Source organism: Pseudomonas sp. Sample_23 (assembly GCF_004307595.1).
GTDB classification, from domain to species: Bacteria; Pseudomonadota; Gammaproteobacteria; order Pseudomonadales; family Pseudomonadaceae; genus Aquipseudomonas; species Aquipseudomonas atacamensis.
This window is the reverse complement of the sequence record NZ_RCNX01000083.1, coordinates 297,118-527,803: the sequence shown is the minus strand read 5'-3', so window position 1 is coordinate 527,803 and position 230,686 is coordinate 297,118. Positions and strand designations below refer to the sequence as shown.

201 protein-coding genes, 2 tRNA genes and 4 pseudogenes (1 of these 207 cut by a window edge) are annotated in these 230,686 nt (G+C 60.5%); 100 read left to right on the top strand and 107 right to left on the bottom strand.

Annotated elements, in window-relative coordinates:
* The 3 genes in view from D8U82_RS22390 to D8U82_RS22380 are tightly spaced (at most 14 nt apart) and all read right to left on the bottom strand, a layout consistent with a single transcriptional unit that may run on beyond the window.
* On the bottom strand, positions 1-971 hold the 5' portion of the coding sequence (locus tag D8U82_RS22390) for an arylsulfatase (RefSeq protein WP_130887577.1). The gene continues 640 nt to the left of window position 1, outside the view; the window shows 971 of its 1,611 coding nt (coding positions 1-971); it begins with the start codon at positions 969-971; its stop codon lies beyond the left edge, outside the window.
* Between the two features lie 14 nt (positions 972-985).
* Positions 986-1,801: an ABC transporter ATP-binding protein gene (locus D8U82_RS22385; RefSeq protein WP_130902969.1), complete on the bottom strand. Its 816-nt coding sequence runs from the start codon at positions 1,799-1,801 to the stop codon at positions 986-988.
* Complete coding sequence (locus tag D8U82_RS22380) at positions 1,798-3,396, bottom strand: ABC transporter permease subunit (protein ID WP_130902968.1); 1,599 nt, start codon at positions 3,394-3,396, stop codon at positions 1,798-1,800. The genes D8U82_RS22385 and D8U82_RS22380 overlap by 4 nt, the downstream gene beginning before the upstream one ends.
* A 396-nt stretch (positions 3,397-3,792) precedes the next feature.
* Between D8U82_RS22380 and D8U82_RS22375 the strand changes: the two genes are divergently transcribed.
* Positions 3,793-4,806, top strand: coding sequence for an ABC transporter substrate-binding protein (locus tag D8U82_RS22375; protein WP_130887580.1), 1,014 nt, complete (start codon positions 3,793-3,795; stop codon positions 4,804-4,806).
* Between the two features lie 143 nt (positions 4,807-4,949).
* On the opposite strand, the gene D8U82_RS22370 is transcribed toward D8U82_RS22375, so the two are convergent.
* On the bottom strand, positions 4,950-5,870 hold the full coding sequence (locus tag D8U82_RS22370; protein ID WP_038860809.1) for a LysR family transcriptional regulator: 921 nt from the start codon (positions 5,868-5,870) through the stop codon (positions 4,950-4,952).
* 182 nt (positions 5,871-6,052) lie between these two features.
* On the opposite strand from D8U82_RS22370, the gene D8U82_RS22365 reads away from it, so the two are divergent.
* A complete protein-coding gene (locus D8U82_RS22365; RefSeq protein WP_024011146.1) occupies positions 6,053-6,973 on the top strand; it encodes a TauD/TfdA family dioxygenase in 921 nt (306 codons plus the stop codon).
* A 153-nt stretch (positions 6,974-7,126) separates the two neighbouring features.
* On the opposite strand, the gene D8U82_RS22360 is transcribed toward D8U82_RS22365, so the two are convergent.
* Complete coding sequence (locus D8U82_RS22360) at positions 7,127-8,743, bottom strand: alkaline phosphatase family protein (RefSeq protein WP_130902967.1); 1,617 nt, start codon at positions 8,741-8,743, stop codon at positions 7,127-7,129.
* A 177-nt stretch (positions 8,744-8,920) separates the two neighbouring features.
* Entirely contained in the window at positions 8,921-9,865 is a 945-nt protein-coding gene (locus D8U82_RS22355; protein WP_016772227.1) for a LysR family transcriptional regulator, read from the bottom strand.
* Between the two features lie 165 nt (positions 9,866-10,030).
* Between D8U82_RS22355 and D8U82_RS22350 the strand changes: the two genes are divergently transcribed.
* From D8U82_RS22350 to D8U82_RS22300, 11 genes are all read left to right on the top strand, one after another.
* Complete coding sequence (locus tag D8U82_RS22350; RefSeq protein ID WP_130902966.1) at positions 10,031-12,391, top strand: TonB-dependent receptor; 2,361 nt, start codon at positions 10,031-10,033, stop codon at positions 12,389-12,391.
* Positions 12,392-12,800: 409 nt separating this feature from the next.
* Positions 12,801-13,610 (top strand): energy transducer TonB, encoded by an 810-nt coding sequence (locus tag D8U82_RS22345; protein ID WP_130902965.1) that lies wholly within the window; start codon positions 12,801-12,803, stop codon positions 13,608-13,610.
* A gap of 45 nt (positions 13,611-13,655) precedes the next feature.
* Positions 13,656-14,381, top strand: coding sequence for a MotA/TolQ/ExbB proton channel family protein (locus D8U82_RS22340; protein ID WP_130902964.1), 726 nt, complete (start codon positions 13,656-13,658; stop codon positions 14,379-14,381).
* Position 14,382: 1 nt separating this feature from the next.
* Positions 14,383-14,784: a biopolymer transporter ExbD gene (locus D8U82_RS22335; RefSeq protein WP_007972930.1), complete on the top strand. Its 402-nt coding sequence runs from the start codon at positions 14,383-14,385 to the stop codon at positions 14,782-14,784.
* A gap of 365 nt (positions 14,785-15,149) precedes the next feature.
* The gene (locus D8U82_RS22330) at positions 15,150-15,731 is read left to right on the top strand and encodes an alpha/beta hydrolase (RefSeq protein WP_007918704.1); all 582 of its coding nucleotides are present in this window, start codon (positions 15,150-15,152) and stop codon (positions 15,729-15,731) included.
* A gap of 51 nt (positions 15,732-15,782) precedes the next feature.
* Positions 15,783-16,715 (top strand): sigma 54-interacting transcriptional regulator, encoded by a 933-nt coding sequence (locus tag D8U82_RS22325; RefSeq protein WP_016772223.1) that lies wholly within the window; start codon positions 15,783-15,785, stop codon positions 16,713-16,715.
* 167 nt (positions 16,716-16,882) lie between these two features.
* On the top strand, positions 16,883-17,680 hold the full coding sequence (locus tag D8U82_RS22320; RefSeq protein WP_016772222.1) for a MetQ/NlpA family ABC transporter substrate-binding protein: 798 nt from the start codon (positions 16,883-16,885) through the stop codon (positions 17,678-17,680).
* 664 nt (positions 17,681-18,344) lie between these two features.
* A complete protein-coding gene (locus D8U82_RS22315) occupies positions 18,345-19,010 on the top strand; it encodes an amino acid ABC transporter permease (protein ID WP_130902963.1) in 666 nt (221 codons plus the stop codon).
* Complete coding sequence (locus D8U82_RS22310; protein ID WP_130902962.1) at positions 18,991-19,650, top strand: amino acid ABC transporter permease; 660 nt, start codon at positions 18,991-18,993, stop codon at positions 19,648-19,650. Before D8U82_RS22315 ends, D8U82_RS22310 begins: the two co-directional genes overlap by 20 nt.
* Positions 19,647-20,429, top strand: a complete 783-nt coding sequence (locus D8U82_RS22305; protein ID WP_130902961.1) for an amino acid ABC transporter ATP-binding protein — start codon at positions 19,647-19,649, stop codon at positions 20,427-20,429. The genes D8U82_RS22310 and D8U82_RS22305 overlap by 4 nt, the downstream gene beginning before the upstream one ends.
* Positions 20,426-21,298 (top strand): transporter substrate-binding domain-containing protein, encoded by an 873-nt coding sequence (locus tag D8U82_RS22300; RefSeq protein WP_039756389.1) that lies wholly within the window; start codon positions 20,426-20,428, stop codon positions 21,296-21,298. The genes D8U82_RS22305 and D8U82_RS22300 overlap by 4 nt, the downstream gene beginning before the upstream one ends.
* 118 nt (positions 21,299-21,416) lie before the next feature.
* Here D8U82_RS22300 and D8U82_RS22295 read toward each other — a convergent pair whose 3' ends face one another.
* Positions 21,417-22,577: an AAA family ATPase gene (locus D8U82_RS22295; RefSeq protein WP_016772216.1), complete on the bottom strand. Its 1,161-nt coding sequence runs from the start codon at positions 22,575-22,577 to the stop codon at positions 21,417-21,419.
* Between the two features lie 146 nt (positions 22,578-22,723).
* Here D8U82_RS22295 and D8U82_RS22290 point away from each other — a divergent pair, with 146 nt between their 5' ends.
* The 4 genes and pseudogenes from D8U82_RS22290 (at position 22,724) to D8U82_RS22275 (ending at position 30,288) form a co-directional block, all read left to right on the top strand.
* Complete coding sequence (locus D8U82_RS22290) at positions 22,724-23,827, top strand: efflux RND transporter periplasmic adaptor subunit (RefSeq protein WP_024011162.1); 1,104 nt, start codon at positions 22,724-22,726, stop codon at positions 23,825-23,827.
* Positions 23,824-24,888: an efflux RND transporter periplasmic adaptor subunit gene (locus D8U82_RS22285; protein ID WP_016772214.1), complete on the top strand. Its 1,065-nt coding sequence runs from the start codon at positions 23,824-23,826 to the stop codon at positions 24,886-24,888. Before D8U82_RS22290 ends, D8U82_RS22285 begins: the two co-directional genes overlap by 4 nt.
* Positions 24,885-27,947 (top strand): efflux RND transporter permease subunit, encoded by a 3,063-nt coding sequence (locus tag D8U82_RS22280; RefSeq protein WP_130902960.1) that lies wholly within the window; start codon positions 24,885-24,887, stop codon positions 27,945-27,947. Before D8U82_RS22285 ends, D8U82_RS22280 begins: the two co-directional genes overlap by 4 nt.
* 89 nt (positions 27,948-28,036) lie before the next feature.
* Positions 28,037-30,288 (top strand): annotated as a pseudogene (locus tag D8U82_RS22275) (glycoside hydrolase).
* 1 nt (position 30,289) lies between these two features.
* On the opposite strand, the gene D8U82_RS22270 reads toward D8U82_RS22275, so the two are convergent.
* From D8U82_RS22270 to D8U82_RS22210, 13 genes are all read right to left on the bottom strand, one after another.
* Complete coding sequence (locus D8U82_RS22270) at positions 30,290-30,916, bottom strand: class I SAM-dependent methyltransferase (RefSeq protein ID WP_130887592.1); 627 nt, start codon at positions 30,914-30,916, stop codon at positions 30,290-30,292.
* A 105-nt stretch (positions 30,917-31,021) separates the two neighbouring features.
* On the bottom strand, positions 31,022-31,378 hold the full coding sequence (locus D8U82_RS22265; RefSeq protein ID WP_016772210.1) for a hypothetical protein: 357 nt from the start codon (positions 31,376-31,378) through the stop codon (positions 31,022-31,024).
* 313 nt (positions 31,379-31,691) lie between these two features.
* Positions 31,692-32,336: a methionine ABC transporter permease gene (locus D8U82_RS22260; RefSeq protein WP_039756400.1), complete on the bottom strand. Its 645-nt coding sequence runs from the start codon at positions 32,334-32,336 to the stop codon at positions 31,692-31,694.
* Positions 32,326-33,447, bottom strand: a complete 1,122-nt coding sequence (locus D8U82_RS22255; protein WP_130887593.1) for an ATP-binding cassette domain-containing protein — start codon at positions 33,445-33,447, stop codon at positions 32,326-32,328. Before D8U82_RS22255 ends, D8U82_RS22260 begins: the two co-directional genes overlap by 11 nt.
* A gap of 2 nt (positions 33,448-33,449) precedes the next feature.
* Positions 33,450-34,259, bottom strand: a complete 810-nt coding sequence (locus tag D8U82_RS22250) for a MetQ/NlpA family ABC transporter substrate-binding protein (protein ID WP_130902959.1) — start codon at positions 34,257-34,259, stop codon at positions 33,450-33,452.
* Positions 34,260-34,344: 85 nt separating this feature from the next.
* Positions 34,345-35,736, bottom strand: a complete 1,392-nt coding sequence (locus tag D8U82_RS22245) for an LLM class flavin-dependent oxidoreductase (protein ID WP_130902958.1) — start codon at positions 35,734-35,736, stop codon at positions 34,345-34,347.
* Positions 35,736-36,929: an SfnB family sulfur acquisition oxidoreductase gene (locus D8U82_RS22240; RefSeq protein WP_130902957.1), complete on the bottom strand. Its 1,194-nt coding sequence runs from the start codon at positions 36,927-36,929 to the stop codon at positions 35,736-35,738. The genes D8U82_RS22245 and D8U82_RS22240 overlap by 1 nt, the downstream gene beginning before the upstream one ends.
* Before the next feature lie 27 nt (positions 36,930-36,956).
* On the bottom strand, positions 36,957-38,198 hold the full coding sequence (locus D8U82_RS22235; protein ID WP_130902956.1) for an SfnB family sulfur acquisition oxidoreductase: 1,242 nt from the start codon (positions 38,196-38,198) through the stop codon (positions 36,957-36,959).
* A gap of 264 nt (positions 38,199-38,462) precedes the next feature.
* Positions 38,463-39,227: a hypothetical protein gene (locus D8U82_RS22230; RefSeq protein WP_122508406.1), complete on the bottom strand. Its 765-nt coding sequence runs from the start codon at positions 39,225-39,227 to the stop codon at positions 38,463-38,465.
* Between the two features lie 462 nt (positions 39,228-39,689).
* Positions 39,690-40,439, bottom strand: a complete 750-nt coding sequence (gene tcyN / locus D8U82_RS22225; protein ID WP_076565047.1) for an L-cystine ABC transporter ATP-binding protein TcyN — start codon at positions 40,437-40,439, stop codon at positions 39,690-39,692.
* 4 nt (positions 40,440-40,443) lie between these two features.
* The gene (gene tcyL, locus D8U82_RS22220; protein WP_016772200.1) at positions 40,444-41,109 is read right to left on the bottom strand and encodes a cystine ABC transporter permease; all 666 of its coding nucleotides are present in this window, start codon (positions 41,107-41,109) and stop codon (positions 40,444-40,446) included.
* Positions 41,109-41,909 carry a cystine ABC transporter substrate-binding protein gene (gene tcyJ / locus D8U82_RS22215; RefSeq protein ID WP_122508407.1) on the bottom strand — a complete coding sequence of 267 codons (801 nt, stop codon included), beginning with the start codon at positions 41,907-41,909 and terminating at the stop codon, positions 41,109-41,111. The genes tcyL and tcyJ overlap by 1 nt, the downstream gene beginning before the upstream one ends.
* A 347-nt stretch (positions 41,910-42,256) precedes the next feature.
* Positions 42,257-43,255: a D-cysteine desulfhydrase gene (locus D8U82_RS22210; RefSeq protein WP_130902955.1), complete on the bottom strand. Its 999-nt coding sequence runs from the start codon at positions 43,253-43,255 to the stop codon at positions 42,257-42,259.
* Positions 43,256-43,445: 190 nt separating this feature from the next.
* Here D8U82_RS22210 and epsC point away from each other — a divergent pair, with 190 nt between their 5' ends.
* From epsC to D8U82_RS22195, 3 genes are all read left to right on the top strand, one after another.
* Positions 43,446-44,372, top strand: a complete 927-nt coding sequence (gene epsC / locus D8U82_RS22205) for a serine O-acetyltransferase EpsC (protein WP_016772197.1) — start codon at positions 43,446-43,448, stop codon at positions 44,370-44,372.
* Positions 44,373-44,707: 335 nt separating this feature from the next.
* Positions 44,708-46,669: a choline transporter BetT gene (gene betT / locus D8U82_RS22200; protein WP_167333564.1), complete on the top strand. Its 1,962-nt coding sequence runs from the start codon at positions 44,708-44,710 to the stop codon at positions 46,667-46,669.
* A gap of 247 nt (positions 46,670-46,916) precedes the next feature.
* Entirely contained in the window at positions 46,917-47,318 is a 402-nt protein-coding gene (locus D8U82_RS22195; protein WP_130887601.1) for a type II toxin-antitoxin system HicB family antitoxin, read from the top strand.
* Positions 47,319-47,356: 38 nt separating this feature from the next.
* Here the strand turns inward: D8U82_RS22195 and D8U82_RS22190 are convergent.
* A pseudogene (locus D8U82_RS22190) lies at positions 47,357-47,479 on the bottom strand (LacI family transcriptional regulator); the annotation flags it as partial.
* A 363-nt stretch (positions 47,480-47,842) separates the two neighbouring features.
* On the opposite strand from D8U82_RS22190, the gene mgrA reads away from it, so the two are divergent.
* A complete protein-coding gene (gene mgrA, locus D8U82_RS22185; RefSeq protein ID WP_130887602.1) occupies positions 47,843-48,880 on the top strand; it encodes an L-glyceraldehyde 3-phosphate reductase in 1,038 nt (345 codons plus the stop codon).
* A 130-nt stretch (positions 48,881-49,010) separates the two neighbouring features.
* Here the strand turns inward: mgrA and tauD are convergent, their stop codons facing one another.
* The 7 genes from tauD to D8U82_RS22140 form a co-directional block, all read right to left on the bottom strand.
* A complete protein-coding gene (gene tauD, locus D8U82_RS22180; RefSeq protein WP_130902954.1) occupies positions 49,011-49,853 on the bottom strand; it encodes a taurine dioxygenase in 843 nt (280 codons plus the stop codon).
* Positions 49,854-49,997: 144 nt separating this feature from the next.
* Positions 49,998-50,831: a taurine ABC transporter permease TauC gene (gene tauC / locus D8U82_RS22175; protein ID WP_130902953.1), complete on the bottom strand. Its 834-nt coding sequence runs from the start codon at positions 50,829-50,831 to the stop codon at positions 49,998-50,000.
* The gene (gene tauB / locus D8U82_RS22170) at positions 50,828-51,622 is read right to left on the bottom strand and encodes a taurine ABC transporter ATP-binding subunit (RefSeq protein ID WP_024011178.1); all 795 of its coding nucleotides are present in this window, start codon (positions 51,620-51,622) and stop codon (positions 50,828-50,830) included. Before tauB ends, tauC begins: the two co-directional genes overlap by 4 nt.
* A 16-nt stretch (positions 51,623-51,638) precedes the next feature.
* Positions 51,639-52,616, bottom strand: coding sequence for a taurine ABC transporter substrate-binding protein (gene tauA / locus D8U82_RS22165; protein ID WP_130887605.1), 978 nt, complete (start codon positions 52,614-52,616; stop codon positions 51,639-51,641).
* Positions 52,617-52,873: 257 nt separating this feature from the next.
* Positions 52,874-54,457, bottom strand: a complete 1,584-nt coding sequence (gene gshA, locus D8U82_RS22155) for a glutamate--cysteine ligase (protein WP_130887607.1) — start codon at positions 54,455-54,457, stop codon at positions 52,874-52,876.
* 269 nt (positions 54,458-54,726) lie between these two features.
* Positions 54,727-55,110 carry a PaaI family thioesterase gene (locus D8U82_RS22145; RefSeq protein ID WP_016772188.1) on the bottom strand — a complete coding sequence of 128 codons (384 nt, stop codon included), beginning with the start codon at positions 55,108-55,110 and terminating at the stop codon, positions 54,727-54,729.
* Positions 55,110-57,434 carry a Tex family protein gene (locus tag D8U82_RS22140; RefSeq protein ID WP_125925823.1) on the bottom strand — a complete coding sequence of 775 codons (2,325 nt, stop codon included), beginning with the start codon at positions 57,432-57,434 and terminating at the stop codon, positions 55,110-55,112. The genes D8U82_RS22145 and D8U82_RS22140 overlap by 1 nt, the downstream gene beginning before the upstream one ends.
* Before the next feature lie 358 nt (positions 57,435-57,792).
* On the opposite strand from D8U82_RS22140, the gene ompR reads away from it, so the two are divergent.
* Together ompR and D8U82_RS22130 are read left to right on the top strand one after the other, a co-directional pair.
* Positions 57,793-58,533 carry a two-component system response regulator OmpR gene (ompR, locus tag D8U82_RS22135; protein ID WP_016772186.1) on the top strand — a complete coding sequence of 247 codons (741 nt, stop codon included), beginning with the start codon at positions 57,793-57,795 and terminating at the stop codon, positions 58,531-58,533.
* Positions 58,534-58,647: 114 nt separating this feature from the next.
* The gene (locus tag D8U82_RS22130; protein WP_016770645.1) at positions 58,648-59,961 is read left to right on the top strand and encodes an ATP-binding protein; all 1,314 of its coding nucleotides are present in this window, start codon (positions 58,648-58,650) and stop codon (positions 59,959-59,961) included.
* 106 nt (positions 59,962-60,067) lie between these two features.
* Here the strand turns inward: D8U82_RS22130 and rimK are convergent, their stop codons facing one another.
* Genes rimK through D8U82_RS22115 form a run of 3 tightly spaced genes read right to left on the bottom strand, consistent with a single transcriptional unit; the run spans position 60,068 to position 62,245 of the window.
* Positions 60,068-60,973, bottom strand: coding sequence for a 30S ribosomal protein S6--L-glutamate ligase (gene rimK, locus D8U82_RS22125; RefSeq protein ID WP_024011184.1), 906 nt, complete (start codon positions 60,971-60,973; stop codon positions 60,068-60,070).
* Positions 60,970-61,431, bottom strand: a complete 462-nt coding sequence (locus D8U82_RS22120) for an ATP-dependent zinc protease (RefSeq protein ID WP_172667902.1) — start codon at positions 61,429-61,431, stop codon at positions 60,970-60,972. Before D8U82_RS22120 ends, rimK begins: the two co-directional genes overlap by 4 nt.
* A 34-nt stretch (positions 61,432-61,465) precedes the next feature.
* Positions 61,466-62,245: an EAL domain-containing protein gene (locus D8U82_RS22115; protein WP_122698818.1), complete on the bottom strand. Its 780-nt coding sequence runs from the start codon at positions 62,243-62,245 to the stop codon at positions 61,466-61,468.
* Positions 62,246-62,361: 116 nt separating this feature from the next.
* Between D8U82_RS22115 and D8U82_RS22110 the strand changes: the two genes are divergently transcribed.
* Entirely contained in the window at positions 62,362-62,769 is a 408-nt protein-coding gene (locus D8U82_RS22110; RefSeq protein WP_016772182.1) for a S4 domain-containing protein, read from the top strand.
* Positions 62,770-62,867: 98 nt separating this feature from the next.
* On the opposite strand, the gene D8U82_RS22105 is transcribed toward D8U82_RS22110, so the two are convergent.
* Positions 62,868-63,668 (bottom strand): phosphatase PAP2 family protein, encoded by an 801-nt coding sequence (locus D8U82_RS22105; protein WP_130902952.1) that lies wholly within the window; start codon positions 63,666-63,668, stop codon positions 62,868-62,870.
* A 107-nt stretch (positions 63,669-63,775) separates the two neighbouring features.
* Here D8U82_RS22105 and hslO point away from each other — a divergent pair, with 107 nt between their 5' ends.
* Together hslO and D8U82_RS22095 are read left to right on the top strand one after the other, a co-directional pair.
* Complete coding sequence (hslO, locus tag D8U82_RS22100) at positions 63,776-64,678, top strand: Hsp33 family molecular chaperone HslO (RefSeq protein WP_130887609.1); 903 nt, start codon at positions 63,776-63,778, stop codon at positions 64,676-64,678.
* Between the two features lie 181 nt (positions 64,679-64,859).
* Entirely contained in the window at positions 64,860-66,401 is a 1,542-nt protein-coding gene (locus tag D8U82_RS22095) for a phosphoenolpyruvate carboxykinase (protein ID WP_016772179.1), read from the top strand.
* Between the two features lie 177 nt (positions 66,402-66,578).
* Here the strand turns inward: D8U82_RS22095 and D8U82_RS22090 are convergent, their stop codons facing one another.
* From D8U82_RS22090 to D8U82_RS22080, 3 genes are all read right to left on the bottom strand, one after another.
* Positions 66,579-66,851: a type II toxin-antitoxin system RelE/ParE family toxin gene (locus D8U82_RS22090; protein WP_123444075.1), complete on the bottom strand. Its 273-nt coding sequence runs from the start codon at positions 66,849-66,851 to the stop codon at positions 66,579-66,581.
* Complete coding sequence (locus tag D8U82_RS22085) at positions 66,851-67,516, bottom strand: hypothetical protein (RefSeq protein ID WP_241668079.1); 666 nt, start codon at positions 67,514-67,516, stop codon at positions 66,851-66,853. Before D8U82_RS22085 ends, D8U82_RS22090 begins: the two co-directional genes overlap by 1 nt.
* A 106-nt stretch (positions 67,517-67,622) precedes the next feature.
* On the bottom strand, positions 67,623-68,765 hold the full coding sequence (locus D8U82_RS22080; protein WP_130887610.1) for a hypothetical protein: 1,143 nt from the start codon (positions 68,763-68,765) through the stop codon (positions 67,623-67,625).
* A gap of 274 nt (positions 68,766-69,039) precedes the next feature.
* Between D8U82_RS22080 and D8U82_RS22075 the strand changes: the two genes are divergently transcribed.
* The 3 genes from D8U82_RS22075 to D8U82_RS22065 all read left to right on the top strand — a co-directional run bounded on the left by D8U82_RS22075 (position 69,040) and on the right by D8U82_RS22065 (position 72,967).
* Positions 69,040-70,974, top strand: a complete 1,935-nt coding sequence (locus tag D8U82_RS22075; protein ID WP_130902951.1) for an ATP-dependent DNA helicase RecQ — start codon at positions 69,040-69,042, stop codon at positions 70,972-70,974.
* A gap of 124 nt (positions 70,975-71,098) precedes the next feature.
* A complete protein-coding gene (locus D8U82_RS22070; protein WP_130887612.1) occupies positions 71,099-72,325 on the top strand; it encodes a 3-hydroxyacyl-CoA dehydrogenase in 1,227 nt (408 codons plus the stop codon).
* A 216-nt stretch (positions 72,326-72,541) separates the two neighbouring features.
* Complete coding sequence (locus tag D8U82_RS22065) at positions 72,542-72,967, top strand: thioesterase family protein (protein WP_016772173.1); 426 nt, start codon at positions 72,542-72,544, stop codon at positions 72,965-72,967.
* A gap of 55 nt (positions 72,968-73,022) precedes the next feature.
* On the opposite strand, the gene D8U82_RS22060 is transcribed toward D8U82_RS22065, so the two are convergent.
* The 4 genes from D8U82_RS22060 to D8U82_RS22045 all read right to left on the bottom strand — a co-directional run bounded on the left by D8U82_RS22060 (position 73,023) and on the right by D8U82_RS22045 (position 78,005).
* A complete protein-coding gene (locus D8U82_RS22060; RefSeq protein ID WP_125925818.1) occupies positions 73,023-73,508 on the bottom strand; it encodes a glycine zipper domain-containing protein in 486 nt (161 codons plus the stop codon).
* 332 nt (positions 73,509-73,840) lie between these two features.
* Entirely contained in the window at positions 73,841-76,189 is a 2,349-nt protein-coding gene (locus D8U82_RS22055; protein WP_016772171.1) for an FdhF/YdeP family oxidoreductase, read from the bottom strand.
* Positions 76,186-77,025 (bottom strand): formate dehydrogenase accessory sulfurtransferase FdhD, encoded by an 840-nt coding sequence (gene fdhD / locus D8U82_RS22050; protein ID WP_071174078.1) that lies wholly within the window; start codon positions 77,023-77,025, stop codon positions 76,186-76,188. The genes D8U82_RS22055 and fdhD overlap by 4 nt, the downstream gene beginning before the upstream one ends.
* A gap of 92 nt (positions 77,026-77,117) precedes the next feature.
* Positions 77,118-78,005, bottom strand: coding sequence for a LysR family transcriptional regulator (locus tag D8U82_RS22045; protein ID WP_130902950.1), 888 nt, complete (start codon positions 78,003-78,005; stop codon positions 77,118-77,120).
* Positions 78,006-78,143: 138 nt separating this feature from the next.
* Between D8U82_RS22045 and lysM the strand changes: the two genes are divergently transcribed.
* Complete coding sequence (lysM, locus tag D8U82_RS22040) at positions 78,144-78,584, top strand: peptidoglycan-binding protein LysM (protein WP_071174080.1); 441 nt, start codon at positions 78,144-78,146, stop codon at positions 78,582-78,584.
* A gap of 101 nt (positions 78,585-78,685) precedes the next feature.
* Here lysM and yrfG read toward each other — a convergent pair whose 3' ends face one another.
* Entirely contained in the window at positions 78,686-79,348 is a 663-nt protein-coding gene (gene yrfG, locus D8U82_RS22035; protein ID WP_071174081.1) for a GMP/IMP nucleotidase, read from the bottom strand.
* A gap of 88 nt (positions 79,349-79,436) precedes the next feature.
* On the opposite strand from yrfG, the gene nudE reads away from it, so the two are divergent.
* Together nudE and cysQ are read left to right on the top strand one after the other, a co-directional pair.
* Positions 79,437-80,006 carry an ADP compounds hydrolase NudE gene (gene nudE, locus D8U82_RS22030; RefSeq protein ID WP_016772166.1) on the top strand — a complete coding sequence of 190 codons (570 nt, stop codon included), beginning with the start codon at positions 79,437-79,439 and terminating at the stop codon, positions 80,004-80,006.
* A gap of 7 nt (positions 80,007-80,013) precedes the next feature.
* Positions 80,014-80,841 carry a 3'(2'),5'-bisphosphate nucleotidase CysQ gene (cysQ, locus tag D8U82_RS22025; protein ID WP_125925887.1) on the top strand — a complete coding sequence of 276 codons (828 nt, stop codon included), beginning with the start codon at positions 80,014-80,016 and terminating at the stop codon, positions 80,839-80,841.
* A gap of 201 nt (positions 80,842-81,042) precedes the next feature.
* Here cysQ and D8U82_RS22020 read toward each other — a convergent pair whose 3' ends face one another.
* From D8U82_RS22020 to D8U82_RS22000, 5 genes are all read right to left on the bottom strand, one after another.
* Positions 81,043-81,498: a YiiD C-terminal domain-containing protein gene (locus tag D8U82_RS22020; RefSeq protein ID WP_130887614.1), complete on the bottom strand. Its 456-nt coding sequence runs from the start codon at positions 81,496-81,498 to the stop codon at positions 81,043-81,045.
* On the bottom strand, positions 81,495-82,877 hold the full coding sequence (locus D8U82_RS22015) for a sigma-54 dependent transcriptional regulator (RefSeq protein ID WP_130887615.1): 1,383 nt from the start codon (positions 82,875-82,877) through the stop codon (positions 81,495-81,497). Before D8U82_RS22015 ends, D8U82_RS22020 begins: the two co-directional genes overlap by 4 nt.
* Positions 82,874-84,682 (bottom strand): ATP-binding protein, encoded by a 1,809-nt coding sequence (locus D8U82_RS22010; RefSeq protein WP_130902949.1) that lies wholly within the window; start codon positions 84,680-84,682, stop codon positions 82,874-82,876. Before D8U82_RS22010 ends, D8U82_RS22015 begins: the two co-directional genes overlap by 4 nt.
* A gap of 184 nt (positions 84,683-84,866) precedes the next feature.
* Complete coding sequence (rfbC, locus tag D8U82_RS22005; protein WP_016772161.1) at positions 84,867-85,412, bottom strand: dTDP-4-dehydrorhamnose 3,5-epimerase; 546 nt, start codon at positions 85,410-85,412, stop codon at positions 84,867-84,869.
* An 82-nt stretch (positions 85,413-85,494) separates the two neighbouring features.
* The gene (locus D8U82_RS22000) at positions 85,495-86,151 is read right to left on the bottom strand and encodes a DUF3916 domain-containing protein (protein ID WP_241668078.1); all 657 of its coding nucleotides are present in this window, start codon (positions 86,149-86,151) and stop codon (positions 85,495-85,497) included.
* A gap of 79 nt (positions 86,152-86,230) precedes the next feature.
* Here D8U82_RS22000 and D8U82_RS21995 point away from each other — a divergent pair, with 79 nt between their 5' ends.
* The 9 genes from D8U82_RS21995 to D8U82_RS21955 all read left to right on the top strand — a co-directional run bounded on the left by D8U82_RS21995 (position 86,231) and on the right by D8U82_RS21955 (position 96,101).
* Entirely contained in the window at positions 86,231-89,143 is a 2,913-nt protein-coding gene (locus tag D8U82_RS21995; RefSeq protein ID WP_130902948.1) for an aminotransferase, read from the top strand.
* A 305-nt stretch (positions 89,144-89,448) separates the two neighbouring features.
* Entirely contained in the window at positions 89,449-90,327 is an 879-nt protein-coding gene (aguB, locus tag D8U82_RS21990) for an N-carbamoylputrescine amidase (RefSeq protein ID WP_016772158.1), read from the top strand.
* Complete coding sequence (gene aguA / locus D8U82_RS21985) at positions 90,327-91,433, top strand: agmatine deiminase (protein WP_130902947.1); 1,107 nt, start codon at positions 90,327-90,329, stop codon at positions 91,431-91,433. The genes aguB and aguA overlap by 1 nt, the downstream gene beginning before the upstream one ends.
* 245 nt (positions 91,434-91,678) lie before the next feature.
* Positions 91,679-91,891, top strand: a complete 213-nt coding sequence (locus D8U82_RS21980; protein ID WP_016772156.1) for a hypothetical protein — start codon at positions 91,679-91,681, stop codon at positions 91,889-91,891.
* Between the two features lie 461 nt (positions 91,892-92,352).
* A complete protein-coding gene (locus tag D8U82_RS21975) occupies positions 92,353-93,657 on the top strand; it encodes an OprD family porin (protein ID WP_056787155.1) in 1,305 nt (434 codons plus the stop codon).
* Between the two features lie 231 nt (positions 93,658-93,888).
* Positions 93,889-94,635: a 2OG-Fe dioxygenase family protein gene (locus D8U82_RS21970; protein ID WP_016772154.1), complete on the top strand. Its 747-nt coding sequence runs from the start codon at positions 93,889-93,891 to the stop codon at positions 94,633-94,635.
* 79 nt (positions 94,636-94,714) lie between these two features.
* Positions 94,715-95,092, top strand: a complete 378-nt coding sequence (locus D8U82_RS21965) for a GNAT family N-acetyltransferase (RefSeq protein ID WP_003220700.1) — start codon at positions 94,715-94,717, stop codon at positions 95,090-95,092.
* Positions 95,089-95,805: an AzlC family ABC transporter permease gene (locus D8U82_RS21960; protein WP_016772152.1), complete on the top strand. Its 717-nt coding sequence runs from the start codon at positions 95,089-95,091 to the stop codon at positions 95,803-95,805. Before D8U82_RS21965 ends, D8U82_RS21960 begins: the two co-directional genes overlap by 4 nt.
* A complete protein-coding gene (locus D8U82_RS21955; RefSeq protein ID WP_041477503.1) occupies positions 95,784-96,101 on the top strand; it encodes an AzlD domain-containing protein in 318 nt (105 codons plus the stop codon). The genes D8U82_RS21960 and D8U82_RS21955 overlap by 22 nt, the downstream gene beginning before the upstream one ends.
* On the opposite strand, the gene D8U82_RS21950 is transcribed toward D8U82_RS21955, so the two are convergent.
* Entirely contained in the window at positions 96,018-96,944 is a 927-nt protein-coding gene (locus D8U82_RS21950) for a LysR family transcriptional regulator (protein ID WP_122611119.1), read from the bottom strand. The two genes, D8U82_RS21955 and D8U82_RS21950, sit on opposite strands and share 84 nt — an antisense overlap.
* A gap of 468 nt (positions 96,945-97,412) precedes the next feature.
* Between D8U82_RS21950 and D8U82_RS21945 the strand changes: the two genes are divergently transcribed.
* The 4 genes from D8U82_RS21945 to D8U82_RS21930 all read left to right on the top strand — a co-directional run bounded on the left by D8U82_RS21945 (position 97,413) and on the right by D8U82_RS21930 (position 99,205).
* Positions 97,413-97,703, top strand: coding sequence for a type II toxin-antitoxin system RelB/DinJ family antitoxin (locus tag D8U82_RS21945; RefSeq protein ID WP_125917396.1), 291 nt, complete (start codon positions 97,413-97,415; stop codon positions 97,701-97,703).
* Complete coding sequence (locus D8U82_RS21940) at positions 97,700-97,984, top strand: type II toxin-antitoxin system YafQ family toxin (protein WP_347238849.1); 285 nt, start codon at positions 97,700-97,702, stop codon at positions 97,982-97,984. The genes D8U82_RS21945 and D8U82_RS21940 overlap by 4 nt, the downstream gene beginning before the upstream one ends.
* Positions 97,985-98,120: 136 nt before the next feature.
* The gene (locus D8U82_RS21935; protein WP_125925811.1) at positions 98,121-98,528 is read left to right on the top strand and encodes an MbcA/ParS/Xre antitoxin family protein; all 408 of its coding nucleotides are present in this window, start codon (positions 98,121-98,123) and stop codon (positions 98,526-98,528) included.
* Complete coding sequence (locus D8U82_RS21930; protein ID WP_110644796.1) at positions 98,525-99,205, top strand: RES family NAD+ phosphorylase; 681 nt, start codon at positions 98,525-98,527, stop codon at positions 99,203-99,205. Before D8U82_RS21935 ends, D8U82_RS21930 begins: the two co-directional genes overlap by 4 nt.
* Here the strand turns inward: D8U82_RS21930 and D8U82_RS21925 are convergent.
* Positions 99,196-100,014 (bottom strand): lipopolysaccharide biosynthesis protein, encoded by an 819-nt coding sequence (locus D8U82_RS21925; RefSeq protein WP_130902945.1) that lies wholly within the window; start codon positions 100,012-100,014, stop codon positions 99,196-99,198. The two genes, D8U82_RS21930 and D8U82_RS21925, sit on opposite strands and share 10 nt — an antisense overlap.
* Before the next feature lie 373 nt (positions 100,015-100,387).
* Between D8U82_RS21925 and D8U82_RS28515 the strand changes: the two are divergent.
* Positions 100,388-100,501 (top strand): annotated as a pseudogene (locus tag D8U82_RS28515) (transcriptional regulator); the annotation flags it as partial.
* Between the two features lie 73 nt (positions 100,502-100,574).
* On the opposite strand, the gene D8U82_RS21910 reads toward D8U82_RS28515, so the two are convergent.
* The 6 genes from D8U82_RS21910 to D8U82_RS21885 all read right to left on the bottom strand — a co-directional run bounded on the left by D8U82_RS21910 (position 100,575) and on the right by D8U82_RS21885 (position 105,292).
* Positions 100,575-100,650, bottom strand: a tRNA-Thr gene (locus tag D8U82_RS21910).
* Between the two features lie 406 nt (positions 100,651-101,056).
* A complete protein-coding gene (locus D8U82_RS21905) occupies positions 101,057-102,313 on the bottom strand; it encodes a methyltransferase (protein ID WP_130902944.1) in 1,257 nt (418 codons plus the stop codon).
* Positions 102,294-102,983 (bottom strand): ABC transporter permease, encoded by a 690-nt coding sequence (locus D8U82_RS21900; protein ID WP_016772145.1) that lies wholly within the window; start codon positions 102,981-102,983, stop codon positions 102,294-102,296. The genes D8U82_RS21905 and D8U82_RS21900 overlap by 20 nt, the downstream gene beginning before the upstream one ends.
* Positions 102,980-103,675: an ABC transporter permease gene (locus D8U82_RS21895; protein ID WP_024011207.1), complete on the bottom strand. Its 696-nt coding sequence runs from the start codon at positions 103,673-103,675 to the stop codon at positions 102,980-102,982. The genes D8U82_RS21900 and D8U82_RS21895 overlap by 4 nt, the downstream gene beginning before the upstream one ends.
* Positions 103,676-103,752: 77 nt before the next feature.
* Positions 103,753-104,505: an ABC transporter substrate-binding protein gene (locus tag D8U82_RS21890; protein WP_125925801.1), complete on the bottom strand. Its 753-nt coding sequence runs from the start codon at positions 104,503-104,505 to the stop codon at positions 103,753-103,755.
* A 13-nt stretch (positions 104,506-104,518) separates the two neighbouring features.
* Positions 104,519-105,292 (bottom strand): ABC transporter ATP-binding protein, encoded by a 774-nt coding sequence (locus D8U82_RS21885; RefSeq protein ID WP_024011209.1) that lies wholly within the window; start codon positions 105,290-105,292, stop codon positions 104,519-104,521.
* Positions 105,293-105,835: 543 nt separating this feature from the next.
* Here D8U82_RS21885 and gabP point away from each other — a divergent pair.
* Positions 105,836-107,227 carry a GABA permease gene (gabP, locus tag D8U82_RS21880; protein ID WP_016772141.1) on the top strand — a complete coding sequence of 464 codons (1,392 nt, stop codon included), beginning with the start codon at positions 105,836-105,838 and terminating at the stop codon, positions 107,225-107,227.
* A gap of 78 nt (positions 107,228-107,305) precedes the next feature.
* Here the strand turns inward: gabP and vapC are convergent, their stop codons facing one another.
* The 18 genes and pseudogenes from vapC to D8U82_RS21795 all read right to left on the bottom strand — a co-directional run.
* Complete coding sequence (gene vapC / locus D8U82_RS21875; protein ID WP_016772140.1) at positions 107,306-107,704, bottom strand: tRNA(fMet)-specific endonuclease VapC; 399 nt, start codon at positions 107,702-107,704, stop codon at positions 107,306-107,308.
* The gene (gene vapB / locus D8U82_RS21870) at positions 107,704-107,934 is read right to left on the bottom strand and encodes a type II toxin-antitoxin system VapB family antitoxin (protein ID WP_125925800.1); all 231 of its coding nucleotides are present in this window, start codon (positions 107,932-107,934) and stop codon (positions 107,704-107,706) included. Before vapB ends, vapC begins: the two co-directional genes overlap by 1 nt.
* Before the next feature lie 165 nt (positions 107,935-108,099).
* Positions 108,100-108,552, bottom strand: a complete 453-nt coding sequence (locus D8U82_RS21865) for a hypothetical protein (protein WP_016772138.1) — start codon at positions 108,550-108,552, stop codon at positions 108,100-108,102.
* 6 nt (positions 108,553-108,558) lie between these two features.
* Positions 108,559-108,972: a hypothetical protein gene (locus D8U82_RS21860; RefSeq protein ID WP_125925799.1), complete on the bottom strand. Its 414-nt coding sequence runs from the start codon at positions 108,970-108,972 to the stop codon at positions 108,559-108,561.
* Between the two features lie 29 nt (positions 108,973-109,001).
* Positions 109,002-109,976, bottom strand: coding sequence for an alpha/beta fold hydrolase (locus tag D8U82_RS21855; RefSeq protein WP_125925798.1), 975 nt, complete (start codon positions 109,974-109,976; stop codon positions 109,002-109,004).
* A gap of 67 nt (positions 109,977-110,043) precedes the next feature.
* The gene (locus tag D8U82_RS21850) at positions 110,044-111,102 is read right to left on the bottom strand and encodes a PDDEXK nuclease domain-containing protein (protein WP_130902988.1); all 1,059 of its coding nucleotides are present in this window, start codon (positions 111,100-111,102) and stop codon (positions 110,044-110,046) included.
* A gap of 281 nt (positions 111,103-111,383) precedes the next feature.
* Positions 111,384-111,728 (bottom strand): hypothetical protein, encoded by a 345-nt coding sequence (locus D8U82_RS21845; protein ID WP_130902943.1) that lies wholly within the window; start codon positions 111,726-111,728, stop codon positions 111,384-111,386.
* A gap of 21 nt (positions 111,729-111,749) precedes the next feature.
* Positions 111,750-113,228: a PLP-dependent aminotransferase family protein gene (locus D8U82_RS21840; RefSeq protein ID WP_130902942.1), complete on the bottom strand. Its 1,479-nt coding sequence runs from the start codon at positions 113,226-113,228 to the stop codon at positions 111,750-111,752.
* Between the two features lie 27 nt (positions 113,229-113,255).
* Positions 113,256-114,680: an L-lactate permease gene (locus D8U82_RS21835; RefSeq protein WP_130902941.1), complete on the bottom strand. Its 1,425-nt coding sequence runs from the start codon at positions 114,678-114,680 to the stop codon at positions 113,256-113,258.
* Positions 114,681-114,695: 15 nt separating this feature from the next.
* Complete coding sequence (locus tag D8U82_RS21830) at positions 114,696-115,310, bottom strand: glutathione S-transferase (protein ID WP_071174102.1); 615 nt, start codon at positions 115,308-115,310, stop codon at positions 114,696-114,698.
* Positions 115,307-117,088 carry an FAD/NAD(P)-binding domain-containing protein gene (locus D8U82_RS21825; RefSeq protein WP_130902940.1) on the bottom strand — a complete coding sequence of 594 codons (1,782 nt, stop codon included), beginning with the start codon at positions 117,086-117,088 and terminating at the stop codon, positions 115,307-115,309. The genes D8U82_RS21830 and D8U82_RS21825 overlap by 4 nt, the downstream gene beginning before the upstream one ends.
* Positions 117,082-118,113 (bottom strand): 2,3-diaminopropionate biosynthesis protein SbnB, encoded by a 1,032-nt coding sequence (gene sbnB / locus D8U82_RS28655; protein ID WP_347238843.1) that lies wholly within the window; start codon positions 118,111-118,113, stop codon positions 117,082-117,084. The genes D8U82_RS21825 and sbnB overlap by 7 nt, the downstream gene beginning before the upstream one ends.
* Positions 118,114-118,118: 5 nt before the next feature.
* Complete coding sequence (gene sbnA, locus D8U82_RS28650; protein ID WP_347238842.1) at positions 118,119-119,093, bottom strand: 2,3-diaminopropionate biosynthesis protein SbnA; 975 nt, start codon at positions 119,091-119,093, stop codon at positions 118,119-118,121.
* A 402-nt stretch (positions 119,094-119,495) separates the two neighbouring features.
* A tRNA-Phe gene (locus D8U82_RS21815) sits at positions 119,496-119,571 on the bottom strand.
* A gap of 91 nt (positions 119,572-119,662) precedes the next feature.
* A complete protein-coding gene (locus D8U82_RS21810) occupies positions 119,663-119,935 on the bottom strand; it encodes an oxidative damage protection protein (protein ID WP_016772129.1) in 273 nt (90 codons plus the stop codon).
* Positions 119,932-120,999, bottom strand: coding sequence for an A/G-specific adenine glycosylase (mutY, locus tag D8U82_RS21805; protein ID WP_130902939.1), 1,068 nt, complete (start codon positions 120,997-120,999; stop codon positions 119,932-119,934). Before mutY ends, D8U82_RS21810 begins: the two co-directional genes overlap by 4 nt.
* Positions 120,996-123,212 carry an AsmA family protein gene (locus D8U82_RS21800; RefSeq protein WP_130887628.1) on the bottom strand — a complete coding sequence of 739 codons (2,217 nt, stop codon included), beginning with the start codon at positions 123,210-123,212 and terminating at the stop codon, positions 120,996-120,998. The genes mutY and D8U82_RS21800 overlap by 4 nt, the downstream gene beginning before the upstream one ends.
* A 78-nt stretch (positions 123,213-123,290) precedes the next feature.
* A pseudogene (locus D8U82_RS21795) lies at positions 123,291-123,505 on the bottom strand (acetyl-CoA sensor PanZ family protein); the annotation flags it as partial.
* Between the two features lie 231 nt (positions 123,506-123,736).
* Between D8U82_RS21795 and D8U82_RS21790 the strand changes: the two are divergent.
* From D8U82_RS21790 to D8U82_RS21755, 7 genes are all read left to right on the top strand, one after another.
* Positions 123,737-125,401, top strand: coding sequence for an OFA family MFS transporter (locus tag D8U82_RS21790; RefSeq protein WP_024011221.1), 1,665 nt, complete (start codon positions 123,737-123,739; stop codon positions 125,399-125,401).
* A gap of 273 nt (positions 125,402-125,674) precedes the next feature.
* Positions 125,675-126,268, top strand: coding sequence for an imidazoleglycerol-phosphate dehydratase HisB (hisB, locus tag D8U82_RS21780; protein ID WP_016772125.1), 594 nt, complete (start codon positions 125,675-125,677; stop codon positions 126,266-126,268).
* Positions 126,268-126,906 carry an imidazole glycerol phosphate synthase subunit HisH gene (hisH, locus tag D8U82_RS21775; RefSeq protein ID WP_130902938.1) on the top strand — a complete coding sequence of 213 codons (639 nt, stop codon included), beginning with the start codon at positions 126,268-126,270 and terminating at the stop codon, positions 126,904-126,906. The genes hisB and hisH overlap by 1 nt, the downstream gene beginning before the upstream one ends.
* Positions 126,907-127,167: a DUF2164 domain-containing protein gene (locus D8U82_RS21770; protein ID WP_011332018.1), complete on the top strand. Its 261-nt coding sequence runs from the start codon at positions 126,907-126,909 to the stop codon at positions 127,165-127,167.
* A 102-nt stretch (positions 127,168-127,269) separates the two neighbouring features.
* Complete coding sequence (gene hisA, locus D8U82_RS21765; protein ID WP_130902937.1) at positions 127,270-128,019, top strand: 1-(5-phosphoribosyl)-5-[(5-phosphoribosylamino)methylideneamino]imidazole-4-carboxamide isomerase; 750 nt, start codon at positions 127,270-127,272, stop codon at positions 128,017-128,019.
* Between the two features lie 93 nt (positions 128,020-128,112).
* Complete coding sequence (hisF, locus tag D8U82_RS21760) at positions 128,113-128,883, top strand: imidazole glycerol phosphate synthase subunit HisF (protein WP_016772122.1); 771 nt, start codon at positions 128,113-128,115, stop codon at positions 128,881-128,883.
* Between the two features lie 73 nt (positions 128,884-128,956).
* The gene (locus tag D8U82_RS21755) at positions 128,957-129,712 is read left to right on the top strand and encodes an ABC transporter substrate-binding protein (protein WP_041477526.1); all 756 of its coding nucleotides are present in this window, start codon (positions 128,957-128,959) and stop codon (positions 129,710-129,712) included.
* Here D8U82_RS21755 and D8U82_RS21750 read toward each other — a convergent pair.
* From D8U82_RS21750 to gpmI, 5 genes are all read right to left on the bottom strand, one after another.
* A complete protein-coding gene (locus D8U82_RS21750) occupies positions 129,693-131,030 on the bottom strand; it encodes a Vps62-related protein (protein ID WP_241668077.1) in 1,338 nt (445 codons plus the stop codon). The genes D8U82_RS21755 and D8U82_RS21750 overlap by 20 nt on opposite strands.
* A 156-nt stretch (positions 131,031-131,186) precedes the next feature.
* A complete protein-coding gene (locus D8U82_RS21745; protein ID WP_130902935.1) occupies positions 131,187-131,963 on the bottom strand; it encodes a divergent polysaccharide deacetylase family protein in 777 nt (258 codons plus the stop codon).
* 2 nt (positions 131,964-131,965) lie between these two features.
* Complete coding sequence (locus tag D8U82_RS21740) at positions 131,966-133,285, bottom strand: S41 family peptidase (protein ID WP_130902934.1); 1,320 nt, start codon at positions 133,283-133,285, stop codon at positions 131,966-131,968.
* A gap of 31 nt (positions 133,286-133,316) precedes the next feature.
* On the bottom strand, positions 133,317-134,603 hold the full coding sequence (locus tag D8U82_RS21735; RefSeq protein ID WP_016772118.1) for a murein hydrolase activator EnvC: 1,287 nt from the start codon (positions 134,601-134,603) through the stop codon (positions 133,317-133,319).
* 313 nt (positions 134,604-134,916) lie between these two features.
* A complete protein-coding gene (gene gpmI / locus D8U82_RS21730) occupies positions 134,917-136,446 on the bottom strand; it encodes a 2,3-bisphosphoglycerate-independent phosphoglycerate mutase (RefSeq protein ID WP_016772117.1) in 1,530 nt (509 codons plus the stop codon).
* 153 nt (positions 136,447-136,599) lie between these two features.
* Here gpmI and D8U82_RS21725 point away from each other — a divergent pair, with 153 nt between their 5' ends.
* From D8U82_RS21725 to secB, 3 genes are read left to right on the top strand one after another with little or no spacing between them, the layout of a single operon-like run.
* Positions 136,600-137,013: a rhodanese-like domain-containing protein gene (locus D8U82_RS21725; RefSeq protein WP_016772116.1), complete on the top strand. Its 414-nt coding sequence runs from the start codon at positions 136,600-136,602 to the stop codon at positions 137,011-137,013.
* A 1-nt stretch (position 137,014) separates the two neighbouring features.
* Entirely contained in the window at positions 137,015-137,269 is a 255-nt protein-coding gene (gene grxC / locus D8U82_RS21720) for a glutaredoxin 3 (protein ID WP_016772115.1), read from the top strand.
* Between the two features lie 57 nt (positions 137,270-137,326).
* Positions 137,327-137,812, top strand: a complete 486-nt coding sequence (gene secB, locus D8U82_RS21715; RefSeq protein WP_016772114.1) for a protein-export chaperone SecB — start codon at positions 137,327-137,329, stop codon at positions 137,810-137,812.
* Between the two features lie 123 nt (positions 137,813-137,935).
* Here the strand turns inward: secB and D8U82_RS21710 are convergent, their stop codons facing one another.
* Complete coding sequence (locus tag D8U82_RS21710; RefSeq protein WP_130902933.1) at positions 137,936-138,391, bottom strand: tRNA (cytidine(34)-2'-O)-methyltransferase; 456 nt, start codon at positions 138,389-138,391, stop codon at positions 137,936-137,938.
* On the opposite strand from D8U82_RS21710, the gene D8U82_RS21705 reads away from it, so the two are divergent.
* Both D8U82_RS21705 and D8U82_RS21700 read left to right on the top strand, forming a co-directional pair.
* Entirely contained in the window at positions 138,390-138,830 is a 441-nt protein-coding gene (locus D8U82_RS21705) for a hypothetical protein (protein WP_024011226.1), read from the top strand. The two genes, D8U82_RS21710 and D8U82_RS21705, sit on opposite strands and share 2 nt — an antisense overlap.
* A 304-nt stretch (positions 138,831-139,134) precedes the next feature.
* Positions 139,135-141,009 carry a leucine-rich repeat domain-containing protein gene (locus D8U82_RS21700; protein ID WP_241668076.1) on the top strand — a complete coding sequence of 625 codons (1,875 nt, stop codon included), beginning with the start codon at positions 139,135-139,137 and terminating at the stop codon, positions 141,007-141,009.
* 622 nt (positions 141,010-141,631) lie between these two features.
* Here D8U82_RS21700 and ntrC read toward each other — a convergent pair.
* The 5 genes from ntrC to glnA form a co-directional block, all read right to left on the bottom strand.
* On the bottom strand, positions 141,632-143,068 hold the full coding sequence (ntrC, locus tag D8U82_RS21695; RefSeq protein WP_016772108.1) for a nitrogen regulation protein NR(I): 1,437 nt from the start codon (positions 143,066-143,068) through the stop codon (positions 141,632-141,634).
* Positions 143,065-144,150: a nitrogen regulation protein NR(II) gene (gene glnL / locus D8U82_RS21690; protein WP_024011230.1), complete on the bottom strand. Its 1,086-nt coding sequence runs from the start codon at positions 144,148-144,150 to the stop codon at positions 143,065-143,067. The genes ntrC and glnL overlap by 4 nt, the downstream gene beginning before the upstream one ends.
* Positions 144,151-144,380: 230 nt before the next feature.
* Positions 144,381-144,968 (bottom strand): DUF4124 domain-containing protein, encoded by a 588-nt coding sequence (locus D8U82_RS21685; RefSeq protein ID WP_177421643.1) that lies wholly within the window; start codon positions 144,966-144,968, stop codon positions 144,381-144,383.
* 32 nt (positions 144,969-145,000) lie between these two features.
* Positions 145,001-145,513: a DUF4124 domain-containing protein gene (locus D8U82_RS21680; RefSeq protein WP_125925785.1), complete on the bottom strand. Its 513-nt coding sequence runs from the start codon at positions 145,511-145,513 to the stop codon at positions 145,001-145,003.
* Between the two features lie 258 nt (positions 145,514-145,771).
* Complete coding sequence (glnA, locus tag D8U82_RS21675; protein ID WP_016772104.1) at positions 145,772-147,178, bottom strand: type I glutamate--ammonia ligase; 1,407 nt, start codon at positions 147,176-147,178, stop codon at positions 145,772-145,774.
* A gap of 327 nt (positions 147,179-147,505) precedes the next feature.
* Between glnA and thiI the strand changes: the two genes are divergently transcribed.
* Both thiI and typA read left to right on the top strand, forming a co-directional pair.
* Positions 147,506-148,960: a tRNA uracil 4-sulfurtransferase ThiI gene (gene thiI, locus D8U82_RS21665; protein ID WP_024011233.1), complete on the top strand. Its 1,455-nt coding sequence runs from the start codon at positions 147,506-147,508 to the stop codon at positions 148,958-148,960.
* 139 nt (positions 148,961-149,099) lie between these two features.
* Positions 149,100-150,920: a translational GTPase TypA gene (gene typA / locus D8U82_RS21660; RefSeq protein ID WP_016772102.1), complete on the top strand. Its 1,821-nt coding sequence runs from the start codon at positions 149,100-149,102 to the stop codon at positions 150,918-150,920.
* 249 nt (positions 150,921-151,169) lie between these two features.
* Here typA and D8U82_RS21655 read toward each other — a convergent pair whose 3' ends face one another.
* On the bottom strand, positions 151,170-151,607 hold the full coding sequence (locus tag D8U82_RS21655; protein WP_016772101.1) for a YkgJ family cysteine cluster protein: 438 nt from the start codon (positions 151,605-151,607) through the stop codon (positions 151,170-151,172).
* A 259-nt stretch (positions 151,608-151,866) separates the two neighbouring features.
* Between D8U82_RS21655 and D8U82_RS21650 the strand changes: the two genes are divergently transcribed.
* The 5 genes from D8U82_RS21650 (at position 151,867) to D8U82_RS21630 (ending at position 161,419) form a co-directional block, all read left to right on the top strand.
* Positions 151,867-154,317, top strand: a complete 2,451-nt coding sequence (locus tag D8U82_RS21650) for a glycogen/starch/alpha-glucan phosphorylase (RefSeq protein ID WP_130902931.1) — start codon at positions 151,867-151,869, stop codon at positions 154,315-154,317.
* A 251-nt stretch (positions 154,318-154,568) separates the two neighbouring features.
* A complete protein-coding gene (locus tag D8U82_RS21645) occupies positions 154,569-158,150 on the top strand; it encodes a DUF2339 domain-containing protein (protein WP_125925782.1) in 3,582 nt (1,193 codons plus the stop codon).
* Positions 158,147-159,511, top strand: a complete 1,365-nt coding sequence (locus tag D8U82_RS21640; RefSeq protein ID WP_130902930.1) for a DUF3999 domain-containing protein — start codon at positions 158,147-158,149, stop codon at positions 159,509-159,511. Before D8U82_RS21645 ends, D8U82_RS21640 begins: the two co-directional genes overlap by 4 nt.
* Positions 159,512-159,802: 291 nt before the next feature.
* The gene (locus D8U82_RS21635; RefSeq protein WP_016772098.1) at positions 159,803-160,813 is read left to right on the top strand and encodes a class 1 fructose-bisphosphatase; all 1,011 of its coding nucleotides are present in this window, start codon (positions 159,803-159,805) and stop codon (positions 160,811-160,813) included.
* Between the two features lie 3 nt (positions 160,814-160,816).
* Positions 160,817-161,419 (top strand): DUF924 family protein, encoded by a 603-nt coding sequence (locus D8U82_RS21630; protein WP_130887636.1) that lies wholly within the window; start codon positions 160,817-160,819, stop codon positions 161,417-161,419.
* Positions 161,420-161,729: 310 nt separating this feature from the next.
* Here the strand turns inward: D8U82_RS21630 and D8U82_RS21620 are convergent, their stop codons facing one another.
* Entirely contained in the window at positions 161,730-163,622 is a 1,893-nt protein-coding gene (locus tag D8U82_RS21620) for a methyl-accepting chemotaxis protein (protein WP_197047952.1), read from the bottom strand.
* 282 nt (positions 163,623-163,904) lie between these two features.
* Here D8U82_RS21620 and D8U82_RS21615 point away from each other — a divergent pair, with 282 nt between their 5' ends.
* Positions 163,905-164,159, top strand: coding sequence for a hypothetical protein (locus tag D8U82_RS21615; RefSeq protein WP_016772095.1), 255 nt, complete (start codon positions 163,905-163,907; stop codon positions 164,157-164,159).
* Between the two features lie 29 nt (positions 164,160-164,188).
* On the top strand, positions 164,189-164,758 hold the full coding sequence (locus D8U82_RS21610; RefSeq protein ID WP_016772094.1) for a lipocalin family protein: 570 nt from the start codon (positions 164,189-164,191) through the stop codon (positions 164,756-164,758).
* Positions 164,759-164,879: 121 nt separating this feature from the next.
* Here the strand turns inward: D8U82_RS21610 and D8U82_RS21605 are convergent, their stop codons facing one another.
* Entirely contained in the window at positions 164,880-166,244 is a 1,365-nt protein-coding gene (locus D8U82_RS21605) for a formimidoylglutamate deiminase (protein WP_130902929.1), read from the bottom strand.
* A gap of 146 nt (positions 166,245-166,390) precedes the next feature.
* Between D8U82_RS21605 and hutC the strand changes: the two genes are divergently transcribed.
* The 15 genes from hutC (at position 166,391) to mdoH (ending at position 186,106) form a co-directional block, all read left to right on the top strand.
* Entirely contained in the window at positions 166,391-167,101 is a 711-nt protein-coding gene (gene hutC, locus D8U82_RS21600) for a histidine utilization repressor (RefSeq protein ID WP_162999786.1), read from the top strand.
* Positions 167,098-167,670, top strand: coding sequence for a HutD family protein (locus tag D8U82_RS21595; protein WP_024011240.1), 573 nt, complete (start codon positions 167,098-167,100; stop codon positions 167,668-167,670). The genes hutC and D8U82_RS21595 overlap by 4 nt, the downstream gene beginning before the upstream one ends.
* 475 nt (positions 167,671-168,145) lie before the next feature.
* Complete coding sequence (gene hutU, locus D8U82_RS21590) at positions 168,146-169,834, top strand: urocanate hydratase (RefSeq protein ID WP_016772090.1); 1,689 nt, start codon at positions 168,146-168,148, stop codon at positions 169,832-169,834.
* Between the two features lie 148 nt (positions 169,835-169,982).
* Complete coding sequence (locus D8U82_RS21585; protein WP_125925776.1) at positions 169,983-171,455, top strand: cytosine permease; 1,473 nt, start codon at positions 169,983-169,985, stop codon at positions 171,453-171,455.
* A 71-nt stretch (positions 171,456-171,526) separates the two neighbouring features.
* The gene (locus D8U82_RS21580) at positions 171,527-172,495 is read left to right on the top strand and encodes an ABC transporter substrate-binding protein (protein WP_041477544.1); all 969 of its coding nucleotides are present in this window, start codon (positions 171,527-171,529) and stop codon (positions 172,493-172,495) included.
* Between the two features lie 70 nt (positions 172,496-172,565).
* Entirely contained in the window at positions 172,566-173,417 is an 852-nt protein-coding gene (locus D8U82_RS21575; protein WP_016772087.1) for a proline/glycine betaine ABC transporter permease, read from the top strand.
* Positions 173,414-174,244 (top strand): glycine betaine/L-proline ABC transporter ATP-binding protein, encoded by an 831-nt coding sequence (locus tag D8U82_RS21570; protein WP_076565191.1) that lies wholly within the window; start codon positions 173,414-173,416, stop codon positions 174,242-174,244. The genes D8U82_RS21575 and D8U82_RS21570 overlap by 4 nt, the downstream gene beginning before the upstream one ends.
* Positions 174,245-174,428: 184 nt before the next feature.
* Positions 174,429-175,952, top strand: a complete 1,524-nt coding sequence (gene hutH / locus D8U82_RS21565) for a histidine ammonia-lyase (RefSeq protein WP_130902928.1) — start codon at positions 174,429-174,431, stop codon at positions 175,950-175,952.
* A gap of 116 nt (positions 175,953-176,068) precedes the next feature.
* Positions 176,069-177,601, top strand: a complete 1,533-nt coding sequence (hutH, locus tag D8U82_RS21560) for a histidine ammonia-lyase (protein WP_130902927.1) — start codon at positions 176,069-176,071, stop codon at positions 177,599-177,601.
* Positions 177,602-177,701: 100 nt separating this feature from the next.
* Positions 177,702-178,907, top strand: coding sequence for an imidazolonepropionase (hutI, locus tag D8U82_RS21555; protein ID WP_130902926.1), 1,206 nt, complete (start codon positions 177,702-177,704; stop codon positions 178,905-178,907).
* 10 nt (positions 178,908-178,917) lie between these two features.
* Positions 178,918-179,721, top strand: coding sequence for an N-formylglutamate deformylase (gene hutG / locus D8U82_RS21550; protein ID WP_130902925.1), 804 nt, complete (start codon positions 178,918-178,920; stop codon positions 179,719-179,721).
* Between the two features lie 172 nt (positions 179,722-179,893).
* Positions 179,894-180,865: a prolyl aminopeptidase gene (gene pip / locus D8U82_RS21545; RefSeq protein WP_073471584.1), complete on the top strand. Its 972-nt coding sequence runs from the start codon at positions 179,894-179,896 to the stop codon at positions 180,863-180,865.
* Positions 180,862-181,299: a D-aminoacyl-tRNA deacylase gene (dtd, locus tag D8U82_RS21540; RefSeq protein WP_122601419.1), complete on the top strand. Its 438-nt coding sequence runs from the start codon at positions 180,862-180,864 to the stop codon at positions 181,297-181,299. The genes pip and dtd overlap by 4 nt, the downstream gene beginning before the upstream one ends.
* Positions 181,300-181,761: 462 nt before the next feature.
* Entirely contained in the window at positions 181,762-183,543 is a 1,782-nt protein-coding gene (locus D8U82_RS21535) for a glucan biosynthesis protein G (protein ID WP_177433377.1), read from the top strand.
* A complete protein-coding gene (gene mdoH, locus D8U82_RS21530; protein ID WP_024011251.1) occupies positions 183,536-186,106 on the top strand; it encodes a glucans biosynthesis glucosyltransferase MdoH in 2,571 nt (856 codons plus the stop codon). Before D8U82_RS21535 ends, mdoH begins: the two co-directional genes overlap by 8 nt.
* A 249-nt stretch (positions 186,107-186,355) precedes the next feature.
* On the opposite strand, the gene D8U82_RS21525 is transcribed toward mdoH, so the two are convergent.
* The 10 genes from D8U82_RS21525 to ubiE all read right to left on the bottom strand — a co-directional run bounded on the left by D8U82_RS21525 (position 186,356) and on the right by ubiE (position 194,575).
* Positions 186,356-188,272 (bottom strand): methyl-accepting chemotaxis protein, encoded by a 1,917-nt coding sequence (locus tag D8U82_RS21525; protein WP_130902924.1) that lies wholly within the window; start codon positions 188,270-188,272, stop codon positions 186,356-186,358.
* A 205-nt stretch (positions 188,273-188,477) separates the two neighbouring features.
* Positions 188,478-189,185 carry a 16S rRNA (uracil(1498)-N(3))-methyltransferase gene (locus D8U82_RS21520; protein ID WP_122508487.1) on the bottom strand — a complete coding sequence of 236 codons (708 nt, stop codon included), beginning with the start codon at positions 189,183-189,185 and terminating at the stop codon, positions 188,478-188,480.
* Complete coding sequence (gene tatC / locus D8U82_RS21515; RefSeq protein ID WP_016772075.1) at positions 189,182-189,973, bottom strand: twin-arginine translocase subunit TatC; 792 nt, start codon at positions 189,971-189,973, stop codon at positions 189,182-189,184. The genes D8U82_RS21520 and tatC overlap by 4 nt, the downstream gene beginning before the upstream one ends.
* Complete coding sequence (gene tatB, locus D8U82_RS21510; RefSeq protein WP_016772074.1) at positions 189,970-190,416, bottom strand: Sec-independent protein translocase protein TatB; 447 nt, start codon at positions 190,414-190,416, stop codon at positions 189,970-189,972. The genes tatC and tatB overlap by 4 nt, the downstream gene beginning before the upstream one ends.
* 10 nt (positions 190,417-190,426) lie before the next feature.
* On the bottom strand, positions 190,427-190,708 hold the full coding sequence (locus tag D8U82_RS21505; RefSeq protein ID WP_016772073.1) for a twin-arginine translocase TatA/TatE family subunit: 282 nt from the start codon (positions 190,706-190,708) through the stop codon (positions 190,427-190,429).
* Between the two features lie 25 nt (positions 190,709-190,733).
* On the bottom strand, positions 190,734-191,066 hold the full coding sequence (locus D8U82_RS21500; protein WP_003220849.1) for a phosphoribosyl-ATP diphosphatase: 333 nt from the start codon (positions 191,064-191,066) through the stop codon (positions 190,734-190,736).
* Complete coding sequence (gene hisI, locus D8U82_RS21495) at positions 191,059-191,460, bottom strand: phosphoribosyl-AMP cyclohydrolase (protein ID WP_007899278.1); 402 nt, start codon at positions 191,458-191,460, stop codon at positions 191,059-191,061. The genes D8U82_RS21500 and hisI overlap by 8 nt, the downstream gene beginning before the upstream one ends.
* Before the next feature lie 120 nt (positions 191,461-191,580).
* On the bottom strand, positions 191,581-193,185 hold the full coding sequence (gene ubiB / locus D8U82_RS21490) for a ubiquinone biosynthesis regulatory protein kinase UbiB (protein WP_024011256.1): 1,605 nt from the start codon (positions 193,183-193,185) through the stop codon (positions 191,581-191,583).
* The gene (locus D8U82_RS21485) at positions 193,182-193,805 is read right to left on the bottom strand and encodes an SCP2 sterol-binding domain-containing protein (protein ID WP_130902923.1); all 624 of its coding nucleotides are present in this window, start codon (positions 193,803-193,805) and stop codon (positions 193,182-193,184) included. Before D8U82_RS21485 ends, ubiB begins: the two co-directional genes overlap by 4 nt.
* Entirely contained in the window at positions 193,805-194,575 is a 771-nt protein-coding gene (gene ubiE / locus D8U82_RS21480; protein WP_016772069.1) for a bifunctional demethylmenaquinone methyltransferase/2-methoxy-6-polyprenyl-1,4-benzoquinol methylase UbiE, read from the bottom strand. The genes D8U82_RS21485 and ubiE overlap by 1 nt, the downstream gene beginning before the upstream one ends.
* Positions 194,576-194,729: 154 nt before the next feature.
* Between ubiE and D8U82_RS21475 the strand changes: the two genes are divergently transcribed.
* The 3 genes from D8U82_RS21475 (at position 194,730) to D8U82_RS21465 (ending at position 196,560) form a co-directional block, all read left to right on the top strand.
* Positions 194,730-195,005 carry a polyhydroxyalkanoic acid system family protein gene (locus D8U82_RS21475; RefSeq protein ID WP_125925767.1) on the top strand — a complete coding sequence of 92 codons (276 nt, stop codon included), beginning with the start codon at positions 194,730-194,732 and terminating at the stop codon, positions 195,003-195,005.
* Between the two features lie 228 nt (positions 195,006-195,233).
* Positions 195,234-195,656 carry a phasin family protein gene (locus D8U82_RS21470; RefSeq protein ID WP_016772067.1) on the top strand — a complete coding sequence of 141 codons (423 nt, stop codon included), beginning with the start codon at positions 195,234-195,236 and terminating at the stop codon, positions 195,654-195,656.
* Positions 195,657-195,666: 10 nt separating this feature from the next.
* On the top strand, positions 195,667-196,560 hold the full coding sequence (locus tag D8U82_RS21465; RefSeq protein ID WP_125925766.1) for a phasin family protein: 894 nt from the start codon (positions 195,667-195,669) through the stop codon (positions 196,558-196,560).
* Between the two features lie 254 nt (positions 196,561-196,814).
* On the opposite strand, the gene D8U82_RS21460 is transcribed toward D8U82_RS21465, so the two are convergent.
* The 9 genes from D8U82_RS21460 to argS all read right to left on the bottom strand — a co-directional run bounded on the left by D8U82_RS21460 (position 196,815) and on the right by argS (position 207,407).
* On the bottom strand, positions 196,815-197,435 hold the full coding sequence (locus tag D8U82_RS21460) for a TetR/AcrR family transcriptional regulator (RefSeq protein WP_024011259.1): 621 nt from the start codon (positions 197,433-197,435) through the stop codon (positions 196,815-196,817).
* Positions 197,436-197,465: 30 nt separating this feature from the next.
* On the bottom strand, positions 197,466-199,148 hold the full coding sequence (phaC, locus tag D8U82_RS21455; RefSeq protein WP_130902922.1) for a class II poly(R)-hydroxyalkanoic acid synthase: 1,683 nt from the start codon (positions 199,146-199,148) through the stop codon (positions 197,466-197,468).
* A 140-nt stretch (positions 199,149-199,288) separates the two neighbouring features.
* Positions 199,289-200,143 carry a poly(3-hydroxyalkanoate) depolymerase gene (phaZ, locus tag D8U82_RS21450; protein WP_076565220.1) on the bottom strand — a complete coding sequence of 285 codons (855 nt, stop codon included), beginning with the start codon at positions 200,141-200,143 and terminating at the stop codon, positions 199,289-199,291.
* A gap of 215 nt (positions 200,144-200,358) precedes the next feature.
* A complete protein-coding gene (gene phaC / locus D8U82_RS21445) occupies positions 200,359-202,038 on the bottom strand; it encodes a class II poly(R)-hydroxyalkanoic acid synthase (protein WP_071174139.1) in 1,680 nt (559 codons plus the stop codon).
* A gap of 257 nt (positions 202,039-202,295) precedes the next feature.
* The gene (locus tag D8U82_RS21440) at positions 202,296-202,667 is read right to left on the bottom strand and encodes a DUF971 domain-containing protein (protein ID WP_016772061.1); all 372 of its coding nucleotides are present in this window, start codon (positions 202,665-202,667) and stop codon (positions 202,296-202,298) included.
* 77 nt (positions 202,668-202,744) lie between these two features.
* Positions 202,745-204,082 carry an ATP-dependent protease ATPase subunit HslU gene (gene hslU / locus D8U82_RS21435; protein WP_016772060.1) on the bottom strand — a complete coding sequence of 446 codons (1,338 nt, stop codon included), beginning with the start codon at positions 204,080-204,082 and terminating at the stop codon, positions 202,745-202,747.
* A 55-nt stretch (positions 204,083-204,137) separates the two neighbouring features.
* Positions 204,138-204,668: an ATP-dependent protease subunit HslV gene (gene hslV, locus D8U82_RS21430; RefSeq protein WP_007968352.1), complete on the bottom strand. Its 531-nt coding sequence runs from the start codon at positions 204,666-204,668 to the stop codon at positions 204,138-204,140.
* A 290-nt stretch (positions 204,669-204,958) separates the two neighbouring features.
* The gene (locus tag D8U82_RS21425) at positions 204,959-205,669 is read right to left on the bottom strand and encodes an SPOR domain-containing protein (protein ID WP_016772059.1); all 711 of its coding nucleotides are present in this window, start codon (positions 205,667-205,669) and stop codon (positions 204,959-204,961) included.
* Between the two features lies 1 nt (position 205,670).
* Positions 205,671-207,407, bottom strand: a complete 1,737-nt coding sequence (gene argS, locus D8U82_RS21420; RefSeq protein WP_125925764.1) for an arginine--tRNA ligase — start codon at positions 207,405-207,407, stop codon at positions 205,671-205,673.
* On the opposite strand from argS, the gene D8U82_RS28625 reads away from it, so the two are divergent.
* Entirely contained in the window at positions 207,406-207,528 is a 123-nt protein-coding gene (locus D8U82_RS28625; protein ID WP_016772057.1) for a hypothetical protein, read from the top strand. The two genes, argS and D8U82_RS28625, sit on opposite strands and share 2 nt — an antisense overlap.
* A gap of 118 nt (positions 207,529-207,646) precedes the next feature.
* On the opposite strand, the gene D8U82_RS21415 is transcribed toward D8U82_RS28625, so the two are convergent.
* Positions 207,647-209,866 (bottom strand): primosomal protein N', encoded by a 2,220-nt coding sequence (locus D8U82_RS21415; protein ID WP_130902921.1) that lies wholly within the window; start codon positions 209,864-209,866, stop codon positions 207,647-207,649.
* Between the two features lie 284 nt (positions 209,867-210,150).
* Between D8U82_RS21415 and rpmE the strand changes: the two genes are divergently transcribed.
* From rpmE to D8U82_RS21400, 3 genes are all read left to right on the top strand, one after another.
* Positions 210,151-210,372 carry a 50S ribosomal protein L31 gene (gene rpmE / locus D8U82_RS21410; protein ID WP_016772055.1) on the top strand — a complete coding sequence of 74 codons (222 nt, stop codon included), beginning with the start codon at positions 210,151-210,153 and terminating at the stop codon, positions 210,370-210,372.
* A gap of 41 nt (positions 210,373-210,413) precedes the next feature.
* A complete protein-coding gene (locus tag D8U82_RS21405) occupies positions 210,414-211,196 on the top strand; it encodes a thermonuclease family protein (RefSeq protein ID WP_130902986.1) in 783 nt (260 codons plus the stop codon).
* 184 nt (positions 211,197-211,380) lie between these two features.
* Positions 211,381-212,649, top strand: coding sequence for a malic enzyme-like NAD(P)-binding protein (locus tag D8U82_RS21400; RefSeq protein ID WP_016772053.1), 1,269 nt, complete (start codon positions 211,381-211,383; stop codon positions 212,647-212,649).
* 345 nt (positions 212,650-212,994) lie between these two features.
* On the opposite strand, the gene D8U82_RS21395 is transcribed toward D8U82_RS21400, so the two are convergent.
* The gene (locus D8U82_RS21395) at positions 212,995-215,442 is read right to left on the bottom strand and encodes a penicillin-binding protein 1A (protein WP_130902920.1); all 2,448 of its coding nucleotides are present in this window, start codon (positions 215,440-215,442) and stop codon (positions 212,995-212,997) included.
* Between the two features lie 216 nt (positions 215,443-215,658).
* Between D8U82_RS21395 and D8U82_RS21390 the strand changes: the two genes are divergently transcribed.
* The 10 genes from D8U82_RS21390 (at position 215,659) to D8U82_RS21335 (ending at position 230,407) form a co-directional block, all read left to right on the top strand.
* Positions 215,659-216,723 (top strand): pilus assembly protein PilM, encoded by a 1,065-nt coding sequence (locus D8U82_RS21390; RefSeq protein WP_024011266.1) that lies wholly within the window; start codon positions 215,659-215,661, stop codon positions 216,721-216,723.
* On the top strand, positions 216,723-217,289 hold the full coding sequence (locus tag D8U82_RS21385) for a PilN domain-containing protein (protein WP_056787334.1): 567 nt from the start codon (positions 216,723-216,725) through the stop codon (positions 217,287-217,289). Before D8U82_RS21390 ends, D8U82_RS21385 begins: the two co-directional genes overlap by 1 nt.
* On the top strand, positions 217,286-217,909 hold the full coding sequence (pilO, locus tag D8U82_RS21380) for a type 4a pilus biogenesis protein PilO (RefSeq protein WP_130902919.1): 624 nt from the start codon (positions 217,286-217,288) through the stop codon (positions 217,907-217,909). Before D8U82_RS21385 ends, pilO begins: the two co-directional genes overlap by 4 nt.
* Positions 217,906-218,430: a pilus assembly protein PilP gene (locus D8U82_RS21375; protein WP_016772049.1), complete on the top strand. Its 525-nt coding sequence runs from the start codon at positions 217,906-217,908 to the stop codon at positions 218,428-218,430. The genes pilO and D8U82_RS21375 overlap by 4 nt, the downstream gene beginning before the upstream one ends.
* Before the next feature lie 13 nt (positions 218,431-218,443).
* Complete coding sequence (gene pilQ / locus D8U82_RS21370; protein ID WP_122611068.1) at positions 218,444-220,522, top strand: type IV pilus secretin PilQ; 2,079 nt, start codon at positions 218,444-218,446, stop codon at positions 220,520-220,522.
* A 4-nt stretch (positions 220,523-220,526) separates the two neighbouring features.
* On the top strand, positions 220,527-221,045 hold the full coding sequence (gene aroK, locus D8U82_RS21365) for a shikimate kinase AroK (protein ID WP_024011270.1): 519 nt from the start codon (positions 220,527-220,529) through the stop codon (positions 221,043-221,045).
* A gap of 152 nt (positions 221,046-221,197) precedes the next feature.
* Positions 221,198-222,298, top strand: coding sequence for a 3-dehydroquinate synthase (aroB, locus tag D8U82_RS21360; protein WP_123444013.1), 1,101 nt, complete (start codon positions 221,198-221,200; stop codon positions 222,296-222,298).
* A gap of 10 nt (positions 222,299-222,308) precedes the next feature.
* On the top strand, positions 222,309-223,895 hold the full coding sequence (locus tag D8U82_RS21355) for an AAA family ATPase (RefSeq protein ID WP_130902918.1): 1,587 nt from the start codon (positions 222,309-222,311) through the stop codon (positions 223,893-223,895).
* A 614-nt stretch (positions 223,896-224,509) separates the two neighbouring features.
* Positions 224,510-228,955 carry a glutamate synthase large subunit gene (gltB, locus tag D8U82_RS21340; RefSeq protein WP_130902917.1) on the top strand — a complete coding sequence of 1,482 codons (4,446 nt, stop codon included), beginning with the start codon at positions 224,510-224,512 and terminating at the stop codon, positions 228,953-228,955.
* A 33-nt stretch (positions 228,956-228,988) separates the two neighbouring features.
* Positions 228,989-230,407, top strand: a complete 1,419-nt coding sequence (locus D8U82_RS21335) for an FAD-dependent oxidoreductase (protein WP_007909438.1) — start codon at positions 228,989-228,991, stop codon at positions 230,405-230,407.
* A gap of 73 nt (positions 230,408-230,480) precedes the next feature.
* Here the strand turns inward: D8U82_RS21335 and D8U82_RS28300 are convergent.
* Positions 230,481-230,686: hypothetical protein (locus tag D8U82_RS28300; protein WP_206663336.1), on the bottom strand; the 206-nt coding region annotated here is incomplete at its 5' end.

The window sequence follows — 230,686 nt, the reverse complement described above, 5'->3', positions numbered from 1 at the left end:
AGCGCGCCTTCGGCACCGTTGTCGGACATGAACAGGATGAAGGTGTTGTCGAGCTGGCCTTGCTGGCGCAGGTAATCGATGACCCGGCCGATGTTCCAGTCCATGCGCTCGACCATCGCCGCGTAGACCTCCATGGCTCGTGCGGAAATCTGCTTTTGTTCATCGCTCAACGCGTCCCACTGCGCGCTGAGCTGAATCAGCGGGTGCGGCTCGACGTCCGCGTCGATCAGGCCCAGCGCCTTGAGTTTTTCCAGGCGTTCGAGGCGCAGCACTTGCGGGCCGGCGTCATAACGGCCACGGTATTTCTCGACGATCTCGGCCGGTGCCTGCAGCGGCCAGTGCGGCGCGGAGAAGGGCAGGTAAGCGAAGAACGGCCGGGTCTGATCGCGTTCCTTGAGGTACTGCAGCAGCTTGTCGCCGAAGGCATCGGAGGAATAGAAATCCTTCGGCAACTCGTCAACAAACTGATCGTCCTCGATGTACAGCGCCGGGGTGGATTTCAGCAGGCCCGGCGTTTGCTCATCGTAGGTCGGCTCGAAACCATAGTGGTTGGCAGCGCCCGGCAACAGTGAAAACGAGCGCTCGAAACCGCGCGCATGGGGCGCCAGTTCGGCCTTAAGACCGAGATGCCATTTACCACTCATCAAAGTTTGGTAACCAGCCTCACGCAGCAGCTCAGGCAGCGCGACGACGCGGTCGTTGAGGTAGCCCTCGTAACCGGGTTTGCCGATCAGTTCCGGGGTCAACGCTTCGGCCATGGTGCCAATACCGGCGATGTGGTGATCGGTGCCGGTCAGCAGCATCGAGCGCGTCGGCGAGCAGGTCGGTGCGGTGTGGAAATCGGTCAGGCGCAGGCCGTTCTCGGCCAGCGCATCGAGGTTCGGCGTAGCGATTTCGCCGCCGAACGCACCGATGTCGGAAAAGCCCAGGTCGTCGGCCAGAATCACTAGAAAGTTGGGACGTTGCGGCATAGCGAAACTCCTGTTCAGCAGGCAATGAACGTCAGCGGCAGATCGCGGATCTGCACCGGTGCGCTCGGTTGGTAATGGTCATCACTGGTCAGCTCGTGCAGCAGTTCTTCACGCAGTTGATGGAAGTCATAACTGCTGCGCTGGCGCGGGTGCGGCAGGGCGATGTCGACCACTTGCTTGATCCGCCCCGGACGCGGCTCCATCACCACCACGCGGTCGGCCAGAAAAATCGCTTCCTCGACATCGTGGGTCACCAGAATCGTGGTGATCTGTGCCCGCTCGCGGATCGCCAGCAGCTCGTCCTGCATTTGCTGGCGGGTCAGTGCGTCGAGGGCGCCGAAGGGTTCGTCGAGCAACAGGATTCGCGGGCTGGCGACGAGACCGCGAGCAATCGCCACGCGCTGCGCCATGCCGCCGGAGAGTTGATGCGGATAGGCCGCGGTGAAATCGCTGAGGCCGACCAGCTCGATAAAGTCTTTGATGCGTTGTTGCTTCTGCGCTCCGCTCAGCGGTTCATTGACCAGACCCAGGCCGATGTTGTCGGCGACCGTTAGCCACGGAAACAGGCGATGTTCTTGAAAGACGATGCCGCGCTCGCCGCCGATGCCGCTGACGGCCTTGCCATCGACACTGATGTGCCCGCGAAACTCGGTGTCGAGGCCGACCAGCAAACGCAGCAATGTGGATTTGCCGCAGCCGCTGGAGCCGACGATGGCGACGAATTCGCCCTCGGCAATGTCCAGGTTGAATTCGCGAATCGCCTCCAGTTCGAAACCGTTGACGGCGAAGGATTTGCCTACGTGGTTGAAGCTGACAATTGGTGCGTTCATGCGTGTCTCCAGCGGGTCGCGCGAATTTCCAGGCGTTGGCCGATCAGGTTGAGCAGGGCGCCGGTGAGGCCGACCAGCAGCATGCCGGCCATGATCAGATCCATGCGCAGCAGCTGCTGCGCGCCGATCATCTGACTGCCGATGCCGCCATTGGACGGCATGAAATATTCAGCGCCGATGGTGCCGAGCCAGGCGTAGATCAGGCTCAATCGCAGCCCGGCGAAGATCCCCGGCGCAGCACCGGGCAGGACCAGTCGACGCAGGCGCTGGCCGAGGCCGAGGCGCAGCACTTGCGCGGCTTCGTTGAGTTGCGGCGAGAGGTTGGCGACGCTGCGCTGGGTGGCGATGAACAGCGGGAAGAAGGCGGCGAGAGCGACGAACACCCACTTGGCCAGTTCGCCGAGACCGAACCACGCGGTGAGCAGCGGCACCCAGGCGAAAATCGCAATCTGGCGCAGTGCGGCGAGTGTCGGGCCGAGCAGGCGTTCGCTGAGACGTGACAGGCCGAGGAGCAAGCCCAGGGCGAAACCGAGGCCGCCACCGATCAGCAAGCCGCCCAGGGTGCGGCTCAGGCTCAGCGCCATGCCGTTGACCAGCGTACCGTCGAGCAGTCCGTCCCATGTCGTGCTCAGCACAGCCGCAGGGCTGATCAGAATATTCGCGTCGACCCAGTGCTGATCATTGGCGTGTTGCCAGAGCGCCAACAAGCCCAGCGGCAACAGCCACGGTTGCAGGCGTTGCCAGCCCTGATAGCGCGGGCCGCGTGTGATGTGCGCGGTGGCCGGGTGCGGCCAGTGCACCAGTTTGCGGTCGAGCAGGCCGATGCCGCGATCCATCGCCACGCCGATCAGACCGATGACCACGATGCACACGAACACGATGTCGAGCATGAACAACTGCCGCGCCCAGACCATCAGATAGCCGATGCCTTCGCTGGAGGCCAGCAGCTCGACCGCCAGCAACGAGGTCCAGCCGGCAGCGAGTGCCAGGCGCACGCCGGCCATGAACGCCGGCAGCGCAGCGGGAAGCACCAAGCGCCAAATCAGCAAGCGCGGCGGCAGGCGCAACACGGCGGCGGCTTCGCGCAGTTTCGGTTGTGCATCGCGCACACCAACCAGTGTGTGCAAGGTCACCGGCACCACAATGGCCTTGATCAGCACCATCAGTTTCAGCAGTTCGCCGATGCCGAAAAACACCATGAACAGCGGAATCCACGCCAGCGTCGGCACCTGCGCCAATCCGGCGAATGTCGGAAAAACCAGGCGCTCCAGACGTCGACTGAAGCCCAGTGCGGCGCCAAGCACCGCGCCGGTCGAAACGCCTGCCAACAAGCCCCAGAACAACCGTTGCAGGCTGATCCACAAATGACTCCACAACTCGCCTTGGGCCAGTTCCACAGCGCTGCTCCACACCAGCGATGGCGCCGGCAGGATCTGCTCGCTCATCCACTGATTGCGCGCGGCCAGCCACCACAGGACGAACAGGCTGACGGGCAACAGCCAGGGCAACAGGCGTTGATTCAGGCTCGGCCAGGTGCGACGGCTTTTCAGCGGCGGCGCGGCCAGCGGCAGGCTGAGCAGAGATTGACGGGCCATGGGTGACCTCCGTTGTCGGGTTGCATGGCGAACCGCTTTTCATGTGGCAGCGAGCCTGCTCGCGAAATGGCTGTTTAAGACAGCATTGATGGCGGCTGGCATTGCCTCTTCGCGAGCAGGCTCGCTCCCACGCTGGGTTTCGTCATATATGAAACTGATCTAACAAACTTGCGTTAGATGCTATCGGGAGATAAGCGAATCCATTTAAGGCTTGCCTGCTTGCGCGCATCCAATGCATTCGAAGAATATTTTCGATGCTGTTAATGCATATCGCGCTGCAAGCCGCACACGCCCTCACTTAGGTCATATGGATATAAAAATGTGCATTTATAGTATTTAAGTGAAGGTATGCATCCAGCCTACTTTCGGCTCCTCAGCGATCAAGGAGCCGCACCCATGAACCTTCCCTTCAAACGAATCATCAGCCTGCTGGCCGCCCCGGCGCTTGCAGGCTTTCTTGCGCTTGGCGCCCAAGCCGAAGAACTCAAGGAAATCCGCATCGCCGTGCCCGACCTCAGCGCCGGCACTCAACACAGCGGCGGCGGCATCGTCGATGTGCTGCGCGATCAGCGGATCTTCGAAAAGGCCTTCGCCGAGCAGGGCATCAAGATCCAGTGGAGTTTCTTCAAGGGCGCCGGGCCGGTGATCAATGAGGCGTTTGCCAATGGCCAGGTTGATCTGGCCTATCTCGGCGATCTCGCCGCGATCATCGGCAAATCCAATGGTCTGGACACGCGCCTGCTCAGCGCCACGGCGCGTGGGGTCAAGCAATACCTCGGCGTGGTGCCCGGCTCGGGAATCAAGACCCTGCAGGATCTCAAGGGCAAACGCGTGGCGATCTTTCGCGGAACGGCAACGCAACTGTCGTTCGATGCGGCGCTGGCCAGTCAGGGCCTGAGCGAGAAGGATCTGAAGGTCATCAATCTGGATTTCAACGCGGCGGTCTCGGCGCTCGCGGCCAAGCAGATCGATGCCTCGTGGGGCAGCTCCGCGCTGAGTGCCTTGCAAGCCAAAGGCCTGGCGGAATTGCCGCTCAATACCAAGGACCTTGGCGGCGCTGGCAGCGTGCAGGCGGTGTTGCTGGGTAATGGCAAGTTTGTCGACGCCCATCCTGAGGTCATTGCGAAACTGCTCAAGGCGCAGCAGCAAGCGGTCGAGTGGCTGACGCAGGACAGCAACAAGGATGCGTATGTGCAGCTGGTATCAGGGCTGGCCAGTTATCCGCCGGTGATTCTGGCTCAGGATCTGAAGGATCAGAATCTCAGCGAGATTTTCCCGTCGACACTGGATCCGGTGTTCTTGAGCGGCCTGCAGGACAAGGTCGACCTGGCGGCGCAGCAGAAGCTGATCCGCAAGCCGTTCAAGGTCAGCGATTGGGTGGCGCCAGAGCTTTCTGCAGCCAGGCTTTAGATCTCCAGCGTCTTTCCAGATCGTTCCCACGCTCCGCGTGGGAATGCAGCCGAGGACGCTCCGCGTCCTTTGTGACGCAGAGCGTCACGGGTTTCATTCCCACGCAGAGCGTGGGAACGATCGGCGTGTGCCACGAAGGTTTTTCAGACGGCGACGCTGACGTCCTGCCGATCCACCGCGACCAACGTCTCGATCATTGCCCTCGCCGCCGGCGACAACCGGAATCCGGTGCGGCTGACGATGCCGCAGCGGGCGTTCATGCTTTCGAGGTTCTGCGGCAGGTTGCGCCAGTGCAACAGCACCAGCGAACCCTTGGCGACATCCTCAATAAACGCCTCCTCCGTGCCGACGCCGATTGCATTGGATTGCAGCACCACTTTGACCAGTGCCGGAAAGTGCTCGGTCTCGATGGTCGGCGAGAAATCGATGCGCCCGCTGAGATTCGCCAGCAGCTTGCGAATGCCCGGCGGGATCAGGGTGGCGGCCAGCGGGTAGTCGAACATGTCGTTGGTCGACAGGCTTTCCTTGGCCAGCAACGGATGCCCCGGCCGGCAGAAAAACACCCCGCGCTTGGGCGTCAGCGGTTGCGTCTGGAAATTAGGGTCGGACTCGAAATGGCGGATATCGGCGATGAAGAATTCGATCTCTTCGCGGCTCAGCGCGCGGCTGAGTTTTTCCCAGTTATCCACCTGAAAACAGGTGCGCACTTTCGGATGCGCATTGATGAACTGCGCCACCGCATCCGGCACCAGTTTCACCGCCGGCGCCGGCCCGCAACCAAAATGCACTTCGCCGGCGTCGAGCTTGGTCATTTGCGTCACTTCAGCGCTGAGCAACGCTGCGCCCTGCACCAGGCTCAAGGCATGTTGCAGCACCACCTGGCCCTCGGGCGTGGGGCGCAGATCCTTGTTGCCGCGATCGACCAGCACGCAACCGAACTCCTGCTCCAGCCCCTGAATGCTGCGGCTGAACGCCGGTTGAGTGATGCCCATGGCGTCGGCCGCACGGACAAAACTGCGGTGTTCGTTGAGGGCGATGAAGTAGCGCAACTGGCGAAGATCCATATGCTTTTCCGGCATCCTAAAAATAGCTCGAAGGCATTTGCGACGAGGGTTGCTTGAGGTTTTAAATGCAAGCTCTTATTCCGTCAACGAAGCATGTGAATATCTATTAGATATAAATGGAATATAGATAGAGCGTTGTTTCGCTGCCGCCAAAACCGCAAACCGTCGATGAGGGTCTTCCCATGAGCAATGCTGCACTCGCCGTAAAACCCGTTTCTCACGCGCTGGAAATTCACCCGGTAGCCGGTCGTATCGGTGCCGAAATCCGCGGCGTGCATCTGTCCGGTGAGCTGGACGCCGCCACTGTCGAAGCCATCCAGCAAGCCTTGGTCGAATACAAAGTGCTGTTCTTCCGCGAGCAGACGCAACTCGACGATCAGCGTCAGGAAGCCTTCGCCCATCTGCTTGGCGAACCGGTGGCACACCCGACCGTGCCATCGCGCGAAGGCACCCGTTACCTGCTCGAGCTGGACGGCGCCGAAGGTCAGCGCGCCAACTCCTGGCACACCGACGTGACTTTCGTCGACGCTTACCCGAAAGCCTCGATCCTGCGCTCGGTGGTCGCCCCGGCCTTCGGCGGCGATACGCTGTGGGCCAACACCGCAACGGCATACAGCGGCTTGCCGAGCGAGCTGCGTGAGCTGGCCGACAAACTGACCGCTGTGCACAGCAACGAGTACGACTACGCCGGTGCGAAGCCGGACGTCTCGGCAGAGAAGCTGGAGCGCTATCGCAAAGTCTTCACCTCGACTGTCTACGAAACCGAGCACCCGGTGGTGCGCGTGCACCCGATCAGCGGCGAGAAGAGCTTGCTGCTGGGGCATTTCGTCAAACGCATCAAAGGTTATTCACAGGCAGATTCGGCACACCTGTTCGGTTTGCTGCAGAGCCATGTGATCCGCCAGGAAAACACCGTGCGCTGGCGCTGGCAGGCTGGAGATGTGGCGATCTGGGACAACCGCTCGACGCAGCATTACGCGATTGATGATTACGGCACCCAGGATCGCGTGGTGCGCCGGGTGACGCTCAAGGGCGAGGTGCCAGTGGGGGTGAGTGGGCAGCGAAGTCAGACCATCAAAGGTCCGGATATCGTCGGCGTCTGATTGGCCTCTTCGCGAGCAGGCTCGCTCCCACATTGATCGTTCCCACGCTCTGCGTGGGAATGCCTCAACGGACGCTCTGCGTCCGGTTTTGGGACGCGGAGCGTCCCGGGCTGCGTTCCCACGCGGAGCGTGGGAATGATCATTTGATCACAGCTACCACACACCAATCTGAACAACCTTCTCGGTTTCCGGCTCACCATAACGAAACCGCTGCCCGCGCAAATCGATCTCCGGATGGCTGATCGTCGTCCGTCGCTTCAGCCCGCGCATCCACTCAAACAGATACCCCGCATGCTCCTCGCGCACCGCCGCGTACGCCGGGTCCTCACCCAGATCATTCAGCTCCTGCGGATCATTCAACAGATCAAACAACTGCGGTCTAAACCCGTCGTACGCCAAGTATTTCCAGCGCTCGCTGCGCACCATGGTCATGCGGCAACGGTCGATCGGCTGGCCGAGTCGCTCGCGTGCCGGGGCCTGAAAGGCGTAGTCGTATTCGCTGATTGCATAGCGGCGCCAATCGGGATTTTCCCCGTGCAGCCACGGGATCAATGAACGCCCTTCCAGCCGGTGTTCCGCGCCCGCTAATCCCAACGCTTGAAGAAACGTCGGCAACGCATCAATGGTTTCCGCCAGCCGCTCATCGACAGTGCCGCGAGTGACATCCGCCGCCGCCCGAGGGTCGCGCACGATCAACGGCACGCCCACCGCCTGCTCAAGCAAAAACTCCTTCTCACCGAGCCAATGATCGCCAAGGAAATCGCCGTGATCGCTGGTGAACACGATCAACGTGTCATCCCAACGCCCGTAGCTCTGCAGAAAATCGAACAGCCGCCCCAACTGATCATCCACTTGCTTGATCAGGCCCATGTAGGTGGGGATTACATTCAATCGTACTGAATCGCGGGAGAAGTTGAGGCTTTCCTCATGTTGGCGAAAGGCAATGTATACGGGGTGTTTGCTGGCTGCGGAGGGCGTCGCGCGGACCGCTTCGAGAATCGATTTCGTACTGTACAAGGCGTGGTACGGTGCCGGTACGATGTAGGGCCAATGCGGTTTGATGTACGAGAGGTGTAAACACCAGGATTTCTCGCCTTGCTCGGTGATGAAGTCGATGGCGCGATTTGTAGTGTAGACAGTCTCTGAGTGTTGCTCGGGAATTCGTGCTGGCAAATTCGCATGACGCATTTTCCAGCCGCTGAGGATTTCGCCGTTCTCGCCTTCGGCGGCGTTCGCCCAGTCGTGCCAGGGATTCTTGCCATCGAAGCCCTGCGCGCGCAGGTATTGGGTATAGGGCGCGGATTCGCGCTTGTCGTCGAATGAAGCATCGTCGGGGTAGATGCCGTCGTGGCGCAGATACGGTTCGAAGCCGACCTCATTGAGCAACTCGGCTTGCGCGCTTTGCGGGTTGATCGCCAGACGCTGCAAGGCGTCGACATTGGCCGTCGCATGGGTCTTGCCGACCAGCGCGGTGCGGATGCCGTGAGGTCGCAGGTAATCGCCGATCGTCAATTCATCCAGCGGCAACGGCACCGCGTTCCAGGCCACTTGATGGCTGCTGACATAGCGCCCGGTGTAGGCCGACATCCGCGACGGGCCGCAGATCGTGCCTTGGGTGTAGGCGCGGCTGAAACGCACCCCTTGAGCTGCGAGGCGATCGATGTTCGGTGTGTGCAGATGCGGGTGGCCGTAGCAGGACAGGTAATCGCGGCGCAGTTGATCGCACATGATGTACAGCACGTTGCGCACGGAGTTGGATTGGGTGGGCATGGGGTTCACCGGTCAGTGGGACAGGTGAGGGTTTTCGCTGTCGGTAGAGGTTTTCGGCAAGTGCATTTGGGGAATGGTTTTTATGCAGCGATTGCATCAGCCTCTTCACGAGCAGGCTCGCTCCCACATTTGAAATGCGTATTCCTGTGGAGCGAGCCTGCTCGCGAAGGGGCCAGCTCAGACAGCAAAATTCTCCAGCGAACACACCTCCTCATCCTCCGCATCAACCACTTTGATCTGCTCAATCATCGCTTCGGCCAACGGTGACAGCCGATACCCGGCGCGGCTGACGATGCCGTAGCGGGTGTACAGCTCCTCCAGATCATCGGCCAGGCCTTCGATCTTCAAACAGACCAGCTCACCCTTGGCCAGATGCAGCGCATCGGAATACGCGCCGACAATTCCGATCGCCTCCGAACGCAGCACCACGCTCAACAGCGTCGAACCGTTTTCGCATTCCACATTCGGGGTGAAATCCGGACGACCGCTGAGGTCGACGATGACCTTGCGCAGGTTCGGCGGGCGGATGCTGACCGCCAGTGGATAACTCAGCAATTGCTCGGCAGTGATGCGTTCAAACGCCGTCAGTGGATGCCCGGCGCGGCAGCAGAAATGCCATTTGCGTGCCCGCAAGCGGTAGGTCTGGTAATCCGGATCGGCCTCGAATTGCCGGGTATCGGCGACGAAGAATTCGAACTCTTCGCTGAGCAGGCGTTTGCTCAGGCTCTGCCAGTCATCGACCAGAAACTGTACGCGCGCCTTCGGGTAGCGGCCGATGAATGCGCCGATCGCGCGCGGGATCAATCCGGCGGCTGGCGCCGGCCCGCAACCAAAGCGCAATTCCCCGGCCTCGAGGCCATTGAACTGGCTGATCTCATTGGCCATCTGCTGCGCACCGCTGACCAGTCGCCGCGCATGTTCGAGCAGCACATGGCCCTGTTTGGTCGGCGGCAATTCCTTGCGCCCACGGTCGACCAACTGGCAGCCGACGCTGTGTTCCAGTGCTTGGATGCTGCGGCTGAATGCCGACTGCGACAGGTTCACCGCCTGCGCGCCAGCGACAAAGCTGCGTTGCTCAACCAGAGCGATGAAGTGACGCAATTGGCGCAAGTCGATATGCATTTTTCACATAAAAAATATCCGGGAAATGCATTGGATATGCATTAGGTCGACTCCTTATAAAGGCAATCTCTTATGCAGTAAATATTTGTAAATCCATAAATAAATAACTGAAAAGAATATGCAGCACTGAAGATGTCTGTGTGTTTTTTGACCAGGAGCCGCGCCATGAGTCCGTTGAATCTCGCGTTACCCCCATCTCCCCGACGGCTCAAACGCCTGCCTTTGGCGCTGTTGCTGGCAGGCAGCGCCACCTGGACTCACGGCTATGCCGCCGAAGCCGAAACCCCTCCGCCCGTCCCCGCAGGCACAGCGGCGGCCAGCGGTTCGCAGCTGGAAACCGTGACCGTCACCACGCGCCGCCGCGAAGAAAGTTCGCAAGACGTGCCGACGCCAATGAGCGTGGTCAGTGGGCAGAATCTGGAGACGCAACGGGTTTACCGGATTCAGGACTTGCAGCAACTGGTGCCCAGCGTCAACGTCGCTTACATGCATGCGCGGCAGTCCAGCGTGTCGATCCGTGGCCTCGGTAACAACCCGGCCAGTGATGGCCTGGAAGGCAGCGTTGGCCTGTACATCGACAACGTTTATCTGGGCCGTCCGGGGATGGCGGTGTTCGATCTGATGGACATCGAGCAGCTCGAAGTCTTGCGCGGTCCGCAAGGCACGCTGTTCGGCAAGAACACCACCGCCGGGGTTATCAACATCAGCACCCGCGCGCCCAGTTTCACACCGGAACGCAGTATCGAAACCTCGGTCGGCGAGGACGGTTATTTCCAGACCAAGGGCACGATTTCCGGACCGCTCAACGACCAGCTGGCCGGGCGCTTCTCGGCGTATCGCACGCGCAGTGACGGCGACATCAAGAACGAATACGACGGCCACGACCTCAACGGCGGCTCCCGCGAGGGCTTCCGCGCGCAGCTGTTGTTCAAGCCCAATGAAGATTTCAATCTGCGCTGGATCGGCGATTACAACGAAGAAGATTCCAGCGCCGGCACTCGCGTGTTGTACAACACAGGGCCGACCATCAACGGCGTCAACCTGTATGAATCGCGGGCCAGTGCAGCCGGGGCAACGCTGGTCAACGGCCGGCATCGCAAGGTCAATCTCGATAACGACCAGCACGTCACCGTGCATCAGGGCGGCACGTCGGTGGAAGCCAACTGGACGTTGCCGAGCGACTTCACCCTGACGTCGGTCAGCTCTTATCGTTTCTGGAATTTCACCCCGCGCAACGACGATGGCCTCAACGTGCCGGCCAGTTACAACGCCGGCGTGTCGGTGGAAGACAAACAGTATTCGCAGGAATTTCGCCTGGCCTCGCCCAAGGGTGAGTTCTTCGATTATGTGGTCGGCGCCTACTATTTCGGCTCGGATCTGGACAACAAATCCTTCTCCTATTACGGCCCGCAGGCCGACATCTGGAATGGCACACCGGCGGGCAGCCTGGCCAACGTCACCAGCGTCGGCAACGGCCATATCCAGACCGACAGTTTCGCCCTGTTTGCCCAAGGCACCTGGCACCTGAGCGAACGTCTCGATTTCACCGCCGGGGTGCGTGGCACCTACGAAGAGAAAAACGCTTCGGTCAGCCGCAACGCGCCGGTCGGCGGTGTGGCGGTGGCGGGTGCGGCAGCCAATGCGCGTCGGGGGCGTGCCGGCGTCTACGATTCCGGTGATTTGAATCAGTACAGCTCCAGCCCCTCGGGACTGCTCAACCTGAGCTATCGCATTACCGACGACGTGCTCGGTTACGCGACGCTGTCCCACGGCGAGAAATCCGGCGGGGTCAACCTCGCGGTCGGCTCCGCACCTACCGCTGGCGCCGACTCGTTACTGATCGGCACCGAGCGCGCCAACAACGCCGAACTCGGCTTCAAAAGCACCCTGTGGGATCGCCGCCTGCAACTCAACGCCAACGTATTCTGGACCCAGGTCAACGCCTACCAGACCAACGCCTATGACGCCGCCAACCGCGTGCAATACCTGACCAACGCAGGCTCGGTGCGCTCGCGTGGCATCGAGTTCGAAAGCACCTTGGTGCCGCTGCGTGGCCTGACCCTGAATTTCAACGGCTCGTACAACGACGTCAGCTACCTCTCGTACAAGGATGCACCGTGCCCGCCGGAAGTCAGCCAGGCCCCGGGTGCACCGGCCTCCTGCGATCTCAGCGGCCATCAAGTCGTGGGCGCGTCGAAATGGATCGGCAACGCCAACGGCGAATACAAATGGAATCTGGCTAACGGCTTCGAACCCTACGTCACCGGCAGCTACGCGTTCCGCTCCAAAGCGGTGGGCACGGTCGAGGATTCCGATTACGGGCAGATCCCCAGTTACGCGGTGGTCAACCTTTCCACCGGCCTGCGCGGCGATTTCAATCAGGGCCAGTGGGATGTCTCGCTGTGGCTGAAAAACGCCTTCGACAAAACCTACTACACGACCCTGTGGACCGGCGGTAACGGCGGCTATGAAGGCCTGCTCGGCACGCCACGGACCCTGGGTGTTACAGGACGCTACGACTTCTGATCGGGCTATCAAGGCGCTGATCTGGACATGGCCGTTCAACCAGTCCTCAGCGGCGCCGGCAAGCAGACGCAGCTGATCGACAGCGACGACGGCAATGGCGCATGACGTCGGCAATCAGCGAACCAAAAACAGCCTTTCAAGGCGTTAACGGATGCCGTAGCCGAATACTTTTCATGCCGTAAAAGCATGGCGTTTATGGCAGATCGCTGCAGCCCTTGTAGTGCGCGGCTTCGGTAAAAACGGATGATTTGTATATTCCTTGAGGGCCTATGCATAACGTTAAAGATTGCTTTCGGTGATAAGCGTCCACAGCCAATGATTGCCCCATCGACTACGCCGTGGGGGCTTCAAGAATGGCGGGTCGATCACTTTGGCTCGTAGAACGAAAGAGACCGCAGGGAGTTGAACAATGGGCAATGTCCAGACCGCCGCCAGCGCAGGGGAATTGTTGTGGCGGCACACGCCGAGTGGCGAACTGGTCGATCTTGGCCGGCCGCACCGTGTGCCGTTGGGACAGTTGCGTTTGCAGCGTGCGCCCAAGGGCATTTTGAGTCGGCGCGAAACCCTTCTGCTCGGTGTGCTCGCGTTGATCGTGCACGGTGCAGTGATTTATTGGGTCAGCCAGAAACCGACGCCGGTGCTGCCGGTGGTACCGCCGGAAATTCCGCCGATGACCATCGAGTTTTCACGCCCGGCTCCGCCCGCGCCGCCGGTTGTTGCGCCGCCACCACCGGCGCCCGTGGTCGAGCCACCACCGCCAGTGGAGGACGAGTTGGCGGTGAAACCGCCGCCGCCCAAGCCGATCGCCAAACCCAAACCGGTGGTGAAACTGCCGCCCAAACCCGCGCCGAAGCCGGTAGAGCAGCCGCCGGCGCCAACGAAACCGGCAGCCCCGGTCGCAGCGCCAGCGCCCCCCGCGCCACCGGCACCTGCGCCCGTTACCCCGGCTTCAGCCAATGCGGCATACCTGAAAAACCCGGCGCCGGAATACCCGTCGCTGGCCCAGCGGCGCGGTTGGGAAGGCACGGTGTTGTTACGGGTGCATGTGTTGGCCAGCGGCAAACCGGGCGAGATTCAGATTGCCAAAAGCAGTGGTCGGCAACAGCTCGACGATGCGGCGCTGAATGCCGTCAAGCGCTGGAGTTTCGTCCCGGCCAAGCAGGGTGATGTCGCCCAGGACGGCTGGGTCAGCGTGCCCATCGATTTCAAGATTCATTAAACCGAAACCAAATTCGCGCGAAATGTTTATACGAGGGAACACATCATGACGTTACTGGCATCTCCACTGGAATCCATCGAAAGCGCGGTGATCTGGCTGCTGGTGGTTTTTTCCGTTGCCACTTGGGGCCTGGCGTTGCTCAAGGCTGTGCAGTTCGGTCGTCTGAAAGCGCAGGATCGGCGCTTTCATAAACGCTTCTGGGCAGCTTCGAGTCTGGATGTCGCGGCAGAGTTGAGCGAAACCCAGCCCGGCGCCGCAGCGCGAGTGGCGCAGGCTGGCTATGCAGCGATCCAGGTGGGCGAGGCGCCGCAGGCGAATGATCTGAGCCAGGCGATCAACCATCAGGATCGCCTCGAGCGTGCCTTGCGCCAGCAGATCGTCCGCGAACGGCGTTCGCTGGAAACCGGTCTGGCGGTGGTCGCGAGTATTGGCAGCACCTCGCCGTTCATTGGTTTGTTCGGCACGGTGTGGGGAATCATGGAGGCCTTGAAAGGCATCAGCGCCGCCGGTTCGGCGAGCCTGGAAACGGTGGCCGGGCCGATCGGTGCGGCACTCGTCGCGACTGGCGTGGGGATCGCCGTCGCGGTGCCGGCGGTGCTGGTTTACAACTACTTTCTGCGTCGTCTGAAATTGACCGCGGCGGATCTCGATGACTTCGCCCACGACTTCTACAGCCTGGCGCAGAAGAGCGCGTTCCGCGTGCTGATCCACCCGACCGCACACAAGGTGGCAACGTCGGGCAACGCGGCAAAAGTGAAGGAGGCGTCCTGATATGGCCTTCTCCACGCAAGACACGGATGAGGTGCTCAGCGAAATCAACGTGACGCCGCTGGTAGACGTGATGCTGGTGCTGCTGGTGGTGTTTATCGTCACCGCGCCGCTGCTGACCAACGCGATCCCGATCAACCTGCCGAAGACCGAAGCGGTGGCACCGGTCGAGCAGAAGGATCCGCTGGTGGTGAGCATCGACGGCGCCGGCAAGCTGTTTATCAACAAGGACGAGATTCAGCCCGACTTACTCGAATTCAACCTCAAGTCGGCCAAAGCCAAGGACCCGGAGGTGCGCGTGCAATTGCAGGCCGATGATGGGGTGAATTACGGCGAAGTGGCGCGAGCCATGGCTTCGATCGAACGGGCGGGGATTACCAAGTTGTCGGTGATTACTGCGCGGTAACAGATTTTCGTTTTTCCGGGGCCGTCTCCTTGGCAGGGTGCGGCCCTTTTTTTGCGTTCGGTTTTTGAAAAAGCCCCTCACCCTAGCCCTCTCCCGGAGGGAGAGGGGACTGACCGGGGTGTCTGGCGGCTATACATCGATATGAGAAATCCAATCGAACTCAAGATTTGAAGAACCTGAAGATCGGCTCCCTTTCCCCCCTCGCCCCCTTGGGGGAGAGGGTTGGGGTGAGGGGGAGGAATCTTATGCCCTACACAAATCACATATTCGATACAGGTCTTAATAAATAGCTTCTTATTCCTTAACCAATATAACTCCGCTCCCTATACTCGACCCGGAACAGACACGACGCAGGAGAGCTCCCCATGCGCAACGAATCAATCCGCTACCTGATTGTGCCGGGCTGGCAAGGATCGCCAGAAGATCATTGGCAAAGCCATTGGCAGAACAGCCTGCCAAACAGCGCGCGGGTCGAGCAGGCCGATTGGCTGACGCCGCGCCGTGAGGACTGGGTCGCCGCGCTGGCCGAAGCGATTGCCGCCGACAGCACGCCGGTCATTCTCATCGCTCACAGCCTCGGTTGCATCACCGTTGCCCACTGGGCGGCGACAGCGCCCTTGCAATACCTGCGTCAGGTGCGTGGGGCATTGCTGGTTGCGCCGGCCGACGTCGAGCGTCCTGCCTGTGCGCCGGCACTGCGCAACTTCGCACCGATTCCGACGGACCTGTTGCCATTCCCCAGTCAGGTCGTCAGCTCCGACAACGACGCCGCCGTCAGTGCGCCGCGCGCATTGGAACTGGCGCGCAATTGGGGCGCGGAGGCGGGGATTCTCGCCGGGGCCGGGCACATCAACGTCAAGTCCGGGCATCAGCGTTGGGAGCAGGGATTTGCCTATCTCTATCGCCTGCAAAACCGTCTGGAACATCACGCCCGCCGTCGCGCCTGACCTTACTATTCAACGCCCCCGTCGGCTGGCGGTTTTGGGCGGGAGCCTGCCATGAGTCTCGAAACCTTCGGTCAGCCCTTGTTGACCTTTCCCGATGCGGAAAAAAGCCCCCTGAGCATTCGCGCCAAGGCGTTGGTGTTCGTCGACCCACGCTCGCGGCAATTGCGCGAGGAGTTGGAGCAGTTGGCTCCACGTGCGATTTCAGTGTTGATTCGCGGTGAGACTGGCACCGGTAAAGAGCTGCTCGCCCGGCATATCCACCGCGCCAGTGATCGCAGCGGGCTGTTCGTTTCGGTGAACTGCGGCGCGATCAGCCCGACCTACGCCGACGCCGAACTGTTCGGCTACGCCGCCGGCAGCTACAGCGGTTCGGCCAGCAGCCGCGCCGGCTGGTTCGGTTCGGCCAACGGCGGCACCTTGTACCTGGATGAAATCGGCGATCTGCCGCTGCCAATCCAGATCAAGTTGCTCGCGGCATTGGAAAACCACGAAGTCACCCGCGTCGGTGCGCATCAGCCGAGCCCGGTGGATGTGCGCCTGGTTGCGGCGACCAGCATCGATCTGGCCCAGGCCGTGGACGCCGGAAAATTCCACGAGCGGCTCTATCACTACCTCAGCGAGGGTCATCTGGAGCTGCCGGCGTTGCGCGCGCGCACCGGCGACATCCTCTCGCTGGCCGAGTATTTCCTTGGCATCTACAGCCAGCGTCTCGACTTGCCCGTGCCGCTGATCAGCGAAGCCGCGCAACATGTGCTCGAACAACACAGCTGGCCGGGCAACACTCGCGAACTGGAAAACGTCATCCACTTTGCCCTGCTGGTCAGCACCGGCGACGAAATCCTGCCGGAACATCTGAACCTGCCTGACGCGTCTGCGCCGCAGGTTCAGATCGAACGTCTGGTCAGGCAGACCCATATAGGTGGTAGCAGTGCAGAGCGTAAGGCCTTGAAAGACTGGCTGATTCGCTTGAGCGAGGCGGTGTGAGCGTTTTCTTCAACATGAACAAAATGGAATATGAAGCTGAATAAACGTTATTGTCCGGGAATAAAAAATCCGGGTATTGTCCGCCTCACGCCAGCGATATCACTTCACTGGCACACGTATTAAATGCCGTCGTCGATGACGACCGTGATTTTCGATAAGGACACTGCATGAAAAAGGTTCTGTTGTTTACCGCATTGGCGGCTGCTCTGACGGCTTCTTTCGCCAACGCCGGCGAGAAACTGGTAGTTGCCGCAACGCCGGTGCCCCACGCTGAAATCCTTGAGCTGATCAAACCGACCCTGGCCAAAGAGGGCGTGGATCTGGAAATCAAGGTTTTCACCGACTATGTACAACCGAACGTACAGGTCGGCGAGAAGCGTCTGGACGCCAACTACTTCCAGACCCTGCCGTACCTGAACAGCTTCAACCAGGGTAAATACAAGGATGACAAATCCAAGTACCTGGTGACCGTGCAGGGCGTTCACGTTGAACCGTTCGGTGGTTACTCGAGCAAGTACAAGACTCTGGCTGAGTTGCCGGACGGCGCGACCATCGCCATCCCCAACGAAGGCAGCAACAGCGGCCGCGCCCTGATCCTGCTGCAAAAGGCCGGCCTGATTGAACTGAAAGATCCGAAAAACGCTCTGGCAACGCCGAAAGACATCGCCAAGAACCCGCACAACTTCAAGTTCAAGGAACTGGAATCGGCCCTGCTGCCGCGCGTGCTGAAGGAAGTTGATCTGGACATGATCAACACCAACTACGCGCTGGAAGCCAAGCTGAATCCGCAGAAAGACGCGCTGGTGATCGAAGGTGCTGACTCGCCGTACGTGAACTTCCTGGTTGCCCGTGAGGACAACAAGAACAGCGACGCGATCCAGAAACTGGCCAAGGCCCTGACCAGCCCGGAAGTCAAAGCCTTCATCGAGAAGAAGTACAGCGGCGCGGTGTTGCCGGCGTTCTGATCTGACTTGAGTGAATCTGCTTCAGATGCAAAAACGCCGATGGCCTTGATGGTCATCGGCGTTTTTGTGTGTGCGTTAAAAAGCCCCTCACCCTAACCCTCTCCCAGAGGGAGAGGGAACCGATACGGGGATATTCGAGAGATACGCCGACCTGAACGTATCGCTCTGAATCCAGCATCGCTGAAGCCCAGCCAAGCCATAATCGCCAAGATCTTCCAGGTCGATGTACAACGCGAGACACCTCGGTCGGCCCCCTCTCCCTCCGGGAGAGGGCTGGGGTGAGGGGCTTTTGACTTACGCTGTAGTCTTCAACGCCCGGCGCAACGCCCTCAGCAATTTCACGATGTCCTGCGGATCCAGCCGCTGCGGCACTTTTACGTCCATGTTGTTCTTCCTTGTGGTGAATGGGCCGGAGAGTCTGGCCAAAAGCTGTGGTTCCTTGGAGGTCTTTCGTGGAAAAAAGATCCGTCCTACAGCGCAAAGAAAAATAGCCGTCTTATTCCTTCCCGGCAAACCCACAGGATAGTTTTTTGGGTGATATCAATATGCTTTAAAGGTATTTAAATTATGGTTTTTATACCTATAAAGTCAGTGCCTGCCGGACGGCCATCCGCCGTCCATGGATTGCATCATCGCCGCTTACCAAGCAGCGTCAGGACGCTTCATGACTTTCGACTACGCCTTTATCCTCAGCACTCTGCCGGCTTTTCTCAAAGCCGTCGGCGTGACTCTGCAGGTCGGTTTGATTGCGATCGCCACTTCGCTGTTGGTGGCGCTGCTCAACGCGACGATTCTGGTGTTTCGCACGCCATACCTGCAAAAACTGGTCGGCCTCTACGTAGAGCTGGCGCGCAACACGCCGTTGCTGATTCAGCTGTTCTTCGTCTACTTCGCGTTGCCGGCGGTGGGGATCCAGGTTTCCGGTTTCACTGCGGCAATCATCACCATGACCTTCCTTGGTGGCGCCTACCTCACCGAAGTGCTGCGCGCCGGCATCGATGCGGTGCCCCAGGCGCAACTGGAATCCGGGCGGTCGATTGGCCTGTCCCACGGCCAGTTGCTGCGCTATGTGATCCTGCCGCAGGCGGGGATCCTCAGCTTGCCGTCGCTGTTCGCCAATTTCATCTTCCTGCTCAAGGAAACCACCGTGGTCTCGGCGGTAGCGGTGCCGGAAATCCTCTACACCACCAAAAGCTACATCGCGCTCTACTACAAAACCTACGAAATGCTCGCCGTGCTGACGCTGATCTGCGTGCTGCTGTTCTTGCCGCTGTCGCTGTTGCTCAGCCGTCTGGAAAGGAGGCTCCAGCATGGCCAGTTCGGGTATTGAACTGCTGTGGGTGTCGTTGCCGCAACTGGCAAAAGGCGCCGGGCAAACGTTGTCGATCTCGTTTCTGAGCATCGCCATCAGCACGATCGGCGGTGTGTTCTACGGTGTGTTGCGCACGTTGAACGTCACGTGGCTGAACGCGATTCTGCGCATCTATCTGGAGCTGTTCCGGGCAATTCCGGTGCTGGTCTGGTTGTATCTGCTGTTCTTCGGTCTGCCGATTTTCTTCGGCCTGAGCCTGCCGAGCTTCTGGTGCGCGGTGCTGGTGCTGTCGCTGTGGGGCGCCAGCGAAGTTGGCGAGGTAGCGCGCGGTGCGCTGCATTCGTTGCCGCGCGGACAGCGTGAAGCGGGGCTGTCGATCGGCCTCAATGCGGCCCAACTCTATGGCTACGTGCTGCTGCCGCAAGCGCTCAAGCGCATGACGCCGCCGACCATCAATGTCTATACGCGGATCATCAAGACCAGTTCCCTGGCGGTGCTGATTGGCGTGGTGGATGTGATCAAGGTCGGCCAGCAGATCATCGAGCGCACCTACGAATCGGTACTGATTTACGGTGCGCTGTTCCTGTTTTTCTTTTTCATCTGCTACCCGCTTTCGGCCGCTTCGCGCGTGCTGGAGCGGCGCTGGACGCAAGCATGAGCGCACTGATCGAGTTTCACGGGTTCAACAAATTCTATGGCGCGCAGCAGGTGCTCGATGGCATCGACCTGCAAGTGCAGAGCGGCGAAGTGCTCGTCATTCTTGGTCCCAGCGGTTGCGGCAAAAGTACTTTGCTGCGTTGCCTCAATGGTCTGGAAGAGGCCCACAGCGGCAGCCTGAAATTCCTCGACCGAGAGCTGTTGGACAAGGCCACTGACTGGCGCGAAATTCGCCAGCAGATCGGCATGGTGTTCCAGAGTTATCACCTGTTCCCGCACATGAGCGTGCTCGACAATCTGCTGCTCGGCCCGCTCAAGGTGCAGAAGCGTCAGCGCCGCGAAGCGCAACAGCAGGCTGAAGCCCTGCTTGAGCGTGTTGGCCTGCTGGACAAGCGCGATGCTTTCCCGCGTCAGCTCTCCGGCGGCCAGCAGCAACGCATCGCCATTGTTCGCTCGCTGTGCATGAATCCACGGGTCATGCTCTTCGACGAAGTCACCGCCGCCCTCGACCCGGAAATGGTCAAGGAAGTACTTCAAGTCATTCAGGGCCTGGCCCGCGAAGGCATGACCCTGTTGATCGTCACCCACGAAATGGCCTTCGCCCGCGCGGTGGCCGACCGCATCGTGTTCATGGATGCCGGGCGCATCCTCGAACAATCCGCACCCGAGATTTTCTTTACGAACCCGCAAACCGCACGCGCGCAGCAGTTTCTTGAGAAGTTCTCCTTCGTTGCCACATCGCCAGAATCGAATCCGAAAAAGGAACTGGAACTGCTATGAAAACTGCCGCTTTGTTACTGCCCCTGCTCAGCCTCGCCTTGCTTGCCGGTTGCGGTAAGACCGAAGAGCCACCAAAGCCGAAAGTCGCCAGCGAAAGCGCCGCGCCGGCCGGTTATCTGGACAAGATCAAGGCCCGCGACAAATTGATCGTTGGTGTATTTACCGACAAGCCCCCGTTCGGTTTCGTCGATGAGGCCGGGCGTTACGTCGGCTTCGACACCGACATTGGCCGGCGCTTCGCCAAAGATCTGCTCGGCGACGAAAACAAGGTCGAGTTCGTCGCCGTCGAGCCGGCCAGTCGCATTCCGTTTTTGCAGAGCGACAAGGTCGACCTGATCCTCGCCAACATGACCGTCACCCCGGAGCGCAAGGAGGCGGTGGAATTCACCAACCCGAACCTCAAGGTCGCCGTGCAGGCGCTGGTGCCGCAGGGCAGTTCAGTGAAAAAACTGGATGATCTGGCGACGCGCACCACGATTGTCACCACCGGCACCACCGCGGATATCTGGCTGACCAAGAACCACCCGGACTGGAAACTGCTCAAGTTCGAGAAAAACTCCGAGTCGCTGCAAGCCCTGGCCAATGGTCGTGGCGATGCCTATGCGCAGGACAATCTGGTGCTGTTCAGCTGGGCCAAGCAGAACCCGGGGTATCGCGTGCTCGAGGAAAAGCTCGGAGCCGAGGCGCCGATTGCGCCGGCAGTGAAAAAGGGCAATCTCGAGTTGCGTGATTGGGTCAACAGCGAATTGGCCAAATTGGGCGAGGAGAAGTACCTGCTCAAGCTGTATGACCAATATGTGCGCAAAGAACTGAGTGATGACACCCGGCCCGAGAGTGTGATTGTTGAAGGGGGCAAGTGGCAGGGGTGATTGCCTGTTGATCGTTCCAACGCTCTGCGTGGGAATGCCTCCAGGGACGCTCCGCGTCCAGTGACGCAGAGCGTCACGGGCTGCATTCCCACGCAGAGCGTGGGAACGATCGAATGGGCTAGTCTGGCCAATGCCACGCCGGCTCATCCAGCACCCGCTGCCCGACAATCCCGGTCTGTCCCAGCGTCTTCTCCAGCACGATGCAATTGCATTCCGGGTCTTCCTGCAACGCCGAGATCAGTCGCCGTGCATGTGACACCACCCACACCTGACACTGCTCCGAAGCGCGAATGATCAGCCTTGCCAGCGCCGGCAGCAGGTCCGGGTGCAGGCTGGTTTCCGGTTCGTTGAGCACCATTAGTGTCGGCGGTCGCGGTGTCAGCAACGCCGCAACCAGCAGCAGATAGCGCAAGGTTCCGTCTGACAATTCCGCCGCCGACAATGGCCGCAACAAGCCTTCCTGATAAAACTCGATAGCGAAGCGTCCACCGGCCAACGGCGCGATTTTCAGTCGCGCGCCGGGAAACGCATCGCTGATCGCCGCTGTTAACGCCTGCGGATCGCCAATCTCGATAATCGTCTGCAAGGCCGCCGCCAGATCGCGGCCGTCGTGGTGCAGCACCGGCGTGCGAGTGCCCAGTTGCGGCTGACGCACCGGCGCGTCGGCATCGCTGCGAAAGTGATCATAAAAGCGCCAGCGGCGGATGAATTCGCGCATCTGGAATACTTCTGGCGAGCTGCGCAGATTGCCGACCTGGTCGAACAGGCTGTCGAAGTTCGGCGTGTGTTGCGCCAGCACATCCCAGGCGCGACCTTCGCGGGCGCGGATCATCGGACCGTTGCGATCGACCAGCAGGCTCGCCGGGCGAAACACCGGGCCGGCCCAGATGCACTCACGCTTGATCTCCGGGTCGAGGGCAAAGCATGAAGTGCTTGGCTCCGGCAGGCCCAGGCCGATGGCGTAGCTGAAATCCTCGCCGGCGAATCCCAGTCGCAACCTTTTCACGCCGTGGCGCACCGTCGGCTCGATCGCTACCTCACCGTTGCGCATGCGTCGACTGATGGTTTCCGGTCCGGCCCAGAACGTCGAGTCCAGCCCGCCTTCACGCGCCAGCGCATTGACCACGCCGCCCTGGGCGGTTTCCGCCAGCAGGCGCAAGGCGCGATAGAGGTTGGACTTGCCGCTGCCGTTGGGCCCGGTAATCAGGTTCAGGCGCCCGAGCGGAATCACCAGTTTGTTGATCGAGCGGTAATTGGCCACCGCCAGGGTGTTGAGCATGAAATCCTTCTCCGGGTCACTGCGATACGCGGGCAGCATACCTTTAATGAGATAAATCTGGTGTTGGCGCCCGCAACCGTGGAACCCTGTTCTAAGCTCTGAAGTCGTATCGTCTCGACAGCAGCATTTAAGGCCAAGGAGTGTGCATGGCGGGTCCCGGATTGAAAGTGCTGATGGCCGTGAGCGCCATGGCGTTGCTCACCGCATGCGGCGACAAGAAACCTGCTCAGGAATACTTGCCACGGGTCTTTGTGCAAGAGGTCGAACCGGCCAACTACGCCGCCGCGGTGACCCTCACCGGTGATGTGCAGGCGCGGGTGCAGACCCAGTTGTCATTCCGCGTCGGCGGCAAGATCATCCAGCGCATGGTCGATGTCGGCGACCGCGTCACGGCCAAGCAGGTGCTGGCCAAACTTGATCCGAAAGATCTGCAGACCAACGTCGATTCCGCTCAGGCCCAGGTCGTCGCCGAACAGGCCCGCGTGAAGCAAGCGGCAGCCGCTTTCGTGCGTCAGCAAAAACTCCTGCCCAAGGGCTACACCAGCCAGAGCGAATACGATTCGGCACAAGCCGCGCTGCGCAGCAGTCAGAGCGCATTGAGCGCGGCGCAGGCGCAGCTGGCCAACGCCAAGGACCAGCTCAGCTACACCGCACTGATCGCCGATGCACCCGGGGTGATCACCGAGCGCCAGGCCGAAGTCGGCCAAGTGGTGCAGGCCACCGCGCCGATTTTCAGCCTCGCCCGCGATGGCGACCGCGACGCGGTGTTCAATGTCTACGAATCGCTGCTGGCCGAGCGGCCGTCCGATCGCTCGATCGTGGTCAGCCTGCTCGACAACCCCGAGATCAAAACCACCGGTACCGTGCGTGAGATCACGCCATCGGTGTCGGCGCAATCGGGCACCGTGCAGGTCAAGGTCAGCCTCGACAAGCTGCCGCCGGGCATGCAGCTCGGTTCGGTGGTCAGTGCCACCGCCAAGGGCACCGGCAAATCGGCGGTGGAACTGCCCTGGTCGGCGCTGACGAAAAACATCAGCGACCCGGCGGTATGGCTGGTCGATGACAAGGGTGAAGCGCAACTGCACACGGTCACGGTCGGCCGTTACCTGACCGGCAAAGTGATCATCAGCGAAGGCCTCAAGGGCGGCGAGAAAGTCATTGTCGCCGGCGGGCAACTGTTGCACCCCGGCATGAAAGTCGAGATTGCCGAAAACACCTACAAGGATCTGCAACCGGGAGCGCAGCCATGAAGCGCTTCGGCCTGTTGTGCATGGCGTTGCTGCTGGGCGCCTGCTCGGAAAAGGAAACCCCGCCGGAACCGGTACGTCCGGTGCTGTCGGTCACGGTCAAAGCCCTCAACGAAGAAAGCCTCGGACGCTTTGCCGGCAGCATTCAGGCGCGTTATGAGAGCAACACCGGTTTCCGCGTCGGTGGGCGCATCGCCAGCCGCAACGTCGATGTCGGCGCCGAGGTGCAGAAGGGCACCTTGCTCGCCACTCTCGACCCATCCGACCAGCAGAACCAGTTACGTTCGGCGCAGGGCGATCTGGCGAGAATCCAGGCGCAACTGATCAACGCCCAGGCCAATGCACGTCGTCAGCAAGCGCTGTTCGATCGCGGCGTCGGTGCGCAGGCGCAACTGGACGTCGCCAATACCGATCTGAAAACCACTCAGGCCTCGCTTGATCAGGCTCGGGCGGCGGTCAGCCAGAGCAAGGATCAACTGAGCTACACCGAGCTGCGCTCCGATCACAAAGCTGTGGTCACCGCGTGGAACGCCGAAGCCGGGCAAGTGGTAACTGCCGGGCAACAAGTGGTGACGCTGGCGCAACCGGACATCAAGGAAGCGGTGATCGATCTGCCCGATACCCTGGTCGATCAGTTGCCCAGCGACGTGGTGTTCTCGGTGGCTGCGCAGCTCGACCCGAGCATCAACACCACGGCGATCATCCGCGAGATCGAGCCCCAGGCACAAAGCGCCACGCGCACCCGCCGCGCACGCCTGACCCTGTCGGAAACGCCGGACGGTTTCCGCCTCGGCACCGCGATCAGCGTGACCCTCAGCTCGGCGATCAAGCCGCGCATCGAACTGCCGCTGACGGCGTTGCAGGAAATCGACGGCAAAACCCGCATCTGGGTGATCGATACGCAAAACAAAACCGTCAACCCGCGCGACGTCAGCGTGGTCAGCCGTGGCGACAACAGCGTGGTGCTGGCCGGTGGCGTGCAGAATGGCGAGCGCGTGGTCAGCGCCGGCGTCAACAGTCTCAAACCCGGACAATCGGTAAAACTTGACGAGGACAGTCAATGAAAGGCTCTTTCAACCTCTCCGAATGGGCCCTCAAGCACCAGTCTTTCGTGTGGTACCTGATGTTCGTCGGGCTGCTGATGGGGGTGTTTTCGTACTTCAATCTCGGCCGCGAAGAAGACCCGTCGTTCACCATCAAGACCATGGTGATCCAGACCAAATGGCCGGGCGCGACCCAGGAAGAAACCCTCAAGCAGGTCACCGACCGCATCGAGAAAAAACTCGAAGAGCTCGATTCCCTCGACTACGTGAAAAGCTACACCCGCCCCGGCGAATCGACGGTGTACGTGTACCTGCGCGACACCACCAGCGCTGAGGACATTCCGCAAATCTGGTACCAAGTGCGCAAGAAGATCGACGATATTCGCGGCCAGTTTCCCCAGGGCATTCAGGGGCCGGGATTCAACGACGAGTTCGGTGACGTGTACGGCTCGGTCTACGCCTTCACCGCCGATGGCCTGACCATGCGTCAGTTGCGCGATTACGTGGAACAGGCGCGCGCAGAAATACGCAGCGTGCCGGGGCTGGGCAAGATCGAAATGGTCGGCCAGCAGGACGAAACGATCTACCTGAACTTCTCCACGCGCAAACTCGCCGCACTGGGTATCGACCAGCGCCAAGTGGTGCAGAGCCTGCAATCGCAGAACACAGTGACTCCGGCCGGGGTGATCGAGGCGGGGCCGGAGCGGATCTCCGTGCGCACCTCGGGCCAGTTCGAGTCGGAGAAGGATCTGGCCGAGGTCAATCTCAAACTCAACGATCGCTTCTATCGTCTGGCCGACATCGCCGAGATCAGCCGTGGCTACGTCGATCCGGCGACACCGGAATTCCGCTTCGACGGCAAACCGGCGATCGGCCTGGCGATTGCCATGCAGAAGGGCGGCAACGTTCAGGAATTCGGAAAGGCGCTGCACGAGCGCATCGACCAGCTCACCGCTGACTTGCCTGTCGGCGTCGGCGTGCACACCGTTTCCGATCAGGCGGTGGTGGTGGAAGAGGCCGTCGGCGGTTTCACCAGCGCGCTGTTCGAAGCGGTCATCATCGTGCTGGTGGTGAGTTTCATCAGCCTCGGCGTGCGCGCCGGTCTGGTGGTGGCCTGCTCGATTCCGCTGGTGCTGGCCATGGTCTTCGTGTTCATGGAATACAGCGGCATCACTATGCAGCGGATTTCCCTCGGCGCGCTGATCATTGCCCTCGGCCTGCTGGTGGACGACGCGATGATCACCGTGGAAATGATGGTTACGCGCCTGGAAATGGGCGAGAGCAAGGAGCAGGCGGCGACGTTCGCCTACACCTCGACGGCATTCCCGATGCTTACCGGTACGCTGGTGACTGTCGCCGGTTTTGTGCCCATCGGCCTCAACGCCAGTTCGGCGGGTGAATATACGTTCACGCTGTTCGCGGTGATCGCGGTGGCGATGATCGTCTCGTGGGTGGTCGCGGTGTTCTTCGCACCAGTGATCGGCGTGCACATCCTCAGCGACAAGGTGAAAGCCCACGATGCCGAGCCGGGTCGCGTCGGTCGCGCCTTCAACGGTGGTCTGTTGTGGGCCATGCGCAATCGTTGGTGGGCGATCGGCGTCACCGTGCTGTTGTTCGTGCTGGCGGTGTTCTGCATGCGTTTCGTGCAGAACCAGTTCTTCCCCGCTTCCGACCGCCCGGAAATTCTCGTCGACCTGAACCTGCCGCAAAACGCCTCGATCGACGAAACCCGCAAAGCGGTGGACAAGCTCGAAGCGACGCTCAAGGGCGACCCGGACATCGTGCGCTGGAGCACTTACATCGGTCAGGGCGCGATCCGTTTCTACCTGCCCCTTGATCAGCAATTGCAGAACCCGTACTACGCGCAGCTGGTGATCGTCAGCAAGGACTTCGAAGCCCGCGAGGCACTCAGCCAGCGCTTGCGTGAGCGGCTGCACAAAGACTTCGTCGGCATCGGCAGCTACGTGCAGGCTCTGGAAATGGGCCCGCCGGTGGGGCGTCCGATTCAGTATCGAGTCAGCGGCAAAGATGTCGATCAGGTGCGCAAACATGCCATCGACCTGGCCACTGAACTGGACAAGAACCCGCACATCGGCGAGATCATCTACGACTGGAACGAGCCGGGCAAAGTCCTGCGCATCGACATCGCCCAGGACAAGGCGCGGCAACTCGGGCTGTCCTCAGAAGATGTGGCCAACTTGATGAACAGCATTGTCAGCGGCTCGCCGTTGACCCAGGTCAATGACGACATCTACCTGATCAACGTGGTCGGTCGCGCTGTGGATTCCGAACGCGGCACGCCGGAAACCCTGCGGAACCTGCAGATCGTCACGCCGAGCGGCACCTCGATTCCGCTGCTGGCGTTCGCCACCGTGCGCTATGAACTGGAACAACCGCTAGTCTGGCGTCGCGACCGCTTGCCGACCATCACCATCAAGGCCTCGGTGCGCGACGAGATTCAGCCGACCGATCTGGTGAAATTGCTCAAGCCGTCGATCGACGCTTTTGCCTCGAAGCTGCCGGTCGGCTACAAGGTCGCCACCGGCGGTACGGTCGAGGAAAGCGGCAAGGCCCAGGGACCGATTGCCAAGGTGCTGCCGCTGATGCTGTTCCTCATGGCGACGTTCCTGATGATCCAATTGCACAGCGTGCAGAAGATGTTCCTGGTCGCCAGTGTCGCGCCGCTGGGGTTGATTGGTGTGGTCCTGGCGCTGGTGCCGACCGGCACGCCGATGGGCTTCGTGGCGATCCTCGGGATTCTCGCGCTGATCGGCATCATCATCCGCAACTCGGTGATTCTGGTGACGCAGATCGATGAGTTCGAGCAGAAAGGCTATGCGCCGTGGGACGCCGTGGTCGAAGCCACCGAACACCGGCGCCGGCCGATCCTGCTGACCGCAGCGGCAGCGAGCATGGGCATGATCCCGATCGCCCGCGAAGTGTTCTGGGGGCCGATGGCTTACGCAATGATTGGTGGCATCGTCGTGGCGACGCTGCTGACGCTGTTGTTTCTGCCGGCGCTGTATGTGGCCTGGTACAAGATTCGCGAACCGCAGAAGGATGAAAAGCCGGCGCAGTGAGATAGCCCCTGCGATCTTTGGGAAAGGTCTGACTTACAGGGTGAGCGGACTGCGCTAACGTCCCTTCTTCATTCGAAGAGGGACGTGCCATGTCGACTGTTTCCGGCTGGTTACGCGGATGGTTGCTGCTCGCTGGCTTGAGCCTGTCGCCGGCAGTACTGGCCGAAGTGCTGCTGGAAAACCAGCTTTGGCGGGTGCAGGTCGATCCTGCGACGCTGGCGGTGCGCGTTGAAGCCGCCGGCGCTGCGCCGGTGCAGGCCTCGGCCGGTGTGCTGCGGCACAAGGTCAGCGACATGGTCAGGCGCGGCAATCGCATCGATTGGCAATGGGATGATGGGCGCTGGTTGCTCAGTGTTGACCTGAATCAGCGTGACCTGACGTTTTCGATTACGGCTAACTCGCCCTCGCAGATCGAGTTTATTCATCAGCCCGCCAGTGCAATGGGCCAGGCGCTGATCTGGCCGCTTGCCGAAGGGCGCTACGTGCCGCGCGGTGACCGGGTGTGGCAGAAGTTCCTGCTCGCGCAGGGCGCGCTCGATACCACCCAGGACTTGAGCCTGCCGCTTTGGGGGATGGAGTACGAGAAGTTCAGCCTGCACTGGTTGCTGACCAATCCTTACAACAACCAACTGCGCTTCAAGGCCAATGGCGATGCGCTGGGGCTGTCGGCCCGGCATCGATTCACATCGCTTGAACCCGCAAAACCGCTGACCTTCAGCCTGTTTCTCGGGACTCTCGATTCCTTGGCTGGGGCCAAGCGCTACAAGCAGTGGCTCATCGATAGCGATCAATTTGAAACCTTGGCGAACAAGCTGATCAAGACCCCGAAACCGCCAAGCTGATCGGTGCCGCGCATGTCTATCTATGGGGCAACGACCTGCTCGGCCCTGACAATGTGCGCAACTGGCCGCTGCTGATTGCCCGGTTGCGCGGCTCGGGTGTGCTGGTCAGTGAACTTCGGGCAGCGATGGATCCTGAAGCGCTGCGGTTGCTCGCCAGCGAGACCGTACTCAATCGCTATCAGCAGACTGTGATGCTGCGCAGTCTCAATCGCGCGCTGAACGTTCAGGCGCGCAAAACCTGGCAGGCGCGTGCGGTGCCGGACATGCAGGCGCTGGTCAACGGGTACGCTGAGGTGCGCGAGCAGCTGGCCGATGTTCTGAAGGGTACGCTGGCGCCTGATCCTTCGCGCTGGGGGCGCACCTTGTCGCGGCGAACCATTGAACGCTTGCAGAGCGCTGGACTTTCGCGTTTATGGCTTGGGCTCGGCGAGGGCTGGGAAGGTGGACTCTGGCACCCGGAGGCGGTGCGCGCCGCCGTCTCTGCGGGGTATCTGATTGCCCCCTATGACTCCTATGAAACCGCGCTGCGCGAGGACGAAAATCCGGACTGGACCACCGCGCACCTCGGCGATCGGGCCAATACCGAGTGCGCGATCGTGGAGGAAAACGGTGCGCTGAAAAGCGGGTTTCAGCAGTCCGGTCACTATACCGATCCGCGATGTGTGCGACCGTTGCTTGAGCGGCGCATCCATGCAATCCAGAAGGTTGTCGGGTTCAACAGCTGGTTTCTCGATGCCTACGCCGCTGGCATGCTCTTCGACAGTTATCGTCCCGGCGCACCGATGACCCAGGCGCAGAATGCCGCGGGCAATGTTGCAGCATCGCGCTGGATCAACGAGGTGTTGCAGCTGCCGAGCGGCTCCGAGGATGGCAATGCCGCCACCGCTCAGGGGGTCTTGTTCGCACATGGCATGCAGACGCCAGTGATCGGCTGGGGCGATCGCGACATGCAGCAGCCGGGCACAGCGGACTTTTTCGTCGGCCAATGGTACCCACCGGAGCAGCCGGCGGTGTTCTTCAAACCGACCCGGTTGAAGGCTGACTACCGACGCGTTCATTTCGCCCCCGCCAGCCGTTTACCGTTGTATCAGGCGGTGTTCCACGGCTCTGTCATCACCAGTCATCACTGGTTGTTCGATAACCTGAAACTGAGCGACGTGCGGGTGGAAAACGAGCTCACTCAGTTGCTCTACAACTTACCGCCGCTGTACCACCTGAGTGCGGCCAGCCTTGATCAGCGCTTGCCGTTGATCGTGCGTCAGGATCGATTCTTTCGTCCGCTGCACGAACGTCTGGCGACGCAAGCGCTGACCGCTTTTGACTGGTTGAGCGAGGATCGCCTGGTCCAGCAGACGACGTTTGCCGACGGCACGCGACTGCTGGCCAATTTCGACGCCGCTCCACGCAACTGGCAGGGCCGGACGTTACCGGGACACAGCATGACTGCACTGTTAGCGGACGGCAGCGACAGCCAGTATCAGGTACAAGCGGCGCCCTGATTCAGACTTTGCGCCACACGCTCGCCAGCCACGGCTGCTGTTCGCGCGGCAAGCCCGCAGGCCGGTAATAATGCTCCAGCTCGACAAACCCCGCCGCCGTCAGCAACCCGCGCCAGGCTTCGAGATCGTGATACGAGCCATAGCGCGGCCCGTTCCAGCCCTCTTGGTTGTCGCCACGCGGATTGGAACTGAACAGCGCGCCACCCGGTTTCAAGGTGCCGTGCAGTTGCCGTAGCACTTGCGGCAACACCTGCAACGGCACATGAAACAGCACAGCATTGGCGAAGATGCCGTCGAAGCGCTCGGCCGGCAGATCAAGCTTGAGAAAGTCCTGCTGCCAGACTTCGCAACCGCTGTCCTGGCGGGCCATGCGCGCGAATTCCTGTGAGCCATCAAGGCCGATCGCGACGTGGCCCATGCGCGTGAAGGTTTGCAAATCCCGGCCCGGACCGCAGCCGAAATCGAGAATCGAGAAGGGTGCTTCACCTTGAATGTGGCGCAGCAAGGCCTCGATGTTCTGGCTGACATCGTGGTCGCGCGTGCCTTCGCGGAAATCCTCAGCCACCGAGTTGTAGTGACCGAGGGTAGTGGCGGTGATCTGTTCGAGGTCGCTGGGCGTTTGCTTCATGATCGATGCTGTATTGGCGGTGTGAGGGCGGACTATAAGCTTTTTCACCGGCAAAAAGACGCCGCCTGCGCTGGGTCCAGTGCAGGCGGCAATGGGTGCCAGGCTTCAGTGCTGCTTGGCTCCCAGACAATCGATCGAGCGGTCCATCATCGCCTTGGCCATTTCCAGCAGATGCCAGACCGAGAACACCATGGCCCGATCCGCGCCCCCGAGCTGGTCACCGCATTGATGGACGGTCACCGAAGCGCAGCGCAGCAGATCGGCAACATACAGTTGGGCGTCCTCCAGCGTCACATCTTCGCTGATGCTGTAGACGCGTTTCTGTCCAGCCAACGTGACCTGATTGCCGGCCAGATGTGAGTCGACGGCGCGGCACAGTGCAGAGCGATCCTTGAGCAAATCCTCGGTGAACCGCTTGCTTGAGGTAAGGCTGAGTGGCGGATCGGCAAGTTTCTTTTCCATGGGTAAACTCCTGACTTCAAGTGGGAGCCAACCATTTCGCGACTAAACGAGCAGGACGGCGGCTGCACGCGGATCAGTTGCCGGCCGGACAACTGAATCCAGTCACCGCAAAACAGTGACGACCGGAGATTAGCTACAGGATATTTCGGGTACAAGCGGGCAAATTATTCTAGGAATCGTCCTGCAAACCCGCGTGCTTCGGGCTGGCGAAACGACAAAAGTGGTGTAGGAAGCATCTGATTTTTGCGAAGGGCGTTGCCCAAAATACTGCGATCACATGGGCCTGGTTGATGGCCACCTGCCGCCATCGACCTTAGCGCTTATTCAGCCCCCGCGCCAGCCTGTCGCCACCCAACTGAATCACCGCCACCAGCGCCACCAGCAAGACGATCACCGTCAACATGATCTGGCTATCGAAGCGCTGATAGCCGTAACGATAGGCGATATCCCCCAGCCCGCCCGCACCAATCGCGCCAGCCATGGCCGATGAGTTGATCATCGTCACCAGGGTGATGGTGAAACCGCCGACAATCCCCGGCAGCGCCTCGGGCAGCAGCACATGCCAGACGATGTGCCAGCGCCGGCAACCCATGGCCTGCGCGGCTTCGATCAGACCATGATCGACCTCGCGCAGACTCACTTCGGCGATCCGCGCGAAGAACGGCGTTGCGGCGATTGTCAGCGGCACCACAGCGGCCCACACGCCATAGGTGGTGCCGACGATCAGGCGGGTGAATGGAATCAGCGCGACCATCAGGATCAGGAACGGGATCGAGCGGAACAGATTGACGAAGGCGCCCAGCGCACGGTTCAACAGTGGCGCCTCATAGATCCCGCCCTTGTCGCTGGTGACCAGAATCACCGCCATGGGAATCCCCACCAGCAGCGCGATCAGCGACGACACGCCGACCATCAAAAAGGTGTCGATGAAACCCTGCAGCAAGCGATCAAACCACATAGCCCAATACCTCCACTCGTTGCGCCCATTGCCCGGCGCGTTCGCGCAATTGCTCGGCGCTGAACGCCGAACCGCTGACGGCCAGTAAAAGCTGCCCCAGCGCGTGTCCCTGAATTCGTTCGACGCCGCCCTGAAGCAGCTTCACTCGGCCACCCAATGCCGCAAACAACGCGGCCAGATCCGGCTCATCAGCGGCACTGCCGGTGAACTGCAAACGCAACACCACCGCTGCATTTGAAGCCGTTGATTGCGTCAGCAAACGACTCTGCAGTTCTTCCGGCAAGGCGTGTTGCAGCGGTGCGAGCAAGGTCTGGCTGACTGCGTGTTGCGGATTGCCGAACACTTGCCACACCGGGCCTTGTTCGACCACATGGCCGTGCTCGAGCACGACAACGCGGTCGCATATCTCGCGAATCACCGCCATCTCATGAGTGATCAGCACAATGGTCAGGCCCAGGCGTTTGTTGATCTCGCGCAGCAGGCCGAGGATCGACTGCGTGGTCTCCGGATCCAGCGCCGATGTCGCCTCATCGCAGAGCAGAATGTCCGGGTCATGCACCAGCGCACGGGCGATGCCGACACGCTGTTTCTGCCCGCCTGAGAGTTGCGCCGGGTACGCCTTGTGCTTGCTGTGCAGGCCGACCAGTTCGAGCAGTTCGCGAACCTTGTTGTCGCGCTGCTCCTTCGGCACGCCGGCGACTTTCAGCGGCAACTCGACGTTCTGCCAGACGGTCTTGGCCGACATCAGATTGAAGTGCTGGAAGATCATGCCGATGCGCCGGCGCAGGGCGACGAGGCGGTCTTCATCGAACTCGCCGATATCGACCTGATCGATCAACACCCGTCCTGAAGTCGGCTGTTCGAGACGATTGATCGTGCGAATCAGCGACGACTTGCCGGCGCCGCTACGGCCGATGATGCCGAACACTTCGCCGCGTTGAATCGCCAGGTCGATGCCCTGCAAGGCCGCGACCGGACCTTGTCGGCCGTTGTAGGTTTTGCCCACGCCAATAAAGCGTACGTGGGCGCGATTCAACTCGGGATGCAGCTCGGTTTTTTCAGCATTGTGTGGCTCTGGAAGCTCCAGTCGCCGTTGGATCGCTGCGGTCATGTTCAGCTTTCCCAACCGGCCTGATAGAGCTTGCCGTGGGCCTTGTCCAGTGCCGCGCGAACGGCCGGCGAATGCTGATAGATGTCGACGAACTTGATCAGGCGCGGGTCGGTTTTGCTCTTCGGCTGGATGACGAACTGGATCACGTATTCCTTGTGATCGAGACCGTCGAACAGCAGCGCCGAGCCGGCATCAAAGGTCTTCGCCAGACGGATGTAGGCTGGATAACCCTGGACCAGGTCGGCGTCGTCATAGGCGCGCACCAGCTGCACGGCTTCGACCTGAAGGATCCTGATCTTCTTCGGATTGGCGACGATGTCGTCCTCGGTGGCCTTGTAACCGACGCCCGGTTTCAGGGTGATCAAACCGGCCTTGGCGAGCAATTGCAGACCGCGACCGCTGTTGATCGGGTCGTTGGCGATGGCGACGCTGGCGCCTTCGGGCAGTTCATCGAAGCTTTTGTATTTCTTCGAATACAGGCCGACGTTGTTGATGATCCCAGGAGCGAATGGCACCAGATCGAAACCGGACGCGGCTTTGGCATTTTCCAGGAACGGGATGTGCTGGAAGTAATTCACGTCGATGTCGCCAGCGGCGAGGCTGACGTTGGGCGCGATCCAGTCGGTGAATTCCACCAGCTCGACTTTCAGGCCTTGTTTGGAAGCTTCCTCGACGGCGGCTTCCAGCGGAATGGCGAAAGCGGCGGTGGTGCCGATTTTCAACGGGGCGTCGGCAGCGAATAGCGCCGAGCTGAACAGGCCGAACGCCAGGGCCAGTGCTTTGACTGGGTGGGACAGGGTTTTTTTGGTCATGGTTGTTTTTCCAGTCAGTGCATGAATTTGTTGTGCCGGGGAGGGCCTCTTCGCGAGCAGGCTCGCTCCCACAGAGGCACGCATTTCAAATGTGGGAGCGAGCCTGCTCGCGAAGCTTCTGATGCCGGTACGAAGAGCCGGTATGTTGCTCAGGCAACTGCGTCTCGCCGTGAAACAACTTCTCGCGCAAGGTGCCGCTGTCATACGCAGTCTTGTACGAGCCGCGCCGCTGCAACTCGGGAATCACCAGTTCGATGAAATCGACATAGCTTTCCGGGGTGACGATGCGGGTCAGGTTGAAGCCGTCCAGACCGGTTTCGGCGATCCACGATTCGAGTTCATCCGCCACTTGCTCGGGCGAACCGACCACGGTGATGTAACGGCCGCCGAGGGCGTGCTGGTCGAGCAATTTGCGCCGGGTCCAGTCATTGTTCTGCAGGTTTTTTGTTGCCGATTGAATGGCGTTGCTCTTCACGTACTGGATCGGTTCGTCGATTTCGTACTGGGCAAAGTCGATGCCGGTAGACGCGGAAAAATGCGCCACGCCGGCCTCGGCGCTGGCATAGCTCAGGTATTCGGCATGCTTGGCCCACGCTGCTTCTGCGGTGGCGCCGACGATCACGTTGAGGCCCATGAACACCTTGATGTCTTGAGGATTGCGTCCGGCTTCGACGGCGCTGGCGCGGACCTTGTCGACCTGCACTTTGGTCGATGGTTTGTTCTGGCCGCTGATGAACACGCACTCGGCATGACGCCCGGCAAACAGCAAGCCGCGGTCGGAGCTACCGGCCTGAAACAGCACCGGCGTGCGCTGCGGTGACGGCTCGCAGAGGTGATAACCCTCGACCTGATAGAACTCGCCCCGGTGCTCGACCTTGTGCACTTTGTACGGGTTGGCGTAGATGCGCTGCTCGCGGTCGTTGCGCACCGCGCCGTTCTCCCAGCTGCCTTCCCAGAGCTTGTACAAGACCTGCAGATATTCTTCGGCCTGGTCGTAGCGGCGGTCATGTTCGACCTGCTCGTTGAGACCCATGGCTTTGGCGGCGCTGTCCAGGTAACCGGTGACGATGTTCCAGCCAACCCGGCCGCGACTCAAATGATCGAGCGTCGACATGCGTCGGGCGAACAGATACGGCGGCTCGTAAGTGAGATTGGCGGTGAGGCCAAAGCCGAGGTTTCTGGTGACGGCGGCCATCGCTGAAACCAGCAGCAGCGGATCGTTGACCGGCAACTGGATCGACTCTTTCAGCGTGACGTCCACCGAGTTCTGGTAGACGTCGTAGACGCCGACGATGTCAGCAATGAACAAGCCATCGAACAATCCACGCTCAAGCAACTGCGCCAGTTCGGTCCAGTACTCGATCGTGTTGTAGCGGGTCGAGGTGTCGCGCGGGTGCGTCCACAGGCCGTGATTGATGTGGCCGATGCAGTTCATGTTGAACGCGTTGAGCAGAATCTTCTTTTTCGCAGCAGTCATCAGATCGTCCCTCGCAGCGGAGGGTTTTCATCGTTGAGGTAGTAATTGCCCACGGCGTGATATTTCCAGCGCACCGGGTCGTGCAGGGTGTGCACGCGCGCGTTGCGCCAGTGCCGGTCGAGGCCGTGTTCGCTCAGCGTCGCCTGGCTGCCGGCCAGTTCGAACAGCGTGCTGCCGGCGGCGAGGGAAATTTCCGTGCTGATCGCCCGCGCCTCGGCAACCGCGATTGACGCGGCGGCGACGGTTTCCGCGTTGGTTTCGGCTTGCGCGGCATCGAGGATTTCGCCGGCACGTTCGAGCAAGGCTTCGGTGGCGTGCAGCCGAATGCTCAAGTGGCCGAAGCTCTTCAATGTCAGCGGATCTTCGGTGGCCTTGTCGTTGCCGGATTCGATCCACGGACGGGTTTTGCTGCGCACGAAATGCAAGGCATCTTCGTAAGCGGCGCGGGCAATGCCGGTGTCGATGGCGGCGTGGAGAATCTGCGCCAGCGGGCCGACCGTGGTCGGGCGCTCGAAAGCGCTCTGAAACGGCAGCACCTCTTCCGCCGCTACATACACATCTTCGAACACCACCGAGCCGCTACCGGTGGTGCGCTGGCCGAAGCCGCTCCAGTCGTCGATCACCGTCAGGCCCTTGCTCTCGCGCGGGACGAAGGCCAGTTGCTGTACGCCGTTTTCATCGACCACCGACGTCGGGATGCGCTGCGCGTAAATCGCCCCGGTCGAGTAGAACTTGCGACCGTTGATGCGATAACCATCACCATCGCGGGTGAGACGGGTGACGCGGTCGTGAGCGGTTCTGGTGCCGAGTTCTGCCAGAGCATTGCCGAATCGCTGGCCGGCGAGGACCTCGGCGTACAGACGCTGTTTCTGTTCATCGCTGCCATTCACGCGCAGCACTTCCAGTGCGTAGAAATGGTTCTGCGGAATCTGCCCGAGCGAGCCGTCCGCCTGCGCGATCAGGGCGATGACTTTGGCCAGGGTGACGTTGGAAACACCTGCGCCGCCATATTCTTTCGGCACGCTGATGCCCCACAGGCCGGAGCGGGAAAACACTTCCAGCTCGGCCAATGGCAGGCGGCGTTCGCGGTCGCGCAGGGCGCTGTCGCGTTTGAAATCTTCGGCCAGGTCGCTGGCGACGATCAGGGCTTGCTCATCGCTGGTGATGAGCGCGACGTGATGGGAAAGCGTCATAGGGGGTTCTCCAGATGACTGGTCGTCTCAGATCCAGGAATGGCGAGCCGGCAAAGTGCCGTTCAGGCGATAGGCGCCGACCGCGTGATATTTCCAGCGCACCGGGTCGTGCAGGGTGTGCACGCGGGCGTTGCGCCAGTGGCGGTCGAGATTGAATTCGGCGAGGGTCGCGCGGCTGCCGGCCAGTTCGAACAGCTTTTCGCTGGCCAGCAGCGAAATCTCGGTGGTCAGCACTTTTGCTTCGGCCACGGCAATCGAAGCGCGTGCGGCGGATTCGGCAGTCAGCGGCGCGGCGTGGACGTCATCGAGCACTTTGCCGGCCTTGCGCAGCAGCGCTTCGGCGGCGTGCAGTTCGATTTTCAGTTTGCCGATATCGGCGATCACGTAGAGGTCATCGCTGGCGCGCTCGACCTTGGCGTCGATCCATGGCCGTGCGCGGGTTTTGACGAAGTCGATGGCGTCGTCGATGGCGCCACGGGCGATGCCGGCGTCAATGGCCGCTTGAATCAGCTGCGACACTGCGCCCTGGGTGTTCGGCTTGTCGTTGATCTTCCAGTTGTCGATGACCAGGCTCGACTCGACGCGCACGTTGTTCAGCAGAATCGTGCCGCTGGCGGTGGTGCGCTGACCGAAGCCCGACCAGTCATCGACGATGCGCAACCCCGGCGTACCGCGACGAACGAAGGCCAGCACCTGTTTACCGTCATCATTGAGCGCTTTCACCGCGACCCAATGCGCAAACAGCGCGCCGGTGGAATAGAACTTTTGGCCGTTGATCACGTAGTCGTCGCCATCTGCACTGATTCGCGCCTTCAGTTCCAAGGTGTTTTTCGTGCCACGTTCCGGGCCGGCATTGCCGATGCGCCAGCCTTCCAGAACACTCTGGAACAGCTGCTTTTTCTGCGCTTGGGTGGCGGTGCCGAGCACCAGATGGATGATGCCGAACTGGTTCTGCGGGATCTGCCCGAGCGCCGGGTCGGCGGCAGAAATGATCGCGAATACTTCGGCCAATGTGACGAAGGAAACCTGCGGGCCACCGTATTCGCGCGGGATGGCAATGCTGCCCAGACCGCTGCGGGTGAACTGTTCGATTTCCGACCACGGGAGCTTGCGCTGGCGGTCGCGTTTGGCCGCCTGCACTCGGGCGGCTTGCGCCAGCTCGTGGGCGGCCTTGATGGCTTGAGCGTCGTTGCGCAGTACTTGCGCGGGCAACAACAGCGGGGCGATGTCCAGATCGGACTGCACGTTGGCATCTGCAAGACTGGACATCAGTGCCGCTTCCTGGCTGCACGCAATGCCCTGGCGATCTGCACTGGGGTGATTGTGTTCCGGACCATACCTACCTCACATCTCATGAAAAACGTCGCGATGGCGACGATTGAAAGAATGTCCGGTGGTCCGGTGCATATACCCTAAGCGTGTATAAAAATAAAATAAACTAACTTTTAGGAATATATATAGAAGGGGGGGATGTTCGGCTTGGTTAACGAGGGTCAGGTGAGAGATAAATGATCTCCCACCCCTGAGCAGGTCTCACTTGGTACGTGATTCAGCGGCCTTGAATTCGGGTTTCCACGGGACTTTTACGTACGGATTCACGCAACCGATTTTCAACGTGCGCGGCGGTGCCCAGCGCGAGTTGTTACCGACCCGATCGAGGATGCAGTACGTCACGTCCAGCCGCAGATCCTCGCCTGCTTCGACGATGACAGTCGGTGGTATCCAGACCTGAATCGGCAGGCCGACATCCGCTGCCGTGACTGGCACCAGATCCATGCGCACATCGCCCCAGCGCAGGGTGATGGCGTCGTCTTCGGCCATGTTCAGATAAGGCTCGATGGTCAGCGGCACGCCGCGTTTGATCTGGCTGGGATTCACGCCCTGACGGCGAATCGCTTCGGGGATGATCACTGGTGCCAGTTGCTGATTTTCGTCTTCGCACTGCCCAGTGGGCTGGCCACCGGGGCAATCGAGTTTGACCTGCACCCGAGTCGCCGCCGACAGTGCCGGACCCTGGCCGACCTGCATCACGCGGTAGTGAATGCGCGCGGTGCCATTGGTGATGAAGCTCTCCGGCACCCGCAGGCTGACCGACTCGCCCACATCGGCCGCGCTGAGGACTTTTGACGCGACATAGCATTTGTCCCAGAACAGTTCGATCAGATCGCCAACGTCCATGTCGCAGTAGGGCGGCACGTCGATGAGCAGGTGAGCTGCTGTTGCCAGGTTGATGCCGGTTTTTTGTGCGCATGCCAGCGTTGGCGCTGCAAGTTCGGGTGTATGCGAAGTGCGGGTCATCGGTTTCTCTCCTTGAAGTCTTGCAGCGAAATCCGTTTCTGGAAAACAAAAAAGGCGCGAATCAACTGGCAATAAAAGCGACAAGTATCTGCTCGGTATTAGTGCGGGTTATTTGAACTAAGGGGCGCCGGTTGCCGACTAGATAAAAGTCTGCGGAGAGGGGTGTCAATAGAGGGGGTTAGTTAATGCGTAAATTACAAGTTAATCAGAAAGCTCCTACGTCATCGAGGCACTAAGCCTAGGTGTAAGCGCGAAATCAGCTACAGATAAACAGCGGTTTCGCGACGTTTTGTGCGGGTTCGTTCACCGGCAAACGTATGGAAATATGACGAATCGAGAATGTGCGTCATCGTTGCGCAATGTATATTTGCGCGCACAAGTAATAAATGTTTAGAAGAATGAAATACCGGGGCAGGGATAACTTCCGTCCGTGGAAGTTGAGGGCTGTGGCAGAGAAAGTTCTCAGGCGTGATTCAGAAACTTGCTGAGAAACTGTTTGGTGCGTTCTTCTTTCGGGTTGGCAAACAGTGCCTTGGCTTCACCCTGTTCAACAATTACGCCCTTGTCGAAAAACACCACGCGATTGGCCACGTCACGGGCGAAGCCCATTTCGTGGGTGACAATCACCATGGTGCGATTTTCTTCGGCAAGACCGCGAATGGTTGCCAGCACTTCACCGACCAGTTCCGGGTCGAGCGCTGAAGTCGGTTCGTCGAACAGAATCACTTCCGGCTCCATCGCCAGCGCCCGGGCAATCGCCACGCGCTGTTGCTGGCCACCGGACAGACGGCGCGGATAGGCGTCCTCCTTGCCGGCAAGCCCCACTTTGGTCAGCAGCTTTTTACCCAGGGCAACTGCCTGGTCGCGCGGCATCTTCTTGACCACGATCGGGCCTTCGATGACGTTTTCCAGGGCGGTGCGATGGGGGAACAGGTTGAAGTTCTGGAACACGAAGCCGACGTGCTGGCGCAGGTTGCGCACCAGACTCTGCTGCTGGTTCAGCGGGCGGCTGGTATCGATTTCGATATCGCCGACCTTGATCCGGCCGCTGGTGGGTTCTTCGAGGAAATTCAGGCAACGCAGGAACGTCGTTTTCCCCGAGCCACTGGGGCCGATGATCGCGACGACTTCGCCTTCCTTTACCTCAAGGTCGATGCCGTTGAGCACGACCTGACCCTTGAATTGCTTGGTCAGTTTTTCCACGACAATCATCGCGTCAGGACTCCTGGTCGTGCCGATTGACCCGCTCTTCCAACTTGTTCTGCAAGTGCGAAAGCACCGTGGCCAGAATCCAGTAGATCAGCGCGGCGGCAAGATACATGGTGAAGACTTCGAAAGTCCGGGCGGTAATCAGCTGCGCCTGACGGAACAGCTCCGGCACCTGAATTGTCGCGGCCAGCGCCGTGTCCTTGACCAGCGAAATGAAGCTGTTGCCCAGCGGCGGCAATGCCGTGCGCATCGCTTGCGGCAGGATGGCCCGGCGCAGGGTCTGCGCGCGGGTCATGCCGATACTCGCGGCAGCTTCCCACTGACCGCGTTCGATCGAACCGATCGCGGCACGCAGGATTTCACAGGCATAGGCGGCCATGTTCAGCGAGAAACCGATCAGTGCTGCCGGCAGCGGATCAAGCTCCATGCCCAGTTGCGGCAAGCCGTAATAGATCACGAACAGCTGCACCAGCAACGGCGTACCGCGAAAGAACGACACGTAGATGCGGGCCAGCCAACTGACCGATTTGAAGCGTGACAGACGCATCAGCGCGAGGCCGAAGCCCAGCAGCAGACCGAAGAACATCCCGCCGAGGCTGAGGACTACCGTGTAGTACGCGCCCTTCAACAGAAAGGGCGCGGAATCCAGCGCGAGTTGGAAAGCCTCTTCCATTATTTAGTGACGTCTGCGTTGAAGTATTTCTTCGACAGTTTCTCGAGAGTGCCGTCAGCACGCAGTTCGTCGAGCGCCTTGTTCACCGCAGCCAGCAGTTCAGGCTCGCCTTTGCGCAGGGCGATACCGGATTCCTGACGCGAGAAGGCCTCACCGGCTGCGACGGTTTTCGGGGCTTTCTTGGCGTATTCGAGGGCGGCCAGACGGTCGATCAGGATGGCATCGGTACGACCGTTGTTGAGGTCGGCGAACTTGGTCGGATCATCATCGTAGGTGCGCACGTCAGCACCCGGCACGTTGGCGCGAACCCACTGCTCGTAGTTGGTGCCCAGGCCGACACCGACTTTCTTGCCGGACAGGTCAGCGGCAGTCTTGATGTTCAGCGCCGACTCTTTGCTTTTCAGCACGAGGGCCTGGATGCCGGACACGGTGTACGGTTCGGAGAAGTCATACTTCTTCTTGCGCTCGTCGGAGATGGTCACTTGGTTGACCACCAGATCCAGACGCTTGGATTCCAGTGCGGCGAGGATGCCATCCCATTTGGTCGGCTGGATCTTGGCTTTGACGCCGAGCTTTTGCGCCAGCGCTTCGGACAGCTCGACTTCGAAACCGGACAGCTTGCCGTTTTCGTCAACAAAGCTGAACGGTGGGTAAGTGCCTTCCAGGCCGACGTTGAGCACGCCCTTGTCCTTGATCTGTTGCAACTGCTCACCGGCCACTGCCTGACCGATCAGGCCAGCGCTCAGTGCCAGACCCAGCGAACCGACCAGCAGAGTGCGACGTAGTGCGGAAAAATTCATGACAAGCCCCTGTGTTTTCTTATGGAAGACGCTTAAGGAATGAAGGCAAATTGGTGATTTGAACGACAGCGCTATCCTGCCTTAAAGCAGCTTAAGCGTCTCGCCCGAAATTCGCCTGCGGCGAGACTATAAGATGTCTGTTTTAGACTTGAAAATACTAGATTGTGTATCTTTTAGGGTTTTTTGGAATATGTGCCCGTTCAGTTGTGGCGAGGGGATTTATCCCCGTTCGGCTGCACTACAGTTGCAAAGTCCTGCGACGTGTACTCACTTGCGAAAGCAAGGGGCCGCTCCGCGACCCAACGGGGATAAATCCCCTCGCCACAGGTAACTGCAATCTGCAGTGATCATCTTGTCAGAAAATCCTTGTAGGCAAACAACGCCGGCGCGCCGCCGGTGTGCAGGAAGATGATCGGGCCGTCATCGAAGCGCTGCCGGCCAATCCCGTCGAGCAGACCGGCCATGGCCTTGCCGGTGTAGACCGGGTCAAGCAACAGACCTTCCTGAGCCGCCAACAGTTTCACCGCCGCCAAAGTACCGGCATTTGGTTCGCCATAACGTGGGCCGAAATATTCGTCCCACAGCTCGACCTTGAAGCTGGCCGGCAACTCGACGCCCAGCAGCTCTGCCGTGCGTTCGGCCAAACCCTGCACCTTCGGGCGCTGATCTTCTTCACTGCGCGAAACGGTCACGCCGATCACCGGCAGTTGCGGCAGCGCCTCACTCAGCGCCAGTCCGAGACCACTGTGAGTACCGGCACTGCCCGAGGCCAAAACCACCGCGGCGAATTCAAGTCCGGTGTCCTTGATCTGCTCGGCCAGCTCCAGCCCGGCGCGCACATAACCCAGAGCACCAAGGGCGTTGGAGCCGCCGATCGGCACCAGATACGGCTTCTTGCCGTTGCTGCGCAGGCGGGCGGCGAGGGCAGTCAGTTGTTCGTCGGCGTTGTCGAGGTTGTCGACCAACTCGACCTTGGTGTCGAACAGATCCAGCAGCAAGCGGTTGCCGTTGCCGGTGTAATTTCCGTCATCGGTGCCCAGCGGATTCTCCAGCAGCGCCACACAACCGAGGCCGAGTTTCGCCGCCAGTGCGGCGGTCTGGCGCACGTGGTTCGATTGCAGCGCACCGGCCGTGATCAGCGTGTCAGCACCTTGCGCGAGCGCGTCGGCGGCGAGGTATTCGAGTTTGCGCAGCTTGTTGCCGCCCATCGCCAGCGGCGTCAGGTCATCGCGTTTGATGTACACCTCGCGACCGAGCCAGGTGGACAGGCGTTCGAGTTTTTCCAGCGGCGTGGGGTGGCTCAGCAGTTCGAGACGGGGGAAGCGTTGCAGCTGTTGTTTGATCATGGGTCCGTACTGGCGCAGAAGAATGAAAGGACTATAGGCACGCGTTTTTGCCCGGGCAACCGCCAATCGCTTATAGCCAAATGGACTGAGGCCAGCACTATCGGTTCTTAATTCGTCGGCAAAGGCATGCCGTAAAGTAGGCGCCGATGACGCGGCCAGACAGTCCGGCCGCCCGTGAGGAGTCTTTACCGTGAGCGAGCGTTCCAGCCATTGGCAATTGCAGACCATCGTCAGCCAGCTGCGCAGCGCGCGGGATCAGTGGCGCGCACTGAATGGCCGGGCTTCAGGGGAGCAGGGCGGCCGCGAATTGCCATCGCGAGCGGCGATGGCGGAAATCCTCGAGGCGCTGTGTGGCGCGCTGTTCCCGATGCGTCTGGGGCCGGTCGATCTGCGTGAAGAAAGTGAAGATTTCTACGTCGGCCACACGCTTGATGTAGCGCTGAATGCCTTGCTGGCGCAGACGCGCCTGGAGTTGCGTTACGTTGCCCGCCACAGCGCGCAGGACGACAGTGAAGTCGAAACCCGCGCCATCCAGATCGTGCAGGATTTCGCCTTGGCCTTGCCGGGCCTGCGCACGCTGCTCGACACCGATGTGCTCGCGGCCTATCACGGCGACCCGGCGGCACGCAGCGTTGATGAAGTGCTGCTGTGCTATCCGGGCATTCTTGCGGTGATTCACCATCGCCTCGCGCACCATTTATACCGTGCCGGGCTGCCGCTGCTGGCGCGGATCAGCGCGGAGATCGCCCATTCGGCGACGGGCATCGATATCCACCCGGGCGCGCAGATCGGCCGCAGCTTCTTCATCGATCACGGCACCGGTGTGGTGATTGGCGAAACCGCGATCATTGGTGAGCGAGTGCGCATTTATCAGGCGGTGACCCTGGGGGCCAAGCGCTTCCCGGCAGATGAGGACGGCCAGTTGCAGAAGGGCCATCCGCGTCATCCCATCGTTGAGGATGACGTAGTGATATATGCCGGGGCGACGATTCTCGGACGGATCACCATCGGCAAGGGCTCGACCATTGGCGGCAACGTCTGGCTGACACGTAGCGTGCCGGCGGGGGCGAATCTGACGCAGGCGAATCTGCAGCATGATGACGGGACGCAGAAGTAAGTCTTGAATCTGTGTTGTTGTATCGGGCCTCTTCGCGAGTAGGCCGGATCAAGGTAGTGGCCTTAAGCCAATTCATCAGTGAACGAATCTCTCCAAACCCGCGTCATACCCCTCTTTGGGCGCTGTAGGAAACCTACCGCCCAGCCCTGCGATTAGTCCTTACCACCCCATTCATGTTTAACTTGAACGTTCATTCAAGTTAAACCGGTGGTTCGCTGCCCGCTCACAACAGGAGGCTTGCCTTTGCTGAGTCCGATCATTTCAGCCACGCTTCAAACCTTCGAGGTGCACCTTTCATGAGTGCATCGTCTACCCCCGCCAGCGGTCTGGTACGCATGAATCCGCCGGTGTTCTACTTCGCCGCGACGGTCATTCTGCTGTTTGGTCTTGTCGTCATCGCCATCCCTGAGCAGGCCGGCGCCTGGTTGCTGGAAGCGCAAAACTGGGCGGCCAACACGGTCGGCTGGTACTACATGCTCGCGATGACCCTGTATCTGGTCTTCGTGGTGGTCACCGCCTTATCCGGCTACGGCAAGATAAAACTCGGTGCCGACCACGACGAGCCCGAATTCAGTTACCTGTCCTGGGCCGGCATGCTGTTCGCCGCCGGGATCAGCATCACGCTGTTCTTCTTCTGCGTCTCCGAACCGCTGACCCATATGCTCCAGCCACCGCAAGGCGACGCGGGCACGGCGGATGCGGCGCGCCAGGCGATGCAGATTCTGTTTCTGCACTGGGGCCTGCATGGTTGGGGCGTGTTCGCCTTCGTCGGCATGGCACTGGCCTATTTCGCTTATCGGCACAATCTGCCGCTGGCCCTGCGTTCGGCGCTGTATCCGCTGATCGGCAAACGCATCAACGGCCCGATCGGCTATGCGGTGGACGGCTTCGGCATCATCGCCACGGTGTTCGGTCTTGGTGCCGACATGGGCTTCGGCGTGTTGCACCTCAACTCGGGCCTGGATTATCTGTTCGGCATCGCCCACACCCAGTGGATTCAGGTCGGCCTGATCACGCTGATGATGGGCGCGGCGATCATCGTTGCGGTCTCCGGTGTCGATAAAGGCGTGCGGGTGATGTCCGACATCAACATGCTGCTGGCCTGCGGGCTGCTGCTGTTCGTGTTGTTTGCCGGGCCGACACAGCACCTGCTCAACACGCTGATCCAGAACGTCGGCGACTACCTCGGCGCCCTGCCGATGAAGAGTTTCGACCTCTACGCCTACGACAAACCGAGTGACTGGCTGGGTGGCTGGACCGTGTTCTACTGGGCCTGGTGGATTGCATGGTCGCCGTTCGTGGGCCTGTTCATCGCGCGGATCTCCCGTGGCCGCACTATCCGTGAATTCGTCTTCGGCGTGCTGTTGATCCCGCTCGGTTTCACCCTGGCGTGGATGTCGATCTTCGGCAACAGCGCCTTGGACCAGGTGCTCAATCACGGCATGAGTGCGCTGGGCATGTCGGCCATCGACAATCCGTCGATGAGCATTTATCTGCTGCTGGAAACCTACCCATGGAGCAAGACCGTCATCGCCGTGACGGTGTTCATCAGCTTCGTGTTCTTCGTGACGTCTGCGGACTCTGGCACCGTGGTGCTCTCGACCCTGTCGGCGAAGGGCGGCAACCCGGATGAAGACGGGCCGAAATGGCTGCGGGTGTTCTGGGGCGCGATGACCGCGCTGATCACCAGTGCGCTGCTGTTCTCCGGCAGCATCGATGCGCTGAAGTCGGCGGTGGTGCTGACCTCGTTGCCGTTCTCGTTGATTCTGCTGCTGATGATGTGGGGCCTGCACAAGGCGTTCTATCTGGAATCGCAGAAGCAGATCGCGCAGTTGCATTCGCTGGCGCCGGTCTCCGGTTCGCGGCGTGGCACCGGTGGATGGCGTCAGCGTCTGAGCCAGGCCGTGCACTTCCCGTCCCGCGACGAGGTGTACCGCTTCATGGAAAGCACAGTGCGCCCGGCAATCGAGGAAGTGACCGCCGTGTTCGTCGAAAAAGGTCTGCACGTCGTCACTCAGCCGGATCCGGCGCATGACAACGTCAGCCTGGAAATCGGTCATGGCGAGCAGCATCCGTTCATCTATCAGGTGCAGATGCGCGGCTACTTCACGCCATCGTTCGCGCGCGGCGGCATGGGTTCCAAGCAACTCAACAATCGCCGCTACTACCGCGCCGAAGTGCACTTGAGCGAGGGCAGTCAGGACTACGATCTGGTCGGTTACACCAAAGAGCAGATCATCAACGACATCCTCGACCAGTACGAACGGCACATGCAGTTCCTGCATCTGGTGCGTTGATCCAACGGCTGAGCGCCGAGAGTTTTTTACGCCTCGGCGTTCAGCACTATGAACAGCACCACCGCCGCCGCCGGCACACCGAATATCGCACTGCCCATCGCAATCTTGGGCCCCGCCGTTGATCCGTCCATCTGTGATGATCACGAAACGGACTATTATTTATCCAAGTGTGTATGGTGTGTATCGCTGCGCGCTTTGTGCCCTAGAGTTGTAATTCTTGACGTCGGAAAGGGCGAAGGAAACCTTTATGAAATTCCCGGTCGTTCTGCACAAGGATGCCGACTCGGACTACGGCGTGGTCATTCCGGACGTACCGGGGTGTTATTCCGCAGGCGCCACGGTAGCCGAAGCTTTTGAAAACACGCAGGAAGCACTGGCGCTGCATTACGAAGGGCTGGTAGCCGATGGCGCGCCGTTGCCACAGGTGCGCGACATCGATGCCCACCTTGATAACCCGGATTACGCGGGCGGGATCTGGGGCGTGGTCGACTTTGACATCACGCCTTACTTCGGCAAATCAGTGCGCTTCAATGCCACATTGCCCGAGCAGTTGCTGGAACGTATTGACCAGACTGTCCGTCGAGACCGGCGCTACCGTTCCCGGTCCGGATTTCTGGCGGCCGCTGCGCTGCGCGAATTGTCGGTATGACGCAGATTCTGCGGGAACGAGCCTGCTCGCTCCCGCAGTCAGGTGCTTTCCCGCTCGATCACTTGGCATCGCAGCAGATTCAGCCGCTGCACTTCGTCGCTCGGCAATACCCCAAGGCTTTCCAGCACCCGCGTTGCCGCCAGCACGCCAATCTCCAGCGAGTCTGAAGCGCAGGAAAAAATGTGAAACGTTTCAGCAATTGGTCGAACCGGAGGTCGGCGCCGCGCTGCTTGGGCGTATGCTGGGCGGGTTGTTCAGAATTGGATATGAAGGCCGGACGTTGCGGCAGAACCTGGAGCTGGTTCGACCTGCAAATCGCTTTGCCTGATTGATGGGGCTTTTGTGGCGAGGGGATTCATCCCCGTTCGGCTGCGAAGCAGTCGTAAAACCAGCGCGCCCGGTACAGCTGATTCACCGAGGTTTCAGGTTTTGGGGCGGCTTCGCCACCCATCGGGGATAAATCCCCTCGCCACATAGTTTGGTTTCACCCTCAATCCGCTGTTAATCAAACAAGAGAGGATTCGATGACTTACACCGCTGCCGAAAACCGCTACGACTCCATTCCTTACCGCCGCGTCGGTCGCAGCGGTCTGGTGCTGCCGGCATTGTCGCTGGGCCTGTGGCACAACTTTGGCGACAGCACGCCGATCGAGACCCAGCGTGCCTTGCTGCGCACCGCGTTCGATCTGGGCATCAACCATTTCGATCTGGCCAACAACTACGGCCCGCCATACGGCAGCGCCGAGATCAATTTCGGTCGCCTGCTGCGCGAAGACTTCAAGCAATATCGCGACGAGTTGATCATCTCCAGCAAGGCCGGTTGGGACATGTGGCCCGGCCCGTACGGCCAGGGCGGCGGTTCGCGCAAATACGTGCTGGCCAGCCTCGACCAGAGCCTGCAACGCTTGGGTCTGGATTATGTGGACATCTTCTATTCGCACCGCTTCGACCCGGACACCCCGCTGGAAGAAACCGCCAGCGCCCTCGCCACCGCTGTGCAGCAGGGCAAGGCTTTGTACATCGGCATCTCGTCCTATTCCGGGGTGAAAACCCGCGAGATGGCCGGGCTGCTGAAAGAGTGGAAAGTGCCGCTGCTGATTCATCAGCCGGCGTACAACCTGCTCAATCGCTGGGTGGAAAAGGATTTGCTCGATACCACCGATGAACTCGGCACGGGCGTCATCGCCTTCACGCCGCTGGCGCAGGGTTTGCTCACCGACAAATATCTCAACGGCGTACCGGCCGATGCGCGGGTCAATCGCCCGGGCGGCGGCTCGTTGCAGGCTTCGCACTTGTCCGAAGCAAACATCGCTCACGTGCGAGCGTTGAACGAGATCGCCCAGCGTCGCGGCCAGAGTCTGGCGCAACTGGCATTGGCGTGGACACTGCGTGATCCACGAGTGACCTCGGCACTGATCGGCGCGAGCCGGCCGGAGCAGATCATCGAGAACGTCGGCGCGCTGAAGAATCTGAATTTCAGCGCTGAAGAGCTGGCGGAGATTGACCGGTTTGCCCAGGAGGGCGGGATCAATCTGTGGGAGAAGCCTTCGACGGCCGAATAAGCCGCTTAGAGGATCGTTCCCACGCTCTGCGTGGGAATGCCGCCCGGGACGCTCCGCGTCCCATCTAAAGCCGAACGCGGAGCGTCCGTTGATGCATTCCCACGCGGAGCGAGGGAACGATCATCAGCGATCACTTGAAGAACGGCACATCCCCCAACACCGTCGCCCGCTGCATCACCCGCCGCGCCGGTCGGTAATCGTCCACCGCGTAATGCTGGGTCACGCGGTTGTCCCAGAAGGCAATATCGTCTTTCTGCCAGCGCCAGCGAATGGTGAATTCCGGTCGCGTCGCATGGGCGAACAGAAACTTCAGAATCGCCTCGCTCTCGGTTTCCGTCAGTTCGTTGATCTTCGAAGTGAACCCTTCATTGACGAACAGCGAGCGCCGCCCACTGACCGGATGGGTGCGAATCATCGGGTGCGACAGCGGCGGATTCTTGCGCCGCGCTTCTTCCCACTGCGCCAGCGCTTCAGGCGTGTTGCCGTAGCGCTCCAGCGGAAACGATCGGGTGAAATCGTGGGTGGCGCTCAGACCTTCGAGCAGGCTTTTCATCGGCGCCGACAACGCTTCATATGCCGCGATCCCGCTGGCCCACAACGTGTCGCCACCGAACTCCGGCAGCAACTTGGCGCTGAGCACTGCGCCCATTGCCGGCGTCGGCAGGAAGGTCACGTCGGTATGCCAGATCGCGTTATCGCGCACGTCGGTGACTGCGGTGTCGAGGATCAGTACTTCCGGTTGTTCCGGCACATTCGGGTAGATCGGGTGAATGTGCAGGTCGCCGAAATAATGCGCGAAACGTGCCTGTTGCGCTGGCTCGATCGGTTGGTTGCGGAAGAACAGCACCTGATATTTGAGCAGCGCCTGTTCGATGGCGTCGCGGTGTTCCAGGCTCAGCGGCTGGCTGATGTCGACGCCACTGATCTGCGCGCCGAGGGCCGAGCTTAATGGGGTGATGCTGAGGGTGCTCATGGTCGTTCTCTTCGAATTCGGAGTGTCATGCTTTTGTGGGAGCGAGCCTGCTCGCGAATGCAGAGTGTCAGGCGACAGTGCAGTGACTGATCTAACGCTTTCGCGAGCAGGCTCGCTCCCACAGGGGAATTTTCACAAAGCGATTTAGTGCGCCTGGCCGTGCCATGGCACCAGTCTGCGCTGCAATGCGCGCAGGCCCATTTCCATGGCGAAGGCGATCAGGGCGATGACCAGAATCCCCAGCACCACCACATCGGTGACCAGGAATTGCGCGGCCGACTGCACCATGAAACCCAGGCCACTGGTGGCCGCGATCAATTCAGCGGCGACCAGGGTCGACCAGCCGACACCCAAACCAATGCGCACCCCAGTGAGAATGTCCGGCAGGGCGCTGGGTAAAATCACATGGCGAATCAGTTGTGCACGAGTCGCACCCAGCGACTGCGCGGCGCGCAATTTCGCCGGGTCAACCGTGCGCACGCCGGTCGCGGTGGCGATGGCAATCGGCGCGAAAATCGCCAGATAGATCAGCAGCACTTTCGACAACTCACCGATGCCGCACCAGATCACGATCAGCGGCAGATACGCCAGCGGCGGGATCGGGCGGTAGAACTCGATCAGCGGATCGAGCACACCACGGGCGATGCGGTTGGCGCCGATGGCAATGCCCACCGGCACGGCGGTCAGGATGGCGAAAAAGAGTCCAAGGCCAATGCGGCTGAGGCTGGCGCCGAGGTGCTGCCACAAAGTCGAATCCATGTATCCGGAAGTCGCCAGCAACCAGCCCTTTTGCAGCACGGCGGAGGGCGGCGGCAGGAACAGCGGTTCGATCAGTCCGGTCGCGGTCACCGTCCACCAGATCGCCAGCAGGCCGAACAGGGTCAGCAGGCTGATCCAGCGAGTGCTGAGGCTGCGGCGCACCGGGATGCTCACCGAAGGTGTTTTCACCGCCGCAGCGGAAACGTCGTAACTGCTCATGCGCGCTCCTGCCGGGGTACGGCGCTGCGTTGCGAGAAGACTTTGCTCAGCACGTGCTCGCGGGTTTCGATAAAACGCGGATCGGATTTGATCGCACGGGCCGACTCGCCAGCGGCATAACGCTGACCAAAATCCAATTGCAGGCGCTCAACGATCTGCCCCGGATTCGGCGCCAGCAGAATCAGGTCCGTGGCGAGGAACACCGCTTCTTCAATGTCGTGGGTAATCAGAAAAACCGGCTTGGCCGTGCGTTGCCAGACTTGCAGCAACAGCTCCTGCATCTGCTCGCGAGTGAATGCATCAAGCGCACCGAACGGCTCGTCCATCAGCAACACGCGCGGGTCGGCGGCGAGGGCGCGGGCGAGGCCGACGCGTTGTTTCTGGCCGCCGGAGAGTTGCCAGATACGACGGCTTTCGAAACCGGAAAGATCAACCAGCGCGAGCATTTCCCGGGCGATTTTTTCGCGTTTGTCCCTAGCGACACCGGCCAGTTCAAGGCCGAAGGCGACGTTGGCCAATACGTCCTGCCAGGGCAGCAAGGCGTCGTCCTGAAACACCACGCCACGTTCGGCGCTCGGGCCTTTGACCGGCACGCCGTCGAGGGTGATGCGCCCAGCACTCGGTTCGACGAAACCGGCAATCAGGTTCAACAGCGAAGTCTTGCCACTGCCGGACGGGCCGAGGGCGACCAGCAATTGCTGCGGCCCCAGGGTCAGAGAAATATCCGCCAGCACCGGCTCGGGGCTGCCCGGGTACTGTGCGCTGATGCGCTCCAGCTGTAGCAAGGCCATCGCTGTTATCTCCCGATCAGTTGGTGATGTATTTGGCGCTGACGTAAGGCGCGTAGTCCGGCAGGACGGCTTCGACCTTGCCTTGCTCCTTGAGGAACGCGGCAGTGTCAGTGATGGCTTTGGTGGTCGGCGCGCCGAGATCACTGACCTGATCCGCCGCCAGCGGGTAGACGTTGCCCTGCAGCAGCAATGGGATGTCGCTGGCTTTGGCGCCAGACAGCTTCACCAGTTTGTCGACGTTGCTCTGGTTGGCCAGCCAGGCCTGCGGATCCTTGCGGTAAGCGGCGTAGGCGTCGAGGGTGACCTTGGCGAACGCAGTGACGATTTCCGGGTGCTTTTCGGCGAAGTCTTTGCGCACGATCCAAGCATCGAAGGTTGGCGCGCCGAACTTGGCCAGCTCGCCGGAGGTGATCAGCACTTTGCCGTTTTCCTTGGCCACGCCCAGTGCCGGATCCCACACGTAAGTGGCGTCGATGTCGCCGCGTTTCCACGCCGCGATGATCGCTGGCGGCGCGAGGTTGAGCACGGTGACTTTCGACGGATCGATGTGCCAGTGCTTGAGCGCGGCGAGCAGGCTGTAGTGCCCGGTGGACACGAACGGCACGGCGATTTTCTTGCCGATCAGATCCTGCGGAGTCTTGATGCCGGAACCGTCGCGCGCGACCAGTGCTTCAGCGGCGCCGATCTGCGTGGCAATCAGGAAGGTTTCTACCGGTACCTTGCGGGTGATCGCGGCGGTCAACGGACTCGAACCGAGGTAGCCGATCTGCACATCGCCGGACGCGATGGCGGCGATGATGTCGGCGCCGTTATCGAACTTGCGCCAGCTGATATCGGCCTTGGTAGCTTTCTCGTAGGCGCCGTCGGCCTGAGCGACCTTGGCCGGGTCGACGGTAGTCTGGTAGGCGACAGTGAGGTCGGCCGCCTGGGCCAGGAAGCTTGCAGCGGCCAGTGAGGCGGCGGCGAGCAGGCGAAGCGGGAAATTCAGTTTCAATTGAGAGCTCCAGATCAGGCGACCGAATGTCGGCATGAGTGGAGACTAAATGATCTAAGAATCGCGAAATAAATAACTTTTTCGAATGAGCTTATGAGCGGAAAAATCTAAGGCAGCAGAGGATGTGAGCCTTTGACTGATCGTTCCCACGCTCTGCGTGGTAACGCCTCAAGGGACGCTCTGCGTCCGAAGTGACGCGGAGCGTCACAGGCTGCATTCCCACGCAGAGCGTGGGAACGATCAAGGCCGGGGCGGCTTTAATTGCTGATGGCGAGAATACTCGCCTGATACGCGCCGACAAACACATCGAAATCGCCGACTTCGTTCTGCTCAAGCTCGGTCTGCTGTGCCAGCGACGCGCGCGCCAGCTCTTCAAACTTCGCTTGCTCGTCTGCCGCCAACGGCTCGCTACGGAAGAACTCGGCGTGGGTCTGGCTCTGGCGCAGGGAGAACTGCGCAAAGCTTTCCTTGTGCTCGGCCATGGCCGCCAGCACCTGCGCCGATGGGGTCAGGGACGGATCGTTGACCTTGGCCAGTTGCGCATCCAGTGCCTTGCTGTGGGCATCGCCGCCGAGGCTCTGGTCGAGCATCGCCGCCAGCGGAGCAATCTGTTCCAGCAGTTCAGCGGCCCATTGCTTCATCTCGACCGACTCACCATCACGCTGCAATTGCAGGCCCGGACGGCGACCTTCCTTGACCACGCTGAGGAAGTTCGAGGTGGCGTTGCCGCACGAAGTGTTGGTCAGCAGCGGGCTGTCGGTCAGCGCGCAGTACAGCAGGAAGGCGTCGATGAAGCGCGATTCGGTGAGGTCGATGCCCATTGGCAGGAACGGGTTGATGTCCAGGCAGCGCACTTCGACGTACTGGATGCCGCGCGCCATCAGCGCCTGGATCGGCCGCTCGCCGGTGTAGGTCACGCGTTTCGGGCGGATGTTGGAGTAGTACTCGTTTTCGATCTGCAGGATGTTGGTGTTGAGCTGCACCCACTCACCATCCTTGTGCGTACCGACTTCAACATACGGCGCATACGGCGTGGCCACGGCTTCGCGCAGGCTGTCGGTGTAGCTCGCCAGATCGTTGTAGCACGGTGTCAGGCCGGCCTGGGCGTTGCTCTGATAACCGAGATCGCTCATGCGCAGGCTGGTCGCGTACGGCAGATACAGCGTGTCCGGGTCGAGCTGCTCGAGCTGATGCGAACGCCCGCGCAGGAAGCCGGCGTCCAGCGCCGGCGAGGCACCGAACAGGTACATCAGCAGCCAGCTGTAGCGACGGAAGTTGCGGATCAGCGCGATGTAGGACACCGACTGGAAATCGCGATCGGTGCCGACGAAACCTTCGGCCTCGCGCAGCAATGGCCAGAGTTGTTCCGGCAGGGAAAAGTTGTAGTGAATACCGGCAATGCACTGCATGGTCTTGCCGTAACGCAGGGCCAGGCCCTTGCGATAGACGTATTTGAGCTGACCGATATTGGAGGTGCCGTAATAGGCAATCGGGATGTCTTCCTCGGCCGGCAACGGGCACGGCATCGATGGACTCCACAGATACTCGTTGCCGAGTTTGCTGTAGGCAAAACGATGAATCTTGTCCAGGCTAGCCAGCGTGTCGGCAGGATCCGGCAGGGCAGGCGTGATGAATTCCAACAGCGACTCGGAGTAGTCGGTGGTGATCTGTTCGTTGGTCAGCGCGGAACCCAGGGCTTCGGGGTGCGGCGTTTGCGCCAGGCGACCTTCACTGGTCACGCGCAGGCATTCACGTTCGATACCGTGCAGGCACTGCTTGAGCAGAGAGAGGTTAGCGCGCTCGCCAAGCAGAGCCAGGCGGCGGTTGAGAAGTTCGCTCAATTTGGATTCCTTCACGCGTCAGTCGCCCCAATATGGGGGTGGGCAGGACGGTCTACAAGGGTGAAGTTGAAACTGGCGTTATCGCCTGGTTTGTAGCGGCAGGCCATTTGCCGGTCAGTCAAGAACTGCACAATCCCTGTGGGAGCGAGCCTGCTCGCGAAGAGGGTTTTGCAGTCAATTTCATCGTCGACTGACACACCGTCTTCGCGAGCAGGCTCGCTTCCACAGGATTCATTGCGCCGAAATTAACTCAAAATGATGAGCAACATCTACAGGACAGCGAAGGTGCCTTGCGCTTTTGCGACCAGTTTGTCGCCCTGCACCACCTCGGCTTCGACCACCAGCGTGCGCCGGCCCGGGTGGATCACCCGCGCCGTGCACAGCACCTCGCCATCGGAAACGGCGCGGATGTAGTTGATCTTGCATTCGATGGTCGCACTCTGCTGATCGAAGCCATGGCTGCTGGAACACGCCAGGCCCATAGCAATATCGACCAGACTGAACAGCGCACCGCCGTGCAGTTTGCCGCCGCGGTTGCGCAGTTCGGGCTCAAGCGCCAGGGCGACTTGCGCCACCCCGGTTTCGAGACTGTGCAGGCGACAGCCCAACAGCTTGAAAAACGCGCTCTCGACGAGCCCGGCCGGCATGTCCATCAGCGTTTCTTCAACTGCTTGGCGTTGGCGAACAGCGAGGCCATCGCATTGTTCACCGGCGCGGCGGTGGCGGTTTCCTTGCGCGGCGCGTTGCCCGAAGACTGGCGCGGTGCCGAGCCCGGGCGCGAGCCACGGGCGCCATCGATTTTCTCGCCCGGGGTGTCGCTCATGCGCATCGACAGGCCGACGCGTTTGCGCGGGATATCGACTTCCATGACCTTCACTTTCACCACGTCACCGGCCTTGACTGCTTCGCGTGGGTCCTTGATGAACTTCTCCGACAGCGCCGAAATGTGCACCAGACCGTCCTGGTGCACGCCGATGTCGACGAACGCACCGAACGCGGTCACGTTGGTCACCACGCCTTCGAGGATCATCCCCAGTTGCAGGTCCTTGAGGTCCTCGACGCCTTCCTGGAACTCGGCGGTCTTGAACTCCGGACGTGGGTCGCGACCGGGTTTTTCCAGTTCTTGCAGGATGTCGGTGACGGTCGGCAGACCGAAGGTTTCGTCGGTGAATTTCTTCGGATCCAGACGCTTGAGGAACGCGGCATCGCCGATCAGCGAGCGAATGTCGCGGTCGGTTTCAGCGGCAATGCGCTGCACCAGCGGATAGGCTTCCGGGTGAACCGCCGACGAATCCAGCGGGTTGTCGCCGTTCATCACGCGCAAGAAACCGGCGGCCTGTTCGAAGGTTTTTTCGCCCAGACGCGCGACTTTCTTCAGCGCTGCACGGGTCTTGAACGCGCCGTGTTCGTCACGGTGAGCAACGATGTTCTGCGCCAGCGTCGCATTGAGGCCGGAAATCCGTGCCAGCAAAGCCACGGAGGCGGTGTTCACATCCACGCCCACGGCGTTCACGCAATCCTCGACCACGGCATCCAGACCGCGCGCCAGTTTCAGCTGCGAGACATCGTGCTGGTACTGGCCGACACCGATGGATTTCGGATCGATTTTCACCAGTTCGGCCAGCGGATCCTGCAAGCGCCGGGCGATCGACACGGCGCCACGGATCGACACATCGAGGTCCGGGAATTCCTTGGCCGCCAGTTCCGACGCCGAGTACACCGAGGCGCCGGCTTCAGACACCATGACCTTGGTCATTTTCATCGCTGGATATTTTTTGATCAGCTCGATCGCCAGCTTGTCGGTCTCGCGGCTGGCAGTGCCGTTACCGATGGCGATCAGGTCCACCGAGTGTTTGGCGCACAGCGCGGCGAGAATGGCGATGGTTTGATCCCATTTGTTGTGCGGCACGTGCGGGTAAACCGTGGCGTGGTCGAGCAGCTTGCCGGTGGAGTCGACCACGGCCACCTTGCAGCCGGTACGCAGGCCCGGGTCGAGGCCCAGGGTCGCGCGCGGGCCGGCCGGAGCGGCCAGCAGCAGGTCGTGCAGGTTGTGCGCGAACACGTTGATCGCTTCGGTTTCGGCACCGTCGCGCAGCTCGCCAAGCAGGTCGGTTTCCAGGTGGGTGTAGAGCTTGACCTTCCAGGTCCAGCGCACCACTTCACCGAGCCATTTGTCCGCCGGGCGGTTCTGGTTCTGGATGCCGAACTGCTGAGCGATCATGCCTTCGCACGGATGCATCGTGCCGGGCAGCTCATCGCCGACTTTCAGCGCGGAGCTGAGAATGCCTTCGTTGCGGCCACGGAAAATCGCCAGGGCGCGGTGCGAGGGCATGCTTTTCAGCGGCTCGTCGTGTTCGAAATAATCACGGAACTTGGCGCCTTCCTCTTCCTTGCCAGCGATGACGCGGGCACTGAGGATCGCTTCCTGTTTGAGGAAATTACGCAGCTTTTCCAGCAGGCTGGCGTCTTCGGCGAAGCGCTCCATGAGAATGTATTTGGCGCCTTCCAGCGCAGCCTTGATGTCGGCCACGCCCTTTTCGGCGTCGACGAAGCGCGCGGCTTCGGTTTCCGGCGACAGGTTCGGGTCGTTGAACAAGCCGTCGGCCAGTTCGCCGAGGCCGGCTTCGAGGGCGATCTGGCCCTTGGTGCGGCGCTTCTGCTTGTACGGCAGGTACAAGTCTTCGAGACGGGTCTTGGTGTCGGCGAGCTTGATGTCGCGCTCAAGGGCAGGGGTGAGTTTGCCTTGCTCCTCGATGCTGGCGAGGATGCTGATGCGCCGTTCGTCGAGTTCTCGCAGGTAGCGCAGGCGCTCTTCCAGATGACGCAACTGGGTGTCATCGAGGCTGCCGGTGACTTCTTTCCGGTAACGGGCGATAAAGGGAACGGTAGAACCTTCATCGAGTAGCGCGACGGCCGCTTCGACCTGTTGTGGGCGTACGCCGAGTTCCTCGGCGATGCGGCTGTTGATGCTGTCCATAAAACCACCTGACATAGTATGAAAGCAGGCTCGCAGGCACGCAGATAATGGCCTGGAGGCTGATTGAGCGGCTGGAAAATTGCCGCTGCCTGGATCAAGAAGCTGCCCATTGACCCGTGAAATCGAACAGTTACTGCACAGGGCCGGAAAAAATACCGGCCACTTACGGTAACGATTCAGACGTTGCCTGGCGCAAAACGCCGCGCATTATAACCAGCGTTCTGTCATTCGGGGGCGTTGCAGGCTGTAGGCATAAACCCCGGTTTTCTGGCAGTGAAGGAAAAATCTGCTAACAATGCACACGGTGCGTATAACGACAGCTACGCCATAATGCGCGCCGAGCTAAAAGGAGCATCCAATGAGCAGCACTGCACAAACGGCTGAAGGCGAAAAAATTCTTATCGTTGATGACGATCCGGGGCTGAGCAGCCTGCTGGAGCGTTTCTTCGTCAGCAAGGGCTACCGTGCCCGTACCGTTCCGAACACCGAGCAGATGGACCGTCTGCTGGCGCGTGAAGTGTTCAATCTGGTCGTTCTCGACCTGATGCTGCCGGGCGAAGACGGCCTGACCGCGTGCCGCCGTCTGCGCAGCGCGAACAACCAGATTCCGATCATCATGCTCACCGCCAAGGGCGATGAGCTGAGCCGTATCAAGGGCCTTGAACTGGGCGCCGACGATTACCTGGCCAAGCCGTTCAACCCCGACGAGCTGATGGCGCGGGTCAAAGCGGTATTGCGCCGTCAGGCCGCACCGGTACCGGGCGCACCGGGCAGTGAGGACGAAAACGTCACCTTCGGTGATTACGTGTTGTCGCTGGCGACCCGCGAGCTCAAGCGTGGCGATGAAGTGCACATGCTCACCACCGGTGAGTTCGCGGTACTCAAGGCGCTGGTGATGAACGCGCGTCAGCCGCTGACTCGCGACAAGCTGATGAACCTCGCCCGTGGCCGTGAATGGGATGCGCTGGAGCGTTCCATCGACGTGCAGATCTCGCGTCTGCGCCGGATGATCGAACCCGATCCGTCGAAACCGCGCTACATCCAGACCGTCTGGGGCGTGGGTTACGTGTTCGTACCGGATGGCACCGCCACCAAGTGATCGGTGATTTGTAGGAGCGGGTCTGCAAGGCTCTGGTCGCACGGCCATTGCCACAGACTCGCAATCCGCAATATGCGAGCATTGCTCGCTCCTGCAAGTGTGTAGCGGTTAAAGATGAAAACCCCCGTCTGGTTCCCCCAAAGTTTTTTCTCCCGCACCCTCTGGCTGGTGCTGATCGTCGTGCTGTTTTCCAAGGCGCTGACCCTGGTTTATCTGTTGATGAACGAGGACGTGCTGGTGGACCGCCAATACAGCCATGGTGTCGCTCTGACGCTGCGCGCCTATTGGGCCGCCGACGAAGAAAACCGCGCAAAAATTGCCGATGCCGCGACCCTGATTCGTGTGGTCGGCGCCGGTGTGCCGGAAGGCGAGCAGCACTGGCCGTACAGCGAAATCTATCAGCGGCAGATGCAGGCGGAACTGGGTGCCGACACCGAGGTGCGTTTGCGCATGCACTCGCCACCGGCGCTGTGGGTGAGGGCACCGAGCCTGGGCGATGGCTGGCTGAAAGTGCCGTTGTATCCACATCCGCTGCGCGGCCAGAAAATCTGGAACGTGCTCGGCTGGTTCCTCGCCATCGGCCTGCTATCGACGGCGTCGGCATGGATTTTCGTCAGCCAGCTCAACCAGCCTTTGAAGCGCCTGGTGTATGCCGCGCGGCAACTCGGCCAAGGCCGCAGCGTGCGCCTGCCGATCAGCGACACGCCGAGCGAAATGACCGAGGTTTATCGCGCCTTCAACCAGATGGCCGAGGACGTTGAACAGGCCGGACGCGAGCGCGAGCTGATGCTGGCGGGGGTTTCCCACGACTTGCGCACACCGCTGACGCGCTTGCGCCTGTCGCTGGAATTGATGGGCGATCACACCGATCTCACCGACGACATGGTCCGCGATATCGAAGACATGGACGCGATTCTCGACCAGTTCCTCGCGTTCATCCGCGATGGTCGTGATGAGTCAGTGGAGGAGGTGGACCTCAGCGATCTGGTGCGTGAAGTCGCCGCGCCGTACAACCAGAACGAAGAGAAAGTGCGCCTGCGCCTGGAACCGATCCAGCCGTTTCCGCTGCGTCGAGTGTCGATGAAACGCCTGCTCAACAACCTGATCGGCAACGCCTTGAACCATGCCGGCACGGGAGTTGAGGTCGCGGCTTATGTGTCCGGAGATACCAGCGCGCCGTATGTGGTCCTGAGCGTGATGGACCGTGGCGCGGGGATTGATCCGTCCGAGCTTGAGGCAATCTTCAACCCGTTCACCCGAGGGGATCGGGCTCGCGGTGGCAAAGGCACCGGGCTGGGGCTGGCGATCGTGAAAAGGATTGCGGCGATGCATGGCGGCAACGTCGAATTGCGCAACCGGTCCGGGGGTGGACTTGAGGCCCGCGTGAGATTGCCGCTGGGGTTGATGTTGCCGAGAGATGCGGTTTAGAAGCAGCTACAAGCTACAAGCTACAAGCTACAAGCTACAAGCTACAAGCTACAAGCAAGAGCGCTTTTCACTTGCCGCTTGAAGCTTGCCGCTAGCAGCTGCTTCTCTAGCCCTTGCCCTTGGTGCGGGTCATATTCGGCCCGCCATTCTTTTCCAGATGCTCGATGATGATCCCGGCGACATTCTTGCCAGTGGTGGTTTCGATGCCTTCCAGTCCCGGCGACGAGTTCACTTCCATCACCAGCGGTCCGTGATTCGAGCGCAGGATATCCACACCTGCCACCGCCAGCCCCATGACCTTGGCCGCGCGCAATGCGGTCATGCGTTCTTCCGGAGTGATCTTGATCAGGCTGGCGCTGCCGCCGCGATGCAGGTTGGAGCGAAACTCGCCCGGTTTGGCCTGGCGCTTCATTGCCGCGATCACCTTGTCGCCGACCACAAAGCAGCGGATATCCGCACCGCCGGCTTCCTTGATGTATTCCTGAACCATGATGTTCTGCTTCAGGCCCATGAACGCTTCGATCACAGACTCTGCCGCCGTCGCGGTTTCGCACAGCACCACGCCGATGCCCTGAGTGCCTTCGAGCACCTTGATCACCAGCGGTGCGCCGTTGACCATGGCGATCAGGTCGGGGATGTCGTCCGGCGAGTGTGCAAAACCGGTGACCGGCAGACCGATGCCGCGCCGCGACAGCAGCTGCAGGGAACGCAATTTGTCCCGCGAGCGGGCAATGGCCACCGACTCGTTGAGCGGGAACACGCCCATCATTTCGAACTGACGCAACACCGCGCAGCCGTAGAACGTCACCGACGCGCCGATCCGCGGGATCACCGCGTCGAAACCTTCCAGCGGTTTGCCGCGGTAATGGATCTGCGGCTTGTGGCTGGCAATGTTCATGTAGGCGCGCAAGGTGTCGATCACCACCATTTCATGCCCGCGCTCGATTCCGGCTTCGACCAGACGGCGGGTGGAATACAGACGCGGATTACGCGACAGCACAGCGATCTTCATGCAACACCTGTGGAGGAGGTAGATACCGGGAACACCGGCTTGTCTTGTACATACTTGATGCCCGGATTGACCACCAACTGGCCATCGATCAGGGCTTTGGAACCGAGCAACAGGCGATAGCGCATGGACTTGCGGCAGGCCAGGGTGAACTCCACCGGCCAGACCCGATCGCCCAGGGCCAGCGTGGTGCTGATCACATAGCGCACTTGCGCATGGCCGTTGGAGCTCTTGATGGTTTTGCGCGTGACCAGCGGCGCTTCGCAGCGCCGGTGACGCAACTGCACCACCGTGCCGAGATGCGCAGTGAAGCGCACCCATTTCTCGCCGTCGCGTTCGAACGGTTCGATATCGGTGGCGTGCAGGCTGGAGGTGCTGGCGCCGGTGTCGATTTTTGCGCGCAGGCCCGCGACTCCCAGGCCCGGGAGCGCCACCCACTCGCGCAGACCGACAACGGTCAAATGATCAAATGTCTTCAAAGAAAAAAACCAAGGGTTAACGCTTCCAGGCCTCGTCCGGCACCTGGGCCAACGCTTTGAATGCGGGTCTGGCGAACCAGTAGCCCTGCATCAGAAATATTCCACAGTCCGCGAGGAAATCCCGTTCCCCGGCGCTTTCTATGCCTTCGGCAATGACTGTAACGTCCAACTCCGCACACATTGTGACAATCCCCCGCACGATCACCTGACGGACACGGTCCTGGTCAACATCGCGGATCAGCGCCATGTCGAGTTTGATCAGGTCCGGTTGGAAATCAGCCAGCAGATTGAGCCCCGAATAACCGGCACCGAAATCGTCGATGGCGGTCTTGAAGCCGAATTCGCGGTATTCACGCAGAATATTGGTCAAATGGCGATAATTATCTACGTGCTCGATTTCCAGGGTTTCGAAAATCAGTCGGTCGATCGGAAAGTTGTGTTTGCGTGCGGCCTCCAGTGTGCTGCGAATGCATAGCTCTGGACGGTAGACGGCGTTGGGCAAAAAGTTGATCGACAAGTGTGTCTGCATATTAAGGCTCGCCGCGCCTTCGATGGCGCGGGTCCGGCAGAGCTGGTCGAAACGGTAGCGGTTGTCTTCTGTAACCTGATTTAACACCGACAGTGCACCTTCCCCGGCCACGCCTCTTACCAGCGCTTCGTGGGCAAACACCGATTCATCGCGCAGGTCGACAATCGGCTGGTAGGCGAAGGCAAAATCGAAGTCCAGCGGCTCGCTCTGCTGGCAGCCCTGGCAACCGCCCTTGGGTGAGGTCAACGAAGTTGGAAATTTAGTCACGCGGTCACTCCAGGCCGGTCAGGCGGCGAAGATCACAGTCTATCTGGAGGGCCGAGTTCTTGCGCCCGACAGAAACGGTAGTACAGTTCCGACTACTGGCTGAGCGAGGAATTCATATGGGACAGAAGCAGGAGGAGGACGACAAGGTCCGTCTCGATAAATGGCTATGGGCAGCGCGTTTCTACAAGACCCGTGCATTGGCCAAAGCCGCCATTGAAAGTGGCAAGGTGCATTGCCGTGGCGAGCGCTGCAAACCGGGCAAGGAGCCGCGCATCGGTGATGAGTTCGAGATTCGTACCGGCTTCGAAGTGCGCACGGTGAGGGTCGAAGCATTGTCGATCGTGCGTCGTGGCGCACCCGAGGCGCAGACCTTGTACGCGGAGACCGAAGCGAGTGTCGCCAAGCGTGAGGCGGCTGCGGCGATGCGCAAGGCGGGCTCGTTGGGCGTGAGCACCGATGGCAAACCGAGCAAGAAGCAGCGGCGGGATCTGTTCAAGTTTCGCGGTAGCAGCAACGAAGATTGAAACATTGTGCCGGCCTCTTCGCGAGCAGGCTCGCTGCCACATTTGATCGAGGTCGTCTGTGGCAGCGAGCCTGCTCGCGAATCGAGTACGACGCGGTATCAGGCGCTACGCACCACACTCATCCGCGACAGCATCGGCAGCTTGCCCAACAGCGCGAAAACCGGCGCGGTCAGCTTCAACCAGAAGTTCGACGCGTGATAGGCAAACGGTGTGTAGTAACCCCAGCCCAACGCCCACACCGCCAGCAGCACGCCGCCGATGTAATCGTCCTGACCCCAATGCGCGCCGGCCACCAGACGCGGCAGCATGAACAACACGGCCAGACCCCATACTGTTAGAAATTGTCCGACGGTGCGGCTGAACACGCCCATGAACAACGCCCAGATCAACAACACTGAGGCATGATCACCGGGGAAACTCTGGCCGGAACGGTCCTTCAGCTCCCAGGTTTTTTCCAGATGCGGAAAGTAATCGCTGATGTGCACGGCGCCCTCAAGCACCATTGACGGGCTGCTGTGCTGCCAGCCCATGTGATCGGCGAATTTGGAAAACAGCGCGCGGATCACCACCATCAGCAGCAGGATCGAGAAAAAACCGAAGAACGCGCGACGCACGTCGATCGCCCTGAAGACCCAGTCGCCCTTGATCAGCAGCGTCAGCAGAATCAGTCCGACGACGATGTCGAACGGGCGCAGACTTGCAATTGCCCAAATGTGGAGCCATATCGGGTTGCTGGCCAGCGGTGCATTCAGCGAGCGGAACAGCCACTCGTCGAAAATCACACACAGCATCTGGCCGGTAGGCCATAACCAGAAAGCCAGCAGCGCCAACGGCACTACGTTACACAGAACCAGCCGGCCGAGGTTCCACCTTGATTGGAACAAACCCGGATTGTTCATAAAATGCCTCCCATGGCGAAAAAGCGCCGGCACCAAAAAAAGTGCCAGCAAGCGCAAATTTTCACGTTTTGTAATCATTTTGTCATCACATTCAGATACCCAGACCTATGACCGACCTAGCGGATACCGATTTCACTCAACGCTTCATCTTCGATGACAGCGACACTCGCGGCGAACTGGTAGCGCTGGAGCGCAGCTACGCTGAAGTCCTCGCCAAACACCCGTACCCGGAACCTGTCGCGCAGTTGCTCGGCGAACTGATGGCGGCCGCTTCGTTGCTGGTCGGCACGCTCAAGTTCGATGGCTTGCTGATTTTGCAGGCACGCTCGGAAGGGCCGATTTCGCTGCTGATGATCGAGTGCTCCAGCGAGCGTGAGATCCGTGGTCTGGCGCGTTACAACGCCGAGCAGATCGCCGCAGACGCCACCCTCAGCGATCTGATGCCGGACGGCGTTCTGGCCCTCACCGTCGACCCGACTGTTGGCCAGCGCTATCAGGGCATTGTCGATCTCGACGGCGAAACACTGTCGGACTGTTTCACCAACTATTTCGTCATGTCGCAGCAGGTTGGCACGCGCTTCAAACTGTTCGCCGACGGTCGTCGTGCCCGCGGCATGCTGCTGCAACAACTCCCCGCCGATCGCTTGAAAGACGAAGAGGATCGCGCCGCCAGCTGGCAGCATCTCACCGCGTTGGCCAGCACTTTGAGCGCCGATGAGCTGCTGAGCCTGGACAACGAAACCGTCCTGCATCGCCTGTACCACGAAGAACAAGTGCGCCTGTTTGATGTGCAGCATCTGCGCTTCAGTTGCAGCTGCTCGCGGGAACGCTCCGGCAATGCGCTGGTCAGTCTTGGGCTGGAAGATGCGCTGGCGCTGGCCGCCGAGCAGGGCGGCAAAGTCGAGATCGATTGCCAGTTCTGCAATCAGCAGTACCTGTTCGACGCGGCCGATATTGCTCAATTGTTCGCTGGCGCGGGCGTCGATACGCCGTCAGATACCCGTCACTAAAACGGTTCAGCGCAGGTAAATTCACTGCGGAATGACGGAATATCGCCGTTGCGACGGGAGGACCCTACTCTTTTTGGGCTTTTCTGGCATAATCCGGCCCACTTTTTTCGCGGTAGTAGTGCGCGACTTTCTACTACAAAACGTTTGGAGCACACTCGGCCACTGGCCGACGGGGAACCTCATGACGCAAGCCAATAACGCCGTGTACACCGATCTGAGTGTTGATGATCTGGTAAAAGAAGCCCTGAATCGCGGTGAAGGCGAGCTTGCCGATACCGGCGCTCTGGTTGTTCGCACCGGTCACCGCACCGGCCGTTCGCCAGTCGACCGTTTCATCGTTGAAGAGCCTTCCACCCAGGCTGCTATCGCCTGGGGCCCGATCAACCGCAAGTTCCCGGCCGACAAGTTCGATGCCCTGTGGGCTCGCGTCGAGGCCTTCAACAACGCGCAAGAGCACTTCGTTTCCCACGTGCATGTAGGCGCGGCGGAAGATCACTACCTGGCCGTGAAAATGACCACGCAGACTGCCTGGCAGAACCTGTTCGGTCGTTGCCTGTTCATCAACCCGGCCCAGTACAACCCGGCTGGCCGTGAAGAATGGCAAGTGCTCAACGTCGCCAACTTCGAGTGCGTGCCTGAGCGTGACGGCACCAACTCCGATGGTTGCGTGATCATCAACTTCGCGCAGAAGAAAGTGCTGATCGCCGGCATGCGTTACGCCGGCGAGATGAAGAAAGCCATGTTCTCGGTGCAGAACTTCCTGCTGCCGGCCGCTGACGTGCTGCCAATGCACTGCGCTGCCAACATCGGCGAAGACGGCGACGTGACCCTGTTCTTCGGTCTGTCGGGCACCGGTAAAACCACCCTGTCGGCTGACGAAAGCCGTTACCTGATCGGTGACGACGAACACGGCTGGGGCGAAGGCGTGGTGTTCAACATCGAAGGCGGTTGCTATGCCAAGTGCATCGACCTCTCCGAGAAGAACGAGCCGGTCATCTGGAAAGCCATCAAGCACGGTGCGGTGCTGGAGAACGTCGTTATCGACGACGCCAAGCACGCCGACTACGCCGATGTCAGCCTGACCCAGAACAGCCGCGCCGCCTACCCGCTGGAGCACGTTGCCAAGCGTTCCGAGAAGAACCTGGGTGGCGAGCCAAACGCGGTGATCTTCCTGACCTGCGACCTGACCGGCGTACTGCCGCCAGTGTCGATCCTCAACGAAGAACAAGCGGCCTACCACTTCCTGTCCGGCTACACCGCACTGGTGGGCTCGACTGAAATGGGTTCGGGCAGCGGCATCAAGTCGACCTTCTCCACCTGCTTCGGCGCACCGTTCTTCCCGCGTCCGGCTGGTGAGTACGCAGAACTGCTGATCAAGCGCATCCGCGGCTTCGGCTCCAAGGTCTACCTGGTCAATACCGGCTGGACCGGCGGCGGCTACGGCGTCGGCCAACGCTTCAACATCCCGACCACCCGCGCGGTGATCGCAGCGATCCAGAGCGGCGCGCTGATCGGTGCAGCCACCGAACACCTCGACACCATCAACCTCGACGTGCCTCTGGCGGTCCCGGGCGTCGACACCAACCTGCTAAACCCACGCAACACCTGGGCTGACAAGGCGGCGTACGACGAAGCCGCGAAAGCACTGGCCGGTCTGTTCATCGAGAACTTCAAGAAGTTCGAAGTGAGCGACGCGATCAAGGCGGCTGGGCCGAAATTGTAAGTAGTGGTTTGCAGTGAATAAAAAACCGCCCTTTGGGGCGGTTTTTTCATGGGCGAAGATTTGGGTAAGCTCATCTCAACGGCGGTTCGTCACTTGCCGTGTAGCAGTAATCGTTCATTTTTGGCGTGATACGGCCAGAGTAATGCCACTTAACATTCCTGCAAAATGATCCTCTAGCTAAGGCCATTGCCGCCGTGCATGCATGACACGCAGCACTTCCACCCGGTCTTTTTTGATTGCGTAGACGATGACGTAGTTGGCGGCCGCAACGATTTCACGTGTTCCGTGGACCCTGCCCTTTCGGTACAAGGTTGGGCGCTGTCTTGCTATTTCCCCTTTTGATTCGAACATTTCATCGAGATCCGCAGCAGCGTCTGGGTTGTCCTGACCGATTCGATCCATTATCCGGTCTCGGTCAGCAAGCGCTTCCGGGCGCCAGACCAACCTCATCAGCGCCCTCGTTGACGCAGGGCATCACGCTTGGCGGCGAATATTCGGCGAGCTTCTTCATCGCTGATACTTGGCCTTGGATCATCGATGCTGATCTGCACCTGTCGCTTGAACCATTCCTCATAAGCGGCCGCTTCATGGGCTTGTTTCAACGCTTCAGAGCGATCAGGCCTGGCGTAGGTTTTCAGTTGCAGCGGGTCATAACCGGAGGCATCCACGTTAAATTGGCTGATGCCCAAGCCCTGCAGGTAGGCCACCAGCGTCTCCAGCCTCTTGAACAGGCGCACCTGACCACTGCGTTGTGCTGTCAGCGCGCATTTGCGGCTACCTTGCCGAATCTCGACCGACCAGCCTCCCGGTTTCGCGACGATGATTGTGCCGCTCACAGAACCGTTTTCGACCAAGCGAAGGAGGGCGCTGTGGTCGATGTTTTCAGTGCTGGCCATAAATGCGAGCCCTTCGCTGAGTAATGGCTCCCATCGTACGCAATCAATAGTAGTTTGCAAAATTTGACTCCTGATGCTGGATACGCCGTGTGCAGCGATGATGTTTCGTTTGTTGCTGGGCCGGGGCTTTCGGACTTGCAGCAGGTCGCAGCCGTCCTGTGTCAGCGGATACAGAGCGTAGGTGATGTGGGTGTCACTGACCAAAGCAGCGACACCCACGACTATAGGTTCGCACCACCGCCTCGCGATAGCCGACAAGGCATCGCGTGAAGTAGGAATGGGACGAACAAAGCGCCAGACGTTGCTACCGATTCTTCAACGCCTTTCAACGCAGATGCTGGTAACCGGAAATATCCAGCAGGCTTGTGGTCAGTCCGGTTGCAGGGCGGTAGATCGTGCCTTTGACTGCTGAAAACGGCAAGCCTTTGCTGCCCAGCGAGACATAGCGCTCGCCTTTGTCCAGTTCGGTGAAATAGGTGTAGGACTGGCTGTGCATCTTCTTGTAGCGGGCTTCGTCGCTGACGATGGCGCCGGTGAGGCGGCGCAGGTCGGTATCGTTCAGGTTGAGAGTTTTGCTCAGTGGCGCGCCCCAGCGCTTGAGGCAGGTCTCGGCGAGATGGCGAACGATGCGGCCGGGCTCGATCAGCGCGTTGAGGTCGCTGCTGCTACTCGGCTCGCCGCCGAGCGCCGTGGCGTTGCCAGCAAGGGTGGCGTGGCGACCAGCCATTGGATAGATCGAAGTCCTGGTGCCGGTAGCGGTTTGCGGGATCACGCAGCTGAAGCCTTTTGAGCGCTCGTCGCGGGCATAGAAGGCGATGTATTCCTTGACGTTGGATTCGAGTTTGACGCGGTTTTCCTGGAAGTTGCCAATTCCCGGGACTGGATCAATCGCAAAGATATTCACCGGAATATGTTTGAGCGCAGCGTCCCTGGACATTGCATTGGCAAGCATATGGCAACTGATACCACCCCGGCTCCAGCCGAGCAGATTGACACGCGTCGGAATAATGCCGTCCTTGCGGAAAGTCTTGATGATCTGTTCCTGCAACTTCTGTTGCGTGATACTTCGGTCGCCATAGTTATACTGGCGCCAGAACCAGGAGCCTTCCTCTTTTACATCTTCAATAGGAATACCTGCCGCTTTCAGACGGTTATATTCTGCCTCGGTAAGTTGTTTACGCTGCCAATCGCATTTGCCTTTGATGATATTCAACGCGTGCTGCACGTTTTCATCCCAGCCTTTGCCGAACAGCGTGCCGGACAAGCCGTATTCAGACGTCTTGGTGAACAGGTCGTCGGCTTGCAGATTGCCGCTGCCAGGGCCGTCGACGACGATCCACTCGGCAAATTCGCGTCCGCTGTGGTGTGCAGCGAGCGTAGAAACGATTTCGCCGTCCCAGAAGCTTTTATGGTTTTCGTCAAACTTGTTGGAGCCGGTGCCGCAGAAAAAGATTGTTAAAGTTGTCATTTCGTTGCTCTTGCTTATGAATAAGAGCGGTCAAGTTAGTTTGAAGTGTTTTCATAAATAAAGGGTGCTGTTGTGTCTGCGTTTGTAATTTTTAAGTTTGTTATATATATGTAGCTTGGTTTTTCGAAAGTTTGTCGAGACGCTTCGATTGTTACACGCTTGGTTTTCGCTTCCCATGTATCATTCAGTATCGATTCAACCCCGACCTTTTCTCGACTCGCTGCAATCGCCCGCTAGGCTTTGGGCATGGCAGCAGTCAAAGGAGTGACAGTAAATGCACCACACCCTGGAACAGGTTTTTGGTTATCCACAGTTTCGCCCCGGTCAGGAGGCCGCTGTCAGCGCGGTGCTGGCGGGGCGCTCCGCGGCGGCAATCTTTCCCACCGGCTCCGGCAAATCGCTTTGCTATCAGCTACCGGCGCTTTTACTGCCACACCTGACATTGGTGGTTTCGCCGTTGCTGGCGTTGATGCAGGATCAATTGGCCTTCCTCAAGCGCCACGGCATTTCGGCGGGCAGTATCGATTCGGCGCAGAGCCGCGAGGATGCCAACGACGTCATGGCCCGTGCGCGTTCAGGGGAATTGAAGATTCTGATGATCTCCGTCGAACGCCTGAAAAATGAGCGCTTCCGCAATTTTCTGCAGCAGGTGCCGATCTCCTTGCTGGTAGTCGACGAGGCGCACTGCATTTCCGAATGGGGCCACAACTTTCGGCCGGACTACCTGAAACTGCCGGACTACCAACGTCAGTTCAACATCCCGCAGGCCTTGCTGCTCACCGCCACGGCGACACCAAAAGTCATAGCCGACATGCAGGCCAAATTCGCCATCGCCCCGGCAGATGTGGTGACCACCGGATTTTACCGGCCTAACCTCAACCTGCTGGTCGAGCCTGTACCCGGTCAGGACAAACGCCGGCGTCTGGTCGAATGGATGGCCGAGCGTCCTGGGCAGCCGAGCATTGTCTACGTGACGTTGCAGAAGACCGCCGAGCATATCGCCGAGCATCTTCAACGCAACGGAATCCAGGCCGAGGCATACCACGCGGGTTTGCCCCACGATCAGCGTGAAGACATTCAACGCCGCTTCATGGCCGGGCAGTCCAACTGCATTGTCGCCACCATTGCCTTCGGGATGGGCATCGACAAGAGCGACATCCGCAACGTGGTGCATTTCGATCTGCCCAAATCCATCGAAAACTACAGTCAGGAAATCGGCCGTGCCGGACGCGACGGACAACCCTCGGACTGCCTGGTATTGGCCAATCGCGACAGCCTCAATGTGCTGGAAAACTTCGTCTACGGTGATACGCCCGAACGCGACGGGATTCATTATGTGCTCGAAGAGCTCAAAGCCTCAGTGCCGGACGGACAATGGGAGTTTTTGCTCGGGCCATTGGCGGATCAGAGCAACATTCGCTCGTTGCCGTTGAAGACTTTGCTGGTGCAGCTGGAACTGCGGGGCCTGATCGCGCCGCGCTACGCTTATTACGCGGAATACCGCTTCAAATATCTGCTTGAGCCTGAAGCATTGCTCCAGCGCTTCGAAGGCGAGCGCAGGGATTTCGTTGCGGCGATCATCAGAACGTCCACGCGAGCACGCACCTGGGCCACAGTAGATTTCGAGGCGATGTATTCGCAGTATTCCGCCGAGCGCAATCGCGTAGTGACAGCGCTTGATTACTTCCAGGAAAAAGGCTGGGTCGAGCTTGAAAGCAAGCAAATGACCGAGGTTTACAGCCTGCTGCAAAGTGATTTTGCCAGCGACGCCCTGAGCGCTGAGCTCCACGAGTATTTCACTCGCCATGAACGGACTGAGGTGGCGCGGATTCACGCCATGCTTGAGGTGTTCGCCACCGAACGCTGTCTGGGTTATCGCCTGGCCGAGTATTTCGGTGATCACAATGCCCCTGAACATTGCGGCCATTGTTCGGTATGTCACGGCCGGGTTGCGCGGTTGCCTGAGCCGCCAGCGTTGCCGCCGCTTGTGGATAAAAACTTCGCGCAATTGTGCGGTGAACTTATCCACAGGCATGAGCAGCACACAGGCATGCTTCCGACGGCCGAGCGCCTGACGCGGTTCCTCTGCGGAATCAGCGTGCCGTTGTTCACCAAACTCAAGGCGCGGGCGATACCGGGTTTTGCTGCGTTGGAAGAGTATCCCTACGCAGAGGTCCGCGAGTGGGCGGACAGTCACTTGCTCGATTGAGCAGAGAGTCTGTGGGCGCTGCATCCATCCGCTGAATGTCGATCATCACGCTAATAAACTTCAAAAAGCGTCTTGGCCTGACTAAGGTTGGAATCTGTCTTCGGGCAACTCACAAGAGAACAACATGAGCCAGACAAGCTTCGAGATTCAGCAGGCTGCCGTGATCGGCGCGGGCACCATGGGCCGTGGCATCGTCATGTGCCTGGCCAATGCCGGGGTGAACGTGCAATGGGTGGATAACAATCCACAGATGCTTGAGCAGGCGCTGACTACGGTCGCCGAAACTTATGCACACAACGTGCGCCAGGGCCGCATTGATCAGGCCGAGGCGGATGCGCGAATTGCTCGTATATCTGCGGCGGCGGATTACGCGGCGATTCGCAACGTCGATCTGATGATCGAAGCGGTGTACGAGAACCTCGAACTGAAGCAGAAGATTTTTCGCGAGCTGGATGGCCTGCTCAAGCCTGAGGCCCTGCTGGCGAGCAACACCTCGGCGCTGGACATCGACGCCATCGCAGCTGCGACCCGGCGCCCGGCACAGGTGCTGGGTCTGCACTTCTTCAGCCCGGCGCACATCATGAAACTGCTGGAAATCGTTCGCGGTGCGCAGACCTCGCCAGCGGCGCTGGAGGCCGCGCTGGCACTCGGCAAGCGCATGGGCAAGGTCAGCGTAGTGTCGGGCAACTGCCACGGTTTTATCGGCAACCGCATGCTGCATCCGTATGTACTCGAAGCGCGCAAGATGCTCCTCGAAGGTGCTTATCCACAGCAGGTGGATGCCTCGCTGCAAGGTTTCGGCTTCGCCATGGGGCCGTTTCGCATGTACGACGTGGTCGGCATCGATCTGGAATGGCGTGCTCGGCAGCTAGCTGGCAAGGGGCAGGATGCGCCCGAGGTTCAGGTGGATAACCGCCTGTGTGAGATGGGTCGGTTCGGGCAGAAGTCCGGCAACGGCTACTACCACTATGAGCCGGGCAGTCGCCAGGCCGAGCATGATCCCGAAGTGGATGCACTGGTGCTGCGGGTCAGCGAAGAGCTGGGTTTCCAGCGTCGCGACATCGGTCCTGAAGAAATCCTTGAGCGCTGTTTGCTGGCGCTGATCAACGAAGGCGCGAAGATTCTGCAGGAAGGCATTGCCGGCTCGGCCCATGACATCGATCTGGTGTACTTGAACGGCTATGGTTTTGCAGCGGATAAGGGTGGACCGATGGCCTGGGCGGATCAGCAAGGGCTGGCGGATATTCATCAGCGCTTGCTGGCACTGGAGACGCGCCAGGGCGATCAGTGGAAGCCGGCGCGGCTGATTGGCGAACTGGCGGCGCAGGGCAAGGGGTTTGCTCACGCATAGTGTTACGGCGAAAATCTATCCCCTCACCCCAGCCCTCTCCCCCAAGGGGAGAGGGGGAAAGGGAGCCGATCTTCGTGATTTTCGAATGTGAGCTCGACTCGACAGTTCAGGTCGGTGTATTTCGAGAGAACACATCGGTCAGTCCCCTCTACCTCTGGGAGAGGGCTAGGGTGAGGGCAAGCGCCCTCACTGAAAAACAAGAGAACCAGCACAACCATGTCCACCCCTCAGCGCATCGACTACCCCCACTTCCAGCCCATCACCACACGCTGGCACGACAACGACGCCTACGGTCACGTCAACAACGTTACCTACTACAGCTTCTTCGATACGGCGGTGAACACTTATCTGATTCAGGTCGGTGGCCTGGATATTCATGACGGCGAAGTGGTGGGATTCGTGGTCAGTTCCGCCTGCGATTACTTTGCCTCGATCGCTTTTCCCGATCTGATCGAGATCGGACTGCGGGTCGGCAAGCTGGGCAACAGTTCGGTGCAATACGAACTGGCTGTGTTCAAGGTTGGCGAAAGCGAGGCGTGTGCGGCGGGGCGGTTCGTGCATGTGTTCGTCGATCGGGCGAGCAATCAGCCGGTGCCGATTCCGGCAGGTTTGCGTGGGGCGCTGGAGCGGCTGGTGGTCTAGACGCGCAAAAAAAATCGCAGCTAAAAAGCTGCGATTTTTTGTTCAAGCCTTCGCCTTAGTGGTGGCGATAGTACTTGTGATGCTTGCGGTGGCCGTAGGCATGGCCGCGACCTGGATGACCACGGTCGCGGTAGTAGCGACCGTCATCATGGCGACGGTCGTAGCGACGATCATCATCGTCGCTCTTGTTGCCCATATAGTTACCCAGCGCGCCACCTGCACCGCCACCAGCGGCGGAGCCGATCAGGCTGCCGGTGGTGCCGCCGAGACTGCGGCCGACGACGTTACCGCCGGCTGCACCCAGTGCACCACCAATGGCTGCTTCGCCACGGCTGCGCTTGTCTGCGCCGACCGCACTACCACCCGCGCCGCCCAGGGCTGCGCCGATGGTGGAACCTGTATTGCCGCCTAACGATTGACCGACGACCGAGCCAAGAACCCCGCCCAATGCGCCGCCCACACCTGCTTCGGTGGTGCCTCCGGCAGAAGCGAAGCCACTGACCAGGCCAAGGGACAACAAGAGAATCGAGGAGAACTTCATAGAGGATGAGCCTCAAAGGGATGACGGCGCCGATCCTGAGGCTCTGCAATGGGCGTGACAATCAAAATCCGACGAATAACACGACTTGTATACAATAATGCAAGTTACTGTTTTTTCACCGGAACTTAACCGATTTTCGCCGGTCTTTAGCTACTTCGGACAGGCCGTTTTCATGCAGAAACGGCCTTTTTTGTGAGCGGTCGAAAATCTTTGCCACGGCAGATCTGTTGAAAGATCGATGGCTTTCGCGAGCAGGCTCGCTCCCACATTTGAAATGCATTCCAACTGTGGGAGCGAGCCTGCTCGCGAAGGGGCCGGATCTGGCTCCGCGGTTAAGCGGATTTAGCCATGATCAACCCAGTCTCACTCGCCGCTTCCAGCCGGATCGCAATGAACTTCGACGTCGGCGTGTGGCTGCCATCCCCCGTACTTTCCAGCGGCACCAGCGGATTGACCTCCGGATAGTACGCCGCCGCCTGCCCCGCAGGAATATCGAACGCCAACAATGTAAAACCTTTCACCCGGCGCTCGCGACCATCGTCCCAGATCGACACGATGTCGGCCTTCTGTCCCGGACGGAAGCCCAGGCGAATGATGTCGGCCTCGTTGGCGAACAGCACGTCACGCTGGCCCTTCACGCCACGGTAGCGGTCGTCGAGACCATAGATCGTCGTGTTGTACTGATCGTGGGAGCGCATCGATTGCAGGATCAGATCCGGCACCTGGCCGGTGGCGCGGGTGCGTTCGTGGACCAGATCTTTCGGCAACTGATTGGCGCGGAAGTTGGCGCGGCCTGACGGCGTGTTCCACTTGCGGGCGCCAGCCGAGTTGCCCAGATAGAAGCCGCCCGGGTTTTTGATCTTGTCGTTGAAGTCTTTGAAACTCGGGATGGTGTCGGCGATCAGTTCGCGAATGCGCCCGTAATCGGCTACCAGCCAGTTCCAGTCCACCGGTTGGCTACCCAACGTCGCGGCAGCGATGCCGGCGATGATCGACGGCTCCGAGCGCATCTGGTTCGACAGCGGCTGCAACTGGCCGTTGGACGCGTGGACCATGCTGAACGAGTCTTCCACGGTCACCGCTTGCGGGCCTTCGGTCTGGATGTCGATGTCGGTGCGGCCCAGGCACGGCAGGATCAACGCGTCTTTGCCGTGAGCGAGGTGGCTGCGGTTGAGCTTGGTGCTGATCTGCACGGTCAGGTCACAATTGCGCAGCGCTTCGAAGGTGCGCGAGCTGTCCGGCGTGGCCTGGGCAAAGTTGCCGCCCAAGCCGATGAACACCTTGGCGCGACCTTCGGCCATCGCATGAATCGCCTCGACCACGTTGTGGCCATTGTGGCGCGGCACCTTGAACTGGAAGCGACGCTCCAGCGAGTCGAGGAACGCCACCGGTGGACGCTCGTTGATGCCCATGGTGCGGTCGCCCTGCACGTTGCTGTGACCACGCACCGGGCACAGACCGGCGCCAGGTTTGCCGATATTGCCGCGCAGCAGCATCAGGTTGGCGATTTCCTGAATGGTCGGCACCGAATGACGATGCTGGGTGATGCCCATGGCCCAGCACATGATCACGTTCTTGCCTTTGGCGTACATGCGCGCGGCTTGCTCGATCTCGACCAGGGTCAGCCCCGATTGCTCGACGATCTGTTCCCACGAGGTGTCGTCGACAGTGGCGAGGTACTCCAGCACGTTGGCGCTGTGGGCATTGAGGAAATCATGGTCGAACACCGCCGGCTCGCCTGCCTTCTGCGCATCGCGTTCCCATTGCAGGAGGAACTTGGCCATGCCGCGCAGCACCGCCATGTCGCCGCCGAGTGCCGGGCGGAAGTACGCGGTGTTGGTCGGCTTGTCGCCGTTGGTGAGCATTTCGATCGGGTGCTGGGGATGCTGGAAACGCTCCAGACCGCGCTCTTTCAGCGGATTGATGCACACCACCTGAGCGCCGCGTTTCACCGCTTCACGCAACGGTTCGAGCATGCGCGGATGGTTGGTGCCGGGGTTCTGGCCCCAGACGAAAATCGCGTCGGCGTGTTCGAAGTCGTCGAAGGTCACCGTGCCTTTGCCGACCCCGACACTCTGCGCCAACGCCACGCCGCTGGCCTCGTGGCACATGTTCGAGCAGTCAGGGAAATTGTTGGTGCCGTAAGCCCGCACGAACAGCTGATACAGATACGCCGCTTCGTTGCTGGCGCGACCCGAGGTGTAGAACTCGGCCTGATCCGGGCTTGGCAGATTGCGCAGGTGCTTGCCGATCAGAGCGAAGGCATCTTCCCAACTGATCGGCTTGTAGCGATCGGACTCGGCGTCGTAGACCATCGGCTCGGTCAGGCGACCCTGATATTCCAGCCAGTAATCGCTTTGTTCCAGCAGGGAAGTGACGCTGTGCTTGGCGAAGAACTTCGCATCGACGCGACGCTTGGTTGCTTCCCAGTTCACCGCTTTGGCGCCGTTCTCGCAAAACTTGACCATGCCGCTTTCCGGCGAATCACCCCAGGCGCAACCCGGGCAGTCGAAACCGCCGTTCTGGTTGGTCTTGAGCATCATGCGCAGGTTTTTCAGGGCGTTGTCGCTGGTCAGCCACGCCTGGGCCACACTGATCAGGGCGCCCCAGCCGCCAGCGGCACCTTTGTAAGGCTTGTAGCGCGGGACAGGTTTCTGGTCGGCTTGATGATGTTGGCTCACGCTTGATTCTCCATCGCGGGGCTGTACACCCGCGGCGCACTTTTCTGCGGCAGGTGGATGAGATTGAGGTTGTGGCGCCGGGCCCATTGCACGGCCAGGCCGGTGGGTGCCGACAGGCTGACCAGGGTCTGGATGCCGGCACGCAAGACTTTCTGGATCAATTCGAGGCTGCAACGGCTGGTGACAATCGCCAGGCCGCCTTCGGTAGAAATCTTCTGGCGGATCAACCCGCCGATCAGCTTGTCGAGGGCGTTATGGCGGCCGATGTCTTCACGACCGAGCAGCAATTCACCGCTGGCATTCATGAACACCGCAGCATGCACCGCGCCGCAATGCTGGCCGAGCGGCTGGAAGGCGCCGATGCGCTGGCGCAAACCGTCGAGCCATTCGATCGGTGGCAAGGCTGCGCCCGGCAACACTTTGAGCTCAGGCAGCGCCTGTTCGACGGCTTCGACGCCGCACAGTCCGCAGCCACTGGTGCCGGCCAACTGCCGACGCTGCTGTTTGAGGTTCCAGAATGCGCGATTGGCGATGGTCACTTGCGCGTATTGCGCCGAGCCTGCGCCTGTCAGTTGCAGATCGTAGATATCGCTGGCGTCTTCGATGATGCCGCTGCCGAGGCTGAAGCCGACAATGAAGTCTTCCAGATCGGTCGGGGTCACCAGCATCACCGCCTGGCTGATGCCGTTGTAGGCGATCGCCAACGCGACTTCCTCGGCCAGCGCGGTGCTGGCCGATGCCTCAAAGGGTAAATCGCTGTAGCTGTAGGTCTGGCTGGCGGCTGGCGCGGGCGTTTCAATTGCTGGCGCCGCGCAGGCTGGGCGCTTGGCGTTCATGGCATCACCGACGGTTTGATCTAGGTCAAGACTAGGCGCGGCAAGTTGTCGCGTCTAATCGCTATTACCGATCTACCGATAGATGCCGTCGATCAAGCGTCTTTTGACGATTTCTGATAAAGCGCGAAACAGGCTTCCGCCAGCGCTGAACGCGGCGCGCCACGGCGCATGATCAGGCCCAGCGGCGCGAGGGTGTGGGCATTTTCGATCGTTTGCAGACGCAGGTGATCAGCAAGGGTTTCCGCGCCGCCATCGAGCGGCATGATCGCGCAGCAAAAACCGCCGTGTACTGCTTGCAGCAGTTGATGCACGGCGTCGGTTTGCAGCAGCGGCTGCGGGGTCAGGCCGCGGCTGTGGAAGTTGTGGTCGATGGACTGGCGAAAGTGCATGCCGCTGGTGAGCATGCACAGCGGCAGTTCGATCAGCGATTCCCAGCTCAGGGGTTCTTCGCCGAAGTTGAACGAGCGCTCGTCATAGAGCAGGCCCATGCGCGTCTCGTTAAAGGCCAGCGAATCGAAGCGCTCGCTGTCCAGGCGCTCCAGATACGACACGCCAATGTCGATGCGGTTGTTCGCCAAGTGTTCGAGCACCTGCTCGGAGCTCAGCGACGACAGTTCGAAGCGCAGGTCCGGGTGCGCCGCATGCAGACGTTGCATCAGCGGCAACGGATCGAAGCTCGACAGCGGCACCACGCCCAGGCGCAGCGTACCGATCAGGTTGCCGCGACAGGCCGCCGCTTCTGCCTGCAAGCCGTCGTAAGCCGCCAGCACCGTGCGCGCCCACGCCAGCACGCGTTCGCCCGGTGCGGTGAAGCCTTCGAAGCGCTGGCCGCGATTGACCAATGGCAGGTCGAGTTCTTCTTCGAGGCTGCGCAAGCGCATCGACAGGGTCGGCTGGGTGATGTGGCAGCGCGCGGCGGCCTGGCCGAAATGGCGGGTTTCGTCGAGGGCGATGAGGAATTTCAGTTGCTTGATGTCCATCTTCGCTCCGGGCGGTTGGCGGGGTGTGGCGATTCTACCGCCTGCGGCGCGGCAGCGTCATTGGTCGGACCGGAACCGGGTTTGGCTAGGGTGGTCTAGGCTTGGACGACTGACCCTTTATTACATGGAGTGAATGCGATGAGCCTTTTGAGTTTTGTCAAAGAAGCCGGTGAGAAACTGCTTGATCTGTTGACTCCCGGAAACGCCAATGCCAGCGAGCAGTTGAAGGAACATATCAGCAAGGTCGGGCTGGGCAATCCCAACGTGCAGGCGACCGTGGATGGCGACAAGGTAACTGTCACCGGTGAGGTGGCGAGCCAGGAAGAGAAGGAAAAGATTCTGCTCGCGGTGGGCAACATTGCCGGAGTAGGCAGCGTGGATGATCAGATCACTGTTACCGGACCGGTCGTCGTGGCTGCCGAGTTTGTCGAGGTCAAGGCAGGTGACACGCTCAGTGCGATCTCCCTGCGCGTCTATGGCAATGCCAACCAGTACGAGAAGATTTTCGAAGCCAACAAACCGATGCTCAAGGATGTGAACAAGATTTATCCGGGGCAGAAGCTGCGCATTCCAAAATAACGCGATGCCCATGTAGGAGCTGCCGCAGGCTGCGATCTTTTGACTTTGACTTTAAACAAAGCAAATCAAAAGATCGCAGCCTGCGGCAGCTCCTACATGGATCAGAGCCCGGCAATGAGATCGCGGTAGTCTTCGACTGCGGCAAACTCCGCTGTGTCCTTCGGCCCTTTGCGGCTGTCCGGTTCTTTCACCGCCAGCAAGTGCGCCACGCCAAAATCCCGTGCACTGCGCAAGATCGGCAAGGTGTCATCGATAAACAGGCTGCGCGCCGGATCAAAACCGATGTCCGCCTGCAAGGCATCCCAGAACTGCGGGTTCTCCTTGGGATAACCATAGTCATGCGAGCTGATCAGCCGCTCGAAGTATGGTGCGAGTTCGATCCGTTCCAGTTTCAACGACAGCGAATCGCGGTGCGCATTGGTGATCATGATCACCCGTTTGCCGGCGCGTTTGATTGCATCGAGGAAGGTATCGGCATCGGCGCGCAGGGCGATCAAGTGGGCGGTTTCCTGTTTCAGTTCACGCACCGACAATTTCAGTTCCGCGCTCCAGAAATCCAGGCAGTACCACTGTAACTGGCCGGCGTGGCGCTCGAACAATGGCTGCAATTCCAGCTCGGCCATGGCCCGGCTGATGCCGTGCAGCTCGGCGTAGCGCTGGGGCAGGTGCTCGAGCCAGAAATGGTTGTCGAAGTGCAGATCCAGCAGCGTGCCGTCCATGTCGAGCAGGACGGTATCGATGTCGGACCACGGTAAAGAAGGCATGGCAACGTCTCGAACGGTGAAAAGATATCCGACGCAAACAATCGGGAAAGCCGCGTTATAGTAGCGCGTTCACGCCAAGGAGCTTTGCATGCGCCAGAAACCCACCGTACTCGCCCGCGAGATCGTCGCCACCAGTCGCCTGTTTCGCGTCGAAGAACTCAAGCTGCGATTTTCCAATGGCGTGGAGCGCACTTACGAGCGTCTGGTCGGCAAGGGCGCGGGTTATGGCGCGGTGATGATCGTCGCGATGCTTGATGCCGAACACGCAGTGTTGATCGAGGAATACTGCGGCGGCACCGACGAATACGAACTGTCTCTGCCCAAAGGCCTGATCGAGCCGGGCGAGGACGTGCTGGCGGCGGCCGAGCGGGAGCTCAAGGAAGAGGCCGGTTATGGCGCGCGTCAACTGGAGCATCTGACCGAGCTGTCGCTGTCGCCCGGTTACATGAGCCAGAAAATCCAAGTGGTGCTGGCCACCGACCTGTATGAAGAGCGGCTGGAAGGCGATGAGCCGGAGCCGATGCGGGTCGACAAGGTCAACCTGCGCGAACTGTCGGCGCTGGCGCAGAATCCGCAATTTTCCGAAGGCCGCGCCTTGGCGGCGCTGTATCTGACCCGCGACCTGCTGAGCCAGCGCGGGGTGTTCAGCTATGAGTGAGACGTCGATGAATTTTCCCCATCCGCTGATGGCACCTGTGGTTGCGCTGGCTTTACAGGCTGGCGAGGCGATTCTGCCGTTCTGGCGTGCAGGCGTCGAGGTCACGGCCAAGTCCGATGATTCGCCGGTCACGGCCGCCGATCTGGCTGCGCATCACCTTATCGTTGCCGGGCTGACGGCGCTGGATCCGAGCATTCCGGTGCTCTCGGAAGAGGACGCCGACATCCCGCAAAGCGTGCGCACCGGTTGGCAGCGCTGGTGGCTGGTGGATCCGCTGGACGGCACCAAGGAGTTCATCAGCGGTAGCGAGGAATTCACTGTGAACATCGCGCTGATCGAAAATGGCCGGGTGGTATTTGGCGTGGTGACGATGCCGACCAACGGTCGTTTTTACGTCGGCGGTGCCGGATTTGGAGCCTGGCGTGGCGACGAGGGCGGTACGCCGACGGCGATTCAGGTGCGCGATGTGCCTGCGCCGGGCGAGGCGTTTACCGTGGTGGCCAGCCGCCGACATTCAAGTCCCGAGCAAGAGCGTTTGCTGGCCGGGTTGAGCGCCAGTCTTGGTGAGCTGCAACTGGCCAATATCGGCAGTTCCTTGAAGTTCTGTCTATTGGCCGAAGGTGCTGCTGATTGCTATCCGCGACTGGCGCCGACTTCGCAGTGGGACACGGCGGCAGCGCAGGGCGTGCTGGAAGGCGCGGGGGGCGAGGTGCTGGATCTGAGCGGCGAGGCGTTCAGTTATCCGCCGCGAGAATCGCTGTTGAACGAGTTCTTTCTGGCGCTGCCGGCGAAGGCTGCGTGGCGCGCGCGGTTGTTGGAGTTGGCCCGAGGCTAACTGCCTGATCCGCAATTCCCCTCACCCAGCCCGCTCCCCCAGGAGAGGGAGCCGACCGAGTTGTCTGGCGCTATGCATTGTCCTGGAGAATCGAGTCGATTGTGGATTCGGCGAAGCAGTTCAGGTCGACGTAAATGTGTAGCATCCCCGTATCGGTTCCCTCTCCCTCGGGAGAGGGCTAGGGTGAGGGGCTGTTGATCTTCAACGGTGCAAAACGTACTGCCCGGTAAATCTCACCGCCTCGTCCTCGCTTCCCGCATTCAGGATCCGCGTATCCAGCGTCAGCCGCGCCCGCCCATATCGCCGATACATCGCCACGAACCGTTTCCAGACTGCCGCATCCGGCGCCGGGCAGATCGCCACGGCGTCACCCGTTACCGGCAGCGGATAGCTGATCTGTCCTTCCTGAATGACGATATGTCCGTCGGTAATCCCTTCTTCCTGCAAACGTAGATGCAACCAGCCCCAGCCGGCCAGCACCGCGCCGCAGTAGAGGCTGCCGCCAAACATGGTGCTCTTGTGATTGACGTTGGGCGCAAGTGGCAGGTGCAGGCTCAATTGCTGCTCACGCCACTCAAGCACTTTGAGGCCCATCTCGGCGGTTAGTGGAATGTCGTGATGCAGCACCGTTTGCAGGTATTCGCTTTCGCTGCTCATTCGTTGTCTTCCCCGTGGCTGCTGTCGCCGAAATTCAGACCGTGTTTGCGCAGCTTGTCATGCAGGGTCTTGCGCGGAATACCCAAGGCTTCGGCGAGGCTGCGCACCGAGCTGTGCGAGCGCGCCAGCTCGGCGGCGATCAGCGACTTCTCGAAGTTTTCCACTTGCTCGCTGAGGCCGCCGCTGACCACTTCCACAGGCGTGCCGCCGCTGCCATCAACGCTGTTGTCCAGTGCCAGCTCAAGCCCAAGGGCGAAGCGTTCGGCGGCATTTTGCAGTTCACGCACATTGCCCGGCCAGGTGTGGCGCAGCAGCAGGGCGCGGTGTGCCGGTTGCAGCTCGTGGGGCGGCAAGCCGTGGCGGGCGCTGGCTTCATCGGCGTAGTGCTGGAACAGCACCAGTGCGTCTTCGCCCCTTTCGCGCAGCGGCGGGATGCGCAGCGGCGCGACGTTGAGGCGGTAATACAAGTCGGCGCGGAAGCGACCCTGATCCGCCGCCTGACGCAGGTCCTCCTTGGTCGCGGCGATGACGCGGATGTCCAGCGGGATCAACTGATTGCCGCCCAGGCGTTCGACGACGCGCTCCTGCAGCATGCGCAGCAGCTTCACTTGCACGTCCATGCTCATGCTTTCGATTTCGTCGAGAAACAGCGTGCCGCCGTTGGCGAATTCGAATTTGCCGATGCGGCGTTTCTGCGCGCCGGTGAAAGCACCGGGCTCGTGACCGAACAGCTCGCTTTCCACCACCGATTCCGCCAGCGCGCCGGCATTGATCGCCACGAACGGGCCGTTGCGACGGCTCGACAAATCGTGCAGCGCGCGGGCCACCACCTCTTTGCCGGCACCGGTTTCGCCGAGGATCAGCACGTCAGCCTTGGTCGCCGCCAGCGCACCGATCTGCTCACGCAGACGCAGCATCGGCGTCGAATGGCCGACCAGTCGTGCGCTCAATTCGTTGCGGTCGCTCAAGGCCAGACGCAGGCTGCGGTTGTCCAGCACCAGCCGCCGTAGCGCGAGGGCGCGACGGACGCTGTCGAGCAGCGCGTCGCTGGCAAAGGGTTTTTCCAGAAAATCGTAAGCGCCGGCGCGCATCGCCTGCACTGCCAGCGGTACGTCGCCATGGCCGGTGATCAGCAGCACCGGCAACTCGGGATCCTGTGCATGCAACTCGCTCAACAGTTCGAGGCCGTCCATGCCCGGCATGCGGATGTCGCTGACCACCACCCCCGGCCAGTCACGCTCAAGCTGTGCCGCCAGCCCTTTGGCTTCGGACAGCGGCAGGATTTTCAGGCCGGCCAGGTCCAGGGTCTGGCCGAGGGCCTGGCGCAAGTGCGGATCGTCGTCGATCAACACTACCTGGATGCGATTGTCGATGGTCATGCACTTCGATCCTCGGACGGTTGCAGGCTGACTCCGGGCGCGCCGGCGCGCAGGCGCAGGGTAATCAGGGCACCGCCTTGCTTGTGGTTGGCGAACGACAGCTCGCCACCAAAGGCGCGCATCAGCGTTTCACAAATCGCCAGCCCCAGGCCCAGACCCTGGGTGCGGGTCTTGGTGGTGTAAAAGGGCTCGCTGGCGCGGCCAAGGGCTTCCATGCAGAACCCGGGGCCGTTGTCGCGAATGTACAGATTGACGCCGTCGGCGGTGGCTTCGGCACTCAGCCACAACTTGCGCGGCGGGCCTTTTTCGGTGAGCGCATCGAGGGCGTTGGCCAGCAGATTGCCCAGCACTTGGCGCAAACGGGTTTCGCCTGCCTCCACCCACAGCGTGGCGGCGGGCAAGTCGCGGATCAATTCGACTTCCATGCTGCGCCGACGTTTGGCCAGCAATGCCAGCGCATCGTCCAGCGCCGGTTGCAGGGCGACGCTTTCCGGTGCGTGGCGATCGCGCCGAGCGAAGGCACGCAGATGGGCGATGATCGAGGCCATGCGCCCGGTCAGTTCGCTGATCAGCTTGAGGTTGCCGCGCGCGTCCTCGGTGCGCTGATGATCGAGCAGCACTTCGGCGTTTTCCGCATAACTGCGAATCGCTGCCAGCGGTTGATTGAGTTCGTGACTGATGCTCGCCGACATGGTCCCCAGCGCCGACAATTTGCCCGCCTGGACCAGATCGTCCTGGGCGCGCACCAGCTCCTGCTGCGCCTGCTCACGCTCGAGCACTTCCTGCTTCAAACGCCGGTTGAGGCCCTCCAGATCGCTGGTACGTTCAGCCACCCGGCCTTCCAGTTCGCGGCGCGCCTTGGCCTCAAAGGCGATGCGCTCCAGGTAGTGCCGGCGACGTTGCATCATCAAACCCACCAGCAGCATCACCACCAACAGCGTGGCGCCGCCGATCGCGACCACCGTGCGCACCGGACGATCGATCAGCGTGCGCGGGGCGAGGATGCTCACGCTCCAGCCGGTCTCGGCGATGTCGTGGGTCTGCGTCAGCCAGGCGTCAGGGCTCAGGTTCAGCGGCCGGGGTTCACGGGTCGGGTAGGGCTGGATCGCGGTGATCGCGGCGCGCTCGGCATCGCTCAACTCGCGAGTGGAGCGGAAACGCCATTCCGGGCGCGACGTCAGGATGACCACGCCGTTATGGTCGGTCACCAGCAATTGTTCCGGGGTTTTGCCCCACAGGCTTTCGGTGTGGTCGAGGTCGACCTTGATCACCAGCACTCCGATGATTTTCTCGCCGTTGCGCACAGCAGCGGCGAAGAAGTAGCCGCGTTTGGCCGAAGTGGTGCCGAGGCCGAAGAAGCGTCCGAGGCGCCCGGCCATGGCTTCGCTGAAATACGGGCGGAAAGCGAAGTTGCGGCCGACGAAGCTGTCGCGTTTGTCCCAGTTCGACGCCGCCAGCGTCTGGCCGGATGTGTCCATCAGGTACATGACTTCAGCGCCGGTCTGCGCGGCGATGTTTTTCAGCAGGCGATTGGCGTTGCCTTGGGTCACGCCGTCGTCCGGCGCACCGAGCACCGCGCGCAGGGCCGGCAGATCGCCGAGAATCTGCGGCAACACTTCATAGCGATGCAGGGTGCCGAGCAGATTGGCGACGTAGAGGTCGAGGGTCTGGCGATTCTGTCCGGCGAGTTCGCTGCGGTAATAGCGCTCGGCGAGGTGCTCCAGCGGCCACAGCAGCGGCGCCAGGCACAGGGCCAACAGCGCGAGGCTGCGCCAGCGGGGTCTGCGGGGAAGCGGTGGTTTCATGTGCCGGATACGCCTGAGGTGACAGGCGCATTATGCCTTTGCTCTGTACGAAAACTGCCTGTGCGTCGATCATGCTGCGTTAAAAACAGGCTCGGAATGCTCATTTAGGGACCTAGACTCCGCTTCCTCGCCTGTTTTTGCCTTGCCTGATCACCGCTCGGCGAGTTTTTGTACAGACCTGGCCTCAGGCGAAGACGTCAGCGTCCTTGAGCAGCGCAGCCGCCTGGTCCTTGGCCGACAGCTTCGGCGCTTCGTCCAGTTGCCAGTCGATGCCCAGCGCCGGGTCGTCCCAGCGAATGCTGCGCTCGGAAGACGGGTCGTAATAGTTGGTGGTCTTGTAGAGGAATTCGGCGAACTCGCTCAGCACCACGAAACCGTGAGCGAAACCTTCCGGTACCCATAGCTGACGATGGTTTTCCGCCGACAGGCGCACCGCCACCGATTTGCCGAAATGCGGCGAGCTGCGACGGATGTCCACCGCCACATCGAGCACTTCACCCGCGGTCACACGAACCAGTTTGCCCTGGGTGTTCTGCAACTGGTAATGCAGACCACGCAGCACGCCTTTTTGCGAGCGCGAATGGTTGTCCTGTACAAACTGCGTTTCCAGACCGGTGGCGTCCTGAAACGCCTTGGCATTGAAACTCTCGTAGAAAAAACCGCGCTCGTCGCCGAACACCTTGGGTTCGATGATCAGAACACCGGGCAGATCGGTGGTGATGACATTCATGAGGATTTCCATAGACAGGTTTGAATGGGCGACATTCTTGCGCAAAGCGCTGCGGGGCGCGAGTGCGGACTACGCCGGAGCGTCAATCGACCTCGCCAAAATACCAGTGTTCCTCTTCATAAGTCTGCCCATCCCAGCCTTCAACCTCGTAGCGCAAACCTCGTTCGCGCATGCCCTGTGGCAACACAAGACCCCATTCTTGAGCCAGGCTTTTGCCGGTTTCGACATATTCGCTGTCGGAGGCAGGGATGTGACCGCGGTGGTATTCCAGATCCGTATAGATACAGATTTCGCTGGAAAACATGCCGGGAACACAAATGGCTGCGACCACCCTGCAGTCAAGCGCATGCTCAGGACGAGCCAGGCGTAGGTGCTGCGCCGCGTCGATCAAGTGCTGGGCACATTGCCTTTTCAGATCGGTCGTTGCCTGTTTTCCTTCGACCATCGCCATGTGAATCGGAATTTTCCAGTTCCAGTATTTATCTTCGAGAGTGAGGTCGGCTGGAAAGTATCCCTCGAAGTCGGCGGCCCAAGAAGCCAATGCACGTAAGCGGCGAGGGATGTTGCGAACCTTTTTGTCGGTAAGGGCGAGGCGACGATGGGACATGACTTGGGCTTGCATCCGTGCTGTGAATTCGGGGCGCAGATTGCACAGCGCGGCGCTGAAACACAATCTGAAAGTCTTGTAGGAAAGTTTGCCTGGGAGGCTTTCGCGATGATCTTGCCGTTTTCCTTTCACCGGCCAGCGTCTTGAGGGGTTGCGTAACCGCCAAGGCAATGGCGATATAAGCGCCTAATAAAATTTCAGGGGTCGTTTCATGCCGCTCGCCACGTTGATTCATCGCGCCAGTTTGCCCGGTCCGCAGGTTTCAGAGGCGCAGGCGCTGCAATGGCTGGCCGAATATTACGGGTTCAGCGGCACGTTGCAGGCGCTGGGCAGCCAGCAGGATCTGAATTATCGCGTCGACAGCGAGCGTGGACGCTTCGTGCTGAAAGTCTGTCGTGGCGACTACGCTCTTGTGGAGTTGCAAGCCCAGCACGCCGGGCTCAAATACTTGGCCGAGCATTCGGCGATCAAGGTGCCGCGCGTCATCGCAGCCAATAACGGTGCCGATCTGTTGTCGTTGCAAGTCAATGGCGAAACGGTGCATGTGCGCTTGCTGGAGTACATCGACGGCCAACCATTGACCGATTTCGATCATCTTGGCAAAGACGTGGTCGCCGGGTTTGGCCGACTCTGTGGCGAGATGGATCTGGCCCTGGCAGGTTTCGATCACCCGGGTCTTGAACGCACCTTGCAGTGGGACGCGCGTCACGCCAACGCTTTGATCAGTCATCTATTGCCGGTAATCACCGACGCGCAGCAGGGTGCGGTGATCAGCGCTGCCGCCGAGCAGGCCGAGCGCCGTTTGCAATCGTTGCTGGACAAACTGCCGGTGCAGGCGATTCACATGGATATCACCGATGACAACGTCGTCTGGGCGCGTGATGCCCAGCGGCATTGGCAGTTGCAGGGTGTGATCGACTTCGGCGATCTGGTGCGCACCTGGCGTATCACCGATCTGTCGGTGACCTGTGCGGCTTTGCTGCATCACGCCGATGGCGATCCGTTTGTCATCCTGCCGGCGGTCAAGGCTTATCACGCGGTCAATCCGTTGCAGTACGCTGAGCTGCAAGCGCTGTGGCCATTGATCGTGGCGCGGGCGGCGGTGCTGGTGCTCAGTGGCGAGCAACAGGTGAGCATCGACCCCACCAATACGTATAGCCGCGACAATCTCAGTCACGAGTGGGAAATCTTTCACGTCGCGACATCGGTGCCACAGGCGCTGATGGAAGCGGCGATTCTCACCGCCGTGGGCCAGACCGTGCCGAAGGTCGAAAACCCGGAATTTGCGCCATTGCTGCCCGGATTGGTCGGGCGCGAATTCGCGCTCATCGATCTGGGCGTGTTGAGCCCGCATTTCGAAGCGGGCAATTGGGAGCAGCCGGGCATTGATCAGCGCTTGCTGACAGAGGCCGAAGCGGTGCACGGGCTGGCGGCGACGCGTTATGGTCAGTACCGCTTGTCACGTACTCGGCCAGACAGCGCGACTGAGCCGGACACGTTCCCGTTGCATGTCGAATTGCGTGTGCCGACCGGAACCGAAGTTCAAGCACCGTTCGCCGGCGTGCTGAAGCAAGCGGCAAACGGTGCGCTGCAACTCGATGGCCCACAGTTCAGCGTTCGCCTGTGGGGCGTGACGCCTGTTCTTGAACATGGGGTGGCAGTGGATAGAGGCCAGAAACTCGGTGAAGTCACTGGGCCGCTGATTGTGCAGTTGTGCCGAGAAGCAGAGCTCGACGCGCCGCTGTTCTGCACGCCGTCCCGTGCATCGGCGTGGCAGGCGTTGTGCCCGTCACCGGCGATGCTGCTCGGGCTGGCCTGCGACGCCGAGCCTGAGCTGGACGCGAAAACCCTGATCGAACGCCGCGATGCCAGTTTCGCCCGCACGCAAAAACACTATTACGTTGACCCACCGCGCATTGAACGCGGCTGGCGCAATCACCTGATTGATATGCAGGGCCGCTCGTATCTGGACATGCTCAATAACGTCGCCGTGCTCGGCCACGGTCACCCTCGGATGGCGGCGGTCGCGGCGCGGCAGTGGTCGTTGCTCAATACCAATTCGCGCTTCAACTACGCGGCGGTCGCCGAATTTTCCGAGCGCTTGCTGAAGCTGGCGCCGGAGGGCATGGATCGCGTGTTCCTGGTCAACAGCGGCAGTGAGGCCAATGACCTGGCGATTCGTCTGGCCTGGGCCTACAGCGGCGGGCGCGACATGATCAGCGTGCTCGAGGCGTATCACGGCTGGACGATCGGCGCCGATGCGGTATCGACGTCGATTGCCGACAACCCGAAGGCCCTGGAAAGTCGCCCGGACTGGGTGCACCCGGTGCTGGCGCCGAACACGTATCGCGGCGAATTCCGTGGCGCCGATTCGGCGCCGGATTACGTGCGCAGCGTCGAGCATCATCTGCAAAAACTGGCCGAGCAAAAGCGGCAACTGGCCGGTTTCATCTGCGAGCCGGTCTACGGTAATGCCGGGGGTATTTCTTTACCGCCGGGTTATTTGCCGCAGGTGTATGAAAAAGTCCGCGCGCAGGGTGGAGTATGCATCGCTGACGAAGTGCAGGTCGGTTACGGGCGCATGGGTCATTTTTTCTGGGGCTTCGAAGAGCAGGGCGTGGTGCCGGACATCATCACCATGGCCAAGGGCATGGGTAACGGTCAGCCACTTGGCGCGGTGATCACTCGCCGGGAAATCGCCGAGGCGCTGGAGGCTGAGGGCTATTTCTTCTCGTCGGCGGGCGGCAGTCCGGTCAGTTGCCAGATCGGCATGGCGGTGCTCGATGTGATGGAGGAAGAAAAGCTCTGGGAAAACGCTCAGGTCGTCGGCGGCCACTTCAAGGCGCGCCTGGAAGCGTTGATCGATAAACATCCGCTGGTCGGCGCGGTGCACGGCTCCGGGTTTTATCTCGGGCTGGAACTGATCCGCAATCGGCAGACGCTGGAGCCGGCGACCGCCGAAACTGCGTTCCTGTGTGATCGCTTGCGTGAGCTGGGGATCTTCATGCAGCCGACCGGCGACGATTTGAACATTCTCAAGATCAAGCCACCGATGGTGACGTCGCGCCAAAGCGTGGATTTCTTTGTCGATATGCTGGATCGGGTGCTTACCGAAGGCATTTAAGCAACGCACATCCCCTGTGGGAGCGAGCCTGCTCGCGAAAGCTGTGTATCAGTCGCCACATGCGGTGACTGACACAGCGCATTCGCGAGCGGGCTCGCTCCCACATTTGTTTTCGGTCTGAAGTCCGATTTGTATCGATTTAATTGGCGTTCAAACAGAGAGATTTCTTCTTTACAGCTTCTAAAGCCGATATTTATCGGTTATAAAGTTGCCATTGCTCCGGCATGGCGATCTTTTGTCCGGTGCGCGCGTTTTCTTTTCGGTCGAATTCTTCGACCGTCAAAGCACTAGCCCGGAGATGATTCATGAGCCGTATCGTTACCGTCGCCGCCACGCAGATGGCCTGTTCGTGGGACCTGGAAGCCAACCTCGAAACCGCTGAAAGACTGGTCCGCGAAGCCGCCGCCAAAGGCGCGCAGATCATCCTCATCCAGGAACTGTTCGAGGCGCCGTACTTTTGCCAGAAGCCCAATCCGGATTACCTGCAACTGGCAACGACGGTTGAAGAAAACGTGGCCATCAAGCATTTCCGGAAAATCGCCAAAGAGCTGCAAGTGGTGCTGCCGATCAGCTTCTACGAACTGGCAGGGCGTGCACGCTTCAACAGCATCGCGATCATCGACGCCGACGGCAGCAACCTCGGGATTTATCGTAAAAGCCATATCCCCGACGGCCCGGGCTATCACGAAAAGTATTACTTCAACCCGGGCGACACCGGCTTCAAGGTATGGAACACCCGTTATGCGAAAATCGGCGTCGGCATCTGCTGGGACCAGTGGTTCCCGGAAGCGGCGCGCAGCATGGCCTTGCAAGGCGCGGAAATTCTCTTTTATCCGACCGCGATCGGCAGCGAGCCGCACGACAAGACCATTTCTTCGCGCGATCACTGGCAGCGGGTGCAGCAGGGCCATGCCGGCGCCAACCTGATGCCGCTGATCGCCAGCAACCGCATCGGCAACGAAGAACAGGACGGCTACGACATCACCTTCTATGGCTCTTCATTCATCGCCAACCAGTTCGGCGAAAAAGTGCAGGAGCTGAATAAAACCGAAGAAGGTATTCTTGTGCACACGTTCAACCTCGACGAGCTGGAACACATTCGCAGCGCGTGGGGTTCATTCCGCGACCGCCGGCCGAATCTGTACGGCGCGTTGAAAACCCTCGACGGTTCCCTGGAGTCCTGATGACCACATTGAAAAGTACCCCACGCGCCGATGGCTTCTACATGCCGGCCGAGTGGGCGCCACAAACCCAGACCTGGATGATCTGGCCCGAGCGCCCGGACAACTGGCGTCTGGGTGGCAAACCGGCGCAGGCCGCGCACGCCACAGTGGCCAAAGCCATCGCCCGCTTCGAGCCGGTGACCGTTGCCGTCTCCGCCGGCCAATACGAAAACGCCCGCGCGCGCCTCGATGTGCCGAATATCCGCGTGGTGGAAATGTCCAGCGACGACGCCTGGGTTCGTGACAGCGGCCCGACCTTTGTTATCAATAACCATGGTGAAGTGCGCGGTGTGAACTGGGATTTCAACGCCTGGGGCGGTTTCGATGGCGGCCTGTATGCACCGTGGAACCGTGATTCGCAGGTCGGCGGCAAGATCCTCGAGATCGAGCGCAGCCCGCGTTACCGCACCGAAGGTTTCGTGCTCGAAGGCGGTTCGATTCATGTCGACGGCGAAGGCACGCTGATCACCACCGAAGAATGCCTGCTCAACCGCAATCGCAACCCGCACCTGAGCCGCGGAGAAATCGAAGCCGTACTCAGCGACAATCTGTCTGTGGACAAGATCATCTGGTTGCCGGATGGCTTGTTCAACGATGAAACCGACGGCCATGTGGATAACTTCTGCTGCTACGTGCGTCCGGGCGAAGTGCTGCTGGCGTGGACCGATGATCCGCAGGATCCGAACTACCCGCGCTGCCAGGCCGCAATGAAAGTGCTGCAAAGCAGCACCGACGCCAAGGGCCGCCCGTTCACGGTGCACAAAATGCCGATTCCGGGGCCGCTCTATGCGACCGAAGAAGAGTGCGCCGGCGTCGATGCGGTGGACGGTTCGCAGGAGCGCAATCCTTCCGTGCGTCTGGCCGGTTCCTACGTGAACTTTCTGATCGTCAACGGTGGCATCATCGCGCCGAGCTTCGACGACCCGAAGGACGCCCCGGCCAGGGAAATCCTGCAGACGCTGTTTCCGCAGCACGAAGTCGTGATGGTGCCGGGCCGCGAACTGTTACTGGGTGGCGGCAATATTCACTGCCTTACCCAACAGCAGCCAGCGCCGCACAAAGAGTGAGTTGAGTCGTAACAGCTTGAGTTGATTCACAAATCAGCCAAGCAATGATTAGCTCGCTCAGCATCAAAGCAAGCCCGCGGCCCGTCAGGACCGCGGGCTTGTTTGTATCCGCCGGTCGACATTCGGGTCGCCTTGGCATAGCTCTTGTATTGCTCCTGATGCACTAGGGAAGGAGGGGAACTTCAACAGTTCTGTCACAAACCTTGGATAACGTAGCCGCTCACGAACGGGGAGAGAGCGCTGAAATGAACGCCGAAGTGAACGTAATCAGCGAGCGGACTGTGCATCCCATGGCCGTCAACGGCGAATCGCTCCAGCTTGTCGCGCACTGGTTGAAGTCCAATGGTACGCGTCAGATCAGACAACCTGATCCGCGCCGGATGATGATCGAGCGTTACCCCGCTGGCCTGTTCAGCGAGGCCGAGCTGGAAGCCTTGTGGGATGTGATGGAAGGATAAGAACAACAGGGATTGGTAAAAGCGCTGCCGGGATGGCGGCGCTTTTTTTTGCCTGATTTTTATCCACAGGTATTCAAAAGTGGGAGCGAGCCTGCCCGCGAAGGCGTCAGCCCTGCCAATGACTTTGTTGACTGATCCAGCGCTTCGCGAGCAGGCTCGCTCCCAAAGTTCAAACTCCCTGTTTAATCCGTTTTTTCTGCAACCGTCCAGCAAAAAAATTACGTTTCTTAGACGTTTTTCGCCTATTTAAAGACGATTCTTGAAATTGACACACAGTTCAGGGCGCGGCTACGATTCGGCCCAACGCCTGTGGCTAACCGCCATGACTCAAAATAAGGAGCAGGCCCGCCATGACGTTAACGTCGGCGGGCTTTTTTGTTTCGGGGTGAATACAAGAGTGCAGAAAGCGCCGTTTCAGCCGTTCGACACAGCGCGTTTCAACCCGTAATAAGGAAAACAAAATGTTGAACAAGCGAATCAGTCTGATCGCACTGGGGATGTTGAGTGCTACACAGGCCATGGCTAACGACCAGGCCGAATCCAAGGGTTTCGTTGAAGACAGCAGCCTGAAAGTACTGTTGCGCAACGCCTACATCAATCGTGATTACAAAGACGGTAACAAGGACAAGGCCGAATGGGGCCAAGCGGCCATCGGTACGTTCTCGTCGGGCTTCACTCAAGGCACCGTCGGTGTCGGCGTGGACGCTTTCGGTCTGTACGCATTGCGCCTGGACGGCGGCAAGGGCCGTAGCGGCGCCGGCGGCATCGACTTCTTCAAACAGGAAAATGACGGTCGTGCGAACCACGACATCGCCAAGGGCGGTGCTGCGGTCAAGTTTCGCGTATCCAACACCGTACTGACCTACGGCGACCAGATGCCGGCCCTGCCGGTGCTGAGCTACGACAACGTGCGTCTGCTGCCGGAAAGCTATACCGGTACTTTGATCACCTCCCGTGAGATCCAAGGCCTGGAATTGAACGCCGGCCGATTCACCGCCGAGTCGCGCAAGAGCGATGAAGGCCGTGACAGCGGCGGTCTGAAGTCGATCAACGTGTTGGGCGGCAGCTATCAGTTCACCGAACACTTTAAAGGCGCGCTGTATGCGTCCGACGTTGAAGACGTCTTGAAGAAACAGTACGTGAATGCCAACTACGTGATTCCGTTCAACAAGGATCAGTCCCTGACCCTGGATTTCAACGGCTATCGCACCAAGCTGGACAGCTCGTACGTACGCGAAAACACCGTGCCGGGTGAAAGCATCGTCACCGGTCGCGACAACAAGATCTGGAGCCTGGCAGCCACTTTCGCCACCGGCCCGCACTCGTTCACCGTGGCGCATCAGCGTTCCACTGGCGACAGCAACTTGGGCTACGCCTATGGCGGCTATCAGAAAGACCAGGGTCGTGTCGGCGACGGTGGCAACTCCATCTACCTGGCCAACTCCTACTGGTCTGACTTCAACGCCGAAGACGAACGCAGCTGGCAGCTGGGTTATGGCCTGGACTTTGGTTCGTTCGGCGTTCCGGGTCTGAGCTACAACTTCGCTTACGTGCGCGGCGACAACATCACCACGTCCACCAGCGAAGGCGGCACCGAGCGCGAGATCTTCAACCAGTTCAAGTACGTCGTGCAAAGTGGCCCGGCCAAAGACCTGAGCGTGAAGTTGCGCAGTTCGATCCTGCGCGTGTCGCAGAAATCCAGCGAGTACAACGTCAGCGGTAACGAGCTGCGTGTATTCGTGGACTATCCGATCAACATCTTCTGATGATCGATCCGCTGTAAGAAAAATGAGAAAACCCCGATTCGTTCGGGGTTTTTTTTCGGCGGTTTTTCAGCGCAAACCGTAAATAACCGGTGTTTTTGTCATGTAAAAGTCGTTTTTCAAGCGCTGCAGATTTCGTTTCAAGCAGTGCTTCAAATGCCTGAAATTCTTTCTCATGGACGCAAATTCTCCACCCAATAGATTAGGGCGTTCAACGCAGCGGAGAATTTGGTAATGATCGTTTTGAACAGAGAAGTGGGCGAATCGCTACGGCGCGACAAGTTTGTCAACGTCCAGGGTGGTGACTTCAATCTCTACGGTCATTTTGCCGACTTCGTCAGACTGACCAAAAGTTGGGAAAACATGGAGCCTGACAGCTACTACGGTCAGGCCGAAGCCGGCATGCGTTACCGTCGTTACAGCGACTTTGAATACAACCCGAAAACCCGCGAGCTCAAGCAACTTGAGCATCGCGCCTATGTGCAATCGAAAGAGAACAACGCTTACGTCGGCGGCGTGGTACGACACTTTCAGGACTTTTCCGAAGAAGTGATCTCTTCGCCGGTGATGCGCAGCCTGATCGACACCGATTTCGAAGTGTACAAAAGTGTGCTGCCAGAAGAGTTGCACGATGAAATCTGGCAGTGCCAGATCCATCAGATCCGCATCGAGATCAAACCCGGCAAACAGCTGGAAATCACCCCTGAAGGCATTCATTGCGACGGCTATCCGTTCAGCGGCGTGCACTTCTGGGGGCGCAATAATGTCGAGGGCGCTGAGAGTCGTTTGTACGACATTCATCAGCAACAGCTGGCGGCGACCACCTACGAGGAAATTCTCGATACCACCTACTTCCTCGATCGCGACATGCGCCATTACGTGACCCCGGCGCGCAACACCCACACCCATGCCATGGCGTACCGGCAGATTCTGGCGATTTCCTTCTCGCGGCCCGGGACCGCTTTCGACATTGTTCGCTAATCAGATCACCCCAATCGACGGCGTCGAGTGCTCGACGCCAGTGGTACTGCGCCGCGCCACCGCCAAGGATGCACAACGCATGGAGCGCTTCTTCCGCCAGTTCGACGAAGTGTCGTTCTGCGAATGGCAGGACGCCAAATGCCTGCGCGGCGTGTTGATCCAGAAAACCACCACGGCGTACCTGGCTTTCGATGTCGAGGGCGAGATCGTCGGCGCGGTGCTCGGCGGCATGCTCGGCAGTCGCGGCACGATCAACCATCTGGCCGTGAGCCCGCGTTACCGCAGCCAGGGCGTTGGCCAGCGTCTGGTCGAAGCAGCGTCGTCCGACATGAAACGGGTCGGGGTGCTGCGGATGTTTCTGTTCGTCGACGATGCTAACCTCGCGGGCAAGCGATTCTGGACCGCCCAGGGTTTTTGCGAGCCTCATGGCGAACGAACATTTGAGAGGGATCTATGAATGAAAGGTCCGGCAGCGCGCCGCTGATGGCGACTCATCAGCCGTCGCGCACGTTTGCCGAAGCCAGCCCGGTGGTCGCCGGGTATTTCACCGTGTCGTTTGTCTTCGGGTTGATGGCGGTCAACGCCGGCCTGCCGATGTGGCTGCCGGTGGCGATGTGCTTGTTTGTCTATGCCGGCGCTTCGCAATTTGCCGCGCTGGCGCTGATCTCCAGCGGCGCATCGCTGACCACCATTGTGCTGACCACGTTTCTGATCAATGCGCGGCACATGCTGATGTCGGTGTACATGGCCAAAGCCCTGCGTGCATTGGGCTTGAGCCGCATGGAGCGTTGGGCTTACGCCGGTGGCCTGACGGATGAATCCTTCGCCTTTCATAGCGTCAAGCTCGGCACGGGCGCACCGGTCAACGTGCGTTACCTGATCGGTTTCAATCTGTTCTGCCACACCTCGTGGGTGCTCGGCGGTTTGCTCGGTGCGGTCTGCGCGCAGTACGCGGCGCACTTGATCAAATATCAGCTCGACTACGCGCTGACGGCGATGATGCTCTACGTGCTGGTCTCGCTGTGCAACACGCGCAACAAACTGATCGCCGCCGCTGCCGCCGTGGTCTGCATGGGGGCGCTGAGCCTGATCGGCAGTTCGCCCTTCAACGTATTTATCGCCACGTTCGTGGGCTGCGGAGTGGGTGTATGCCTGACCAAACGTTCCTGATTCTGGTGGTGGTGCTGATGATGGCCGTGACCTTCCTGCCACGCGCCTTGCCGCTGCAGATCAACACCGACCACTGGCCGCCCTTCGTGGCGCGGGCGCTGGAATATCTGCCGGTGGCGATCGTCGCTGCGATCAGCCTCACGCCCTTGTTGATCAAGGACCGGCAGATCCAGCTCGATCGCCCGGAATTCTATGCTGCAATTCCGACGTTGCTATGTGCGTATTTCAGCAAAAACCTCTTTCTCAGTGTGGCGGTGGGGACGGCTGCGTACATTGCGCTCGGCTCGTTCATGTAGCGGCAGATCAACGACGTCGTTCAGCGCCTGGTGGGACAACTCCGGGTTGTTTACCGCCAGCCGGACTTCGAGGAAATCCTCGAAACCCGGAAAAATCGTCAGGCCGTTCTTCTGCGCCGCTTCACGCGAGACCATGCCGACCGCATCCATCTGCGTGATCAACGACAGCGTCAGGGTTTCGCTGCAGGAATAGACCATGCGCTGGCCGTTCTCGTGATTGCCCAGCCCGGCGTCGAGAAAACGCAAAAAGCTGTGGGAATACGGACAATCTTCCGCAGGACGCACTTGAAACTTGTTGCCCAGCAACGTCAGCGGATCGTTTTCCTGACCGCAATGCGCACCGACCACCTGCACCTGCACCTCCGGAAGGACGATGCTCGGCAGCCCCGGCCGCTGCGGGCCGATCAGTACGGCAAGGTCGAAATCTTCGTTCTTCAGCTTGCTGAGATTTTCCATCGACTCGGCGTAGCTGAACTCCATCTGGTAATCGGGAAACACCTCGATCAGGCGCCCGATCATGCGCCGGTTGAAATCAGGCGACAGGGTGTTGTTCAACGCCACCTTCAACGTCCGCTGCCCGGGGACCTTCAGCGCCTCGACCTTTTCTTCCATCTGTCGCGTGGCAATCAGCACTTTGTCGATGTAAGGCGTGAGCTCCGTGCCTTGCGGCGTCAGCGTCAGGCCCTTGTTGGAACGGCGAAACAAGCGGAAACCGAACTGCTCTTCGACCTTGTTCAACTGTGCGGCCAACGCCTGCACGGTCAGGCACGAATGCTCGGCTGCGGCCGACAACGAGCCGGTCTGCACGATGCGCATGAGGTTGCGTAAGGTTCTGCTATCCATGGGTAATGCCCTCTGAAGTGGGCTGGGTATTGTTGTGTACGAAACGACGGAAACGGCGCCATATGCCGGCTATATTCCTGCACCTGAGCATAGTTGTCGCGGCTTTAGTAGCGAATTGATTTCCCCGCCGATGGCTGGAGGCTGACAGAGGATCGGGGTTTTTGGTGAAGCGGGGGTGATGAAGGTCAAAAAAGTGCGTGGTTTTGGTGCGCGGGGAGATTCTTTTCGAAGAGAAACAGCTTACATCTTCCTAGCTTTTTGCCTGCGTCATACGCAGATAGGTCTCGGGTAAAGTAACGATTTAGCTGATAGCGCCCAACAGTCAAAGGAGTTGAAATGGATGTCTGGCATGCGAGCCATGGTAGTAGATAACCACCTATCAACTTCGCGTTGACCGACGAAGATCACTCCGAACACAATGCAGAGGTAGCGCTGATGTAGCTACAAAACCACGATGAGGTAATTGAAATGGCTGCACTACTGAAAACTACCGATGTGCGCTGCCGCATTGATGAGGATTTGAAAGCGCGTGCCACTGAAGTCTTGAACGCTTGCGGGCTGAGCATTAGTGACGCCATGCGACTTTTTCTGCGACAGGTTGTTGCTACTCAGGGGCTTCCCTTCGAGGTGCGAGTTCCATCGGAGAAGACGGCCCGCGCAATGATGGAAGCACGAGAAATCCGTCAGCGTTTCGACTCGATAGACGACATGCTGAGGAATGCCGATGGCGAAACAGGAGAAAACACAAAAACGCGCTGATCGACACTAAACAGTGTGCACAGACTTCTGAATTCAAGAAGTCTTGGGATCGTTACAACCGTGCCGGAAGGCGAGATATGAACGACGTTCGGAAGGTGATGGCAATGTTGTTCCTGGGGCAGCAGTTACCGGCAGAATATCTGGATCATGCGCTGACTGGAGATTGGTCTGGATTCCGCGAGTGTCATATCGGTGGCGATTTTCTGATGGTTTACGAGAACACACGTCCCGACCTGATCACGTTCGTGGATTTAGGGAGTCATTCAGAACTGTTTCAATAGCGCAGAAATACATAAGCCGGCTTAACTCCGGCTTCTGCGCATCTGATTGTTACGATTCGTTCGTTTGTGTATCAAAATACTAAAAAATTACAGTTATGTACTAGTCTTCAGCTAAGACAAAAATCAGGAGGCGTCTATGCCTACCTCATCCCCAGCTCTTACCCCATGCGAACAACTCGACGCCCCCGAAGCCGGCCGGGTTGCGCTGAAGTTCTTCTTCAGCCTCATGGAGCATTGGGGCTGTAGCGCCGAGCAACAACGCACCCTGCTCGGAGGAGTCGGCAACACCACGTTCTATAAATACAAACACCTGCCAAACATACGCCTGCCCCATGACACCCTCGAGCGCATCTCTTACCTGATGGGTATTCACAAGGCGTTGAGCATCATCTTCAGCAACAGCCGCGAGCGCGCCTACGATTGGGTCAGCAGCCCGAACACCGCGGCACCGTTCAATGGCAAAACCGCGCTGGATTACATGCTGGCGGGCCGGGTGGTCGATATCGCCGATGTGCGCCGCTACCTCGACGGAGTGCGCGGTTGAAAGCGCCGGCGCCGGTGGATGTGCCATGGCCGCGGGCGTATCGCATCGTCAACAGCAGCTTCCCGCCGATTGCACTGTTCGAAGACGTCCTCGACCCCGAGGACCTCGAAGTTGCCTACGCCATCGAAGCACTGACCAATGATCGGCTGGTCGAACAGGCCGGCGTCCTTGCCCGCGTACGTCCCGAAGATCGCCTGTCCGGCCCCGGTTCCAGCCCGGTGATGGCCGCGTTCACTCACGTCGGCAAACGCAGCCGTTTCAGTGACGGCACCTTCGGCGTCTATTACGCCGCCAGCAGCCAGGCTGCGGCGATCGCCGAAACCTGTTTTCATCAGGAACGTTTTCTCGCGGCGACCCGGGAAGCCGATCTCGAATTGACCATGCGTACTTACTTCAATCAGGTGATCAGGCCGCTGCATGATATTCGCCATGGCTTTGATCATCTGCATCAGCCTGATCCTGAAGCCTATGGCCCATCACAACTGTTCGCGCGACAACTGCGCGACGCCGAGTCGTGGGGCTTGCTCTATAACAGCGTGCGGTTGCCCGGGCATGAGTGCGTTGCGGCGTTTCGGCCGCCGGCGGTATCGATTCCGAAGCAGGGCAAGCATTTGCGCTATGTCTGGAGCGCAAGTGAGGGCAGAATTTCGTTTGTATTCGAGATCAGTCAGGTCTGAATTATCGCTTTGACTTCGTCGAGCGTTGTGACGGGAATGACGCTGGATGGAATTCGCGAAGAGGGCGACAAGTTGTAAACGGCAAATTTACTGTCGATGACTTTGTCGGACATGAGTTTCAGAGATGGAAGAATTCTGGAATGAAAATGCTGGTCCAGCCCGCACGGGGAGATAGAGCTTCCATCAGTCTCGTAAAAACGCCCGGCCGACTGGTTCATATCCGCTCCCACCAAAATCACCTTTGAAAAGCCTGCGTGATAGGCAAGTTGGAGTGCGAGATACAAGACTGTGCGGGCATCAAAAAAACCATGGGCCAGGTTTTTGCTGAACCCGATACTGCGGTTTCGGCTACCCAGAACAGCGCGATTACGTACCAGATCCTGGTTGTTGCGAAGTAGCCATTCAGTCAGGGTTGGTTTGGGCGCTTTCTTCAGAAGATAGAGATCACCTGTCGGTTCAACGGCGAGTTCCTGGGCCTGGCGAGCCCAGAGAGCTACTCGCTGACTGGTGCGCATTGCATAGGCAAACAGATCAGGCTGTTGTAGCGAAAAACTGGTGTCGGTGCATGCATAGAAGAACGGCTTTATGCCTGTTCCCGTGAACATGGATATCGCGCCGTTCACCGTGATCATCGGGATGTCGGCAAACTGTTCAATGGGAAAGTCCTTCGCGGAGTTACCCGACGCGATTATGAATACAGCGCCTCGAGCAATGTTTCGACAGTCAGAAAAGTCCCTGATTTGCGAACGTGCGGAGCCGTTTGGCGTTTCTGATGTTGAGTTCATCGATGGTCTCTTGGTCCATGTCATGCATTCAGTCCGTTGTGCTGACGTGATGAAGCGAGATGACTCTTCTATAGCGCCGCGCTTTGTAAGTGAGTGTTGCGCTCGGCGTTAGTTCCCGTTTGGCTGCTGGGCAGCCGAAGCGTTGGCCAAGAACGCTCCAGTGGCTGGCGGGTTATCTGGATAGATGCAGGAGGGAAGTCGGATATGTCCGCGCACCAAGGGACCTTGAGGAAGGCCGGCATGTTTTCGGCAGGCCTGAAATGCAAAAAGCCCTCGCATCAACGAGGGCTTCGAATGGCGGTTTGCATCAATGCCTTTCTGGTGGCGAATCCATTACTTCACCACATCATCGATCAATGCCTTGCTTGGCTCGTGCAGATACTGCGAGGCATAAGCGCGGACTTTGCAGGATTGGGAGCAGGGGCGCAGGCAACCGACGGGTGCAGTGCAGACTCTCTTGCGGGTCGCAAGTCAGCATCCTGAGGCGTTGCGGGATTTGTATCCTGCCTGATCCCCATAGTTGACTTCTTGGCTGACTCAGAAACAACAAAGCCCCTGCATTTCTGCAGGGGCTTTGTTTTGTATGGTGCCGGCACCAGGAGTCGAACCCGGGACCTACTGATTACAAGTCAGTTGCTCTACCAACTGAGCTATACCGGCGTGTGGGCGACGATTATAGCGATTGGGTAGATCCTGTAAACCCCTGAATTCAGACTATTTTTGCATTCCGGAAAAATCAGGCCCTGCGCAAATTAATGCGCAGCTTTTGTACCTCAAGCGCAGTAAGGCATTTATGCAGGGCGTACGGTTGAGTCTGGGCTTTCGGGACCCTGCAGTTATTCACTCGGCCAGCCCAATATTCGTCGGTTATGTCCTTTTGGTTGGCAGCTTATGCACAACTGAGGGGCGCTAGGACTGCTTGGGCGAGGTTTAGTGCAGCCATTCTCATCTTGTTCGCAAATCCCTGTTTTACAGGTTTTTATTTATGTGAACAAAAAATGACCAGTGTCGTTAAGGCGATGAAACAGGCGCAGATATTGGATCCACGGCAAATCCATCAACAGAGTTATCCACAGGCTGTGATGTTTTCAGCGCGTTCGGCGAGCAGCAGTAAGTTTCGCGGTGTGAGTGAGGCGTCGCAAAAGGTGCCGAGGCGTACGACGTATCCCTGTTCTGCGAGGAAAAGCGCCCGATCCAGATTCAGCCAGAGCTCAAGCGGTCGTCGGAACAATCCGCGAAGCAATTCCAGGTTGCGCACTTCGGCCAACCGCTGCCAACCGGCGGCTTCGAGTGTCGACCAGTCTGGCGAGCCGACTGTGGATAACTCCTTCAGCGCTGCTAGATCGAGACAATAGTCCGCAAACGGTTTATCCAGCCAGGCGCTGGGCAGGGAGGGCGTTGGCAGGTATTCATTGACGCCGCGCACTTGCCGTTGCAGCAGGTCGAAAGCCAGGCGACGAGCCATCGAGGTGTCGCGCTGACGTCGGACGCGCGCACCGGCGGTGACGGTTTCGCTCATCGGCAACGCCAGATCTTCCAGCGACAGGTGTAGGAGTGATGCCGATCCCGCGCAGGACAAGGCCTGATATTCGTTACGACTGATGCGGTTGTAGCAGCACGGCGCAATCGCCATTTGCTGGCAACCTGCGGCACTGGCCAGTTGCATCAAGCGCACATGAAGATCACCGCAGGCGTGGAGGGCGACGGGGGTGTGGGCGGCGTTCAACACGGCCGGGGCGTCTGCCGCGAGTACATCCTGTTGGACATGCAGGGCGTGCAAGTGATGACGCTGACTCAAGGCCTGACCGCTGGCGACCAGCACCGGATCGTATTCAACGCAAGTCAATTGTTGCCCGGCACCCAACAGGCGCCGCCCCAGATGCCCTTTGCCGGAGCACCAGTCCAGCCAATGCGTCGGCTGCGAGGCGAAAGACAAGCGACTGGCAAACGCTTCAATCTGCTGCCACTTACGCCCCGGAACATCGACATTCAAGCCATGCCCGGCAGCTTCAAGCGCACGCCCCGCCAACTCACCGACCGCACTCAACTCTGCCGACAACTTCGCCAATGAAGCGAACGGCTCTGGCGCATCGACAAGGTCAGCAGGATGGTTATGCGTGCGTTCTGCATATTCCAGCGACCGCCCGCGTAGCCACGCAGACAACTCCGGGTAGGATGCTTCCCATGGAAGTTGTAGGTGAGTGAACGGCCGAGGTTTCCACAGCGCCTGATGCTTAATCAAGAAAGCATCCAGCGCGGTGAAGCGGGCGAGTAGGGCCTCGCCCGTCAGCACGTGGGAAGTATCAGCGGCCTTGGCAGGCATCGACGCGCAGCCAGCGCTCCAGCAGCTTGAAGCCGCGTACCAGCACGTAAGCCATGACCAGATAGAACACACCGGCGGCGAAGAAGATCTCCACCGGCAGATAAGTGCGGGCGATGATCGTGCGGGCCATGCCGGTCAGTTCCAGCAGGGTCACGGTGCTGGCCAGGGCGCTGGCCTTGAGCATCAGGATCACTTCGTTACTGTAGGCCGGCAGGCCGATGCGCGCGGCACGGGGCAGGATGATGTAGAACATTGCTTTGGGCCGGGACATGCCCAAGGCCCGCGCGGCTTCGATTTCACCTGGTGGAATGGCCTGAATGGCTCCACGCAGGATCTCGGCGATGTACGCCGCCGTATGCAGCGTCATGGTCACCGTTGCACACCAGAACGGATCGCGCAGGTACGGCCACAAGGCGCTTTCACGCACGGCGTCGAACTGCGCCAGACCGTAATAGACCAGGAACAGCTGCACCAGCAGCGGTGTGCCACGGAAAAAGAAGATGTAGGCGTAGGGCAGCGAACGCACGTACCAACGCTTCGAAGAGCGCGCGATGCCCAGCGGAATGGCGAGCAGCAGGCCGGCGATGACCGCGATGGCGACCAGTTCCAGCGTCAGGGTCGCGCCCTGTGCCAGTTTCGGCAGCCACTTGATGATGACCTCCCAGTTCATTGCGCGCTCCTCGCAAAGCCGCGAGCGGCGCGTTTTTCCAGCAAGTGCATGCCGGTCATCGCCAGCACCGTCAGGCCGAGGTACATGATCGCGGCGACCATGTAGAAGGTGAACGGTTGTTTCGACACGGTCACGCCAATCTGCGCGTGACGCATGATTTCTTCCAGACCGATGACCGATACCAGCGCGGTGTCTTTCATCAGGATCATGAACAGGTTGCCCAGGCCCGGCAGGGCGATGCGCCACATCTGCGGCATGATCAGCCGGGTAAAAATGCGCCACTTCGACAGGCCCAGGGCCTGGCCGGCCTCACGGTGACCCTTGGGAATGGCCAGCAGGGCGCCGCGAAACACTTCCGTGGCGTAGGCGCCGAAGCACAGGCCCAGTGCGATCACACCGGCGGCAAAGGCGTTGAGTTGCAGGTCGGGGTTGCCGAAGTACTCACCGAGGGTGCGCATCAGGTTGACCGTACCGAAGTAGATCAACAGCACCCAGAGCAATTCCGGGACGCCGCGTACCAGCGTCGAATAAGTGCCGCCAAGCCATTGCAGCGGCTTGTACGGGGAAGTCTTCGCCAAGGCGCCGAGCAGGCCGAGCACCAGGCCCAGGCACAGGGCGGTGAGGGCCAGTTGGACGGTCATCAGCGCGCCAGCGGCGAGCGCCGGGCCGAATCCGTAGAGGTCGATAATCATGGGTTTCTGTTCAAATTGCGGCAGGCAAAGTCGGGAGCCGGTGCCGCTTGATCACGGCGCCGGTCCCACAGGTCAGATCAATAGATGCTGAACGGGAAGTACTTGTCGTTGATTTTCTTGTAGGTACCGTCAGCGACGATTTCCTTGAGGGCTGCGTTCAGCTTGTTGCGCAGCTCGTTGTCACCCTTGCGCACGGCGATACCGATCTTGTCGCTTTCCACCACCGGGTCGCCCTTGAACTCGTAGTCCTTGCCGGCGTCGCTTTTCAGCCAGTCATAGTTGGCGTACTTGTCGGCAAGGATCGCGTCGACACGACCGGAGGTCAGGTCGAGGTAGGCGTTTTCCTGGGTGTCGTAGAGGCTGACCTTGATGTCGTCACCGTAGGTGTCTTCCAGCCAGGTGCCGGCCAGCGTTGCGCGCTGGGTGCCGATGGTCTTGCCCTTGAGCGAGTCCTTGTCGGTTTTGAAATCGACGTTTTTCGGTGCGATGAACTGCAGCTTGTTCGAGTAGTACGGATCGGTGAAGTCCACCGCGCCTTTGCGCTCTTCGGTGATCGACAGCGAGGAGATCAGGAAGTCGAATTTCTTCGCGTTCAGGGCTGGAATGATGCCGTCCCAGTCGGAAGTGACGACGGAGCATTCGGCTTTCATCTTCGCGCACAGGGCGTCGCCGATTTCCTTGTCGAAGCCGACCACCTGGCCGCTGGCGTCTTTATTGTTGAACGGCGGGTAGGCCGCTTCGATGCCCATCTTCAGGGTTTCAGCCATGGCACCGGCGCTGAATGCGAGGGTGACGGCGGCGGCCAGGAAGACCTTTTTGAAATTCTGCATGCATGTTGCTCCGTTAGCGGTTGCTGGACATGAATTGTTTGCAGCGCGCCGAAAGCGGGTTGTCGAACACCTGCTGTGGCGATCCTTGCTCTTCTATAAGGCCCTGATGAAGGAACACCACTTCGCTGGAGACCTGGCGGGCGAAGCCCATTTCGTGGGTCACGAGCAGCATGGTGCGGCCTTCTTCGGCCAATGCGCGGATGACACTAAGTACTTCCTGAACCATTTCCGGGTCAAGCGCGGAGGTCGGTTCGTCGAACAGGATCACTTTCGGCTGCATTGCCAGCGTGCGGGCGATGGCGGCGCGTTGTTGCTGACCACCGGACAATTGCGCCGGGTAGGCGTGGCGCTTGTCAGCGATGCCGACCTTGGCCAGCAACGCTTCGGCGACTTCGATGGCCTCGGCCTTGCTCTGGCCGAGCACGCGGCGCGGGGCCTCGATAACGTTGTCGAGCACGCTCATGTGCGGCCACAGATTAAAGTTTTGAAATACAAAACCAATCTCCGAGCGCAGGCGATTGATCTGCTTGCCGTCGGCGGCGACCAGTTCGCCGTTCTTCGCGGCCTTGAGCTTGAGTTCTTCACCAGCCACGAGGATCTGGCCCTGGTGCGGGTTTTCCAGCAGGTTGATGCAACGCAGGAACGTGGACTTGCCGGAACCGGAAGAGCCGAGGATCGAGATCACGTCGCCGTCGCGGGCGGTCAGCGAGATGCCTTTGAGCACCTCCAGCTGTCCGTAGCGTTTGTGCAAGTTGCGGATTTCAAGCGCGGGCGTGGCCTCAGCCATGTGCGTTCCTCATATATGTTGCGCTCCTGCTGTTGGCGGGCCTTCCTGGCGAGGCGGCCAAGCTAGCATAGCGTTTCAATGGCAGCCAACAGCGCTACGAGCGGTAAACGGGTGGCATGTGGCGGGTTGTCGCATCGGCGCAGCAGACTGTCGCCCCATCAACAACCGAACGGGTGTTTGATCATGCAAACCCGTGGGTGCCGCGTAAAAAAAGGCGCGATGTTGCCAGCTTTGGCGGGGTGTTGGAAGCGCTATCCGGCCGAACGTTCCTTATTCGCCCTTTTTCTGTGCGTCGCACACTTTTTCTGTGTGTTTCTGGTGCGCGGATTCGTCTTGAAAGTGAGTCGCCGGGTAACGTTCTGGCGAATAGCCATTAAACTCAATGACTTGCATCGGATGCCGGAGCCCCCGGCCCTCAAGGACTTGAAACATTTTGGCGCAAATATTGCGTGCAGAATAAGGAACAGGCCGTTGGATTCTTTTTACGAGAAAGAATTTTCAGGCGCGCCGGATGCACTCGCTTTCCTTGCAAAGGTAGTCTCTATGAGCAGTACCCCAAGCTCCACTGGCCTCGAACAGGGGCTCAAACCGCGTCATGTGACCATGTTGTCGATCGCCGGTGTGATCGGCGCCGGTCTGTTCGTCGGCTCCGGCCACGCCATTGCTGCCGCAGGCCCGGCCGTGCTGCTGGCTTACGCCGCCGCCGGTACGTTGGTGGTGTTGGTGATGCGCATGCTCGGCGAGATGGCCGTGGCTTCGCCGGACACCGGTTCGTTCTCGACTTACGCTGACCGCGCGATCGGTCACTGGGCCGGTTTCACCATCGGCTGGCTGTACTGGTGGTTCTGGGTGCTGGTGATTCCGCTGGAAGCCAACGCCGCCGCGACCATCCTGCATGCGTGGTTCCCGGGCGTGGACATCTGGGCTTTCGCGCTGGTCATCACCATGCTGCTGACCGTGACCAACCTGTTCAGCGTGAAGAATTACGGTGAGTTCGAGTTCTGGTTCGCCCTGATCAAGGTGCTGGCGATCATCGGCTTCATCGGCCTCGGCCTTGCAGCGATTTTCGGCTTCCTGCCGACCAGCCAGGTCAGTGGCGTTTCGCACCTGTTCGACAGCGGCGGCTTTCTGCCCAATGGCATGGGTGCTGTGCTGGGCGCGATCCTGACCACCATGTTCTCGTTCATGGGTACCGAAATCGTCACCATCGCAGCGGCGGAATCGAAAGACCCTGGCAAGCAGATTTCCAAAGCGACCAACTCGGTGATCTGGCGGATCGGCCTGTTTTATCTGGTTTCGATTTTCATCGTGGTGGCGCTGGTGCCGTGGAACGATCCTACCCTGGCCAACCTCGGCTCCTATCAGACCGTACTTGAGCGCATGGGCATTCCCAACGCGAAGATGATCGTCGACATCGTCGTACTGGTGGCGGTGACCAGTTGCCTGAACTCGGCGCTGTACACCTCGTCGCGCATGCTGTTCTCCCTCGGCAAGCGCGGCGATGCCCCGGCCATGTCGACCCGCACCAACAAGAGCGGCACGCCTTACTGGGCGGTGATGCTGTCCACCGGCGCTGCGTTCCTCTGCACCTTCGCCAACTATGTGGCTCCGGCAGCGGTGTTTGAGTTCCTCCTGGCCAGCTCCGGCGCCATCGCCCTGCTGGTGTACCTGGTGATCGCCTTCTCGCAACTGCGCATGCGGAAACAGCGCATGGCGCGCGGCGAAAAAATCGTCTTCAGCATGTGGCTGTTCCCGGGTCTGACCTGGGCGGTGATCATCTTCATTGTCGCCGCGCTGACCATCATGCTGTTCCAGGAAGCCCACCGCGTGGAAATCCTCGCCACCGGTCTGCTGAGCCTTATGGTGGTAGCGGCTGGTCTGCTGGTGTCGCGCCGTCGCAAGCTGGAGAAGCGTGGTGCGGTGGTGTTGAACTGAGTCGTAACGCGTGATGTAAAAACGGCCGCTGTCAGGGATGACTAGCGGCCGTTTTTGTTTCTGAGCTTTCCAGTCAGGTTAAACCCAGTCCTCGATTCGCAAACCGGAAACGCGTTGAAACTCCCGTACGTTGTTCGTCACTACAATGAGTCCAAGTGAGCGTGCGTGGCCAGCGATCATTTGGTCGTATGGCCCGATCGGCGTTCCAGCCTTCGCGAGTTCAGATCGAACCATCCCGGCCTGTGCGGCTGCGTCGTTATCGAAAGGCAAGACATCCAGTCGCGCGACAAATCCTTCAACAATTGCCAGATTTTTCTCCGGGGCCGCCGACTTTTCAGCACCGTAAATAAGCTCCATAAGCGTGATAGCGCTGATGCACAACTGCCCGGAATGTCGATTGAAGGCTTCCCGGACAATTTGTGGTTTGTTCTTGATGGTGAAGATGCAGATATTTGTATCCAGCATGTACTTGATCATCAGAACGACTCGCGCTCCTGTTCAGTGGGTTGCTCACGGTTAGCCATGAAATCAGGGCTGACGCAGTCGCCATCAAACCAGCTATCCCAGCTTTCTCCAGCAGGCGTAATGACGCGTGTTCTGCCAATCGCGATGACTTCCACTCGTTTAACGTCGCCGGGCATCGCAACTGCCTTTGGCAGTCGGACTGCCTGACTTCTGTTGCTCATGAAAATTGTGGTCTGCTCCATATTCGAGCTCCCGGGTCTGTTCCTGTGATTAGCTCAGGATAGATCGTGCTGGGGATATGTCAATGGGATATACATCGTCACCGGACAAAGAGTAGCTAGGTCATCCAAACAAAAACGGCCGCTGTCAGGGATGACTAGCGGCCGTTTTTTGTTTCTGAGAAGGGCTTATTCGCTCTTGTCTTCCTGGGGCTCTACCGACTTGCCATAAGCATCCAGCGCCACGCCGAAATCCGTAATGAACTGCGGCTCGCTCAGCCAGGCCTGGGCCTGTTCGATGGTCATGCCGTCGGCCCACATGCGGTAGTCGATGAGCATATCGGCGGCCAGGTGGGTGGCGGCCATGCCTTCGTTGTCGGCGTTTTCCATGTCGAGCAGTTCAGGATGGTCGACGATGATGAAGGCCAGTTCGCGCAGCAGGGTCAGCAGCATTTCGTTGCGGCTGACGGCTTCGGCGTCGCGCATTTTGCTGAACATCGCCAGGGTGTATTCCGGGATCGGCTCGGCGAGGTGGCCGAGATCTTCGTCCTGATCCAGCGGTTTGCGCCCGACCATGCGGATCTGCTTGGCTTTGGCCTTGGCGCGTTTGGCGCGTTTCTGTTGCTTGTTCAGGGATGCCATGGGAGCTCAGTTCTTCTGTTGGGTTTGTGCAGCGATCGCGTCGGATGCCGCTACATAGTCAGCCTGGAATGCCGGGGATTCGATCCACGCCAGCGCGCCGGCCTCGTCGGTTTCCTGCGACCACTGGCGATACTCGATCAGCGCGGCGAGGATGAAATCCATCGCGCCTTCTTCACCTTCCTGCTCATAGACCAGTTCCAGCAGCGGATCTTCAAGGAACGCGGTGCACATGGCCTGTTGGCTGATCTTCTGGGCGTCGATCATTTTCTTGAACAGCTCGGTCAGGTCCACCGATTCGAAATCGATGCGGTCGTCGTTCGGGTCCAGCTCGACCGGCGCTTCGGCACGCTTGGTGCGGTTCTGCTTGGCCTTGGCTTTGGCCCGGGTGGCGCGTTTTTGCTGCTTGTTGGCGGAGGCCATGATGTGTTCCGTCGTGCGTTGAGAGGGGCTCAGCTGCGTGGCACTTGTCGGCCGGGTGTATCGGCGGCCAGTGCGCCGGTCTGCAGCCAGGTCAGAGCAATGGGCCATAGTGTGGCTTGGTATGCGCTGCGAAAAAAGCCGAAATGTCCGACTTGTCGTTCGCCGATGTCCTGCGGCGCAATGCGCAGATGGGTTTTTGCCGCGTTGCTGAAGTAGCCGAGCAGGCGTTCGATCGCCGGGATCGTTCCGTAAGGATCATCGCTGAGGCTGATGGCGAGGGTCTGCGCGCGGACGCCATCGAAGGGCAGGGCGCCCGCCTTTTTCATCAGTGCGCGACCGCTTGGGCGTTGCTCGTAACGTGCGGTGGGCGTGCTCCAGTCGCGGACTACGGCGGTTGGCGTGTCCTCCAGCCAACCTAGCCGTTTGCCGGGGAAATAGCCGCAGAGCAGCGCCATCAAAGGCATGACTACATGCCACTTGCCGAACATCCGCCAGCGCTGTTCAGGGGCGTAATCGCGCCAATAAGCGAACTGCGCACCGACGGTTACCAACCGTCGGATCACTTTGCCCGACTCCGCCAAGCCCGCCGCGCAACCACCGAAGCTGTGGCCAACCACATCGATTGGCTGACCGGGAAACTCCTGCTGCGCGCGTTTGAGCATCGCTTCGAAATCCAGCGCGCCCCAGTCAGTCCACGAAGCGCGCAGCCCTTTGATCGACTCGCTGCGTGATTCGCCAATGCCCCGGTAATCGTAGGTCATCACATCGCAGCCATGGCTGAACAGGTAGGCCGCGAACCGTGAATAGTGCCGACAGCGCACCGAGGTGGCGGCGTTGATGATGACCACCGGGCGCTGAGGATCGGGCGAACTGTGGCGCCAGGTGAAGCCGCCGAGTGCGTAGCCGTCGTCGGCAGTTTCCTTGAAGGACGTGCCTTCAGATGCAGTCAAAACTGGTTGGCTCAACTCTGCGTCTTCCAACTCGAATGGGGGCTTGCTGCCCATGGCGCTTGACCTCGGCGGTTAGGTGCCAACCATAGTCGCCGCGCTGATCAAGAACAATCCGGCCGGTTCATTCACTGGATTGAATGAGCATGCGTTCTTCGATCAATGCCTGTTCGCGGTTGAGTTCAGCACGTAACTCTTCTTCGCTCGGCAGTATCGTCTTGTAGCTGCTGGCGAACAGTTGCTCATTGCCTTTGAGCATGGAATAGCGCGCCACCGAGTCATTGCTTTCCGCGCTCAGAATGATACCGACGGTTGGCTTGTCACCTTCGCTGCGCTTGAGCTCGTCGTACATGCGCACATACATGTCCATCTGCCCGACATCGCGGGCGCTGAGCTTGCCGCGTTTCAGGTCGATGATCACGAAGCACTTGAGCAGGTAGTTGTAGAACACCAGATCGATATAGAGGTCGACGCCGTCAGTGCTGATGCGTTGTTGGCGGGCGACAAAGGAAAAGCCTTTGCCAAGTTCAAGCAGAAAGCTTTGCAAGTGGTCGATGAGTGCTTGTTCGAGTCCGCTTTCCCTGACTTTGCCTGCCGAGGGCAGGCCGAGGAATTCGAGCATGACCGGATCGCGAATGAATTCCCGCGGATTGCATTTCATCGCGTCGATGTTGGTCGTGGCTTCCTCGACCACCTCGGCTTTGTCCGGACTCATCAGCAGGCGCTCGTAGTAGAGCGTCAGGATCTGACGATCGAGGGCGCGGCTTGACCAGTTGAGGTCGGCGCATTCGTTCATGTACCACAGGCGCGCTTTCTCGTTCTCGACGCGTAGCAGGCGGCGGTAATGGGTCCAGCTCAATTCGGAACGCACTGCGTTCCAAATTGGAAAAGACTGATAAAAGCTACGCATATATCGCAGATTGCGCTCATCAAATCCCTTCCCGAATTGCCCCGTTAGATCCTTCGCCAGCAGCGCGAGCAACTGCTGGCCATAACCGGCACGCTGAGCGCCTTTCTGTTCAAACTCGACGATATGCCGGCCGATTTGCCAACAAGTCTGCACCTGAATCGTATCGACCGCGCGTAGCACTTTTTGCCGCGCCTGGCGAATCAGCTCGCCCAGTTCGCCCAGCAGTGAATCGATTTTATGGTCTTGTGTATCAGCAGGTTTGAGCTGGCTCATCGGGTCTTCCGCATTCTGGAAACAGAGACGCAAGCATGCCGGGGAAGGCGGCGCAGGTATGTCGGGCGAACCTGCGAGTTCGGAAGGAAGGGCGGGACAGGCGTTGCAGGACATTGCCACCGGAAGGCGCGTAACAGGGTAAATGTCCGTAGTCCATTTCGTACTTTTTGCCCAGTCAATCGCCGCAGAGTTGGCGGCGCTGCGGTGAGCGATCTGGTGTTGCGCTGGAATGAAAGGAACAGGCAGGTAAGAGGCTGCTTCAGAAAAGCGCCCCAGTTGCATCATCGCGAGCGCTTGCCCTTCGGCCTCTGCTCACGCACCCGCCCTTTGCGATAAATCCACAGCCCGAACACACCGATGGCCAACATGAACGCGGTCCAGAAGCTCTGCCAGACGAACTCGAACCAGTATCGCCGAGGTTGCAGTGCCAAGGTGTAGGTGCTGCGCGGTCCGCGATTGTTGGTGGTGATGGAACCGCTGACCCAGCTCTCGATAAGCATGTAGATCGACAGACACACGGCAAGGGCGATCAGCACTCCCGCGAGCACCGTCAGCCAGAATGTCCAACGGCTCGGGCGATACGGCGGGGGATGCGGCAAGCGAATACGGGTTCTTTTCTGATTCATAGCGAGGCTCGCGTGAGCCGGTCAGGAAACTGCCGGCTCTTGCAATTGTTCAGTCGGCATCTGCCGCAGGCTCGTCGGGCGTGCGGCAAGATGGGCGCATTCAGCGATCACCTTGAGAATGCCGATCACCGCCGGCGTCAGCGCAGTGCCGAGGCAGATGCGCACGCCTGTGGAAGCCTGGCCGTCGGCGAAAAAGATGCCGCTGCCAGCCACGTGGCAACCACGCTCCGTGGCCAATTGCTGCAGCGTCGGCATGTCGGTGTGTGCCGGCATTTCGATCCAGTGGATGAAGCCGCCGCGCGGTGGGACGTAGAGAGTGCCGGTCGGGAAATCCGTGCGCACCAGCGCTTCGACAAAACTCGCCAGCGAAGAGAGTTGCGACCTCAATCTGGCGCAGTGCTCGTCCATGTAGCCACGGCCGATGAATTCATTGAGAACATTTTGCGCCAGGCTGGAAACGGCCAGGTTGCGCGAAAACATCTGCGCGAGGATGGCATTGCGGTATTTGCCGGCCAGACACCAGCCGACGCGATAACCCGGCGCGATGGTTTTCGAAAACGACGAGCAGTAGATTGTCTGGCCGCTGCTGTCGTAGCTCTTGAGGGCGCGCGGCCGATCAGCTTCGGGCACTAGGTCGAAGAAGATGTCGTCTTCGATGATCGGCACATCCGCTTCCCGGGCGATCCTTGAAAGTCTCGCGCGCGCTTCGTCGGGCATGATGAAGCCACGCGGATTCTGCAGCGTCGGGTTGAGAAAGATCACTGCGACTTTTTTCTGTTTCAGCGCTTCTTCCAGATGATCGACATCCAGCCCCGTGCGGCCGTCGGTGCGGATCGGCAGGGCGCGCATGCCCAGGCGTTCGATGGTCTGCAGGATGCCGTAATAGGTCGGGGTTTCGATGGCGACTGTAGCGCCTTTCGACGCGACGGCTTCCAGGGCCAGTTCGAGAGCGATGGTGTCGCCCGACGTCACCAGAATATCGTCCGGCCCGCAGACTACACCGCGGGTCAGCATCAGCCCGGCGATGCGCCGTCGCAGCGCTGGCAGGCCGGGTGGCGCGACCAGACCGCTCAGCGCGTTGTCAGTCCTGGCGGCCAGCACCGAGAGGCATTTGTTGAGCAACACGTTGGGCGTGAGATCGCTGTGCAGAACCGCCGAATTCAGCGATGCAGTGGTGCGCGACGCTGCTTCGGAGAGCATCGCGACCACCGCATGATTGACGTTGACGGTGACACTGGAAAAATCGAAAGCGCCGGACGGTTTTGCCCGTCCCGATGCCGAGACGAAGTAGCCGACGCGCGGCACCGTCGTGACGTAGGCCTCGGCCTCGAGGTCGGCCAGCGCCCGCTGCACCGTGGTGATGCTGGTCTCGAACATCCGCGCCAGAACTCGGATTGACGGCAGTTTCGCTTCGGCCGCCAGGTCACCGCTGTCGATCTGGCGAATAATCCAGTCCTTGACTATCCGCCAGCGCTTGTCCGGCAAATCAAACCTGTCCATAAGTTCTCTGTGATGATTCGAAACAATTCACAGAAAGTAGAGCAAAACGATCCCCGTTGCAGCAACTATGACGATGTTCAGCGCCACCAGACCGAAGGCGAAGCGGATCAGGCTGTTTTCTTCATGGCGGTTGGCACCGGCAAGTCCGGTGATCAATGACAGGATCGACAGCGAGCCAAGTGCGCCATGGCCGGCGGCGCTGTTGACCATTGCCGCCAGCCACGCCCCGTGTTCGCTGCTCAGCGCGGCAATGGACGGCATCACCAGCGTGTTGCCGCCGACGTTGGAGCCGGTGACATAACCGGCAATCCCCGCCAGCAGGGCGATCGTCGGCGCCAGCGAAAGACCCGACATGGATTGCAACGCGCTTTGCGCCTCGACAAGGAATCCGGCGTTGACCATCACCTGGGACAGCAGCAGGAACAGGAAGATTGTCGTGACCGGAAACTTCGCCCGGTTGAACAGCGCTTGCCACGGGAAACCCGCGCCCGCGGTTTGCCTGAACGCCATCAGCACGGTCACGATCAGCAGCGCCAGCCCTGGAGACGCCAGCGGCTTCCATGAAACGTGTTCGCCCCTGACAACCCACAGGCCATCCCAGCCCGACAGCACGAACAGTCCGCGCGACGCCACAATCACTCCCAGCAAGGCCAGATAAGGCCATGCCGCGCTCGGCCAGCGCACCAGTTTTTTCCGTTGCGCCCAGGAGATGCCCAGGCCAACGCAAGCCACGGCCAGCCCGGCCAGCACACCGGAAACTTCCGGGCCGAGCCGCAGGTTGACGCCAAACAGCACGGCAACGAACAGGGCAGTCACGACAAGCAGCCCCAGCCACGCTGTCATCTTGCGGATGCCGGCCTGCCACAAGGCCAGCGACGCCAGGCAGAGGAACACTGGCGCGCTGATCAGCGCCGAATGGCTGCCGAGGGTTTGCGCCGGCAAATGCGCCAGCAGGGCACCGATCACCGTTGCCAGACCCAGTGTGCCCCACGGCATGATGACCATGCCGGCGAGGGCAATTTTCATCCCCGATTGGCGAGTGAAAAGCCCCATCAGCAGCGGCACCGTGGCGATCAGCGAAACGCCGAAGCCGGTCATCGCTTCCAGCAGCGGCGCCAGGCCCAGCACGATGAAAATCACCTGCGCCGGGGGTGTCCAGCCGAGTTCCTTGACCCATGCGCCGATGGCCTGCGGTGCACCGCCGCGCTCGACCAGAATGACGAAGGCCAGCCCCGGGACGATTACGCACGCGGTGCTGAGAAACAGGATCGTGGTGTCTTGAAAAATCGCCGAGGAGATCGCCGCCGACACCGGCCCGGCAGCGCCCAGCGCCCACAGCCCCAGCACCAGCACGACACCGGCCAGCGCCGCCTGTACCGGCGGACGCCGGAGGATCAGAATCAGCGCGATCACCAGCGCGATCGGTGACATTTGCAGCAAGAGAGAGCTCATAGCGGTTTCCTTGGCTTAATCGTGCGTCTGTCCGCTGTACTCGGTCGCCCGCATGGACGCGCGCTGGCAGAACGTCTGATACCACTCGCTCAGGCGTGCCTGCGCCGAGAAGTCCGAGAGTTGACGGAAAGCGATCCAGTCCAGGGCCGTCGCCAAGGCGATGTGGCCGACGGTGATCGGGCCATTGAGGTCGACGTGCTCTTCGATGAAGCGATACGCCTCCTTGAGTTTGTAGGCCTGGCCGTCCGCGTACGCCGGATAGCGCAAAGCCTCGGGACGCCGCTCGACTTCCCAGCGCAGCTTGATGCCGACGTCGCACATGCCCTGCGCCAATGCCTGCAGGCGTAGCGCCTTGTAGCGCTCGGGGCCGCTTGCCGGGATGAATTTTCCACCACCGCTCAGGTCATCGAGGTATTCGCAAATCACGATTGAATCAAACAGTGCGCTGTCGTCGGGCAGCATCAGCACCGGCACTTTACCCAAGGGGTTGGCCTGGTAAATGGTCGCGTTCGGTGAAGTCGGGCTGGTCTCGTGATGTATCACCTCAAGGCTCGATGCGATGCCAAGTTCGTGAGCCAGCACCAGTACCTTGCGGGCGTACGGCGAATGCGTCTGATAGTAGAGTTTCATGCGCGAGTTCCTGTCTCAAGGATGGCGGTGGCGACTCGATGGGCGTCCATGAACAGCCGCGAAGGTGCGCCCGCCGAGGTGACGTAGTGGTTGTAATAACAAGAGCCTTCGGCGAGCGGTCCCAGCACCCAGATGTCATGCACCGCTTCGCCGCTGTTCGACCTCGGGTTGCACGCCGCGTCGACATCGATGCCGTCGATGCCCGGCACATCGGTGCGCGGACGCACAAGGCCCAGGCGCGCGAGATCACGCACCGGCGCGCAGTCGCTGTGGGTGACGCCGCTGCTCTGGACGTAACCGGCGACGCGCTTGAAGTGTTCGATAGCCGGGCGTGAGCCCGGCTTGAGGAAGGTCAGCAAACCGGCATCACACAGCGCGAGCAGATCGGCGTGGCGCTCCTTCTGCGGGCCGGCGACCAGACGATTGATCGCCTTGTGCCAGCGGCCATAGAACTGCCGATGCGAATCTTCGGTGAGCCCGTCGAAATCGACCGCCTCACGCAGCCGGTCCCGCAAGTCGCGCCAGACTTCGATGGCGGCTTTGATCGGCGACGCGCCGCGTCCCAGACGTGCTTCATGCAAGTCGGCTTCGAGGGTGTCGTAAATCCATGCGTGATAGTTGTAAGGCGTGACGCTGTCGGGCAGTTTGTGGCTGATCAGCTCCAGCGGACTGATTGCGCCGGCAATCGCTTCGAACTCGCGCAGCAAGGTTTCACAAGCGGCCACACCGGCAGGGCCGGCAACGCTGACGGTTCTGAGCTGCTCAAGCAGCTGTTGTGGCGCTGAGGGTTTATGCAGAACGGCGACCGCAGCGGCACGCATCTCCAGCAGCATCAGCGGCAGAATGTCCCGTTCGAAATCCAGCCGGCGGTTGTGCGCGTTGACCCGCAACGACTCGATGCGCTCGCTGGTCAGCAACACGGCGTTATGGCGTGGGCAGCCGATCAAACCGTTGGGACGCGTGCGAAAAGGCAGCCCGTCCCGCGACTGAATGAAGATCACCGGCTCCTGACCCGACGGCTGGTAAGTGTGACTGCCATCAGCCATGGGTTTGTAGATCCCGCCTCTGCCAGCCGTCAGCGCTGCCAGGGTGTCCATGGCGCCCAGGCCCAACCCTTCGATCAATACCGTTTCGCCGGGCTCGACGGTGGTGAGGCTGCCGGGCAGCGGATAGACGTTATCGACCCGGTTCTGCCCCGCCAGGCGCAGGCGCCCGGTGTGGCCGACGGTCAGAACCAGGCGATCCACCGTCACCGCAGCGCCTTGGGCGGTTAGCAGAAGGTATTGCTGATTCTCGCGGCGCTCGACCGCCGTGACCTGATGCCGATGCAGATTGACCGTGACCCAGGCGGGGGCGGTCGCGAGGATCCGCGTGAAGGCGTCGGCCAGATAAGCGCCGAGCAGGTGCCGTGGCAGAAAATCCTCCGGCTCGACGTCGCGACCGTCGGCGGCGAGCAGGCCGCTGTCGGGGTCAACCTTGACGCGCTGCGCTCGGCACCACGCGAGAAAGTCCGGCCCTGGCCGTTCCCGGGCGTCGGTCAGATCACCGAACGCTGCTGCGTCGGGAAATACCCCGAGCTGACCGGCGACGGTGTTGAGCAACAGGTACTCCGGTTGATCGGGCCAGTGCGCGCCGCTGCCGAGCACGTTGGGCTCGAAGATGTCGATGAACACCGGTTGTTCCGGGCGTTCCTCGGCGCGGCTCAACAGGCGCTCGAATACCGACAATCCGCGCGAACCGCAGCCGACCAGGCCGATGTGCACAGGCGCCTTCACCATCTGCGCTCCTCGCCAAAAAATGACGGGATGGCAATTGCCGTACCGGCCGCCACCGCAATGTCGTGGATCATCCGGCCAATCGCGAGATCGAGAATGCCCATGCCGAATGGCGAATAGATCAGCGGTTTGTCCTGGGCGACATGCAGGTCTCCGCGAATCAGCTGCGCCACTGTGCCTGTGACAAAGTCGCGATGGCCGTATTGCTGCTCGGCCAGATGCGGTGAGGTATTGGCCTTCAGGCAGTGGGTGATGTCGTCGAAGTAGTTGTAACTTTCCGCGATGATTTCAGCGCCGATATCCCGCAGCGAGATGTTCAGAACAATCTGCCCCGGGCGGAACGTGCCCTGGCCTTTTACGTACGGCTCGCCCGCGCTGGTGGCGAACACCACGATGTCGGCAGTCAGCGCTTCTTCGAGCGACAGCAGGCGTACATCCGGCAGGCCCAGTTGTTCACCAAATTCCGCGAGGGCTTGCGCCGATTCCGCGTTGAGATCGTGAATGCCCACGCTGTCGAAGGACCAGTCGTCGGCGACGAAAGTCTCGAGGATATTTCTTGAGATTACCCCGCCACCAATGATCGAAAGTGTCGCCGCGTGGCGGTTCTGGCCATTCAGCCACCAGGCACCCAAGCCTGCCGAGGCTGCCGTGCGCACGGCACTGATCAGTGCACCTTCGAGCAGCGCGTAGGGGTAACCGGTCTCGGGATCGTTGAGAATCAGCACCGCAGATGCGCGCTGAATGCCCGACTTGATGTTGTCGGGATAACTGGCAATCCACTTGATTCCGGAGACGGATTGATCGCCCTCGCTGTCGACGATGGCCGCCGGCAGCGCAATGATCCGGTTCGCCGGTTGCGCAGGGAAACGCAGGAAATAACTGTCGGGGTTAACGGTTTCGCCACGCTCGTGGGTCAGGTAGGTCTGCGCCACCATGTCGATGGTTGCATGCCGCAGCCCGTTGAGGATGTCTTTGACGACAGCGCCGGGGATGACGTGGAACGGCTGGATCAGATTCTGTGTGGTCATGAGGATTACGCCGAGAGTGCCAGAGCGATTTCAGGGAAGAGGGGCTGCAGTGCGGTTGCGCCGATCCGCTGGGTGACCCAGTCGTCGGAATAGATGGTTTCGAGATAGCGCTCACCCATGTCGGGGGAGATCGCCACCACGACATCGTCGGGCCGGATATGCGGCGCCCACTGGCGGATGCCGGCGAGCACAGTGCCGGTGGAGCCGCCGAAGAGCAGGCCGTAGCGTTGCGCCAGCCAACGGCAGACCTTGATCGTCTGTTCCTCGGGAATCGACAGGAAGTCGTGAATGCCCGACGACTCGAATATCTCCGGCAGGCGGCTGGTGCCGAGCCCCGGTATATGGCGCGTACCGCCCGGCAGGCCGAACGTCACCGAGCCGACGGTATCGACGGCAATGACTTTGGTCTGCGGATGATGTTCGGCGAAGTAGTTCTTGCAGCCCATCAGCGTGCCGGTGGTACCCGCGCCGACGAACAGGTAATTCACCTGGGGAAACTTGCGCGCGATGGACCTGGCAGTCGCTTGATAGTGGGCGAGGGGGTTGGTCGGATTCTTGTACTGGTTGAGCCAGATGTAGTCGGCGTTGTCAGCGACCAGTTGCTCGATCAGACGAATCCGCGAATTCAGATATCCGCCGTTCTCGTCGCGTTGATCGACCATGAGCATTTGCGCGCCCAGGGCTTGAATCAGCTTGCGGTTCGGCGCGGAAATATTCGGGTCGATTACGCAAACGAACTGGTAACCCTTGGCGGCGCAGACCATGGCCAGCGCAACGCCCAGATTCCCCGACGAGGATTCGATAAGGCGGGTCTTGTGGTTGATCAGTCCGCGGACTTCAAGATCAGTGATCAGCGCGTGCGCGGTCTTCAGCTTGATGGAGCCGGCGGGATTCAGTCCTTCGATTTTCAGCTGGATCGTTGCGCTGCAAAGATCGCCGATCTGCACATAACTGTCTTCATTGATAAGTTGCTTGATCATACGTCGTCCGTTTCGCTCTTTTGCCGGGCGCACGGGGGCGCCAGCATTCATCCTGGAATGTTTGAAAAGCACTAACTGCAGTTCGCCTGTGGGTTGGGTTCAGATTTTTCGCTGGACAGGAAGTGACCTTGCGGGCGACGCCGATCGATTCAAAAAATCAGGTTTTGCGCTCTGAGGGCTACAGGAGTCCAGAGTGTTGCGGGGCGCAAAGTAGAGCCAGTCATTGGCTCGCCAAGGCTTGCTTGAAGTATTGGCGAAACGCCATTTGCGCGGAGAGATACAGATTTCTGGTTTTTTCCAGTACAGATGGAATCCAGATGTATCGAAGGGGGAAGTGAGGAGGGAGATCAAATCGCAGGCATAAAAAAACCCTGAATCTTGCGATTCAGGGTTTTCGGTATTTGGTGCCCAGAGACGGAATCGAACCGCCGACACGGGGATTTTCAATCCCCTGCTCTACCGACTGAGCTATCTGGGCAACGGGGCGCATTAAAAGGGTTTTTCGGATTTACGTCAACGACTTTTTGAAAATTTCTTAAATTAATTCCGTCGCTTACGAAATATACCGGTTATTCGGCTGGCGGCACGTAGCCTTCGGCCTTGGCGTATTCCTCGCCGGAGAAGTACTTGTCCATTTCGCCCTGCAGGTATTTGCGATCTTCGGCGTTCATCATGTTCAGGCGCTTTTCGTTGATCAGCAGGGTCTGGTGTTTCTGCCAGTCGGCCCAGGCCTTGGCCGAGACGTGGTCGAAAATGTCCTGGCCCTTGGCACCCGGGAAAGGGGCGCGTTCCAGCGCGGGCAGTTCTTCTTTGTACTTGCGGCACATTACGGTGCGGGTCATGGCGATTCTCCTGCATTCAAGACGGCGGCCGCGCGCTCAAGCAAGGTCTTGACCGGGGCAGCAAGGCCCAGGCGCGGCGGGGTGGCGAGGTTATACCAGAGCCAGTCGGCCTCGGCCACGTGATGGCTGGCTTCCTGTACCTGAACCAGCCACGGTTCGATGGACAACTGGAAATGGCTGAAGGTGTGAACCAGGCTCGGCAGCGCCTGCTGCTGGCCCATGGTCAGCGAGTGCTGATCGGCCAGATGTTGCAGATCTTCCAGGTCGTCCAGTTCCGGCAGGCTCCACAAACCGCCCCACAGTCCCGTCGACGGGCGGCGATAAAGCAGAATCGCACCTTCGCCGTTGGCCAGCATTGGCATCAGCGTGCGTTTCTGCGGGATGGCCTTGCGCGGCTTGGGAATCGGATAACGGGTTTCCAGGCCAAGCATGTGCGCTTCACAGCCACGCTTGAGCGGGCACAGCAGACAGCTCGGCTTGCTGCGCGTGCAGAGTGTGGCGCCAAGATCCATCATCGCCTGGGTGTAGGCGTTGACCCGATCGTGCGGGGTGAAGCGCTCGGCGTTGGCCCAGAGTTGTTTGGCCACCTTCGGTTCGCCGGGGTAGCCCTCTTGCGCGGTGAAGCGCGCCAGCACGCGTTTGACGTTGCCATCGAGGATCGGCGCGCGCAGGCCCATGCTGATGCTGGCGATCGCCCCGGCGGTGGACAGGCCGATGCCCGGCAGCTCGGTGAGTTTTTCCACGTCACGCGGGAATTCGCCAGCGTACTGGCTGACGACGATCTTCGCGGTCTTCTGCAGATTGCGTGCGCGAGTGTAGTAACCCAACCCGGTCCACAGGTGCAGCACCTCGTCTTCCGGCGCTGCGGCCAGCGCATCGACGGTTGGCAGCGCCGCCATGAAGCGTTCGAAGTAATTGAGCACGGTGCTGACCTGGGTCTGCTGCAACATGATCTCGGACACCCAGACCCGATATGGATTGATGTCCTGCTGCCACGGCAAATCGTGGCGGCCATGGCGGTCGAACCACTCCAGCACCGCCGTGGAAAATTGCTCTGCTGTCATCGCTTGAACAGCCCCTTCAACGCGTCTTTCAATTCCGGGCTGACTTTATCGCCCAGTTTTTCGTCGATTTTCTCGCTGAGCTTGTTGCCAGCCATCTTGCTGGCGACCTGACCGAGACGGTCATTGTCGACGCGGCAGGCCTTGGCGCCCAGTTCCAGCGGGCCACGGCAGCGCAGTGGCCACTCGATGCCGACGAACTTCTCGCCGACCTGACAGGCCGGGTCGGGCATGGCGCTGGTGTCGCCCTCGACGATGATGCCGACGCGGTAATCCATGCCGAGCACGCGCAGGTCGATGTCGCCGTCACCGTTGACCGTCATGCCGGGGATGCGCACTTTCAGGTCGGGGTTGCTGGCGACGCCGTTGCGCACGGTCAGGTTGCCCTTGAGCTCTTCGAACGGCGTGTCCTTGCCCCGTGGCTCGCCGCTGAGGGATTTGCGATTGAGGGTGGCGATGCCTTTGCACAATTGCTGTTCAAGGTTGGCGTTGAGCAGCACGCCGTTGTTGATGACGAAACTGGCGTTGCCGTTCAGCGTATCGATCAACGCCTGTTGGCTGTTGCCGCTGCCGGTGAGGCTGCTGGTCAGCGTTACCAGACCTTTGACCGGCGGATTCTTGCCTTGGCTTTCGATAATTTTTTCCGCCGGGACGCGATTGAGCCGGGTCAGCAGGTTCAGTACCGGCGCGCTTGGGCGCACGTCGAGTGTGCCGTTGGCGACGAAGCCGCCGTTGTACAGATCACCGCTCAGGTTAGTCAGCGTCAGCAGGCCGCCCTGGCCGGTGGCTTTGAGCGCGGCGTTCTGGATCGGCAGTTTGTCGAGGGTCAGTTGGCCGAAAGTCAGGTCGGCATCGACGTCGAGTTTGGCCAGGCGTTCGACCGGCAGCAGACGCTCGGTGCTCCAGGCGGTTTTGCTCGGTTTGTCCGGCAGCGGCGTGGTGCCTGCGACGGCGCCGGCCTCGGTGCTGGCGACTTCGGCCTGACGCGTCTGCGTCGCGCTATTGGCCTGAGCCGATTTCGGTGGCAGGTAGCGGTCGACGTTGAACGTGTCGGCCTTGAGAATCGCGCGCAGCGACTGTTTGGCGAAGTCCTCGATGGCGATGCGGCCGCTGAAGCTGCTGTCATCGAGTTTCAGGTTGATGTTGTCGAACGACAGGCTGGTCGGAGTGGCAGCAACGCGGCTGACCAGTTCGACCTTGCTCAGGCTGCCTTCGCCCATCGCCGGCAGTGTCTGGCCGATGCTGTCGACGAATTTCGCCAGATCGAACTGGGCAATGGAAATGCCGCCGCTGATCTGTGGCGTCTTGTCGAGGTCGTTGGCTTTCAGCTCGCCCAATGCGCGCAACTGGTTGGCGGAAATCTTGATGCCGGTCCATTCGGCGACGTTCGCTGCCTTGTCCAGCAATAACTGGCCCTGAGCAGAGAAGGTCATGGTTTTGCCTTGCAGCGGATCGCCAGCGAGCTCGCCGGTCAGCTTCAGGTCTTCGAACTTGTAACGCTGCAAGGCGCGCTCGAAGCGCAGCTCGCCGTTGAGCTCGGTGCGCACGCGCAGTACCGGTTGGTTGGTGCCAAGGAACGCGGTGGCTTTCACCGGGATATTGGTCGAATCGTGTACCGGGCCGGTGCTCAACTGAATGCTTTCGGCACTGAACTGCTTGCCGGTCAGCTCATCGGTGTATTCAACGCGGGCGTTGTTGACGGTCAGGCTGTCGATGTCGAGGCGGATCGGTTGCGCCGGTTTTTCCACGGCGAGGGTCGGCTCGCTGGCGGTCGCGCCCGCTGTGGCCGGTGGAGTCGCCCCCGGCGCCACAGGCACCTTGCCGATGTCTTCCCAGTTGCCGTGGCCGTTCTTGTCACGGTTCAGGCGCAGGTTGAGGCCTTCGACGCGCACGTCACTCATCTGCACTTCGCGGCGCAACAGCGGCAGCACGCGCACGGACAGGCCGAGCATCTGCAAGTCGGCAAACGGTTCGGCAGGTTTGGCCAGGGTGGCGACGCTGGCTTCGTGCAATTCCAGGCCGAGCCACGGGAACAGGCTCCAGCCGATATCGCCATTGAGCGTCAGCTCGATGTGGGCCTTGTCGCGGGCAATCTGGCGGATCTCGTCTTTATAGTCGTTGGGATCGAAGAGGTGGGTCAGGGCAAAGCCTGCCGCCACAATGATCAGCAACAGCCCGAGAAGTACCAGACCCAGGATTTTGCCGAACGCTTTCATGGGCGAGTCCTTGTAGTTAGTCGAATTGGTCATATGGCCGGGGAGTATAGCGCTGCCGGCACCCGGTTCGGTGTGGCGTCATCTGCCGAGGGTCGGCGGCGGCACCTGCAACTTCGCCACAGGGCCTGCGCTTGAGGATGCCCGGCGGGCGCCAGAGGGTGCAATCCGGCCCACGCTTGCGACGCCATTTTTTGCGCTTGGTTCACCAGTCGTTCAGTCACGCCCAGGCGACGGGTAACTTTTCGCACGCATAAATGGGACAAGTAGCAAACGGCGTGGTGCCTTTGCAGACGCGGGGTTGGCGGCTTCCCGAGTCGTACGAGAACAGATGACTTGAAAAAAGGTGATATCAGTTTGGTTTTTCTGTCACCTGAGAATGGTAACCTTCGCCAGTTCGTCCGCCCGTCTGCGACTTAACGTCGCGCCTTCAAGGAGCTTCACCTAAAAAAACGGTCATGCCTGCGTGCATAAGGCCGAGGGTGAGCAGTGGCTGGCGAACCATACTAACAATTGGGGGATACACAATGAGCACGAGCATCACGGCGGACGGCCTCAGAGCCGACCAGCCTGCGTTCCTGTCCAAGGAACGCATCATCGCCAAGCCCGGTTTCAACCGCTGGCTGGTTCCACCGGCCGCTTTGGCCATTCACCTGTGCATCGGCATGGCCTACGGCTTCTCGGTGTTCTGGTTGCCGCTGTCCAAGGCACTCGGCGTTACCGCGCCGGTGGCTTGCGCGCCGGACATGAGCTTCATCGCACAGGTATTTTCGTCGAACTGCGACTGGCCGATCTCCATGCTCGGCTGGATCTACACGCTGTTCTTCATCTTCCTCGGCTGCTCGGCAGCGATCTGGGGTGGCTGGCTGGAACACGCCGGGCCTCGTAAAGCGGGCGTGGTCTCGGCCTTGTGCTGGTGCGGCGGTCTGCTGATTTCCGCGCTGGGTATCTATACCCACCAGATCTGGCTGATGTGGATCGGCTCCGGCGTGATCGGCGGTATCGGTCTGGGCCTGGGCTATATCTCGCCGGTGTCGACCCTGATCAAGTGGTTCCCGGACAAGCGCGGCATGGCGACCGGCATGGCGATCATGGGCTTCGGTGGCGGCGCGATGGTCGGTGCACCACTGGCGACTGCACTGATGAGCCACTTCGCATCGCCAGAAGGCGTGGGCGTATGGCAGAGCTTCGTGGCCATGGCGGCCATTTACTTCGTGTTCATGATCGGTGGCGCACTGTCCTACCGCGTGCCGCCAACCGGCTGGAAACCTGAAGGCTGGACCGCTCCGGCGAAGAAAGCGTCCAACGCCATGATCACCAACCGTCACGTTCACGTGAATGTAGCGTGGAAAACTCCGCAATTCCGTCTGGTCTGGCTGGTGCTGTGCCTGAACGTGTCGGCGGGTATCGGTATCCTCGGCATGGCTTCGCCACTGTTGCAGGAAGTGTTCGGCGGCAAACTGCTGGGCGTCGATGTGCCGTTCGGTCAACTCGACGCTGGCCAACTGGCCTCGATCGCGGCGATCGCAGCGGGCTTCACTGGTCTGCTGAGCCTGTTCAACATCGGTGGCCGGTTCTTCTGGGCCTCGTTCTCCGACTACCTGGGCCGCAAGAACACTTACTTCGTGTTCTTCGCGCTGGGTTTTGCCCTGTACGCGCTGATTCCGAACATGGGCCATCTGGGCAACGTTGCGCTGTTCGTGGCGGCGTTCTGCATCATCCTGTCGATGTACGGCGGTGGTTTTGCCACCGTTCCGGCGTATCTGGCCGACCTGTTCGGTACGCAGATGGTCGGTGCGATCCACGGTCGTCTGCTGACTGCCTGGGCCGCTGCCGGCGTGCTCGGTCCGGTGCTGGTCAACTACCTGCGTGAATATCAGTTGAGCATCGGCGTGGAACGCGCTGCCGCTTACGACATCACCCTGTACATCCTCGCCGGTCTGCTGGTGCTGGGCTTCCTGTGCAACCTGATGGTGCGCCCGGTGGCCGACAAGTACTTCATGACCGACGCCGAACTGGCCGCCGAACAGGCGCTGGGCCACGACAAGGGTGCCGATGCCAGCACCGTTCTGGAGTGGAAAGCGGCGCCGGGCACCAAGCCTCTGGCGATCGCGGCGTGGCTGGTGGTGGGTATTCCGTTGGCGTGGGGTGTGTGGGTGACCCTGCAGAAGACGGCGGTACTGTTTCACTAAGGTGTTAGCTGAATAAACACCGAACCTGTGGGAGCGAGCCTGCTCGCGAAGACGGAGCACCAGTCAACATCAATGTTGGCTGGGGTGCCGCATTCGCGAGCAGGCTCGCTCCCACATTTGTTTATGGCATGCCTGTACTGGCTTGTATGGACATGTCTACCCGCGACAGCCGGGCGTTCTATCCGTCAGGCATCTCACCTCTCGTGTTTCTGTTTGCCTCCTGCGTGCCTATAATGGCTGCCTTTTTCGCCCAATGATTTTGCGGAGCTGGTGATGGCCGAACGTAAGGCGTCTGTCGAGCGCGACACTCTGGAAACCCAGATCAAAGCCTCGATCAACCTTGATGGCACCGGAAAGGCCCGATTCGATATCGGTGTACCTTTTCTTGAGCACATGCTGGATCAGATCGCCCGTCACGGGTTGATCGACCTGGATATCGAATGCAAGGGCGATCTGCATATCGACGACCACCATACGGTGGAAGACGTCGGTATCACCCTCGGCCAGGCGTTTGCCAAAGCCATCGGCGACAAAAAAGGCATCCGTCGCTACGGCCATGCCTACGTGCCGCTCGATGAAGCGCTGTCGCGCGTGGTGATCGATTTCTCCGGTCGCCCGGGCCTGCAGATGCACGTGCCGTACACCCGCGCTACCGTCGGCGGTTTCGACGTTGACCTGTTCCAGGAGTTTTTCCAGGGCTTCGTCAACCACGCGCTGGTCAGCGTGCACATTGACAACCTGCGCGGCACCAACACCCACCACCAGATCGAAACCGTGTTCAAGGCTTTCGGCCGTGCGCTGCGCATGGCCGTCGAGCTGGACGAGCGCATGGCCGGGCAGATGCCGTCGACCAAAGGCGTTCTGTAATGCAGACGGTTGCAGTTATCGACTACGGCATGGGCAATCTGCACTCGGTGGCCAAGGCTCTTGAGCACGTCGGCGCCGGCAAGGTGCTGATCACCAGCGATGCGAACGTGATTCGCGAAGCCGACCGCGTGGTATTCCCGGGCGTTGGCGCGATTCGCGATTGCATGGCGGAGATCCGTCGCCTCGGCTTCGATTCGCTGGTCCGTGAGGTCAGCCAGGATCGGCCGTTCCTCGGAATCTGTGTCGGCATGCAAGCCCTGCTCGATACCAGCGAAGAGAACGCCGGCGTCGACTGCATCGGCCTGTTTCCGGGCGCGGTGAAATTCTTCGGCAAGGATCTGCACGAAGACGGCGAGCACCTGAAGGTCCCGCACATGGGCTGGAACGAGGTAAAGCAGAAAGTCAGCCACCCGCTGTGGCATGACATTCCGGACATGGCGCGTTTCTATTTCGTGCACAGCTACTACATCGCCGCCGCCAACGCGCGGCAGGTGGTCGGTGGCGGTCACTACGGTGTCGATTTCGCCGCAGCGCTGGCCGATGGCTCGCGTTTCGCCGTGCAGTTTCACCCGGAGAAAAGCCATACCCATGGCCTGCAGCTCCTGCAGAACTTCGCCGCGTGGGACGGTCGCTGGTAAATGGCCGTCAAGAAGTCCAAGCCGCCGATTCTGACCCTCACTCCCGAACAGGAGAGCGAGGCCAATCGCAAGATTCAGCGGTTCATGGAAGACCGTTTCGAACTGGACCTGGGTTCATTCGAAGCGGCGGAAATTCTTGAGCTGTTTACCCGCGAAATTGCTCCGCACTATTACAACAGGGCGATTTTCGATGTGCAGACCCACCTCAAAGAGCGGTTTGAAAGCATCGAAAGCGACCTGTGGGCGCTCGAAAAAAATTAGGAGCAGCGGCAAGCTTCAAGCTACCAGCTGCAAGAAACAGCCATACATGCGTGCTTGCAGCTTATAGCTTGCAGCTTGCAGCTCTTTGACGAAGGAAAAAGCATGCTGATTATTCCCGCTATCGATCTCAAGGACGGCGCCTGCGTACGTCTGCGCCAGGGCCGCATGGAAGATTCCACGGTGTTCTCCGATGACCCGGTGAGCATGGCTGCCAAGTGGGTGGAGGGCGGTTGCCGCCGTCTGCATCTGGTCGATCTGAACGGCGCTTTCGAAGGCCAGCCGGTCAATGGCGAAGTGGTCACTGCGATCGCCAAGCGCTACCCGAACCTGCCGATCCAGATCGGCGGCGGCATCCGTTCGCTGGAAACCATCGAGCATTACGTCAAGGCCGGCGTGAGCTACGTGATCATCGGCACCAAAGCCGTAAAAGATCCGGCCTTCGTCGCTGAAGCCTGCCGCGCGTTTCCGGGCAAGATCATTGTCGGTCTGGATGCCAAGGACGGTTTCGTCGCCACCGATGGCTGGGCGGAAATCAGCACCGTGCAGGTGATCGATCTGGCCAAACAGTTTGAAGCCGACGGCGTCTCGTCGATCGTTTATACCGACATCGCCAAAGACGGCATGATGCAGGGCTGCAACGTACCGTTCACCGCTGCGCTGGCCGCTGCCACCAGGATTCCGGTGATCGCTTCCGGCGGCATCCATAACCTGGGTGACATCAAGTCGCTGCTCGACGCCAAGGCACCGGGCATCATCGGCGCGATCACGGGCCGCGCGATCTATGAGGGCACTTTGGATGTTGCAGAGGCTCAAGCTTTTTGTGATGGCTACGCGGCCAGCTCCAAGTTGTAAGCTGCAAGCTGCAAGTTAGAAACTCGACCGCGATCGGCTCTTTCTTGCAGCTAGTAGCTTGAAGCTTGTAACTCTTAATCGGAGATTAAGCCCATGGCGTTAGCCAAACGCATCATCCCTTGCCTGGACGTGGACAACGGCCGGGTCGTCAAAGGTGTGAAGTTCGAGAACATCCGCGACGCCGGTGATCCGGTGGAAATCGCCCGTCGCTACGACGAGCAGGGTGCCGACGAGATTACCTTTCTCGATATCACCGCCAGCGTCGATGGCCGTGACACGACGCTGCATACCGTCGAACGCATGGCCAGCCAGGTGTTCATCCCGCTGACCGTCGGCGGTGGCGTGCGCACCGTGCAGGACATTCGCAACCTGCTCAATGCCGGTGCCGACAAGGTATCGATCAACACCGCAGCGGTGTTCAACCCGGAATTCGTCGGTGAAGCGGCGCAGCATTTCGGCTCGCAGTGCATCGTCGTCGCCATCGACGCGAAGAAAGTTTCCGGCCCCGGCGAAACTCCGCGCTGGGAGATTTTCACCCACGGCGGGCGCAAGCCCACCGGCCTCGACGCGGTCGAGTGGGCGAAGAAAATGGAAGGCCTCGGTGCTGGCGAAATCCTCCTGACCAGCATGGATCAGGACGGCATGAAAAACGGCTTCGACCTCGGCGTGACCCGCGCCATCAGCGACGCGCTGGGCATTCCGGTGATCGCTTCCGGTGGCGTCGGCAATTTGCAGCATCTGGCCGACGGCATTCTCGAAGGCCATGCCAGTGCGGTGCTGGCGGCAAGTATTTTCCACTTCGGCGAATACACCGTGCAGGAAGCCAAGGCCTACATGTCGCATCGCGGCATCGTCATGCGCTAAAGCGTACAGGCCAGTGGACAGCATGGCGCGCCCAAGGCACTCTTGGGCACGCCATGGATTCCGGTAGCCCGACATGATCAAACGCCTGCTTGTTGTTCTCGCCAGCGCCTCGTTGTTATTCATCAGCAATGCCCGGGCCGAAACCAGTCCCGACACCGATCTGGTGCTGCTCACCGAGAACTTCCCGCCGTACAACATGGCGAAGAACGGCAAGAATTTCGCCCAGGGCGACAACATCAACGGTATTGCCACGGACATCGTTCGCGAGATGTTCCAGCGCGCCGGCCTCACTTACAGCCTGACCCTGCGTTTCCCCTGGGAACGTGTCTACAAGCTCGCCCTGGAAAATCCCGGTTACGGGGCCTTCGTCATGGCGCGCCTGCCCGATCGCGAAAGACTGTTCAAATGGGTCGGCCCGATCGGCCCGGATGACTGGATCCTGCTGGCCAAGGCTGACAGCAAGATCACCCTCGAGACCCTCAACGACGCGCGCAAATACAAGATCGGCGCCTACAAGGGTGACGCGATTGCCGAGACACTCACCAAGCAAGGCCTCAAACCGGTGGTGGTGCTGCGCGATCAGGACAACGCTAAAAAGCTGCTCAATGGCCAGATCGATCTGTGGGCCACGGGTGATCCTGCCGGCCGTTATCTGGCACGGCAGGATGGCGTGACCGGTCTGAAGACCGTGCTGCGCTTCAACAGCGCCGAGTTGTACCTGGCGCTGAACAAGGATGTTTCCGATGAGGTGGTCAACAAGCTTCAGACCGCGCTGGATCAACTGCGCAAAGAAGGCGTGGTCGATGAAATCATGGCGCGCTATCTGTGACCACATCCAGATCAGGCGATGGCAGCGCTTCTACGCTGGTGCTGTCGATGCCTGTCTCAGCGGGGATATCCGACGTCAGCGATGGGCACGAACTGACTGACTCGATGGATTGCGGCGGGTATTGCGTCAGCAGAACGCTGGAGTCGTCGGTATAGCCGAAATCGACCGCCACTTGAGTACCGTCTTCCCTCACCAGTTCGTAATGGCTTTGCATCTGATAGACCGCTACGGCTGATTGTTTTGGCACCATGGCAATCACGATCTGCGGTCGCAGCTCGTGCCAGCCGTTGGAAGACGCTTCAGTGTGGGTCAGGGCCTTCGGCAGGCAAGCCGAGAATCTGGTCATGCGGATGTCGCTCAGAGGCGCGGATGGCCAGGCTTTTACAATTTCCATCGCGGTGAAGCTATGGAACATCCGCATCGTCACGGCGCTCTGCGCGCGCGGCGCAGTCCATTTTCTCGCGCGGTATGTGTCTGCCTCATTGCGCTCATAACCGATGAGCACGTATTGGTCGGTCCTCTTGAGTGCGTAGTAAGGTGAGTTGCGAAACTGCTCACCGGGATGCGCATGGTCTCGCACCGCGAACCAAGGCAGGCGGGCAACATGTGTGACTGCGGCGGGTTCGCTTTCGGCTGGCTTGGCATAGCCACCGAGAACCGGAACCTGCGGTGGTTCGCTCAGTTGCACAGGGATCTGCATGCGCAACGCGTACGCCGATGAAGGTGCCGCAGGCTTGCTGTAGCCCTGAATGCCGGCGAATGTGCCCGCTGCAAACAGGATTTCGCCTGCTGCCGCAGTCGGCGGTTCGATGGCGTAGGCACTGAAACTCATTTTGGCGCCGCTACCTTTGTCATTCCAGATCAACTCGCCGAGGTTCGCCGCGACGACGAGGTCGACCCTGACGCAACGCACTGAGTTGAGCGAAGGTTTGCAATGATCGGTGGTGCAGACTTGCCCCAAGGCGACGTAACCGACAGGTGCCAAAGGGCGCCAGATCGACAGGCGCGCAACATTGGGCGCCCCGGTTTCTTTCCAGACCAGTTCAAAATCGACCGGACGCGCCAGTGCCTTGCCTCTGGCGTTTTCGACTCCTTTCAAATCCCTCTCGCAGACCACGGCCGCGACTACTTCGCCGTTGATATTGGCATCGCCGGGGATCAGCATATCGCCCAGCGGGAAATAGCCCGGCAGTGCATCCGGAGCGGGGGCAGGGCGCCAGAAGGTGGCGGGTTTCGCTTTCGAGCCGTTGCTGCTCCAGACCCGATTGAATTCCGTGGTGAAGTTGATCAGCAGGTTGTCCTGGATGATCGGTTCCATTTGCCGTGGCAGCGCTGCGATATTGTCTTCGATAGTCATGATGATTCCTGATAGTTGAAAGCGACGCGAGGGCGTCGCGACCTGTTGCAGGTCGCACTATCGGAAACGGGGACGGTTATCGGGTGGTAACTATGTATGTGCCAGCGTCACAGGGTTTTACCTATAAACGCCGTCCTTGCCATGCCCGGCCATGGCGCGGTTGCTGCGCACGCTGATCATCTGCCTGATATCGATCCAGTCGATGCCTTGCGCTTTGAGTCTGGGTAATTCGCGCTCCAGCACCGCCAGGGTCTGCGGATACGGATGGCCGATCATCACCGCTGAACCCTGTTTGTGCGCCAGGGCGATCGCTGTCTGCAACTGAGTGGCAATGGCCGCTTCGGTGCGCTCATCATCGAGAAACACGTCTCTGGAAACGCTGGCCAGATCGATTTTCTGCGCCTGCTGCGCAGCGACCGTTTGAGCGCTGGTGCGGCTGTCGACGAAGAACTTGTGCCGACGCTGCAATTCGCCCATCAACCACGCCATCGCCGCAGGCTGCGCGGTCATGCGGCTGCCCATGTGATTGTTGATGCCGGCGGTGAACGGGACTTTTTCAAACGCGGCATTCAGGCGTTTCTGCAGCTCTTCGATGGGCAGTTCGGGGTGCCAGGCGTACGGCCCGGTGGCCGGATCCATGGGCATGTGCAGGATGACGATCTTGCCGGCGCGATGGGCTTCGCGGGCAAATTCGCTGGCGTGGGGGGTGTCGGGCATGATCGCCGCCGTGACCGGGCCGGGCAGGGAGAGCACGCGACGATCCCGGGGCAGGTTCTGCCCCAGGTCATCGATGATCAATGTCAGGTAGGCCTTGTGCGGGGAAGAGATGGCGGACTCTGCTTGGGCAAAGCCCGCCAGACAGCACAACAGGACGCAGAGTGCGCGGAGCAACATCCTCAGCGGCCGGAGGTGATGCTCAGGCCTTTGAGCAGGCTCAGGGCCTGGGCCAGCTGGTAATCGTCATCCTGCGGCATCGCTTTGGCCTTGCCGCCGGAACCGCTCGGTTTGTCGGCGCCGCCGTTGCCGTTGCCCAAATGACCTTGCAGATCGGCTTCCTTGAAGTATTCGCTGTCGGCTTCGTTGGTGATCTTCGCGCGGCGCACTTCGATGTCCGGCACGATGCCCTGAGCCTGGATCGAGCGGCCGTTCGGCGTGAAGTACAGCGCGGTGGTGATCTTCAGCGCGCGGTCGTTGTTCAGCGGCAGCACGGTCTGCACCGAGCCCTTGCCGAAACTGGTGGTGCCCATGACCACGGCACGCTTCTGGTCCTGCAGGGCGCCGGCGACGATTTCCGAAGCCGAGGCACTGCCACCGTTGATCAGCACGACCATCGGTACCGCTTCGCTTTCGTCCTTGCCGGTGGCGGAGAAGCGCAATTCGGAGTTGGCGATGCGGCCCTTGGTGTAGACGATCAGGCCTTTGGTGATGAAGTGGTCGACCACTTCCACTGCCGATTGCAGTACGCCGCCCGGGTTGTTGCGCAGGTCGAGAATGATGCCGTTGAGCTTCTTGCCGTTGTCCTTGCGCAGTTTGTCCAGAGCCTTGGAGACTTCTTCGCCGGTCTTGACCTGGAACTGGGTGATGCGGATGTAGCCGTAGCCCGATTCCAGCAGTTGCGCCTTGACGCTTTTCACCTGAATCACTGCACGGGCCAGGGTCACATCGAACGGCGTGCCGCCATCGCGAACCAGGGTCAGGGTGATTTTCTGGCCGATCTTGCCGCGCATCTTGTCGACGGCTTCGGTCATGGTCTGGCCGCGGGTTGGCTGGCCGTTGATCTTGACGATGAAGTCGCCAGCCTGAATGCCGGCCTTCGACGCCGGGGTGTCGTCGATCGGCGAGACAACCTTGATGAAGCCGTCCTCGGCGCCGACTTCGATGCCCAGGCCGCCGAATTCACCGCTGGTGCTTTCCTGCAGCTCGGTGAAATCTTCCGGGCCAAGGTAGGCCGAATGCGGATCGAGGTTGCTGAGCATGCCCTTGATCGCGTTTTCCAGCAGGGTCTTGTCGTCCACAGGTTCGACGTACGCGGCTTTGATCCGGTCCATGACCTCGGCGAAGGTGCGCAGCTCTTCCAGCGGCAACGGCGCCTTGGCGGTCGCGGCAGTGCCTGCCGGAGCGACGGTCGGGGCCGGTTGCGCGGCGAACGCCAGAGGCGCGCCGATCACCAGGGCGATCGTCAGGGCCAGCGAGGTAAGGCGGGACAAATGCAGCATGTCGAACGAACTCCTGAATTAGATGGTGCGCTTATCCTTGCGCACGACACCATTGCGCCGGATCACTCGGGTGACCCTGCTGACGAATTGCGAAATACAGCGCTGGCGTGTCCTGACCGCCACTGTTACCGACAGTGGAAATCGACTCGCCAGCCTTGACCACATCACCCGCCGACTTGAGCAGCGTCTGGTTGTGGCCGTAAAGACTGAGAAAACCGTTGCCATGATCGAGAATCACCAGCAAACCGGCACCGCGCAGCCAATCGGCAAACACCACGCGCCCACCGTGTACGGCGTGCACCTGGCTGCCGGCGGAAGCGCTGATCATCACGCCATCCCACTTGGTGCGGGCGTCGTCGCCACGGCTTTCACCGAAGCGTGCGAGTAATCGACCATCAACCGGCCACGGAAGTTTTCCCCGGGTCGCAGCAAATGGCCCGCCAAAGGTTTCGCCGCTGCTCGATACCAGCGCGCCGGGGCTTGATCTGGCGGGTTTTCGTGGGGCGTCGCTGTTATCAGCCTGCGCCTCACGCAAACGCTTTTTTTCCGCTTCCTGCTGGGCGATCAGCGCTTTCTGCCGCGCTTCCTCTGCCTCACGAGCCTGGCGGGCCAGGGTTTCTTCAATGGTTTTAAGGACTTTAGACAGGTCTGCCTGATCCTGCTCGCGGGCGGCGAGTTTCTGGTCGCGGGCCTTGACGTCGTCATTGAGTCTGGCAAGAACCTGCTGGCGTTCCTTGCGGACTTTCTCGAGTGCTTCGCGCTGCGTGTCGAGGTCGCTTTTCTGCACCAGCAACTGCGCTTGCTGCAGGCCGATGTCTTTTTCGACATTGGCCAACTGGCGCAGGGTTTCGTTGAAGTTCTTCAACTGCTCCAGGCGTGCCTGGCTCAGGTAGTCGTAATACGTGAGGGTGCGGGCGAACTTCTCGGGGTTCTGCTGATTGAGCAGCAGCTTGAGGTATTCCTGGCGGCCGTTCTGGTACGCCGCTCGGGCCTGAATGGCGATCAGTCGCTGCTGTTCAGTGCGCGCGCTCTGGAGTTTTTTTTTCTCTGCATCGAGCCGCTGTAGCTCGGATTCGCTTTTCTGCAGTTCTTTCTGCAGCGCGTCGACCTGTTTCTGCAGCTTGCCCATCTCGGTTTCAGTGCCCTTGAGCTCTTTCTGCACGCCGGACTTTTCTTCCTGCAGCTTGCCCAAGAGTTTTTTCAGCTCGGCGATATCCTGACGCGTGGCGTCCAACTGCTGTTGGGTTTGCGCGCGCTCGTCGGCGAAGGCCGGCTGGAGCAGACAGGTCAGAGCAAGGGCGATCAGGACGCGAAGCATAGGGGCGGGCGGCACCAGGGTAGAGGACGGCCTAGTATGCCCGCCCGAGGCTGCAAAAAAAACGCCCAATTGGGGCTGTGTGATAACTGGACAGAAAAACACTCCACACTAATGCAGGAGTGACCTGTGGCGAGGGGATTTATCCCCGTTCGGCTACGCAGCAGTCGTAAAACCAGCACACGCGGTGTACCAGAGATACCGCGGTGTTCGATTTCAGGGCGGCTGCGTCACCCAGCGGGGCGGTGCGACGGTTCGCTAAATCCCCTCGCCACAAAGTCATTTGCAGCAGGTTTCGCCGTTTTCTGGATTCGCGTTACACCAGGATCGAAGTCCCGGTCATCTCCGCCGGTTTTTCCAGACCCAGCAGCATCAGCATGGTCGGCGCTACGTCCGCCAGCACGCCGCCTTCGCGCACTTTCAGGTCGCGTTTGCCGACGTAGATGAACGGCACCGGCTCGGTGGTGTGCGCGGTGTGCGCCTGACCGGTGGATTCGTCGGCCATCTGCTCGACGTTGCCGTGGTCGGCAGTGATCAAGGCTTCGCCGCCGACTTTTTCCAGCGCTTCAACGATGCGACCGACGCAGGTATCCAGGCACTCGACCGCCTTGACCGCCGCGTCGAAGACACCGCTGTGGCCAACCATGTCGCCGTTGGCGTAGTTGACCACGATCACGTCGTAGCGCTGGTTTTCGATGGCGTCGACGATACGGTCAGTGACTTCCGGGGCGCTCATTTCCGGCTGCAAGTCATAAGTCGCGACTTTTGGCGACGGGATCAGGATGCGCTCTTCGCCCGGGAACGGTTCTTCACGACCGCCGGAAAAGAAGAAGGTCACGTGGGCGTATTTTTCGGTTTCAGCGATGCGCAGCTGGGTCTTGCCGTTTTTCGCCAGGTAATCACCGAGAACGTTTTCCAGGCTGCCGGCGGCGAAGGCCGACGGTGCCGGAATGCTTGCGGCGTACTGGGTCAGCATGACGAAACCGGCCAGTTTTGGCTGGCGGGCGCGCGCGAATTCCTTGAAATCGTCTTCGACGAACACGCGGGTCAGCTCGCGGGCGCGGTCGGCACGGAAGTTCATGAACACCACGGCGTCGCCGTCTTCAACTTTCACCGGCTCACCGATGGAAGTGGCTTTGACGAATTCGTCGCTTTCGCCACGGGCGTAGGCGGCTTCGAGACCTTCCTGAGCGGTGGCGGCGTTGAATTCGCCGTTGCCGTCGACGATCAGGTTGTAGGCCTGGGCGACGCGATCCCAACGGTTGTCACGGTCCATGGCGAAATAGCGGCCGATGATGCTGGCGATCCGGCCTTTGCCCAAGGCCTGGAAAGTCGCGTCGAGCAGTTCGATCGACGAAGCGGCGCTTTTCGGCGGCGTGTCGCGGCCATCGAGGAAGGCGTGCAGGTAGATTTTTTCGGCGCCGCGCTTGAAGGCCAGTTCGGCCATGGCGATCAGGTGATCCTGGTGGCTGTGCACGCCGCCATCGGACAGCAGGCCCATGAAGTGCACGGCTTTGCCGGCGGCCACGGCTTTATCGACAGCGGCGCAGATGGTCGGGTTTTCGAAGAATTCGCCGTCGCGGATCGCTTTGGTCACACGGGTGAAGTCCTGATACACCACGCGCCCGGCGCCGAGGTTCATGTGGCCGACTTCGGAGTTGCCCATCTGGCCGTCCGGCAGGCCGACGTCCATGCCGCTGCCCGAAATCAAGCCGTTCGGCACCGTGGCCCACAGACGATCCAGCACAGGTTTCTTCGCCGCGAACACGGCATTGGATTCGGGGCTGTCGCTGTGACCGAAGCCGTCGAGAATCATCAGGACCAAAGGTTTGGGCGTAGTCGTCATGGAATCCACTCGTGGCTGATAAAGAAGAGGGCGATGGAAAACGGAGTTGGAGTTTAAAGCGAAGTTCCGACCGCGTCACCGCCGGACGGGGTTTGGCCGACCATAGTGGCTGTGTATACTGGCCGACATTTTAACGCCCTGGAACCTCCTTCGATGGTTGCTCACCTGATTGAATTTGCCACTAACCACTACATTCTTGTCGGTATCTTCGTCGTACTTCTGGCTCTGTTGCTGGCGCACACGATGCAGGGCGGCGGCAAGAGCCTGAGCACCGGCGAGCTGACCGCACTGGTCAATAAAGACGCAGGCGTGGTGGTGGACATCCGTCCGGCCAAGGATTATGCCGCTGGCCACATCGTCGGCGCGGTGAACATCCCGCAAGACAAACTGGCTGCCCGCGTCGGCGAGCTGGAAAAACACAAGGCCAAGACCATCATTCTGGTCGACGCCCTCGGTCAGACCGCCGGTACTCACGCCCGCGAGCTGATGAAGTCCGGCTTCACCGCCGCCAAGCTGTCCGGCGGGATTTCCAGCTGGAAAGGCGACAACCTGCCGCTGGTGAAATGACATGAGCGAAGTCATCGTCTACTCCAGCGATTACTGCCCTTACTGCTCGCGCGCCAAGCATCTGCTCGCCAGCAAAGGCGTGGCCTTCGAAGAGATCAAGGTCGATGGCAAGCCGCAGCTGCGTGCCGAAATGACCAAAAAGGCCGGGCGCACGTCCGTGCCGCAGATCTGGATCGGCGCAAAGCACATCGGCGGTTGCGATGATTTATACGCCCTGGAGCGCGCCGGCAAACTCGACGCGCTGCTCAAGGGCTGAACGGCTGCACCCACGTACAGCACTCCCTAAAAGACCCAAGATCGATAAGGATCTGAGATGACTGACCAACAGAACACTGCAGCCAGCGAAGAAGAAACCGCACCGCAATTTTCCTTGCAGCGCATCTACGTACGCGACCTGTCCTTCGAAGCCCCGAAAAGCCCGGCGATCTTCCGCCAGCAGTGGGATCCGGCGGTCGGTCTGGATCTGAACACTCGCCAGAAAGCGCTGGAAGGCGATTTCTACGAAGTGGTGCTGACTCTTTCCGTCACCGTGAAAAACGGTGAAGAAGTGGCCTTCATCGCTGAAGTGCAACAGGCCGGTATCTTCCTGATCAAGAATCTGGACGCGGCTTCGATGAGCCACACCTTGGGTGCGTTCTGCCCGAACATCCTGTTTCCGTACGCCCGCGAAACCCTGGACAGCCTGGTTACCCGCGGTTCGTTCCCGGCGCTGATGCTGGCCCCGGTGAACTTCGATGCCCTGTACGCGCAAGAGCTGCAGCGCATGCAGGAAAGCGGCGAGACCCCGACTGTTCAGTAAGACGGTTCAGCAATACCCCATGTGGGAGCGAGCCTGCTCGCGAAAGCGGTCTGTCAGACACATCAATGTTGACTGACACTCCGTAATCGCGAGCAGTCTCGCTCCCACATTTGTTTTGCGGCGTTACTTGAAGTCGTTCTGCCGCCACGCTTCGTACACGGCGACCGCCACGGTGTTGGACAGATTCAGGCTGCGGCAGCCTTCGCGCATCGGCAGGCGCAGGCGCTGTTCGGTGGGCAGGGCGTCGAGCACGTCCGCTGGCAGGCCACGGCTTTCCGGACCGAACAGAAACGCATCGCCGGGCACGAACGCGGCATCATGGAACGGCCGCGAACCCTTGGTGGTGAAGGCGAACACACGCGGGTTGCCCAGACTTTCCAGACAACTGGCCAGATCAGCGTGACGCTGCAACGTGGCATATTCGTGGTAGTCGAGACCGGCACGGCGCAGGCGCTTGTCGTCCATCTCGAAACCCAGTGGTTCGATCAAATGCAGGTGGCAGCCGCTGTTGGCGCACAGCCTGATAACGTTGCCGGTGTTCGGCGGAATTTCTGGTTGAAAAAGGATGACGTGAAACATGCACGGCTCCGAAGGTAAAGATGAGCGGCATTCTACGCCGCCTGTGGACAACCGTTCGAAACTATTCCCGCGCGTCATCGGCTCGCTGGCGATTGTCGGCTTGATGATCGGCTTGATGATCGGCCGGCTGACCACGCCGGATCCGAGCGTGCTGGAGCAGGTCGAGGTTACCGATGGCGGCCTGGTGGTGTGGTTCAACAATGAGCCGAAGCTGCACGGCGAGATCATCGACGGCACCGTCGCGCTGCTGTTTCAGGCCGAAGGTCGACCGCAGAAAGGCCAGCTCAGGCTCAACGGCAAGGACGTCAACTGGCGCACGCGCAAGAGTGATGGCGGATTGTTGCTGACGGTGCTGGCAGCGCGTCCGTTGCGGGGCGACTGGGTCGGCAGCGAGGTCGATGATCGCTGGCGACTGGAGATCCGTTTGAGCGAGCCCTAGCGGCACTTCTTCATCACTGGGGCGCGCTCCCACACTTTTTGAGGTCGTTTCCCACTGCGACCGTCTTCCTTTCCCATCTCCAGCACGTGCTCGTGCACGCTATCGTTCGCCCCTACAAACGGCAGGATGCCGAAACCCGTCGTCCCCTTGCAGGAATGCAGGGGGCGTCTTTTTCAAGGATGAAAATATGCCAGTCAAACCCCCTCGCGGTGGCGGTACCCACGTGGACGCCTCGGGCAGCCCACATCGGTCTGCAGACGTGGACACTTCGCTTCCCGGCCACTCGGGTCGCACAGGCGTCGATGTGGATATTGCTCAGCACCATTTGCTGCCGCGCGCCGGATCATCCACCGACGCCACCCTGGATGCCGTGCCCCCCGCCGCGGCCGTTGTAGTTCGCGCAATCGCGGAGGGTATTGGCCCGACCGCCAGCCAGCCTTCGCTGGACAATTACGTCACCAACGCCCGAGCGATACTTCCACAGGTCAACAGCGAAGGTTTGCGGGTGATCAGTCGGCGAACCTACGCAGACCTGGCCAACGGTGACCTGGTGCCTGTCGCAGTGGATCCTGCGACGGGTTTGTACCGAGCCCGGCGGCCAAGCGAGTTGCTCCCTTCCGGCCCGGTGATGCTGCGCGATGTGGACAGCGGACTCTGGTATGCGCGTGAAGTCGCGGAGCCAACTACCCGGGAACAGATCCGGACCTACCTTCCCGACGCGACCGACGAGGACGCGGATGCCTTCATCGCCCGGTTTGATGACAAGGACGTGGCAGAGCTTGAGCTCAAGCATATCCAGCTTGGGCTTGCGCTATTGGACTCGACGCGTTTTGACCTGCCGATCAGTCGAGGTTCCATTTCATCGGACAACGAGTTTCATGAGGCGCGAAATATGTGGGCGACGTTTCGCCAGTTGTACCGATGGCAAGGCCAGCCCGAGCAGCGCGTCTACCGTGATGGGCGGCTCGTGGGCTTCAAGCTGGAAATCGATCTGACGATTTGGCCAGTTGCAAAGCCGCTTTCCTTGAAGTTCGGCTCAGTGGTTTCTCTGACGTTAAGAGGCCGTGGCCGGCTGGATCCGGACGTGTTTTGCGCACAATTTCCCAACCTTGAAAGTCTGACGATTACCAGTCGGGAAATCGGAGTGCAAGGCCGGTTTCAAGGATGGGACGTGATTAATTGGGTGCATTCAAAATTCAGTCTGGATTCGCGCTTTGCCGAGCAATTGAAAAGATTCCCGCGTCTGCAAAGGCTGCACTTGCAGGACTGTGAATTGACGTCTGACTTTTCCGTACGAGGCCTTGCCAGGCTACATGAGCTATGGCTTTGCAATACATTCGAGGCCCCGGTGAATAGCCTCGACATGCAAATGCGGCATCAGGAGCAAGTCACCTTTTTGCAAGTGGCAGCTGACCTCAGAGGGATGACTGAACTGCGAGTGCTGGATCTGAGCCGCACCGGAATACACCTGCTGCCTTCCGGTCTTGAGGCCATCGACGTGGCGTCGAAGCTTGAAGTGTTGAGACTGGGGGGCAATCCGCTTGCGGACAGCCTTTCACTCGAAAACATGACCGCACTGCAGGAGCTGGATCTTTCCAACACACGATTGCAACGATTTCCCGAGGGCGTTACCGACAGGATTCCCGCAAGAGAACTGAATCTTGCGGACAATCACATCAGGTCGATTCCCGAATCCGTGGAGCTCAGAGCGGGGTTCAATCTCATCGGCAATCCGATCACGGACCCGGCCTCGCTACGGCGGTTGATACGAGCACGTGCCGAGACAGGCACCGATATCTGGCTTGGGCAGGAAAGCAGCGATGGGTCAGCCGATCTCTGGCTACGCAATGTGCCACAGGACCAGATAGCGGAAAAACAAGCGCTGTGGGGCAGGCATAACGCCGCAATGCCACTGGCAGTGACCGGCATTCTTCGTCGGCTGAGCCGAACGCCCGAGTTTCACGTCGAACGCCCGCTGCTGCAGCGGCGCGTGTGGTGGTTTCTGGAAATGTATGACCGGGCCGACGTCACCGAGCGGGCCAGGCTCGACGCCATTCTTCATACGGAAACGAGTCCCGGGAGGATGCTGGACCGGCTGGAGAATGAAATCCGCAGCTATGACGCAGGGCGACAGAATCAACCGCTGCACCCTCTGCCCAAGCGTCCCAAGTTCGAATAGGCGCAGAACGCATTGCGGTGTAAAAGCGGGAATCCCTGACCTGCCTGTATCAGGGTTCCCAAAAGCATGGGCGTCGCGTTCAGCGTCGGCCCGGTGTAAAGAGGGAACCCCCGGCCTGCCTGTACCAAGGATCCCAAAAGGGTGGACTCATCCGTTGCGGTCTGAGCCCGATGTAAAGAGGGGAATCCCCGGCCTGCCTGTACCAAGGTCCCCGAAACGGGTGGTGAAACGAATCACCTGAGATAGGTATTGCAGGGTGCGTGCCAGGTTTAAATTTGCTGAAACAAAAAACGCTTTGCGAACGCGAAAGCCCCGGGACTCGGGGCTTTCGCGTTTTTGAATAAAGGGTTTTTCAGTTTTTTCAGGAGTGATTGTGGCGATACGGCTGTGCGCGATCGCGGGTCATTGTGCATTGATGCGGTGCACGGTGGCCCTCACCCTGACCCTCTCCCAGAGGGAGAGGGGACTGACCGAGGTGCCCGGTCAAGTTACGCCGACCTGAGATACCGAGCCGAACTCAGGCCTCGAAACCACCCAAGATTGCTCCCTTCCCCCTCTCCCCCTTGGGGGAGAGGGCTGGGGTGAGGGGGATCGATCCTGAGTACACGACAACCCTTAAGCGTTAACCCTCTTCCCCCTCATCATCATCCCCACCATCAACCTTCATCCCCAGTTCCTTGATCTTGCGCGTCAGGGTATTGCGCCCCCAACCCAGCAGCACCGCCGCATCACGCCGACGTCCTGCGGTGTGCTTCAAAGCAGTCTCGATCATGATCCGCTCGAACGCCGGCACCGCGCTGTCGAGCAGGCTCGACTGGCCTCGGGCCAGGGCCTGATCGGCCCACTGGCGCAGGGCCTGTTCCCAGTTGGTCACTGGCGCCGAATCCTGCGGCAGGTTGAGCAGTTCCGGTGGCAAGTCACTGATGTGCACTTCACGGCCGGAGGCCATGACGGTGATCCAGCGGCAGGTGTTCTCCAGCTGGCGCACGTTGCCCGGCCACGGCAGGTTTTTCAGGTATTCCTCGGTTTCGCTTTTCAGCAGCTTCGGCTCGACCGCCAGTTCCTGCGCGGCGCGGCTGAGGAAGTGCCGGGCCAGGGTCGGGATGTCTTCGCGACGATCCGACAGGCGCGGGATGTGGATGCGGATCACGTTGAGGCGGTGGAACAAGTCCTCGCGGAACTTGCCGGCGTGAACGAGGGTTTCGAGATTCTGGTGGGTCGCGGCGATGATGCGTACATCGACCTTCACCGGCACATGGCCGCCGACGCGATAGAACTCGCCATCGGCCAGCACGCGCAGCAGACGGGTCTGGGTGTCCGCCGGCATGTCGCCGATTTCATCGAGAAACAGCGTGCCGCCGTCCGCCTGTTCAAAGCGACCGCGACGCAAATTCGCCGCGCCGGTGAACGCGCCTTTCTCGTGGCCGAACAGTTCCGATTCCATCAGATCCTTGGGAATCGCCGCCATGTTCAGGGCAATGAACGGCGAAGCCGCGCGTGGGCTGTGGCGGTGCAGGGCGTGGGCGACCAGTTCTTTACCGGTACCGGATTCGCCGTTGATCAGCACGGTGATGTTGGAGTGGCTCAGGCGCCCGATGGCACGAAACACTTCCTGCATCGCCGGCGCTTCGCCGATGATTTCCGGGGTGCGCGTCAGCGCAGGCACCACTTCCAGGCCTTGCTGTTCCTGCGCATGCTGGTTGGCGCGTTTGACCAGCGATACCGCCTCATCGACGTCGAAAGGCTTGGGCAGGTACTCGAAAGCGCCGCCCTGATAGGAGGCGACAGCGCTGTCCAGATCGGAGTGAGCGGTCATGATGATGACCGGCAGCCGTGGGTGCTGTTCGCGAATCCGCGCCAGCAGATCCAGGCCACTGGCGCCCGGCATGCGGATATCGGAAATGATCACGTCCGGCTGCTGCCGGGCCAGACGACTCATCACGCCATCGGCGCTGTCGAAGCTCTGGGTGGTCATGCCTTCCTGCTGCAAGGCCTTTTCCAGGACCCAACGGATAGAACGGTCGTCATCGACGATCCACACGGTTTCACTACGGCTCATGTCGATGTGGCTCCTTGTTCCAGTGGCAGGAAGATCGAGAAGGTGGTGTGGCCTGGATGGCTCTCACACTCGATCAGGCCCTGGTGCTGACTGATGATGTTCTGGGTAATGGCCAGGCCCAGCCCGGTACCGTCCGGGCGGCCGCTGACCATGGGAAAGAAAATGGTTTCCTGCAGTTCCGCCGGGATGCCCGGGCCGTTGTCGATGATCTCGATCTTGGTCACCAGACGATGGCGGATGTGGCCGATGGTGAACTGGCGCATGGCGCGGGTGCGCAGGCTGATGCGGCCCAGGCGCAGCTCGTTCTGGCTGCTGATCGCCTGCATCGCGTTGCGCACGATGTTCAACACCGCCTGAATCATTTGCTCGCGGTCGATCAATACGTCGGGAATGCTCGGGTCGTAATCACGCACCAGGGTGATGCAGCCCTGGCTTTCGGCTTCGACCAGATGACAGACGCGTTCGAGCACTTCGTGGACGTTGCACATGGCCAGCGACGGCAGTTTGTTCGAGCCGAGCATGCGATCGACCAGATTGCGCAGGCGGTCGGCCTCTTCGATGATCACATTGGTGTAGTCACGCAGGCTTTCTTCGGGCAATTCGCGAGCGAGCAATTGCGCAGCGCCGCGGATGCCACCGAGGGGGTTCTTGATCTCGTGGGCGAGGCCGCGCACCAGCATCTTGCTGGTTTCCTGCTTGGACAGCTGGGCCTCTTCCTTGGTGATCCGCAACAGGCGATCACGTGGGTGCACTTCAAGCAAAAGCAAAGTCTCGCCGTTGCTGAGGATTGGCGTCACCGCGTAATCCACGGTCAGCGTCTGGCCGGTGAGGGCGGTGAGCATCGCTTCACGCTTGGTGAAAGGGTGCGCCTGCTCCACCGCCTGACGCAGGGAATTGAGCGCCTCGGGGGATTCGGTGAACAGCTCGCTGATGAACTGGCCGTGACTGCGCTGACCGCTGACCGCCAACAGCATTTCCGCCGCCGGGTTCATGTACTCCAGGCGCAGCTCGGCGTCGAGCAGGATGGTCGCCGTGGTCAGGTTGTCGAGCAGCAAACGGTGTATAGCGTCGCTTATGGTCATCTGGACCCCTTTTGGAGCAAGGCGTGCGCGAGAACAAAGCGCTGATGTCGGGAAAATGCAAAAACCAAACCAAGGCTCCGAAAAGAAGCGTTTAACCCCTGAAACAGGCGTTTGACGCGCGTTTGTATGGCACGAAGCCAGCTCAAACGGGAAGTTTCGAACCAAAATGGGTTGGGTTGTGGGCGAGATGCAGTTTAGTGCACCAATAGGGTGCGCATGCCCGGCAGACGTTAAAAGAAGCGCAGGAATGGGTTTTTCGGTTCGTCAGGTTTGTCCTTGAGCGGGCATTCCGGGCGCACACCATAGTCGTCGGCGACACAGGGTTTGACCTGACGTTTCTGCGCCAGGGAAATGCGCAGCATGTGGAACGGCTGATTGGCGGTGCGTTCCACGGTACGCCCGGCGGCGTCGAGGATTTCGATCGAAAGGCTGTGGCTGCCGCGATCGATATTGCTCAGCGCAAATACCGGGCTGACGCCGGGCTCGCCAGTGGCCTTGCCATCCAGCAGCAAGCGATAACGATGGCCGCTTTGCAGGCCGGGCTCGCTGGTGACGCTGACGATCAGCTCGCCGGCGCTGCTGCGCAAAGTAGCATCGGGCTCCGGGATCAGAATGCGCAGCATGTCGTAGTGAAAGGGCGCTGGTTCGGCGGATTTTTTCGCTGTGGTGATCGGCGCTGCGGTGTTGGCAGGGACACCCATGCGATTGCTCGTCGCGATCGGCACTCGCTTGGCGTTGGCGCGCGGCTGGTCGGTGTAGACGCGGTTGCCCTGTGCGTCGATGTAGGTAAAGACCTCCGCCGAGGCGGACGTCGACATCAACACCAGGATGAGTGCCAGCCCCGCGCGAATCACGGCGTATGCACCCGTTGCACGGTGAAGACCGCTGGCGGGCTCTGCTGGATGACAGTCTGGCCGTCGATCACCTGCACGGCCAGGCTATGCTCGCCGCGATCGATGTTGACCAGTTGCAGAACCGGCACGTTGCTCGGCTGGCCATAGGGCTGGTCGTCGAGCAGCAGCCTTAATTGATGCGGCGGTTGCAGGCGCGGCTTGATCAGGACGTTGACCGTGAAGGTGCCGTTGTTGGCGCGCAGCGCCTCGTCAGAGGGCAGACCGGCGAGCTCGAGGATTTCATAGGCGTTGCGCGGTGGTTGCGGTTGTTCTGCGGTGGGTGCTTGCGGCGCACTCGGTGCTTGCGGCTCGACCCGATTGAGCGGTGGCAGCTCGACCGGTTGCGCCTGCACGCCGTCCGGCGGCTGATTGCTGTACGCCGTGTTGCCGTTGGCGTCGGTGTACTTGTAGATCTGCGCGGCGGCGGGCAGGGCGATCAGCAGCAGAATGTAGAGAAACGTGCGACCCATGAAATCGACCGGGATTGGAAGCGATGGGTAGCAGCATAGGACAGGTGGGGCGGTTGGCCAAAACCGTTAATAACTGGAATTGAAAAGACTGGTAGCCAAAACACGGATCGTTCCCACGCGGAGCGTGGGAACGATCAATGACACGCAGCTTTCGCGAGCAGGCTCGCTCCCACAGGGTAAATGAACTGCGCCGGGCAATAAAAAAGGCCTCCCGAAGGAGGCCTCTTGTGTCACGCCACTTTACGCAGCGCTACCGGATCAGCAGCTGTAGTACAGCTCATATTCCAGTGGGTGTACGAAGGTGCGAACCTTGATTTCTTCTTCCGATTTCAGCGCGATGTAAGCGTCGATGAAGTCGTCGGAGAACACGCCGCCCTTGGTCAGGAAGGCGCGGCCCTTGTCCAGCTCTTCCAGGGCTTCTTTCAGGCTGCCGCAAACCTGTGGAATCTCTTTCGCCTCTTCAGGCGGCAGGTCGTACAGGTTCTTGTCGGCAGCATCGCCTGGGTGGATCTTGTTCTGGATACCGTCCAGGCCGGCCATCAGCAGCGCTGCGAAGGCCAGGTACGGGTTGGCAGCCGGATCCGGGAAGCGTGCTTCGATACGGCGGGCTTTCGGGCTCGACACGTATGGAATACGGATCGAAGCGGAACGGTTGCGCGCCGAGTAGGCCAGCATTACCGGAGCTTCGAAGCCTGGCACCAGACGCTTGTAGGAGTTGGTCGCCGGGTTGGTGAAGCCGTTCAGGGCCTTACCGTGCTTGATGATGCCGCCGATGAAGTACAGAGCGGTATCGGACAGGCCGGCATAGCCTTCACCTGCGAAGGTGTTCTTGCCGTCTTTCCAGATCGACATGTGTACGTGCATGCCCGAACCGTTGTCGCCGTACAGTGGCTTCGGCATGAAGGTCGCGGTGCGGCCGTAAGCGTCGGCAACGTTGTGCACAACGTATTTCAGGGTCTGAACTTCGTCAGCTTTCTTCACCAGGGTGTTGAACTTGACGCCGATTTCGTTCTGGCCGGCAGTCGCCACTTCGTGGTGGTGAACTTCAACCGACTGACCCATTTCTTCCAGTGCGTTGCACATGGCGGTACGGATTTCGTGGTCGTGGTCGAACGGTGGAACCGGGAAGTAGCCGCCTTTCACGCCTGGACGGTGACCCTTGTTGCCGCCTTCGATGTCCTGGTCGGACATCCACGAACCTTGCTCGGAGTAGATCTTGAACATCGAGCCGGAGATGTCCGACTTGAATTTCACCGAGTCAAAAATGAAGAACTCAGGCTCCGGACCGGCGAATACGGTGTCACCGATACCGGTGGCTTTCAGGTGCTCTTCGGCGCGCTTGGCGATCGCACGTGGGTCGCGATCGTAGCCCTGCATGCTCGAAGGCTCGATGATGTCGCACACCAGAATCAGGGTTGGGTCTTCGGTGAACGGATCGAGTACGGCAGTTTCGTCGACCGGCATCAGGATCATGTCGGAGGCTTCGATGCCTTTCCAGCCGGAGATGGAGGAACCGTCGAACATCTTGCCGACTTCGAAGAAGTCGTCATCCAGCGCATCGCGAGCCGGCATGGTCACGTGGTGCTGAGTGCCTTTGGTGTCCGTGAAGCGCAGATCAATCCACTTGACGTCATGATCTTTGATGAGTTGAACCGACTTCGACATAGTGTCCTCCGGGTGAATTAGGGCGGGTAGTGGATGCCCTTAATAATGGTGATGCCGGCGCGAATACTCTGCCAAGGCAACCTGCCTCACAAGGGAGCAAATTGCATGCCAGTGCCCCAGCATGGGTTTTTTGCCCCAAATTCACGCTTATTAAGGCGTGCGAGGTACTGAATCGACAAATCCCGCCCCTTAATGTTGCGTTTAAATTCAGAAATGACCTGTTTTGGTGCAAGCAAAACCTTCTGCACATTAACTGGTTAAACCTTGAGCAATTTCCGCTATAATCCGCGCCCCCCTTTTTCGGCTGGCCGTTCGCGCGCTGTTTTCATGAAACTTATCGTAAAAGTCTTCCCCGAGATCACCATCAAAAGCCGACCTGTCCGGACGAAATTCATCCGCCAGTTGGCCAAGAACATCCGCACCGTGCTCCGTGACCTGGACCCGGCCGTGGTGGTGAACGGCGTGTGGGACAATCTCGAGCTGGAAACCCGCGTTACCGACCCCAAAGCCTTGAAGGAGATGGGCGAGCGCCTGACCTGCATGCCGGGTATCGCGCACTTTCTGCAGATCGACGAGTACCCGCTGGGCGACTTCGACGACATCACCGAGAAGTGCAAACAGCACTACGGCGATGCGCTGGCCGGGAAGATTTTCTCGGTGCGCTGCAAGCGCGCAGGCAAGCATGCGTTCAGCTCGATGGACGTGGAAAAATACGTCGGCAGCAAGCTGCGTCGTGAGTGCGGTGCGGCCGGAATCGACCTTAAAGCGCCGCAAATCGAAGTCCGTATCGAAGTTCGCGACAAACGGTTGTTCGTGATTCACAGCCAGCACAACGGCATCGGCGGCTACCCGCTGGGTGCGCTGGAGCAGACGCTGGTATTGATGTCCGGCGGCTTCGATTCGACCGTGGCGGCTTACCAGATCATGCGTCGCGGCCTGATGGCGCACTTCTGCTTCTTCAATCTCGGCGGGCGTGCCCACGAATTGGGCGTGATGGAAGTCGCGCACTTCATCTGGAAGAAGTACGGCAGCTCGCAACGCGTGCTATTTGTCAGTGTGCCGTTCGAGGAAGTGCTGGGCGAAATTCTCGGCAAAGTCGATAACAGTCATATGGGCGTGGTTTTGAAGCGTATGATGTTGCGCGCCTCGTCCGAGATCGCCGAACGCCTGCACATCGATGCACTGGTGACCGGTGAAGCGATCTCCCAGGTGTCGAGCCAGACGCTGCCGAACCTGTCGGTGATCGACTGCGTGACCGATAAACTGGTGCTGCGGCCGCTGATCGTCGCGCACAAGCAGGACATCATCGACACGGCCAACGAGATCGGCACCGCCGATTTCGCCCGGCACATGCCGGAATATTGCGGCGTGATTTCGGTCAACCCCAAGACTGCCGCCAAGCGTGGCCGGGTTGAGCACGAAGAGAAAGAATTCGACATGGCGGTACTCGAGCGTGCGCTCGCCAACGCCAAACTGGTGCCGATCGATCGGGTAATCGACGAGTTGGGCCAGGATTTGCAAATTGAAGAAGTCAGCGAAGCGCTGGCCGGTCAGATCGTCATCGACATCCGCCACCCGGATGCCGCCGAGGATGACCCGCTGGAACTCGCCGGCATAGAGGTACAGACGATGCCGTTCTATGCAGTGAACGCACGTTTCAAGGAACTGGACCCTACTCGCCAGTACCTGCTGTATTGCGACAAAGGCGTGATGAGTCGCCTGCATGCCCACCATTTGCTCAGTGAGGGGCATGCCAATGTGCGCGTTTATCGACCGAGCTAAGTGCCCGGGGCTGTTTGCCTGTGGCCTGCGTCACCGGCCCCCCGACACCGCCGTCAAGCTGTAACGGCCATGCCGGACACTACTGCTAATCGCTGCCATGACTTGTCAGCAAACCGAATCCTCTGATCGAGATACACAAGTGATCGAAAATCTACGCAACATCGCCATCATTGCCCACGTTGACCACGGTAAAACCACCCTGGTAGACAAACTCCTGCGTCAATCCGGCACCCTGGAGCGCAACGAGCTCAACGACGAGCGCGTGATGGACTCCAACGACCAGGAAAAAGAGCGCGGTATTACCATTCTGGCGAAGAACACCGCCATCAACTGGAACGGCTACCACATCAACATCGTGGACACCCCGGGCCACGCCGACTTCGGCGGCGAAGTTGAACGCGTAATGTCGATGGTCGACTCCGTTCTGCTGCTGGTTGACGCTCAAGACGGCCCTATGCCGCAAACCCGTTTCGTGACCAAGAAGGCTTTCGAAGCCGGCCTGCGTCCTATCGTGGTGATCAACAAGGTTGACCGTCCAGGCGCGCGTCCGGACTGGGTTCTGGATCAGATCTTCGACCTGTTCGACAACCTCGGTGCTACCGAAGAACAACTGGACTTCCAGGTTGTTTACGCTTCGGCCCTGAACGGTATTGCCGGTCTGGACCACACCGCCATGGCGGAAGACATGACTCCGCTGTACCAGGCGGTAGTCGACCACGTTCCGCCTCCGGCTGTTGACCGTGACGGTCCGTTCCAGATGCAGATCTCCGCTCTGGACTACAACAGCTTCCTGGGTGTTATCGGTGTTGGCCGTATCGCTCGCGGTCGCGTCAAGCCGAACACCCCGGTTGTCGCTATCAGCGCCGACGGCAAGCGCCGCAACGGTCGTATCCTGAAGCTGATGGGTCACCACGGTCTGCACCGCATCGACGTTGACGAAGCAGCAGCCGGCGACATCGTCTGCATCAGCGGCTTCGACGAGCTGTTCATCTCCGACACTCTGTGCGACATCAACACCGTCGAGGCGATGAAGCCGCTGACCGTTGACGAGCCAACCGTTTCCATGACCTTCCAGGTAAACGACTCGCCATTCTGCGGTAAAGAAGGCAAGTTCGTGACCTCCCGTAACATCAAGGATCGTCTGGACAAAGAGCTGCTGTACAACGTTGCACTGCGCGTTGAAGAAGGCGACTCGGCTGACAAGTTCAAGGTTTCCGGCCGTGGTGAGCTGCACCTCTCGGTACTGATCGAAACCATGCGTCGCGAAGGCTTCGAGCTGGCCCTGGGCCGTCCTGAAGTGATCATCCGTGAAGTTGACGGCGTGAAGCAGGAACCGTTCGAAAACGTCACCATCGACATCCCTGAAGAATCCCAGGGCAAGGTCATGGAAGAGATGGGTCTGCGTAAGGGCGACCTGAGCAACATGGTGCCGGATGGCAAGGGCCGTGTTCGTCTGGAATACAACATCCCTGCTCGCGGTCTGATCGGTTTCCGTAACCAGTTCCTGACCCTGACCAACGGTGCTGGCATCCTGACCTCGATCTTCGACCGTTACGCTCCAGTGAAGTCGGGCCACATGTCCGGCCGTCAGAACGGCGTTCTGGTTTCGGTTGAAACCGGCAAGGCTCTGACCTACTCGCTGGAAACCCTGCAGGCTCGTGGCAAGCTGTTCGTAGAACACGGCCAGGAGATCTACAACGGTCAGATCGTTGGTCAGAACAGCCGCGACAACGACCTGGGTGTCAACCCAACCAAAGGCAAGAAGCTCGACAACATGCGTGCTTCGGGTAAAGACGAAACCATCGCTCTGGTCCCACCTGTTCGCTTCACCCTGGAACAGGCTCTGGAATACATCCAGGAAGACGAGCTGTGCGAAGTTACGCCTAAGTCGATCCGTCTTCGCAAGAAGATCCTCGACGAAAGCGAGCGTACCCGCGCTGCGAAGAAAGCCAAGGCGTAATCCAGCCCTGGAATAGAAAACGCCCCCGGTCGCGAGACCGGGGGCGTTTTTGTTTGTCTGGGGTTTAGGCGATCTTTGTGCTGGCCTCATCGCTGGCAAGCCAGCTCCCACAGGGTTTTGTGGGCGTATTGATCGTTCCTACGCTCTGCGTGGGAATGCCTCAACGGACGCTCCGCGTTCGGCTTCAGGAGTGACGCGGAGCGTCCCGGGCTGCATTCCCACGCAGAGCGTGGGAACGATCAGGCGCGATCAAAATTTGTCGATGGCCCGGAAATTCTGCACCCGCTCGACTTCTTTCGGCTTATAAGCGCAATACCCCGGCCGCGGGCCGATCTTCGGGTGGTTGCGGCAGGTGTCCGGGCGCTTGTCATAAATGGTGCACAGGCGGGTTTTACGATCCAGGTAATAGCAGTCGTTATTGCTCATGCGCTGGAGGGTGAAGATTCCCGACTTCTGATTGAAGCGCTCAACCAGACCTTCCTTTTGCAGACGCTTGGCGATGTTCTTTGGCGGATCGCCCAGTTCGAACTCGTCGACCACACCGATGCGCACCAGATCCTTGATCTTCACTTCGACCGGCAACGTGCAGCAGCTGGACATGCACGAGCCGCACATCGGCGCCGAATATTTGGCCCACGTATCGAGACGATCAATCTCGGCGGCGGCGATCAGGTTGGGCTTCATCATCGGGAGTTACCAGGCGTGTATGCATCAGGGCGCGCGATCATACCGGGAGCGGTGGAATTTTGAACAACCTTTCGCCGGATATTTTCACAGCGGCCGCATTTTGCCCGACAGGACGGCACGGCCCCTGCATTCATTGGCTCATCCGCCAGGGTTATGTCGCACTGGCGCACAGTCCGCGCAAATACTGCCGAACCAGAGCCGTTACCGCCGGTCAGACCGTCTAGGCTCAGAAAATTCCCGCTCGCTCGAGGTCCTGTTGATGACTCAAGAACCACTAGTTCGCGAAGCAGAGGTGGCCGCATTCCGCGACGCCGTCCTGACCAAACTCACCTACGCCGTGGGCAAAGACCCCGATCACGCCTTCGACCATGACTGGTTCGAAGCCATCGCCCTGGCTGCGCGTGATCACATGGTCGAACACTGGATGGACCACACCCGACAGATCTATCGCAAAGGCCAGAAGCGGGTTTATTACCTCTCGCTGGAATTTCTCATCGGCCGTTTGCTCTACGACAGCCTGAGCAACCTCGGCCTGCTCGACGTCGCCCGTGAAGCGCTGACCGAACTGGGCGTCGATCTGGAGCGCATCCGCCTGCTGGAGCCCGATGCAGCGCTGGGCAATGGCGGCCTCGGTCGTCTCGCGGCGTGCTTCATGGAAAGCATGTCGACCCTTGGCATCGCCGGCCATGGCTATGGCATTCGTTATGAGCATGGCTTGTTCCGTCAGGCGATTGTCGATGGCTGGCAACAGGAGCAGACCGAACACTGGCTGGATTTCGGCAACCCTTGGGAATTCGAACGGCCGGAAGTGGCGTACCCGATCGGCTTCGGCGGCAGCGTCGAAACCGTCACCGATGCCTCCGGCAAGACTCGTCAGGTCTGGTCGCCGGCGGAAACCGTGCGCGCCATTGCTTATGACACGCCGGTGGTCGGCTGGCGCGGAGCGAGCGTCAACACCCTGCGCCTGTGGCGTGCCCGCGCCATGGAAGACCTGCACCTGGAGCGCTTCAACGCCGGTGACCACCTGGGCGCCGTGGCGGAAGTGGCCCGCGCCGAAAGTATCTCCCGCGTCCTTTATCCGGCCGACAGCACCGAAGCCGGGCAAGAACTGCGCCTTCGTCAGGAATACTTCTTCGTCGCCGCTTCGCTGCAGGATCTGCTGCGCCGTCACCGCAACATGCACACCTCGGTGCTGACCCTCGGTGACCACGCGGCGATCCAGCTCAACGACACTCACCCCTCGATTGCAGTGGCCGAGCTGATGCGCCAACTGGTCGACGTCTACGACGTCGCGTGGGACGCAGCATGGCAAGTCACCGTCGACACGCTGTCGTACACCAATCACACGCTGCTGCCGGAAGCGCTGGAAACCTGGCCGGTCGGGCTGATGGAACGCATGCTGCCACGGCACATGCAGATCATTTACCTGATCAACGCACAGCACATCGATTCGTTGCGGGCCAAGGGCATTCATGACTTCGACGTGTTGCGCGCGGTGTCGCTGATCGAAGAAGACAACGGCCGCCGGGTGCGCATGGGCAACCTCGCGTTCCTCGGTTCGCACAGCGTCAACGGCGTGTCCGGTCTGCATACGCAGCTGATGCGCAAAACCGTATTCGCCGAACTGCACAAGCTCTATCCGGAGCGGATCAACAACAAAACCAACGGCATCACCTTCCGCCGCTGGTTGTATCAGGCCAACCCGGAACTGACCTCAATGCTGACCGACGCTCTCGGCCCGGACGTGCTTGATCATCCCGAAGAGCGCCTGCTCGAACTCGAACCGTTCGCCGAGAAAACCGCGTTCCGCAAAGCCTTCGCCGAGCAGCGTTTGCACAGCAAGAAGGCGCTGGCCTATCTGATTCACGAGCGCCTCGGGATCGCGGTCAACCCGGCGGCGATGTTCGACGTGCAGGTCAAACGTATTCACGAATACAAGCGTCAGTTGCTCAACCTGATGCACACCGTAGCGTTGTACCAGGCGATTCGTGCCGAACCGGAAGTCGACTGGGTGCCACGGGTGAAGATCTTCGCCGGTAAAGCGGCGGCGAGTTATCACCAGGCCAAGCTGATCATCAAGCTGACCAATGACATCGCACGCGTAGTGAACAACGACCCGACCGTGCGTGGCCTGCTGAAAGTGGTGTTCCTGCCCAACTACAACGTCAGCCTGGCCGAGAGCATCATCCCGGCGGCGGACTTGTCCGAGCAGATTTCCACCGCCGGTTTCGAGGCGTCGGGCACCAGTAACATGAAGTTCGGCCTCAACGGCGCGTTGACCATCGGCACCCTCGACGGTGCCAACGTGGAAATGTGCGAGCGCATCGGTGCCGAGCACATGTTCATCTTCGGTCTCAGTGCGCAACAGGTTGAAGCGCGCAAGCAGAACCACGAGTTCAGCGCCGTACCCGACATCGCCGCCTCCCATCGTTTGAACGATGTGCTGCAAGCGATTCGCAGCGGTGTGTTCTCGCCGGACGATACCTCGCGTTACACCGGCCTGATCGACTCGTTGATCGACTATGACCGCTTCCTGGTCTGCGCCGACTTCGACTCCTACTGGGAGGCGCAGAAGCGCGTCGATGCGCACTGGCATGACTCGCAGAACTGGTGGCGTTCGGCGGTGCTCAACACCTCGCGGATGGGCTGGTTCTCTTCCGACCGGACGATTCGCGAGTACGCCACGGATATCTGGAAAGCGTTGGAGTAACTTTCCCCGACAAATCTGCGCAAGGCCCAACGTTTGTTGGGCCGGATCGATATACTGAGCGCCGGTTAAAAGGCATCAATCACCGCCGTACCCTGTGGGGGCGAGCCTGCTCGCGAAGCGATCGTCGACTTAAACAGAAATGTTGGCTGACAATCCGGCTTCGCGAGCAGGCTCGCTCCCACACGGTTTGTGCCTAGACTGAAGCCATCGCCGGACTCGCCCCGCCCCGGGGCTGCTTAGGGATATCGACCATGCAATGGATGTTCATGTTGATCGGGCTGGTGCTCGGTGGACTGCTCGATGAGTCGTTCAGTGGCGCGCTGCTGGGTGCGCTGCTGGGGCTGGTCATTGGCCAGGCGCTGCGCATTGCGCGTCTTGGCTCGCAGGCGGCGGAGCAACAGCGTCAACTCGAGCAAGTGCGCGAAGCATTGCAAGGCGTGGCTCAGCGGCTGTTTGTGCTGGAGGGTTCGCCCTCGCATGCGCCCGTGCCGCCACCTGAAGCCGAGCCAGTCGCCGCACCCGTCGACGTGGCTGAGCAGGCTGCCCCGACCCCTGAACTGATCTGGGAACTGCCCCCCGAAGTCGAACCGATCTCCACCGTCGCCCGCGAACCCAGCCAGCCGCTGCCGGCCGATGTCTGGCGCGCCGAACCGGCTCCCGTTGCACCACCGCAAAAACCCGCCGAACCCCGTGGCCCGAACCTGATCGAACGCGGCATCAGCGCTGCGCGCAATTGGCTGTTCGGCGGCAACACGGTGCTGCGCGTCGGTGTGGTGCTGCTGTTTTTCGGTCTGGCATTTTTACTGCGTTACGCCACCGAAGGCATGGTGGTGCCGATCGAGTTGCGGTACGCCGGCGTCGCGGCAGCGGCGTTGGCTCTGCTTGCGCTGGGCTGGTGGTTGCGCCGACGCAACAGCAACTATGCATTGATGCTGCAAGGCACCGGGATCGCGGTGTTGTACCTGACGGTGTTTGCGGCGATGCGTTTGCATCCGTTGCTTGATCCGTCCGCTGCACTCGGTTTGCTGGTCGCGGTGACGGTGTTCTCGGCCATTCTGGCGATTACCCAGGACGCGCTGGGGTTGGCCGCAGCGGCAGCGTTGGGCGGTTTCGCCGCGCCGATTCTCACCTCTACAGGCGAAGGCAATCACGTCGCACTGTTCAGTTATTTCGCCTTGCTCAACGCAGGCATTCTCGCCATCGCCTGGTTCAAGGCCTGGCGCCTGCTCAACCTGATCGGTTTTGTCGGCACCTTCGGTATCGGATTCGCCTGGGGCCTGCGCTCCTACACACCGGAATTGCTGTGGAGCACCGAGCCGTTCCTGATTGTGTTTTTCCTCATGTACCTCGCCATCGGCCTGCTGTTCGCCCGGCGCAAATTGCGCGACCTGCAGGATGCTCCGGCGGAGGCTGATCGCGAGGCGCTGCTGCAATGGTCGGCACGCAAGGGTGATTATGTCGACGGCACCATGCTGTTCGGCCCGCCGATCATTGGCTTCGGTTTGCAGTTTGCGTTGGTCCAGCACCTCGAATTCGCGGCGGCGTTCAGTGCGTTGGCGCTGGGCATGATCTATATGGCGCTGGCCAAAGTTTTGATGGGCGGGCGCGCGATGCTCCTGGGCGAAACCTGCCTGGCGCTGGGAGTGATTTTCACCAGCCTGGCGATTCCGCTGGGGCTCGATGCGCGCTGGACTTCTGCGGCGTGGGCCGTGGAAGGCGCGGGAATTTTCTGGCTCGGGTTGCGTCAGCATCGACCGTTTGCCCGGGCCTTTGCCTTACTGCTGCAACTGGGTTCGGCACTGGCGTTTCTCAGCCAGTTGCAGCCCGGCGAGAGCAGCCTGCTCGACGGCGCACCGCTGGGCGCGCTGATGCTTGGCGCCGCGCTGCTGTTCAGTTTCTTCCAACTGCGCAAGGCTACGCCCGAGCAAACATTGCCGTGGGAAAGGCAAGGAATGCCGCTGCTGGCGTGTCTGGGCCTGACGTTCCTGTATCTGCTGGCGCCGTTGTTCCTGTTCATCCAGGGCACGGCGATCAGTTGGGCCTTGGCGGGTTTGGCAACGTTGTTTGTCGGCTTGCGGATTCAATCACGCACATTCCTGTTCACCGCGTTCGCCGTGCAGTTGCTGGGCGGCGCGTTGTTCCTGTTGCGCCTGCAAACGGCCGGTGAAGATTCGGCGGCGGTGTTCAGCGCTGGCTGGAGCGGCTTGCTCAGTGCGTCCTTGATCGGTCTGGCCTTGATTGGCGGCATGCTGCTGGCGGCGCGGGCCGAGATGGTGCGCGGCGATGTGCGCCTGCTGCGCGGCTTGTCGGTGGTGCTGCTGGCCGGCTTGGTGCTGATCAATCTGGCGGTGCTGTTCGTGCTGCCGTGGCAAACCGCGAGTGCAGTGTGGGCGGCCAGCGGTTTGCTGATCATCTGGCTGAGCCTGTATCTGCAACAGCGTCTGAGTTTCGTTTTCGGGCTGCTGTTGCAGGTGGTCGGCGGCGCGGCGTTTCTGCTCGCCGGGCCTGAATGGCTCGGGCCATTGTCTAGCGAAGGATTGAAACCATTGGCCCATGGCGGCTTCTGGACACCGCTGGTGCTGGGGCTGGCCGCGCTGATCGGAGCGTGGCGCTTGCAATTGGGTAACCATGCCACGGCTTTTGATGCGTTGAGTTTGCAGCGCTTGTCGCAAGTGCTGCTGGTCTGGGGCGCCGGTTGGTGGACGCTGGCGTGGGTCAGCGAAATCCTGCGTTTCGCCTCGCCGAACCTGCAAGGCACATTGTTGCTGCTGGTCGCTGCGATCAGTGTGGCGCTGTGGACGCTGTTGTCACTGCGCTTGAAATGGCCGGCGCTGGGGTTGCTCTGCACCTTACTGATTCCTGCGGCGGCGCTGGTTTTGCTCGGCGCTTGGCATTCGCGCTACCACCCGGCCGCCGACTTCGGCTGGCTGGCGTGGCCGGCGCTGTTCGTGGTGCACTTCTTCAGCCTGCGCCGCTTGGCGTCGATGTTGCCGGCGCGCGCATTGAGCGTGGCCCATGTGCTCGGTTGCTGGCTGCTGATTGGCGTGCTGGCGCTGGAGTTGCGTTACGGCCTGCTGTTGTTGTCCGAGCAGTACAACGCGTGGCGCTGGCTGGGCTGGGCGATTCTGCCGAGCCTCTATCTGTTGCTGATGGCTGTACCCCGAACGTGGCCGTGGCCGGTGGCCGCATTTGCTCGTGAGTACCGCTTGTATGCGGCGGCACCGCTGGCGGTGCTGATGCTGGCGTGGTTCTGGCTGGCCAATGGCGTCAGCGATGGCAATGCCGAACCGTTGCCTTACGTGCCGCTGCTCAACCCATTGGAGCTGGGGCTGCTGTTTGCGCTGTTCGGCGTTTATGTCTGGTCGCGCAGCGCCGTTGCGCAGTTGTCGATCCGTCAGGATCTTGCCGACCACGCCACGCAACTGATCGCCGGGGTTTCGCTGTTCGCCTTCTGCACCGCGCTGGTCACCCGCGCGGCGCATCACTGGGCTGGCATCCCGTTCGAGCTTGATCAACTGCTCGCGTCGATGCTGGTGCAGGCCGGCCTGTCGATCGTCTGGACGTTGATGGCGCTGGGGCTGATGATCGGCGGCCATCTGCGCCATCGCCGCGAAGTGTGGCTGATCGGCGCGGCGCTGATTGCGCTGGTGGTGGCCAAACTGATTTTTGTCGAACTGAGCAACCGTGGCGGCCTCGCCCGGATCGTCTCGTTTATCGGTGTCGGCGTATTGCTGCTGGTGGTGGGCTACTTCGCGCCGCTGCCACCCAAACGCGTCGAGGCCGAACCGGCGGCGGACAAACCCGCGCCGGATACCGAAGGAGTTGCATCTTGAGTCGCATGCTGAATCTGGGGTGGTTGGCGCTGGGCGTGGTGATGGTCGCTGGCGCTCAGGAAAAACCGGCGGACTTCGCCACGCAAGTGCCGTTGACGGTGAGCGGCAATGGCCCGTGGTATCGCCTCGATCTGCCGCTGAGCGCGCAATTGCAGGCGCGCCAGACCGATCTCAGCGACCTGCGTGTGTTCAACGCCGCCGGCGAAGCTCAGGCCTACGCCTTGGCTCGCGAATCGGCGCAGACCCGCGACGACGGCAAGCTGCATGAGGTCAAGTGGTTCCCGCTTTACAACGCCGCCGACGCCAGCGAGCGCGCGCCGAATGTGCGCGTGCAGTCGACCACCAACGGCACCTTGGTCGAAGTGCAACCGTCCTCGCAACTGGAGGCGGGCGAAGAAGTGCTGCGCGGCTGGTTGCTCGATGCCAGTGCGATCAAGGCACCGTTGCAGCAGTTGATCCTCGACTGGACCAGCGAGCGCGACGGTTTCCAGCGTTTCAGCATCGAGGCCAGTGACGATCTGCAGCACTGGCAGTCATGGGGCGAGGGCCAGGTGGCACGGCTGACCTTTTCCGATGAGCGCATCGAACAGCACGAAGTGACCCTGCCGGGGCAGACCGCGCGCTATGTGCGCCTGCTGTGGGAGTCGCCGGGCTCGGCGCCCGTCCTGACGTCGGCGCAATTGAAAAGCAGCGACCCGCGCAACCTGCCGCTGCCCCTGGTGTGGTCGCCCAGCGTAGCCGGCAGCAGCACCAAACCTGGGGAATACACTTGGCAGTTGCCGATGGGGCTGAATGTCGAGCGGGTGCAGATTGAGCTGAAACAGCCGAACAGTCTGGCGCCGGTGACGTTGGCCGGCCGGCGCGAGAGCAACTTGCCATGGCAGCCACTGAGCAGTGGTTTGCTGTATCGCCTGAGCCAGAACAATCAGGACGTGGTGCAGAACGAAATCCCGCTGTCCGGGCGGACCGTGCAGCAACTCAAGCTGACCGTGGATGAGCGCGGCGGCGGTTTGGGTGAGCAGGCGCCGGACCTGAAATATGCGGTGCGCGCCACGCAGGTGATTTTCCTCGCCCGGGGCGAAGGGCCTTACAGCCTGGCCTTGGGCAATGCCACGGTGAAAACCGCGAACCTGCCGCTGGCAACGTTGATTCCGGATTTCAAGCCAGAGAAGCTGGCGAGCCTGGGCAAGGCGACGGTGCAGGACGAAGCAGTGGCCACGCAAACCTCAACGGCGACGACGGCTGCGGTGGCCGGGACCAATTGGAAGAAGTTCGGCTTGTGGGCGGTGTTGCTGCTCAGTGTGGTGTTTCTCGGGGCGATGGCGTTCAGCCTGTTGCGCAAACCGCCAGCCAATACCTAAGCATGGCGGCGCTTTGCGCCATTCGCGAGCGGGCTCGCTCCCACAATGGAATGCATTGCCCTGTGGGAGCGAGCCTGCTCGCGAAAGCGCCCGGGCAGACACTGAAAATCTTCAATCGCTCATGCCGAACCGAACTACGCTCAATCCGACACCTGAACTCTCCACCAACAATCACGTCTCATACAGGCAAATACACCCAGGCGCACGTTAGCCGGCGTCTTCGCTCGCTAGGTTTTCAGACTCCCTGTAAACTGCGCGGGTTTTCCGCCCCCCATTCCACCGGAGCCGTCCATGTCCCGCGTTACCTTGAGTCGCTATTTGATTGAGCAGACCCGCAGCAACAACACTCCTGCCGATCTGCGCTTTTTGATCGAAGTGGTGGCGCGTGCCTGCAAGGAGATCAGCCACGCCGTGTCCAAAGGCGCCCTGGGTGGTGTTCTGGGCAGCATGGGCACCGAGAACGTGCAAGGCGAAGTGCAGAAGAAGCTCGACGTGATCTCTAACGAGATCCTCCTCGAAGCCAACGAATGGGGCGGTCACCTGGCCGGCATGGCGTCCGAAGAAATGGACAACGCCTACCAGATCCCGGGCAAATACCCGAAAGGCGCATACCTGCTGGTCTTCGACCCACTGGACGGCTCGTCGAACATCGACATCAATGCCCCGGTCGGCACGATCTTCTCGGTACTGCGTTGCCCGAACGAGTACCTGAGCCAGAACGAGCCGCTGAACGAAAAAGCCTTCCTGCAGCCAGGCACTCAGCAAGTGGCCGCCGGTTACGCCATCTACGGCCCGCAGACCATGCTGGTGCTGACCCTGGGCGACGGCGTCAAAGGCTTCACCCTCGATCGCGAAATGGGCAGCTTCGTCCTGACTCACGAAGACATCACCATCCCGGAAACCACCCAGGAATTCGCCATCAACATGTCCAACCAGCGTCACTGGGAAGCCCCGGTGCAGCGCTATGTCGGCGAGCTGCTGGCTGGTGAAGAAGGCCCGTTGAAGAAGAACTACAACATGCGTTGGGTCGCGGCGATGGTTGCCGACGTCCACCGCATCCTGACCCGTGGCGGTCTGTTCATGTACCCGCGCGACAGCCGCGAGCCGTCGAAACCGGGCAAGCTGCGCCTGATGTACGAAGCCAACCCGATGTCGTTCCTCGTCGAACAAGCCGGCGGCGCGTCCACTGACGGTCACCAGCGTATTCTCGACATCCAGCCGGAAGGCCTGCACCAGCGCGTTGCAGTGTTCCTCGGTTCGAAAGAAGAAGTCGCCCGCGCCACGGCTTACCACAAGGAATAAACCATGCACGCGCCCTGGCAGCCGTTGCTCGACTGGTGGTTCGGACACGCCGAATCAGCCAGCGAAGTGGCGGCCGAAAAGGGCAAGTTGTGGTTCGGCAAGCGAAACAGCCAAGACCTCGAAGCGCAGACGCGTTTCGGGGTCTTTGTCGATCAGGCCCTGGCCGGCGAATTGACCGAGTGGACGCAATGTCCCGAAGGCTGGCTGGCGGTGGTGCTGTTGCTCGATCAACTGCCACGCATGATCTATCGCGACACCCCCAAAGCGTTTTCCGGTGATCTGCGCGCACAGAAGCTCGTCGCCCAAGGCATTGCAGCGGATTTCGATCGGCAGTTGAAACCGATTCAGCGTGTGTTCATTTATCTGGTGTTCGAACACTGCGAAAATCTCGCAGTGCAGAACGAGGCGGTTTCCAGATTTATTGAATTGGTGGCTGAACAGCCAGAGTCGGAGCGGGCGGTGTTTGCCGATAACCTGGACTATGCCGAGCGGCATCAGAAAGTGATTGCCCGATTTGGCCGGTTTCCGCATCGCAATGCGGTGTTGGGGCGGGAGTCTACGGCTGAAGAGTTGGTATTTCTTTCCAAACCTGGATCACGGTTCTAGTTTGCTGGGCTGGATCCAGTTCATCTAGCTCAAGAAATACGTCTTCAGCGTTTGTATAGTTTCCTCGATCGATTTCCTCGCTACCCAGCGCAAGGATTGCCAATAATGTGATTTGATCTGGATGAACCCCGTTGTGTTTCTTGTTCATCTGGCAAATTCCCGATGTTTATATTGAAGACATTCTGCGTGATGCAGGCCGCTTTCGCGAGCAGGCTCGCTCCCACAGGATCTGGTGGCGCACTCAAATTGTGTAACCACCGGAGATACCTGGGGGAGCGAGCCTGCTCGCGAAGAGGCCTGAGGCTGCAGCTTAGATCCTGAAGCTGCCGACCAGATGCTTCAACCGCGCCGCCTGCTGCTCAAGGTCCGAACAGGCTCGCAATGTCGCCTGCAAGTTCTCCACGCCTTCCTGATTCAGCGTGTTGATCTCGTTGATATCAACGTTGATCGACTCGACCACGGCTGTCTGTTCTTCGGTCGCGGTGGCCACCGACTGGTTCATGCCGTCGATTTCGCCGATGCGCTGGGTCACGCTGCCCAGACGCTCGCCGGCCTGGTTGGCGATGCCGACGCTGCTTTCGCTCTCGCGCTGGCTCTCGGTCATGATGGTTACTGCCTGACGTGCGCCGACCTGCAACTCTTCGATCATCTTCTGTACTTGCTGCGCCGAATCCTGGGTGCGGTGCGCGAGGTTGCGCACCTCGTCGGCGACCACGGCGAAACCGCGTCCGGCTTCACCGGCGCGCGCGGCTTCGATGGCGGCGTTGAGCGCGAGCAGGTTGGTCTGCTGGGAGATGCTGGTGATCACTTCGAGAATCTGACCGATGTTCACCGTGTTGCTGTTAAGCGTTTCGATGTTGCCGCAGGAATCGCTGATCTTTGCCGACAGCTGTTGCATGGCGTGGATGGTTTTATCCACCACCTGCTGGCCGTCGACCGCGAGGCTGCGCGCATCGCTGGAATGCTGCGAGGCGAGGGCGGCGTTCTGGGCGATTTCCTGAGCGGCGGCGCCTAGCTGATTGATCGCGGCGGCGACGCTGTTGGTGCGGCTGGCCTGCTGGTCTGAGTTGTACATCGACGAGTTCGAGGCAGCGACCACACGCAGGGCGACTTCGTTGACCTGGCCGGTGGCCGAGGACACTTCGCGGATCGACGTATGAATGCGTTCGACGAAGCGGTTGAACGAAGTGCCCAGCGCGCCGAATTCATCGTTGCCGTGAATCACCAGACGCTTGGTCAGATCGCCTTCGCCTTCAGCGATGTCATGCATCGCGCGGCCCATGGTCAGCAGTGGCTGCATCAGCACGCGAATCAGCATGCCAAGCAGGCCGATGATGATCAGCACGGCGATGACCATGGCGATCAGCGCCGAGGTGCGGAATTCGCTGAGCATCGAGAACGCGGTGTCTTTGTCGAGCACCAGTGCCACGTACCAGTCAGCCGATGGCACGCCGTTGACGCGAGTGAAGGAAATCAACTGGGTCTTGCCGTCGAACTCGACTTCTTTCAAGCCCGGACTGACTTGAGGCGCGCCGTTCGGATAGGCCTCGGCGAGGGTCTTGAGCACCAGCTTGCTGTCCGGGTGAATCAGGATCTTGCCTTCGGCGCTGACGATGAATGCATGACCGTGGCCGCCGAAGTTCAGCGAGTTGATGATCGCGCTGACGCTGGTCAGGTCAATGTCGGCCCCGGCCACGCCGAGCATCTGGCCCTGACGCTGCACCGGCGTGGCGACGGTGATCACCAGCTTGCCCGACGAAGCGGCAATGTACGGTTCGGTGACGATGGTCTGCTGCGCGCTGTTGGCCGCTTTGTACCAGCCGCGCGCCCGTGGATCGTAGTCCGGCGCACGGTTGCCGGCCGGCACCGAGAACATCACACCGTCAGCGCCACCGAAATAGCTGAGCTGGAAATTGCCGGTGTAGGCGGGCAGGTCAATGATGCGCTTGAGGCTGGCGGGCGCATTGCCATCGACGGCGACTTGCTGCGACAGCGATTGCAGCAATTGAATGCGGCTTTCCAGCCACGTCTGGATGTTGCTGGTGGTCAGGCTGCCCAGCTCCTGCATGGTCGCTTCGGTACTGCTGCTCAAGGCCTGACGCTGGCGATAGTCGTTGAAGAAGATGAAACAGGCGAACGCAACGGCCACCACAAGGGCAGCAGCCAGCAGAATCTTGTGGCTGAATTTCATGTTTCTGGTCATCGAATGAACTACCGCGAGGGGGCTGGTCAGGAAAGGGCGGCAATTTGCCATATTCGGCAGCGTTGCGCTGCTCTTATTTTCGACCGCGCCGCGCCAAAGATTAGGCGTTTGCAGGGAAAGTCGACGAAATGCTCGACGGCTTCACAAAGTTTTTGATTTACCGGCAAAAGCCGGACGGGCGGCCTGATAAATAGGCGTTCGGTCACGGAACCAGATGACACTTTTCTCTTCTAAGCTTCTGGTTGGCACCATGCCATCCCCCCTCGTTCCAGGAGTTTCACCATGTCGCTGCGATCTATCGCCCTGCTGTCGTTTTGCGTGCTGTTGGCCGCATGCAGCAAGGTCAATCAGGAAAACTACTCCAAGCTCTCGGCCGGCATGGCCAAGTCCGAAGTGGAAACCCTTCTCGGCAAGCCCACTGATTGCTCGGGCGCGCTCGGTATGTCCAGCTGTACCTGGGGCGACAAGAACAGCTTTATCAGCGTGCAATACGCCGGTGACAAAGTGCTGATGTTTTCCGGCCAAGGCCTGAAGTAAACCGGGGCTTCGCGCCCACGGAGAAAAAAATGAAGCGGTTATTGCTGATCCTTTTTGCTGGCCTGGTACTGGCTGGCTGCGCCACTTCCGGCGTCGACCCGTTGGCGCCCAAGACCGTCAACAGCGTCAATCTCAAGCGTTATCAGGGCACCTGGTATGAACTGGCACGCTTGCCGATGTACTTCCAGCGCCACTGCGCGCAATCCGAAGCCCATTACACCCTCAAGCCTGACGGTAATGTCGGCGTGCTCAACCGTTGCCTGACCCCGGAATGGCAATGGGAAGAAGCCAAGGGCACGGCTTATCCACAAGTGCCGGGCAAGACCGACAAGCTCTGGGTCGAATTCGATAACTGGTTCTCGCGCCTGGTGCCGGGTGTGGCAAAGGGCGAGTACTGGGTGTTGTACGTCAGCGACGACTACAAGACCGCCATCGTCGGCGATCCGAGTCGCAAGTACTTGTGGCTGCTGTCACGCACACCGACCGTCAACGGCGTAGTGCGCGAAGAATTGCTGAGCAAGGCGCGTCAGCAGGGTTACGACACCACACGCCTGATCTGGCGGGCGTCGGATCGGCAGATGGCCAAGACGTCCAATTAAGCCTCGATACAAATCAACTGTGGGAGCGAGCCTGCTCGCGAAGAGGGTGTATCAGTCGACATGAATATGGACTGATACACCGCTTTCGCGAGCAGGCTCGCTCCCACAGTTTGGTTTTGGGTCAGCCCAAGAGATCGCGCAGGACCCGGGTGAAGGCTCGGGCGCTTTGCTCTTCGTCGGCATGCCGTCCATCGCGCACCACCCACTGACCATTGACCAGCACATCGCGCACCTGGCGATCGCCGCCGGCGAACAACCAGCGATTGAGAATCCCGTCCCCCGAAGCCGTCGCCAGATACGGATCGTTGCCATCCAGGACAATCCAGTCCGCGCGCTTGCCCACGTCCAGCGCGCCGATCGGCTGACCCAGCGCCTGCGCGCCGCCGTCCAGCGCCGCGTCATACAGGGTGCGACCGACCATCGGCTGGTCCGCGCCATACAAGCGATTGCGCCGCTGATCGCGCAGACGCTGACCATATTCCAGCCAGCGCAATTCCTCCACCACGCTGAGCGAGACATGGCTGTCGGAACCGATACCCATGCGCCCGCCCTGTGCGAGGAAATCCACCGCCGGGAAAATCCCGTCACCCAGATTCGCTTCAGTGGTCAGGCACAGCCCGGCGATCGCGCGACTGTTGGCCATCAGCGTGACTTCATCCGGGTTGGCGTGGGTGGCGTGGACCAGACACCAGCGCTGATCGACTTCAGCGTTCTCGTAGAGCCATTGCAACGGACGGCGACCGCTCCAGCTCAGGCAATCGTCGACTTCTTTCTGCTGCTCGGCGATGTGGATGTGCACCGGGCATTGTTTGTCACTGGCCGCCAACACTTCGCTGATCTGCTGCGGCGTCACCGCGCGCAACGAGTGGAAACACAGACCCAGCGACTGCGCCTTTTGCTGCGCCAGTAAAGGCTGCAAACGCGCTTGCAGATTCAGATAGTTCTCAGTGCTGTTGATAAAGCGACGCTGGCCTTCGTTGGGCGTTTGCCCGCCGAAACCGGAATGACTGTAGAGCACTGGCAGCAGGGTCAGACCGATACCGCTTTCGCTGGCGGCCTGGCTGATGCGCAACGCCAGTTCCGCCGGATCGGCGTACGGTTGGCCGTTGCTGTCATGGTGCACGTAGTGAAATTCGGCGACCGAGGTATAACCGGCCTTGAGCATTTCGATGTACAGCTGACGGGCGATGATGCCGAGCTGATCGGGGCTGATTTTTCCGACGAGGCGGTACATCAGATCGCGCCAGGTCCAGAAACTGTCGTTGGGGTTGCCGGCCACTTCGGCCAATCCAGCCATGGCGCGCTGGAAGGCGTGAGAGTGCAGGTTGGGCATTCCCGGCAGCAACGGCCCGCGCAGGCGTTCGGCGCCGTCTGCGCTGGAATCGGCCTGGATTCGGGTCAACAAGCCATCGGCGCTGACCTCGAGACGTACATTGTTGGCCCATCCCTCAGGCAGCAGTGCGCGTTCGGCAAAGAAGGCGGACATCGTTCGGCACCCCATCGTGTGTTATTTGTATATACATATACAGACGTTTGCCTGCCCGGTAAACTCCGGCAAGCTAGTCACTTTCATCCAATGAACAGGGATCAACCGTGCCGACTCCGCCTCCAGTTTCTCCGTTGGCCGCGAACATGGGCGACAGTCCGGCGCCTTTGTACGCCCGCGTCAAACAGATGATCACCCAGCAGATCGACAGCGGTAACTGGCCGCCGCACTACCGCGTGCCGTCGGAAAGCGAACTGGTCAGCCAGCTCGGCTTCAGCCGCATGACCATCAACCGCGCCCTGCGCGAGATGACCGCCGACGGCCTGCTGGTGCGCATGCAAGGCGTGGGTACGTTTGTCGCCGAACCGAAGAGCCAGTCTGCGCTGTTCGAAGTGCACAACATCGCCGATGAAATCGCCTCGCGCGGCCATCGCCACACCTGCCAGGTCATCACCCTCGAAGAAGAGGCCGCCGGCTCCGAACGCGCGCTGGCGCTGGACATGCGCGAAGGTCAGAAGGTCTTCCACTCGCTGATCGTGCATTACGAAAACGGCATTCCGGTGCAGATCGAAGACCGTTTCGTCAACGCCCTGGTCGCGCCGGAATACCTCAAGCAGGATTTCACCCTGCAAACGCCTTATGCCTATCTCAACCAGGTCGCGCCGCTGACCGAGGGCGAGCACGTGGTCGAAGCGATTCTTGCCGAGCCGTCGGAGTGCAAGTTGCTGCAGATCGAAAAGGGCGAGCCGTGCCTGCTGATTCGTCGACGTACGTGGTCGGGGCGTCAACCGGTGACGGCGGCGCGTTTGATCCACCCCGGTTCCCGCCATCGTCTGGAAGGGCGCTTTCATAAATGAATTATCAAGTGAAGGTTCTACGCGCCGAAGGCTACCCGCGCATGCCGTGGAAAAACGGCGGCGGCAGCACCGAGGAAATCACCCGTGATGCCGGCACTGGCCTGGACGGTTTCGGCTGGCGCCTGTCGATTGCCGACATCACCGAATCGGGCGGTTTCTCGACATTCGCCGGTTACCAGCGAGTCATCACCGTGTTGCAGGGCGACGGCATGACCTTGTGCGTCGACGGTGACGATACCCGTCCACTGTTACCCTTGGACCCGTTTGCTTTCAGCGGCGAAAGCCAAGTGTCCTGCACCTTGCTCGGCGGTGCGATTCGCGACTTCAATCTGATCTACGCGCCGCAACGTTACAGCGCGCGATTGCAGTGGCTGGACGGTGAGCAGCGGTTTTTCAGCTCGGCATCGACGCTGCTGGTGTTCAGTGTCAGTGAGCTGATGGACGTGCGTGTTGGCGACGGCGTTTCGCAGCTCGGTCGGCATGATTGCCTGCAACTGGACGGCAACAGTGGGCTGGTCGAAGTCTCCACCAACGCGGCATGCTGCGTGATCGAACTCCCCCAGAACTGAACACACCCTGTGGCGAGGGGATTTATCCCCGCTGGGTCGCGAAGCGGCCCCATTCCTGATTTAAAAAAGCGGTCTGCTGCGCAGCCCAGCGGGGATAAATCCCCTCGCCACAAAAGCCAACCCCACTCTTGTTTCCCTCCACGCACCAACTTGTTACCGAACGCCCCAGCGTGGCGCAAAACCACGCTCACTTGGCCTAGCCGCATCTCCTCAGAATCTCCTCCCGGAAAATTTCATCCACGCCAGAACCCTCGATTCAGGCGCTCTCCAGCCATGCCCGTGATTTTTCCAGAACACTCCTCCAACAAGTTGGCCGCTTGATTGCATATGCTTGTATGTACAAGTAAAGACGTATGCGTATGAGTCGGTCGAGACTCTCCGCAGCGTCCACTGATTCGCTTGTCGCGCAGCACAGCGCGCAGGCTGCTGCCCACTGCCAGGGTTGGTTTGAATTGATCGCTGAGGAGTCTTTTTCGTGACTGACAATACCCAGAACAGCAACAAGTTTCGTGACGTGCAGATCCGCGCCGCCCGCGGTAACACGCTGACCGCCAAGAGCTGGCTGACCGAAGCGCCGCTGCGCATGCTGATGAACAACCTCGACCCGGAAGTCGCCGAGAACCCGAAAGAACTGGTGGTCTACGGTGGCATCGGTCGCGCGGCGCGCAACTGGGAGTGCTACGACAAGATCGTCGAAAGCCTGACCAACCTGAACGACGACGAAACCCTGCTGGTGCAATCGGGCAAGCCGGTCGGCGTATTCAAGACTCATAGCAACGCGCCGCGCGTGCTGATCGCCAACTCCAATCTGGTGCCGCACTGGGCGAGCTGGGAACACTTCAACGAACTCGACGCCAAAGGCCTGGCCATGTACGGCCAGATGACCGCCGGCAGCTGGATCTACATCGGCAGCCAGGGCATCGTTCAGGGCACCTACGAAACTTTCGTCGAGGCCGGGCGCCAGCATTACAACGCCGACCTCAAGGGTCGCTGGGTGTTGACCGCCGGCCTCGGTGGCATGGGCGGCGCGCAACCGCTGGCCGCCACCCTGGCCGGCGCCTGCTCGCTGAACATCGAATGCCAGCAGGTCAGCATCGATTTCCGCCTGAAAAGCCGTTACGTCGATGAGCAAGCCAAAGACCTCGACGACGCTCTGGCGCGCATCGACAAATACACCAAAGAAGGCAAAGCGATTTCCATCGCTCTGCTCGGCAACGCGGCGGAAATCCTGCCGGAGCTGGTCAAGCGCGGCGTGCGCCCGGACATGGTCACCGACCAGACCAGCGCCCACGATCCGCTCAACGGCTACCTGCCGGCTGGCTGGAGCTGGGACGAATACCGCGCCCGCGCCAAGACCGAACCAGCCGCTGTGATCAAAGCCGCCAAGCAGTCGATGGCGGTGCATGTGAAAGCCATGCTGGAGTTCCAGAAGCAGGGCATTCCGACCTTCGACTACGGCAACAACATCCGTCAGATGGCTCAGGAAGAAGGCGTCGAAAACGCCTTCGATTTCCCGGGTTTCGTACCGGCCTACATCCGTCCGCTGTTCTGCCGTGGCATCGGCCCGTTCCGTTGGGCGGCGCTGTCGGGTGATCCACAGGACATCTACAAAACCGACGCCAAGGTCAAAGAGCTGATCCCCGACGACGCGCATTTGCACAACTGGCTGGACATGGCCCGCGAGCGCATCAGCTTCCAAGGTCTGCCGGCGCGTATCTGCTGGGTCGGTCTGGGCCAGCGCGCCAAGCTCGGTCTGGCCTTCAACGAAATGGTCCGTAGCGGTGAGCTGTCGGCCCCGGTGGTGATCGGTCGCGACCACCTCGACTCCGGCTCGGTGGCCAGCCCCAACCGCGAAACCGAATCGATGCAGGACGGCTCCGACGCCGTCTCCGATTGGCCGCTGCTCAACGCACTGCTGAACACCGCCAGCGGCGCGACCTGGGTGTCGCTGCACCACGGCGGCGGTGTCGGCATGGGCTTCTCGCAGCATTCGGGGATGGTGATCGTCTGCGACGGTACCGATGAGGCTGCCGAACGCATTGCTCGTGTGCTGCATAACGACCCGGCGACTGGCGTCATGCGCCATGCCGATGCCGGTTACCAGATTGCCATCGACTGCGCGAAAGAGCAGGGGCTGAATCTGCCGATGATCACTGGCGGGTAACACGCTCTGGTTTATGTGGGAGCGAGCCTGCTCGCGAAGGCGTCGTGTCAGTCGCTACTGCTGTGCCTGATACACCCGATTCGCGAGCAGGCTCGCTCCCACAGAGGAATTTCAGTGAACCCGAATAGCAATCCACAGAGGTTGAATCATGGCGGTTAACAACGAACGTGCAGGCAGTACACCGTTGATCGAAAGGCGTTCGATCGACTACATCCCGGAAGCGGAAAGACACGGTCGTCTGTTCAGCCAGTTCACCCTGTGGATGGGCGCCAACCTGCAGATCACCGCGATCGTCACCGGGGCCTTGGCGGTGGTACTTGGCGGTGATGTGTTCTGGTCGTTGATCGGTCTATTGATCGGTCAGTTGCTCGGCGGTGGTGTGATGGCGCTGCATGCCGCGCAGGGACCGAAACTGGGCTTGCCGCAGATGATCTCCAGCCGTGTGCAATTCGGCGTTTATGGCGCAGCGATTCCGATCGTGCTGGTGTGCCTGATGTACCTGGGTTTCACCGCCACCGGGACAGTGCTCTCCGGGCAGGCGCTGGGGCAGCTGTTCAACGTCAGCGACAGCTTTGGCATCCTTATTTTCGCCAGCGTCATCGTGCTGGTCACAGTGCTTGGCTACCGTGTAATCCACTGGATCGGCCGCGTCGCCAGTGTGATTGGCGTGATCGCTTTCGTGTTCCTGTTCTGGCGGCTGATGAGCCAGACCGACGTCGGTGCGCTCCTGCAGATTCGTCATTTCAGCTGGAGCAGTTTCCTGTTGGCGGTGTCGCTGGCGGCGTCCTGGCAGATCGCCTTCGGCCCGTACGTGGCGGACTACTCGCGCTACCTGCCGAGCGCCACTTCATCGGTGAAAACCTTTTTCGCCGCTGGCGCAGGTTCGGTGATCGGCGCCCAGGTGGCGATGATCCTCGGTGTGTTTGCCGCCGCTTCAGCCAACGGTCAATTCGCTGGCCATGAAGTCGCCTACATCGTCGGGCTCGGCGGTACCGGCGCCACTGCCGCGCTGCTGTATTTCAGCATCGCGTTCGGCAAGGTGACCATTTCGACGCTGAACTCCTACGGCAGCTTCATGTGCATCGCCACCATCATCAGTGGTTTCAAAGGGCACCTGACGGTTACTCGCATGCAGCGGCTGATCTTCGTGCTGTTCATCGTCGGCGCGGCAACCCTGATTGCCCTGCTCGGGCAGCACTCGTTCCTCGGTGCGTTCAAGTCGTTCATCCTGTTTCTGCTCGCCTTCTTCACCCCGTGGAGCGCGATCAATCTGGTCGACTACTACTGCATAACCCGCGAGCGTTACGACGTGCCGGCGCTGGCCGATCCGAACGGTCGCTACGGACGCTGGAACCTGCTCGGCATCAGCGTCTATGTGTTCGGTGTACTGGTGCAGCTGCCGTTCATCTCGACCAAGTTCTACACCGGGCCGCTGGTGGCCGCCCTCGGTGATGTGGACATTTCCTGGATCATCGGTCTGGTTCTCCCGGCCGCCGTCTATTACTTCTGCGCAAAGAAATGGCACAGCGCAGTGCCCGATCGCCTGATTCTGCCGGTCGAGCAGAACAGCACCCGACAAGCAAAAACGAGCGGGACCGGTCGCGCTGCGGCGCAGGCCTGATCTGGACGTGGACCAGGCTGGATGCCTCTTGAACTGCCGTAAGCCCATTCATGATTAGGAGCGTCACGACAATGAAATCGAACAAGACCCTGCTGACCACATTGCTGTCCATGGGCCTGTTGGCCAGTGCCGGTGCGACGCAAGCCGCCGGCTGGTGCGAATCGGGCAAACCGGTGAAATTCGCCGGGCTGAACTGGGAGAGCGGCATGCTCCTGACCGACGTTATGCAAGTGGTGCTGGAGAAAGGTTACGGCTGCAAGACCGACAGCCTGCCGGGCAATTCCATCACCATGGAAAACGCCCTGAGCAGCAACGATATTCAAGTGTTCGCCGAAGAGTGGGTCGGCCGCAGCGAGGTCTGGAACAAGGCCGAGAAGGCCGGCAAGGTCGTCGGTGTCGGCGCACCGGTGGTGGGCGCGGTCGAAGGCTGGTACGTGCCGCGTTACGTGATCGAAGGCGACGCCAAGCGCAAGCTCGAGGCAAAAGCCCCGGACCTGAAAAACATCGCTGATCTGGGCAAGTATTCCGCCGTATTCAAGGACGCCGAAGAGCCGTCCAAGGGCCGCTTCTATAACTGCCCGGCCGGCTGGACCTGCGAGCTCGACAACAGCGAAATGCTCAAGAGTTATGGCCTGGAAAACAGCTACACCAACTTCCGCCCAGGCACAGGACCTGCGCTGGATGCGGCGGTGCTGTCGAGCTACAAGCGTGGCGAGCCGATCCTCTTCTACTACTGGTCGCCGACGCCGCTGATGGGCCAGATCGACGCGGTCAAACTGGAAGAGAAACCCGGCGTCGACAAGACCGTCAGCATCAAGGTCGGCCTGTCGAAAACCTTCCACGACGAAGCCCCGGAACTGGTCGCCGTGCTGGAAAAGGTCAACCTGCCGATCGACCTGCTCAATCAGAACCTTGGGCGCATGGCCAAGGAACGTATCGAGTCGGCAAAACTGGCGAAAATCTTCCTCAAGGAACATCCTGAAGTCTGGCACGCATGGGTGAGCGACGACGCAGCCAAGAAAATCGACGCGGCCTTGTAGGTCAGGTTTCCCCGGCTGCCAGCCACGGCAGCCGGACGCTTGATCGCAACCCCTTGATTGAGAGTCCCTTATGTTTCCCGAAAGCTTTACCTTTTCCATCGCCGACTGGGTCAACGGTTGGGTCGATTCGCTGGTGACCAACTACGGCGACGTGTTCCGGCATATCTCCGACACGCTGCTGTGGGCCATTGTCAGCCTCGAAGGTTTGCTGCGTGCGGCGCCGTGGTGGTTGATGCTGGCAATCGTCGGTGTCATCGCCTGGCACGCCACGCGCAAGGTCGTGACCACCGCCGTGATTGTCGGCTTGCTGTTTCTGGTGGGTGCGGTCGGCCTGTGGGACAAGCTCATGCAGACCCTGGCGCTGATGATGGTCGCGACGATCATTTCGGTGCTGATCGGCATCCCGCTGGGGATCCTCTCGGCGCGCAGCAATCGCCTGCGTTCGGTGCTGATGCCGCTGCTCGACATCATGCAGACCATGCCGAGTTTCGTGTACCTGATTCCGGTGCTGATGCTGTTCGGCCTGGGCAAGGTGCCGGCGATTTTCGCCACGGTGATCTACGCCGCGCCGCCGCTGATTCGCCTGACCGACCTCGGTATTCGTCAGGTCGACGGTGAAGTCATGGAGGCGATCAACGCCTTCGGCGCCAACCGCTGGCAGCAACTGTTCGGCGTGCAACTGCCGCTGGCGCTGCCGAGCATCATGGCCGGGATCAACCAGACCACGATGATGGCCCTGTCGATGGTGGTGATCGCTTCGATGATCGGCGCCCGTGGCCTCGGTGAAGACGTGCTGGTGGGGATTCAGACCCTTAACGTCGGCCGAGGTCTCGAAGCCGGGCTGGCGATCGTGATTCTCGCGGTGGTCATCGACCGCATTACTCAAGCGTACGGTCGGCCACGCCACGAGGTGAGCAAATGAGCAACGCAAGCGTGAGCAAGATCGAAGTGCGCAACGTCTTCAAGATTTTCGGCAACCGCGCCAAGGATGCGCTGGCCATGGTCGGCCAGGGCAAGAGCAAGGACCAGGTGCTCAGCGAAACCGGTTGCGTGGTCGGCGTGAACGACTTGTCGCTGAGTATCGGCACCGGCGAAATCTTTGTGATCATGGGCCTGTCCGGCTCGGGCAAATCCACCCTGGTACGGCACTTCAATCGGCTGATCGACCCCACCAGCGGGGCGATTCTGGTCGATGGCGAGGACATCCTGCAGTACGACATGGACGCCCTGCGCGAATTTCGTCGACACAAGATCAGCATGGTGTTCCAGAGCTTCGGTCTGCTGCCGCACAAAACCGTGCTCGATAACGTCGCCTACGGCCTGAAAGTGCGCGGCGAAAGCAAGCAGGTCTGCGCCGAACGCGCGCTGCACTGGATCAACACCGTCGGCCTCAAAGGCTACGAAAACAAATACCCGCACCAGCTCTCCGGCGGCATGCGTCAGCGCGTCGGCCTCGCCCGTGCATTGGCGGCGGACACCGACATCATCCTCATGGACGAAGCGTTCAGTGCGCTGGACCCGCTGATCCGCGCCGAAATGCAGGACCAGTTGCTGGAACTGCAAAAGACCCTGCATAAAACCATCGTCTTCATCACCCACGACCTCGACGAAGCCGTGCGCATCGGCAATCGCATCGCGATTCTCAAGGATGGCCGGTTGATCCAGGTGGGCACGCCAAGAGAGATCCTGCATTCGCCGGCGGATGAGTATGTCGACCGGTTCGTACAGCGGCGGGCGGCGGTGGTGTGACGCTGAGTGGCCGTTGTGGTGAGGGGATTTATCCCCGTTCGGCTGCGAAGCAGTCGTAAAACCGGCCACTGCGGTCTGTCTGACGGATTTGCGGGCATGGTTTGGGGCGGCTTCGCCACCCAACGGGGATAAATCCCCTCACCACAGGGTTCCCGGCATCAACAGAATTGGTATGAGGTTAGAGATGTCCCAGGCTGAAAAAATCGTTATCACAGGCAGCCCTCTGCGTTGGCAGGACGTGGTCGCTGTCGCCCGTCACGGTGCGCCGCTGGAACTGTCCAGCGACATCTGGGCGCGCATCGACAATGCTCAGGCCATCGTTCAGCGCATCGTCGCCAGCGGCGAGCGCGCCTATGGCGTCAACACCGGTCTCGGCGGTCTGTCCAACGTTTCGCTGCAAGACGAACAGCTCAGCCAACTCTCGCGCAACACCTTGCTCAGCCATGCCTGCGGTGTCGGCCCGGTGCTCAGCGACGAGCAGACCCGCGCAATCATCTGCGCTGCGATCCACAACTACAGCCACGGCAAGTCCGGCCTGCATCGGCGTGTCGTCGAAGGGCTGCTGGCGCTGCTCAATCGCGGCATCACCCCGCAGGTGCCGTCGCAGGGTTCGGTGGGTTATCTGACGCACATGGCGCACATCGGCATCGCGCTGCTCGGCGTCGGTAATGTCAGCTATCGCGGGCAGATCACCTCGGCGCAACAGGCGTTGGCCGAAGAAGGCCTGCAACCAGTGCAACTCGGTGCGAAGGATGGCTTGTGTCTGGTCAACGGCACGCCGTGCATGACTGGCCTCAGTTGCCTGGCGATTGCCGACGCTACGCGGCTGTTGCAATGGGCCGACGTCATCGGCGCGATGAGTTTCGAAGCCCAGCGCGGCCAGATCGATGCGTTCGATGCCGAAATCATTGCGCTCAAGCCGCATCCGGGCATGCAGCAGGTCGGCAACAACCTGCGCGCCTTGCTCGATGGCAGCGAAGTGATCGCTGCGAGCAAAGGCATTCGCACTCAGGATGCGCTGAGCATTCGTTCGATCCCGCAGGTTCACGGCGCCGCCCGTGATCAACTGGAGCATGCGATCAAACAGGTCGAAGCCGAACTCAACGGCTGCACCGACAACCCGTTACTGCTCGGCACGCCGGACAATTTCCGGGTGATGTCGCAGGCCAACCCGCACGGTCAATCCGTGGCGATGGCGGCGGATCTGCTGGCGATTGCCATGGCCGAAATCGGCTCGATTGCCGAGCGCCGTCTGGACCGTTTGGTCAACCCGCACGTCAGCGGTCTGCCGGCGTTTCTGGTGGCCAATCCCGGGGTCAACTCGGGAATGATGATCGTGCAATACGTCGCCGCATCGCTGTGTGCGGAAAACCGCCAATTGGCGCAACCGGCGGTACTCGACAACTACATCACCTCGGGCCTACAGGAAGATCACCTGAGCATGGGCACCAACGCCGCGCTGAAGCTGCATCGCGCGCTGGAAAACTGCACGCAGATCCTCGCGATTGAATACCTGCTGGCGGCGCAGGCGTTTGAATTCCTCAAGGAACAGCGCTTTGGCGTGGGCACTGACTGCGCGTGGAAACTGCTGCGCGAAACGGTCCCGGCCTACGATCAGGATCGCTGGCTGGCGCCGGATATCGCCGCCGCTGCGACCGTGCTGAAAGACCCGAATCTGCCGCACAACGTTCTACCGAATTTGCACTGACTACTACCCATACCAGCGTGCCAAGGCGTGGATCGTTCACAAGACGAGAAGCGACGGATAACGGAATGCTCCGGAGCGACTGGTAGTTAATAACAATGCCTGACAGGAGCATTTTAATGACTGCGTTGAATCTGATCCCCGGCCAACTGAGCCTGGCCCAACTGCGTGACGTCTACCAGCATCCCGTAACCTTGACTCTCGACAACAGCGCCAGCGCGCAGATCGAGGCCAGCGTCGCCTGTGTCGAGCAGATCCTCGCCGAGAACCGCACCGCCTACGGCATCAACACCGGCTTCGGCCTGCTGGCCTCGACGCGCATCGCCAGCGAAGACCTGGAGAACCTGCAGCGTTCGCTGGTGCTCTCGCACGCGGCCGGCGTCGGCCAGCCGATCAGCGATGACCTTGTACGACTGATCATGGTGCTCAAGGTCAACAGCCTCAGCCGGGGTTTCTCCGGCATCCGTCGGCAGGTGATCGATGCGCTGATCGCGCTGATCAATGCCGAGGTCTATCCGCATATTCCGTTGAAAGGTTCGGTCGGTGCGTCGGGGGATCTGGCACCGTTGGCGCACATGTCGCTGGTGCTGCTGGGCGAGGGCAAGGCGCGCTACAAGGGCGAATGGCTTGAGGCCACCGAAGCGCTGAAAGTCGCCGGCCTGGCGCCGCTGACGTTAGCGGCTAAAGAAGGTCTGGCCCTGCTCAACGGTACTCAGGTTTCCACAGCCTTTGCGCTGCGCGGTTTATTCGAAGGCGAAGACCTGTTTGCCGGTGCCCTGGCGCTGGGCAGTCTTACTGTTGAAGCCGTGCTCGGTTCGCGCTCGCCGTTCGACGCGCGCATTCACGCCGCACGTGGGCAGAAAGGTCAGATCGACGCCGCTGCGGCTTATCGCGATCTGCTCGGTGAGCGCAGCGAAGTCTCCGCCTCGCACCAGAATTGCGACAAGGTCCAGGACCCGTACTCGCTGCGCTGCCAGCCGCAAGTCATGGGCGCCTGCCTGACCCAGTTCCGTCAGGCCGCTGAAGTGCTGGCAGTGGAAGCCAACGCGGTTTCCGACAACCCTTTGGTATTCGCCGCTGAAGGCGACGTGATTTCCGGCGGCAACTTCCACGCCGAACCAGTGGCCATGGCCGCTGACAACATGGCCCTGGCCATCGCTGAAATCGGCTCGCTGAGCGAGCGGCGCATCTCGCTGATGATGGACAAGCACATGTCGCAACTGCCGCCGTTCCTGGTGGCCAATGGCGGGGTGAACTCCGGTTTCATGATCGCTCAGGTCACCGCTGCGGCACTGGCCAGCGAAAACAAGGCGTTGTCCCATCCACATTCGGTGGACAGCCTGCCGACCTCGGCCAACCAGGAAGATCACGTATCGATGGCCCCGGCGGCGGGCAAGCGTCTGTGGGAAATGGCCGAGAACACTCGCGGCATTCTCGCTGTGGAATGGCTGGCGGCGGTGCAGGGCCTGGATCTGCGCAACGGCCTGAAGACTTCGCCGAAGCTGGAACAGGCACGGGCGATTTTGCGCAAGGAAGTGGCGTTTTACGAGAAGGACCGGTTCTTCGCCCCGGACATCAATGCGGCGACCGAGTTGCTGGCTTCGCGGTGTTTGACTGAGCTGGTTCCGGCGAAGCTTCTGCCGAGCCTGTAAGGGACTATTCGCGAGCAGGCTCGCTCCCACAGTTGGAATGCGTTTCCCTGTGGGAGCGAGCCTGCTCGCGAAACGATTTTGAACAAGACGAGGATTTGGGATGAAAACCCTCTGGCAACACTGCCACGTCGCAACCATGGCCAACGGCGCCTATTCGATCATCGAGGATGCCGCGATCGTCACGTCCGGCGCGCTCATCGAGTGGATCGGCCCACGCACTCAATTGCCGTCCGGCGAATACCCGGCGGTCAATGATTTGCAGGGTGCGTGGGTCACCCCCGGTCTGATCGACTGCCACACCCACACCGTGTTCGGCGGCAACCGCAGCGGCGAGTTCGAGCAGCGTCTGCAAGGCGTCAGCTATGCCGAGATCGCCGCGCAGGGCGGCGGCATCGCCAGCACCGTGCGCGCCACTCGCGAAGCCAATGAGGACGAGCTGTTCGCCAGCGCCGCCAAACGCCTGAAAAGCCTGATGCGCGACGGCGTGACCACGGTGGAAATGAAGTCGGGCTACGGTCTCGATCTGGCCAACGAGCGCAAGCTGCTGCGAGTCATCCGGCGCCTGGCCGAAGAGCTGCCGATCAGCGTGCGCAGCACTTGCCTGGCGGCGCACGCGTTGCCGCCGGAGTACAAGGATCGCGCCGACGAATACATCGATCTGGTCTGCGAGCAGATGCTCCCGGCCCTTGCCGCCGAAGGTCTGGTCGATGCCGTGGATGCGTTCTGCGAATACCTGGCGTTTTCGCCGGAGCAGGTCGAGCGGGTCTTCGTCGCCGCGCAACAACTCGGTCTGCCGGTGAAACTCCACGCCGAGCAATTGTCCTCGCTGCACGGCTCCAGCCTCGCCGCGCGCTACAAAGCCTTGTCCGCCGATCATCTGGAATTCATGGATGAGGACGATGCCATCGCCATGGCCGCCGCCGACACCGTCGCTGTGCTGCTACCGGGCGCGTTCTACTTCCTGCGCGAAACCCAATTGCCGCCGATGGACGCGCTGCGCAAGCACAAGGTGAAGATCGCCATCGCCAGCGACCTCAACCCCGGCACCTCGCCGGCGCTGTCGTTGCGTCTGATGCTGAACATGGCCTGCACCTGTTTCCGCATGACTCCGGAAGAAGCCCTGGCCGGGGCGACCCTTCATGCCGCGCAGGCGCTGGGCATGGCTGACACCCACGGCTCGCTGGAGGTCGGCAAGGTCGCTGATTTCGTGGCGTGGGACATCGAGCGTCCGGCGGATCTGGCCTATTGGCTCGGTGGCGATCTGGACAAGCGTGTCGTGCGTCACGGCGTCGAATCGAATTTCTAGGAGGGCGGTTGTGGACAAGGTTCTGAGTTTCAAACAAGGTCGCGTGCCGCTGCTGATCAGCATGCCCCACGCCGGCGTGCGGCTGACCCCGGCGGTCGAAGCCGGGCTGATCCCGGCTGCGAGAAGCCTGCCGGACACCGACTGGCATATTCCGCAGCTCTACGATTTTGCAGAAGAACTGGGCGCCAGTACCCTGGCGGCTGAGTATTCGCGCTTCGTCATCGATCTCAACCGGCCGTCCGACGACAAGCCGTTGTATGCCGGGGCGACTACCGGGTTGTATCCGGCGACGTTGTTCGACGGTATTCCGTTGTTTGAGGAGGGGCAGGAGCCGTCGAAAGAGGAGCGCGCAACATACCTGGAGCAGATCTGGACGCCGTACCACCGCACCTTGCAGGAGGAACTGGCGCGACTGAAAGCCAAATTCGGCTATGCGCTGTTGTTCGATGCGCACTCGATCCGCTCGATCATCCCGCACCTGTTCGACGGCAAACTGCCAGACTTCAACCTTGGCACCTTCAATGGCGCCAGCTGTGATCCACAATTGGCCAGTCAACTGGAAGCGATCTGCGCGCAGCACGAGCAGTTCACCCATGTGCTCAACGGTCGCTTCAAGGGCGGACACATCACCCGCCAATACGGCGACCCTGCGCAGAACATCCACGCCGTGCAGCTGGAACTGTGCCAGTCCACCTACATGGAAGAGTTCGAGCCGTTCCGCTACCGCGCCGACCTCGCCGAACCGACGCGGGTGGTGCTCAGGGAATTGCTGCAGGGACTGCTCGCTTGGGGTGAAAAACACCACAACGCCTGATGCACCCCTGTCGGAGCTGCCGAAGGCTGCGATCTTTGATCGTTCCCACGCAGAGCGTGGGAACGATCAGGCCCCGGAGCATGCTCATTGACGCAAATCGGGTTTATGATGCCCAACGGCAGAATAATACGAGTCCCCTCAGGGATGACCTCGACCCCTTACGGAGCGCGCAATGCAGACTTTGTTTCCGCAGATCAAACCCCACGCCCGGCACGATCTGGCTGTCGATGACACCCATACGCTGTACGTCGATGAAAGCGGCTCGCCGGAGGGTTTACCGGTGGTGTTCATCCACGGTGGCCCCGGCGCCGGCTGTGACGCCCAGAGCCGACGCTATTTCGATCCGAATCTGTATCGCATTGTCACCTTCGACCAGCGCGGCTGCGGTCGTTCCACCCCGCACGCCAGCCTGGAAAACAACACCACCTGGGATCTGGTCGAGGACCTGGAGCGCATCCGCAAACACTTGGGCATTGAAAAATGGGTGCTGTTCGGCGGCTCCTGGGGTTCGACCCTGGCGCTGGCCTACGCGCAAACCCACCCGGAGCGGGTCCATGGTCTGATTCTGCGCGGGATTTTCCTGTGCCGTCCGCAGGAAATCGAATGGTTCTATCAGGCCGGCGCCAGCCGTCTGTTCCCCGATTACTGGCAGGACTACATCGCGCCGATCCCGCTGGACGAGCGCGACGACCTGCTCAACGCTTTCCACAAACGCCTGACCGGCAACGATCAGATCGCCCAGATGCATGCGGCGAAGGCGTGGTCGACCTGGGAAGGGCGCACCGCGACCCTGCGCCCGAACCCGCTGGTGGTCGATCGTTTCTCCGAGCCGCAGCGCGCGCTGTCGATCGCGCGGATCGAATGCCACTACTTCACCAACAATGCCTTCCTTGAACCTAACCAGCTGATTCGCGACATGGGCAAGATCGCTCATCTGCCCGGCGTGATCATTCACGGTCGTTACGACGTGATCTGCCCGCTCGACAACGCCTGGGAATTGCACCAGGCCTGGCCGAACAGCGAATTGCAGGTGATCCGCGACGCCGGCCACGCCGCGTCCGAGCCGGGCATCACCGATGCGCTGGTGCGCGCGGCGAGCAAAATGGCCCAGCGCCTGCTCGACCTGCCGCTCGAAGAAGCATGAAGGCGCTGTTGCAACGCGTACGCGGTGCGCGGGTTGAAGTCGCCGGCGAGGTAGTCGGCGCGGTCGATCAGGGTTTGCTGGTGCTGGTGGCGGTAGAACCCGACGACACGCGTACCAGCGCCGACAAACTTCTGCATAAGCTGCTTAACTATCGGGTATTCAGTGACGCCGAGGGCAAGATGAATCTGTCCCTGGCGGATGTGGGTGGCGGGTTGCTGCTGGTCTCTCAGTTCACCCTCGCCGCCGACACCAAAAGCGGCCTGCGTCCGAGCTTTTCTACGGCCGCACCGCCGGCGCTGGGTGAAGAATTGTTCGACTATTTATTGAGTCAGGCGAAACAGGTGCATGGCACTGTGGCATCAGGTAGATTCGGCGCCGATATGCAGGTGCACCTGGTCAACGATGGCCCGGTAACCTTCCTGTTACAGACCTGACAGTGCCTGAAACATGTTTTTCGGCAATTTCGACTGTTTTTAGGCTGTTTTCGCGATAAATACTTTGTTACCCCTGATGCGTTGTCATCCGGGCTACTAGATAATCGCGCGCTGCGGGGATCGACATTCGTTGATCCGTTTTGACTTAGGTAGAGACTTGTCTGGATCCGATTGGGGAATCATTTTGCCCCGGCGGAGTCGGAACAATGCTCGCCAACCTGGCATGAGCGGTCTGTACGGCCATTTTTGTCAGCATTATTTCGAGGGCCATGAAGCCAGAGGCAAGGCGCTGCGACGACTCATAGCTCGCTATGGGGAGGAGCGGCAACGCAGTATCTGGCTTCATGGAACCGAAATAAGCTGACTAAAAATGGCCACACAGACGGCTTGCTGGCCGTTGGTTTATTGATCTGTTTTCGGCGAGGGTTGCTCGTGATTGTTAGTCCCTGTAATGCAGCAAAAATGTCTGCCAAACGCCTGCGAAGTGCTCTGGTAGCGGGTTCGGCGCTCCTGTGCCTGCTCAGCGCCGGTCAGCTTTGGGCGTTCAATCTTGACGACGTATCGGCCAAGGCCAAAGAGCTGGCCGGGCAGAAGTTCGAAGCCCCGCGCAGCAACCTGCCGAACGAATTCCGCGAAATGAAGTTCGCGGACTACCAGAAGATCCGCTTCCTCACCGAAAAGGCTGAGTGGGCCGATCAGAAGACGCCGTTCAAGCTCTCCTTCTATCACCAGGGTATGCACTTCGATACACCGGTGAAAATCAACGAAATCACCACCAATACCGTCTCGGAGATCAAATACGATCCGAGCCGCTTCGATTTCGGCGACCTGAAATTCGATCCGAAAGCCACCGAACAACTGGGCTATGCCGGTTTCCGTGTGCTGTACCCGATCAACAAGGCCGACAAGCAAGACGAGATCATGACCATGCTCGGCGCGAGTTACTTCCGCGTCGTCGGCAAGGGCCACACCTATGGTCTGTCGGCCCGTGGTCTGGCGATCGATACCGCGCTGCCGTCGGGTGAAGAATTCCCGCGTTTCCGCGAGTTCTGGATTCAGCAGCCCAAGCCGGGCGACAAGCACCTGGTGATCTTCGCTCTGCTCGACTCGCCGCGTGCCACTGGTGCCTACCGCCTGATCCTGCGTCCGGGCAGCGACACCATCGTCGACGTCAAGGCGCAGATGTTCCTGCGTGACAAGGTTGGCAAACTGGGTATCGCGCCGCTGACCAGCATGTTCCTGTTCGGCGCCAACCAGCCGTCGAAAGTGCTCAACTACCGTCGTGAACTGCACGACTCCAGCGGTCTGTCGATCCATGCCGGCAACGGTGAGTGGATCTGGCGCCCACTGAACAACCCGAAACATCTGGCCGTGAGCAACTTCAGCGTCGAGAATCCGCGTGGTTTCGGTCTGCTGCAGCGTGGCCGTGACTTCAGCCACTACGAAGACCTCGACGACCGCTACGACAAGCGCCCGAGTGCCTGGATCGAGCCGAAGGGCGAGTGGGGCAAGGGCACTGTCGATCTGGTAGAGATTCCGACCGCTGACGAAACCAACGACAACATCGTTGCGTTCTGGAGCCCGGAAAAAATGCCGGAGCCAGGCCAGCCGCTGGACTTCGCCTACCGTATGCACTGGACCATGGACGAAGCAGCACTCCACGCGCCGGACAGCGCCTGGGTGGCACAGACCCTGCGTTCGACCGGTGACGTCAAACAATCGAACCTGATCCGTCAGCCCGATGGCAGCGTGGCCTATCTGGTCGACTTCGAAGGTCCATCGCTGGCGGCCCTGACGCCGGATGCCGACGTGCGCAGTCAGGTCAGCGTCGGTGACAACGCCGAACTGGTCGAGAACAGCGTGCGCTACAACCCGGAAACCAAGGGCTGGCGCCTGACCCTGCGGATGAAGATCAAGGATCCGAGCAAAGCGACCGAAATGCGTGCCGCCCTGGTTCAGCCAGTGGTCACCGCAGATCTGGGCAAATCGGTGCCGGCGTCCAATTCGTCGGTCGCCAAGGCTGACAAGGTTGCCGCCAAGCAACAGGAAAAACTCGACAAGGAAGCCAAGGCCGCCGAAGCCAAACAGGCTGAAGCCAAGCCTGCAGCCGACGCCAAGGACAAGGCCAACAAAGACGCCAAGCAGCCAGTCGCTGCCGACGCGGTCCCAGCCACACCGGAATCGGCGCCGACTGAAGAAGTCCTGACCGAGACCTGGAGCTATCAGTTGCCTGCCGATGAGTAATTCACCAGTACAGCCAGAGACTCTGTCCGAGTATCTGGCGCATCTGCCGATGACCGACGAGCAACGCGCGGAACTCGCGGGTTGCCAGTCGTTCAGCGAGCTGCATGAACGCCTGTCGTCCTCGACATTCGACGCCCCTGCCGAAGCCGCCCAGGCTTCGGTGGGCAAGCGTCTGACCCTGAGCACTGCCGAAGAACTGGCTGAAGCGGAAATGCTGATGCTCGACGCCAGTGGTCGGGTCAGCCTCAAGGCGACCCCGCCGATCCGCCGCACCAAGGTCGTGCCGGAGCCATGGCGCACCAATATCCTGGTGCGTGGCTGGCGCCGTCTGACCGGGCGCACCAACCCGCCGCAGCCGCCGAAGGACGCCAATGTCCTGCCGGCCGCGCGCTGGCGCACCGTCGGTTCGATCCGCCGCTACATTCTGTTGCTGCTGATGCTCGGCCAGACCATCGTTGCCGGTTGGTACATGAAAGGCATCATGCCGTACCAGGGCTGGTCGTTCGTCGATCTGGAAGAAGTCCTGCATCAGCCGCTGCTGCAAACCGCCACGCAAGTGCTGCCGTACGCGCTGCAAACCAGCATCCTGATTCTGTTCGGGATTCTGTTCTGCTGGGTCTCGGCCGGCTTCTGGACCGCGCTGATGGGCTTCCTCGAGTTGCTCACCGGCCATGATAAATACCGTATCTCCGGGAAAAGCGCTGGTAACGAGCCGATTCCAAAAGATGCGCGTACTGCGCTGGTGATGCCGATCTGCAACGAAGACGTGCCGCGTGTATTCGCCGGTCTGCGTGCGACGTTCGAATCGGTCGCGGCCACCGGTGATCTGGATCGCTTCGACTTTTTCGTCCTCAGCGACAGTAACGACACCGATATCTGCGTCGCCGAGCAACAGGCCTGGCTGGATGTCTGCCGCGAGGCCAAGGGCTTCGGCAAGATCTTCTATCGCCGTCGTCGCCGTCGTGTGAAACGCAAGAGCGGCAACCTCGACGACTTCTGCCGTCGTTGGGGCGGTGACTACAAGTACATGGTCGTGCTCGACGCCGACTCGGTGATGAGCGGCGAGTGCCTGACCAGTCTGGTGCGCCTGATGGAAGCCACGCCGGACGCCGGGATCATCCAGACCGCGCCACGTGCGTCGGGCATGGACACCCTGTATGCGCGGATGCAGCAGTTTGCGACCCGCGTGTACGGCCCGCTGTTTACCGCCGGTCTGCACTTCTGGCAGTTGGGTGAATCCCACTACTGGGGTCACAACGCGATCATCCGCATGAAGCCGTTTATCGACCACTGCGCCTTGGCGCCGTTGCCGGGCAAGGGCGCGTTCTCCGGTGCGATCCTGTCCCACGACTTCGTCGAAGCTGCGCTGATGCGTCGGGCCGGCTGGGGCGTGTGGATTGCCTACGACCTGCCGGGCAGTTACGAAGAGCTGCCGCCGAACCTGCTCGATGAGCTCAAGCGTGACCGCCGCTGGTGCCACGGCAACCTGATGAACTTCCGCCTGTTCCTGGTCAAGGGCATGCACCCGGTGCACCGCGCGGTGTTCCTCACCGGCGTGATGTCTTACCTGTCGGCGCCGTTGTGGTTCTTCTTCCTGGTGTTGTCGACCGCGCTGCTGGCGGTGAACACGCTGATGGAGCCGCAGTACTTCCTCGAGCCGCGTCAGCTCTATCCGCTGTGGCCACAATGGCATCCGGACAAGGCCATCGCGCTGTTCTCGACGACCATCGTGCTGCTGTTCCTGCCGAAGCTGTTGAGCATCATCCTGATCTGGGCCAAGGGCGCGAAAGAGTTCGGCGGCAAGTTCAAGGTGACCCTGTCGATGCTGCTGGAGATGCTGTTCTCCATGCTGCTGGCGCCGGTGCGGATGATTTTCCACACCCGCTTCGTCCTCGCCGCGTTCCTCGGCTGGGCCGCGACCTGGAACTCGCCGCAGCGTGACGACGACTCGACGCCGTGGAGCGAGGCGGTCAAGCGCCACGGTCCGCAGACGTTGCTGGGCTTCTTGTGGGCGCTGCTGGTGATCTGGCTGAACCCGAGCTTCCTCTGGTGGCTGGTGCCGATCGTCGGTTCGCTGATGCTGTCGATCCCGGTATCGGTGATCTCCAGCCGTGTCGGCCTGGGCCTGAAGACCCGTGACGAGAGCCTGTTCCTCATCCCTGAGGAATACAATCCGCCACAGGCCTTGCTGGCAACCGATCAGTACACCCACGAGAACCGCTATCACGCCCTCAACGACGGCTTCGTCCGCGCCGTGGTCGATCCTCAGCAGAACGCCCTGGCGTGCTCGCTGGCGACCTCGCGTCATGGCCAGGCCGAGCCGATCGAGTGGCTGCGTCAGGAACGTGTGCGTCACGCGATCAAGGTCGGCCCGGCCGGGCTGAACAACCATGATCGCCTGCAACTGCTCAGCGACCCTGTCGCACTGGCACGCCTGCACGAGCAGGTCTGGGCTGAAGGTCACGCCGAGTGGCTGGATGCTTGGCGCGCGTCGGTGAAAGCCGATCCGCATGCGCCGTTGCTGCCGCTGCGACCGGTGAGCCTGCAGGCTCAGCCGGCCTGATAAAAAACCCCGCTGATTCAGCGGGGTTTTTTTATGTCCGCTGATTTGCGAACAAATCCGGATAAAGCCTAAAACCAGTGCATAGCATCCGTCGCCAAATTGGCGCGCTCGTTATCTACGACGCGCAGACCGCGCCGCTGCCTTCGCGAGCAGGCTCGCTCCCACCTTGGAATGCGTTTCCCTGTGGGAGCGAGCCTGCTCGCGAATGGCATCACCTCGGTTCCAGGCGAACCGAGGTTGTGCATCAACTCAGACTTTGAAACGGCCGACCAGCATCTGCAGATGCGTGCCCAGTCGCGCCAGTTCAACGCTGGATGCGGCAGTCTCCTCGCTCGCCGCCGAGGTCTGATCGGACACATCGCGCACGTTCAGCACGCTGCGGTTGATCTCTTCGGCCACGGCGCTCTGCTGCTCGGCGGCTGCGGCGATCTGCTGGTTCATTGCCTGGATCGCCGACACAGTGCGGGTGATGCTCTCCAGTGAGCCACCGGCACGCCGGGTCAGTTCGACACTGCTGTCGGTGAGGCTGCGGCTGTTGTCCATGATCGTCGCCACTTGCTGAGTGCCGTTTTGCAGGCCGACGATCAGCTCTTCGATCTCTTCGGTGGACTTCTGCGTGCGCTGGGCGAGGCTGCGAACTTCGTCGGCAACCACGGCGAAACCACGTCCGGCTTCACCGGCGCGGGCCGCTTCGATGGCAGCGTTGAGGGCCAGCAGGTTGGTTTGCTGGGCCACTGACTTGATCACGTCGAGGACGCTGCCGATCTTGTCGCTTTCACGCTTGAGCTCGCCCATGGCTTCGGTGGAGTGGCCGACCTCGACCGCCAGACGTTCGATCTGCGCGATGGCTTCGCCGACGACCTTGTCACCTTCGCGGGCCTGTTGATCAGCGGCGACAGCGGCCTCAGAAGCTTCCTCAGCGTTGCGCGCGACTTCCTGCACGGTGGCGGCCATCTCATTCATGGCGGTAGCGACCTGATCGGTCTCGATCTTCTGATTATTGACCCCGGCGCTGGTCTGCTCGGTCACCGCGGATAGCTCTTCAGCGGCGCTGGCGATCTGCGTGACGCCGTCGCTGATACCGCCGATCAACTCGCGCAGGCCCTGGGTCATGCTTTGCATCGAGCGCTGCAATTGACCGAGTTCATCACGACGCAGGGAAACCAGGTTGTGGGTCAGGTCGCCGGCGGCCACGCGTTCGGCGACTTTCAGGGTCTGGGTCAGCGGAATGATGATTTGCCGAGTGATGATCCACGCTGCCAGCAAACCGAACACCAGCGCCAGCACGGTGGCGATCAGCAGCATGTTCTTGGCGTGGGCGGCGTCGGTGTCGCGCACCACGGTTTGCGATTCGGTGAGCTTCTTGCTGACCGACATCAGGATCTCGCCCTGAGCCGACATGTTCGCCAGTGCAGCAGTGTTCTTGACCTGCGAATCACGGAATTGAGCGACAGCGGCGCGGTAAGCCTTGAGCGAGTCGGTGGCTTGCTGCAGGTTGGCGATGTGCTGCTCTGGCACGCGGGTCGGCAGGCTTTCGAGGTTTTTCAGGGCGTTGTCGATGGCGGTCAGCGCCGGTTGCTCGGCATCGGCCTTGCCGCTGTAGGTGTAGCCGCGCACCTGATAGCGCGCCTGCTGCAACAGTTTGCTCAGCTCGATCACCGCGTTGTACTGCGCAACGCTGTCACCTTGCAGCAGTGCACTTTCGACTTCGCCGACCTTGGCCACGGCATTATCGGCATTGGCGCCAAGCTTGCTGCGCGCGTCTTCACGCTGGACGGTGGCCTGGGTCATTTCGCCGAAAGCGCGTTTGTATTCGGCGACCGCAGCGAGCTGTTGATCGACCATCGCCACATCGGACGGCTGCTCGATCATGCCGCGTGCCGATTGCAGACCGCTTTCGAGTTTGCTGAGCAATTCATTGACCGCCCCCGGACCCTGTTCACCACGACGCATGTCGTAGTCCATGCGCGCCAGGCGCAGGTCTTTGGTCAGCTCATTGAGGCTGGAAATGAAGCCGAGCTTGTCGCCACGGCTGATGATGCCGCTCATGCCGGTCCAGCCGGTGAAAGTGATCAACAGCGTCAGCAACAGCACCAGGCCGAAACCGATGCCCAGCTTGCGTTTGACGCTGACGTTTCCAAGACTCTCGGCTAACCAACGGTACATGCGACCACTCCCTTCGGACCACTTAATTGGACTTATAGGGGCTGTATCGGCTGGGTGATGGCAATCTGTAACGCCACTTGTCTGCGACAGTAGGGGCTTGTAGGAGCTGACGAGTGCAACGAGGCTGCGATCCTTTGATCTTGCTTTTAAAACAAGATCAAAAGATCGCAGCCTTCGGCAGCTCCTACACAGGATCGGTGTCGGGTTAGAACAGGCGTGCAAGCAGGGCGGTGACGGCGGTTTCGACGCGCAGGATGCGCTCGCCCAGTTGCACCGGTTGCAGGCCGGATTTGGCCAGCAGATCGATTTCGTAGGGAATCCAGCCACCCTCGGGGCCGATGGCCAGGGTCACCGGTTCGCTCAGAGCGCGCGGGCAGGGCGGGAAGTTGCCGGGGTGGCCGACCAGGCCTAGTGTGCCCTCGGCGATCGCCGGCAAGCGATCTTCAACGAAAGGCTTGAAGCGCTTTTCGATGACGATCTCCGGCAACACCGTATCGCGAGCCTGTTCGAGCCCGAGGATCAACTGCTCACGAATCGCTTCCGGCTCCAGAAATGGCGTCTGCCAGAAGCTTTTTTCGACGCGATAGCTGTTGACCAGAATCACCTTGGCCACGCCCATGGTCGCGACGGTCTGGAACACGCGGCGGAGCATTTTCGGCCGGGGCAGGGCCAGCACCAGGGTCAGCGGCAGTTTGGCCGGCGGAGGCTGATCGAGGTTGACGCGCAGCTCCGCTTCGCCCGCTTCCAGACGCAGCAACTCGGCCGAACCCATCAACCCGTTGATGCGCCCCACACGCAGGCTGTCGCCGACTTCCGAGCGATGCACTTCCTGCATGTGGGTCAGACGGCGATCACGCAGAATCACGCGGTCGGCCGCAATGAAGTCGGCCTCTTCGAGCAGCAGCAGGTTCATGCCTGGGTCGCTGGCGGCTGGTCGTTGTGGTCGTCGGCCGGCGTTTCGTCCGGGCGTTCGCGCTTGCTGACCAGCGCGCCGAAGAGGATGCCGATTTCGAACAGCATCCACATCGGCACAGCCAGCAGGGTCTGCGAGAAGATGTCCGGCGGGGTCAGGATCATGCCGACCACGAAGCAGCCGATGATCACGTACGGGCGGATCTTCTTCAGGTATTTGACGTCGACCACGCCGATCCACACCAGCAGGACTACGGCCACCGGAATCTCGAACGCCACGCCGAAGGCGAAGAACAGCGTCATGACGAAATCGAGGTAGCTGGCGATGTCGGTCATCATTTCCACGCCGGCCGGGGTGGCAGCGGCGAAGAATTTGAAGATCAATGGGAAGACGAAGTAATAGGCGAACGCCATGCCGATGTAGAAGAGCAGGATGCTGGAGATCAGCAACGGTACCGCAACGCGTTTTTCATGCTTGTACAGGCCCGGTGCGATAAAGCCCCAGATCTGATGCAGGATCACTGGAATCGCGAGGAACAGCGAAACCATCATCGTCAGTTTCAGCGGCGTCAGGAACGGCGACGACACGTCGGTGGCGATCATCGTCGCGCCGACCGGCAGGTACTGGCGCAGCGGCGTCGAGACGAAGGTGTAGATCTGCTGGGTGAACGCGAACAGCCCGGCAAAAATAATGAAGATCGCCGCCACGCAACGCAGCAGGCGGGTGCGCAACTCGGTGAGGTGCGATACCAGCGGCATGTGCTGGTCGTTTTCCGGAAGATCGCTCATGGGGCTCGCGGCGGCAGTGTAGGGTCTTGAGGCGCTGGTGTAGTCGGCGCGGCGGAGGGCGCTACGTGTTCAACCGATGTGTCTGTGGTAACCGGCGCCGGTCCTGGCGGTGTTACAACAGGTGCAGGTGCAGTGGGAGCGGCAGCGCTGTGAATCGTCTGCTCGCCCACAGGCTCGACCGGCGACGGCTCCTGCTGGTTCGGATTGAAGATCTTCCGCGCCTCTTGCTCCAGCGACAGAATATGTTCGTTGTGCAGTTGCCGACGGATCTCGTCGGCACCGATTTCACGTTCAACTTCCTGTTTGATCGCGTTGAAGCTGCGCTTCAGGCGGCCGACCCACAGACCGGCGGTGCGCGCCGCGCCCGGCAGACGCTCGGGGCCGAGCACCAGCAGGGCGACGAGGCCGACGAGCAGCAGTTCAGAGAAGCTGATACCAAACATTAGTCAGTGCTCACACGTCTTTGCGGATCGGCTCTTCGACTTTTTGCGCCTGCACGTCGATGGTGTGCGGCGGGTTGGCCTGAGCGGTGGTTTGCGGCTGCACCGGTGGCACAGGCTGGGCCGGCGGGGTCACGCTAGGCTCGGCCGGTTTTTCGTCGTCGTTCATGGCTTTGCGAAAGCCCTTGATCGATTCGCCAACGTCGGTGCCGAGGTTTTTCAGTTTCTTGGTACCGAATACCAGCACCACGACAATCAGAATGACGACCCAGTGTTTCCAGTCAAAAATGCCCATGTGGCGATTCCTCTCTAAAAGTTGTTCAGGCGGACGGACGCGAGGCTTTCTCGACGTGTCCGGACAGGCCGAAGCGACGGTCCAGTTCATCCAGCACGGCCTGCGGATGCTGCCCCAGTTGGGCGAGCATGACCATGCTGTGGAACCACAGGTCGGCGGTCTCGTAGATCACATCACTGCAATCGCCGCTGATGGCGGCATCCTTGGCGGCAATAATGGTTTCGACCGACTCTTCGCCGACTTTCTCCAGAATCTTGTTCAGCCCCTTGTGATACAGGCTGGCGACATACGAACTGTCGGCGGCTGCGCCTTTGCGCTCTTCAAGTACCTGAGCGAGGCGGGTCAGGGTGTCACTCATGTGTGTGTCCTGCGGAATAGATAGCGTGCGGGTCTTTCAGTACCGGGTCGACCGTTTTCCAGTCGCCGTTTTCGAAGACCCGGTAAAAGCAGCTTTGACGGCCGGTGTGGCAGGCGATGTCGCCGATCTGTTCAACCATCAGGATGATCACGTCGGCATCACAGTCCAGGCGCATCTCATGCAGGGTCTGCACATGGCCGGACTCTTCGCCCTTGCGCCACAGCTTGCCACGGGAACGTGACCAGTAGATTGCACGATTCTCCGCAGCGGTCAGTTCCAGCGCTTCGCGGTTCATCCAGGCCATCATCAATACGCGCCCGGTCTTGTGATCCTGGGCAATCGCCGGCACCAGGCCGTCAGCGTCCCACTTGATCTCGTCCAGCCAGTTTTTCATCTTCAATTCCTGAAAAGCAGCTTCGAGTTTCAAGCTTCAAGCTGCAAGTAAAAGCAGGTTGCGGTGTTCCGGTGTCGTCAAGCTTGCAGCTGGCAGCTTATAACTTGCAGCTGATTCGTGCTATCGGCGAACGACCAGATACAAACCGACTGCGATCATGATTCCGGCGGGCCAGTGCGCCCACTCGGTCAGCGGACCACCCGCAGCGAGGATCGCGCCGCCGGCCAGATGCGCGCAGCCGAGCAGGCGCAGGAACCAGTCGTCCTTGCGTTTGCGCCACGGCGGCGGTGGGTCTTTGGCGTGGGGTTGCGACATGCGTTCGAGCAGATCGCGGGCCATGTTCGACAGGTGCGGAATCTGCTCCAGCTGGCTCTGCACGTTGCCCAGCAAGGCTTTCGGGCTGACACGTTCGCGCATCCAGCGCTCGAGAAACGGCTGCGCGGTGTTCCACAGATCCAGATCCGGGTACAGCTGACGCCCGAGGCCTTCGATGTTCAGCAAGGTCTTCTGCAACAGCACCAGTTGCGGCTGCACTTCCATGTTGAAACGGCGAGCGGTCTGGAACAGGCGCATCAGCACCTGGCCAAATGAAATATCTTTTAACGGTTTTTCGAAGATCGGTTCGCACACCGTACGGATCGCCGCTTCGAATTCGTTGAGTTTGGTTTCCGCCGGCACCCAGCCCGAATCGATGTGCAACTGCGCCACACGGCGGTAGTCACGCTTGAAGAAGGCGAACAGGTTGCGCGCCAGATAATCCTGGTCTTCCGGGGTCAGGCTGCCGACGATGCCGCAGTCGATCGCGATGTATTGCGGGCTCCACGGATTGACCGTGCTGACAAAGATGTTGCCCGGGTGCATGTCGGCGTGGAAGAAACTGTCGCGGAACACCTGAGTGAAGAAAATCTCCACGCCGCGCTCGGCGAGCATCTTCATGTCGGTGCGCTGGTCGGCAAGGGTCGCCAGATCGGTGACCTGGATGCCGTAGATGCGCTCCATGACCAGCACTTTCGGCCGGCACCAGTCCCAATAGACTTGCGGTACATAAAGCAGCTGCGAGCCTTCGAAGTTGCGGCGCAACTGGCTGGCGTTGGCCGCCTCGCGCAACAGATCGAGTTCGTCGTAAATGGTCTTTTCGTAATCCTGCACCACGTCGACCGGGTGCAGCAGGCGCGCGTCAGCGGAGAATTTTTCCGCTGCGCGGGCGAGGATGAACAGCCATGCCAGATCCTGCGCGATGATCGGTTTCAGGCCTGGGCGAATGACCTTGACCACGACTTCTTCGCCACTTTTCAGCTGCGCCGCATGCACCTGCGCCACCGAGGCCGAGGCCAGAGGGGCGACGTCGAAACGGCTGAACACTTCGCTGATTTTCTTGCCCAGCTGTTCTTCGATCAGCTTGATCGACACTTGCGAATCGAACGGCGGCACGCGGTCCTGCAGCAGCATCAGCTCATCGGCGATGTCTTCCGGCAACAGGTCGCGGCGGGTCGAAAGAATCTGCCCGAACTTGATGAAGATCGGCCCCAGATCCTGCAACGCCAGACGCAAGCGCGCGCCACGGTTGAGCTCCAGCGGCTTGCGCGGCAGCCAGCGCCACGGCAGCAAAAAGCGCACGGCCAGAAGGAACCAGGGCAGTGGCAGATCGAACAGCAGGTCATCGAGGCGGTAGCGGATCACGACGCGCTGGATGCGCAACAGACGGCGGACGGCAAGCAGCTTCATGCGTTATCGCTTGGGTCGAGGGATCGGGAAAGGCGCTCGAAACGCGCCTCGAGTCGTTCCAGATCAAGTTTGATCCGGTCCAGTTCGCTGAATCGCGCTTCGGCTTCGCGCTGCCCGACGAGGGTGCGCGATTCTTCGGCGAGGTATTCGGCAAGATTCTGGTTGAGGCTGGCAAATCCTTGTTGATACCAGCGTGCGCGGCTGCGCAGATGGCCACCGAGCAGTTGCGTGGCGACCGGACCGAGCCAGCGCGAGAGTTCGTACTCCCAGTCCAGCTCAAGATCCTGCAGTACGCCGGCCAGCTCCAGCAACACACCGCTGTCGCCATCGAGCTCGACTTCCGGTGCGTGCAGCACCGCGGTCTTGTCTTTGCTCAGGGCCAGTTTCACCAGGCTTGAGGCCGGTGCGCGCAACGTGCAATCGACATCCGCTGCCCACTGCGAGGCGAGCATCAAGCCTTCGTCGCTGGGCAGGATGAACAGTTGCAGCGCCGGACTGCGGCCGTCGACGGCAATCACCTTGCCGGTCAAATGCGCCAGGCGCGGCAGCGCCGTGCTGTCGAGACGCAGCACCCGGTTGAGGCCGAGTTCGACGCTGGCGAGCAGCCCGGTGAGCAACATCAGGGTTTGATGCCGCGGTGCAGGGCGACGATGCCTGCGGTCATGTTGTGATAGGTCACGCGGTCGAAACCGGCCTCGACCATCATCGACTTCAGGGTTTCCTGATTCGGGTGCATGCGGATCGATTCGGCCAAGTAACGATAGCTTTCCGAATCGTTGGTGATCAGCTTGCCCATCAGCGGCATGAAGGCGAACGAGTAGGCGTCGTAGGCTTTCGACATCAGCGCGTTGGTCGGCTTGGAGAATTCCAGCACCAGCAGGCGTCCGCCGGGCTTGAGCACGCGCAGCATCGAACGCAGCGCGTCCTCTTTGTGCGTCACGTTGCGCAGACCGAAGGCGATGGTCACGCAGTCGAAATGGTTGTCCGGGAACGGCAGTTTTTCCGCGTCGGCCTGGACGAATTCGACGTTGCCGGCAACGCCCAGATCGAGCAGACGATCACGGCCGACCTTGAGCATCGACTCGTTGATGTCGGCCAGCACGACCTGGCCGGTCGGGCCGACGAGGTTCGAGAACTTGCGGGTCAGGTCGCCGGTGCCACCGGCGATGTCGAGCACGCGGTTGCCGCTGCGCACGCCGGAAAGCTCGATCGCGAAACGCTTCCACAGACGGTGCATGCCGCCCGACAGAAGGTCGTTCATCAGGTCGTATTTAGCGGCTACGGAATGGAAAACCTCAGCGACTTTTTCCGCTTTCTGGCTTTCCGGAACGTTTTTGAAGCCGAAGTGAGTGGTGGGTTCGGCATCGCTGCCTTTGCGCTGATCAGTCATATCGCTGTCACCAAAAGAGAATGCGCGACATTCTAATCCCCAAGCCATGCTTTGTCTTGGAATGGCTAAAGGTAAGATGGGCAACCTTCGGGACGATTTGCCGCAGATGCGGTCAAGATTCAACGTCAGCCATTCAATCATCAGGAGTCATTCCATGGCCAAAATCAGTGTTGAGCGCGCCCACACCCTGGGCAAGAACGCCGCCCGCGAAAAGGCCGACAAACTGGCCAAAAAGCTCAATGAACAATACGGCCTGGAGCCGCAATGGTCGGGCGACACCCTGAACCTCAAACGCTCTGGCGTGAAAGGCGAAGTGCATGTGGCGGACGATTCGATCAGGGTCGACGTCGAACTGGGCCTGATGATGTCGGCCATGAGCGGCATGATCAAAGCCGAGATCGAGAAGGCGTTGGATAAAGCCCTGGCCTGATTCAGGTTGAAATCCAATCCCCTGTGGGAGCGAGCCTGCTCGCGAAAGCGGTCTTTCAGTCAGATTATCCGTGACTGACAAACCGCTTTCGCGAGCAGGCTCGCTCCCACATTTGTTTAGAGTTGCTCCCGCTGGTTAGGGTGCCCTTTCTAATTTTTCTCCCTACTTTGTGCCTGAGCCCGACACTCGTCCGGCAGTTCCTCAAACCTTCTGCGCGTGAGGTGCACCATGGCCAAAGTCATTTTGAAGAAAAAAATCGACGCTCCGACTTCCACTCTGAGCGACGTCAAATCCTATGCCCGCAAGATCTGGCTGGCAGGCCTGGGCGCCTACACCAAGGTTGGCCAGGAGGGCAGCGAGTACTTTCAAGAACTCGTCGCCGCCGGTCAAACCGTTGAAAAGAAAGGCAAAAAAGCCGTCAGTGAAAAACTCCTCGCGGCCAACGCCGAGATCGATGACGCGGCCACTCAGGTCAGCTCGTTCAAGGGTCGCGTTGAAGTTCAGCTCGACAAGGTTGAGAAGGCCTTCGACAACCGTGTGGCCAGCGCCTTGAATCGGATCGGCATTCCGTCTAAACATGACGTTGAGGCACTCTCTGCTAAGCTCGATGAGCTGACGGCATTGCTCGAACGCGTCGCGCGAAAATCTTAAGGAGAACGGGATGGCTGGCAAAAAGAACACCGATAAAGAAAGCAGCTCGTGGGTCGGGAAGGTCGAGTCCTACTCCCGCAAAATCTGGCTGGCTGGTTTAGGCGTGTACTCGAAGATCGACACTGACGGCAGCAAACTCTTCGATGCATTGGTCAAAGACGGCGAGAAAGCCGAGAAGCTCACCAAGACTGCCGTCGGCAAGAAAGTCGAGGACTCGACCTCTTCGGCCAAGTCGCGCATCAGCGGCGTGAAAGACCGCGCCATGGGCAAGTGGGACGAGCTGGAAGGCGCGTTCGACAAGCGCCTGAACAGCGCGATTTCGCGCCTGGGAGTGCCGAGCCGCAATGAGGTCAAGGCGCTCAACGCCAAGGTCGATACGCTGACCAAGCAGATCGAAAAACTCACCGGTCTGAAAGCTCAGCCTGTGGCGGCAAAAACCGCTGCGGCGAAACCTGCCACTAAAACTGCAGCGGCCAAACCTGCGGCGAAAACCGCAGCCAAGCCACTGACCAAAGCAGCGGCGAAACCTGCTGCAAAAGCTGCGGCCAAAACGGCAGCCGCCAAGCCTGCGGCCAAAGCGGCAGCCAAACCTGTTGCCGCCAAGGCCGCTGCCAAAGCGGCAGCAAAACCTGCGGCTAAAGCTGCAGCGAAACCAGCGGCCAAGCCAGCAGCGAAAACTGCTACCGCCAAACCCGCTGCGAAGCCTGCGGCCAAACCGGCTGCGGCGAAAAAGCCTGCAGTGAAAAAACCGGCCGCGCCGAAAGCCGCTGCGCCGAAACCGGCCGCCGCACCATCGACTGCTCCAACAGCTCCGGCCAACGCGGCAAACTCCGCTGCGGCGCCTACGGCAGCCGCTACTCCGACTGCAGCATCGACACCGTCGACGCCATCCAGTCAGTCCTGATTTCAGGGCAAATCAAAAACGCCCGGCCTGTGAAGGTCGGGCGTTTTTGTTTGTGCATTCCAAGCGGCCCCTCACCCCAGCCCTCTCCCCAGGGAGAGGGAGCCGACCGAGGTGTTCTGCGTCATACGTCGACCTGAACAAATCGAGTCGATTATCGATTCAAAGAAGCTCGCTCAGGTCGGCGTAGCTAGCGAACATCCCCCAATCAGTCCCCTCTCCCTCCGGGAGAGGGTTAGTGTGAGGGGCTTTTCGGGTCAGTCGTGATCCTCAAGGTATTGCAGCGCCATCCGCTCTGTCGCCACCTTCACTGGCGGCAGCAAATGCGGCGCCACCAGCATCATGATCTGATAAACCACCAACCGGACCTCTCCCTCACGATCAAGAATCCGCTGGTAATCCAGCGAGAACAGCAGCGTCATGGTCACCTGCTCGACCAATTGCCCCAGCGCCTGAGTATCGCTGACCAGTTGCCCCGAAGCCTTCAATCGCGCCAGCAACGACGCCAGCGTGCGCTTCAGCGCATTGAGCAGATTGCGAATTCCCTTGGCCAGTTTCGGCAAGCGGCCGGCGAGGTTCGACAGGTCCTGGAACAGGAACCGGTATTGCGCCAGGCGCTCGACGATCAAATGCAGAAACAGCCAGTAATCCTCCGGTGCAAGCTCTACGTCCGGCGGCGGGTCGAGTAGGGGTGCGAGTTCGTGCTGGAAGCGTTCGAACAGACCGAGAATCAGCGGTTCCTTGCCGTGGAAGTGGTAGTAGAGATTGCCCGGGCTGATCCCCATTTCGTTGGCCACCTCCATGGTGGAAACGTTCGGCTCACCCTTTTCGTTGAACAGTTGCAGTGCACATTCGAGAATCCGGTCGCGGGTTTTCATCCAGTCTTCTTAGAAAATTTCGGTTGAGCGTCAGCGCACATGCACATAGGTGCCGGGTGCCGCTTCCATCGGTGGATAGTTCGGGTTACCCAGTGTTGTGCGGGTCTCGTTAAGGGCGCCGGAGCGCTGCGCGACCCATTCCAGCCACTGCGGCCACCAGCTGCCGTCGACGTGTCTGGCATCGTAGTACCAGGCGCGCGGGTCACTGCTCAGTTTGGCGTTTTCGACGTAGGCAGCTTTCGGGTTGCTCGGCGGGTTGAGGATGCTCTGCACATGGCCGCTGTTGGACAGCACGAAACGTCGTTCGCCACCGAGCAGCAGGGTCGAGCGATACACCGCGTCCCACGGCGTGATGTGGTCGTTCATGCCGGCGACGCTGAAGCTGTCGACATTGACCTTCTGCAGATCGATCGGCGTACCGCACACCTCGAGACCGCCTGCGTGGATCAGCGGGTTGTGCTTGAAGAAGTCCAGCAGATCGCCGTGCAGCGCCGCCGGCAGCCGGGTGTTGTCGTTGTTCCAGTAGAGAATGTCGAAGGCTGGCGGTTCCTTGCCCAGCAGGTAGTTGTTAACGAAATAGCTCCAGATCAAATCGTTGGGGCGCATCCAGGCGAAGACCTTGGCCATGTCGCGACCATCGAGCACGCCTCGCTGGTACGAGCGACGCTTGGCCGCTTCCAGTGTTTGCTCATCGGCGAACAGCGTGGCCGGGGTTTCGATCTGGCTGTCGAGGAGACTGACCAGATACGTCGCGCTGGCGACCCGGCGTAGTTGCCGTTTGGCCTGCAAATGCCCTTGCAGGGCGGCGATGGTCAGGCCGCCGGCGCAGGCGCCCATGAGGTTGACTTCGCGGGCGCCGGTAATCGCCCGGCAGATGTTCATCGCTTCTTCGACCGCTTCGACGTAACTCGACAGGCCCCACTCGCGATGGCGCACATCAGGATTGCGCCAACTGATCATGAAGGTCTGCAGGCTGTTTTTCAGGGCGTACTGGACGAAGCTGTTCTGCGGGCTCAGGTCGAAGATGTAGTACTTGTTGATTTGCGGCGGCACCACCAGCAGCGGCTTGGCGTACTGCTTTTCGCTCATCGATTTGTACTGGATCAGCTCGAACATTTCATTGCGAAAGACCACCGATCCGCTGGTGGTCGCTACGGTTTTGCCGACCTCGAACGCCTGCTTGGTCACTTGCCGTGGCAGGCCGTCGTTGTGCAACAGATCATCGAACAGATGGCTCAGGCCACGCACCAGACTCTGCCCGCCGGAATTGAACAACTCCTTGACCGCCAGCGGGTTGAGCAGAGTGTTGGACGGCGCTACGGCGTCATTGAGCAGAGTGAAAGCGAAGTGCGCACGGGCACGATCTTCAGGGCTCATGTCGCCTTCATCGATCCAGCTCTTGACCTGTTTCTGCCAGGCCAGATACGCCTGCAGGCTGCGCCGGTAGAACGGATTGAGGCTCCACGCCGGATCGGCGAAGCGGCTGTCTTGCGGGTTGGTCGGGTGCAGGGTTTCGCCGAGCAGCACGCGCCCCAACTGTCCGCCAAGCTTCAGCGCATGCTTTGCGCTGTGCAACGGATTGCGCAAGCCGTGGGCGGCGACGCTGCGCAGTGTCGACAGCAGATCCCTGCCACGCAGACCGGCGATCGCACTTTGGGCGTTGATAAACACGGCGGGGCTGGGCACCACGCCCGTCGCTGGTTTTTCGCGCATGACTCAACACTCCTTCGTCTTCAGGGCAAAAACACACTCACCGAACCAGAACACCATAGACGCTGTTGCCGGTTGCTGCCTGCGCGGCGTCCTGCCGCGCGCTTGATTTGAAAAGTGCTGCATAAAGCAGGCCGCCGCGATCAGCCGCCGAGCGGCGTCGGATGCGGGTGCATGACTGCGCGCAGACGCTCCTCTTCGAGAAACTTCATGATGATCGGCGCCACCGCTTCGGCGCGGGTAATCAGGAACAGATGGCCGTCATCGATGATGTGCAACTGCGCATTGGGAATGCGCCAGGCGAGCATGCGCATGTTGATCAGCGGAATCAGCGGATCGTCATCGCCGGCCAGCACCAGCGTCGGCTGATGGATCTTGTGCAGCCAGTGGATGCTGGTCCAGCCGAGGCCGGCGAACAGTTGCCAGTAGTAACCGAGCTTGCCCGCCGAGCGCACTTTCGCCGCATGGCTGGCAGCCAGCGTCGGGTCGCGGCGGAACGAGCCGCCGTAGATCATCGGCGCGATGCGGATCACATGGGATGGCTGAATGTAGCGGCGCGGACTGGCCATCATCCACAGCACTTTCGGTTTGCCGGGGACCATCACCGCACCGGCCGCAGTGGCCGCCAGTACCAGTTTCTTGCAGCGCTCGGGATAGTCGTAGGCAAACTGCTGCGCCAGAGCTCCGCCCCACGACACGCCGATCACATTGACCTTGCCGTAGTCGAGATAGTCGAGCATCCGCGCCGTCAGTTTGGCCAGGCCGGGGAAGCGATACGGTCGGTTCGGCGTCGACGAGCCGCCGACCCCGGGCACGTCGAAGGCGATCACTTCCAGGTCCGGGTCGAGCGCCGCGACAAACGGGAACACCAGCTCCAGGTTGGCGCCGATGCCGTTGAAAATCAGCAGAGGCGTCAAATGAGGCTTGCCGGGACGCACCGCCGTGCGGAGGGTCTGGCCATCCAGATCGACGGTGCGGAATATGAACGGTTGCGGCATGCGTGAGGCCCTGTAGATTTCAAGTCCACCCGTATTCCTGTAGGAGTGGGCCTTGTGGTGAGGGGATTTATCCCCGTTGGGTTGCGAAGCGACCCCGAATCCTGAAACCACGATTTGTCAGACTGATCGCGGCTAGTCGATTCACGACTGCTTCGCAGCCGAACGGGGATAAATCCCCTCGCCACAAGGCCCTCTCCCACAATGGGTGGTGTCAGTTACCGTTCGTGAACATAAGTGCCCGGCGAAGCCTCGCCTGCCGGGTACGCTTTGTTGCCCAGTTTCGTCGGGGCCTTTTTCAGGTTGCCCGAGCGTTCGGCCAGCCATGCCTGCCAGTACAGCCACCAGGAATCGGTGTGCTTGGTCGAGTTTTCCTGCCAGTCATCGGCGGTCGGCGCCATCTCTTCGCCGGTCATGTAGCGCGACTTCGGATTTCCCGGCGGGTTGAGGATGCTCTGGATATGGCCGCTGCTCGACAGCACGAATTCAACTTTGCCGCCGAACAGCTGCGCCGACTTGTAGCAGGACTTCCACGGCGTGATGTGATCGTTGGTGCCGGCCAGCGAGAAGATGTCGGCAGTCACCTGTTTGAGGTCGATCGGCGTGCCGCACACTTCCAGTGCATTGGGGCGGATCAGTGGATTGTTTTTGAACATCTCGATCAGGTCGCCGTGGAACGCAGCGGGCAGGCGAGTGGTGTCGTTGTTCCAGAACAGGATGTCGAACACCGGCGGCTCGTTGCCGAGCAGGTAGTTGTTGACCCAGTAGTTCCAGATCAGATCGTTGGGGCGCATCCAGGCGAAGACCTTGGCCATGTCTTTGCCTTCGAGCACGCCGGCCTGGTAGGAGTGGCGCTTGGCGGTCTCCAGGGTCTGCTCGTCGACGAACAGGGCGACGTCGCTGTCCAGGGTGGTGTCGAGCACGCTGACCAGCAGGGTGAGGGCGTTGACCTTGTTCTCGCCGAGCGCGGCGTAGTGGCCGAGCAGGGCGGTGCAGGTAATGCCGCCGGAGCAGGCGCCGAGCATGTTCACATCTTTGCTGCCGGTGATCGCGGTGACTACGTCGACGGCTTCTTTCAGCGCTTCGATGTAGGTCGACAGGCCCCACTCGCGCTGGGCCTTGGTCGGGTTGCGCCAGCTGATGATGAAGGTCGGCACATTGTTGCGCAGGCAGAAGCGCGCCAGGCTCTTGTCCGGGCTCAAGTCGAAAACGTAGAACTTGTTGATCTGCGGCGGCACTACCAGCAGCGGGCGCTCGTGGACCTGTTCGGTGATCGGCCGGTACTGGATCAGCTCCAGCACATCATTGCGGAACACCACAGCACCTTCGGTGACGCCGAGGCTCTTGCCGACTTCAAACGCGCCCATGTTGACCTGGCTCGGCATGCCGCCGTTGTGCACCAGATCCTTGGCCAGATGCGAGAGGCCATCGAGCAGGCTCTTGCCGCCGGTTTCGAAGAAGCGTTTGACCGCCGCCGGGTTGGCCGCCGTGTTGGTCGGCGCCATGGCTTCGGTCATCAGGTTGATGACGAAATGGCCGCGAGCGATGTCTTTGGGGGACAGGCTGCTGTCATCAATCCAGGCATGCAGTTCCTTGCGCCAGGCCAGGTAGGTTTGCAGATAACGTTTGTATAGCGGGTTCTGGCTCCACGCCGGGTCGGCAAAGCGGCGGTCATCACCGGCCGGTTGCAGCGCGGATTTACCCAGCAGCACGTTTTTCAGTTCGAGCCCGAAATGGGTCACGTGCCTGACGCTGTGAATCGGTTGTCTGATGGCCTGTTTCAGCACCATTCGAGCAGAGGCCAGCAGATCCTTTCCGCGCAGCCCGACGACGGGGTTAAGCCCCAGAGTGTTTTCCGAGGCTTGGTACTTCAGGTCATCGTTATTCTTGTCACTCATCTACGACGCTCCATTGTCCTGAGACGAGTACCCGGTTTCACGCTGTCGCTTCCACAGCCAATGCCGGGTACTACTGCTCGGGTGACCGTTGATTCTGCATAGCTGCTTTACAGTCGTAGAGCACTGCAGGGAACTTGCCAGCTCCATTGGTTACCCGAGTTTAATTTTTTTCGCAAGCGGCCGATCCGGGGCCGTATGCGCGGAGCATTCAAACAGATGAAGTTAGAAAATGCCCTCTAAAGAGCAAGAGCCACGGCCTAGAGCATCAGCTTGACGAACGACTCGTTCGGATCGCGGGATTTTCCGGCAGCGCGCAGCTCGGCAAGATAATCGTCCCAGAGTTCGTTCTGGCGCTTGCCGAGTTCGTAGAGGTATTCCCAAGTGAACAGGCCGCTGTCGTGACCGTCGTCGAAGGTCAGTTTCAGTGCATAGTTGCCAGCCGGTTCCAGCTTGCTCAGACCCACGTTGAGCTTGCCGAATTGCAGGATCGGTTTGCCGTGGCCCTGGACCTCGGCGGAGGGAGAGTGCACGCGCAGAAACTCGGCGGGCAGAGTGTATTCCTCGCCGGACGCGTAAGTGAGCGTCAGGGTTTTCGAGGCTTTGTGCAGTTTGATGTCGGTGGGAATCATGAAAAACAGCCTTCAGCTGCAAGCTACAAGTTGCAAGCTTAACTCAGCTTGCCGCTTGTAGCTTGTAGCTTGCCGCTCTACAGAATGTAGCGGGACAGATCTTCGTTCTGCGCCAATTCGCCGAGGTGGCTGTTGACGTAGTCGGCGTCGATCAGAATCGCCTTGTCATCGTGGGCGCTGGCCAGGTCGCCGGCGCTGAACGACACCTCTTCGAGCAGGCGCTCAAGCAGGGTGTGCAGGCGACGGGCACCGATGTTCTCGGTCTTCTCGTTGACCTGCCAGGCGATCTCCGCCAGACGCTTGATGCCCTCGGGCTGGAACTGGATGTTCAGGCCTTCGGTTTTCAGCAGCGCGCAGTATTGCTCGGTGAGCGAGGCGTGCGGTTCGCTGAGGATGCGCTCGAAGTCTTCCGGGCTCAGCGCCTTGAGCTCGACGCGGATCGGCAGACGGCCTTGCAGCTCCGGCACCAGATCGCTTGGCTTGCTCAGGTGGAACGCACCGGAAGCGATGAACAGGATGTGGTCAGTCTTGACCATGCCCAGCTTGGTGTTGACGGTGCAGCCCTCGATCAGCGGCAGCAGGTCGCGCTGTACGCCTTCGCGGGAAACATCGGCGCCGCCGACATTGCCGCGCTTGGCGACCTTGTCGATCTCGTCGATGAAGACGATACCGTGCTGTTCGACCGCTTCCAGCGCCTTGGCCTTCAGTTCTTCTTCGTTGACCAGACGCCCGGCTTCTTCATCGCGTACCAGCTTCAGCGCTTCCTTGACCTTCAGCTTGCGCGACTTCTTCTTGCCCTTGCCCATGTTGGCAAACAGCGATTGCAGCTGGTTGGTCATCTCTTCCATGCCTGGCGGCGTGGCGATTTCGATGCCGGAGACTTCGGCGACTTCGATCTCGATTTCCTTGTCGTCCAACTGACCTTCGCGCAGGCGCTTGCGGAACAGCTGACGCGTATTGGAATCGGAGCTCGGCGCTTCTTCGTTGCTGAAACCCATGCGTGCCGGCGGCAGCAACGCGTCGAGGATGCGATCTTCGGCGGCGTCTTCGGCGCGGTGGCGTACGCGGGTCATTTCCTGTTCGCGGAGCATCTTGATAGCGGCATCGGCCAGATCACGGATGATCGACTCGACGTCACGGCCGACATAACCGACTTCGGTGAATTTGGTCGCTTCGACCTTGATGAACGGCGCATTGGCCAGTTTCGCCAGGCGACGGGCGATCTCGGTTTTACCGACACCGGTCGGGCCGATCATCAGGATGTTCTTCGGGGTCACCTCAACGCGCAGCTCTTCAGGCAGCTGCATGCGGCGCCAGCGGTTGCGCAGGGCAATCGCGACGGCGCGCTTGGCATCGTCCTGGCCGATGATATGGCGGTTGAGTTCGTGGACGATTTCGCGGGGAGTCATGGACATAGTAATTGACGGTCCTCAAGCAGAAACAAGCCGTGGCACATGGGCCGCAACAGGCTTATTCAGCGAGATCCTGCTCCTCAATGGTCTGGGTGTGGTTGGTGAATACGCAGATGTCGCCAGCGATGCCGAGAGCGGTTTCGACGATCTCGCGCGCCGACAGGTCGGTCTTTTTCAGCAGGGCGCTGGCGGCGGCTTGCGCGTAGGCGCCGCCGGAACCCATGGCGATCAGGCCATCTTCGGGTTCGACCACGTCACCGTTGCCGGTGATGATCAGCGAGGCGTCCTTGTTGGCGACCGCGAGCATCGCTTCGAGGCGGCTCAGGGAGCGGTCGGTGCGCCATTCCTTGGCGAGTTCGACGGCGGCGCGGATCAGGTGACCCTGATGTTTTTCGAGCTGGCCTTCGAAACGTTCGAACAGGGTGAAGGCGTCGGCGGTGGCACCGGCGAAACCGGCGATGACCTGGCCGTGGTACAGGCGACGGACCTTTTTGGCGTTGCCTTTCATCACGGTGTTGCCGAGAGAAACCTGGCCGTCGCCGCCCATGACGACTTTGCCGTGGCGGCGGACTGAAACGATGGTGGTCAAGGGAAGAGTCTCCACGCAGCGGGGCGAAAATGCCTTATGCCCATTCATATGGGGGTGCTGGAGGGGATTTCAACCGGTAGGGGCGATGGGAGACGAATGGTGTGTGTGATGACTGTGGCGAGGGGATTTATCCCCGTTCGGCTGCGAAGCAGTCGCGAAACCATCATTTGCGGTATGCCTGCTGCACCGCAATGGCTGGTTTCAGGGCTGCTCCGCAGCCAAACGGGGATAAATCCCCTCGCCACAAAGTTTGAAGGTCACCTGCAAGTTGCAGCTGACCTCTGAGAGCCTTAGCGGCTCTGGCGTTGTTGTAACAGCAGGTTGCTGAAGCCGGCGCCAGCCAGTTGTTTCTGCGCCGTGGTCAGTTGTTCACGGTTGCTGAACGGGCCGACCAAGACGCGGTACCAGGTTTCATCCTTGACCGTGCCGGACTCCACCGCGACGGCTTGGCCGAGCAGAATGATCTGCGCACGCACCTTGTCAGCATCGGTTTCCTTGCGGAACGAACCGGCCTGGAGGAAGAACTTGGTCACTGGCGCGGCCTTGCTCACGGGTGGCGCCGGCGGCGGCGTGATCCCGGCCAGAGCCGCTTGAGCCCGTGCGGTGTCGATCTTCGCCGCTTCGGCCGGGGTTACCGGCGTGGTCGGGATGGCCGGCACTTGCGGCGTCGGCAGGGTCTTCTCCGGTACCGCGTCCGGCGGCACGATCACTTCCGACTCCGGCAGCAAGGTGTAGAAGTCGTACTTCGGCTTCACCGGTTGCGTCGGGCTCGGCGGGGTCTTGTTGGCCTCGGCGATCTTCGACGCTTTCTGCTGCTGTTCGACTTTCTCGCGCTTGACCGTGTCGCTGCCCTTGCCCGGTTCCAGTTTCATCAGAAACACGATGAACGCGCCGACGGTCAGGCCGATGGCCATCCACAGCCAGCCCGGAATCGGTTGTTTCGCCGGGGCCTGATAGCGGCTGGCGCCGCGTTTGGGTGCAGGTTTTTTCTTGGCAGCCAACTTACATACGCTCCAGAGTTTCCAGACCCAACAGCTCCAGGCCTTGCTTGAGGGTGCGACCGGTCAGTGCGGCCAGACGCAGACGGCTCTGCATCTGCGCCGGGGTGTCGGCGGCGAGGATCGGGCAGTTCTCGTAGAAGCTGGAGAACAGGCCGGCGACGTCGTACAGGTAGGTGCAGAGAATGTGCGGCGTGCCTTTTTCAGCGACGTTGTTCAACACTTCGCCGAACTGCGCCAGCTTCGCCGCCAGCTCCTGCTCGTGCGCCGCTTCGAGGACGATCTGGCCGTCGACTTCGCTGAAGTCCTTGCCCAGTTTGCGGAACACACCGGCCACGCGGGTGTAGGCGTAAAGCAGGTATGGCGCGGTGTTGCCTTCGAAGTTGAGCATCAGGTCGAAGTTGAAGCTGTAGTCGCTGGTGCGATGCTTGGACAGGTCGGCGTATTTCACCGCGCCGATGCCGACGACCTTGGCGATGTTGCGCAACTCGTCTTCGGCCAGGGTCGGGTTCTTCTCTTTCACCAGACTGTAGGCGCGTTCCTGGGCTTCGGTCAGCAGGTCGATCAGCTTCACGGTGCCGCCATCACGGGTCTTGAACGGGCGGCCATCGGCGCCGTTCATGGTGCCGAACCCCATGTGCTCCATTTCCATCGGATGGGTGACGAAACCGGCCTTGCGCGCCACCGCGAAGACCTGCTGAAAGTGCAGGGCCTGGCGCTGGTCGACGAAATACAACGCGCGATCAGCCTTGAGCTTGCCGCTGCGGTAGCGCACGGCCGCCAGGTCAGTGGTGGCGTACAGGTAACCGCCATCGGCCTTGACGATGATCACCGGCAGCGGATCGCCATCGGCGTTCTTGAACTCGTCGAGGAACACGCACTGGGCGCCGTTGCTCTCGACCAGCATGCCGGCAGCCTTGAGGTCGTTGACCACATTGATCAGGTCATCGTTATAGGCGCTTTCGCCCATGACGTCGGCCATGGTCAGTTTGACGTTGAGCAGTTCGTAGATCTTCTGGCAGTGCGACAGCGAGATGTCCTTGAACTTGGTCCACAGCGCCAGGCATTCGGCATCGCCAGCCTGCAACTTGACCACCAGGCCACGGGCGCGGTCGGCGAATTCTTCGGACTCGTCGAAACGCTGCTTGGCCGCACGGTAGAAGTTTTCCAGGTCGGACAGCTCGTCGCTGGTGATCGGGTTTTCCTGCAGATAAGCCATCAGCATGCCGAACTGAGTGCCCCAGTCGCCGACGTGATTCTGGCGGATCACCTCGTCGCCGAGGAACTCAAGCACCCGGGCCACGCCGTCGCCGATGATGGTCGAGCGCAAGTGGCCGACGTGCATCTCTTTGGCCAGGTTCGGCGCGGACAGATCGACCACGGTGCGCTGCGCCGGGCCGGCCTTGCGCACGCCGACATGGGCGTCGGCCAGCGCGGCGTCGAGGCGCGAGGCCAGGGCCTGGGTGTTCTGGAAGAAATTGATGAAGCCCGGGCCGGCGATTTCGGCCTTGGTGACGTTCTCGTCAGCGGGCAGGGCGGCGATGATTTTCTCCGCCAGATCGCGCGGCTTCATGCCGGCAGGCTTGGCCAGCATCATGGCGATATTGCTGGCGAAGTCGCCGTGGGTCTTGTCGCGGGCGTTCTCCACCTGGATCGCCGGCGTCAGGCCTTCAGGCAACACACCTTCGTTGACGAGTTGGGTGAGGGCTTGCTGGATCAGCTGGCGAATGGTGTCTTTCATGGTCTTCTCTTTCGACCGCAAGCGCGGCGGGCGCATCGATGCGCGGGTGGAAAAACTGGGCATTATCCGTTGCGAAGACGGGCTTGCCAACCTTAGCAGGCAGGATGTGGATATGTGGTGACAAAAAGTCCGCTTTCGCGAGCAGGCTCGCTCCCACAAGGTTTTGCGCAGGACCCACAAGGTATGTACGGCGCTGATCCACTGTGGGAGCGAGCCTGCTCGCGAAAGCGATCTTCAGCTCAATACAGATCCACCGGATCAACATCCAGCGACCAGCGCACCGCCCGCCCGCTCGGCATCTGCTCCAGCACCAGCATCCAGCTGGCCAGCAAGCGATGCAACGGTGCCCGCGCGGTCGCCTGCAACAACAGCTGCGCGCGATAACGCCCGGCACGGCGCTCCATCGGTGCCGGCACCGGCCCGAGCAGCTCGATGCCGCTCAGATTCAATTCGGCCAGCAGGCGTTCGGCCTCGCTGCACGCTTCATCGAGAAAACCTTCCGCCTGCCCCGGCTTGTGCGCTTCGGCACGCAACAGTGCCAGATGGGCGAACGGCGGTAATCCGGCCGCGCGGCGTTCGCTCAGGGCTTGTTCGGCGAAGGCGAAATAACCCTGCTCGGTCAGTTGCACCAATAAAGGATGGTCGGCCAAATGCGTCTGGATGATCACCTTGCCCGGCTCTTCAGCCCGCCCGGCACGCCCGGCGACCTGGACGATCAACTGCGCCATGCGCTCGCTGGCGCGGAAGTCGCCGGAAAACAGACCACCGTCGGCATCCAGGATTGATACCAGCGTCACCCTTGGGAAATGGTGCCCTTTGGCCAACATCTGCGTGCCGACCAGAATGCACGGCTGACCCTTTTGAATCGTCGCAAACAGCTGATTCATCGCGTCCTTGCGCGATGTACTGTCGCGATCGACGCGCAGTACCGGGTAATCCGGGAACAGAATCGCCAGACGCTCTTCGGCGCGTTCGGTGCCGGCGCCGACCGGGCGCAGATCGACCTTGCTGCACTTCGGGCACTGGCGTGGCGTGCGCTCAACGTTGCCGCAATGATGGCAGCGCAACTCGCCGTAACGCTGGTGCACGGTCATGCGCGCATCGCAGCGCGAGCATTCGGACATCCAGCCGCAATCGTGGCAGAGCAAGGTAGGGGCAAAGCCGCGCCGGTTGAGGAACACCAGCACCTGCTGGCCGTTGGCGAGGGTCTGGCCGATGGCTTGCTGCATCGGCCCGGAAATACCACTGTCGAGCGGACGGCTTTTGACGTCCAGACGCAGGAAGCGCGGTTGCTTGGCGCCGCCGGCGCGCTCGTTCAGGCGCAGCAGGCCGTAGCGTCCGGTGTAGGCGTTGTGCAGACTTTCCAGCGAGGGCGTGGCGGAGCCGAGCACGATCGGGATGTTTTCCTGCCGCGCGCGCACCAGCGCCAGATCGCGAGCGTGGTAGCGCAGACCTTCCTGCTGTTTATAGGAGCCGTCGTGTTCTTCATCGATGATGATCAGCCCGGGATTTTTCATCGGCGTGAACAGGGCCGAACGGGTGCCGATAATAATGTCGGCCTCGCCATCACGGGCGGCGAGCCAGGCTTCCAGGCGTTCGCGATCATTTACCGCCGAGTGCAGCAGGGCGATCCGCGCGTTGAAGCGCTGTTCGAAACGCGCCAGGGTCTGCGGGCCGAGGTTGATCTCCGGAATCAGTACCAGGGCCTGTTTGCCGGCTTCGAGGGTCTCGCGAATCAGTTGCAGATAGACTTCGGTCTTGCCGCTGCCAGTGACACCAGCCAGGAGAAAAGCGTGGTAACTGTCGAAGCCGGCGCGAATCGCTTCATACGCCGCGCGCTGTTCGCTATTGAGCGGCAGCTCCGGTTGCGCCAGCCAGTGTTCATGGCGAACGCCGGGGGCGTGGCGGCGGATTTCGACCTGCACCAGCCCCTTGGCCAGCAGCAGATCGAGGCTGTCCTTGCTCAGCATCAGTTTGCTCAACAACTGATGGGCGACGCCGTGGGGGTGCTGGGCCAGCGTGGTCAGCGCCTCGCGCTGGCGTGGCGCGCGGGCCACTCGCGGGTCGTCAACGCTGGCGCCCGGAGCAATCGACCAGAAGCGTTCCTGCCGGGCCTCGGCCAGCTCGCCCTGACGCAGCAGCACCGGCAAGGCCCAGTTCAAGGTGTCGCCGAGGCTGTGCTGGTAATACTGCGCGGTCCACAGGCACAGCTTGAACAGCGCTGGCGGCAGTGGCGAAGTCGTATCGAGGAGGGCCAGCGCCGGCTTGAGTTTTTCTGCCGGCACTTCGCTGGTGTCGGTGACCTCGACCAGAATCCCGATCATCTCGCGCCGACCGAACGGCACCCGCAGGCGCATGCCCGGCTGCAATTGCTCGCGCCGCACCCCGGCCGGCGCCCGGTAATCGAACAGGCGGCGCAGAGGCGAAGGCAGAGCAAGGCGCAGAATGGCGTCGGGCACGCGGGGGGATCTCGATACGCAAAATGATCGGATATGCATGACCTGTGGCAGCGAACCTGCTCGCGAAGGCGGTGGGTCAGGCAACACATGTGTCGACTGACCTGGCGTCTTCGCGAGCAGGCTCGCTCCCACAGGGAAGTGCGTTCAAGGCCGGGAGCCTAGCAGACGGTCGGTCTCGGTGACAGCTTGCGCGATTGAAAAGGTCTGGTAGAATCCGCGGCCTAATTACGTGCGGTATTCAACAATAGTGTTGGGTGGCGGCACGCTAGCCTGAGGAAGACACCATGAAAGCCGAAATCCATCCGAACTACCCGGAAATCGCTGTTACCTGCAGCTGCGGTAACAAGTTCGAAACTCGTTCGACCTACGGCAAAGCCCTGGCGATCGACGTTTGCAACGAATGCCACCCGTTCTACACCGGTAAGCAGAAGACTCTGGACACCGGCGGCCGTGTGCAGAAGTTCGCAGACCGTTTCGCTACTTTCGGCGTCGGCAAAAAAGCCTGAGGCTGATCATTTTGGAAGGTCGTTTCGACTTCTCCAGACTGATGAAAAAGGCGTCCCTTGCGGGCGCCTTTTTTGTGTCTGCGATTTGGCTGTCCGCCGCCCAGGCCTTTTGTCCGGCACCCGCAGGTCTGGCCAGCGTTTCCGTGCAGCGGGTGGTCGATGGCGACACCCTGCGCCTGAGCGACGGGCGCAATGTGCGCATGATCGGCCTCAATACGCCGGAGCTGGGCAAGCAGGGCCGCAGCGACGAACCCTTCGCCGTGGCAGCGCGCAAACGCCTGCAAGCGCTGGTCGATGACAGCGGCGGCCGGGTCGGTCTGCGACCCGGCAAGCAGGCGAAAGACCATTACGGCCGTACGCTGGCGCATGTTTACAGCGTCAGCGGAGTCAATCTCGAAGCGCAGATGCTTGCTGATGGTCTTGGTTTTCACGTTGCGGTGGCGCCGAACGTCGATCTGATCGCCTGCCAACAGGCCGCCGAACGCAGCGCGCGACAGGCTGGACTTGGTCTCTGGCGGCAATCGCCGGTGCAGAAAGCGCAGCAGATCCAGCGTTCGGGCTTTGCCGTAGTCAGCGGTCGGGTGAGCAAGGTGCTGCGCAATCGCGGCGGAATCTGGATCGAGTTGCAAGACACGCTTGTATTGCGGGTTGCACCCAATCTGCTCGGACAATTTGACAGTGCTGGTTTGCAAGCATTGAAAGGCAGGCAGATCGAGGCGCGTGGCTGGGTGGTTGACCGATCCCGGCGCGGTGGTCTGCAAAAAGGTCAGGCGCGCTGGTTGCTGCCGTTGACCGATCCTTCGATGCTGCACGTACCGCGCTGAAGAAAAATTGTAGACATTTTTCTGATTGATTGTGAACAGTCCAGCCCTTGTACGCCGTGGCTCTTGGCCCAAAGTCGTAGGGCAGGGCGCTTGACAGCGGTGACTGCCCAGTCTTGTGGGGACTTTGCGAGGCGCGTATCCTCGCTGACCAGTCTGTCCAACAGTAAAAAAGCGGAATGCCAAAATGTCTGATCTGAAAACTGCCGCTCTCGAATACCACGCCAATCCTCGTCCGGGGAAGCTGAGTGTCGAGCTCACCAAGGCCACTGCTACCGCCCGCGACCTGTCGCTGGCCTACAGCCCCGGCGTAGCTGAACCAGTACGCGAGATCGCTCGCGATCCTGAACTGGCCTACAAATACACCGGCAAGGGCAACCTGGTGGCAGTCATTTCCGACGGCACCGCGATTCTCGGCCTGGGCAACCTCGGCCCACTGGCTTCCAAGCCTGTAATGGAAGGCAAGGGCGTACTGTTCAAGCGTTTCGCCGGCATCGACGTATTCGACATCGAAGTCGACTCGGAAAGCCCGCAAGCCTTCATCGACACCGTCAAGCGCATCTCCATCACCTTCGGTGGCATCAACCTGGAAGACATCAAGGCGCCTGAGTGCTTTGAGATCGAACGCGCTCTGATCGAGCAGTGCGATATTCCGGTGTTCCACGATGACCAGCACGGCACCGCGATCGTGACCGCTGCCGGTATGATCAACGCCCTGGAAATCGCTGGCAAAACCCTGCCGGAAGCGAAGATTGTCTGCCTCGGCGCCGGTGCTGCCGCCATCTCCTGCATGAAACTGCTGGTGAGCATGGGCGCTCGCATCGAAAACATCTTCATGGTTGACCGTACCGGCGTGATCCACTCCGGCCGTGACGACCTGAACCAGTACAAAGCCGTGTTCGCCCACGCTACCGAGAAGCGCACCCTGGCAGACGCACTGGCAGGCGCTGACGTATTCGTCGGTCTGTCCGGTCCGAACCTGCTGAGCGCCGAAGGCCTGCTGTCGATGGCGGCCAACCCGATCGTCTTCGCCTGCTCCAACCCGGATCCGGAAATCTCCCCGGAACTGGCGCACGCCACCCGTAGCGACGTGATCATGGCCACCGGCCGTTCGGACTACCCGAACCAGGTCAACAACGTGCTGGGCTTCCCTTTCATCTTCCGTGGTGCCTTGGACGTTCGCGCCAAGCGCATCAACGAAGAAATGAAAGTCGCCGCCGCCAACGCCCTGCGCGAACTGGCCAAACTGCCTGTTCCACAGGACGTGTGCGATGCCTACGGCGGTGCTCCGCTGGAATTCGGCCGTGAGTACATCATTCCGAAACCAATGGACAAGCGCCTGATCACCCTGATCTCCGACGCCGTGGCCAAAGCGGCGATCGAGACCGGTGTGGCAACTCTGCCGTATCCGAAGAACTACCCGCTGAAAAGCGTGGATGACGTGTTCAACGGCTAAGCCGTTGTAGCGCTTCAAACAAAAGCCCCGGCTCGCGAGAGTCGGGGTTTTTTTTGTTTTCGGGAGTTCTCAGGATCGCATTTCATATCGACAAGGACCCTCACCCTAGCCCTCTCCCAGAGGGAGAGGGGATTGACCGAGGTGTTCGACGCCCTTCATCGACCTGAGAGAGTGGTGTCGATTATGGATTCGGCACAACACTTTCAGGTCGATGTAGCTCCCCAAGCATCCCCCGATCAGTCCCCTCTCCCTCCGGGAGAGGGTTAGGGTGAGGGGCTCTTGATCTTCGGGCAATAAAAAGCCCCGCACTTCTCACGAAGGCGGGGCTTTTCAATGGCTGCCGGATCAGAACAAATCGATCGGCGCCTGTTCATCCGCCGGCAGCGGGCTGCCTGGTACGGCGCCGTTGCCCAGCTCGTTCACCGACGGCGGCGTGTCTTCGGCCTTGAACAGTTCGAAGTACGCCCCCGGTGTGCTCGGTGTTGCTGCACGGCCGCTGACCGGATCCACCCGCAGGCTGAGCAGACCTTCTGGCTCAGGCTGCACATGCGGCGGCTTGTCTTTCAGCGCGGCCGACATGTAATTCATCCAGATCGGCAGCGCCACGGTGCCGCCGAACTCACGGCGTCCGAGGCTTTCCGGCTGGTCGAAACCGGTCCACACGGTGGTTACGTAATCAGCGTTGTAACCGGAGAACCAGGCATCTTTCGATTCGTTGGTGGTACCGGTCTTGCCGGCGATGTCGCTGCGGCCCATGGCCAGTGCACGCCGGCCGGTGCCGAGTTTGATTACGTCCTGCAGCATGCTGTTGAGGATGTAGGTGGTACGTCCATCGACAATCCGCTCGGCCACGGCCGGCGCTTGCGGCATTGCCGGATTGCCGGGCGCTTCACCGGCAACTGGTGTGGCGTTGACCGTGAACGACTCGGTAGCCGGCGCAGCGATACCGTCGGTCGCCGCACCACCCTGTGGCACGGTCGGCGGGTTGGCGACGAACAGCGTGTCGCCGTTACGGCTTTCGATCTTGTCGATGATGTACGGGGTGATCTTGTAGCCGCCGTTGGCAAAGGTGCTCCAGCCAGTGGCGATTTCCATCGGCGTCAGCGTTGCGGTGCCGAGTGCCAGCGACAGGTTCGGCGGCAGGTCCTGCTTGTTGAAGCCGAAGCGGGTGATGTAGTCGATGGTCTTGCCCACGCCCATGGCCTGCAACAGGCGGATCGACACCAGGTTGCGCGACTTGTACAGCGCTTCACGCAGGCGGATCGGGCCGAGGAAAGTGTTGGTGTCGTTCTTCGGTCGCCAGACCTTGTCCAGGTACTCGTCGACGAACACGATCGGCGCATCGTTGACCAGACTGGCAGCGGTGTAGCCGTTATCCAGCGCAGCGCTGTAAACGAATGGCTTGAAGCTCGAGCCCGGCTGACGCTTGGCCTGCATGGCGCGGTTGTAGTTGCTCTGCTCGAAAGCGAAGCCACCCACCAGCGAACGGATCGCACCGTTCTGCGGATCCAGCGACACCAGTGCGCCCTGAGCCTGGGGAATCTGGCTGAATTTCAGCGAATTGTCGGTCTGGCGCTGCACGCGGATCAGATCACCGACCTGCGCGACATCCGACGGCTGGCGCGGGTTGGCGCCCATGCTGTTGGTGTTGAGGAACGGTCGCGCCCATTTCATCGTGTCCCAGGCAACGTGCTCTTCACCGGTGCGGGTCAGCACTTGCAGGCCGGTTTTGTCGACTTGGGTGACGATGGCAGGTTCGAGACTGCTGATGGTGCGTTGCTTGGTCAGTTCGCTGGCCCAGGCTTCGCGGGTCTTGCCCGGCAGGCGCGACTCGGGGCCACGGTAGCCGTGGCGCTGATCGTAGGTCATCAAACCTTCGTGCAGTGCGGTGTTGGCCATTTCCTGCAGATTGCTTGGCACCGTGGTGGTGACACGGAAGCCTTCGGTGTAGGCCTCGCTGCCATAACGGCCGACCATTTCGGCGCGGGCCATTTCGGCGATGTACGGTGCGTTCACTTCCGGGGTCGGCACGTGGTAGCTGGCGTTCAGCGGCTCGTTGATCGCCGCGGTGTAGTCGGCTTCGCTGATCTTGCCCAGCTTGTACATGCGCCCGAGGATCCAGTCGCGGCGTTCTTTGCTGCGTGCCGGGTTGGCCAGCGGGTTGAAGCGCGACGGAGCCTTTGGCAGACCGGCGATCATCGCCATCTGCGCGAGGCTGATGTCACGGATCGATTTGCCGTAATACACCTGCGCCGCCGCCTCGATGCCGTAGGCGCGGTTACCCAGGTAGATCTTGTTGACGTACAGCTCAAGGATCTCGTCCTTGGTCAGCTGTCGTTCGATCTGCAGGGCCAGGAGAATTTCTGTGGTTTTGCGCGAAAAGCTGCGCTCGCTGGTGAGGAAGAAATTCTTCGCCACCTGCATGGTGATGGTGCTGCCGCCGGACTGAATGTGCCCGCTCTTGACCAGTTGCGTTGCCGCACGCATCAGGCTGCTCGGGTCGACGCCATAGTGATTGGCAAAATTGTCGTCTTCAGCACTTAGTAACGCATTGATGAAATTGGGCGGAATGTCGGCGAAACGGATCGGCGTACGGCGCATTTCGCCAAATTCTGCGATCAACTTGTTATCGCTGCTGTAGACGCGCAGAGGAATCTGCAACTGAATGCTTCTCAGCGCCTCCACAGACGGCAAACCCGGACTAAGGTAAAGAAAGGCGCCGCTGAGACCTAAGAGCAGTCCGCAGAAAACGGCGACGATGGACCAACCGAAAAATTTCAGCAGACGAATCAAGGCTTTTGGACATCCAGGGCAAAGAATAAATTTGGCACGGGGCTGCGGTTACACACAGAGCCATCCGCGCGGGCAGTAAAAAGCGGAAAAAATCGCTGGGCATTATAAGCACTTTTCCGTCGGAGGCGTCATTGGCGCTTCTGTCAAGACGGGGGTGAAGGAACGCAATGCGTATTACAGAGTCCGTAACTCACGGAAAGTCATAGGGAATTGGTAGTGCTGGGACTCTTCAATAAAAAGACCAATGCGTTACTGGGGATCGACATCAGCTCCACGTCGGTGAAGCTGCTGGAACTGAGCCGTCAGGGCGAGCGCTACCGGGTCGAGGCCTACGCGGTGGAGCCGTTGCCGGCGAACGCTGTGGTCGAAAAGAACATCGCCGAACTCGAGGGCGTTGGCCAGGCACTGAGCCGCCTGCTGGTCAAGGCGCGTACCGGGGTCAAGAGCGTGGCGGTGGCAGTGGCGGGTTCGGCGGTGATCACCAAGGTCATCGAGATGGACGCCGGGCTGTCCGACGACGAACTGGAAAACCAGCTCAAGATCGAGGCCGACCAATACATTCCCTATCCGCTGGACGAAGTCGCCATCGACTTTGAAGTCCAGGGCGTCTCGCCGCGCAACCCGGAACGGGTCAACGTGCTGCTTGCCGCCTGTCGCAAGGAAAACGTCGAGGTGCGTGAAGCGGCGCTGGCGCTCGCCGGCCTGACCGCGCGGGTGGTGGATGTCGAGGCCTACGCGCTGGAGCGCTCGTTCGGCCTGCTGGCGACGCATCTGGCGGCCTCACAGGAGCGCCTGACCGTGGCGGTGGTCGACATTGGCGCGACCATGACCACTCTCAGCGTCCTGCACAACGGCAAGATCATCTATACCCGCGAGCAATTGTTTGGCGGGCGCCAGCTCACCGAAGAGATCCAGCGCCGCTACGGCCTCACGGTCGAACAGGCGGGCCTGGCGAAAAAGCAGGGCGGGCTGCCTGACGATTACGTCAGCGAGGTCCTGCAGCCATTTCGCGAGGCGCTGGTGCAGCAAGTCTCGCGCTCGCTGCAGTTCTTCTTCGCCTCCGGCCAGTACAACGCGGTCGACCATATCCTGCTGGCGGGCGGCACCGCTTCGGTGCCCGGCCTGGACCGTCTGATCGAACAGCGTCTGGACACGCCGACGCAGGTCGCCAACCCGTTCGCCGACATGGCTCTAGGCAGCAAGGTCAATGCTGGGGCGCTGGCCAGTGATGCGCCAGCCTTGATGATTGCCTGCGGGCTCGCGCTCAGGAGTTTCGACTGATGGCGCGGATCAACCTTCTCCCCTGGCGCGAGGAGCGCCGCGAAGAACGGCGCAAGCGCTTTCTGCTGGTCCTGATCGGCGTGCTGGCCGGCTCGATCGGCGCGGTGCTGATTGCTGACCAGATCATCACCGCGGCCATCGAGCGGCAAATGGCGCGCAACGATTACATCGGTAAACAGATTGCCGTGGTCGACGAACGCATCAAGCAAATCAGCGAGCTCAAGGCGCGCCGCCAGCAATTGGTCGAGCGCATGCGCATCATCCAGGACCTGCAGGGCAACCGGCAGATCAGCGGGCGGGTCTTCGACCAACTGGCGCGTACCCTGCCGGACGGCGTGTATTTCACCGATGTGAAAATGGCCGGCAAGACCTTGTCCATCAGTGGCGCGGCGGAGTCGAACAACCGGGTCTCCGAGCTGATGCGCAATCTCGACGCATCCGACTGGTTCGACGCGCCAAGCCTGAATGAGGTCAAGGCCACCAGCGCTGATCAAGTCGAACAGGCCAATGTCTTCCAACTGACCGTTCGTCAGACCCAGCCCAAGGTTGTGGAGGACGAGCAATGAACGCCTCCGAGTGGCTGCAAAGCCTGCGCAACGTCGATTTCAACGACCTCGACACCAGCAATATCGGCTCCTGGCCCCCGGCGGTAAAAACCCTGTGCGGTGCGCTGGTGATGGTGTTTATCCTCGCGCTTGGCTATTACTTCTTCATCAGCGACATGGAAAATCAGCTCGACCTCAAGCGCGAAGAAGAAATCACCCTCAAGGAACAATTCGCCAGCAAGGCGCGGCTGTCGGCGAACCTTGAGCTCTATACCCAGCAAATGAAGGAAATGGAAAACACCTTTGGCGTATTGCTGCGGCAATTGCCCAGCGACACCGAAGTGCCGGGCCTGCTCGAAGACATCACCCGCACCGGTCTGGGCAGTGGCCTGGAATTCGAAGAGATCAAACTGCTGCCGGAAGTGACTCAGCCGTTCTACATCGAACTGCCGATCCAGATCACCGTGACCGGCGCCTATCACGACCTCGCCACCTTCGTCAGCGGCGTCGCCGGCCTGCCACGGATTGTGACTCTGCACGATTTCGAACTGGCGCCGGCCAATCCCGAGGGCGGGACGAAGCTGCGCATGAGTATTCTTGCCAAGACGTACCGCTATAACGACAAGGGGCTGGAGAAATGACCCCGATTCGTTACTTCGTCCTGCCCATGGTGCTGGCGTTGAGCGGCTGCGGTGGCGGCGATGACTTCAGCGACCTCGACGCGTACCTCAACGAAGTGCGCCTGCGCCCGGCGGGCAAGATTGAACCAACGCCGACATTCCGGTCTTACCCCACATTCACTTACAGCGCCGCCAACCTGCGCAGCCCGTTTTCGCGGCAGGCGCGGGTCGATCTGGCCGGGCAGAAGCACGGCTCGCGCAACGTCAAACCCGACCCCAACCGGGTCAAGCAATATCTTGAAGGATTCAATATCGAGCAGTTCGAAATGGTCGGCACGATCGCCAATGCCTCGGGCTCGTTCGCGCTGCTGCGCGGCGCAGGCGGGGTGCATCGCCTGAAGGTCGGCGACTACCTGGGCCGCAACGACGGCCGCATCGTCGCCATCAGCGCCACCCAGGTCGATGTCGTCGAGATCGTGCCCGACGGCGCCGGCGCCTGGCTGGAGCGGCCGCGCACCATTCCTTTGAAAGAGCACTCATAGTGGAAGTCGAACAATGAACAGGATTTTCTCCACCCTCGGTTTTTCGCTATGGATAGCGCTGGTGTCACCGATGGTAATGGCGGCCAGTCTGAAAGCGCTGGATGTTGCCGCGCTGCCGGGTGACCGCGTCGAACTGAAGCTGTCGTTCGACGGCCCGCCACCACAGCCCAAGGGCTACACAACCGAGTCGCCGGCGCGCATTGCACTGGATCTGCCGGGCGTGACCAGCCAGTTGGCCAACAGGAATCTTGATCTGGGCAGCGGCAACGCGCGCACGGCCACGGTGGCCGAAGCCAAGGATCGCACGCGGCTGATTGTCAGCCTGACGCAATTGGCGCCTTACAGCACGCGGGTCGAGGGCAATAATCTGTTTGTGGTGGTCGGTCAGGGCGCTTCCGCGACTGCGCCGCGCCCGGCTGCCGTGGCACCGCGTGCCGCCACGGCCGCTGCGGCACCTGCCAGACCAGCCGCGCAACGCAGCAGGGCGATTCGCGGCGTCGATTTCCAGCGCGGCACCGAGGGCGAGGGCAACGTAGTCATCGACCTCTCTGATCCGACCATCGCCCCGGATATCCAGGAGCACGATGGCAAGATCATCCTCAGCTTCGCCCGCACGCAATTGCCGGAAAAGCTGCGCGTGCGTCTGGACGTCAAGGACTTCGCCACGCCGGTGCAGTTCGTCAACGCAGCGCTCACCGGCGATCGCACGGTGATCAGCGTCGAGCCCAGCGGCACCTTCGACTATTCCACGTTCCAGACCGACAACAAGCTCACCGTCAGCGTTCGGCCGATGAGCATCGACGACCTGCAAAAGCGCAACGCCGACCGTCAGGCCTATGTCGGCGACAAGCTCTCGCTGAATTTTCAGGACATCGACGTGCGCTCGGTGCTGCAACTGATCGCGGACTTCACCAATCTCAATCTGGTGGCGAGCGATACGGTGCAGGGCGGTATCACCTTGCGCCTGCAAAACGTGCCGTGGGATCAGGCACTGGATCTGGTGCTGAAAACCAAGGGGCTGGACAAGCGCAAGATCGGCAACGTGCTGCTGGTCGCGCCGGCCGATGAAATTGCCGCTCGCGAGCGTCAGGAACTGGAATCGCAGAAGCAGATCGCCGAGCTGGCGCCCCTGCGTCGCGAGCTGCTGCAAGTCAATTACGCCAAGGCGGCGGACATCGCCAAGCTGTTCCAGTCGGTGACCAGTGCCGAGGCCAAGGTCGACGAGCGCGGTTCGATTACCGTCGATGAGCGAACCAACAACATCATTGCCTACCAGACCCAGGATCGCCTCGACGAACTCCGGCGGATCGTCGCGCAGCTGGATATTCCGGTACGCCAGGTGATGATCGAGGCGCGCATCGTTGAGGCCAACGTCGATTACGACAAGAGCCTGGGCGTGCGCTGGGGCGGTTCGGTGCAGAACAAGGGCAACTGGAACGCCTCCGGGGTCAACGGTTCGTCGAGCACCATCGGTACGCCGGGCAGCACCGGCACCAACTCGCCGTTCGTCGACATGGGCACGGTCAATAACACTTCGGGGATCGGCATCGCATTCATCACCGACAACGTGCTGCTGGATCTCGAACTGACGGCGATGGAAAAGACCGGCAACGGCGAAATCGTCTCGCAGCCGAAGGTGGTCACCTCGGACAAGGAAACCGCGAAGATCCTCAAAGGCACCGAGATTCCCTATCAGGAGGCCAGCTCCAGTGGCGCGACCTCGGTGTCGTTCAAGGAGGCCTCGCTGTCGCTGGAAGTCACTCCGCAGATCACTCCGGACAACCGCATCATCATGGAGGTCAAGGTCACCAAGGATGAGCCGGACTACCTGAACAAAGTGCAGGATGTGCCGCCGATCAAGAAAAACGAGGTCAATGCCAAAGTGCTGGTAAATGACGGCGAGACCATCGTAATCGGCGGTGTTTTTTCAAATACTCAAAGCAAGGTCGTAGATAAGGTGCCATTTCTTGGCGATGTGCCGTATCTTGGCCGCCTTTTCCGGCGTGATGTGGTTTCGGAGAAAAAATCCGAGCTGCTGGTATTTCTCACTCCGCGTATCATGAATAACCAGGCGATTGCTGTGAGTCGTTGATTCTGTGCGAAATTTGATACTTGTAGGACCGATGGGTGCTGGCAAAAGCACCATCGGCCGATTGCTGGCCAAAGAGCTGCGCCTGCCGTTCAAGGATTCCGACAAGGAAATTGAGCTGCGCACGGGTGCCAATATCCCATGGATCTTCGACAAGGAAGGCGAGCCCGGCTTTCGTGACCGTGAGCAGGCGATGATCGCCGAGCTGTGCGCGTTCGATGGCGTGGTGCTGGCGACCGGCGGCGGCGCAGTGATGCGTGATGCCAATCGCAAGGCCCTGCATGAAGGCGGGCGCGTGGTGTATCTGCACGCCTCCGTCGAGCAGCAGGTCGGCCGCACCTCCCGCGATCGCAATCGGCCGCTGCTGCGTACCGCCGATCCGGCGAAAACCCTGCGCGACCTGCTCGAGATCCGTGATCCGCTTTATCGGGAAATTGCCGATCTGGTGGTGGAAACCGACGAGCGGCCGCCACGCATGGTGGTGCTCGACATTCTCGACCGCCTCGCGCAGTTGCCGCCCCGTTAAAGCATCGTCCGAAATGCGCTATCCTCGGCGTCCTGTCAGCGTCCGCCGAGGGTGTGGCGGATGCCGGGCGAGCGGCGTCATACCGCTACAGGCCGCAGAACACCAATAATTTCAGGGCAGGATGCCTGCTTCCATCTTCACTGTGGGGACACATGCAGACACTCAAGGTCGATCTAGGCGAGCGCAGCTACCCGATTCATATTGGCGAAGGTCTGTTGGATCAGCCGGAACTGCTGGCGCCGCATATCCACGGGCGGCAGGTGGCAATCATCTCCAACGAAACCGTCGCGCCGCTCTATCTCGAACGTCTGACCCGCAGCCTTGCGCAGTTCTCGGTGATCTCGGTGGTGTTGCCTGACGGCGAAGCCTTCAAGAACTGGGAAACCCTGCAACTGATTTTCGATGGTCTGCTGACCGCCCGTCATGACCGCCGCACCACCGTGATCGCCTTGGGCGGCGGGGTGATCGGCGACATGGCCGGTTTCGCGGCCGCCTGTTATCAGCGCGGTGTCGATTTTATCCAGATTCCTACCACGCTGTTGTCGCAGGTCGATTCCTCGGTCGGCGGCAAGACCGGCATCAACCATCCGCTGGGCAAGAACATGGTCGGCGCGTTCTATCAGCCGAACGTGGTGCTGATCGATACCGCATCGCTGAAAACCCTGCCGGAGCGCGAGTTGTCGGCGGGCCTGGCGGAAGTCATCAAGTACGGTCTGATCTGCGACGAACCGTTCCTGACCTGGCTGGAAAAAAACGTCGACGCCCTGCGGGCGCTGGATCAAACCGCGCTGACCTATGCGATCGAGCGTTCCTGCGCGGCCAAGGCTGCGGTGGTCGGCGCCGATGAAAAGGAAACCGGCGTACGCGCCACCCTCAACCTCGGCCACACTTTCGGCCACGCCATCGAAACCCACATGGGCTATGGTGTCTGGCTGCATGGCGAGGCGGTGGCGGCGGGCACGGTGATGGCGCTGGAAATGTCCGCGCGCCTGGGCTGGATCAGCGAGCAGGAGCGTGATCGCGGCATTCGTCTGTTCCAGCGCGCCGGCTTGCCGGTCGTCCCGCCGACAGAAATGACCGAAGCCGATTTTCTCCAACACATGGCAATTGATAAAAAAGTGATCGACGGTCGTCTGCGCCTGGTGCTGCTGCGCCGGATGGGCGAAGCGGTAGTGACCGACGATTATCCGAAAGAGGTTCTACAGGCCACGCTGGGAGCGGATTACCGCGCCCTGGCTCAGCTTAAAGGTTAAAACGATTCCGATGACTAGTTTGCATGCCGACGAGGCGTTTCTCGGCCATTTCCAGTTAAGTCACGACCCGTTCGCGCCACGGGTGCCGGGCTTCAAATTCTTCCCGGCCCAGCGCAAACCGGTGCTGGGTCAACTGCATCACCTGGCGCGTTACAGCCAGTTGCTGCTGGTGGTCACCGGCCCGCAGGGCAGCGGCAAGACCCTGCTGCGGCAGGCGCTGGTGGCCAGCACCAATAAACAATCGGTGCAGAGCGTGGTGGTTTCCGCCCGTGGCGCCGGTGATGCGGCGGGCGTGCTGCGCCAGGTGGCGCAGGCGCTGGATGTCGCTCAGGCCGAAGTCGGCGCGATTCTCGAGCAGGTGGTGCAACTGGGTCTGACCGGGCAGGAAGTCTATCTGCTGGTGGACGATGCCGAGCAGCTCGACGAGTCCGCGCTGGAAGCGTTGATGGCGCTCGGCGCCGGCACGCCGGAAGGTCGTCCGCATGTGTTCCTGTTCGGCGAGTCGTCGCTGATCGCTCAGCTCGAGGCGTTGCAGCTCGAAGAAGAGCGTTTCCATGTCATCGAATTGCAGCCGTACACCGAAGAAGAGACCCGCGAATATCTCGACCAGCGGCTGGAAGGCGCGGGCCGGGGTGTCGAACTTTTCACCGCAGATCAGATCTCTGATATTCACGAAAGCTCCGAGGGCTGGCCGGGCAACATCAACCAGGTCGCTCGCGATGCACTGATCGAAGTCATGATTGCCAGCCGCTCCGCGGTCAAGCGTCCAAGTATGGGGTTCAACATGCCGAAGAAACACGTATTGGCGATTTCCGCCGTCGTTGTGGTCGCGGTTGCCGCCGCCTGGCTGATGCCGGGTCGCAGCAAGGCACCGACCACCGGTGCTCCGGCCAATGAACAGGCGCAACTGCCATTGGGTCAGGGCGCAGCGAACGGCGCCAACCCGTCCGTCGAATTCGCCGGCAACACCCAGCCGATGCCGCTGCCATTGGTCGGCAACTCGCAGCCGGTCATGCGTGGCCCGCTCGCTGAAGCCGCCGGTGGCATCACCGAAGGCGATGACGGCGTGCCACTGGAAGGCTCCAGCGATACCCCGCCGACCGTAACCACCTCCGCGCCGCCTGCTGGCGTTCCGGCCGGTCCCGCGCCGACACCAGTTCCGACCCCTGCCGCCAAACCGGCACCAACCCCGGCACCGACGCAGGTCGCCACGGCCAAGCCTGCTCCGGCCGCCCCGGCGCCAGCTGCGAAACCGGCCCCGGCTCCGGCCAAGCCTGCCGACAAGCCAGTTACCGTGGCCAAGGCTGCCGGTGGCAGCTGGTACGCCGGTCAGCCGACCAGCAACTATGTAGTGCAGATCCTCGGCACCAGCTCGGAAACCGCTGCGCAGAACTTCGTCAAGGAGCAGGGCGGCGAGTACCGTTATTTCAAGAAAGTCCTCAATGGCAAGCCGCTTTACGTGATCACCTATGGCAACTTTGCCAATCGTGATGCGGCCGTTTCTGCCATCAAGGCCTTGCCAGCGAAGGTTCAGGCTGGTAAACCTTGGCCTCGCACTGTCGCCAGCGTCCAACAGGAACTGGCAACAACTCGCTGAAGATTCGGCGGCCTTACCCAGGCCGCCTCTCCAAGCACCTCAAAATTTCTACGAGTGCGCGCCGCCTCCAGGGACGGTTGGCGCTTGCTGACGACCGCGACGCCGCCCCATTTTTTGCTGGGCAAGGCGCGAGGAACGTAGTTTGGTTTTTCCAAATAAGTTCCGAGCAACGCTGCCCAGCGAAAAATGGGGCGCGTCCCTTCGGGTTGCGCGCCAACGTGTGCGAGGCTGCGTTGCGGGATTTGCCAAGGGAACAACCATTGGCAGCATCCCGCGCCTTGCCTCGCACACGTTGGCGTGCAACGCGGTTCGCCAGCAAGCACCAACCGTCCCTGCGGCCGCGTGCCTTGTGGTGTCTGCGTCATAGTAGTCTTTGAGTCGTTGCGGTCAAAATTAAAAAAGTTTTGACTAGCACAGCAGATCGCTTTAAACCTTTCACAAATGCGACATGAATTTGCGACAGTTCGTCGTCAAATTTGTGAGCCTCTGTGTCGCTGTGTACAATGACCACCCTTTTGCCCCCGCTAAGCCGGCGTACGTTCGGCGCGGAACGCAAGTGGTTGAATTGAAAAGAAATTTGCCTCGAGTAGAGGCAGCCTGGTGAGAAAGTGTCTATGAAAGCAGGTCTGTACCAACCAGATGAATTCAAGGATAACTGCGGTTTCGGCCTGATAGCTCATATGCAGGGCGAGCCCAGTCATACCCTTTTGCAAACGGCCATCGAGGCCCTGACCTGCATGACCCACCGCGGTGGGATTAATGCCGACGGCAAGACCGGTGACGGTTGCGGTCTGCTGATTCAAAAACCCGACGCCTTCCTGCGAGCCATTGCCCGGGAAAGCTTCGGCGTCGATATGCCCAAGCAATATGCCGTGGGCATGGTGTTCTTCAATCAGGATCCGGCCAAGGCCGAAGCCGCTCGCGAGAACATGAACCGCGAGATCCTCGCCGAAGGCCTGCAACTGATCGGCTGGCGCAAAGTGCCGATCGACACCAGCGTCCTCGGCCGCCTCGCCCTTGAACGCCTGCCGCAGATCGAGCAGGTCTACATCGGCGGCGAAGGCCTGAGCGATCAGGACATGGCCGTGAAGCTGTTCAGCGCCCGTCGCCGTTCGTCGGTGGCCAACGCCGCTGACACCGACCACTACATCTGCAGCTTTTCGCACAAGACCATCATCTATAAAGGCCTGATGATGCCGGCCGACCTGGCCGCGTTCTATCCGGACCTGAGTGACGAACGCCTGCAAACCGCAATCTGCGTGTTCCACCAGCGCTTCTCTACCAACACCCTGCCGAAATGGCCGCTGGCGCAGCCGTTCCGCTTCCTCGCCCACAACGGCGAAATCAACACCATCACCGGTAACCGCAACTGGGCGCAGGCCCGTCGGACCAAGTTCACCAATGATCTGATGGATCTGGAAGAACTCGGCCCGCTGGTCAACCGTGTTGGTTCCGACTCATCGAGCATGGACAACATGCTCGAACTGATGGTCACCGGTGGCATCGACCTGTTCCGTGGCGTGCGCATGATCATTCCGCCAGCGTGGCAGAACGTCGAAACCATGGACCCGGATCTGCGTGCGTTCTACGAGTACAACTCGATGCACATGGAGCCGTGGGACGGCCCGGCCGGCGTGGTAATGACCGACGGTCGCTACGCGGTGTGCCTGCTCGACCGTAACGGTCTGCGTCCGGCGCGTTGGGTCACCACCAAGAACGGTTTCATCACCCTCGCCTCGGAAATCGGCGTGTGGAACTACCAGCCTGAAGACGTGCTCGCCAAGGGTCGCGTCGGCCCTGGCCAGATCTTCGCTGTGGACACCGAGACCGGGCAGATCCTCGATACCGATGCGATCGACAACCGTCTGAAATCCCGTCATCCGTACAAGCAATGGCTGCGCAAGAATGCCCTGCGCATTCAGGCGACCATGGAAGACAACGACCACGGTTCGGCTTTCTACGACGTCGATCAGCTCAAGCAGTACATGAAGATGTATCAGGTCACGTTCGAGGAGCGTGATCAGGTGCTGCGTCCGCTCGGCGAGCAAGGTTACGAAGCCGTGGGTTCGATGGGCGACGACACGCCGATGGCTGTGCTGTCCCAGCGTGTACGCACGCCGTACGACTATTTCCGCCAGCAGTTCGCGCAGGTCACCAACCCGCCGATCGACCCGCTGCGTGAAGCGATCGTGATGTCGCTGGAAATCTGCCTCGGTGCCGAGCGCAACATTTTCCAGGAGTCGCCGGAACACGCCTCGCGCGTGATCCTCAGCTCGCCAGTGATCTCGCCGGCCAAGTGGCGCTCGCTGATGAATCTGGACCGTCCGGGTTTCGAACGGGCGATCATCGACCTCAACTACGACGAAAGCCTCGGCCTCGAAGCGGCGATCCGCAACGTTGCCGATCAGGCTGAAGAAGCCGTGCGTGCCGGGCGTACCCAGATCGTCCTGAGCGACCGCCATATCGCCCCGGGCAAGCTGCCGATCCACGCCTCGCTGGCGACCGGTGCCGTGCACCACCGCCTGACCGAGAAGGGCCTGCGTTGCGATTCCAACATCCTCGTTGAAACCGCGACCGCCCGTGACCCGCATCACTTCGCCGTGCTGATCGGTTTCGGCGCCTCGGCGGTGTATCCGTTCCTGGCCTACGAAGTATTGGGCGACCTGATCCGTACCGGTGAAGTGCTGGGCGACCTCTACGAGGTGTTCAAGAACTACCGCAAAGGCATCACCAAAGGTCTGCTGAAGATCCTGTCGAAGATGGGTATCTCGACCATCGCTTCGTACCGCGGTGCGCAGCTGTTCGAAGCCATCGGCCTGTCAGAAGAAGTCTGCGAGCTGAGCTTCCGTGGCGTACCGAGCCGTGTCAAGGGTGCGCGTTTCGTCGACATCGAAGCCGAGCAGAAGGCCCTCGCCGTCGAAGCCTGGAGCCCGCGCAAGCCGATCCAGCAGGGCGGTCTGCTGAAGTTCGTCCACGGTGGCGAATATCACGCCTACAACCCGGACGTGGTCAACACCCTGCAAGCCGCTGTGCAGCAGGGCGACTACGCCAAGTTCAAGGAATACACCTCGCTGGTGGACAACCGTCCGGTGTCGATGATTCGCGACCTGTTCAAGGTCAAGACCCTCGACACCCCGCTGGACATCAGTGAAGTCGAGCCGCTGGAATCGGTGCTCAAGCGCTTCGACTCCGCCGGTATCTCGCTGGGCGCACTGTCGCCGGAAGCTCACGAAGCCCTGGCCGAAGCCATGAACCGCCTCGGTGCGCGTTCCAACTCCGGCGAAGGTGGTGAAGATCCGGCGCGTTACGGCACCATCAAGAGTTCGAAAATCAAGCAGGTTGCCACCGGCCGTTTCGGTGTAACCCCGGAATACCTGGTCAACGCCGAAGTGCTGCAGATCAAGGTCGCCCAAGGCGCCAAGCCGGGCGAGGGCGGGCAACTGCCGGGCGGCAAGGTCAACGGGCTGATCGCCAAGCTGCGTTACGCAGTGCCGGGCGTGACCCTGATTTCGCCACCGCCGCACCACGACATCTATTCGATCGAAGATTTGTCGCAGTTGATCTTTGACTTGAAGCAGGTCAACCCGCAGGCGCTGGTTTCGGTGAAGCTGGTAGCAGAAGCGGGCGTCGGCACCATCGCCGCCGGTGTGGCCAAGGCCTATGCCGACCTGATCACCATTTCCGGCTACGACGGTGGCACCGGTGCTTCGCCGCTGACCTCGATCAAGTACGCTGGCGCGCCGTGGGAGCTCGGCCTGGCTGAAACCCACCAGACTTTGCGCGGCAACGACCTGCGCGGCAAAGTCCGGGTGCAGACCGACGGTGGCCTGAAAACCGGCCTCGACGTGATCAAAGCCGCGATCCTTGGCGCCGAGAGCTTCGGCTTCGGTACCGCGCCGATGATCGCACTGGGCTGCAAATACCTGCGCATCTGCCATCTGAACAACTGCGCCACTGGCGTCGCGACGCAGAACGAGAAACTGCGCAAGGATCACTACATCGGCACCGTCGACATGGTGGTGAATTTCTTCACCTACGTCGCCGAAGAAACCCGTGAGTGGCTGGCCAAACTGGGTGTGCGCTCCCTCGAAGAGCTGATCGGTCGCACTGATCTGCTGGAAATCCTCGAAGGCCAGACCGCCAAGCAACATCACCTGGACCTGACGCCGCTGTTGGGCAGCGATCACATCCCGGCGGACAAACCGCAGTTCTGCGGCGTTGAGCGCAACCCGCCGTTCGACAAAGGTCTGCTCGCGGAGAAGATGGTCGAGCTGGCCTCGTCGGCGATCAACGACCTCAGCGGTGCTGAGTTTGAGCTGGATATCTGCAACTGCGACCGTTCGATCGGCGCGCGGATCTCCGGCGAAATCGCGCGCAAGCACGGCAACCAGGGCATGGCCAAGGCGCCGATCACCTTCCGTTTCAAAGGCACGGCCGGGCAGAGCTTCGGTGTGTGGAACGCTGGCGGTCTGAACATGTACCTGGAAGGCGACGCCAACGACTACGTCGGCAAAGGCATGACCGGTGGCAAGCTGGTCATCGTGCCGCCGAAGGGCAGCGTCTACAAGACTCAGGAAAGCGCCATCATTGGCAACACCTGCCTGTACGGCGCCACTGGCGGCAAGTTGTTCGCCGCCGGCACCGCAGGCGAGCGTTTCGCCGTGCGTAACTCCGGTGCCCACACGGTTGTGGAAGGCACTGGCGATCACTGCTGCGAGTACATGACCGGTGGTTTCGTCTGCGTGCTGGGCAAGACCGGTTACAACTTCGGCTCTGGCATGACCGGTGGTTTCGCCTACGTGCTCGATCAGGACAACACCTTCGTTGACCGGGTCAATCACGAACTGGTGGAGATCCAGCGGATCAGCGGCGAGGCGATGGAAGCCTATCGCAGCCACCTGCAGAACGTGCTGAACGAGTACGTCGCCGAAACCGACAGCGAGTGGGGTCGTGAACTCGCCGAGAACCTCGACGATTACTTGCGGCGTTTCTGGTTGGTCAAGCCCAAGGCTGCCAGCTTGAAAACCCTGCTTTCCAGCACTCGTGCCAACCCGCAGTGATATGCGCCTGAAGAGTTTGATGAGGTTTTAACAATGGCTGAACGTCTGAATAACGACTTCCAGTTCATCGATGTCGGGCGCAAGGATCCGAAGAAGAAACTGTTGCGTCAACGCAAGAAAGAGTTCGTTGAAATCTACGAGCCGTTCAAACCCCAGCAGTCGGCCGATCAGGCCCACCGCTGCCTGGGTTGCGGCAACCCGTATTGCGAATGGAAGTGCCCGGTGCACAACTTCATTCCCAACTGGCTCAAATTGGTCGCCGAGGGCAATATCCTTCAGGCCGCCGAGCTGTCGCACCAGACCAACACCCTGCCGGAAGTCTGCGGCCGGGTGTGCCCACAGGATCGTCTGTGCGAGGGTGCCTGCACCCTCAACGACGGCTTCGGCGCGGTGACCATCGGTTCGGTCGAGAAGTACATCACCGACACCGCGTTCGCCATGGGCTGGCGCCCGGACATGTCCAAGGTCAAGCCGACCGGCAAACGCGTGGCGATCATCGGTGCAGGCCCGGCGGGTCTTGGTTGTGCCGACGTGCTGGTGCGTGGCGGCGTGACCCCGGTGGTATTCGACAAGAACCCGGAAATCGGTGGCCTGCTGACCTTCGGCATCCCCGAGTTCAAGCTGGAAAAGACCGTGCTGAGCAATCGTCGCGAAGTCTTCACCGGCATGGGCATCGAGTTCCGTCTCAACACCGAAGTCGGCAAAGACGTGACCATGGAACAACTGCTCGCCGAGTACGATGCGGTGTTCATGGGCATGGGGACCTACACCTACATGAAGGGCGGCTTTGCCGGTGAGGACCTGCCAGGCGTTTATGACGCGCTGGACTTCCTCATCGCCAACGTCAATCGCAACCTGGGCTTTGAAAAGTCGCCGGAAGATTTCGTCGACATGAAAGGCAAGAAGGTTGTGGTGCTCGGCGGCGGCGACACGGCGATGGACTGCAATCGCACCTCGATCCGTCAGGGCGCCAAGTCGGTGACCTGCGCTTATCGTCGTGACGAAGCGAACATGCCCGGCTCGCGCAAAGAGGTGAAGAACGCCAAGGAAGAAGGCGTGAAATTCCTCTACAACCGCCAGCCGATCGCCATCGTCGGTGAAGACAAGGTCGAAGGCGTGAAGGTGGTCGAGACCCGTCTCGGCGAGCCGGACGCCCGTGGCCGTCGTAGCCCCGAGCCGATCCCGGGTTCCGAAGAGATCATCCCGGCCGACGCCGTGGTCATCGCCTTCGGCTTCCGTCCGAGCCCGGCGCCGTGGTTCGAACAGTTCGAGATCCAGACCGACAGCCAGGGCCGCGTTGTTGCGCCCGAGCAAGGTCAGTACAAGCACCAGACCAGCAACCCGAAAATCTTCGCCGGTGGCGACATGGTGCGCGGTTCCGACCTGGTGGTGACGGCGATCTTTGAAGGGCGCAATGCGGCTGAAGGGATCCTCGATTACCTGGGTGTCTAACCCCGGCGCCTGAGCCAAACGCAATACTCCTGTGGGAGCGAGCCTGCTCGCGAAAGCGGTCTGTCAGCCAACTTCAATGTTGGATGTGCCGGCCTCTTCGCGAGCAGGCTCGCTCCCACAGTTGTTTTAGGGTGTTGCGGAAAATCGTGTCCCAGCGCGACAAATTGACCCGATAGACAAAAGGCTGACCCACATCCGTGCCTTTTGCCTCGCGCTCTGAGAAAATGCCCGCACTTTTTTTCCGGATGCCGACATGACTGCCCTGAAGAACGACCGTTT

Bases quoted from the DNA above. Each gene is read 5' to 3' on its own strand.
- D8U82_RS21945 (WP_125917396.1), top strand. From the start codon at position 97,413: ATGGCTGCACTACTGAAAACTACCGATGTGCGCTGCCGCATTGATGAG.
- mgrA (WP_130887602.1), top strand. From the start codon at position 47,843: ATGACTTACACCGCTGCCGAAAACCGCTACGACTCCATTCCTTACCGC.
- D8U82_RS22335 (WP_007972930.1), top strand. From the start codon at position 14,383: ATGGCCTTCTCCACGCAAGACACGGATGAGGTGCTCAGCGAAATCAAC.
- vapC (WP_016772140.1), bottom strand. From the start codon at position 107,704: ATGATCAAGTACATGCTGGATACAAATATCTGCATCTTCACCATCAAG.
- D8U82_RS21935 (WP_125925811.1), top strand. From the start codon at position 98,121: ATGCCTACCTCATCCCCAGCTCTTACCCCATGCGAACAACTCGACGCC.
- D8U82_RS21375 (WP_016772049.1), top strand. From the start codon at position 217,906: ATGACCCCGATTCGTTACTTCGTCCTGCCCATGGTGCTGGCGTTGAGC.
- D8U82_RS22285 (WP_016772214.1), top strand. From the start codon at position 23,824: ATGAAGCGCTTCGGCCTGTTGTGCATGGCGTTGCTGCTGGGCGCCTGC.
- D8U82_RS21405 (WP_130902986.1), top strand. From the start codon at position 210,414: ATGAAAAAGGCGTCCCTTGCGGGCGCCTTTTTTGTGTCTGCGATTTGG.
- D8U82_RS21830 (WP_071174102.1), bottom strand. From the start codon at position 115,310: ATGAAACTCTACTATCAGACGCATTCGCCGTACGCCCGCAAGGTACTG.
- aguB (WP_016772158.1), top strand. From the start codon at position 89,449: ATGAGCCGTATCGTTACCGTCGCCGCCACGCAGATGGCCTGTTCGTGG.
- tcyL (WP_016772200.1), bottom strand. From the start codon at position 41,109: ATGGAAGAGGCTTTCCAACTCGCGCTGGATTCCGCGCCCTTTCTGTTG.
- D8U82_RS21505 (WP_016772073.1), bottom strand. From the start codon at position 190,708: ATGGGCATTTTTGACTGGAAACACTGGGTCGTCATTCTGATTGTCGTG.
- D8U82_RS21860 (WP_125925799.1), bottom strand. From the start codon at position 108,972: ATGGCCTCCGCCAACAAGCAGCAAAAACGCGCCACCCGGGCCAAAGCC.
- aroB (WP_123444013.1), top strand. From the start codon at position 221,198: ATGCAGACACTCAAGGTCGATCTAGGCGAGCGCAGCTACCCGATTCAT.
- D8U82_RS21685 (WP_177421643.1), bottom strand. From the start codon at position 144,968: ATGTCGACGTCCGCCTCGGCGGAGGTCTTTACCTACATCGACGCACAG.
- D8U82_RS22065 (WP_016772173.1), top strand. From the start codon at position 72,542: ATGTCCACCCCTCAGCGCATCGACTACCCCCACTTCCAGCCCATCACC.
- D8U82_RS22140 (WP_125925823.1), bottom strand. From the start codon at position 57,434: ATGGACAGCATCAACAGCCGCATCGCCGAGGAACTCGGCGTACGCCCA.
- D8U82_RS21740 (WP_130902934.1), bottom strand. From the start codon at position 133,285: ATGCTGCATTTGTCCCGCCTTACCTCGCTGGCCCTGACGATCGCCCTG.
- D8U82_RS22070 (WP_130887612.1), top strand. From the start codon at position 71,099: ATGAGCCAGACAAGCTTCGAGATTCAGCAGGCTGCCGTGATCGGCGCG.
- D8U82_RS21845 (WP_130902943.1), bottom strand. From the start codon at position 111,728: ATGAATCAGAAAAGAACCCGTATTCGCTTGCCGCATCCCCCGCCGTAT.
- ubiE (WP_016772069.1), bottom strand. From the start codon at position 194,575: ATGACTGATCAGCGCAAAGGCAGCGATGCCGAACCCACCACTCACTTC.
- D8U82_RS22240 (WP_130902957.1), bottom strand. From the start codon at position 36,929: ATGACGCTTTCCCATCACGTCGCGCTCATCACCAGCGATGAGCAAGCC.
- D8U82_RS21735 (WP_016772118.1), bottom strand. From the start codon at position 134,603: ATGCTTCGCGTCCTGATCGCCCTTGCTCTGACCTGTCTGCTCCAGCCG.
- D8U82_RS21855 (WP_125925798.1), bottom strand. From the start codon at position 109,976: ATGGGCAGCAAGCCCCCATTCGAGTTGGAAGACGCAGAGTTGAGCCAA.
- D8U82_RS22230 (WP_122508406.1), bottom strand. From the start codon at position 39,227: ATGACCCGCACTTCGCATACACCCGAACTTGCAGCGCCAACGCTGGCA.
- argS (WP_125925764.1), bottom strand. From the start codon at position 207,407: ATGAAAGACACCATTCGCCAGCTGATCCAGCAAGCCCTCACCCAACTC.
- tcyN (WP_076565047.1), bottom strand. From the start codon at position 40,439: ATGATTGTCGTGGAAAAACTGACCAAGCAATTCAAGGGTCAGGTCGTG.
- D8U82_RS21585 (WP_125925776.1), top strand. From the start codon at position 169,983: ATGGCGGTTAACAACGAACGTGCAGGCAGTACACCGTTGATCGAAAGG.
- D8U82_RS21610 (WP_016772094.1), top strand. From the start codon at position 164,189: ATGAAGCGGTTATTGCTGATCCTTTTTGCTGGCCTGGTACTGGCTGGC.
- D8U82_RS22290 (WP_024011162.1), top strand. From the start codon at position 22,724: ATGGCGGGTCCCGGATTGAAAGTGCTGATGGCCGTGAGCGCCATGGCG.
- grxC (WP_016772115.1), top strand. From the start codon at position 137,015: ATGAGCGAAGTCATCGTCTACTCCAGCGATTACTGCCCTTACTGCTCG.
- D8U82_RS21500 (WP_003220849.1), bottom strand. From the start codon at position 191,066: ATGAGTGACACCCTGACCCGCCTCGCTCAGGTACTTGAAGAGCGCAAA.
- tcyJ (WP_122508407.1), bottom strand. From the start codon at position 41,909: ATGAATTTTTCCGCACTACGTCGCACTCTGCTGGTCGGTTCGCTGGGT.
- D8U82_RS22325 (WP_016772223.1), top strand. From the start codon at position 15,783: ATGAGTCTCGAAACCTTCGGTCAGCCCTTGTTGACCTTTCCCGATGCG.
- D8U82_RS22195 (WP_130887601.1), top strand. From the start codon at position 46,917: ATGAAATTCCCGGTCGTTCTGCACAAGGATGCCGACTCGGACTACGGC.
- D8U82_RS21710 (WP_130902933.1), bottom strand. From the start codon at position 138,391: ATGTTTCACGTCATCCTTTTTCAACCAGAAATTCCGCCGAACACCGGC.
- D8U82_RS22340 (WP_130902964.1), top strand. From the start codon at position 13,656: ATGACGTTACTGGCATCTCCACTGGAATCCATCGAAAGCGCGGTGATC.
- cysQ (WP_125925887.1), top strand. From the start codon at position 80,014: ATGAATTTTCCCCATCCGCTGATGGCACCTGTGGTTGCGCTGGCTTTA.
- D8U82_RS22355 (WP_016772227.1), bottom strand. From the start codon at position 9,865: ATGCATATCGACTTGCGCCAATTGCGTCACTTCATCGCTCTGGTTGAG.
- D8U82_RS21605 (WP_130902929.1), bottom strand. From the start codon at position 166,244: ATGTCCGCCTTCTTTGCCGAACGCGCACTGCTGCCTGAGGGATGGGCC.
- D8U82_RS21535 (WP_177433377.1), top strand. From the start codon at position 181,762: ATGTCTGCCAAACGCCTGCGAAGTGCTCTGGTAGCGGGTTCGGCGCTC.
- D8U82_RS21905 (WP_130902944.1), bottom strand. From the start codon at position 102,313: ATGCCTGCCAAGGCCGCTGATACTTCCCACGTGCTGACGGGCGAGGCC.
- hisF (WP_016772122.1), top strand. From the start codon at position 128,113: ATGGCGTTAGCCAAACGCATCATCCCTTGCCTGGACGTGGACAACGGC.
- D8U82_RS21475 (WP_125925767.1), top strand. From the start codon at position 194,730: ATGGCCAAAATCAGTGTTGAGCGCGCCCACACCCTGGGCAAGAACGCC.
- D8U82_RS21960 (WP_016772152.1), top strand. From the start codon at position 95,089: ATGAATGAAAGGTCCGGCAGCGCGCCGCTGATGGCGACTCATCAGCCG.
- mdoH (WP_024011251.1), top strand. From the start codon at position 183,536: ATGAGTAATTCACCAGTACAGCCAGAGACTCTGTCCGAGTATCTGGCG.
- hisB (WP_016772125.1), top strand. From the start codon at position 125,675: ATGGCCGAACGTAAGGCGTCTGTCGAGCGCGACACTCTGGAAACCCAG.
- hutH (WP_130902928.1), top strand. From the start codon at position 174,429: ATGTCCCAGGCTGAAAAAATCGTTATCACAGGCAGCCCTCTGCGTTGG.
- hutH (WP_130902927.1), top strand. From the start codon at position 176,069: ATGACTGCGTTGAATCTGATCCCCGGCCAACTGAGCCTGGCCCAACTG.
- D8U82_RS21580 (WP_041477544.1), top strand. From the start codon at position 171,527: ATGAAATCGAACAAGACCCTGCTGACCACATTGCTGTCCATGGGCCTG.
- D8U82_RS22365 (WP_024011146.1), top strand. From the start codon at position 6,053: ATGAGCAATGCTGCACTCGCCGTAAAACCCGTTTCTCACGCGCTGGAA.
- betT (WP_167333564.1), top strand. From the start codon at position 44,708: ATGAATCCGCCGGTGTTCTACTTCGCCGCGACGGTCATTCTGCTGTTT.
- D8U82_RS22360 (WP_130902967.1), bottom strand. From the start codon at position 8,743: ATGCCCACCCAATCCAACTCCGTGCGCAACGTGCTGTACATCATGTGC.
- rfbC (WP_016772161.1), bottom strand. From the start codon at position 85,412: ATGAATGTCATCACCACCGATCTGCCCGGTGTTCTGATCATCGAACCC.
- dtd (WP_122601419.1), top strand. From the start codon at position 180,862: ATGAAGGCGCTGTTGCAACGCGTACGCGGTGCGCGGGTTGAAGTCGCC.
- glnL (WP_024011230.1), bottom strand. From the start codon at position 144,150: ATGACCATAAGCGACGCTATACACCGTTTGCTGCTCGACAACCTGACC.
- D8U82_RS22020 (WP_130887614.1), bottom strand. From the start codon at position 81,498: ATGAGCAGCGAAAGCGAATACCTGCAAACGGTGCTGCATCACGACATT.
- D8U82_RS21465 (WP_125925766.1), top strand. From the start codon at position 195,667: ATGGCTGGCAAAAAGAACACCGATAAAGAAAGCAGCTCGTGGGTCGGG.
- sbnA (WP_347238842.1), bottom strand. From the start codon at position 119,093: ATGATCAAGCAACTTATCAATGAAGACAGTTATGTGCAGATCGGCGAT.
- D8U82_RS21850 (WP_130902988.1), bottom strand. From the start codon at position 111,102: ATGAGCCAGCTCAAACCTGCTGATACACAAGACCATAAAATCGATTCA.
- hisI (WP_007899278.1), bottom strand. From the start codon at position 191,460: ATGAAAAACTGGCTGGACGAGATCAAGTGGGACGCTGACGGCCTGGTG.
- D8U82_RS21840 (WP_130902942.1), bottom strand. From the start codon at position 113,228: ATGGACAGGTTTGATTTGCCGGACAAGCGCTGGCGGATAGTCAAGGAC.
- phaC (WP_071174139.1), bottom strand. From the start codon at position 202,038: ATGAGTGACAAGAATAACGATGACCTGAAGTACCAAGCCTCGGAAAAC.
- mutY (WP_130902939.1), bottom strand. From the start codon at position 120,999: ATGACAGCAGAGCAATTTTCCACGGCGGTGCTGGAGTGGTTCGACCGC.
- D8U82_RS21890 (WP_125925801.1), bottom strand. From the start codon at position 104,505: ATGCAGAATTTCAAAAAGGTCTTCCTGGCCGCCGCCGTCACCCTCGCA.
- D8U82_RS21575 (WP_016772087.1), top strand. From the start codon at position 172,566: ATGTTTCCCGAAAGCTTTACCTTTTCCATCGCCGACTGGGTCAACGGT.
- D8U82_RS21440 (WP_016772061.1), bottom strand. From the start codon at position 202,667: ATGATTCCCACCGACATCAAACTGCACAAAGCCTCGAAAACCCTGACG.
- gpmI (WP_016772117.1), bottom strand. From the start codon at position 136,446: ATGACGACTACGCCCAAACCTTTGGTCCTGATGATTCTCGACGGCTTC.
- D8U82_RS21955 (WP_041477503.1), top strand. From the start codon at position 95,784: ATGCCTGACCAAACGTTCCTGATTCTGGTGGTGGTGCTGATGATGGCC.
- D8U82_RS22260 (WP_039756400.1), bottom strand. From the start codon at position 32,336: ATGTGGTTTGATCGCTTGCTGCAGGGTTTCATCGACACCTTTTTGATG.
- D8U82_RS21800 (WP_130887628.1), bottom strand. From the start codon at position 123,212: ATGAAAGCGTTCGGCAAAATCCTGGGTCTGGTACTTCTCGGGCTGTTG.
- secB (WP_016772114.1), top strand. From the start codon at position 137,327: ATGACTGACCAACAGAACACTGCAGCCAGCGAAGAAGAAACCGCACCG.
- D8U82_RS21755 (WP_041477526.1), top strand. From the start codon at position 128,957: ATGATCAAACGCCTGCTTGTTGTTCTCGCCAGCGCCTCGTTGTTATTC.
- D8U82_RS22280 (WP_130902960.1), top strand. From the start codon at position 24,885: ATGAAAGGCTCTTTCAACCTCTCCGAATGGGCCCTCAAGCACCAGTCT.
- nudE (WP_016772166.1), top strand. From the start codon at position 79,437: ATGCGCCAGAAACCCACCGTACTCGCCCGCGAGATCGTCGCCACCAGT.
- vapB (WP_125925800.1), bottom strand. From the start codon at position 107,934: ATGGAGCAGACCACAATTTTCATGAGCAACAGAAGTCAGGCAGTCCGA.
- D8U82_RS21680 (WP_125925785.1), bottom strand. From the start codon at position 145,513: ATGGGTCGCACGTTTCTCTACATTCTGCTGCTGATCGCCCTGCCCGCC.
- D8U82_RS22075 (WP_130902951.1), top strand. From the start codon at position 69,040: ATGCACCACACCCTGGAACAGGTTTTTGGTTATCCACAGTTTCGCCCC.
- D8U82_RS21995 (WP_130902948.1), top strand. From the start codon at position 86,231: ATGCCGCTCGCCACGTTGATTCATCGCGCCAGTTTGCCCGGTCCGCAG.
- D8U82_RS22130 (WP_016770645.1), top strand. From the start codon at position 58,648: ATGAAAACCCCCGTCTGGTTCCCCCAAAGTTTTTTCTCCCGCACCCTC.
- D8U82_RS22145 (WP_016772188.1), bottom strand. From the start codon at position 55,110: ATGGACATGCCGGCCGGGCTCGTCGAGAGCGCGTTTTTCAAGCTGTTG.
- D8U82_RS22045 (WP_130902950.1), bottom strand. From the start codon at position 78,005: ATGGACATCAAGCAACTGAAATTCCTCATCGCCCTCGACGAAACCCGC.
- D8U82_RS21595 (WP_024011240.1), top strand. From the start codon at position 167,098: ATGAATTATCAAGTGAAGGTTCTACGCGCCGAAGGCTACCCGCGCATG.
- lysM (WP_071174080.1), top strand. From the start codon at position 78,144: ATGAGCCTTTTGAGTTTTGTCAAAGAAGCCGGTGAGAAACTGCTTGAT.
- D8U82_RS22080 (WP_130887610.1), bottom strand. From the start codon at position 68,765: ATGACAACTTTAACAATCTTTTTCTGCGGCACCGGCTCCAACAAGTTT.
- hisA (WP_130902937.1), top strand. From the start codon at position 127,270: ATGCTGATTATTCCCGCTATCGATCTCAAGGACGGCGCCTGCGTACGT.
- D8U82_RS21470 (WP_016772067.1), top strand. From the start codon at position 195,234: ATGGCCAAAGTCATTTTGAAGAAAAAAATCGACGCTCCGACTTCCACT.
- D8U82_RS22370 (WP_038860809.1), bottom strand. From the start codon at position 5,870: ATGGATCTTCGCCAGTTGCGCTACTTCATCGCCCTCAACGAACACCGC.
- D8U82_RS22060 (WP_125925818.1), bottom strand. From the start codon at position 73,508: ATGAAGTTCTCCTCGATTCTCTTGTTGTCCCTTGGCCTGGTCAGTGGC.
- D8U82_RS21745 (WP_130902935.1), bottom strand. From the start codon at position 131,963: ATGTTGCTCCGCGCACTCTGCGTCCTGTTGTGCTGTCTGGCGGGCTTT.
- D8U82_RS21825 (WP_130902940.1), bottom strand. From the start codon at position 117,088: ATGGTGAAGGCGCCTGTGCACATCGGCCTGGTCGGCTGCGGTTCGCGC.
- D8U82_RS21355 (WP_130902918.1), top strand. From the start codon at position 222,309: ATGACTAGTTTGCATGCCGACGAGGCGTTTCTCGGCCATTTCCAGTTA.
- D8U82_RS22320 (WP_016772222.1), top strand. From the start codon at position 16,883: ATGAAAAAGGTTCTGTTGTTTACCGCATTGGCGGCTGCTCTGACGGCT.
- rpmE (WP_016772055.1), top strand. From the start codon at position 210,151: ATGAAAGCCGAAATCCATCCGAACTACCCGGAAATCGCTGTTACCTGC.
- tauB (WP_024011178.1), bottom strand. From the start codon at position 51,622: ATGGCCTTGCTACAGCTGGAGCGCATCAGCGCACAGTACCCGGGCAGC.
- D8U82_RS21950 (WP_122611119.1), bottom strand. From the start codon at position 96,944: ATGGATAGCAGAACCTTACGCAACCTCATGCGCATCGTGCAGACCGGC.
- D8U82_RS22015 (WP_130887615.1), bottom strand. From the start codon at position 82,877: ATGACCATCGACAATCGCATCCAGGTAGTGTTGATCGACGACGATCCG.
- D8U82_RS21980 (WP_016772156.1), top strand. From the start codon at position 91,679: ATGAACGCCGAAGTGAACGTAATCAGCGAGCGGACTGTGCATCCCATG.
- phaC (WP_130902922.1), bottom strand. From the start codon at position 199,148: ATGCGCGAAAAACCAGCGACGGGCGTGGTGCCCAGCCCCGCCGTGTTT.
- D8U82_RS21900 (WP_016772145.1), bottom strand. From the start codon at position 102,983: ATGAACTGGGAGGTCATCATCAAGTGGCTGCCGAAACTGGCACAGGGC.
- D8U82_RS22300 (WP_039756389.1), top strand. From the start codon at position 20,426: ATGAAAACTGCCGCTTTGTTACTGCCCCTGCTCAGCCTCGCCTTGCTT.
- pilQ (WP_122611068.1), top strand. From the start codon at position 218,444: ATGAACAGGATTTTCTCCACCCTCGGTTTTTCGCTATGGATAGCGCTG.
- D8U82_RS21400 (WP_016772053.1), top strand. From the start codon at position 211,381: ATGTCTGATCTGAAAACTGCCGCTCTCGAATACCACGCCAATCCTCGT.
- D8U82_RS21810 (WP_016772129.1), bottom strand. From the start codon at position 119,935: ATGACCCGCACCGTAATGTGCCGCAAGTACAAAGAAGAACTGCCCGCG.
- ntrC (WP_016772108.1), bottom strand. From the start codon at position 143,068: ATGAGCCGTAGTGAAACCGTGTGGATCGTCGATGACGACCGTTCTATC.
- hutC (WP_162999786.1), top strand. From the start codon at position 166,391: ATGGGCGACAGTCCGGCGCCTTTGTACGCCCGCGTCAAACAGATGATC.
- D8U82_RS21525 (WP_130902924.1), bottom strand. From the start codon at position 188,272: ATGTACCGTTGGTTAGCCGAGAGTCTTGGAAACGTCAGCGTCAAACGC.
- D8U82_RS22380 (WP_130902968.1), bottom strand. From the start codon at position 3,396: ATGGCCCGTCAATCTCTGCTCAGCCTGCCGCTGGCCGCGCCGCCGCTG.
- D8U82_RS21885 (WP_024011209.1), bottom strand. From the start codon at position 105,292: ATGGCTGAGGCCACGCCCGCGCTTGAAATCCGCAACTTGCACAAACGC.
- D8U82_RS21650 (WP_130902931.1), top strand. From the start codon at position 151,867: ATGACTCAAGAACCACTAGTTCGCGAAGCAGAGGTGGCCGCATTCCGC.
- pilO (WP_130902919.1), top strand. From the start codon at position 217,286: ATGAACGCCTCCGAGTGGCTGCAAAGCCTGCGCAACGTCGATTTCAAC.
- D8U82_RS21635 (WP_016772098.1), top strand. From the start codon at position 159,803: ATGTCCCGCGTTACCTTGAGTCGCTATTTGATTGAGCAGACCCGCAGC.
- thiI (WP_024011233.1), top strand. From the start codon at position 147,506: ATGAAACTTATCGTAAAAGTCTTCCCCGAGATCACCATCAAAAGCCGA.
- D8U82_RS21570 (WP_076565191.1), top strand. From the start codon at position 173,414: ATGAGCAACGCAAGCGTGAGCAAGATCGAAGTGCGCAACGTCTTCAAG.
- sbnB (WP_347238843.1), bottom strand. From the start codon at position 118,113: ATGACCACACAGAATCTGATCCAGCCGTTCCACGTCATCCCCGGCGCT.
- D8U82_RS21865 (WP_016772138.1), bottom strand. From the start codon at position 108,552: ATGGCATCCCTGAACAAGCAACAGAAACGCGCCAAACGCGCCAAGGCC.
- D8U82_RS22345 (WP_130902965.1), top strand. From the start codon at position 12,801: ATGGGCAATGTCCAGACCGCCGCCAGCGCAGGGGAATTGTTGTGGCGG.
- pip (WP_073471584.1), top strand. From the start codon at position 179,894: ATGCAGACTTTGTTTCCGCAGATCAAACCCCACGCCCGGCACGATCTG.
- D8U82_RS22245 (WP_130902958.1), bottom strand. From the start codon at position 35,736: ATGACTGCTGCGAAAAAGAAGATTCTGCTCAACGCGTTCAACATGAAC.
- gltB (WP_130902917.1), top strand. From the start codon at position 224,510: ATGAAAGCAGGTCTGTACCAACCAGATGAATTCAAGGATAACTGCGGT.
- glnA (WP_016772104.1), bottom strand. From the start codon at position 147,178: ATGTCGAAGTCGGTTCAACTCATCAAAGATCATGACGTCAAGTGGATT.
- D8U82_RS22010 (WP_130902949.1), bottom strand. From the start codon at position 84,682: ATGAAACCACCGCTTCCCCGCAGACCCCGCTGGCGCAGCCTCGCGCTG.
- D8U82_RS21645 (WP_125925782.1), top strand. From the start codon at position 154,569: ATGCAATGGATGTTCATGTTGATCGGGCTGGTGCTCGGTGGACTGCTC.
- D8U82_RS22210 (WP_130902955.1), bottom strand. From the start codon at position 43,255: ATGATCAAACAACAGCTGCAACGCTTCCCCCGTCTCGAACTGCTGAGC.
- D8U82_RS21630 (WP_130887636.1), top strand. From the start codon at position 160,817: ATGCACGCGCCCTGGCAGCCGTTGCTCGACTGGTGGTTCGGACACGCC.
- D8U82_RS22095 (WP_016772179.1), top strand. From the start codon at position 64,860: ATGACGCAAGCCAATAACGCCGTGTACACCGATCTGAGTGTTGATGAT.
- ompR (WP_016772186.1), top strand. From the start codon at position 57,793: ATGAGCAGCACTGCACAAACGGCTGAAGGCGAAAAAATTCTTATCGTT.
- D8U82_RS22385 (WP_130902969.1), bottom strand. From the start codon at position 1,801: ATGAACGCACCAATTGTCAGCTTCAACCACGTAGGCAAATCCTTCGCC.
- D8U82_RS22110 (WP_016772182.1), top strand. From the start codon at position 62,362: ATGGGACAGAAGCAGGAGGAGGACGACAAGGTCCGTCTCGATAAATGG.
- D8U82_RS21895 (WP_024011207.1), bottom strand. From the start codon at position 103,675: ATGATTATCGACCTCTACGGATTCGGCCCGGCGCTCGCCGCTGGCGCG.
- gabP (WP_016772141.1), top strand. From the start codon at position 105,836: ATGAGCAGTACCCCAAGCTCCACTGGCCTCGAACAGGGGCTCAAACCG.
- D8U82_RS22310 (WP_130902962.1), top strand. From the start codon at position 18,991: ATGGCCAGTTCGGGTATTGAACTGCTGTGGGTGTCGTTGCCGCAACTG.
- D8U82_RS22235 (WP_130902956.1), bottom strand. From the start codon at position 38,198: ATGTCCAGTCTTGCAGATGCCAACGTGCAGTCCGATCTGGACATCGCC.
- D8U82_RS22270 (WP_130887592.1), bottom strand. From the start codon at position 30,916: ATGAAGCAAACGCCCAGCGACCTCGAACAGATCACCGCCACTACCCTC.
- tatB (WP_016772074.1), bottom strand. From the start codon at position 190,416: ATGTTTGGTATCAGCTTCTCTGAACTGCTGCTCGTCGGCCTCGTCGCC.
- D8U82_RS22330 (WP_007918704.1), top strand. From the start codon at position 15,150: ATGCGCAACGAATCAATCCGCTACCTGATTGTGCCGGGCTGGCAAGGA.
- D8U82_RS22305 (WP_130902961.1), top strand. From the start codon at position 19,647: ATGAGCGCACTGATCGAGTTTCACGGGTTCAACAAATTCTATGGCGCG.
- tatC (WP_016772075.1), bottom strand. From the start codon at position 189,973: ATGAGCGATCTTCCGGAAAACGACCAGCACATGCCGCTGGTATCGCAC.
- hslU (WP_016772060.1), bottom strand. From the start codon at position 204,082: ATGTCCATGACTCCCCGCGAAATCGTCCACGAACTCAACCGCCATATC.
- D8U82_RS21705 (WP_024011226.1), top strand. From the start codon at position 138,390: ATGCACGGCTCCGAAGGTAAAGATGAGCGGCATTCTACGCCGCCTGTG.
- D8U82_RS21970 (WP_016772154.1), top strand. From the start codon at position 93,889: ATGATCGTTTTGAACAGAGAAGTGGGCGAATCGCTACGGCGCGACAAG.
- D8U82_RS22295 (WP_016772216.1), bottom strand. From the start codon at position 22,577: ATGCTCAACACCCTGGCGGTGGCCAATTACCGCTCGATCAACAAACTG.
- D8U82_RS21655 (WP_016772101.1), bottom strand. From the start codon at position 151,607: ATGATGAAGCCCAACCTGATCGCCGCCGCCGAGATTGATCGTCTCGAT.
- hutI (WP_130902926.1), top strand. From the start codon at position 177,702: ATGAAAACCCTCTGGCAACACTGCCACGTCGCAACCATGGCCAACGGC.
- D8U82_RS22265 (WP_016772210.1), bottom strand. From the start codon at position 31,378: ATGGAAAAGAAACTTGCCGATCCGCCACTCAGCCTTACCTCAAGCAAG.
- aguA (WP_130902947.1), top strand. From the start codon at position 90,327: ATGACCACATTGAAAAGTACCCCACGCGCCGATGGCTTCTACATGCCG.
- D8U82_RS21725 (WP_016772116.1), top strand. From the start codon at position 136,600: ATGGTTGCTCACCTGATTGAATTTGCCACTAACCACTACATTCTTGTC.
- D8U82_RS21770 (WP_011332018.1), top strand. From the start codon at position 126,907: ATGGCCGTCAAGAAGTCCAAGCCGCCGATTCTGACCCTCACTCCCGAA.
- D8U82_RS22350 (WP_130902966.1), top strand. From the start codon at position 10,031: ATGAGTCCGTTGAATCTCGCGTTACCCCCATCTCCCCGACGGCTCAAA.
- D8U82_RS22255 (WP_130887593.1), bottom strand. From the start codon at position 33,447: ATGACCGCAGCGATCCAACGGCGACTGGAGCTTCCAGAGCCACACAAT.
- fdhD (WP_071174078.1), bottom strand. From the start codon at position 77,025: ATGAACGCCAAGCGCCCAGCCTGCGCGGCGCCAGCAATTGAAACGCCC.
- D8U82_RS21965 (WP_003220700.1), top strand. From the start codon at position 94,715: ATGGAGCGCTTCTTCCGCCAGTTCGACGAAGTGTCGTTCTGCGAATGG.
- phaZ (WP_076565220.1), bottom strand. From the start codon at position 200,143: ATGCCGCAACCGTTCATATTCCGCACCGTCGATCTGGATGGCCAGACC.
- D8U82_RS22315 (WP_130902963.1), top strand. From the start codon at position 18,345: ATGACTTTCGACTACGCCTTTATCCTCAGCACTCTGCCGGCTTTTCTC.
- D8U82_RS21460 (WP_024011259.1), bottom strand. From the start codon at position 197,435: ATGAAAACCCGCGACCGGATTCTCGAATGTGCACTGCAACTGTTCAAC.
- D8U82_RS28625 (WP_016772057.1), top strand. From the start codon at position 207,406: ATGGTCTTCTCTTTCGACCGCAAGCGCGGCGGGCGCATCGATGCGCGG.
- D8U82_RS21925 (WP_130902945.1), bottom strand. From the start codon at position 100,014: ATGACATGGACCAAGAGACCATCGATGAACTCAACATCAGAAACGCCA.
- ubiB (WP_024011256.1), bottom strand. From the start codon at position 193,185: ATGAAGCTGCTTGCCGTCCGCCGTCTGTTGCGCATCCAGCGCGTCGTG.
- D8U82_RS21615 (WP_016772095.1), top strand. From the start codon at position 163,905: ATGTCGCTGCGATCTATCGCCCTGCTGTCGTTTTGCGTGCTGTTGGCC.
- D8U82_RS21750 (WP_241668077.1), bottom strand. From the start codon at position 131,030: ATGGAACCGATCATCCAGGACAACCTGCTGATCAACTTCACCACGGAA.
- hisH (WP_130902938.1), top strand. From the start codon at position 126,268: ATGCAGACGGTTGCAGTTATCGACTACGGCATGGGCAATCTGCACTCG.
- D8U82_RS21385 (WP_056787334.1), top strand. From the start codon at position 216,723: ATGGCGCGGATCAACCTTCTCCCCTGGCGCGAGGAGCGCCGCGAAGAA.
- D8U82_RS21975 (WP_056787155.1), top strand. From the start codon at position 92,353: ATGTTGAACAAGCGAATCAGTCTGATCGCACTGGGGATGTTGAGTGCT.
- D8U82_RS21335 (WP_007909438.1), top strand. From the start codon at position 228,989: ATGGCTGAACGTCTGAATAACGACTTCCAGTTCATCGATGTCGGGCGC.
- tauD (WP_130902954.1), bottom strand. From the start codon at position 49,853: ATGAGCACCCTCAGCATCACCCCATTAAGCTCGGCCCTCGGCGCGCAG.
- hslO (WP_130887609.1), top strand. From the start codon at position 63,776: ATGACCGACCTAGCGGATACCGATTTCACTCAACGCTTCATCTTCGAT.
- tauC (WP_130902953.1), bottom strand. From the start codon at position 50,831: ATGAGCAGTTACGACGTTTCCGCTGCGGCGGTGAAAACACCTTCGGTG.
- D8U82_RS21620 (WP_197047952.1), bottom strand. From the start codon at position 163,622: ATGACCAGAAACATGAAATTCAGCCACAAGATTCTGCTGGCTGCTGCC.
- yrfG (WP_071174081.1), bottom strand. From the start codon at position 79,348: ATGCCTTCTTTACCGTGGTCCGACATCGATACCGTCCTGCTCGACATG.
- D8U82_RS21485 (WP_130902923.1), bottom strand. From the start codon at position 193,805: ATGTTGCTCACCGGGCTGCTCGCCAGCGTCGAACTCGGCCTCAACCGG.
- D8U82_RS21520 (WP_122508487.1), bottom strand. From the start codon at position 189,185: ATGAACCTGCTGCTGCTCGAAGAGGCCGACTTCATTGCGGCCGACCGC.
- D8U82_RS22375 (WP_130887580.1), top strand. From the start codon at position 3,793: ATGAACCTTCCCTTCAAACGAATCATCAGCCTGCTGGCCGCCCCGGCG.
- rimK (WP_024011184.1), bottom strand. From the start codon at position 60,973: ATGAAGATCGCTGTGCTGTCGCGTAATCCGCGTCTGTATTCCACCCGC.
- D8U82_RS21835 (WP_130902941.1), bottom strand. From the start codon at position 114,680: ATGAGCTCTCTCTTGCTGCAAATGTCACCGATCGCGCTGGTGATCGCG.
- D8U82_RS22090 (WP_123444075.1), bottom strand. From the start codon at position 66,851: ATGAGGTTGGTCTGGCGCCCGGAAGCGCTTGCTGACCGAGACCGGATA.
- D8U82_RS22250 (WP_130902959.1), bottom strand. From the start codon at position 34,259: ATGACCAAAAAAACCCTGTCCCACCCAGTCAAAGCACTGGCCCTGGCG.
- D8U82_RS22105 (WP_130902952.1), bottom strand. From the start codon at position 63,668: ATGAACAATCCGGGTTTGTTCCAATCAAGGTGGAACCTCGGCCGGCTG.
- D8U82_RS21790 (WP_024011221.1), top strand. From the start codon at position 123,737: ATGAGCACGAGCATCACGGCGGACGGCCTCAGAGCCGACCAGCCTGCG.